General features: G+C 41.4%; 179 protein-coding genes, 1 other RNA gene and 1 other annotated feature. Of the genes, 146 read left to right on the forward strand and 34 right to left on the reverse strand.

Features of this window, described 5'->3' with window-relative positions; genetic code table 11:
- Positions 1–273 precede the first annotated feature (273 nt).
- On the reverse strand, positions 274–489 hold the full coding sequence (locus tag CLOL250_RS10285; protein WP_008402359.1) for a cold-shock protein: 216 nt from the start codon (positions 487–489) through the stop codon (positions 274–276).
- 280 nt (positions 490–769) lie between these two features.
- Here CLOL250_RS10285 and CLOL250_RS10290 point away from each other — a divergent pair, with 280 nt between their 5' ends.
- From CLOL250_RS10290 to CLOL250_RS10300, 3 genes are all read left to right on the forward strand, one after another.
- Positions 770–1,831, forward strand: a complete 1,062-nt coding sequence (locus CLOL250_RS10290; protein ID WP_008402360.1) for a glycoside hydrolase family 5 protein — start codon at positions 770–772, stop codon at positions 1,829–1,831.
- Between the two features lie 118 nt (positions 1,832–1,949).
- The gene (locus CLOL250_RS10295; protein WP_008402361.1) at positions 1,950–3,062 is read left to right on the forward strand and encodes a SpoIID/LytB domain-containing protein; all 1,113 of its coding nucleotides are present in this window, start codon (positions 1,950–1,952) and stop codon (positions 3,060–3,062) included.
- Between the two features lie 215 nt (positions 3,063–3,277).
- Positions 3,278–4,006, forward strand: coding sequence for a M23 family metallopeptidase (locus CLOL250_RS10300; protein WP_008402363.1), 729 nt, complete (start codon positions 3,278–3,280; stop codon positions 4,004–4,006).
- Between the two features lie 70 nt (positions 4,007–4,076).
- On the opposite strand, the gene CLOL250_RS10305 is transcribed toward CLOL250_RS10300, so the two are convergent.
- The gene (locus CLOL250_RS10305) at positions 4,077–4,850 is read right to left on the reverse strand and encodes an ABC transporter permease subunit (RefSeq protein ID WP_008402364.1); all 774 of its coding nucleotides are present in this window, start codon (positions 4,848–4,850) and stop codon (positions 4,077–4,079) included.
- Positions 4,843–5,775 carry an ABC transporter ATP-binding protein gene (locus CLOL250_RS10310; RefSeq protein ID WP_008402365.1) on the reverse strand — a complete coding sequence of 311 codons (933 nt, stop codon included), beginning with the start codon at positions 5,773–5,775 and terminating at the stop codon, positions 4,843–4,845. Before CLOL250_RS10310 ends, CLOL250_RS10305 begins: the two co-directional genes overlap by 8 nt.
- Positions 5,776–6,082: 307 nt before the next feature.
- Between CLOL250_RS10310 and CLOL250_RS10315 the strand changes: the two genes are divergently transcribed.
- Both CLOL250_RS10315 and CLOL250_RS10320 read left to right on the forward strand, forming a co-directional pair.
- Positions 6,083–6,811, forward strand: coding sequence for a hypothetical protein (locus CLOL250_RS10315; protein WP_044945946.1), 729 nt, complete (start codon positions 6,083–6,085; stop codon positions 6,809–6,811).
- Positions 6,812–6,887: 76 nt separating this feature from the next.
- Positions 6,888–7,301 (forward strand): DUF6796 family protein, encoded by a 414-nt coding sequence (locus CLOL250_RS10320; RefSeq protein ID WP_342413222.1) that lies wholly within the window; start codon positions 6,888–6,890, stop codon positions 7,299–7,301.
- Positions 7,302–7,565: 264 nt separating this feature from the next.
- Here the strand turns inward: CLOL250_RS10320 and CLOL250_RS10325 are convergent, their stop codons facing one another.
- The 3 genes from CLOL250_RS10325 to CLOL250_RS10335 are packed head-to-tail and all read right to left on the reverse strand — an operon-like array spanning position 7,566 to position 9,443.
- Positions 7,566–8,534: a DUF4097 domain-containing protein gene (locus CLOL250_RS10325; RefSeq protein ID WP_008402368.1), complete on the reverse strand. Its 969-nt coding sequence runs from the start codon at positions 8,532–8,534 to the stop codon at positions 7,566–7,568.
- A gap of 2 nt (positions 8,535–8,536) precedes the next feature.
- On the reverse strand, positions 8,537–9,130 hold the full coding sequence (locus CLOL250_RS10330; protein ID WP_008402370.1) for a DUF1700 domain-containing protein: 594 nt from the start codon (positions 9,128–9,130) through the stop codon (positions 8,537–8,539).
- The gene (locus CLOL250_RS10335; RefSeq protein WP_008402371.1) at positions 9,123–9,443 is read right to left on the reverse strand and encodes a PadR family transcriptional regulator; all 321 of its coding nucleotides are present in this window, start codon (positions 9,441–9,443) and stop codon (positions 9,123–9,125) included. The genes CLOL250_RS10330 and CLOL250_RS10335 overlap by 8 nt, the downstream gene beginning before the upstream one ends.
- A 539-nt stretch (positions 9,444–9,982) precedes the next feature.
- On the opposite strand from CLOL250_RS10335, the gene ileS reads away from it, so the two are divergent.
- The 15 genes from ileS to CLOL250_RS10410 all read left to right on the forward strand — a co-directional run bounded on the left by ileS (position 9,983) and on the right by CLOL250_RS10410 (position 25,590).
- Positions 9,983–13,153, forward strand: coding sequence for an isoleucine--tRNA ligase (ileS, locus tag CLOL250_RS10345; protein ID WP_008402373.1), 3,171 nt, complete (start codon positions 9,983–9,985; stop codon positions 13,151–13,153).
- A gap of 278 nt (positions 13,154–13,431) precedes the next feature.
- Positions 13,432–15,150, forward strand: coding sequence for an alanine/glycine:cation symporter family protein (locus CLOL250_RS10350; RefSeq protein WP_044945950.1), 1,719 nt, complete (start codon positions 13,432–13,434; stop codon positions 15,148–15,150).
- 313 nt (positions 15,151–15,463) lie between these two features.
- Positions 15,464–15,628, forward strand: coding sequence for a hypothetical protein (locus CLOL250_RS13970; protein WP_008402377.1), 165 nt, complete (start codon positions 15,464–15,466; stop codon positions 15,626–15,628).
- Between the two features lie 125 nt (positions 15,629–15,753).
- The gene (locus tag CLOL250_RS10355; RefSeq protein WP_008402379.1) at positions 15,754–16,044 is read left to right on the forward strand and encodes a GIY-YIG nuclease family protein; all 291 of its coding nucleotides are present in this window, start codon (positions 15,754–15,756) and stop codon (positions 16,042–16,044) included.
- Positions 16,045–16,101: 57 nt separating this feature from the next.
- Complete coding sequence (locus tag CLOL250_RS10360) at positions 16,102–16,665, forward strand: flavin reductase family protein (RefSeq protein ID WP_008402380.1); 564 nt, start codon at positions 16,102–16,104, stop codon at positions 16,663–16,665.
- Positions 16,666–16,670: 5 nt separating this feature from the next.
- Entirely contained in the window at positions 16,671–17,534 is an 864-nt protein-coding gene (ispE, locus tag CLOL250_RS10365; protein ID WP_008402382.1) for a 4-(cytidine 5'-diphospho)-2-C-methyl-D-erythritol kinase, read from the forward strand.
- A 59-nt stretch (positions 17,535–17,593) separates the two neighbouring features.
- A complete protein-coding gene (locus tag CLOL250_RS10370; RefSeq protein WP_008402384.1) occupies positions 17,594–18,271 on the forward strand; it encodes a GntR family transcriptional regulator in 678 nt (225 codons plus the stop codon).
- 211 nt (positions 18,272–18,482) lie between these two features.
- Positions 18,483–18,830, forward strand: a complete 348-nt coding sequence (locus CLOL250_RS10375) for a PadR family transcriptional regulator (RefSeq protein ID WP_044945952.1) — start codon at positions 18,483–18,485, stop codon at positions 18,828–18,830.
- Positions 18,805–19,278: a hypothetical protein gene (locus CLOL250_RS10380; protein WP_008402386.1), complete on the forward strand. Its 474-nt coding sequence runs from the start codon at positions 18,805–18,807 to the stop codon at positions 19,276–19,278. Before CLOL250_RS10375 ends, CLOL250_RS10380 begins: the two co-directional genes overlap by 26 nt.
- 21 nt (positions 19,279–19,299) lie before the next feature.
- Entirely contained in the window at positions 19,300–19,764 is a 465-nt protein-coding gene (locus tag CLOL250_RS10385) for a hypothetical protein (protein WP_008402387.1), read from the forward strand.
- A 4-nt stretch (positions 19,765–19,768) separates the two neighbouring features.
- Positions 19,769–20,326: a hypothetical protein gene (locus CLOL250_RS10390; RefSeq protein WP_008402388.1), complete on the forward strand. Its 558-nt coding sequence runs from the start codon at positions 19,769–19,771 to the stop codon at positions 20,324–20,326.
- Positions 20,327–20,609: 283 nt separating this feature from the next.
- Positions 20,610–21,002: a hypothetical protein gene (locus tag CLOL250_RS10395; RefSeq protein ID WP_008402389.1), complete on the forward strand. Its 393-nt coding sequence runs from the start codon at positions 20,610–20,612 to the stop codon at positions 21,000–21,002.
- A gap of 100 nt (positions 21,003–21,102) precedes the next feature.
- Positions 21,103–22,344, forward strand: a complete 1,242-nt coding sequence (locus tag CLOL250_RS10400) for a hypothetical protein (protein WP_008402390.1) — start codon at positions 21,103–21,105, stop codon at positions 22,342–22,344.
- A 276-nt stretch (positions 22,345–22,620) separates the two neighbouring features.
- The gene (locus CLOL250_RS10405) at positions 22,621–23,343 is read left to right on the forward strand and encodes an ATP-binding cassette domain-containing protein (protein WP_008402393.1); all 723 of its coding nucleotides are present in this window, start codon (positions 22,621–22,623) and stop codon (positions 23,341–23,343) included.
- Positions 23,344–23,403: 60 nt separating this feature from the next.
- Positions 23,404–25,590: a hypothetical protein gene (locus CLOL250_RS10410; protein WP_008402394.1), complete on the forward strand. Its 2,187-nt coding sequence runs from the start codon at positions 23,404–23,406 to the stop codon at positions 25,588–25,590.
- A gap of 30 nt (positions 25,591–25,620) precedes the next feature.
- On the opposite strand, the gene CLOL250_RS10415 is transcribed toward CLOL250_RS10410, so the two are convergent.
- Entirely contained in the window at positions 25,621–26,682 is a 1,062-nt protein-coding gene (locus tag CLOL250_RS10415; protein WP_008402395.1) for a Gfo/Idh/MocA family protein, read from the reverse strand.
- 500 nt (positions 26,683–27,182) lie between these two features.
- On the opposite strand from CLOL250_RS10415, the gene CLOL250_RS10420 reads away from it, so the two are divergent.
- The 6 genes from CLOL250_RS10420 to CLOL250_RS10445 all read left to right on the forward strand — a co-directional run bounded on the left by CLOL250_RS10420 (position 27,183) and on the right by CLOL250_RS10445 (position 33,758).
- Entirely contained in the window at positions 27,183–28,763 is a 1,581-nt protein-coding gene (locus tag CLOL250_RS10420) for a spore germination protein (protein WP_008402396.1), read from the forward strand.
- Positions 28,764–28,928: 165 nt separating this feature from the next.
- A complete protein-coding gene (locus CLOL250_RS10425; protein ID WP_274922275.1) occupies positions 28,929–30,560 on the forward strand; it encodes a hypothetical protein in 1,632 nt (543 codons plus the stop codon).
- A 129-nt stretch (positions 30,561–30,689) separates the two neighbouring features.
- Positions 30,690–31,493: a hypothetical protein gene (locus tag CLOL250_RS10430; RefSeq protein WP_044945960.1), complete on the forward strand. Its 804-nt coding sequence runs from the start codon at positions 30,690–30,692 to the stop codon at positions 31,491–31,493.
- Positions 31,494–31,613: 120 nt separating this feature from the next.
- Positions 31,614–32,672 (forward strand): D-alanine--D-alanine ligase family protein, encoded by a 1,059-nt coding sequence (locus tag CLOL250_RS10435; RefSeq protein WP_008402399.1) that lies wholly within the window; start codon positions 31,614–31,616, stop codon positions 32,670–32,672.
- 3 nt (positions 32,673–32,675) lie between these two features.
- Positions 32,676–33,113 (forward strand): DUF1934 domain-containing protein, encoded by a 438-nt coding sequence (locus CLOL250_RS10440; protein ID WP_008402400.1) that lies wholly within the window; start codon positions 32,676–32,678, stop codon positions 33,111–33,113.
- 6 nt (positions 33,114–33,119) lie between these two features.
- On the forward strand, positions 33,120–33,758 hold the full coding sequence (locus CLOL250_RS10445) for a hypothetical protein (protein ID WP_008402401.1): 639 nt from the start codon (positions 33,120–33,122) through the stop codon (positions 33,756–33,758).
- A gap of 204 nt (positions 33,759–33,962) precedes the next feature.
- Here CLOL250_RS10445 and CLOL250_RS10450 read toward each other — a convergent pair whose 3' ends face one another.
- The 4 genes from CLOL250_RS10450 to malQ all read right to left on the reverse strand — a co-directional run bounded on the left by CLOL250_RS10450 (position 33,963) and on the right by malQ (position 37,863).
- The gene (locus CLOL250_RS10450; protein WP_008402403.1) at positions 33,963–34,751 is read right to left on the reverse strand and encodes a CPBP family intramembrane glutamic endopeptidase; all 789 of its coding nucleotides are present in this window, start codon (positions 34,749–34,751) and stop codon (positions 33,963–33,965) included.
- Between the two features lie 2 nt (positions 34,752–34,753).
- A complete protein-coding gene (locus CLOL250_RS10455; RefSeq protein ID WP_021944205.1) occupies positions 34,754–35,311 on the reverse strand; it encodes a hypothetical protein in 558 nt (185 codons plus the stop codon).
- Between the two features lie 269 nt (positions 35,312–35,580).
- Positions 35,581–36,318 (reverse strand): lysophospholipid acyltransferase family protein, encoded by a 738-nt coding sequence (locus CLOL250_RS10460; protein WP_008402405.1) that lies wholly within the window; start codon positions 36,316–36,318, stop codon positions 35,581–35,583.
- A 15-nt stretch (positions 36,319–36,333) separates the two neighbouring features.
- Positions 36,334–37,863, reverse strand: coding sequence for a 4-alpha-glucanotransferase (gene malQ / locus CLOL250_RS10465; protein WP_008402406.1), 1,530 nt, complete (start codon positions 37,861–37,863; stop codon positions 36,334–36,336).
- Between the two features lie 970 nt (positions 37,864–38,833).
- Here malQ and CLOL250_RS10470 point away from each other — a divergent pair.
- The 3 genes from CLOL250_RS10470 to CLOL250_RS10480 all read left to right on the forward strand — a co-directional run bounded on the left by CLOL250_RS10470 (position 38,834) and on the right by CLOL250_RS10480 (position 42,202).
- A complete protein-coding gene (locus tag CLOL250_RS10470; RefSeq protein WP_008402408.1) occupies positions 38,834–40,030 on the forward strand; it encodes a pyridoxal phosphate-dependent aminotransferase in 1,197 nt (398 codons plus the stop codon).
- Positions 40,031–40,045: 15 nt separating this feature from the next.
- A complete protein-coding gene (locus CLOL250_RS10475; RefSeq protein WP_008402409.1) occupies positions 40,046–40,663 on the forward strand; it encodes a Maf family protein in 618 nt (205 codons plus the stop codon).
- An 87-nt stretch (positions 40,664–40,750) separates the two neighbouring features.
- A complete protein-coding gene (locus CLOL250_RS10480) occupies positions 40,751–42,202 on the forward strand; it encodes a nicotinate phosphoribosyltransferase (protein WP_008402410.1) in 1,452 nt (483 codons plus the stop codon).
- Positions 42,203–42,232: 30 nt separating this feature from the next.
- Here CLOL250_RS10480 and CLOL250_RS10485 read toward each other — a convergent pair whose 3' ends face one another.
- Positions 42,233–42,889 carry a hypothetical protein gene (locus tag CLOL250_RS10485; protein WP_008402411.1) on the reverse strand — a complete coding sequence of 219 codons (657 nt, stop codon included), beginning with the start codon at positions 42,887–42,889 and terminating at the stop codon, positions 42,233–42,235.
- 370 nt (positions 42,890–43,259) lie between these two features.
- Between CLOL250_RS10485 and CLOL250_RS10490 the strand changes: the two genes are divergently transcribed.
- From CLOL250_RS10490 to CLOL250_RS10525, 9 genes are all read left to right on the forward strand, one after another.
- On the forward strand, positions 43,260–44,138 hold the full coding sequence (locus CLOL250_RS10490) for a DegV family protein (RefSeq protein WP_008402412.1): 879 nt from the start codon (positions 43,260–43,262) through the stop codon (positions 44,136–44,138).
- A 204-nt stretch (positions 44,139–44,342) separates the two neighbouring features.
- A complete protein-coding gene (locus CLOL250_RS10495; protein ID WP_008402413.1) occupies positions 44,343–44,741 on the forward strand; it encodes a hypothetical protein in 399 nt (132 codons plus the stop codon).
- Positions 44,742–44,754: 13 nt separating this feature from the next.
- Entirely contained in the window at positions 44,755–45,549 is a 795-nt protein-coding gene (locus CLOL250_RS10500) for a TatD family hydrolase (RefSeq protein WP_008402414.1), read from the forward strand.
- A gap of 57 nt (positions 45,550–45,606) precedes the next feature.
- Positions 45,607–46,470, forward strand: coding sequence for a 16S rRNA (adenine(1518)-N(6)/adenine(1519)-N(6))-dimethyltransferase RsmA (gene rsmA, locus CLOL250_RS10505; protein WP_008402415.1), 864 nt, complete (start codon positions 45,607–45,609; stop codon positions 46,468–46,470).
- Between the two features lie 126 nt (positions 46,471–46,596).
- Positions 46,597–47,682, forward strand: a complete 1,086-nt coding sequence (locus CLOL250_RS10510) for a DUF6128 domain-containing protein (RefSeq protein WP_008402417.1) — start codon at positions 46,597–46,599, stop codon at positions 47,680–47,682.
- A gap of 91 nt (positions 47,683–47,773) precedes the next feature.
- Positions 47,774–48,400 carry a tRNA adenosine(34) deaminase TadA gene (tadA, locus tag CLOL250_RS10515; protein ID WP_446714955.1) on the forward strand — a complete coding sequence of 209 codons (627 nt, stop codon included), beginning with the start codon at positions 47,774–47,776 and terminating at the stop codon, positions 48,398–48,400.
- Between the two features lie 666 nt (positions 48,401–49,066).
- Positions 49,067–49,330, forward strand: an RNA gene (gene ffs, locus CLOL250_RS13560) — signal recognition particle sRNA large type.
- A 191-nt stretch (positions 49,331–49,521) separates the two neighbouring features.
- Positions 49,522–50,112, forward strand: a complete 591-nt coding sequence (locus CLOL250_RS10520; protein ID WP_008402424.1) for an HD domain-containing protein — start codon at positions 49,522–49,524, stop codon at positions 50,110–50,112.
- 33 nt (positions 50,113–50,145) lie between these two features.
- On the forward strand, positions 50,146–50,613 hold the full coding sequence (locus CLOL250_RS10525) for a hypothetical protein (RefSeq protein WP_008402425.1): 468 nt from the start codon (positions 50,146–50,148) through the stop codon (positions 50,611–50,613).
- A gap of 88 nt (positions 50,614–50,701) precedes the next feature.
- Here CLOL250_RS10525 and CLOL250_RS10530 read toward each other — a convergent pair whose 3' ends face one another.
- Both CLOL250_RS10530 and CLOL250_RS10535 read right to left on the reverse strand, forming a co-directional pair.
- Entirely contained in the window at positions 50,702–51,772 is a 1,071-nt protein-coding gene (locus CLOL250_RS10530; RefSeq protein ID WP_008402426.1) for an undecaprenyldiphospho-muramoylpentapeptide beta-N-acetylglucosaminyltransferase, read from the reverse strand.
- Positions 51,773–51,775: 3 nt separating this feature from the next.
- Positions 51,776–52,021, reverse strand: coding sequence for a TIGR03905 family TSCPD domain-containing protein (locus tag CLOL250_RS10535; protein WP_008402427.1), 246 nt, complete (start codon positions 52,019–52,021; stop codon positions 51,776–51,778).
- Positions 52,022–52,244: 223 nt separating this feature from the next.
- On the opposite strand from CLOL250_RS10535, the gene CLOL250_RS10540 reads away from it, so the two are divergent.
- The 34 genes from CLOL250_RS10540 to CLOL250_RS10700 all read left to right on the forward strand — a co-directional run bounded on the left by CLOL250_RS10540 (position 52,245) and on the right by CLOL250_RS10700 (position 95,958).
- Positions 52,245–53,303, forward strand: a complete 1,059-nt coding sequence (locus CLOL250_RS10540) for a hypothetical protein (RefSeq protein ID WP_044945964.1) — start codon at positions 52,245–52,247, stop codon at positions 53,301–53,303.
- A gap of 61 nt (positions 53,304–53,364) precedes the next feature.
- Positions 53,365–54,342, forward strand: coding sequence for a polysaccharide deacetylase family protein (locus tag CLOL250_RS10545; RefSeq protein WP_274922284.1), 978 nt, complete (start codon positions 53,365–53,367; stop codon positions 54,340–54,342).
- A 74-nt stretch (positions 54,343–54,416) separates the two neighbouring features.
- Complete coding sequence (locus CLOL250_RS10550) at positions 54,417–55,772, forward strand: glucose-6-phosphate isomerase (protein WP_008402430.1); 1,356 nt, start codon at positions 54,417–54,419, stop codon at positions 55,770–55,772.
- A gap of 71 nt (positions 55,773–55,843) precedes the next feature.
- Complete coding sequence (locus tag CLOL250_RS10555; protein ID WP_008402431.1) at positions 55,844–57,016, forward strand: CDP-glycerol glycerophosphotransferase family protein; 1,173 nt, start codon at positions 55,844–55,846, stop codon at positions 57,014–57,016.
- Between the two features lie 137 nt (positions 57,017–57,153).
- Complete coding sequence (locus CLOL250_RS10560; protein ID WP_008402432.1) at positions 57,154–57,933, forward strand: IspD/TarI family cytidylyltransferase; 780 nt, start codon at positions 57,154–57,156, stop codon at positions 57,931–57,933.
- 2 nt (positions 57,934–57,935) lie between these two features.
- Positions 57,936–59,012, forward strand: a complete 1,077-nt coding sequence (locus CLOL250_RS10565) for an acyltransferase family protein (protein ID WP_008402433.1) — start codon at positions 57,936–57,938, stop codon at positions 59,010–59,012.
- A 36-nt stretch (positions 59,013–59,048) separates the two neighbouring features.
- The gene (locus tag CLOL250_RS10570) at positions 59,049–61,205 is read left to right on the forward strand and encodes a DHH family phosphoesterase (protein ID WP_008402434.1); all 2,157 of its coding nucleotides are present in this window, start codon (positions 59,049–59,051) and stop codon (positions 61,203–61,205) included.
- Position 61,206: 1 nt separating this feature from the next.
- Positions 61,207–61,656, forward strand: a complete 450-nt coding sequence (gene rplI, locus CLOL250_RS10575) for a 50S ribosomal protein L9 (RefSeq protein WP_008402435.1) — start codon at positions 61,207–61,209, stop codon at positions 61,654–61,656.
- Positions 61,656–62,996, forward strand: coding sequence for a replicative DNA helicase (gene dnaB, locus CLOL250_RS10580; RefSeq protein WP_008402436.1), 1,341 nt, complete (start codon positions 61,656–61,658; stop codon positions 62,994–62,996). The genes rplI and dnaB overlap by 1 nt, the downstream gene beginning before the upstream one ends.
- Positions 62,997–63,088: 92 nt before the next feature.
- Positions 63,089–64,243, forward strand: a complete 1,155-nt coding sequence (fabV, locus tag CLOL250_RS10585) for an enoyl-ACP reductase FabV (protein ID WP_008402437.1) — start codon at positions 63,089–63,091, stop codon at positions 64,241–64,243.
- A gap of 19 nt (positions 64,244–64,262) precedes the next feature.
- Positions 64,263–66,290 carry a DUF2142 domain-containing protein gene (locus CLOL250_RS10590; RefSeq protein ID WP_008402438.1) on the forward strand — a complete coding sequence of 676 codons (2,028 nt, stop codon included), beginning with the start codon at positions 64,263–64,265 and terminating at the stop codon, positions 66,288–66,290.
- 51 nt (positions 66,291–66,341) lie between these two features.
- Positions 66,342–67,169: a glycosyltransferase gene (locus CLOL250_RS10595; protein WP_008402439.1), complete on the forward strand. Its 828-nt coding sequence runs from the start codon at positions 66,342–66,344 to the stop codon at positions 67,167–67,169.
- 38 nt (positions 67,170–67,207) lie between these two features.
- A complete protein-coding gene (locus tag CLOL250_RS10600; RefSeq protein ID WP_008402441.1) occupies positions 67,208–67,924 on the forward strand; it encodes a glycosyltransferase family 2 protein in 717 nt (238 codons plus the stop codon).
- Positions 67,925–67,939: 15 nt separating this feature from the next.
- A complete protein-coding gene (locus tag CLOL250_RS10605; RefSeq protein WP_008402442.1) occupies positions 67,940–68,308 on the forward strand; it encodes a DUF2304 domain-containing protein in 369 nt (122 codons plus the stop codon).
- On the forward strand, positions 68,295–69,197 hold the full coding sequence (locus tag CLOL250_RS10610; RefSeq protein WP_008402443.1) for a glycosyltransferase family 2 protein: 903 nt from the start codon (positions 68,295–68,297) through the stop codon (positions 69,195–69,197). Before CLOL250_RS10605 ends, CLOL250_RS10610 begins: the two co-directional genes overlap by 14 nt.
- A gap of 17 nt (positions 69,198–69,214) precedes the next feature.
- Positions 69,215–70,108, forward strand: a complete 894-nt coding sequence (locus CLOL250_RS10615) for a glycosyltransferase (protein ID WP_161117345.1) — start codon at positions 69,215–69,217, stop codon at positions 70,106–70,108.
- A 117-nt stretch (positions 70,109–70,225) separates the two neighbouring features.
- A complete protein-coding gene (locus CLOL250_RS10620) occupies positions 70,226–71,074 on the forward strand; it encodes an NAD-dependent epimerase/dehydratase family protein (RefSeq protein ID WP_274922276.1) in 849 nt (282 codons plus the stop codon).
- Position 71,075: 1 nt separating this feature from the next.
- Complete coding sequence (locus CLOL250_RS10625; RefSeq protein ID WP_119963415.1) at positions 71,076–71,846, forward strand: ABC transporter permease; 771 nt, start codon at positions 71,076–71,078, stop codon at positions 71,844–71,846.
- Position 71,847: 1 nt separating this feature from the next.
- Positions 71,848–73,035 carry an ABC transporter ATP-binding protein gene (locus CLOL250_RS10630; RefSeq protein ID WP_008402447.1) on the forward strand — a complete coding sequence of 396 codons (1,188 nt, stop codon included), beginning with the start codon at positions 71,848–71,850 and terminating at the stop codon, positions 73,033–73,035.
- 56 nt (positions 73,036–73,091) lie between these two features.
- Positions 73,092–75,443 carry a rhamnan synthesis F family protein gene (locus CLOL250_RS13430; RefSeq protein WP_008402448.1) on the forward strand — a complete coding sequence of 784 codons (2,352 nt, stop codon included), beginning with the start codon at positions 73,092–73,094 and terminating at the stop codon, positions 75,441–75,443.
- Positions 75,443–77,383 carry a rhamnan synthesis F family protein gene (locus CLOL250_RS10640; RefSeq protein ID WP_008402450.1) on the forward strand — a complete coding sequence of 647 codons (1,941 nt, stop codon included), beginning with the start codon at positions 75,443–75,445 and terminating at the stop codon, positions 77,381–77,383. The genes CLOL250_RS13430 and CLOL250_RS10640 overlap by 1 nt, the downstream gene beginning before the upstream one ends.
- A 15-nt stretch (positions 77,384–77,398) precedes the next feature.
- Complete coding sequence (locus tag CLOL250_RS10645; RefSeq protein ID WP_008402451.1) at positions 77,399–78,433, forward strand: acyltransferase family protein; 1,035 nt, start codon at positions 77,399–77,401, stop codon at positions 78,431–78,433.
- Between the two features lie 16 nt (positions 78,434–78,449).
- Positions 78,450–79,574: an NAD-dependent epimerase/dehydratase family protein gene (locus tag CLOL250_RS10650; protein ID WP_008402452.1), complete on the forward strand. Its 1,125-nt coding sequence runs from the start codon at positions 78,450–78,452 to the stop codon at positions 79,572–79,574.
- 253 nt (positions 79,575–79,827) lie between these two features.
- The gene (locus tag CLOL250_RS10655; RefSeq protein ID WP_008402454.1) at positions 79,828–81,330 is read left to right on the forward strand and encodes a helix-turn-helix domain-containing protein; all 1,503 of its coding nucleotides are present in this window, start codon (positions 79,828–79,830) and stop codon (positions 81,328–81,330) included.
- A gap of 69 nt (positions 81,331–81,399) precedes the next feature.
- Positions 81,400–87,162, forward strand: coding sequence for a leucine-rich repeat protein (locus CLOL250_RS10660; protein WP_008402456.1), 5,763 nt, complete (start codon positions 81,400–81,402; stop codon positions 87,160–87,162).
- A 247-nt stretch (positions 87,163–87,409) separates the two neighbouring features.
- Positions 87,410–88,492, forward strand: a complete 1,083-nt coding sequence (locus tag CLOL250_RS10665) for a hypothetical protein (protein ID WP_008402457.1) — start codon at positions 87,410–87,412, stop codon at positions 88,490–88,492.
- 186 nt (positions 88,493–88,678) lie between these two features.
- The gene (locus CLOL250_RS10670; RefSeq protein ID WP_156782874.1) at positions 88,679–88,843 is read left to right on the forward strand and encodes a hypothetical protein; all 165 of its coding nucleotides are present in this window, start codon (positions 88,679–88,681) and stop codon (positions 88,841–88,843) included.
- Positions 88,844–88,918: 75 nt separating this feature from the next.
- A complete protein-coding gene (locus tag CLOL250_RS10675) occupies positions 88,919–90,709 on the forward strand; it encodes an RNA polymerase sigma factor (RefSeq protein ID WP_044945970.1) in 1,791 nt (596 codons plus the stop codon).
- 331 nt (positions 90,710–91,040) lie between these two features.
- The gene (locus CLOL250_RS10680) at positions 91,041–91,394 is read left to right on the forward strand and encodes a hypothetical protein (protein WP_044945972.1); all 354 of its coding nucleotides are present in this window, start codon (positions 91,041–91,043) and stop codon (positions 91,392–91,394) included.
- Between the two features lie 30 nt (positions 91,395–91,424).
- The gene (locus CLOL250_RS13435) at positions 91,425–92,513 is read left to right on the forward strand and encodes a fibronectin type III domain-containing protein (RefSeq protein WP_008402462.1); all 1,089 of its coding nucleotides are present in this window, start codon (positions 91,425–91,427) and stop codon (positions 92,511–92,513) included.
- A 109-nt stretch (positions 92,514–92,622) separates the two neighbouring features.
- On the forward strand, positions 92,623–92,751 hold the full coding sequence (locus tag CLOL250_RS14205) for a hypothetical protein (protein WP_264293245.1): 129 nt from the start codon (positions 92,623–92,625) through the stop codon (positions 92,749–92,751).
- A 65-nt stretch (positions 92,752–92,816) separates the two neighbouring features.
- Positions 92,817–95,273 (forward strand): RNA polymerase sigma factor, encoded by a 2,457-nt coding sequence (locus tag CLOL250_RS10690; protein ID WP_044945974.1) that lies wholly within the window; start codon positions 92,817–92,819, stop codon positions 95,271–95,273.
- Between the two features lie 135 nt (positions 95,274–95,408).
- Positions 95,409–95,657, forward strand: a complete 249-nt coding sequence (locus CLOL250_RS10695; RefSeq protein WP_008402465.1) for a type II toxin-antitoxin system prevent-host-death family antitoxin — start codon at positions 95,409–95,411, stop codon at positions 95,655–95,657.
- 1 nt (position 95,658) lies between these two features.
- Positions 95,659–95,958 carry a type II toxin-antitoxin system RelE/ParE family toxin gene (locus tag CLOL250_RS10700; RefSeq protein ID WP_008402466.1) on the forward strand — a complete coding sequence of 100 codons (300 nt, stop codon included), beginning with the start codon at positions 95,659–95,661 and terminating at the stop codon, positions 95,956–95,958.
- A gap of 116 nt (positions 95,959–96,074) precedes the next feature.
- Here the strand turns inward: CLOL250_RS10700 and CLOL250_RS10705 are convergent, their stop codons facing one another.
- The 4 genes from CLOL250_RS10705 to CLOL250_RS10720 all read right to left on the reverse strand — a co-directional run bounded on the left by CLOL250_RS10705 (position 96,075) and on the right by CLOL250_RS10720 (position 99,868).
- On the reverse strand, positions 96,075–96,386 hold the full coding sequence (locus CLOL250_RS10705) for a PqqD family protein (protein WP_044946026.1): 312 nt from the start codon (positions 96,384–96,386) through the stop codon (positions 96,075–96,077).
- 150 nt (positions 96,387–96,536) lie between these two features.
- Positions 96,537–98,435, reverse strand: a complete 1,899-nt coding sequence (locus tag CLOL250_RS10710) for an OPT family oligopeptide transporter (protein ID WP_008402468.1) — start codon at positions 98,433–98,435, stop codon at positions 96,537–96,539.
- Positions 98,436–98,893: 458 nt separating this feature from the next.
- Positions 98,894–99,133 carry a hypothetical protein gene (locus CLOL250_RS14210; RefSeq protein WP_008402469.1) on the reverse strand — a complete coding sequence of 80 codons (240 nt, stop codon included), beginning with the start codon at positions 99,131–99,133 and terminating at the stop codon, positions 98,894–98,896.
- A gap of 12 nt (positions 99,134–99,145) precedes the next feature.
- A complete protein-coding gene (locus CLOL250_RS10720) occupies positions 99,146–99,868 on the reverse strand; it encodes a PD-(D/E)XK nuclease family transposase (protein WP_049941104.1) in 723 nt (240 codons plus the stop codon).
- 400 nt (positions 99,869–100,268) lie between these two features.
- Here CLOL250_RS10720 and CLOL250_RS10725 point away from each other — a divergent pair, with 400 nt between their 5' ends.
- From CLOL250_RS10725 to CLOL250_RS10740, 4 genes are all read left to right on the forward strand, one after another.
- Positions 100,269–101,018, forward strand: a complete 750-nt coding sequence (locus tag CLOL250_RS10725) for an HAD hydrolase-like protein (RefSeq protein ID WP_274922277.1) — start codon at positions 100,269–100,271, stop codon at positions 101,016–101,018.
- A gap of 121 nt (positions 101,019–101,139) precedes the next feature.
- Positions 101,140–101,955 carry a LicD family protein gene (locus tag CLOL250_RS10730; protein ID WP_008402473.1) on the forward strand — a complete coding sequence of 272 codons (816 nt, stop codon included), beginning with the start codon at positions 101,140–101,142 and terminating at the stop codon, positions 101,953–101,955.
- Between the two features lie 104 nt (positions 101,956–102,059).
- Complete coding sequence (locus CLOL250_RS10735) at positions 102,060–103,148, forward strand: NAD-dependent epimerase/dehydratase family protein (RefSeq protein ID WP_008402475.1); 1,089 nt, start codon at positions 102,060–102,062, stop codon at positions 103,146–103,148.
- Between the two features lie 116 nt (positions 103,149–103,264).
- The gene (locus CLOL250_RS10740) at positions 103,265–106,003 is read left to right on the forward strand and encodes a CDP-glycerol glycerophosphotransferase family protein (RefSeq protein WP_008402476.1); all 2,739 of its coding nucleotides are present in this window, start codon (positions 103,265–103,267) and stop codon (positions 106,001–106,003) included.
- Here CLOL250_RS10740 and pap read toward each other — a convergent pair.
- Positions 106,000–107,472 (reverse strand): polyphosphate:AMP phosphotransferase, encoded by a 1,473-nt coding sequence (gene pap / locus CLOL250_RS10745; protein WP_008402477.1) that lies wholly within the window; start codon positions 107,470–107,472, stop codon positions 106,000–106,002. The genes CLOL250_RS10740 and pap overlap by 4 nt on opposite strands.
- Before the next feature lie 492 nt (positions 107,473–107,964).
- Here pap and CLOL250_RS10750 point away from each other — a divergent pair, with 492 nt between their 5' ends.
- The 4 genes from CLOL250_RS10750 (at position 107,965) to CLOL250_RS10765 (ending at position 115,342) form a co-directional block, all read left to right on the forward strand.
- Entirely contained in the window at positions 107,965–108,156 is a 192-nt protein-coding gene (locus tag CLOL250_RS10750; protein ID WP_008402480.1) for a helix-turn-helix domain-containing protein, read from the forward strand.
- 125 nt (positions 108,157–108,281) lie between these two features.
- Positions 108,282–109,919 carry a hypothetical protein gene (locus tag CLOL250_RS10755; RefSeq protein WP_008402482.1) on the forward strand — a complete coding sequence of 546 codons (1,638 nt, stop codon included), beginning with the start codon at positions 108,282–108,284 and terminating at the stop codon, positions 109,917–109,919.
- Positions 109,920–110,151: 232 nt separating this feature from the next.
- Positions 110,152–110,877, forward strand: coding sequence for a DUF6063 family protein (locus tag CLOL250_RS10760; protein ID WP_008402483.1), 726 nt, complete (start codon positions 110,152–110,154; stop codon positions 110,875–110,877).
- The gene (locus tag CLOL250_RS10765; RefSeq protein WP_008402484.1) at positions 110,864–115,342 is read left to right on the forward strand and encodes a hypothetical protein; all 4,479 of its coding nucleotides are present in this window, start codon (positions 110,864–110,866) and stop codon (positions 115,340–115,342) included. Before CLOL250_RS10760 ends, CLOL250_RS10765 begins: the two co-directional genes overlap by 14 nt.
- Before the next feature lie 451 nt (positions 115,343–115,793).
- Here the strand turns inward: CLOL250_RS10765 and CLOL250_RS10770 are convergent, their stop codons facing one another.
- Positions 115,794–117,008 carry an aminotransferase class I/II-fold pyridoxal phosphate-dependent enzyme gene (locus CLOL250_RS10770; RefSeq protein WP_008402485.1) on the reverse strand — a complete coding sequence of 405 codons (1,215 nt, stop codon included), beginning with the start codon at positions 117,006–117,008 and terminating at the stop codon, positions 115,794–115,796.
- A gap of 151 nt (positions 117,009–117,159) precedes the next feature.
- Positions 117,160–117,413 (reverse strand) — a binding site (T-box leader).
- A gap of 1,258 nt (positions 117,414–118,671) precedes the next feature.
- Positions 118,672–119,217 (reverse strand): DUF6512 family protein, encoded by a 546-nt coding sequence (locus tag CLOL250_RS10775; RefSeq protein WP_008402490.1) that lies wholly within the window; start codon positions 119,215–119,217, stop codon positions 118,672–118,674.
- A 185-nt stretch (positions 119,218–119,402) separates the two neighbouring features.
- On the opposite strand from CLOL250_RS10775, the gene CLOL250_RS13805 reads away from it, so the two are divergent.
- The 7 genes from CLOL250_RS13805 (at position 119,403) to CLOL250_RS14215 (ending at position 124,551) form a co-directional block, all read left to right on the forward strand.
- Complete coding sequence (locus CLOL250_RS13805; protein WP_049941105.1) at positions 119,403–119,891, forward strand: zinc-ribbon domain-containing protein; 489 nt, start codon at positions 119,403–119,405, stop codon at positions 119,889–119,891.
- A 103-nt stretch (positions 119,892–119,994) separates the two neighbouring features.
- Entirely contained in the window at positions 119,995–121,164 is a 1,170-nt protein-coding gene (locus CLOL250_RS10785) for an NAD(P)-dependent malic enzyme (protein ID WP_044945978.1), read from the forward strand.
- A gap of 88 nt (positions 121,165–121,252) precedes the next feature.
- Positions 121,253–121,723: a methylglyoxal synthase gene (locus tag CLOL250_RS10790; RefSeq protein ID WP_008402494.1), complete on the forward strand. Its 471-nt coding sequence runs from the start codon at positions 121,253–121,255 to the stop codon at positions 121,721–121,723.
- Positions 121,724–121,865: 142 nt separating this feature from the next.
- Positions 121,866–122,213 carry a helix-turn-helix domain-containing protein gene (locus CLOL250_RS10795; RefSeq protein WP_044945980.1) on the forward strand — a complete coding sequence of 116 codons (348 nt, stop codon included), beginning with the start codon at positions 121,866–121,868 and terminating at the stop codon, positions 122,211–122,213.
- A gap of 34 nt (positions 122,214–122,247) precedes the next feature.
- Complete coding sequence (locus CLOL250_RS13445; RefSeq protein ID WP_008402496.1) at positions 122,248–122,970, forward strand: LytR/AlgR family response regulator transcription factor; 723 nt, start codon at positions 122,248–122,250, stop codon at positions 122,968–122,970.
- Positions 122,971–123,242: 272 nt separating this feature from the next.
- Positions 123,243–124,349 carry a GHKL domain-containing protein gene (locus tag CLOL250_RS10805; RefSeq protein WP_274922278.1) on the forward strand — a complete coding sequence of 369 codons (1,107 nt, stop codon included), beginning with the start codon at positions 123,243–123,245 and terminating at the stop codon, positions 124,347–124,349.
- A gap of 43 nt (positions 124,350–124,392) precedes the next feature.
- Entirely contained in the window at positions 124,393–124,551 is a 159-nt protein-coding gene (locus tag CLOL250_RS14215) for a hypothetical protein (protein ID WP_274922279.1), read from the forward strand.
- A 77-nt stretch (positions 124,552–124,628) separates the two neighbouring features.
- On the opposite strand, the gene CLOL250_RS10810 is transcribed toward CLOL250_RS14215, so the two are convergent.
- Positions 124,629–125,408, reverse strand: a complete 780-nt coding sequence (locus tag CLOL250_RS10810; protein WP_008402501.1) for a YlmH/Sll1252 family protein — start codon at positions 125,406–125,408, stop codon at positions 124,629–124,631.
- Between the two features lie 1,117 nt (positions 125,409–126,525).
- On the opposite strand from CLOL250_RS10810, the gene CLOL250_RS10815 reads away from it, so the two are divergent.
- Together CLOL250_RS10815 and CLOL250_RS10820 are read left to right on the forward strand one after the other, a co-directional pair.
- A complete protein-coding gene (locus CLOL250_RS10815) occupies positions 126,526–126,765 on the forward strand; it encodes a hypothetical protein (protein WP_008402502.1) in 240 nt (79 codons plus the stop codon).
- 574 nt (positions 126,766–127,339) lie between these two features.
- A complete protein-coding gene (locus CLOL250_RS10820; protein ID WP_008402503.1) occupies positions 127,340–128,746 on the forward strand; it encodes a lanthionine synthetase LanC family protein in 1,407 nt (468 codons plus the stop codon).
- Between the two features lie 26 nt (positions 128,747–128,772).
- Here the strand turns inward: CLOL250_RS10820 and CLOL250_RS10825 are convergent, their stop codons facing one another.
- Positions 128,773–129,594 carry a MerR family transcriptional regulator gene (locus tag CLOL250_RS10825; protein WP_008402504.1) on the reverse strand — a complete coding sequence of 274 codons (822 nt, stop codon included), beginning with the start codon at positions 129,592–129,594 and terminating at the stop codon, positions 128,773–128,775.
- A 110-nt stretch (positions 129,595–129,704) separates the two neighbouring features.
- Between CLOL250_RS10825 and CLOL250_RS10830 the strand changes: the two genes are divergently transcribed.
- Complete coding sequence (locus tag CLOL250_RS10830) at positions 129,705–131,045, forward strand: MATE family efflux transporter (RefSeq protein ID WP_044945984.1); 1,341 nt, start codon at positions 129,705–129,707, stop codon at positions 131,043–131,045.
- 157 nt (positions 131,046–131,202) lie between these two features.
- Complete coding sequence (locus CLOL250_RS13450) at positions 131,203–132,576, forward strand: YARHG domain-containing protein (RefSeq protein ID WP_274922280.1); 1,374 nt, start codon at positions 131,203–131,205, stop codon at positions 132,574–132,576.
- Here the strand turns inward: CLOL250_RS13450 and CLOL250_RS10840 are convergent.
- Positions 132,542–133,333: an arginase family protein gene (locus CLOL250_RS10840; RefSeq protein ID WP_044945986.1), complete on the reverse strand. Its 792-nt coding sequence runs from the start codon at positions 133,331–133,333 to the stop codon at positions 132,542–132,544. The genes CLOL250_RS13450 and CLOL250_RS10840 overlap by 35 nt on opposite strands.
- 367 nt (positions 133,334–133,700) lie before the next feature.
- Between CLOL250_RS10840 and CLOL250_RS10845 the strand changes: the two genes are divergently transcribed.
- The 5 genes from CLOL250_RS10845 to CLOL250_RS10865 all read left to right on the forward strand — a co-directional run bounded on the left by CLOL250_RS10845 (position 133,701) and on the right by CLOL250_RS10865 (position 140,809).
- Positions 133,701–135,059 (forward strand): ATP-binding protein, encoded by a 1,359-nt coding sequence (locus CLOL250_RS10845; protein ID WP_008402510.1) that lies wholly within the window; start codon positions 133,701–133,703, stop codon positions 135,057–135,059.
- Between the two features lie 88 nt (positions 135,060–135,147).
- Positions 135,148–135,417, forward strand: coding sequence for a sporulation transcriptional regulator SpoIIID (gene spoIIID, locus CLOL250_RS10850; protein ID WP_021944681.1), 270 nt, complete (start codon positions 135,148–135,150; stop codon positions 135,415–135,417).
- A 208-nt stretch (positions 135,418–135,625) separates the two neighbouring features.
- Complete coding sequence (locus CLOL250_RS10855; protein WP_008402512.1) at positions 135,626–137,026, forward strand: DUF6034 family protein; 1,401 nt, start codon at positions 135,626–135,628, stop codon at positions 137,024–137,026.
- Between the two features lie 1,024 nt (positions 137,027–138,050).
- Positions 138,051–139,103: a metallophosphoesterase family protein gene (locus CLOL250_RS10860; RefSeq protein WP_044945989.1), complete on the forward strand. Its 1,053-nt coding sequence runs from the start codon at positions 138,051–138,053 to the stop codon at positions 139,101–139,103.
- A gap of 2 nt (positions 139,104–139,105) precedes the next feature.
- Entirely contained in the window at positions 139,106–140,809 is a 1,704-nt protein-coding gene (locus CLOL250_RS10865; RefSeq protein WP_008402515.1) for an ATP-binding protein, read from the forward strand.
- 264 nt (positions 140,810–141,073) lie between these two features.
- On the opposite strand, the gene CLOL250_RS10870 is transcribed toward CLOL250_RS10865, so the two are convergent.
- From CLOL250_RS10870 to CLOL250_RS10885, 5 genes are all read right to left on the reverse strand, one after another.
- Positions 141,074–141,970 (reverse strand): PD-(D/E)XK nuclease family transposase, encoded by an 897-nt coding sequence (locus CLOL250_RS10870; protein WP_049941106.1) that lies wholly within the window; start codon positions 141,968–141,970, stop codon positions 141,074–141,076.
- A 38-nt stretch (positions 141,971–142,008) separates the two neighbouring features.
- Entirely contained in the window at positions 142,009–142,167 is a 159-nt protein-coding gene (locus CLOL250_RS14220) for a hypothetical protein (RefSeq protein ID WP_008402517.1), read from the reverse strand.
- Positions 142,168–142,567: 400 nt separating this feature from the next.
- Positions 142,568–143,764, reverse strand: coding sequence for a ribose-phosphate pyrophosphokinase (locus CLOL250_RS10875; protein WP_008402519.1), 1,197 nt, complete (start codon positions 143,762–143,764; stop codon positions 142,568–142,570).
- A gap of 99 nt (positions 143,765–143,863) precedes the next feature.
- Positions 143,864–144,868, reverse strand: coding sequence for an ATP-binding protein (locus CLOL250_RS10880; protein WP_008402520.1), 1,005 nt, complete (start codon positions 144,866–144,868; stop codon positions 143,864–143,866).
- 20 nt (positions 144,869–144,888) lie between these two features.
- Positions 144,889–146,052 (reverse strand): DnaD domain protein, encoded by a 1,164-nt coding sequence (locus tag CLOL250_RS10885; RefSeq protein WP_008402521.1) that lies wholly within the window; start codon positions 146,050–146,052, stop codon positions 144,889–144,891.
- A gap of 109 nt (positions 146,053–146,161) precedes the next feature.
- Here CLOL250_RS10885 and CLOL250_RS14225 point away from each other — a divergent pair, with 109 nt between their 5' ends.
- The gene (locus CLOL250_RS14225) at positions 146,162–146,290 is read left to right on the forward strand and encodes a hypothetical protein (RefSeq protein WP_008402522.1); all 129 of its coding nucleotides are present in this window, start codon (positions 146,162–146,164) and stop codon (positions 146,288–146,290) included.
- Between the two features lie 62 nt (positions 146,291–146,352).
- Here CLOL250_RS14225 and murC read toward each other — a convergent pair whose 3' ends face one another.
- A complete protein-coding gene (gene murC / locus CLOL250_RS10890; RefSeq protein ID WP_008402523.1) occupies positions 146,353–147,735 on the reverse strand; it encodes a UDP-N-acetylmuramate--L-alanine ligase in 1,383 nt (460 codons plus the stop codon).
- A gap of 355 nt (positions 147,736–148,090) precedes the next feature.
- Here murC and CLOL250_RS10895 point away from each other — a divergent pair, with 355 nt between their 5' ends.
- The 16 genes from CLOL250_RS10895 to epsC all read left to right on the forward strand — a co-directional run bounded on the left by CLOL250_RS10895 (position 148,091) and on the right by epsC (position 169,811).
- On the forward strand, positions 148,091–148,888 hold the full coding sequence (locus CLOL250_RS10895; protein ID WP_008402526.1) for a YwaF family protein: 798 nt from the start codon (positions 148,091–148,093) through the stop codon (positions 148,886–148,888).
- Between the two features lie 82 nt (positions 148,889–148,970).
- The gene (locus CLOL250_RS10900; RefSeq protein ID WP_008402527.1) at positions 148,971–150,422 is read left to right on the forward strand and encodes a 4Fe-4S dicluster domain-containing protein; all 1,452 of its coding nucleotides are present in this window, start codon (positions 148,971–148,973) and stop codon (positions 150,420–150,422) included.
- Between the two features lie 168 nt (positions 150,423–150,590).
- Entirely contained in the window at positions 150,591–151,946 is a 1,356-nt protein-coding gene (locus CLOL250_RS10905) for an SLC13 family permease (protein WP_044945993.1), read from the forward strand.
- A 426-nt stretch (positions 151,947–152,372) separates the two neighbouring features.
- Positions 152,373–154,046 (forward strand): AMP-binding protein, encoded by a 1,674-nt coding sequence (locus CLOL250_RS10910; RefSeq protein WP_008402534.1) that lies wholly within the window; start codon positions 152,373–152,375, stop codon positions 154,044–154,046.
- Positions 154,047–154,135: 89 nt separating this feature from the next.
- Complete coding sequence (locus CLOL250_RS10915) at positions 154,136–154,582, forward strand: acyl-CoA thioesterase (RefSeq protein ID WP_008402535.1); 447 nt, start codon at positions 154,136–154,138, stop codon at positions 154,580–154,582.
- A gap of 564 nt (positions 154,583–155,146) precedes the next feature.
- Positions 155,147–157,204, forward strand: coding sequence for a fibronectin type III domain-containing protein (locus CLOL250_RS13455; RefSeq protein ID WP_008402536.1), 2,058 nt, complete (start codon positions 155,147–155,149; stop codon positions 157,202–157,204).
- Positions 157,191–158,177 carry a DUF4430 domain-containing protein gene (locus CLOL250_RS10925; RefSeq protein WP_008402537.1) on the forward strand — a complete coding sequence of 329 codons (987 nt, stop codon included), beginning with the start codon at positions 157,191–157,193 and terminating at the stop codon, positions 158,175–158,177. The genes CLOL250_RS13455 and CLOL250_RS10925 overlap by 14 nt, the downstream gene beginning before the upstream one ends.
- A gap of 86 nt (positions 158,178–158,263) precedes the next feature.
- A complete protein-coding gene (locus tag CLOL250_RS10930; protein ID WP_274922281.1) occupies positions 158,264–159,202 on the forward strand; it encodes an energy-coupling factor transporter transmembrane component T in 939 nt (312 codons plus the stop codon).
- 18 nt (positions 159,203–159,220) lie between these two features.
- The gene (locus tag CLOL250_RS10935; protein WP_008402539.1) at positions 159,221–162,004 is read left to right on the forward strand and encodes an ECF transporter S component; all 2,784 of its coding nucleotides are present in this window, start codon (positions 159,221–159,223) and stop codon (positions 162,002–162,004) included.
- Positions 161,997–162,683, forward strand: a complete 687-nt coding sequence (locus tag CLOL250_RS10940) for a YkgJ family cysteine cluster protein (RefSeq protein ID WP_008402540.1) — start codon at positions 161,997–161,999, stop codon at positions 162,681–162,683. Before CLOL250_RS10935 ends, CLOL250_RS10940 begins: the two co-directional genes overlap by 8 nt.
- Before the next feature lie 34 nt (positions 162,684–162,717).
- On the forward strand, positions 162,718–166,083 hold the full coding sequence (locus CLOL250_RS13460) for a hybrid sensor histidine kinase/response regulator (RefSeq protein ID WP_008402541.1): 3,366 nt from the start codon (positions 162,718–162,720) through the stop codon (positions 166,081–166,083).
- Complete coding sequence (locus CLOL250_RS10950) at positions 166,083–166,466, forward strand: response regulator (protein ID WP_008402543.1); 384 nt, start codon at positions 166,083–166,085, stop codon at positions 166,464–166,466. The genes CLOL250_RS13460 and CLOL250_RS10950 overlap by 1 nt, the downstream gene beginning before the upstream one ends.
- Before the next feature lie 13 nt (positions 166,467–166,479).
- Positions 166,480–166,959, forward strand: a complete 480-nt coding sequence (ybaK, locus tag CLOL250_RS10955; RefSeq protein ID WP_008402544.1) for a Cys-tRNA(Pro) deacylase — start codon at positions 166,480–166,482, stop codon at positions 166,957–166,959.
- A 14-nt stretch (positions 166,960–166,973) separates the two neighbouring features.
- Positions 166,974–168,308 carry a glycosyltransferase gene (locus CLOL250_RS13465; RefSeq protein WP_008402545.1) on the forward strand — a complete coding sequence of 445 codons (1,335 nt, stop codon included), beginning with the start codon at positions 166,974–166,976 and terminating at the stop codon, positions 168,306–168,308.
- Positions 168,309–168,432: 124 nt separating this feature from the next.
- Complete coding sequence (locus tag CLOL250_RS14230) at positions 168,433–168,738, forward strand: hypothetical protein (RefSeq protein ID WP_008402546.1); 306 nt, start codon at positions 168,433–168,435, stop codon at positions 168,736–168,738.
- A 170-nt stretch (positions 168,739–168,908) separates the two neighbouring features.
- Positions 168,909–169,811, forward strand: a complete 903-nt coding sequence (gene epsC / locus CLOL250_RS10970) for a serine O-acetyltransferase EpsC (protein ID WP_008402547.1) — start codon at positions 168,909–168,911, stop codon at positions 169,809–169,811.
- A gap of 448 nt (positions 169,812–170,259) precedes the next feature.
- Here epsC and CLOL250_RS10975 read toward each other — a convergent pair whose 3' ends face one another.
- From CLOL250_RS10975 to spoVT, 4 genes are all read right to left on the reverse strand, one after another.
- Entirely contained in the window at positions 170,260–170,499 is a 240-nt protein-coding gene (locus CLOL250_RS10975) for an RNA-binding S4 domain-containing protein (RefSeq protein ID WP_008402549.1), read from the reverse strand.
- 69 nt (positions 170,500–170,568) lie between these two features.
- On the reverse strand, positions 170,569–171,027 hold the full coding sequence (locus CLOL250_RS10980; RefSeq protein WP_044945999.1) for a ferritin-like domain-containing protein: 459 nt from the start codon (positions 171,025–171,027) through the stop codon (positions 170,569–170,571).
- A 197-nt stretch (positions 171,028–171,224) separates the two neighbouring features.
- Positions 171,225–171,497 (reverse strand): HU family DNA-binding protein, encoded by a 273-nt coding sequence (locus CLOL250_RS10985; protein ID WP_008402552.1) that lies wholly within the window; start codon positions 171,495–171,497, stop codon positions 171,225–171,227.
- A 187-nt stretch (positions 171,498–171,684) separates the two neighbouring features.
- Positions 171,685–172,230, reverse strand: a complete 546-nt coding sequence (spoVT, locus tag CLOL250_RS10990) for a stage V sporulation protein T (RefSeq protein WP_044946001.1) — start codon at positions 172,228–172,230, stop codon at positions 171,685–171,687.
- Between the two features lie 438 nt (positions 172,231–172,668).
- On the opposite strand from spoVT, the gene CLOL250_RS10995 reads away from it, so the two are divergent.
- The 33 genes from CLOL250_RS10995 to CLOL250_RS14240 form a co-directional block, all read left to right on the forward strand.
- Positions 172,669–172,905, forward strand: coding sequence for a YabP/YqfC family sporulation protein (locus tag CLOL250_RS10995; RefSeq protein WP_274922282.1), 237 nt, complete (start codon positions 172,669–172,671; stop codon positions 172,903–172,905).
- A complete protein-coding gene (gene yabQ / locus CLOL250_RS13470) occupies positions 172,905–173,285 on the forward strand; it encodes a spore cortex biosynthesis protein YabQ (protein ID WP_008402556.1) in 381 nt (126 codons plus the stop codon). The genes CLOL250_RS10995 and yabQ overlap by 1 nt, the downstream gene beginning before the upstream one ends.
- Before the next feature lie 86 nt (positions 173,286–173,371).
- On the forward strand, positions 173,372–173,671 hold the full coding sequence (locus tag CLOL250_RS11005) for an FtsB family cell division protein (RefSeq protein ID WP_008402557.1): 300 nt from the start codon (positions 173,372–173,374) through the stop codon (positions 173,669–173,671).
- A gap of 130 nt (positions 173,672–173,801) precedes the next feature.
- Positions 173,802–175,871, forward strand: coding sequence for a SpoIIE family protein phosphatase (locus tag CLOL250_RS11010; RefSeq protein ID WP_008402558.1), 2,070 nt, complete (start codon positions 173,802–173,804; stop codon positions 175,869–175,871).
- 211 nt (positions 175,872–176,082) lie between these two features.
- Positions 176,083–177,540: a tRNA lysidine(34) synthetase TilS gene (gene tilS / locus CLOL250_RS11015; protein ID WP_008402559.1), complete on the forward strand. Its 1,458-nt coding sequence runs from the start codon at positions 176,083–176,085 to the stop codon at positions 177,538–177,540.
- Entirely contained in the window at positions 177,503–178,030 is a 528-nt protein-coding gene (hpt, locus tag CLOL250_RS11020) for a hypoxanthine phosphoribosyltransferase (protein WP_008402560.1), read from the forward strand. The genes tilS and hpt overlap by 38 nt, the downstream gene beginning before the upstream one ends.
- Positions 178,031–178,079: 49 nt before the next feature.
- Positions 178,080–180,002: an ATP-dependent zinc metalloprotease FtsH gene (gene ftsH, locus CLOL250_RS11025; protein ID WP_008402561.1), complete on the forward strand. Its 1,923-nt coding sequence runs from the start codon at positions 178,080–178,082 to the stop codon at positions 180,000–180,002.
- Positions 180,003–180,885: 883 nt separating this feature from the next.
- Complete coding sequence (locus tag CLOL250_RS11030; RefSeq protein ID WP_008402564.1) at positions 180,886–182,991, forward strand: glycoside hydrolase family 13 protein; 2,106 nt, start codon at positions 180,886–180,888, stop codon at positions 182,989–182,991.
- A gap of 16 nt (positions 182,992–183,007) precedes the next feature.
- Positions 183,008–184,045: a HAMP domain-containing sensor histidine kinase gene (locus CLOL250_RS11035; protein WP_147554332.1), complete on the forward strand. Its 1,038-nt coding sequence runs from the start codon at positions 183,008–183,010 to the stop codon at positions 184,043–184,045.
- Between the two features lie 52 nt (positions 184,046–184,097).
- Positions 184,098–187,268: a hypothetical protein gene (locus tag CLOL250_RS11040; protein ID WP_008402567.1), complete on the forward strand. Its 3,171-nt coding sequence runs from the start codon at positions 184,098–184,100 to the stop codon at positions 187,266–187,268.
- On the forward strand, positions 187,269–191,126 hold the full coding sequence (locus CLOL250_RS11045; RefSeq protein ID WP_008402568.1) for a transglutaminase-like domain-containing protein: 3,858 nt from the start codon (positions 187,269–187,271) through the stop codon (positions 191,124–191,126).
- Positions 191,127–191,140: 14 nt separating this feature from the next.
- Entirely contained in the window at positions 191,141–191,653 is a 513-nt protein-coding gene (locus tag CLOL250_RS11050; RefSeq protein ID WP_008402569.1) for a hypothetical protein, read from the forward strand.
- A 184-nt stretch (positions 191,654–191,837) separates the two neighbouring features.
- Positions 191,838–192,347, forward strand: a complete 510-nt coding sequence (locus CLOL250_RS11055; RefSeq protein WP_008402570.1) for a hypothetical protein — start codon at positions 191,838–191,840, stop codon at positions 192,345–192,347.
- A 156-nt stretch (positions 192,348–192,503) separates the two neighbouring features.
- Positions 192,504–193,103 carry a hypothetical protein gene (locus tag CLOL250_RS11060; RefSeq protein ID WP_008402571.1) on the forward strand — a complete coding sequence of 200 codons (600 nt, stop codon included), beginning with the start codon at positions 192,504–192,506 and terminating at the stop codon, positions 193,101–193,103.
- A 179-nt stretch (positions 193,104–193,282) separates the two neighbouring features.
- A complete protein-coding gene (locus tag CLOL250_RS14235) occupies positions 193,283–193,462 on the forward strand; it encodes a hypothetical protein (protein ID WP_274922283.1) in 180 nt (59 codons plus the stop codon).
- Positions 193,444–193,596 (forward strand): SMI1/KNR4 family protein, encoded by a 153-nt coding sequence (locus tag CLOL250_RS14420; protein ID WP_204986405.1) that lies wholly within the window; start codon positions 193,444–193,446, stop codon positions 193,594–193,596. The genes CLOL250_RS14235 and CLOL250_RS14420 overlap by 19 nt, the downstream gene beginning before the upstream one ends.
- Before the next feature lie 36 nt (positions 193,597–193,632).
- Positions 193,633–194,145, forward strand: coding sequence for a hypothetical protein (locus CLOL250_RS11065; RefSeq protein ID WP_008402575.1), 513 nt, complete (start codon positions 193,633–193,635; stop codon positions 194,143–194,145).
- A 180-nt stretch (positions 194,146–194,325) separates the two neighbouring features.
- On the forward strand, positions 194,326–194,835 hold the full coding sequence (locus tag CLOL250_RS11070) for a hypothetical protein (RefSeq protein WP_008402576.1): 510 nt from the start codon (positions 194,326–194,328) through the stop codon (positions 194,833–194,835).
- Positions 194,836–194,897: 62 nt separating this feature from the next.
- Positions 194,898–195,056 (forward strand): hypothetical protein, encoded by a 159-nt coding sequence (locus CLOL250_RS13975; protein WP_008402577.1) that lies wholly within the window; start codon positions 194,898–194,900, stop codon positions 195,054–195,056.
- A gap of 112 nt (positions 195,057–195,168) precedes the next feature.
- Positions 195,169–195,495 carry a hypothetical protein gene (locus CLOL250_RS11075; RefSeq protein WP_008402578.1) on the forward strand — a complete coding sequence of 109 codons (327 nt, stop codon included), beginning with the start codon at positions 195,169–195,171 and terminating at the stop codon, positions 195,493–195,495.
- A 108-nt stretch (positions 195,496–195,603) separates the two neighbouring features.
- Positions 195,604–196,116 carry a hypothetical protein gene (locus CLOL250_RS11080; RefSeq protein ID WP_008402579.1) on the forward strand — a complete coding sequence of 171 codons (513 nt, stop codon included), beginning with the start codon at positions 195,604–195,606 and terminating at the stop codon, positions 196,114–196,116.
- A 144-nt stretch (positions 196,117–196,260) separates the two neighbouring features.
- On the forward strand, positions 196,261–196,845 hold the full coding sequence (locus tag CLOL250_RS11085) for a hypothetical protein (protein ID WP_008402581.1): 585 nt from the start codon (positions 196,261–196,263) through the stop codon (positions 196,843–196,845).
- A gap of 30 nt (positions 196,846–196,875) precedes the next feature.
- Positions 196,876–197,382, forward strand: a complete 507-nt coding sequence (locus CLOL250_RS11090; RefSeq protein ID WP_008402582.1) for a hypothetical protein — start codon at positions 196,876–196,878, stop codon at positions 197,380–197,382.
- Positions 197,383–197,418: 36 nt separating this feature from the next.
- A complete protein-coding gene (locus tag CLOL250_RS11095) occupies positions 197,419–197,655 on the forward strand; it encodes a hypothetical protein (RefSeq protein WP_008402584.1) in 237 nt (78 codons plus the stop codon).
- A 143-nt stretch (positions 197,656–197,798) separates the two neighbouring features.
- Positions 197,799–200,228, forward strand: coding sequence for an ABC transporter permease (locus tag CLOL250_RS11100; protein WP_008402585.1), 2,430 nt, complete (start codon positions 197,799–197,801; stop codon positions 200,226–200,228).
- A 62-nt stretch (positions 200,229–200,290) separates the two neighbouring features.
- Positions 200,291–202,753: an ABC transporter permease gene (locus CLOL250_RS11105; RefSeq protein WP_008402586.1), complete on the forward strand. Its 2,463-nt coding sequence runs from the start codon at positions 200,291–200,293 to the stop codon at positions 202,751–202,753.
- Between the two features lie 145 nt (positions 202,754–202,898).
- Positions 202,899–203,576 carry an ABC transporter ATP-binding protein gene (locus CLOL250_RS11110; protein WP_008402588.1) on the forward strand — a complete coding sequence of 226 codons (678 nt, stop codon included), beginning with the start codon at positions 202,899–202,901 and terminating at the stop codon, positions 203,574–203,576.
- 2 nt (positions 203,577–203,578) lie between these two features.
- Entirely contained in the window at positions 203,579–204,499 is a 921-nt protein-coding gene (locus tag CLOL250_RS11115; RefSeq protein ID WP_147554333.1) for a COG1361 S-layer family protein, read from the forward strand.
- Positions 204,500–205,783, forward strand: a complete 1,284-nt coding sequence (locus CLOL250_RS11120; protein WP_008402590.1) for an ABC transporter permease — start codon at positions 204,500–204,502, stop codon at positions 205,781–205,783.
- A 118-nt stretch (positions 205,784–205,901) separates the two neighbouring features.
- On the forward strand, positions 205,902–206,135 hold the full coding sequence (gene acpP, locus CLOL250_RS11125; RefSeq protein WP_008402591.1) for an acyl carrier protein: 234 nt from the start codon (positions 205,902–205,904) through the stop codon (positions 206,133–206,135).
- 397 nt (positions 206,136–206,532) lie between these two features.
- Complete coding sequence (gene fabD / locus CLOL250_RS11130) at positions 206,533–207,456, forward strand: ACP S-malonyltransferase (protein ID WP_008402593.1); 924 nt, start codon at positions 206,533–206,535, stop codon at positions 207,454–207,456.
- A complete protein-coding gene (gene fabG, locus CLOL250_RS11135; RefSeq protein WP_008402594.1) occupies positions 207,449–208,189 on the forward strand; it encodes a 3-oxoacyl-[acyl-carrier-protein] reductase in 741 nt (246 codons plus the stop codon). Before fabD ends, fabG begins: the two co-directional genes overlap by 8 nt.
- A 184-nt stretch (positions 208,190–208,373) precedes the next feature.
- Positions 208,374–208,558 (forward strand): hypothetical protein (locus CLOL250_RS14240; protein ID WP_008402595.1); only part of this gene is annotated, 185 nt, incomplete at its 3' end.

Below are 208,558 nucleotides of genomic sequence, written 5' to 3' on the forward strand. Positions count from 1 at the left end.
ATAGCGAGTCATTTATAATGGGGCTTATGGTCTGTACAGGGGCAATCCCTGTGTTTTCTGTTAAAAAAGAAGGGCACAATGTCCCTAAAATATCAAAATGAAAATAGCCTTGATCTGTAAATGTTAGATATCGATATCTTAGAGAAATAATAAAAGAAAAACTTAATAAAAGACTGAGGCTCTATATAATTTATGAAGCAGACCTGTTCGAACGAAAGTGTTCTGCGGAATAAATTGATATAGAGCCTCAGCCTTTTTATTCAAAGTAGAAAATTATTTAACGATTACAACGTTAGTAGCTCTTGTTCTTGAACCACCCTTAGGATCTTCCTCTGTGTCGAATGTAACCTGCTGACCTTCAACAAGTGTCTTATATCCTTCACCCTGGATAGCTGAGAAATGAACGAATACATCTCCGCTTCCGTCATTGTTTGAGATAAATCCATAACCTTTTTCTGCGTTAAACCATTTTACTGTACCGTTGTTCATGTGGGTACCTCCTTATATATTTCTTGCTTGTACCCAATGAAAACGTGCATCATTTATGAGAGAAATACGATTAAAACCTTAATCCATACGTCCGCTTAAAAGCGATTACATAGTTAATCTTGAATACGCTCTCATAATAGTATGGGCGCACCTATTTGTCAAGAAAAACAAGGTAAAAATAATGATAAAATCCGGTAAAAAATGATCCATGGGTTCTTGGCAGAAAAGAAAAAGTAGGGTACTATAAATACAGAAAAATGCAAAAACAGGAGGAGAGCGTATGAGAAAGGGAAAACGTCTGATTGCATGGATCATGGCAGTTGTTATGCTGTTTACAATCTGTGTATTTGGTGGAAATGGAACGGCGGAAGCGGCAGCTACAACACCGGTTGCAAAGCATGGAAGACTGTCTGTAAAGGGAGCAGACCTGGTCGACAGTAAGGGAAATAAATTCCAGCTTCGCGGTATCAGCACACATGGAATCAACTGGGATGTCGGATCGCCATATGTGAATAAGAAAGCATTCAAGACGCTTCGTGATGACTGGGGCGTGAATGCGATCCGGTTGGCAATGTATACCGAAGAATACAATGGCTATTGCAGTGGCGGCAGTCAGGCAAAGCTTCGGAAACTGGTGGATAAAGGTGTCGGGTATGCGACTGATCTTGGTATGTATGCGATCATCGACTGGCATATCTTAAGTGACGGAAACCCGAATAAGAACAAGTCACAGGCGAAGAAATTCTTTACCACGATGGCAAAGAAATATAAGAACAATAAAAATGTTATTTATGAGATCTGCAATGAGCCAAATGGCTGTAGCTGGAAAGAGATCAAATCCTATGCGACAGACATTATCAAAACGATCCGCAAATACGACAAGAAAGCAGTTATTATCGTGGGAACACCAACCTGGTCACAGCTTGGAACGGATGGAACGTCAAATGAAGTTGCAGACAGCCCGATCAAGGGATATAAGAATATCATGTACTCCCTGCATTTCTACGCAAGTGAGTGGGCGCACAATGAATATCTTCCGGCAAAGGTTGCTTATGCAAGAAAGAAGAAGCTTCCAATCATTGTATCTGAGTTTGGTTTATCACCGGCCAGTGGCGACGGAGCCATTAACAAGGCATCCGCAGACAAATGGATGAAGCTGCTTAACAAATATAACATCAGTTATTTCTGTTGGAGCCTCAGTAATAAGAACGAGTCGGCATCTTTGCTTAAGCCATCAACAAAGAAAACCTCCGGCTGGAAGTCAGGTGACTTATCCACAGCAGGAAAGTATATCAAGAAGAAATATCTTGCGAGAAAGAAAGCTCTTGGCAAGAAAGCATAGTGATCATGTATATGAGATAAACAGTAATATCGGCAAACAGCCGGATGGTCTGTTTGTATAATGAATCAATCATATTTTGCACCTGTGCATCATAGAATAAATAATACAGGAAAATCGTATGAAGCGAATCGGATTTTTCCGGAATGATGACAGGACAGGATGTGATGGTATGAAGAAAAATAACAGGATTCTAGCCTGGTTCACCATGGTTTTGTTAGCATTTGCAATTCCATATGTGGGAACCAGGCTTTTTGTGCGTTATCGGGATGTGTCGGATGCCCGGATCGCGGCACTTAGTAGCAGCCGGGATGTGTGTATCCTGCAAAATGAGAACTACAGGCTGATCGACTGTGAAGAATATATTTTGTATGTCCTTGCCGGATTGTATGATCCGTCGTGGAATGTGGAAATGACAAAGGCGATGGCAGTTCTGACCCGGACTGCGATCTATTATGAAATGAACGATCAGGCGGACACTGCAAATGGCGGGGGCAAGATCATCAATGAGGGAGATCTGAAAGAGATCCGTGTGGAGAAAGATGAATTAAAGCAAAAATGGGGGAAAGAATATAAGCAGAATATGGAAATGGTATATCAGGCTGTGAAGGATACAATGGGACAGGTTATCGTTTATGATGGCAGACTTATTATTCCTGTCAGTCATGCAGTCAGCATAGGGGTAACTGTCAGTGCAGAAGAATTATATGGTACTGCGATTCCATATCTGGTATCCGTTGACAGCAGTCAGGATATCCAGTCGCCGGATTTCTCATCGACAAAGATCTACAGTGCGCTTCGTATAAAGAAAGAATTTGGCATGAATGGAGAGGGAGAAGCGTTTGACGGATCAGAGAATCTGGGGCAGACCGACGTGGATGTTGAAAAAAACGAATCTGCGACGACTGGTTCAGCACAGAGTGAGGAACAGGCAGTGGATGCGGATGCACTGACTGTGCTTGAGGCGACGAAATCAGGATTTGTCCGAAAGGTAAATGTGTTCGGGACGGTCGTGACCGGAGAGACATTTGCACAGACCCTGTCACTTGGAACGACAAATTTTCATATCGATCAGGTCGAGGAGGGATATCGGATCATCTCGATCGGTAAAGGCTCATCCCTTGGAATGTCGATGTACGGAGCCGGATGGAAAGCCGATCAGGGCAGTACATATCGTGAGATCATTGCATACTATTATCCGGAAACTTCGATCGCGGATGGAGCGGCATATTAAACACCTGCGAAAACATATAAGGACAATTACCAATATATTGAGGATATTTGAAAGCATACAGATGGAATTGCAAAAGTGGTTGCTTTGCAAATCATTTCATTTCGCTGGTGGCAGGATACGACAAAATGCATAAGATAAATAAAAAGCTTGTGGAAAATATTTGCCTGTGTATATAATCCGGAAGTTCAGGCAACAATATCCATGAGGTGATAAACATGAAGAAATTTTTGAATGTTATTAAGAGAAATATTTTCTACATTGCCCTGATCGCCGGAATGGTGGCACTTGTAGGACTTGTAGCTCTATATAATGTGAAAACCCAGTCAGATGATGAAAATGCTGTCAGCTCGGAGGCAGTAGAAGAAACCGCAGACAGAAGCAATCTCGGAACAACAGAAGCAGTAAAAGAAACACTTGGCGGTACCGCCAAAGCAGAGAACAAGACAGAAGCAACAACAGAGAAAAGCTCAGAAGTAGAAACCGGAGCAAATGCTGCCAAGGTGGAAGAACAGATCGAACTGAACTATGACGGCAGTACAGCTCTTATGTGGCCACTAAACGGAAACGTGATCATACCATTCAGCATGGACACCACAGTATTTTACGAGACATTAAACCAGTACAAATGTAATGCCGGAATCGTATTGGAAGCAGCCGAAAATGATAAAGTATCAGCCGCTTACAAATGTAAGATCACAGAGATCACAAGCACACCGGAATTTGGAAATGTGGTAAAGGCATCCCTTGGGAATGGCTATGAAGTCATGTATGGACAGCTTAAGGATATCAATGTATCCGTTGGTCAGGTGGTAGATGCCGGCTGCACCATTGGCACTGTAGCAGAACCAAGCCGTTATTATTCAAAAGAAGGAACAAATCTGTATTTCGCAATCACCAAAGATGGCAAACCGGTCGATCCTGTATCATTGATCGAAGGGGAATAATCAGAACAATCCATATAAAGTATAAGAACAGATGCATGTCGTATCCACAGGGTAGGGTGTGTGTCTGTTTTTATTTTATCTCCTTCCTCTGGAACACCAACAGGGAAATAACGGTTGGCAGGATCAGAAGTACGGCGGCGATCTCCATAGCGTGAACAATCAGGCCGGTGGTTAGTGTCTGCCATGCAACAGCGGTCAGGCAGACGGTAGGAAGATTGGTGTAGATGATACGGAGTGCTTCTACTTCCGGGAAAATGGCATAGAAAAGCATGATGCCATTTGGCAGCAGGGCAACGACTACAGCATAGATACCGCACCACAGAAGGTCTGTGGAGAAGAACATGCACAGGGAGGATGCCATTGTCTGTCCGGCGATGATCATAGGAAGCATGATCACAAAACGCAGAAAATAATTCTGATATGCCGAAGCGGTCAGACTTCCATCATGACGAAAACAGATGTAATTCGTCAGCAGATAGGCTGCAGATACCACAACGATTCCGATAAGCAGCAATAGTGTATTCACGATACATTTGCCAAAAAAAATTGTGTTTCGGCTGGTTCCGAATGACACGATATTCTTCATCGTATTATTCCTCCATTCACCGGAGAAACCGATATCGGTGGTGAAAATAATGCAGTACCAGACGATCGTTGCCATCATGTACAGACCGGCATTCATAATATCTGCACCTTCAATCGTAAATGGGATCCGGATAACATGGATGGCATACCAGACAGATACGTTGATCAAAATGGCAATGACCACTCCGATTATGAGCAGGGTATATGGATAAGCCCGATGGATTACTTTGTAACATTCGCTTTTGAGGAAATTATTCAATCGTTGTCCCTCCTAACAGTTCAATAAAGAAATCTTCCAGTGTGGTTTTCACAATCTCCAGTGAGTACAGATCATATCTCTTTTCAAATAAGAAACGGCTGATCTTCTCAGTTGGGTAAACCGTGTTGTTTTCAAAATAAATATAAATGGTATCATCATCTGCATTGTAGGATGCGTCGAGTTGGAGCTCTTTTGAAAGACATTCAGCAGCTTTTTCACCATCACTGGTACGCACCTTTACATAGCTTTTTTCTTTTGCTTCTAATTCTTCAGCAGACATTTCCTGTAAGATCTGACCGTGATCGATGAACCCGTAGCATGTTGCCATATTTGCAAGCTCGGATAGAATATGCGAGGAAATGATGATCGTGAGTCCGTTCTCTTTGTTCAGCCGCAGCATCAGCTTTCGCATTTCGACGATGCCGGCAGGATCCAGACCATTGATCGGCTCATCTAAGATCAGAAATTCCGGATCGTGCATGAGCGACAGGGCGATTCCCAGACGCTGCTTCATGCCGAGAGAGAAATTTTTAAACTTTTTATCCTTAGCTTCGTAGAGTCCCGTTTCCTTCAGAACTGTTTCAACAATGGATGGATCGTCGATTCCGCGTTGGATACGGTAATATTCCAGATTGCGTTCTGCAGAGAAAAATGGATAAAATGCCGGAGTTTCGATGATAGCACCGGTTCTTTTCCGGGCTTCATTTAGTCCATGTGTTCCCTTCTTGCCAAAAAGTTCAATGCTGCCATAATCAGGAGCATTCTGTCCGGTAAACAGGCGGAGAAGTGTCGTTTTTCCTGCACCGTTTTTACCGATCAGAGCATAAATGTCGCCCTTTTTCACGGACATATTTATCTTATCAAGTGCAGGCTTATCACCGTATATCACTTCTACATCTGTTGCTTTTGCAATGACTTCTGCCATGGAACAGCACCTCCTGATTCAACCGAATTTTCCTATAATCAGCATACTGTTTTGCCGCAGGAAAGTCAATTCATGGAGCCGGCTCCAAGTTGAAACTTTTTTTATTTTTTCAAAATTAAAAATGTGCAGTTTGTAAGTTTATATATGTGCTGGTACAAGGTAACAATTATACAGAATTATCTAATGAAAGTGCATAATGAAAAATAAGGAAAAAATAGTGAAGATATAATGGAGAAAAAGATCAATATTTATTATAATGAAAGAATATCATGTCCTGCCAGACAGGACGACAAGGGGAGAGTTACAAATGATGCAAATGTTAAAAATCATGTTCATTATTCTTGTGGGAATTGGCATGTTGATCATGGGGATATACGAATTTATCCGGTTGAAAAAACGACGTAGGAAATTAAAGCAGTTATTGGACAATATTGCTTCGGGATCAACGGTTGATCAGTTGTTAAAGGAAAACCATCCGAAGCTGTCAGCTATGGATGAGATGGAAAAAGGTATCTATATCATAATAGGATTTGGAGCCGGGCTTATTTTGTTTGGAGCATTTTTCATGGCACAGGAGCTGATGGAGAGAAATGTCATACCGGATATGACGGGAACGACCGGGTGGATGCTTGTGCAGCGGCTGGTTGCATTTGCATCCGGCATCATTCTCCTTTTTATAGGAAGTGGCATGAAGAAGAAACAGGTAAAAGAAAATGATTACATGGATATGATGATTCCGGGGAAGGTAGTCGGAGAAGTGCCGGGAGCCAAGACACTGACGCCGGGGAAGGCGATCCTTACGATCCAGTACAATGATCCTTATGATGATAGTGTGCATAACTACCAATTGGTGCAGGAATTGAGCCGGAAGAAGCATCCGGTTGGCAGCGAATATCCGTTGTACTATTCCAGAGAGCAGCGCAAAGTATATGATCCGGGATCAAACAAAGTGAACCGGAAAACAGAACTGTTTCTCAAATGGCTGGGGATTATCATATGTCTGGTGTCCGTGTTGAGTATGTTCACGGCATTTTGATGAGGATAAGATAATATGCTAGAATAGCATTGGTTAGCAAACACTAACCGATGCCATTTTACGTTAAAGGAGAGAAATTTATCATTATCTGAATGCATTTGGTCTGACACCATGGATGTGTTTGCACTTGTTCTATATTATGATCCTGTATCTGTATACATGGATGACCGGATATGGATATGCCGATGCGGCACTTCCGGCATGCGAAGCCTTATTCGATCATCTGTCATGGGTTATCATAGTAAGCGAAGTCGTTATGCTTCCGGTATTCTTATACTGGTTTTATGTGGTCGTGCGCGGCAAAACTACATTGCCAAGATGGATGGCAGCAGGAAATGTACTTGTATTCTACTGCATTCTCTCTGCCATAAAAACAATACTTCCGGACACAGCATTCCGCCTTGGATTCACAAACGGCTTGATGAGCGAAAGCATGATCTTTTTCTTTATCCTCATATGGATTCTGGGAAGCAAAACTGCGGAGAAATAATAAAAAGGGATTGCCCTGTTAATCAGATTTACTGCTGTCTCTGAAATGACTAACTGCGGTTTCTGTTCGATGCACATGTCTTATTCGTAAATACTCCGGTGCTAACTCGCCTTCGGCTCAAACAAGCACTCGTATTTACTGACAATGTGCATCTCTCAACGAAATCCTCGTAATGTCATCTACAGAGACAGCGGTAGATCTGTTTTAACAGGGCAATCCCTTTTTCGTTTTTATAGACTTTTTTTAAAATAATATTCACTAATATTACTTCTGTCTGATGCTAATATCGCCGCTGGTCGTGCTGACGCCACATTCATATTCGGAATAATTTGCACCATGTGGAATATCAACATCGCCACTTTGTGTATCTGCTAAGAAACTGTAGCTTCGGTCAGAAGCAAGATCCAGATCAATGTCGCCGCTCGTAGCAGAAATGCTGATCGCATCAGCGGCCGTGATGGACATATCAATATCGCCACTCGTCGTATTACTGGAAAGACTGGTATTAGCAGTAATGTCACTGGCTGATACATAGCCGCTTGTGGTATAGAATTCTGCCTGATCTGTTGTTATGCGGTTCAACTGGATATCACCGCTTGAGGCATGAAGCTCCAGCTTAGTTGTAAATGAACCATTGCTGATAGAGATATCACCCGATGTAGTTTTGACTGTGAGGGTATTAGCTTCGATATCTGCGATATGGATGTCACCGCTGTTTGTCTTAAGACTGGTATATGAAGCGTTAAACACTGGCTTGCCATCAGTCTTGTGAGAATACAGATAGTCGATATCTCCACTTGCTGTGGCTACCTGGATAGATTCGTATTCTTTATCTGCCAGATAAACAACGGTAGTAGTATCCTGACCAAATCCGAGTGAGATTGTCGGATGGTGGGTACGTTTGTCTTCGCAGCGGAAGGTGAGCACGCCGTCAACAACCTCTGCATGGTTGGTCAGACCATCTGTATCATAATATTCGATGTAATTCGTTCCGTTGTCGGAGTTTTTGATCATGACGTCGGTAGATGCTTCGCCTGCGATGTCAATGGCGTTGAAATCATCTTTGATCTGAACTGTTTTCTTCACATAGTCCGGCAAGGCTTTCATACCGAGCAGGTCGACAGAACCATTTGGAAAATGGAATCCGTTAATTGCAAAACTTAAGAATACGATAATGACGCCGACCACTATAAATATAGAAGCAACAATAACTGCTTTTTTGGATTTACTCATAATTATCTCTCCTTTACAAACATTCTCTTAATTCCATTGATGGATGCCTTGTACAGCTTGAAAATGCCGATCGTAACAGGCTTCACGGCTACGACGAACAGGATCGCAAGTCCGATTCCGGCAAATGCAGCTCCAAGCATGAAAAGGGCAGCCGGAACATTCTGTGTAACAAAAAATGGAATAACTCCCAGCAGCCCGCCGATACCTGCAACTGCCATCGAGAGTACGATCGCATAGAAGGACAGGAGAAGTGCCAAAATGACAACCGCCATGGCAATGACCAGAACGATCGCGGTCAGTAACAGCGGAGCCCATATAGGAGAGCCAAGAATCAGCAAAATGATCTCCCATGCTTTTAACCGGTGGGATGGTTTGATCTTTTCTTTCACAAGTTTCGTTAGTGGCATATCTGCCAGAATCTGGTCAACGACATCGTCCGGGGCATCCATATCGGCAACCGCATCTTCCTCCGACAGACCATCTTCCATACGGTCATCGATCATTTCACTATAATAATCCATAAATTTATTAATATCGTCTGCCGGCATTTTCCGGATCTTTCCTCGGATCGCCGACAAATATTCCTGTTTAGTCATTGTCATTCTCCTCTCTGATAATAAAACGATATATAGATTCAAGTTCTTTCCATTCTTCTTTGAATTCCTCGATTCGTGCTTTGCCCGCATCGGTAATATGATAGTATTTCCGAAGCCGTCCGTTGTGTTCTACGGAGCGAACGGTGAGGAATGCGCCGGCTTCCAGTCTTCGCAGGATCGGATACAATGTAGATTCCGATATCGTTACAAAGGGTTTCATGTCCTTGATGATCTGATATCCATAAGAATCTTCATCCTTGATCGCAGCCAGTACACAGACATCCAGCATACCGCGTTTTAATTGAATATCCATATGTATACCTCCTTATGCACTATACTATATTACGCATAGTATAATATGTCAAGAGGTATTTTATAAAAAATAATTTGACAAGAACGCTCATGGTTGCTATACTCAAGGTTGATAAAAATAAGAAGAAAAGCGATGACAGAGACAGTAGATCATGTTTGAAAGGCAGAGCGAGCCGGAGATGGTGCAAGACCGGTGCGAGTAGAAGATGATGGAAGATCACTCTTAAGCTTCAGACCGAAAACGACAGCCAGTAGGCTCTGACGTCATTCCCTCGTTACGGGAAGCACATATGTTAGTATGCAAGTAATAGGTGGTATAACGAGAACTTTAAGCCTTCGTCCTTTTTGCGGCGGCGGCTTTTTTTACTTTATATGCAAATTATCTTATAAAGTAAATACTCCGATAAAGGTGTGCACCTCGCGATGAAGTAATTAATTGCTTCGCAATTCCGCTCGGGCGCGAAAGAGCCGCAAGCTACTCTTTGTTCTTTAAATAAAAAATATTTTGCATACATTGAATAAAAAGAAAGGAAGAACAACATGTACGAAAAAGTATCGACCAAATTGAATTTCGTAGACAGAGAACAGAAGGTTCTGGATTTCTGGAAAGAAAATCAGGTATTTGAGAAGAGTGTGGAAGAAACAAAGGATCTTCCGACTTACACATTTTATGATGGACCTCCAACAGCAAACGGTAAGCCACATATCGGCCATGTGCTTACACGAGTTATCAAGGATATGATTCCAAGATATCAGACAATGAAGGGCCATAACGTAGTAAGAAAGGCAGGATGGGATACACATGGCCTTCCTGTAGAGTTGGAAGTTGAGAAACTTTTAGGAATCGATGGCAAAGAGCAGATCGAGGAATACGGTCTGGAGCCATTTATTCAGAAATGTAAAGAATCCGTATGGAAATACAAAGGTATGTGGGAAGAATTCTCCGGCAAGGTAGGATTCTGGGCAGATATGGATGATCCATATGTAACATACCACAATGATTTCATCGAGTCCGAGTGGTGGGCACTGAAGAAGATCTGGGATCAGGGACTTTTATACAAAGGCTTCAAGATCGTGCCATATTGTCCGCGTTGCGGAACTCCACTGTCAAGCCACGAAGTAGCACAGGGTTATAAGACTGTAAAGGAACGTTCCGCAGTTGTAAGATTCAAGGTTATCGGCGAAGATGCATATTTCCTTGCATGGACAACTACACCTTGGACACTTCCATCAAACGTAGCCCTCTGTGTAAATCCGGATGAGACTTATGTCAAAGTAAAGGCAGCAGACGGATATACCTATTATCTGGCAGAAGCACTGGCAGACAAGGTACTCGGTTCCCTTGCAAAGGAGGCTACAGACGATACACCTGCTGTACCTGCATATGAAATTCTGGAGACATACAAAGGAAAAGATCTGGAATACAAAGAGTACGAACCATTATATGAGTGCGTAAAGCCTGTATGCGAGAAGCAACATAAGAAGGGTCACTACATCACATGTGATTCTTATGTAACTATGACAGATGGTACAGGTATCGTTCATATCGCACCTGCATTTGGTGAGGACGACGCAAATGTAGGAAGAAAGTACGATCTTCCATTTGTACAGTTCGTAGATGGCAAGGGTGATCTGACAGAGGAAACCCCTTATGCGGGAATCTTCGTAAAGGATGCAGATCCAAAGGTATTGGTTGACCTTGACAAAGAAGGACTTCTGTTCGACGCACCAAAGTTCGAGCATGAATATCCACACTGCTGGAGATGTGATACTCCGCTGATCTACTACGCAAGAGATACCTGGTTTATCAAGATGACAGCAGTCAGAGATAAGCTGGTTAAGAATAACGACACCGTAAACTGGATCCCTGAGAGCATTGGTAAGGGACGTTTCGGTGACTGGTTAAAGAATGTACAGGATTGGGGACTTTCCCGTAACCGTTATTGGGGAACTCCGTTAAATATCTGGGAATGTGAATGCGGATGCCGTCATGCGATCGGTTCGATCGAAGAATTAAAGAGCATGAGCGACAACTGCCCGGATGAGATCGAGCTGCACCGTCCGTTCATCGACGCTGTAACGATCAAATGTCCGGAGTGCGGTAAGCAGATGCACAGAGTATCTGAAGTTATCGACTGCTGGTTCGATTCAGGTTCCATGCCATTTGCACAGTGGCATTATCCGTTTGAGAATGCAGACATCTTCGAGAAGCATTTCCCTGCTGACTTCATCAGCGAGGCAGTTGACCAGACAAGAGGATGGTTCTATTCTCTGATGGCGATCTCAACCCTGTTATTTGACAAGGCTCCGTTCAAGAATGTAATTGTCCTCGGACATGTACAGGATAAGGATGGACAGAAGATGAGTAAGTCCAAGGGAAATGCCGTAGATCCGATGGATGCATTGAACAAATACGGTGCAGATGCGATCCGGTGGTATTTCTACAGCAACTCCGCTCCATGGCTTCCAAACCGTTTCCATGAAGATGCGGTTATCGAGTGCCAGAGAAAGTTCCTCGGAACCTTATGGAACACTTACGCATTCTATGTATTATATGCAAATATCGACAACTTCAATCCACTTGAGCATGAGCTGGATTACGAGAAGCTGTCACTGATGGATAAATGGTTATTATCAAAGCTGAACTCAACCGTAAAGGCTGTTGATGAGAACCTTGCAGCATACAAGATCCCTGAGACAACCAGAGTATTAGAGGAGTTCGTAGATGACCTTTCCAACTGGTATGTTCGTCGTGGACGTGAGAGATACTGGGCAAAGGGTATGGAGCAGGATAAGGTAAATGCCTACATGACACTGTATACAGCCCTTGTTACAATCTCCATGACAGCAGCTCCGATGATTCCGTTTATGGCAGAGGATATTTACCAGAATCTGGTAAGAAGCATTGATAAGGATGCTCCATTATCTGTTCATCTGTGCGAGTTCCCGAAGGTAGAGGAGAAGATGATCGACACAGATCTTGAAGCAGCTATGGATGAGATCTTAAAGATCGTTGTTCTTGGACGTGCAGCCAGAAATACTGCAAATATCAAGAACAGACAGCCGATCGGAACCATGTATGTAAAGGCAGCAAAAGAGCTGACAGAGGATGAGACAGCGATCGTCAAAGACGAGCTGAACATCAAGAACGTAGTATTTACAGAGGATATCGCAAGCTTCAGTTCTTACACATTCAAGCCGCAGCTTCGTACCGTAGGACCAAAGTACGGCAAGCAGTTAGGCGGAATCAAGGCATATCTGTCATCCGTTGACGGAAATGCAGCTATGGCAGAGCTGAAGGAAAAGGGTGCTCTGACATTTGACGTAAACGGCACAGAGGTATCTCTGGCAGAGGAAGATCTGCTGATCGATATCGCACAAACTGAAGGCTACGTTACAGAGGCAGACGGTGCGGTAACAGTTGTTATCGACACAAATCTGACAGAAGAACTCTTAGAGGAAGGATTTGTCAGAGAGATCGTATCCAAGATCCAGACCATGAGAAAGGAAGCCGGCTTCGAAGTAATGGACAAGATCACAGTCTATGCAGAGGGAAGCGACAAGGCAACCGGACTTATGAATGCAAATGCTGACAGCATCAAGTCAGACGTTATGGCAGATGCACTGGTAACCGGAAGTGTAGATGGCTATTCCAAGGAATGGAACATCAACGGCGAGAAGGTAACACTTGGTGTAAAGAAAAACGCATAAATAATACAGGGCGATGACCGATGCCGAAAAAAGCAAATTTATACTTGCTTTTTTCGGAAAGCGTCTGTATTATAGATAACATATTAAAAGGTGCAAGGAAGTACTAGAGATAGCAACTTCCCTGCACCTTTTTCTCGTTAATGAAGTTGCCAATTACACAACAAGGAGTAGAAACGAGCGGAAGCGTTCCCTGGTTGGTAATGTCAAAAACATTCAAATATAACATCAAACAGTAGATATTGTGTAATTGACTATGAATGAATATGGAGGCGATGGGTATGGAAAAACTCAATCAGATTGTAAGTGCAGTTGATTCGTTTGTGTGGGGACCGGTGATGCTGGTGCTTCTCGTAGGAACCGGTATCTTTCTGACGATACGGACGCGATTCCTGCCGTGGAGGAATCTCGGATATGCGATCAAGAGCACACTTAGTAAAGAAGCAAGAACAAAGAACAGAGGAACCGGTGATGTATCCCCATTCTCGGCACTGACGACAGCGCTTGCCGCAACGATCGGAACCGGAAATATCGTAGGTGTGGCGACAGCAATGGTATCCGGTGGTCCGGGTGCTCTGGTCTGGATGTGGATCTCGGCGTTGTTCGGAATCACATCGAAATTCTCAGAATGTATGCTGGCAATCAAATACCGTGAGGTAAATGCCAAAGGAGAGATCTCCGGCGGCCCGATGTATACGATGAAGAAAGCATTGAAACACAAAAGATTCGGAAGTGTGCTCGGTTGGTTGTTTGCATTCTTTGCGGTTGTTGCATCCTTTGGTATCGGAAATATGACACAGGCGAACTCGATTGCATCCTCCATGAATGAGACCTTTCACATCAATCCGATCATTATCGGTGTAATCCTTACGATCCTTGCCTTAATGATCATTATCGGCGGTATCAAATCCATATCAAAGATTTCCGCGATCGTTGTTCCGTTTATGGCAATCTTCTATGTACTTGCAGGACTTATAGTAATTATCGGAAATATATCGAATGTGCCGGAAGGTCTGCATGAGATCTTCACAATGGCATTTTCCATGAAATCCGTATCCGGCGGTGTGCTTGGTACCGTAGTTGCATCTATGACAAATGCAATGCGGTTCGGTGTTGCCCGTGGTTGTTTCTCAAATGAAGCAGGTATGGGATCGGCAGCGATCACCGCAGCAGCAGCTACAACAGATAACCCGGTTCGTCAGGGATATATCAATATGACAGGAACCTTCTGGGATACGATCGTTGTATGTACGATTACCGGTTTGGTAATCGCAAGCTCCGGTGTGATCGGTAAAACATCGACAACGACGGAAGGCTCATATGCGATCACCTCTGAAGCCGAAGATACGCTGGCTCTGACACATGAAGAAAAAGGCAAGATGGTGACGACAGAATATACCGTTACATACCAAGATGGAACAATGACTTTGTCCGGTGGAGCAGAGGATATCGTTCTGACACCATATGCAGACGCTTCCGATAGTGAAGCATTTGCAAAGCTTCAGCATCAGCCGGACAGTCTGGAAGCAGTTTATGAGAATGGTGCGATCACAGGTGCATGGACCTCTGGCTGCAATGCTTATATTTTTGATGAAGATGGTACATATTATTATGAAGAAGCCTATACAGGATCGGCACTGACGATCAAAGCATTTGAGACAGTTCTGGGTAAGGCGGGAGCATGGCTGGTAACGATCGGTATTGCGTTATTTGCATTCTCGACGATCCTTGGCTGGGAGTATCATGGAGAGAAGGCCTTTGAATACCTGTTCCATTCCCACAAATACAACATGATCTATCGTATCGTATTCTCCCTTGTAGTATACATCGGTGCGACGACTTCACTGGATCTGGCATGGAACTTCTCGGATATCGCAAATGCACTGATGGCGATTCCAAACCTGATCTGCCTGCTTCTGTTAAGCAAAGAGATCGCAACGGATATGCAGGAATTCCAGAAAGTACTCGCAGAAGAAAAAGCAGCAAAGAAGCGTGCGTAAATAGTCGACCTGTCTGTAAGTTTTTTGATCAAAATGGAAAATACATTACATATTATTCCGCAAGTCGTTTGCACTCTATTTCAACGCAGCGGTGCTAAGCTCCTCGCCGGTGGCGACTCACTAAGAACCGGCGTTGAAACAGGCTTGCTACATAACAGTAATGTTATTTTCCATTTTGTCTTAAACATTTGCGTACGGACAGGCTGACTATTTTTGTGTAGAATATAATAGTAGTTTTTCACATTTATAGTAGCAAAATGACAGTTTATGAGTATAATTATAGTAAACGCGCAGACGGAATAATAAGAGGAAGATGCCGGAATGTGAAGCACAGCCGGATATGAGAGCGCATGAAGATGCGAGATTTACTGATGAAGTACCGGGATCTGTCTGCTTTATTATAATGGATTCAAAAATGAGTTCAGGGGGAAGCTGTCGGAGAAGCTCCGGCGGCATACCCGGATACATAGAAAGCTGATGACAGGACATTTGCGAGGCTGCAGGAAAGTGCCATGGCAGGACACTTGCCACGGAACACAGGAAAGGCGCTGGCTTGTCGATATCGGCTTTGGATAAAAAAGAAAACATGTGGGTAAGAACACAATGAGTACGACAGAAGAAAAACACAACTATACTTACATAGTCCGGTGTAAGGACGGAACGTATTACACTGGATGGACGAATAATCTGGAAAAGCGGATGAAAGCACATAATGAAGGACGAGGGGGCGCCAAGTATACCAGAAGCCGGCGCCCTGTTGTCCTTGTTTATTATGAGGAATCAGAGACGCCAGAGGAAGCAATGAGCAGAGAGTGGCACATCAAGCAGATGAGTCGGAGCCGAAAAGAAGAATTAATCAGAAATTTTCAACCAGATAGTATACAGAAGCCATGAAAATAGTATAAAATATAAGAATTGAGAAAATAAAAGTCGAACACCAGGAGGTTATAGATGGGAAGACAATTATGGAAACCGGGGAATATGCTGTACCCGGTACCGGCAGTTATGGTAACATGTAAGCGAGAAGGCGGACAACCGAATATTATTACGATCGCATGGGCGGGGACAGTTTGCAGTTCTCCGGCGATGGTTTCAATATCTGTTAGACCGGAACGCTATTCTTATGATATTATAAAAGCTAGTGGAGAATTTGTGATCAATCTGGTGACTGAGAAGCTGACATTTGCGACCGATTATTGCGGCGTAAAGAGTGGGCGCGATATTGACAAATTCAAAGCAACAGGACTTCATACCTGTCCGGGACTTACAGTTGCCACACCGGGTATCGCGGAGAGTCCGGTCAATATCGAATGTAAGGTAAAAGAAGTGATCCCGCTTGGAAGTCATCATATGTTCCTGGCGGAGGTGACCGGCGTACAGGTGGATGAAGCATACATGAATGAAAACGGCAAATTCGAGCTTAACCAGCTTGGACTGGTAGCATATTCCCATGGAGAATACTTTAAACTTGGAAAGAAACTGGGAAAATTCGGATATTCAGTGAGGAAGAAATAAGAAACATGAAGATAGAATTACAGGCATATGGTAAAGTAAATCTGGGACTGGACGTGCTCAGAAGAAGACCGGACGGTTATCATGAAGTAAAGATGATCATGCAGACGGTAAAATTACATGACACATTGACATTTGAGACAGTGGATGAGGATGTGATCGTTCTCAGCACAAATGCGGACGAGCTTCCGGTAAATGAAGATAATCTGGTATATAAAGCATGCCGGATGTTGAAGCAGGAATATCAGATCACGCGTGGAATCCGGGTATTTCTTCAGAAAGAACTTCCGGTTGCAGCCGGTATGGCAGGAGGAAGTGCTGATGCCGCTGCTGCGCTGATCGGAATGAATAAGATCTTTGATCTTCAGATTCCGAAACATAAGCTGATGGAATATGGTGTGAAGCTTGGGGCAGATGTTCCATATTGTATCATGAAAGGAACTGCATTATCAGAAGGAATCGGTGAGAAGCTGACGGCACTTGCACCGATGCCGGATTGTTATATTCTGCTGGCAAAGCCGCCAATCGCTGTATCGACGAAGATGGTATATGAGAACCTGCATGCAAATGAATTAAAAAAACATCCGGATATAGACGGCATGGTGATGGCACTGGAAGAACAGAGTTTACAGGGAATCACGGAGCGAATGGAAAATGTACTGGAAACGGTGACCGAGGTTCGGTATCCGGTTATTGCGGAGATCAAAGCCTGCATGAAAGAATGTGGTGCGATGAATTCACTTATGAGTGGAAGTGGCCCGACTGTATTTGGTATATTTACAGAAAAGGAAAAAGCGGAGAAAGCGGCAGATGCGATCCGCAGCCGGAAGCTGGCAAAGCAGGTATTTGTCACACAGCCATATAATGTGTAAGATCAGACAGAACAGAGGGAGTTGTTCTGCAGAAGAAATAGAGAGAAATGGGGTAACTTATGGAGTTGAAGTTAAATATGGATGAGTATCTTCCGCTTCGGGAGGTTGTATTTGAAGCGTTGCGGGATGCCATCGTACATGGAGAATTTGAACCGGGCGAACGGTTATTAGAAGTGGCACTCGCAAAACGTCTGGGTGTCAGCCGGACTCCGGTGCGTGAAGCAATCCGGATGCTGGAATTAGAGGGCTTAGTCGTGATGGTTCCAAGGAAAGGCGCAGAGGTTGCCCGTATCACGGAGAAGGATCTCCGGGATGCGTTGGAGATCCGCCTGAGTCTGGAAGAACTGGCAGTCGAACTTGCCTGCAAGCGGATTGATGAAGACGGCAGACTCAGATTAAAAGAAGCCTGTGAGAATTTCCGTGAGGCAGTCCGTTCCGGTCGTGTGCCGGATATCGTAGATACAGATGTTGCCTTTCATGAGACAATCTGTGAATTAAGCAACAATCCAAGGCTTGTGAGTCTTACCAAGAACTTCGGAGAGCAGGTGTACCGATACCGTGTGGAATATGTGCGGGATACCGGATATCATGGCAAACTGCTCCGTGAGCATGATGAGATCACGGAGGCGATATTGCTCGGAGATGTAGAGAAAGCAAAAGCAGTTATGCATCAGCATATTTACGATCAGGAACAGATCGTGATACAGAATATCAAACAGAAACAGGATACTATATAAGACTGAGTGGTCAAAAATAGGGAGTGGACAGTAAGAAATTTACCGTTCACTCCCTATTTTTGACCACTCAGTCCATTTTACAGTTTTTTTAAATGCAATCTGGTATAGTTTAGATATTCTAAAACATAAGGCGTGTAAAGTAAATTGACAAATACATATGTATGCCATATACTTGGTATTACTAGGTATAAAGATAATAGAAAGAGGAATTATGGCAAATCAAAGTATAAATCAGTTTAAAAAAGGAATACTTCCCATGCTCATTCTGCAGATTATATCAGATGAAAAGGATTATGGGTATAACATTGTCAATCGTTTTAATGCACGATGTGTTGCTGGGATGGATATCAAAGAAGGAACATTGTATCCGATCCTGCATAGATTAGAAGAAGATGGTGCGATTGCCAGTGAATGGGTGATGACATCTGAGAATGGAAAACCAAAGAAATTCTATAAGATTACAGAAGAAGGGAAGCTTCTATTGGAAGAACAGTGGAATTGTTGGATGCAGATAGAAGGAATGGTACGAGACTTTGAGAAAAAACATATATCTGATTAAAATATTCGTTTTGTTGCATGCACCATTTGGGCAGCGGATGCAGCTTGTAAAAGAGATAAGACAATCTATAGATGATAAATTGGATACGGGCATGACAATCAATGAAGTGATTGAGGAGCTTGGTGAAGCTTCCGCACTGACAGAAGAGTATAACGATATCGGTATGCGGCAGCAGACAAAGGAGTATGTATGGATGGTGCTCTGGATTCTGATTGGAATCTGTCTTGGCGTTTTGCTGATAATTGATGGATATACATTATACACCGGATATCATGAGATTAACCAGTACATAGCACCGACTGGATATGAGTGGATTGATTTTAGACCAAAGGCAGGGGGAACGTGGGGCAAAGTGATTGTAGAAAGCATAGGTTTTTGTATCTGTCTGGGAAATGTAATCTATCATTTTAAAAGGCGAAGAAAAGCAAAAAAAGATAATGAATTATAAATAAAAAGGGGAACAAAAGAAATGAAAAAGAAGAAATATCTTATGAAGATATTCATGCATCTGCATGCACCATTAAAGAAACGGATACAGATGGTAAAGGATCTGGGACGGTCGTTAGATGATAAACTGGCAGAAGGAGAAACTATAGAGGGAGCAATCGCAGAACTGGGAGAAGCCGCAGACATTATTCAGGAATATGAAGATCTCGGAATGAGAAAACGAACGAAGGAATGGGTGCTTGCTGTGATCTGGATATTGATCGGAATTGTGGTGGGGTATCTGTTGTTTACGGAATGTAGGATACTGTATAGGGGATACAATTATGTAATAATACGGACATCACCTAACACGGGTGTTGGAGTAGCCTATGGAATAAATATGGGCGCAGAGGTAGTGAAAATAGTGTTTGAATCGATAGGTTTTATTATATGTGTAGGAAATGTTATCTGGCATTTTATAAAACAAAAAAGAAAAAAGGAGATGTAAAAAAATGAAGAAAGTAGTGCGAAAGATAATAAGTATGGCATTAGCATGTATGTTAATTTGGGGACTTCCAATATCTGCTCATGCGGAAACAACGGAGTCGATAGTAGTGGATGAAGGAACAGAAAATACAATGGAGCTGATAGGACAGGAAGTTGTACATATTAAATATGATGGGACAATAGTCCGTGAACTAATATATACAAAATTGCAGAATAAAAAACTATTGTATGCAAGTCAATCGGATAAAGTTACATGTAGCTATGCATATTACTATTTGGGTAAAGATTCTAAGAAACAGCCTCAGTATCAGATTGTTATGAATATATCATCAAAGGAGAACTTAAAATCAAGTGTACTAAGTACCAAAGCAGAGGGAATATCAACTTGGCATAATAATACAGTGACACATTCCGGTAAGACAGGAAAAAATACGAGGACTTTTGTTTATACAAGCAGTAATCCACCGTCAAATCCGTATTGTTACGCAAAAGCAACAATTAAAACGGTTAATGGAACATATAATTATTCTTTTGGCAAACTGACGAATCCTAAGAGTAAATAAATGATATACCTTGATCATTATATAAAGATGGTCAATGGATATAGATGTAAGGACACTGGCTAATAATGCAAGTGCTCTGCAAAAAAAGAGACTCTGGCACAATTTTGCGAAGAGAACCAGAGCTTCATAGCCATATATACTTATGAAAAAGTACATGAATAAGATGATATACCGTTTTTTCATATGTATGTAAATTCAAAACAAAGGAGGGCAGCATTACATAAGGTGAAATGTAAATATGCATGTTTGAAGGTATAGGAAAATATACAAAGGAGATTTTTATATGAACAAAGTGGTAAAGACAATAAAAAATAAATTAATGATTGCAGCAATGGTGGCAGTAATGGTATTTGGAACGGCAATGGTTCCGGTGCATGCAGCATCTGTAGAGACAAATGTATATGGTGGAGGTTCTACCTATAATTATTATATCAGAAAGGCAGGGGGTACAGAGATATTGGGTATAATGCGTATTTCAAAAAGTGCAAGTAAAATAACAAATGTATTTACGGCAGAGATGGGATGCAGTAAGGCACAGGTATGGGTTAGAGAAAACTCAAAAGCATCGTATGCGACTAAAAGTCGTTCTAATATGGTAAAAGGTAATACAGTAACTGCTGTAAAAGGTGGACGAGAATTTACTGAAGCTTATGGAAAGGCTAAAGTTACTTATTAATAAATAGCAGATTATAACTTTGGTGTATGGACATCCGGGAATCTGCAATAATGGCAGATTCCTGTGATGTTTTATAAAATAATGAAAGCGGGGTAGACAGATGAAGAAAGTAGTGCGTACTATTTGCATTGTTTTATGTGTCGGTTTGATTTTAGGGTTGGGATATATTGTCTCACGAAAAATGAAAAAATATCCGGAAGAGATAGAATATTCGGCATTAAGGGCATTTACAGATAACGGTATGTATTATGCAAGAAGGAATATACTTTATTTCCTGGATTCAGCGACAGGAAAATCAGTAGTAGTTTGTAATAAGGCAAATTGTAAACATAATACGACGAAGTGCAATGCATACACGATAGATATTCAACCTGCTATGCTTTGCTATGGAGATAAAATATACATAAGTGAATTTGATTCTGAGTTAACGTTTAATGATGATGGTGATGCGGAACAAAAAGGAGTTTCACAGATTCGTGAAATAAATAAAGATGGAAGTGGAGCTCGGGTTTTGTATTCTGCAGATGAAGGAGCCGTTATAGGTATGGAAATGGTAGATGGAGTATTGTATTTCACTACATGGAAGTATCATGATGGATTTAAGTTGAATGAATATAAGCAAGACTGTACGTTATATGCATATGATTTAAGATGGAATCGGTTACGGACATTGCTAAGCTATGAAGGAGATGCAGAGCATGACAGTGCTGCACTATATATATTAAATAATAAGAATAAAGAAAAGCTTTATCTGACATATGAATATGAAGATAGCAAGGAAAACTGGCATACAATACTGTTTACATATAATATAAAAACACACGCAGATGAAATTGTCGAAGATGATCTAAATACAAAATATGGTGAGTATTTTGATATTATCAGCACTTCAAGTGGAAATTATATAAAGACTACAGAATTGGATAATGATGTTGAGTGGAGTGTGATATGTTCATGCGATGAAAATTTGCAGAATCAGAAAGAGATTTTTCGGTTTGTAGGGGGAAGTGTTGATTGTATGGATGGATATTTATATGTGATTAACACAGATTATAATAAGTTTTTTTATCAATGCGATACAGGAACAATTTATCTGGCAAATACCTGTTTTACAGGAGAAGGAACCTATATATCCGATATCTATGGATTGGATGAATCAAGTGACAAGCTATATATAGATGGACATGATTATACTGGTATGAAACCAGGTGATATAATCACATCGGATCAGAGTGAACAGACAGTGACAGGATGGACCAAATTCCGGGACACATATTTTACAAAACTGGAGGATGCAGATCAGAGCATCGTAAAGACATTTGACTGGGTGAAATGGCCATAAAAAAAGAGACTCTGGCACAATTTTGCGAAGAGAACCAGAGTCTCGTAGCCATATATACTTATGAAAAAGTACATGAGATAAATATACCGCTTTTTCATATGTATGTAAATACGAAATAAAGGAGAATAGAGAAAAATAGAAGTGTAAATAGTGTGTTTGAAGGTATAGAAAACATATGGAAAGACCAAAGTTACTTATTAATGTACAGTAGATTGTAACTTTAAGATTTGCAAAATTGAAAATTACGGATCAGAAAGCAGTAAGGGAGATGAACGTATGGAGTTAAAACTGGAACACATTTCGAAAGAGTATAAAAATACAACAGCGCTTGATGATTTTTCGATGACATTTTCAGAAGGGATTTATGGCTTACTTGGACCGAACGGGGCAGGAAAAAGTACCTTGATGAAATTGATTACAAGGAATATCAAACCGACCACAGGAGAGATCTATCTGGATGAAACGAATATTCATGACTTAAAACGGGAATATCAGCGGTTGATCGGTTATATGCCACAGCAGCAGGAGATCTATCCGTTTTATACCGGACGAATGTTTCTTGCCTACATGGGGCTACTGAAGGGAGTAGAGAAGAAGATGCTGAATGATGAGATTGAGAAATACGCATCAAAGGTAAATCTTCTTGACGTATTAGATCGGAAAGTTGGAACATATTCCGGTGGTATGAAGCAGAGACTTCTGATCGCACAGGCATTTCTTGGAGACTCGAAGATTATAATATTCGATGAGCCGACGGCAGGACTTGACCCTAAGGAGAGAATCCATGTGAGAAATCTGATCCATGATAATTCTACAGGAAAAATTATTCTGATTGCAACTCATGTTGTTCAGGATATTGAGGACATAGCAAGTCAGATTATGTTACTTAAAAAGGGTGTATTGATCGAGATGGCAGCACCTGAGATTTTGACCGGAAGAATTACAGATAAAGAAAATCCTGATTTGGAAGATGTATATCTTAGTATATTTGGAGAGTAGCTTTTGCATACCAGTCATTTTTTACAGAGAGGGTGACGGTTTGCGGAATTGGAGGACGATATGTATAAATCAAAACCAGAGAAAAAAGCTGCTCACATCAATTATTCCAAACGCAGGGGCGGTTTTTTTCGATTTTTTATGAATGAAATGCGGGCTATTATATATAACCGTAAATTAGTATTGTGTTTTCTGTTGTTCCTGGTTATGAATGTTGGTTTGCTGACTGTAGCTTTTGATACAGATGAGGTAGACAGCACGGTGTATACAAGGCTTCAGACAGACACGGATTCCATTATGGATATGTATATGGAAGATCCGGAATCAGAGACCTATAAACAGTTATATGATGAATATACGGCAAGTACTACATATGACGAATATTTGCAGCAGATTATCGAGGATGCGGAGAAGAACCAGTCGATTTCCATATTTCAGACAAAGTTCTCGATCAGTAATCTGGAACGGACGAAGAGAGATTTTGAGAGACTTGTGGGAACAGAAGTATTTTTTGTTGGAGGATATGGAGTCTGTAAGGCGTTAAATTTTACAGGAAGTTATATTCTGATCTTCTTTTTTCTTGTTGTGCTGGTGCTGGAGCTGGTACTACGTGATAAGAAGAATGGTCTGGCAAATCTGTATAAGACAACATGGAATGGAGACAGTCGATTATTGCTGTCTAAGTATGCGGCAGCAGTTGTCTATATGGCACTTTTTGTAGCAGGTATATCCTTAAGCAATTTTTTGGTTGCAGAATGGAAGTTTGGAGCTGTGGATCTGTCAGCGCCGGTACAGAGCCTGATGGACTATATCGGATATGGTTTTTCATGCAGAATTGGTACATTTGCTGTTCTTGTCTGTGTGGTGAAAATTCTGATCTTTTCTGTGATTCTTGCGGCATTATTCACATTTGCAGTTATTTCTTCGAATGAGATTATGCTATGTGTATGGACGGCGGTTGCCATGTTTGTAGAATTGTTGTTTTCCGTATTGGGAGAGAAACTGAATCTGACATTTTTATATCGATTCTCTATTTTTTCAATGCTGGATACAACCAAATTTTTCCAATATGAGAATTATAACCTGATATCCCATGCAAAGCCTGCGATCTATCTGGACTGTATTATCTGTGCAGTGTTGTTGGCAGGATTTCTTATCATATCGTCGGTGATCTATCTGGAGGGAAGCAGTGATTATCGGGAGAGTCGTATACGATTGCGAAAAAAAGGTACGAAATCCCGCAGGATATTTTCCTCAGTATGGAGACTGGAAGGTTATAAGTTATGGCTGGGATATAAAATGATATTTGTTATTCTGTTGCTGGTTATATTTCAGGTGTATATATATCAGAACAAATCTGTAAGGTGGAGCACAAATGAATATGTGTACCAATACTATATCAGTCAAATTGAGGGAGTAATCACACAGGGAAAGCTAGATTATATAACTTCAGAGGCAGAACGGTATGCAAATCTCCATAAAGATGGAGATCAGGTTGAGCAGGATTACGATGCAGGGAAGATAACAGAAGAAGAATATAGTGAAAGATGGAGAGAACTGAATAAACAGCTTGAAAATGAGGAAGGGTTTAATCGTTGTCAGGAATATGTAGATTATGTTAAGGGGCAATGTGGAATTACATCGCAGATTACAGAAGCTGATCCTGCTGTATTGGAACAGATGGGATTTGTCTATAACAGAGGCTGGAATATTCTTGCTGGTGGTAGAGATTATAAGGATGATGTAATGAATGCAGCAAAGATTATTGTTGTATTAATGCTTACAACTGCATTTCTGTATTTGGAAGATTACAGATATAAGATTAATGGCATTATTGATATTACAGAGAATTACAGGAAACTTCATGTGATCAAAGCAGTTCGGTTATTCTTGACTGTTCTTGTCACATATATCATGGTTTATCTGCCGGAATTAATGTGGGTAAAGAGTGAGATTGGGCTGACAGGTGGAAAATATCTGGCGCAGTCACTTCCGTATCTGGAACATGTCAGTATATCCACCAGTATTACAGGGTATTTTCTGCTGGTATATGGTATTCGGTTACTCGCTATTCTGATATTGACAGGTCTGTATGTTCTGGTTGGAAAATTGATTAGGAATACAAATGGTGCAATATTCTGCGCAGCAGCGGTTGTACTTCTGCCGTTGTTATTATATCTGTCAGGATTTACTGCCGCAAAATATTATCCATTAGTTCAACTGCTGTCAGGTAATATGGTGTTGAGGTAAATATTTACATAGTGGGATTTTTATCTGCTGTTACCAGTTCTTTCGTATCTCATCAAATAACCGCATAATATATAAAGTGTGTTCATGTGGCATTTCCGGACATTCGGTCAGACCTTTTTCCAGTGCTCGCTTACAGGCGAGCACTTCGTATTCATAGCCGCTGATCTGGGCAGGACAGTTGATCGTCTGAACCAGTCGGCGGTCATTTTCATATATATGGAATGCTTCGTAATTGTTGATGTTGTCAACCTCGATGTAGCCTTTTGTTCCGTAGATCACGCCACGGCGGTCGGTGGCTGATTCCATAGTTGTGAACAAGCCTGCGATCGCACCGTCTGGGTATGCCAGGTTGATAAATTCTGTTTTGTCTACGCCCGATTCGTGTGGAGTCATCGTTGTGTGGATCGCAGATACGTTGTCGCCAAGCACCCAGGTTGCAAAGTTTAAGGTATATGGTGCAAGATCTAAGAGAGCACCTCCGGCAAGCTCTGGGCGGATCAGACGTTCTACCTGCATCAGGGAATAACCAAGATTTGCGGTCAGCCCTGTTATTTTTCCGATAACGCCGGAATCTATAATTTCTTTTAAGGTAAATGACATTGGCATATAGCGAACCCACATCGCTTCCGCCAGTAATATATTCTTTTCTTTTGCAAGCCGGATCATATCTTCGGCTTCTTTTGTATTTACGGCAAATGCTTTTTCGCACAGAACAGCCCGGTTGTGATTCAGACACAGCATCGTATGTTCTTTATGGTGGGAGTGTGGAGTTGCAACGTAGACAAGATCAATCCCGTCATCAGCAACCATTTCTTCATAAGAGCCATACCATTTGGATGCATGATAAGTATCTGCAAATTGTCTGGCTTTTTCTTCTGTTCTGCTTGCTACAGCATAGAGTTCAACCTCTTGCATCTGGTTAACGGTTTCCGCCATCTTGCAGGCGATACCACCTGCGCCGAGGATGGCGAGACGTAATTTTCTATTTTCTAATCTGGTGTCTGAGTTTGTCGTAGCATTTCTGTTGTCTGATTTATGATCTGGATCTGTTGTATGTTTTTTGTAGTCGGATATATTATCTGATTTTATCATTTTTTTCGTTTCCTTTCCGGGTGGTTTGTGAAGTCATGGTATTTCTATATTTCCGGTTAAATTCTATATGGTACTGATGCAACTGAAGCTATTTGAATATTGCCGGGTTCATCATATGTGAGCAATTCTATGATTTTATGCAATTACTATAGAAGCTTTTGGGGATTTGTGCAAGCGCATCCCATCATAATGATCATTATATCGTACTCGTTCAATGCATTCGAAAAATCGACCCTTACAAGCAAGCGATTTTTCATCATTATATCATGTGCTTCGCACATTCTATGCATTCCGCAAAATCAGCATCCTTGCAAGCAAATAATTTTGCGTTCATTATATCATGATTCAATGTAACATTTTATGTATAGTTCAGAGAGTTGCTGGTAATACTGGAAATAGTAAGAAGATAAAACAAGTAATAGTTAGATCATGGAGGAATAAGGTTGGGGAAAGTCGGTCAGAGTCGTAAAAAATATAAATGTACATAGGAGCAGCGGGAGGTGGAACGTTTGGGGAAAGACAGAGATGCGGAAGGCGGAATTTATAGTGCAGACAGCCGGATCGATAAAGACATAGATGCAAATATCAGCCGGGTAAAGTCGCTGTTTGCTGATTGGGGAGACATCGTGGAACGTCGGTTTACTGTAAGAAGAACCGGAATGGATGTGTATGCAGAAGATACCATCGGATCAGCAGATGAGACATCCTCTTCGGTAGGAGCAATCTATGTAGTGTACATTGATGGGTTATGTGACAATGGTCTGATCGAGGATACGATCATTAAGCCTGTGACCTGGGAGTGGCGGCATGAGCATGGCAGTTCCCTATGGGAGGCAATGGATTCATTTGAGACACAATCGGCGGATATAAAGGCAGAAAATGACTTTAAAAATGTGATGTTTTCCATATTGAAAGGAGACACAGCGGTATTTGTATCGGATGCAGACCAGGCGTTTGTTGTGTCTTCCAAGAAGCTGCCGGTACGTGGGGTGGAAGAAAGTTCTACCGAGGGTGGAATGCGTGGTCCGCGGGATAGTTTTAATGAAAGCATCCGTACATCGACAGCGCTTATCCGGCGAAGAATCAAAGATACCAGATTGAAATTGATTCAGAATACGATCGGTGTTCGTTCCAGAACCGAGTATGGAATCATGTATATTGAGGATATTGCAGAGAAGAAGCTGGTTGAACAGGTGAAAGAACGGATGAATGAATATGAGATAGATGCCATATTTGACAGCGGTATGGCAGAACATCTGATGGAGAAGAAATGGTACCGGCCGTTTCCGGTATTCCAGTCAACCACCAGACCGGATAAAGCGGCAGCAGCACTGGCAGATGGCAGGGTAGTAGTTGTATTTGACAATTCGCCGGAGGTTCTGATCGCGCCGGCGACGATCAATACATTATTCCAGACTGCCGATGATTATTATAACCGTTGGCCGGTTGCAACTTTTGCCAGAATCATTCGTTATATAGCGGCATTTATCGCGGTGGGGCTGCCGGGCTTCTATATAGCTGTTACCTGTTATCACCGGGAGGTGATACCGGATAAACTTCTCTATGCGATTGCAGTTGCAAGAAATCAGTTGTCTTTTCCAATCGTGTTAGAGGTTTTGATCATGGAGTTGTTGTTTGAATTGCTGCGGGAGGCAGGGATCCGTCTGCCGAGTCAGCTGGGAAATACGATCGGTGTTGTTGGTGGTTTGATCGTTGGACAGGCTGCAGTGGAAGCAGGGATTGTCAGTACGATCGTGGTGATCGTAGTTGCGTTGACGGCAATCGCATCTTTTGCAATTCCAAATGAAGCCTTTGCGTCAGTGTTCCGCCTTTTGAAATTTCTTACCATACTGGCGGCAGCATTTTTTGGACTGTATGGCTTCCTTCTGGTGATGCTTTTATTGATCTATCATCTTGCCGGTCTAAACAGCTTTGGTGTTCCATACATGGCACCGGTTGTAACCTGTGGCTATGCAGAGGATGGAATGGAAGATTTTATCCTTCGTAAACCAATCAAAAAATTTGTCTTTCGGCCGGCATGGGCGAACCACAGAGAACGCAGGCGGCTTCGCAAAAAGTAATGATGAATGGATGTGAATTGATATATGGATTATAGAAATGTGACATTTCGACAGCTTTTTATAACGGGAACTTGCCTGATTTTTCCGATTGCTTTCTGGAATATAGTACAGATTATGACGAATTTTTCAAAAAATAACGGAATTTTATCACTTTTTTTGATGCTAATGCTTGCTTTAGTTTATGTGGTGCTACTACATCTTGCGCTTTCAGGTGTAGTGAAAATGTCAGATCCGGCTAAAGAAAAGACAGAGATAACGGGTGCAAAAGTATGGAATAATAAGAAAAAAGTGGCTATTGCGTCTATTTATGTGATCAGATATGTAATTCGGGTTCTTTTTTTGCTTTATTTCTTTGTACAGGGGAGCCGGATCCTGATGCTGCCGGATTATGCAGGAACGATTCTGGTTGTTCCGGTATTACTGGCACTTTTCTATATGGCAGGAAAGGGGCTGCGTGGTTATATCGGATTTGCGGAAGCAAGTGTGATCGGAATCGGGATCACATTGGTGCTGTTTGTCATTTGTGGATTTTGGAATGCAGATTTTTCCGGATTAAAAGAATATGTAGAATTCCAGATGCAGGCATCTGCATGTAACACGATATGTCAGGTTTTGATAAAAGGATATCTGATGATCGTAGGGTTATGTATGCTGGAATTTGTCATGTATCTTTATCTGAGAGTAGAGAAACGAAGACGTGGGATGCTGGTGTGGACGGTATCTGTTCCGGTTGTGTTAGCCTTTGTTGCTTCCTGTTTTGTGATATCATTGCTTGGCTTGCAGGGCAGAACAGCCGGCTCAAAGGGAATACTAAATGTTGTGGGTGCGATGATGTTCCCCGGAGGTGCAAATGCGAGGCTTGGTTTACTCGCCTGTTATCTGCTTATAATCTTCGGACTCTTGCTTCTGGCTATCCACATTGTATTCATTTGTCAGTTTGTGGATGAGATCTGGAAGATCATCTGTGTATGGAGAAAGAGCGGCGGGATGAGAGCAGTCGGGGATGATAAGAGTACAGACTTACATGGATGTGATTCTGATAATGCAATGGATAAAAAAGTGATGGAAGAAAAAAACGATACATTTGAGGATAAGACACAGAAGAAAAACAAATATTCGGCAGAAGAAGATATGGAAGAGAAAAGAAGCCTGTGGATAAGAGGGGGCTGTGTGGTTGTTTTGTTTCTGTTGTTTATGTGGATGGACCGGTTCCTTGGAGAACGGGATGCCGGCCGGGCATTCATGAGCTACATTGCTGCTGTGGATATTCCTTTGTCTGTTCTTGTACCGGCATTTGCAGGACGGAAACGGACGAATCCGGGGAAGCTTGCAAAGATGGCTGCAGAAGTGATCGGCGGAGTTCTGATCGCCTGTATGTTGTCCGGGTGCATGGACAGATCCATTGAAGCGGTAGACTATCTCCGGGTGGTTATGATCTCTGAGACGGAAGGGGGCTACGAGTACACATTTGTTACAGACAGTCTGGAGGGAGCGGAGTCGGCAGCCGAATCGGAGGAACGAGAGTATCCGGTCGTTGCGGAGAACCTGCAACAGGCGCGGGCTGAATATGATCAGGCGCATGACCGGAGTCTTGACCTGAGCCACGTTGAATATATCGTGGTGGATTCCGAAGAAACCCTGCGACAGATGTATCCGGAGCTGATAAAAGAATTTGTAACGAATTATGTAGAAGTGATCTGCACCGATTCGCTTTATCAGGGTGAAGCGTCCGGCAGCATCCGGAAATATATCGCAACGCATTACAAAGGAGAGTGTCTGGCGACACTGGGGGAGTAGACATTCGTTTAAAGTATTAGTTATTGATAAAGAGTGTGAAACAGAATTTGTTTCAATAATAAAGGAATTTAAATATATCAGATATAGATATTTCGTTAATGTAGATAAAGAAAAATGGAGGTTATGGAAATGGGTAGAGCAGTAAGGGCGGCAGTTGCCGGAATCCTGATCGGTTTATTTTGTGGAACATTATATGTGGAAATGGGAGCACTGAAAAGATTATACAGCGCGAAAAACAGCGTAGAGCAGGTGATGAACCTGATCGAATATGCGGAAGAAAATGAAGATATAGCCTATGACAGTACAGAGGAAAATTATGCCGGAATAACCAGTGACAAAACTTCACAGACAGACGGTAAGAATGATGGATCGAGCCAGCAGGTGGTAAATGGTCTTGAGCCTTCGGATGGTCAGGATACAGAACTGTCAAATGATATCCAGACTGCATTTCGGATTCTGGATGGCACAACATTAAATGCGTATGAAACACAGAAGCAGTTACAGGAACTGGAAGCAATGTATGATGACATAGCAGGGAATTCAAAAGCGGAGCTTGTGGAGAGCAAAATGAATGATCAGAATAAAACATCAGATGTTATCCGGATTCGGATAAGATATGAGGGAAATGAGAATTTATCGGATAAGCAATTGGATGAATTTACTTCATATGTTGAGCAGGCGGTACTTTATGGCATAGCCGAGAAACTTGGCGCAGACTATAACGATCAGGAGAAAAGCATTGTGCGAAAGAATCTGATACTGAGCAAAGAATATATCGATGCCTGTGCAGAGGAAAGTGCAGAAGAATACGGCATCCCGGTTACTGCCTGGTCAGCCTTTGAATACCTGAGCCTCCCGGCAGCAACATTGAATGGCGTTGCTTATCCGGCCGGGTATTATGAGACTTTGTGTGTGACGTTGAAAAGATTATGACTGACTTTTCCACCTACTCCTAAACCTACCCATAAATCCCCGGAATCCTTGAATTATATAGGTGGTTGTGGTATGATATGAGATATTTTGATTATATATTTCAAAGGAGCTCAAGGGAATATGACTAAGAAAAAACTGGTAGTTATTTTTGGAGGAAGATCATCGGAACATGAAGTTTCATGCATTTCAGTTCAGACAGTTGCCAAAGCGGTGGATACGGACAAATATGATATGACACTGATCGGAATCACAAAGGACGGCAAATGGCTGAAGGCTGACAGCATTGAGAGTATTGCTGACGGAAGCTGGTACGACAGTCAGGTTCGTGCAGTGATTTCACCGGATTCTGCAAAAGAGATTATCATAAAAGATGGCGACAGAATCTATGCGGAGCCTGTAGATGTTATTTTCCCTGTTTTGCATGGTTTATATGGAGAAGACGGTACGATTCAGGGATTGTTTGAGATGGCGGACATTCCATATGTGGGCTGCGGTGTATTTGCATCGGCTGCTGCAATGGACAAATTCCATACAAAGATCATTGCTGATCATATCAATGTAACACAGGCAAAATTCGTTCCTGTAGTAGAAGATGATTTTGATGATCTGGATGTTGCGATGGATCGGGTAGAGAGCGAGTTAAACTATCCGGTATTTGTAAAACCATCATCCGCAGGTTCATCAAAGGGTGTTACAAAGGCACATGACAGAGCCGAGTTAGAAGCTGGTCTGCATGAGGCACTCAACCATGATTCCAAGATCCTTGTTGAGGAGACGATCATCGGTAGAGAGCTGGAATGTGGTGTACTTGGATATGGCAATCATACAAAGGCATCCGGTGTTGGCGAGATCCTTGCTGCCGCAGACGCAGATTTCTATGATTTTGATGCAAAATACAATAATGCAGATTCCAAGACGATTATCGGTGCGGATATACCGGAAGAAGCTGAGGACGAGATCCGTGCAGAAGCAATCCGTATCTTTAATGCGATTGACGGCTTTGGACTTGCCCGTGTGGATTTCTTCCTTGAGAAGGACACCAATCGTGTAATATTTAATGAAGTAAATACATTGCCGGGATTTACATCGATCAGTATGTATCCGATGCTGTGGGATGCAGAGGGATATGATATCAAGACCCTTGTAAATACCTTAATTGAGATGGCATTTGAAAGATAATTTATGACGACGAGAGATATAAAGATAAAAGTAACGGGTGTACAGAGTGTTGCCGGAGCGGATGATGAGCCGGAGGTTCTGGAGCTTGAGACGCGGGGAACATACTCTGAGAAAAACGGAAACCGCTATATCAAATATGACGAATTCATTGAAGATGTGGAAGAACCGGTGAAGAATCTTCTGCGATTCGATGAGCATGCGCTTCAGCTGACGAAACGTGGCAGTGTGAACACGGTTATGTTATTTGACCGTGAGAAGAACAGCTCAGTGCATTATGTAACTCCGGTCGGACCGATCTGTATGAATATCTGTACGGAGGAATATCATATGGAGCAGTCCGAGAAGGGGATTCGGATCGATATTCGTTACTGTATTGATTTTAACAATGATTATATTACGGATTGCAGTCTGAATGTGACTGCGGACTACGAAGGGGTATAAATATATATGGGTAGTGAGAAATCCTTCGATAGCTTTTTGGGGATTGAAACGATCGCGGAGACAGCATTTGGAGATATGGATGTATGTCTTCCGGTGAACGAAGAAGATAATAATTATGAGGTTACATATTATAATGATCTGGTGACGATGTTCGATGAGATCAGCATGGAGCCTGAAGATACGCTTGTGGATTTTGGCTGTGGACTTGGCAGAGTGCTTTTTTACTGTAATTCCAGACATTACTGCCGGACGGTTGGAATCGAGAACAATGCCAGGGTCTATGACAGACTTCTGACAAATGCCGCAAGCTATCAGAGCAAATTCCTTGATCAGGAGGAACGGATGCAGTTCCTGAATGTGGAAGCGGAGGCATATGAGATCGGAGATGAAGACAATTATTTCTATTTCTTCAATCCATTTTCCGGCGTAACCTTCAGGAAGGTACTGGATAATATCATCGCATCGGTACGGAGACAGCCGAGAGATATTGAACTTCTGATCTACTATCCGACATTTGAATATCAGAAAGCAATCCGTGACTGCAACCTGTTCGTTTTAAAGAAGATGATCAAATTGTCCGGTTATGAAGAAGACCCGGATGAGAAGGTTCTGGTATATCATTTGTCACGATATTTTGTAGCGTAGAATAAATAAGGCGGTCTATCTGGCGGACTAGCTTTATATTGACTTGCTGCGATTCCTATTCAATGCACATGTCTGATTCGTAAATACTCCTGTGCCAACTCGTCCTTCGGACTCAAACAGGCACCCGTATTTACTGACAATGTGCATTTCATTACGGAATCTTCGCCAATGTCAATATACAGCCCTACTGCCAGTCAGACCGCCTTATTTATACACATTATATATAGCAGTCATGCAAATTGCAGTCAGGATACAGGTGATTCCGATGATTCCCCACAGTATAGAGGGGGAGATCGCTATACTTCCGATCACATAGGAAGAAGCGTTTAAGATTATATGAAGGATCATGCCTGGGACCAGGGAGCCTGACCATACGGCAAGACAGCCCAGAATGATTCCGGCCGGAACGCTGTAGCAGAACTGAACGACATTTCCATGATAGCAGCCGAAACAGAATGCTGTGAACAGGATTGCACAGAGGGCGGCATGCTTCGTGTGAAATGCAGAGACAGACAGCTTCAGTGCCACTCCCCGGAAGGCGAATTCTTCTGCGATCGGTGCGAGAAGTGTGACTGTACAGATACGGATGATTCCATTGTTGATGGAAAATGACCGCTGTACCCGTTCATGGTATGAGATTAGAAGCTCCGGCCTATAAGTGTCGATCAGACGAAGAATACAGGTTGTTAAGAGCTGAAGACTGATACCAAGGATCAGCAGTAAAATAAAGATAACAAAAGCACGCAGGAAAGGATTTTTCTTTCCTGCGTGCTTTGTTTTTGAATGATCGGACAGATAAAAATATCCGAAAATACAGATACAAAGAATATATGAAATACATGATGTGATACTGCCGACAGAATCAGTCTGACTGCCTGTAAGATCACAGATCCGGGTGCCTGCAAGATAGACAATATTATGTATCAGTAATGCGGTAACCGGAACCAGACAGGTAATAACTAATTTTCTGAGGTCGACACGAGTATTTATCATGATTACTGGATCTTCTTTGCCCTTTCTTTCTCTTCCTTTGCCTTTGCTTTTCTTGCGGCTTTTTCTTCTTTGCTGAGTTTCATGCTGGCAGTTTCCTGCTCATAAGTCTGCTCGTATTTCTTCTGTTTTGCACGAAGCTTCTGGCTGAATGATTTCTTTGCAGGCTCCGGTGCTTTCTTACCACGAACATTCTTAACGCTTGTGATGTAGATACCGCTGACCATAGCTTTAACTTCGCCACGGACAGGCATAACATCAAAGATTCCATCGTCGCAGATCAGATTGATGATCTGTGGGCCAATCTTGGCTTTAACGATAGGAAGCTTGGCTTTCTGGTAACGCTTTGGAGTTGATTCCAATACCTGTTTCGGAAGATTTGCATCTTTCATAGGCAGCATCTTTTTATCGATGACCAGCATCGTGACAGGCTGTGCAGCCTGAAGCATAGCTTCTTTCTGTGCGCTCTGCTTTTTCTGCAGGCGGTTTCCTACTATGTAAAGTACTACTAAGATTACAACTAATATTGCGATGACGATTAACATCCATCCCCACCAAGGCATAATAAGTTCCTCCTTATATTTCATTATTTGTCTGTGATTGCAAATTGTATATATTATGATTACTTTTGACCTTACCAATCAGGGAACGCTTCCGCTCGTTTCTGCGCTGCATAACTTCGAACTAAGCTCGAAAATACCTCGCTAAGATCTCAGTTACTCCTGCAGCGGTACTAAGATGCCGCTTCTGCGCCATCTAAGGACCGGCGGACTCAAATGTCCCTGTATTGGCAAGTCAAAGTAATCAAATATATATACAATTTGCAATTATATTATTTTTCTGTCATAGGCAGATTTTTTAACCGGGCTGCCTGAATCTTACCGGGGATTGCATCCAGAACCTCTTTACGTTCCTTCGGCTTCAATCCACGGATATCAACCGGCTCTAAGAATTCGATCACAACCTTGCTGCTGTGAAGAAAATTGTGTTTATTTGCTTCCATACATTTGTCTGTTCCGCAGATAGCAACCGGAATGATCAGACATCCGGCTTTCTGAGCGATCTTGAATGCACCGTCTTTAAATGGCAGCAGTTCGTCGCCCTTATTTCTTGTTCCCTCCGGGAAGATCATCATGGAGTGACCGGATTTGATGATATCAGCAGTCTGCAAAATCGTTTCCAGACCCTTTTTCAGATCGGTACGATCCAGATATGTGCATCCGATATCATCCATGTATTTGTAAAGCAGAGGTATATCCTTGATATTGTCCTTGGACATGAAGCCAAGCGGCATATCGATTGCATTGTGACAGGATAAAATATCAAAATAGCTTCGATGATTACCAACGAACATGACCGGTTGGTCGGTAGGAATATTTTCCTTGCCAATAATTGTTCGTTTACATCCGGTTAAGAACATAACTACTCCGAAAAATCCTTTTACCAGCTTCTGAGCCTTGATATAAGCTTTGTCCTGATCCTTTTTTGCAAGCTGCTTCAGATACAGATGATATGGAAAACAAAATATGATTCCAAGTACTGCAAACAGTACAGTAATAATGGTTCTCAAATATATCCTCCTGTTCTATCTGCCGTAGAGTTTTGCTGTCTCAAATAGACGTTCTTCTAATTTAGTATCCATGTCTTTATCCTCAAAGCGCCAAGCCCAGTTGCCTTCCCCTACACCCGGAGTATTCAGACGAGCCCATGAATCTAATTTCAGAACATCCTGCATAGGAACAACAGCCATATTTGCGACAGACGAGAAACATGCACGGATCATAACCCAGCAGATATCACTGGCATCTGTGCTGAAATAGCGGCGAAGCTTGTCCTTGGATGCTTCGTATGCTTTCTGATACCAGCCAAATGTTGTGTCATTGTCATGTGTTCCTGTGTAGCATACACAGTTTCTTGTATAATTATGCGGAAGGAAATCATTTTCTTCCGGATTCTCAAATGCAAACTGTAAGATCTTCATGCCAGGCAGATTGAATTTGTCACGCAATTCGATAACAGAATCGTCGATCTCACCCAGATCCTCAGCGATGATCGGAAGGTCATAGCCAAGATTTGCCTGTAACTGTGTGAAGAAGTTGATACCGGGAGCGGGTTTCCATTCTCCGTTGATGGCGGTTTCTTCGCCATAAGGTACAGCCCAGTACCGGTCAAATCCTCTGAAATGGTCAATTCTTAAGAAATCTGTCAGAGTGAGCTGGTATTTGATTCGCTCGATCCACCATTCATAACCGGTAGCGGTATGCTTTGGCCAGTTATACAGTGGGTTGCCCCACAACTGTCCGGTCTCTGAGAAATAATCAGGTGGTACACCGGCAACTTCAGTTGGGTATCCCTTTGAGTCCAGCATGAAAAGCTCCTGATGGCTCCATACATCGGCACTGTCCCATGCAAGGAAGATCGGAGCATCACCTATGATGCTGATGTTCTTTTCATTTGCGTATTCCTTGATCGCCATCCACTGTGTATGGAATAAGAACTGGATGAAATCATAGTAACCGATCTCATTTGCAAGCTTCTTTTCCCATGTGGTACGCTGTCTTTTGGTAGGTGCTTTCAGGGAATCCTCCCACATATACCAAGGCATTCCTTCATGGAAATCCTTACCTGCCATAAACAGGGAGTAGTCAGCGAGCCAGGAGGAATCCTTTTTGAAAGAAGCAAATGCTGCCATCTGTTCCTCGTCTGTTGACAATCCGTCCTCATAGTCAGGATCAGTAAAACGTTCGTAAGCGAGCTTTAACAGCTTTGTCTTAAAAGTGATCAAGGTTCCGTAGTCGATGTGGATGGGATCCCATTCCGGCATATCGGTAAAATCATCTTCTGACAGAAGCTTGTATTCTTTTAATGCATCAAGGTCAATAATTAACGGCTGACCGGCAAATGCGGAGAATGGCTGATATGGTGAATCACCAAATCCGGTATGTCCAAGTGGAAGCACCTGCCACAGATTCAAGCCCGAATTTGCCAGAAAGTCTATAAACCGGTATGCACCTTTTCCGAGATCACCGATTCCGTAAGGACTTGGAAATGAAGTCGGATGTGCCAGAATACCAGCGTATTTCTTTGGCTTTTTTTCATGGTTGTTTTCTAACATGCTTATCCTCTTTTCCTATTATTATATTGACGTTTTTGGTCTGGTCAGATATATCTGTCTGCCCGAACATCATAAAACCCCATTTTTCCTTGAAAAATCAAGGCGGTGTGGAAAAAAACACCGTACGTTTTATTATACATAAAACGAATTATTCTTACAAGCCTGAAATTGGGGGAAGTCGCAGTCCGCCTGCCCGCCTCTGTCGGTCTCCTTGGCTGGTATGGGTGGCTGGCATGGGCAGTTGGTCTCCCCACTATAATATGGCATCAGCGAGAATTTCGTCGTGAGATGCACATTGCCAGTAAATACGGGTGCTTGTTTGAGCCGAAGGCGAGTTAGCACAGGAGTATTTACGAATCAGGCATGTGCAACGAACAGAAATCGCAGCAAGCCATTTATAGTGGGGAGACCAACTGCCCATGCCAGTCACCCATACCAGCCAAGGAGACCGACAGAGGCGGGCAGACAGGTTGTGTTAGCTTTATAAAGTTTTGTTTATGATCTTCATAAATACATCAGAAAATAAACACAGTTTAGACACACTTCCCTTATATACTGTGTATTGTAAGAGTTTTTCATTTATTTGAATCCTCTCTCCCCTCATTTTTTGCAAGTGGTAATAAATCTTTCCCCGGTTTGTTACCACTTGTTTTTTGTTATAGCGACGAGGCAAGTGCAGTGTGCTTGCACAACTGCATTTGCCGACCGCTAATCACTGAGCCGATAGGCTTTTATCTTAAACAAAAATGTCAGTTTTAGTTTATAAACACATCAGAAAATAAACACAATTTAGACACACATCCCTTATATACTATGTATTGTAAGAGTTTTTCATTTATTTGAATCCTCTCTCCCCTCATTTTTTGCAAGTGGTAATAAGTCTTTTCCCCGATTTATTACCACTTGTTTTTTTGCCTTTTCGGCGGTATACTTCCATTATTAAATTCACAACAGACGGAGGATAACAGGTATGATTTCGGAAAAATATGCAGATATGACAACCAAAGGTTCTATAATAAGAGAATTTGCGCAGTATGCATCAAAACGTGCGGCAGAGATCGGAAAGGAAAATGTATATAACTTTACGATCGGTAATCCTTCTGTTCCGGTATGTCCGGAGTTTACAGAGACATTGGAACGGATGTTAAAAGAGGAAAATCCATTGACACTTCACGGATACAGCCCGACACTTGGTATTATGTCCGTCAGAGAAGCGGTTGCAGATTCTTTAAACAGAAGATTTGGAATGGAATATACAGCAGATGATATTTTCATGACCTCCGGTGCAGCAGGTGCGATCGCACATGCGATTCGTTGTGTAACAAAGCCGGGAGATGAGGTGATCACATTTGCTCCATATTTCCCTGAGTATGTTCCATATGTTGACGGAACAGGTGCGGTGCTTAAGATCGTGCCGGCGGATATTACATCCTTCCAGATTAATTTTGATGCATTTCTGGAGCTTTTAAATCCAAATGTACAGGCAGTTCTTATTAACTCTCCGAATAACCCATCCGGTATCGTATATTCAACAGAGACGATCAAGAAGCTGGCTGCAATTCTGGAAGAAAAGCAGAAGGAATATGGACATGATATCTATATTATCTCTGATGAGCCTTACCGTGAGATCGTATTTGAAGGAACGGATTCACCATTTATTTCATCCTTCTATGACAACAGTATCTGCTGTTATTCATTCAGTAAGTCACTTTCCCTTCCGGGTGAGCGTATCGGATATGTAGCGGTAAATCCGAAATGTAAGGATGCGAAGCTGATCGTTCTGATGTGTGGTCAGATCTCCAGATTTACAGGACATAACTGTCCGCCATCCATGATCCAGCTTGGTGTGGCAGAAGTGATCGATAAGACAGCTGACCTGTCAATCTATGAGAAGAATAAGAATATTTTATATAAAGAGCTTACAAATATGGGATATGAGTGTGTAGAACCGGGCGGAACCTTCTATATGTTCCCAAAGACTCCGATCGCGGATGCAAATGCATTCTGTCGTATGACAGCCAGCAAGCTGGATCTGATCCTGGTACCGGGAGACAGCTTTATGTGTCCGGGACATATGAGACTTGCTTACTGTACCACAACGGAGATGGTAGAACGCGCACTTCCGTTATTTGAAAAAGCAATGAAGCTTGCAAAAGAGATGGAGTAATCAAAGGAGAACATCATGGTTACACAGATTCCGATCATACTTGCATCGAATTCACCGAGAAGAAAAGAGCTGCTTGAAAGAGCCGGTTATACATTTACGGTTATGCCAAGTGACTGCGATGAAGCTACCGATATCCGTTTTCCAAAGGATATGGTGATGGAACTTGCCGGAAGAAAGGCAGAAAATGTATATAAAAAGGTATGTGCAGACCATGCCGGTACGGAGGCGGAGACACAGCCGTTTATCGTGATCGGTTCCGATACGGTCGTCGCATTAAATGGCAGGATCCTTGGAAAACCGGTTGATTATGACGATGCATATAATACGTTGAATAGTTTGTCAGGACAGACACATAATGTATATACAGGTGTTTCTATTATGTATTATGACGGAGAGAAATGCCGGACAAAGACATTTTACGAAAATACAGAGGTTACATTTTATCCGATGACGCATGAGGAGATCACCGGATATCTTGCGACGGGAGATCCGTTTGACAAAGCAGGAAGCTATGGGATACAGACACAGGGTGGTCTGTTTGTGAAAGGGATCAAGGGCAGTTATGATAATGTTGTCGGACTTCCGCTTTCCCGGTTGTACCATGAGTTAAATGAGATGTTATATGGGCAGTAATGTGTGAGAAAACGATGTGCCGATCATGTATGATAGAATAGTAGAGATTATAAACTGCTGAAAAAAGAAAGGCAGGAGGACAGAGATATGGACGAAAAAAGAAATTTTACCTTATTAACAGACTTCTATGAATTGACGATGATGCAGGGATATTTCCGTGAGAAAGCAGATGACATCGTTGTATTTGATGCATTCTACAGAAAAAATCCATCCGGAAGCGGCTATGCGATCGCTTGTGGTTTGGAACAGGTGATCGACTATATCAAGAATCTGTCCTTTTCCTATGAAGACGTTGATTACTTAAGAAGTCTGAATATGTTTGATGAAGAATTTCTGAATTACCTTGCAGGATTTCATTTCACAGGTGATATCTATGCGATCCCGGAAGGTTCTGTAGTATTTCCGTATGAGCCACTTGTGAAGGTGGTTGCACCGATCATGGAAGCGCAGTTGGTTGAGACTGCATTATTAAATATCGTGAACCATCAGAGTCTGATCGCTACAAAGGCATCCAGAGTCTGCTATGCAGCAAAAGGGGATGGTATCATGGAATTCGGACTTCGCCGTGCGCAGGGACCGGATGCCGGAACCTTCGGTGCGAGGGCGGCAGTTATCGGTGGCTGTGTCGGAACCTCAAATGTAATCTGCGGTAAGCAGTTCGGCGTGCCTGTGCTTGGGACACATGCACATAGCTGGATCATGAGCTTTCCGGATGAATATACAGCATTTAAGAGATATGCGGAATTATATCCGGATGCATGTACATTGTTGGTTGACACATATGACACATTGAAATCCGGTGTGCCAAATGCGATCCGGGTATTTGATGAGATGAAGGCAGAGGGAAAGATGCCGACCAGATATGGAATCCGTCTGGATTCCGGTGACCTTGCATATCTGTCTAAGAAAGCCAGAAAAATGTTGGATGCAGCGGGATATCCGGATGCAGTCATTGCAGCATCCTCTGATCTGGATGAATATCTGATCAACAGTTTGAAGAATCAGGGTGCAGCGATCACGTCATGGGGCGTTGGAACCAACCTGATCACGTCGGCAGATAATCCATCTTTTGGCGGTGTTTATAAGCTTGCGGCGATCAAGAAGCCGGAGGATGAAGAATTCACAGCCAAGATCAAGATATCAGAGAATCCGGCGAAGATCACAAATCCCGGAAATAAGACGGTGTTCCGTCTGTATAATAAAGAGACCGGAAAGATCAAGGCGGATCTGATCGCACTTTCCGATGAGACATATAATGAAGCGGAAGATCTGGAGATATTTGACCAGATGGCTACATGGAAGCGTTCGACACTTCCGGGTGGTTCTTATGAGATCCGTGAGATGCTTGTCCCGGTATTCTTAAAGGGACAGTGCGTATATCAGAATCCATCCACGATGGAGATCCGGGAGTATTGCCGGAAAGAACTGAACACACTCTGGGATGAGACCAGACGACTGGTAAATCCGCAGGAAGTATTTGTCGATCTGTCAAAGCCGTTATATGACCTGAAACAGAAGCTGCTAAACAGTAGACATTGATGCAGGAATGGTCAGATCAGAAAATATATATTATTTTATCGTCCGACCGGCGTTATAATGAAAATCTTTAATATCAAAATTCATAGCAGAGATCTCGCTCATAGCAGCGTTGATCTCTGTTGTTGTTTTAGGGACAGCTTTTGTAATATGAGCCAGAGTCGTCTCGTAGCCAAGCATCTGTTGAAGGATCTTCCTGCAATAAGCTTCTTCTTCAATCATGGTGTGGATGTCATGCTTTTGCAGATAATCAGTCATGAAGCCGGCACGGACATTGATCTGATAGATGATATAGGCTCGGATCACACGGCAGATCATATAGATCGTGCCGAGAATTAATGCACCTACGGCGATCCAGCCTTCATACGTCTGCATGACAACTCCGCCACCACTTAACATAATATTAGAAAAAAGAGAGTCAAATATTATCAGGCAGATCAGAAATACGACATTATAAAGAAAATGTGTTTTCAGGCTGTGCCGCCTTTTTGCCAGACCATCGATCTCAGCAGTATATACCATTTTATAATATTCGATCTGCTTGCCTGTATTATCGATCATATCCATCAGATCAAAATATTCCTGTGAATACGGCGAATCAGATGGGTCTGCATCTGATTGAAAAATGTCAGTTTCTATTATTGGTTCATTTTCGGATGACTCCGAATCTTTTGCCTTTAAAGTAAGCATGCTTTTATCCCCTTATGTAATGATGAAAGAATCCCCTGTCTGTATATGCGCAATTTTCAAATATATTGCATATGCGAAGCTCATATACATTGCTTTTCAAGTTTGTTTATGGATTTCATTGTAACACAATTTACTGCCGGATAGGGAGTCTTCCTCAAAAAGTAAAATAAAATATCTAGTCTTTCAAACCATGTTACAAAGCCCCGAAAACCATGGCTTTTCTATATAGAAACTACGATTGACATTTGCTGTTCGAATCATCTATATTATAAAAAGTTAAGGGATACAGGCATTTTTGAAACTTGGAATTAGTAGAGTGTATAAGAGTTTTGAAGTGCCGGTTTACAAATAGAAAGATGAGGTTTTACCTATGAGCAAGATCAGGATCATAACAGATTCAGCCAGTGATATTTCAACTGCTGAGGAACAGAAATATAATATATTAATCCTTCCGTTTCCGGTAACGGTCGGTGACAAATCTTATATGAGCAGAGTCGATTTTGACAATGCCGGTTTTTATAAGATAATGGAGGAAAATCCAAACGAACTGCCAAAGACGGCGCAGATCACAGCATTCCAGTTCGACGAGCTGTATAAGGAGCAGTTTGATGCAGGATATACAGAAATTATATTTGTCAGCATCAATAAAAAAGGTTCTGCTACCCATGATAATGCAGTCATGGCAAAGAATGAATTCTTTGAGGAGCATCCGGAGTATGCAGGAAAAGGAACGATCCGGATCTTTGATGGTGTTGGATACAGCGGTCAGTATGGATATCCGGTTGTGCAGGCAGCAAAGATGGCAGAAGAAGGAAAAACAGTGGATGAGATCACTGCTTATCTGTCAGACATTCTTCCGAAACGACGGATCTACTTCGGTATTTATGGATTGAAATATGCAGCAAAATCAGGACGTATTCCGAGTGCCGCAGCACTGGTCGGTGATGCACTTGGCGTAAAACCGATCATGAAGATATGGGCAAATGAGATCGTTACAGCATTCAAATGCCGCGGCGAGAAGAAATTACTGGCAAAGATGGCAGATGTCTCAGCAGCAGAGATGCTTCCGGGTTCGCCATATCAGATCGTATATGGATGCGATGATGTATGCAGGGATGAACTGGCTGCCAAGATGACAGAAAAGGTTGGTTATGCGCCGGACGATTTCTTCCAGATCGGAGCAGCGGTTGCTTCCAATGCAGGACCAAAGGTAGCCGGAGTTATTTTTATGGTAAAAGACGAAGCATAAACAGAATATAGATTTTCATAGAAAAGACCTTTGTTCACAGGAGCGGAAGCAGATATACAAGAACCGATGTGGATAAGGGTCTTTTTGTATGGGGATTGACTGGCAAGAAAAAGATGAATTGTGCGGCATAAAGGAAGCCGATTGGCGTAAAGAATGACAACAGTTGGTTGCATATGCTGATCTTAGTAGTGTATACTTAAAAGAATGAAGAAAAATGTGCCGGCAGATGAAAGGCAGATGAGAGATATGGGTGACACACCAAAGATTGAAGAAACAACATTTTATCATATTAATTATTATTTGTATGGAAAGGCATTTAAGGGAAGTTATCAGGGCATGCGGTTCCGCCTTGCCAGAAATCCGCTTGAAAATGTATTTTTTAAACCTAAAGAAGTACAGAATGCCGGAACTCTGATGGCAACGGTCTGGCCGGAGCCGTTCAGTTACGAGAATACGGATGATGAAAAGAAGCTGACAAAGGAATTTCCGTTTTCGGAGGATGGAAAGCTTGCGGCAGTAGACTGGTTCAATGAGCAGTATGAGAGCCGGAAAGAAGAATGGGATGCAGCGAAGCATACAGACTGGAGCAGTCTAAGAAAATAAATGACCGAGGAATATGAAGATGATATTTGAGACACACGGACACTATGATGATGAACAGTTTGATACAGACAGAGAGCGGTTATTAGAGGAATTTCAGAGACAGGATATCCGATATGTAATGAATATAGGGGCTAATATAGTGACCTCAAAGGCATCCGTTGAGCTTGCACACCGATATGATTTTATCTATGCGGCGATCGGAACGCACCCGGATGATGCACCGGAGCTGTCAGATGCGGCGATCGAGATGTATCGGCAGATGGCAGCAGATGAGAAGGTAAAGGCGATCGGAGAGATCGGGCTGGATTATTTCCATGAGGATGTGCCAAAAGAGGTGCAGATCCACTGGTTTCGAAAGCAGTTGGAGCTGGCAGAAGAACTGAAGCTTCCGGTTGTGATCCACAGCAGGGATGCGGCAAAGGATACCATGGATATCATGAAAGAGATGCAGGGAAGACTTTGCGGTGGCGTCATTCACTGTTTTTCATACAGTACAGAGATTGCAAGAGAATATATTAAGATGGGATATTATATCGGCGTTGGCGGTGTAGTGACATTTAACAATGGACGTAAGCTGAAAGAGGTGGTGGAAGCCATTCCGCTTACCAGCATCGTATTAGAAACGGATTCGCCGTATCTGTCACCCGTACCATTCCGTGGAAAACGGAACTCTGCCCTTAATATTCCTTATGTGGCAAAAGAGATCGCAGCATTAAAGGGAGTTACGGAAGAAGAAGTGTATGACGTGACATTCAGAAACAGTCTGAAGCTGTACAGAATGGAAGAAAATATGCAGGCAGAGGCGTAGGAAGAATGATTGCGTGATAAGATGAAAGCGTAAGAATGCATAGATGGAGGACAGAGCATGGAGAAATTAAGTAACCCGCAGGTTACGATACAGACAATAAAGAAATATGAGTTTGCATTTCAGAAGAAGTTCGGTCAGAATTTTCTGATCGATGACCATGTGATCACAAAGATCATAAATGCAGCGGAGATCACGAAGGATGATCTGGTACTGGAGATCGGACCGGGAATCGGAACGATGACACAGTATCTGGCAGAGTCGGCCGGAAAGGTGATCGCGGTTGAGATCGATAAAAATCTGATCCCGATCCTTGGGGAGACTTTGGCGGAATATGATAATGTAACGATTATTAATGAAGATATATTGAAGTTAGATATCAACCGACTGGTTGAGGAAGAAAACGATGGTAAACCGATCAAGGTCGTTGCCAATCTGCCGTATTATATTACAACTCCGATCATTATGGGCTTATTTGAAAGCCATGTACCATTACAGTCAATTACGGTCATGGTACAAAAGGAAGTAGCAGACCGGATGCAGGTAGGACCGGGATCGAAAGATTACGGTGCGTTGTCACTTGCGGTTCAGTATTATGCAAAACCATATATTGCAGCAAATGTACCGCCAAACTGCTTTATCCCGAGACCGGGTGTAGGATCTGCGGTGATCCGATTGACCAGATATGAGGAGCCGCCGGTGATGGTAAAGGATGAGAGCCTGATGTTCAAGCTGATCCGGGCATCCTTTAACCAGAGAAGAAAGACGTTACAGAACGGAATCGCAAACAGCCCCGAGCTTCCATATTCAAAAGCACAGGTGGAGAAAGCTCTGGAAAAAATGGGACTTGCCGCAAATGTTCGGGGAGAAAGTTTAACGCTGGCAGAATTTGCAAAGTTAAGTGATACTATTTCCGAAGAATAAAGGAATAAGTTACAGAAAAAATGCATAGATACAAGTAAGGCTTGTCTTTCAGGGATAATAGCGGAAGCAGACATGATTTCCTGTCAGATGAAAAATGTCAGATAGAAAAAAGAGGCGGAGGTATCTATGGTTTACTGGAACAGATTTATATCATATATTTTCAGATATCACAATTATGATAAATGTGAAAATGTTGGATTTGCAAAGGTGCAGAAGCAGAATGAGAAAGGTAAAATGCAGGTGAATCTTAAGGATCAGGTAAAGAAAGAGGGCTTATATTCGGTTTATCTGTATCGTGAGACGCTTGCGGACCCGGAGGAATATCCGGAGGCAGTGCCGGACGGTATGATTCCGGCTGTTCTGTATCTTGGGAAATTGAACATGAAATCCGGCAGGGGAGAAGGCTGCTTTACCTTTGACTGGAATAATGTCAATCAGACCGGACGGCCGATCACAGCGTGGAGCGGCATTATCATAAGGCGGATGGGCGAAGAAGAAAGTGATATTTTCTGTTCTTCATGGACAGATAATACTGTGGACTACAGTCAGGCATTTGCCAGACGGGAGGAAGAAGCTGCCCGCGGAATTGCAGTAACAGAGTATGATCGGAGAAGAATCGTGTCCGAGACGATGGCGGAATCAGAAAACATGGACAGCGAATCTGAGACGGAGACAATGGCTTCAGAGGTGAAAGAAACGGCACATACAGATACAGACAACTCGGAAACCGTTTTGCCGGAATCGGAGGAGTCTCCGGATGAAAAGATATTTTCCCGGGCCGATGAAGAAACGGAGAAACGGGTAACGGCAGCCGAGGTTTTAGAAACAATGAAAGAAGACGGAAGAGCGGCAGAACTGATGGCGAACCGGGAAAAGCTTCCGCTCCTGCCGAATTGTCCGGATGGAGAAAACGGAGTGATCGAGTGTGTAAAGATCAATCCGAACGATATCGGACTGCTGAACATGGATAACTGGCGGTTGGGGGTGAATAGCTTCCTGACACATGGATTTTACAGTTATAAATATCTGATGCTCGGCAGGGTGCTGTTTGATGAAGAAGATACGAACGGATACATATTGGGAGTGCCGGGAGAGTATTCATCCAAAGAGAAGTATCTCGCAGGAATCTTTGGATTTGATCGTTTTATTCCGGTGAAGGAGACAAGGATCAAGACAGGAAGCTTTGGCTACTGGGTGGTGGATCTGAAATAAAAAAAGAGCTGTGGCATAAAATAATGTTTATTGAATGATAGAAAAAGCCGGCATGGTGAAGAGCGCAGGTTGAATGACGGAGGATGCCGGCATGGAGAAGAAAATGGAACAGAATACAGAAGAAAATGTAATAGGACAGGGGATAGAAGATGATCAGAATATACGGAACAGGGAAGATGAAGTAAAAGATACATACGTAGATCGGCAAGGGACAGAACCTGAGATGTCGGGTGAAGACAGGAAGATGTATGAGATTTATATGAAAAAGGCAATTAAGCTGGCGCAGAAAGCTTATGTTCAGGGAGATGTTCCGATCGGTTGTGTGATCGTAAAGGATAATAAGGTGATCGCACGGGGGTATAACAAGAGAAATCTGAAGAAGACAACACTGGCGCATGCAGAACTGCTGGCGATCGAGCAGGCATCAAAGAAACTCGGTGACTGGCGGTTGGAGGATTGTACGATGTATGTGACATTAGAACCGTGTCAGATGTGTGCCGGAGCCATCGTACAGGCAAGGATCCCGAAGGTTGTGATCGGGTGTATGAATAAGAAAGCCGGATGCGCCGGTTCGATCCTTAATATGTTCGATATGTCGGCATTTAATCATCAGGTAGAAACAGTATATGGTATCTGTCAGGAGGAGTGCAGCAGCCTGATGAAGGACTTTTTTGCAGACCTCCGCAAAGGCGTGGTCGTAGGAAGCCGTCAGCGGTAGAATTTTTGAAGATTGCATGTTCAACATAGACGGATTTCATGACCTGCCAATTTATATATGTTGTCCAGCAATGTTTCTACTCATCACACACGCCTGATCCGCTCATGCTCCAGTGCTAACTCGCCCTTCGGGCTCAGACAAGCACCCGCATTCGCTGGCAGTGTGTTCTTCGTAACGAAACATATGCAAATGACACCATATACCAATCAGCAGGTCACAGAATCCGGCTGTTAAACATGCATCTTGCTTTATCGATAGCCGGATTTCATGACTTGCCAATTTATATATGTTGTCCAGCAATGTTTCTGTTCATCATACCTGCCTGATCTGTTTTTTTCAGTGTTGTTAGGGCGGTATTTGGGCTGCAGGCTGTGGCAGAGGCTGTTTGGACATTCGCAAAAGGACCGACGTGAAGAACGCGCTGCCAGCTCATGCGGGTGCTTGTCTGAGCCCGAAGGGCGAGTTAGCACAGGAGCATGAGCGGATCAGGCGTGTGTGATGAACAGGGACGTTGCGAGGATCAACAGCCTCTGCCACAGCCTGCAGCCCAAATACCGAATCCACCAAAAACGCTGCCAAAGAAACAGGTTGACGTATGTGCGATCGTCATTTATAATCAAATATGCGCCAAAAATGTGGCGTGCAATTGAATATGTTATAAAGTTTCCATGCAACCGGGGAAGTAGCGGTGCCCTGAACCTGCAATCCGCTATAGCAGGGGTGATAGTTTTCTTGAGGGATGTCCACTGTAGGGCTGCCCTTAGTAAGTGGCGTTGATGTCTGGGTCTTGCGCAACAGGACTCTTCGAACCGTGTCAGGTCGGAGACGAAGCAGCACTAAGGAGAATCTCCTGTGTGCCGCGAGGGTGCCTGGGCTGAGTTAACTGCTAAGGTAACGCTTATGGCGGCGTTTCGAGAGAAAACTGCATGGATTTTTTTGATAAAAATATTTATAAAATTTTCAAAAAAACATAGCAAATCTATACAAAAGATGCTATCATAGATAATGATACTTTCTTTTTTTATTGAGAAAGTTTTGGAGAAAGTCTGTTTGGCAGGATTTTAAATCGTCAAATAGAGCGTAAGTTACAAAAAAAGGTATAAATCAAGGGGCGAACAGAGATGAATTACGCTGATGTAATTGAGTTTGTCAAAACGCAGACTGCGAAGAATGGCAGACCGCCAAATTATGAGTTTAGAAGTAGATATGAACACACGATGCGTGTATACAGATGGGCAATTAAGTTACAGTCCAAGTTAGGGGGCGATCTTGATATTATCGTACTTGCAGCACTTTTACATGACATTGGCTGGGATGAGAACAGACCACATGGAGAAGTTGGTGCAGAGATAGCTGTTGAATATCTGGACAGCATAGGAGTAGATCCTGAAAAGATCGCAAAGATCGGGGAGATTATAATGATTCACGAGGAGAAGGATACAGATGCAGATCTTTCTTTGGAATGTAGGATCGTTATGGATGCAGATCTGTTAGATGAAGTGGGAGCAGTCAGTGTACTATGGGATTCCATGGCAACTGCGCTGGAGGACGATGCAAGCTATAAGCGCGCATATTACAGAATAAAGAACTTTTACAGAATTAATAAACCAAAGATCAGAAGATGCAAGACAGATGCCGGCAGAGTGGAATATAATAAGCGTATGCAGCTCTTGGAAGAATTTATATTTCAGTTGGAAAAAGAACTGTTCTAAGTATTTAATAATAAAGGAAATGGGAGTGTTGATATGAAGACTTTTGTAAAAGTGTTAGTTGCTATTCTTATAGTAATCGGATTGTGCTTTGGAGTTTATGCTGTTCTGCCGCAGACATCAAAGATGTTTGTAAAGGGAAATATTCAGTATCGTACAGATGATACGGCGAAAGCTCAGGTAGATAAGATCAAGAAGACAAAGATTCCGGGATTTGATAAGACTTTTGGTGATGGTCTTGAAAATCTGTGTAAGAGCAGTGCTTGGTATTATGAAGAAGAAGCAAGCGGTGACTGGAAAGTTACATACTACGGATCTAAGGCTACAATGGATCTTACTACAGCAGGCATGGATCAGATGTATACAGATCAGCCTATGAAGGTTGAATTTACAGTAAGAAATAATTCTCAGGTTGATATCGTGATAACGATCAAGGATGATATTCTTTCGACCGATCAGGCAAAAGAAGCTGCCTATGAGAAGATCGCAAATGCAGCGAAGTAATTATAATATATACCATATAAAAGAAACAGGCATATATCGAAATGATATGTGCCTGTTTCTTTTATGCGCGTTATACCTGTTGCTGTATTTATTTGTTATTCACCAGTTCCTCGATCATGCCGATTATAATAGACGTGGAATCTGTAAGATTGCTCTTTTCCATTGTCTCGATGTAAGTCTGTTTATTATTATAGACATCATCGATCGCAGCAAATAATGTCTCGGAGGATAATTCCTCTTCTTTGATCACATAACTGTAACCGCTCTTTTTGAAGGATTCTGCATTTAAGATCTGGTCGCCGCGGCTGGCAGCAGCAGATAACGGGATCAGGATATTCGGTTTGCGAAGAGCAAGCAATTCACAGATCGCATTTGCACCGGCACGGGAGATCACAAGATCAGCAAGAGCAAGCATACTGCTTAGTTCTTTCTTTATATATTCATACTGAACATAACCGGACTTGTTATCAAGTGAATGATCCAGATTGCCCTTACCGCAGAGATGGATCACGTTAAAACGCTCCAGCAGTTTATCGATATTTTCACGGATCGCTTTATTTATCACGGCACTTCCCGAACTGCCGCCGACGATCAGGATCACAGGCTTGTTGTCTGTAAAACCGCAGAAGTTGATCGCATCAACTGCATTTCCATTGAAAAGCTCTTTACGGATCGGGGTTCCGGTCACGACTGCTTTACCTTCCGGGAACATATCCTTTGTCTCCGGGAAGTTGCAACACACACGGGAGGCCTTTGGAAGCTCCAGCTTATTTGCAAGACCCGGTGTCATATCAGATTCGTGGATGATGACAGGGATGTTGCAGGATTTGGCTGCGAATACGACAGGAACGGTTACAAAGCCGCCCTTTGAGAATACGACATCCGGCTTCAGTTCCTTCATTAACTTCTTGGCTTCACCCATACCTTTTATAACCCGGAACGGATCTGTAAAGTTCTTAAGGTCAAAATAACGTCTGAGCTTGCCGGAGGAGATCCCATGATAAGGAATGTTCAGATCCTCGATCAGCTTGCGTTCCATTCCGTTATAAGAACCGATATAATGGATATCATATCCAAGCTTCCGTAATTCCGGTATCAATGCTATATTTGGTGTAACATGACCGGCAGTTCCACCGCCGGTAAGGATGATTCGTTTCATATATTATGCCCCCTGAAGATAATTCTTAAGCGCCTTTGCCAATTGATCCGGACAGGATGTTGGCTTGAAGCTGCATGTTGTTCCTTCCAGTTTATCAATGACATCTTCCACCTTCATTCCCTCAACTAGGGCGCTGATACCCTTCAGGTTACCATTGCAGCCGCCTGTGAAAGAAACATTTTTAACTTTACCATCTTCCACTTCAAAATGAATGTTAGTGGAACAGGTTCCTTTTGTTTTATAATCCATTTTAATCTACCTCTTTTCTATTATAGTCCAAAATAACCATACACATTCTTAAATGAGTTCAAATCTAAATCAGTATACCAAAAATGAAAATAAAGGTAAACATTTGTCGTGTGATTTCACTTGAAAAATCAAAAATACCGAAACTATAATGAAACCACCCTGAATCCGGAGCGGGGTATCGGAACTGAAAACATGAAAAATTATTTGAAAAGGGGAAATGGTTATGTTTGGAACTATTTTGGAACAGAGTATTTTTTTGTATGTGATCGCAGCGACGGGAATATGTGGAATTGTAGCAAAGCTGATAATGGATGGATTTTTGAAAGGGCTGGTCAGAGGAGCAGGAAGTATGAAAAGTACAAAAAAGAAAGCACTGGTGGAGATACGAAAAAGGTACGAGGAATTATCGTATCTTGATGTGGGTATCCGGGATACGAGATCGTTTGTCGAGAAATACATATATAAACTGAAGCTGGGCAAGAGCTATGTCAGCTCCTGGAACAGCTTCTGCAGTAACATGATGATCCTTGCTGCCGGAACAGGTCTGATCGGAACCTGGTGGGAATATCGGACAGGCAGTTCTGTATTTGCAAGTGTGCAGATCGGTATGTGGGGTATTGTTGCCTGTGGAGTTATGCAGATGGTCTACAACATATTCAATACCCGGCGGAAATGTGAGATGTTATCGGCGGAACTCGTCAGCTATATGAACAACAGTTTGGCAAATCGTCTGAAACGGGAGCAGGAAAAACAGATGGAGAGCAGTAAACAGAAAGCAGATGACAGAAGCCGGAGTGGTCTGAAACAGACGGCAGCGGCTATTATAGAGCCAAATGTGATCGATATTGATGCGGCACTGGCACAGATGGGAGAACAGAAGGACAGACGGAACGAGAAAAAGGCTGAGGCAGAACGTAGAAAGAGTCGGGAGACTGATATTAAAAAGAAGGACCTGCAGGCAGTTGCAGAGACAGAGCCGGAAAATAAAGATGGACGGTTGGCCGGCGACGGACAGAAGGATGCACCGGAAAAGAAGCTTGGTACATCCGGAATGAAAATGCAGGAAATGGATTCGACACGGGAAAGAATCACGGCAAAATCGAAAAAAGCGATGCGGGCAGAACACCGCAGATCAGAGAAAAGCCGGCGGCAGCCGGCAGCCGAAGGGCAGCAGCCTCTGAAACAGACCGCAAAGGAAGATGACCGGGAGATAACGGAGGAACAGATCGCGGCGTGTGATGCATTATTTGACAAGCTGCTGCAGGGAATCAGTACAACCTGACAGGTATAGGTATAAACAGCGGAAGAAACAGCATATATTATATCCAAAATAACAATTGGAAGTGGTTACAGTCAAAAAACTGTATGTAGTTTCGGGAATTATGATGTGTCTGTTTCTGACAGGCTGTGCCGGAATGGCGAAGAGCAAAACGAGGAAAAACGGAAATGTGGCAACACCGGGAGACTGTCAGATGCAGAATGAGGGAAATCGGACGGCTGATGGTTCCGGTGGACAAAATGGCAGTCCGGACGGACGAAAAGGGGGAAATGATAATGGAAGTGTAGAAGACCGGACAGAAGCGGCGACGGAGGATATGACGCTGCTTCGTGATTATGATGCAGTCAGTAATAAGAAGTTTTCATGGTACATTGTACGGGATAAAAATCATGGGATCAGTGACTGCGATCACAGTTTTTCGATCGAACAGTATGATGCATATTATGTGGATCAGGATGCCGGAGATGACAAGGTTATATATCTGACCTTTGACTGCGGTTATGAGAACGGATATACAGAACAGATGCTGGACACGTTAAAGAAGCATAATGCAAAAGCTTGTTTTTTCGTCACACAGACGTATATCAGGGATAATGTGGAGCTGGTAAAAAGAATGAAAGAGGAGGGCCACCAGGTTGGCAACCATACAGTTACCCATCCTTCCATGCCCGGTATCAGTGTGGAAAAACAGAAGGAAGAATTGCAGACCTGTGCTGATTATATGAAAGAGGCCACGGGTTACCGGATGGATCCATATTTCAGACCGCCGAGCGGTGAGTACAGTGAAAGGGTGCTCCAACTGGCAAAGGATATGGGGTATAAGACCATTTTCTGGAGCATGGCATATTTGGATTATGATGTAAATAATCAGCCGGGGAAAGATTATGTGATCGAGCATTTTGATAAATATTATCATAATGGCGCAATTCCGCTCATGCATAATGTGTCGGAGTCAAATGCGCAGGCGTTAGATACGGTGTTGTCAAATTTAACAGAACTTGGTTACAGATTTGTATCACTTGATGAAATGTTCGAAAAATAGTTGATTATGGGGTTTCCTTTTGCTACAATTATCCATAGCTTTGAAAAATCATATAAGCAAGGAGAGATAATAAAATGGCAAAGACAGTAAGTTTCGATTTTAAGAATGTTGCTGGTATGGCTTCCGCTGAGGATATCGCAGCTATTAAGGAAGAAGTTGTTGCAGCAAAATCAACACTTGTAAACAAGACCGGTGAAGGAAATGATTTCCTTGGATGGATCGATCTTCCGGTTGATTATGATAAGGAAGAGTTCGCAAGAATCAAGAAAGCGGCTGCTAAGATCCAGTCAGATTCAGATGTTCTGGTAGTTATCGGTATCGGCGGTTCTTACCTTGGCGCAAGAGCAGCGATCGAAGCTTTAAGACACAGCTTTTATAATTCAGTAGATAAAGAGATTCGTAAAACCCCTGAGATCTATTATGCAGGAAGTAATATCAGCAGTACCTATATGGCACACCTGTTACAGGTGATTGGAGACAGAGATTTCTCTATCAACATCATTTCCAAGTCAGGTACAACTACAGAGCCTGGTATTGCATCCAGAATTTTCAAGAAGAAATTAATTGAGAAATATGGTAAAGAAGAAGCAGCTAAGAGAATCTATGCTACAACAGATAAGGCAAAGGGAGCATTGAAGACACTTGCTACAGAAGAAGGATATGAGACATTCGTGGTACCTGATGATGTAGGTGGACGTTTCTCAGTTCTGACAGCAGTAGGTCTTCTTCCGATCGCAGTAAGCGGTGCAGATATTGATAAGCTCATGGAAGGTGCTGCATCAGCAAGAAAAGACTGCCTTGCAGAGAACTTTGACGATAGCGATGCTATGAAGTATGCAGCAGTTCGTAATATCCTGTACAGAAAGGGCAAGTCCATCGAGATCCTTGCCAACTTTGAGCCGGCATTACATTTCGTAGCAGAATGGTGGAAGCAGTTATACGGCGAGAGCGAAGGAAAAGACGGTAAGGGATTATTCCCGACAGCAACTGACTTTACAACAGACCTTCATTCATTAGGACAGTTTATCCAGCAGGGTTCACAGAACCATTTCGAGACAGTAATCAATGTGTTACATCCAACATGTGAGATCGTAATGGAAGAAGAGGATTGTGATCTTGATGGTCTGAACTACCTTGCAGGCAAGACAGTAGATTTTGCAAATAAGAGTGCTATGAACGGAACAATTCTTGCACATGTTGATGGCGGAATTCCAATCATCCAGATCAATATTGACAAGATCGATGAGTTCACATTAGGTGAGCTGTTCTACACATTTGAGTTTGCATGTGGTATCAGCGGATACACTCTTGGAGTAAATCCATTTAACCAGCCAGGTGTAGAAAGCTATAAGAAGAACATGTTCGCATTACTTGGTAAGCCTGGTAATGAGGAACTTGGTAAGGAGCTTCTTTCCAGAATTAATGGTTAATAATTTAGATAGAAAATGATGATAAGCCGGCGGCATACGCATGAAAACGCGGATGCCGCCGGTTTTCGATAATGTTCGAAAGGTTTATTTGTAATTATATGAAGATGGTATTTTATATAAAACAGGTATTGAAAATGGCGATGCAGCAGATTTATCTGCCGCTGCTCTATAAACGGTATGCCGGAAAGCCGGTTGAAAAGGGGCTGGTGATCTTCGCCGATGCACATCATGAGGAACTGCCTTTTTCTATGAAAAAAATGTATGAAACACTGCAATGGGATCCGGAGTATAAGAACGAAACTTGGGTCACCGATTTTGGAAAGATGGGATATGGCAGTCTGTTAAAGTGGCTGAGGCAGTTTATGAAGCGGTATGCTGTCACAGAATATGTATTTATCTGTGATAATTTTCTTCCTGTATCGGCCTGTGAGAAACGGCCGGAGACAAAGGTGGTACAGCTCTGGCATTCCGGCGGGCTGCTTAAGAAAAGCGGATATGACACGACGGAAGATATTCCGAAGATGTATAAAGGCGATTCGGTTTACAAAAACTATGATCTGCTGACAGTCAGCGCACCGTGTTGTGTACCGGTGTTTACAAAGACAATGCGGCTTGCTTCGGGAGTTGTACAGGCGACCGGGATCAGTCGGTCGGACTATTATTATGATGATGCATGGAATCAGGCAAACCATGAGGAATTTTATCGGAAATATCCGGAAGCAAAAGGGAAAAAAGTAATTCTCTGGGCTCCTACATTTCGGGGAAATGCGGCTATGCCGACACTCTGTGGAATGGAAGAGATACAGAGAGTTATGAAAGAAACAGAAGATCGTTATTACTGGGTGATCAAGTTGCATCCACATCTGGAAGAAAAGGGAATGAAGTCGAATTGCGATCTGCCGTCCGAGAAAATATTTGCGGTTGCAGATCTGCTCATCACAGATTATTCTTCGATATTATTTGACTATATGGCATATAAGAAGCCGTTTTTATTTTTTGCACCGGACTTTGATTCGTTTGACCATGCCAGAGGCTTCTATGTTCCATATGATTCCTTCCCGTGTAAGGTGGTTACGGATGGAGCGGGGCTTCCTGCGGCAATCGAGTATGAACTGTCCGAGCGGGATCCTGCAGAGATCGAAAAGTGCTTTGCTTATCATATGTCGATGTGTGATGGTAAGGCAACGGAGAGAATATTGAAAACGATAAAACAAATAACACACAATGCATCAAGTCAAATATAAGTTGAATTTTTCTTGATTTCGTTATAAAATTAATATATCTATGCAGAATGGGGAAAGTCTATATAGCATTCTGTATCGCACAATTGCGGCAAAGAAGTGAAAAATTTAAAATAAACAGAAAAAAGGAGAAACAGTAGATGAATATAGCAATTATTTTTGCAGGCGGCAGTGGAGTAAGAATGGGAGCGGGAATTCCAAAGCAGTTCCTTGAGATCAACGGAAAACCGATCCTGGTTCATACATTACAGTTATTCCAGTATCATGATCAGATCGATGCGATCTACATCTCGGTTCTCGAGGATTATATTCCTTATGTAGAAGATCTGGCAGAAGAGTATCATCTGACGAAGGTAAAACATGTACTGGCCGGTGGAGCAACTTCTCAGGATTCTATTTACAATGCACTTAAAATGGCAGAGTCTGAATGCCCGGAGGATTCTATTGTTCTGATCCATGATGGTGTTCGCCCATATGTTTCATATGATGTTATTTCCAACAATATAGAGAGTGTTAAAAAGTACGGTAATGCGATCACATCGACTGCCTGCTATGAGACGATCATGATCAGTGAGAATGGTGTCGAGATCGATTCGGTACCACCTAGAAAAGACACATATTCAGCACAGGCACCGCAGTCCTTCTACCTGAAGGATATCATTGCCGCTCATGATGTTGTCCGTGCAACTCCAACCGGATATGAAGGAATGGTTGATGCATGTACCATTATCAGAAGTCAGAATATTGTGGCACATATTGTTGAAGGCAACAGAGGAAATATCAAGGTTACGACACCGGAAGATGTATATATGTTCCGTGCGTTGTTACAGTATAAAGAAAATGAACAGGCTTTCGGACTTGGCATCACGAATAAGATTGATACAAGAATGAGCCAGTATAAGAAGAAAAGCGAGAAATAGAAATGAATAAAAAATACAATGGAGCCCTCGACTTCTGGAAATTTGTGTTTTGCCTGGTGATACTTGTATTCCATGTAGGTGAGGTATATGGCGGCAAGCATGGATATCTGTTGGAATGGGGACGATATGCGGTTGAGATGTTCTTTATCGTATCCGGATATTTCATGTGTGTGTCAGCTGCAAAAGCAGAAGAACGGCATACAGGTATTTCTCTCGGAAAAGAGACATTCGGCTTTGCCCTTCATAAGATCCGACGGATCTTACCGGCATATTTGTATTGCTATGCACTGGGGCTTTGTGTATGGTTTGTGGAAGTTGGTCGATATGTATATCTAAAGGAAGGAATTATCGGATTATTTATTGCGATTGTGAAGATGATTCCGAACTTTTTACTGCTGTCCATGTCAGGCGTGCAGGGAACTCAGGTTGTGATGATCACTTGGTATATTTCGGCTATGCTTATCGCCATGCTGGTGATCTATCCATTATTACGAAAGTATAAGGACACTTATACACTGATCATTGCTCCTGTTACCGCGCTTTTGATATCAGGATATTTTTATAATACTGTCGGATATAATGGCTTTACGAAGTTTGAAGGTGTTATCACGCATGGCATCTTGCGTGCCTTTGTAGGCTTGAATATAGGATGTCTGGTATATATGTTTGCAGAATATCTGAAGAAGAAAGAATTTCGTCCGTCAGTAAAACGGCTTCTCGGAATCGCAGAGCTTCTGCTGTATCTGCTTGCGATCTTTATGATGCATGAAGGTGGAAAGACCTGTGTATTTTATAATAACATTTTGCTGTTGTTTGCGATATCGATCACTGCCAGTAAGCAGTCGGCAATATCAGGTGTTTTTGATAATAAAGTAAGTAAATTCCTGGGAGAGATGAGCTTGTTTATCTATCTTTGCCAGAGCCCGGCGCGGGCAACTGTCCGTTATATCTTCCCGGATGTATCGTATTGGACAGGATTTGCATACATTGTAGGTCTGACATTTGTTTCTGTGGCATTCGGTATGATCCTGCTCCATTGGATCGCACGGATGAACAGACAGAAAACACAACTAAAATAAACAGGATACAGATTATCCGGAAAGGACAGATTCGTCATGAACGAAAATAAACATACAAATAAAAGACATGATTTTTATACACAGATGCCGCTCTATATGATTGCATTGTTTGTGGTGTTTGATATCTGGATGTTTACGATCAGTGTGGCAGCAGGTGTGGTAGGTATCATTATTACTGCTGTTTATGCGGCTATGACTATCGTCCTTTATATATCTTCACGTGTATCAAGTGACGCATTATTTGCAAATCAGGCGATGGAAAATGGTAGAGTTCAGAAGGATCTGATCCGGGAATTCCCTATACCATACGCTATCTTAGACAAGACGGGAAGACTTGCATGGGTAAATGATGAATTTGCACATATCACGAATACAAGTAAGCGTAAGCTGATGCGGCTTACAGCTATGCAGGTGTTTGAGGGCTTAACACATGAGATGATACCGGCTGAGGGTGAAGATACGGTTCATGCAGATATCGAATATAATGAAAGAGAATATAAAGTAGAGATCAAGCGTGTCAGGGTAAATCCGAATGGCCCGGTAGATGCGGTTGCTGAACCGGAAGCACCGGAAAGTGCAGAAGCACCGGAGATCGTACTACAGGATACAGGTTTACAGGAGGAGAATAAAAAGACACGTACCTCGAAGAGAAAGAAACATACAGACGGTGTTACCACATTTATTGCCATGTATCTGTTTGATATGACGGAGCAGAACAAACTGGCGAAGGAGAATGAGGAGCAGAAGCTGGTTACTGGTCTGATATATATCGATAATTATGATGAGATATTCGATGATCTGGAGGAAGTCCGTCATTCACTGTTAGTTGCACTTGTAGATCGAAAGATCAATAAATATATGGCAAATGTAGATGCGATTGTACGTTCCTTTGAAAAGGATAAGTATATGTTCGTTATGCCGAAGAAATATCTTCCACAGCTTCAGGAGAATAAATTTGCATTGCTGGATGAGGTAAAAGCAATCAATATCGGAAATGATCTGCCACTTACGTTATCTATAAGTCTTGGAACGGAATATTCCAGCTTTCTGGCTGATTTTGAAGCGGCTCGTTCCGCAATGGAACTTGCACTCGGACGTGGTGGGGATCAGGTTGTCCTGAAATCCAATGATAAGATTACTTATTATGGTGGAAGAAGTCAGGGTACAGAGAAATCTACCCGTGTAAAAGCTCGTGTTAAGACACTGGCATTTAAGGAGCTGTTAGAGACAAAAGAAAAGGTGATCATCATGGCACACAAGGATCCGGATATGGATGCATTCGGATCTGCGATCGGTGTGTATCGTATGGTGAATTCTATGAATAAAGAGGCACATATCGTTATCAATGAAGTGTCATCGGCGATCAGTCCGATCTATGGTAATTTTACAGCAAACAGTATGTATGGTGATGACATGATCATCAACAATGAACAGGCGATTGAGATGATAAATGCGGATACGATGCTGGTAGTCGTAGATGTGAATAATCCGAGTCTGACTGAGTGTGAGGAGCTTATTTCCTATGCAAAGACGGTGGTTGTGTTCGATCATCACAGACAGACAAAGGATGTGATCGCGAATGCGACCCTTTCCTATGTAGAACCATTTGCTTCGTCAGCGTGCGAAATGATCGCGGAGATGTTACAGTACATGGATGAGAAAATCAAGCTTCGCCCGTCTGAGGCAGATGCGATGTATGCAGGTATTCTGATCGATACAGATAACTTCCTGACAAAGACAGGTGTTCGTACATTTGAGGCTGCTGCTTATTTGAGAAGAAGCGGCGCGGACGTTATGCGTGTCAGAAAGATGTTCAGAAGCGATATTGACACATACAGACAAAAAGCAGATGGCGTTAGAAACGCAGAGATGGTTCTTGGGATGTTTGCAGTATCGGTATTTGAGCCGAAAGAAGGACCTGAATCACCGACTGTACTGACAGCCAAGGTGGCAAATGAGATGTTGAATATTGCAGGTGTACGTGCTTCCTTTGTAATCGCACAGTTGGGAGAAAATGTAAAGATATCTGCCCGCTCTATCGATGATGTGAATGTCCAGATCATTATGGAGCGTATGGGTGGAGGCGGACATGCGAATATCGCGGCCGCGCAGTTTAAGAATACGACAAAGGAAAAAGTAAAGAAACAGCTTGTCAACCTGCTTGAGGAGATGTACAAGGAAGGAGATATTTGATATGAAGGTTATATTACTGGAGGATGTAAAGAGTCTTGGGAAAAAAGGTGAACTGGTAAATGTCAGTGACGGACATGCCAGAAATTATATTATACCGAGAAAACTTGGGCTTGAGGCAACACCAAAGAATCTGAATGATTATAAATTAAAGAAGGCACATGAAGAAAAAGTTGCGGCAGAGAATCTTGCAGCAGCCAAGGCTCTCGCAGCAGAGCTTGAAAAGGCATCTGTAACAGTCGGCATAAAGGTCGGCGAAGGCGGTAGGGCATTCGGCTCTGTATCGTCAAAGGAGATCTCGGATGCGATCAAGAGCCAGTTACATTATGATATTGATAAGAAGAAAATCGTGCTGAAGGATGCGATCAAAGCAATGGGATCATTTACTGTAAAGATCAAGCTGCATCCACAGGTACAGGCAGAGCTTACAGTAAAGGTAGAAGAGGCTGACTAATGGAAGATGCATTTATCAGGAAAAAACAACCATATAACCTGGATGCAGAACAGTCGGTTATCGGCTCTATGATCATGGATCGTGATGCCATAGTAGATGTGTCGGATATACTGACAAAGGATGACTTTTACAGTGCGCAGAATGCGATCCTGTATGAGAATATGATCGAGCTGTTTAAGGAAGGAATGGCAGTCGATCTGATCACGCTGAACAACAGGCTTCGGGAGAAGAATGTTCCGGAGGATGTTGCCGGTATGAGCTACATAGCTGATATCATAGCCGCAGTTCCGACATCGGCAAATGCGAAGTATTATGCGAAGATTGTAGCGGATAAGGCAGTGCTTCGCCGTATGATCAAGATGTGTGAGGATGTCGAAAAGGACTGTTATCTTGACACGGACGATGTAGACGGATTACTTGAAACGGCAGAGAGCGGGATTTACAAGATCGTTCAGCAGAGAAACGGCGCAAATGATTTTGCACCGATCGATTCGATCGTACTTGATGTAATCGATCAGATCGAGGCGGCATCCAGACAGAATACACGAGTTACCGGTGTGCCGACCGGATTCATCGATCTGGATAATATGCTAACGGGTCTGCATGGATCGGAATTGATTCTGGTAGCAGCACGTCCTGCTATGGGTAAGACAGCATTTGTACTTAATATTGCACACCATGTAGCTGTAAAAAAGAGGATCCCTGTTGCTATTTTCAGTCTGGAAATGTCAAAGGAGCAGCTGGTAACACGTATGATCGCCCTTGATTCTCTGGTAAATTCCCAGAAGATCCAGACCGGACAGCTGGTGGACGATGAATGGGATAAGATCATGGAGAGTACGGAGGTAATCGCGGATGCGCCGATCTTCGTAGATGATAATTCGGCGATCACTGTAGCCGATCTTCGTTCGAAGTGTAGAAAATTAAAACAGAACAATGATCTGGGACTTATCATCATCGACTACTTACAGCTGATGAGTACGAATAAGCATGTAGAATCCAGACAGCAGTTCATTTCAGATACATCGCGAGCGTTAAAGGTGCTTGCAAGAGAGCTTAATGTTCCTGTTATTGCGTTGTCGCAGTTGAACCGTGCGGTTGACTCCAGACCGGATCACAAGCCGGTACTTGCCGATCTGCGAGAGTCCGGTGCGATCGAGCAGGATTCGGACGTTGTAATGTTCATTTACCGTGATGATTATTACAATCCGGATACCGAGAAGAAGGGTATTGCAGAGATTATTATAGCAAAACAGAGAAAGGGCGCGACCGGATCGGTTGATCTTGTATGGATGCAGGATTACACGAAGTTTGCAAACAAAGAGCGCCCGCAGATGTAAGCCGCATATGACCAGATATTGATACAAAATGTATAAATATAAATTGAGAAAGAAAGTCCGGACAGATCGGATGATTAGAGGAGAAAATTAAAATGGTAGTAGAACCAAGAGTAAAAGATTATATCTGTACCACCGCTCACCCGGTTGGATGCGCAGAGAATATTAAGAATCAGATCAAATATGTAAAGGCACAGCCAAAGGTTGACGGACCGAAGAAGGTACTGGTGATCGGAGCATCTACCGGATATGGACTTGCTTCCAGGATCGCGGTTGCATTTGGCTATGGAGCAGATACACTTGGTGTAATGTTCGAGAAAGAGTCAAACGGAAGAAGAACCGCAACCGCAGGCTTCTATAACACAAGAGCATTTGAAGAAGAAGCAAAGAAAGATGGCTTATATGCAAAATCCATCAACGGAGATGCATTCTCATTGGAGATCAAACAGCAGGTGATCGACACGATCAAAGCGGATATGGGAAAGGTTGATATGGTTATTTACAGCCTTGCAGCACCGAGACGTGTAACACCGGATGGACATAAGTATACTTCTGTTCTTAAGACAGTCGGTGAAGAATATACAAATAAGACTCTGGTTCTAAAAGACAATACAGTTACAATGGCACATATTCCTGCTGCAACAGAGGAAGAGATCGAGAACACTATCAAAGTTATGGGCGGCGAGGACTGGATCGACTGGATGCAGGCATTATCAGATGCAGGCGTTCTGGCAGATCATGTAACAACAGTTGCATATTCATATATAGGACCAAAGATCACATTCCCGATCTATGCCGAGGGTTCGATCGGTATGGCAAAGAAGGATCTGTATAAGTCGAGCGACATTATTAATGAGAAGTTCGCAAATGTATCATCATATATAGCAATCAACAAGGCACTTGTTACACAGTCCAGTGCAGCAATTCCTGTTGTTCCGCTTTACATTACTCTGCTCTATAAGCAGATGAAAGCAAAGGGTGTTCATGAGGGCTGTATCGAGCAGATGGCAAGACTTTTCCTTGATAAGATGGCCGGTGAAGTTGAGACAGACGAAAACGGATTTGTCCGTATGGACGACTGGGAAATGGCAGATGATATTCAGGAAGCAGTTGCTAAGAACTGGGATGCCGTAACCAGCGAGAACGTTAAGGAACTTGCCGATATCGATGGATATTGGGATGAATTCTATAAGATGTTCGGATTTAAGATCGATGGCGTTGATTACAGCGCAGATGTAGATATTATGTAATAAATAATATGAGGTTGTTATGAAGCAGACAGGGCAGACATGGAATAAAAAACAGATATTATGGGCAGTTATTTTGGGACTGGCTCTATGCTTTGTTTTTGCATTGGTGTATAAAGCACAGCTTGCAGATAAATTTACAAAGCCGGTATTTGCTACACTTAAGATAGAACATAAGGATAACGGACAGGTAGAAATGTCCGCAAATAATCCTGTTATTGTAGAAGCCTTTGAATGTACAGTGCCTGGTCTTCAGGTATTATATGTTGAAACGGTTGGTGTGATATCAAATCCGGATGCAATGCTTCATATCACAGTCTCTGATGCAGATACGGGAAAGATTTATTATGAGAAAGACCGGCCGGCAAAAGGGGCTGCAAAGAAAAATAAGAAAAAAAGGATCCGCGTAGGAATATGGGATGATCCGGTATTTAAAGAGTCTGAGGGAAAACGGCTTGTGCTTACGATGGAGCTTCAGAATCCGGGTGATACTGTATTCTATGTGAATGCAGATCAAAAGCCGGGACTTGTTGCTATGTTTGGAGGAGATCCGGCAAATAAGACGAATGTCATATCGGGAATGAAATATGCAAGCTGCTGGAAGCTTCGCAGTATGTATGCAGTATTGTGCCTTGCACTTTTGATATTTTTTGAACTCATGTATATGCTTATCGTTGTTAAGAAGCTTCCGGTATCGAAGTTCTATATTCCGATGGCGCTGCTACTTGGAATGATCATGAATGTGGTGATCGCGCCGCATGGTGTACCGGATGAACCATGGCATATAGATACGGCATATAAGTATTCGAATAAGATAATGTTTGCAGGTGACACGGGCATTGAGGGAACGATATATAAGCGTACCTGTGATGTAAAAATGGAGGATATGCTTGCAAATGGAGTAGAGAGTAATTCCTATTACCAGCTGGCACATCATACATTTGAAAGACCGGATGATCAGGAGCTGATAGCAGTTCCGTATGTAGATTCCAGTAATATTGTACCGGGTATTTTCTTTATACCGATGGCATTTGGAATTACGATCGGACGACTGCTTGGACTTTCAACCATGCTAATGTTATTGATCGGAAGATTTATGAACCTGTTGGTATTTGTATTATTGACAGGATTCGCCATACGGATACTTCCGGTTGGTAAGAATATGCTTGCTGCGCTTGGTTTTCTTCCGATCGCGCTTCAACAGGGGGCATCTGCGTCTTATGACGCAATGATAAATGGAATTATATATGTATTTATCGCCTTATGCATGAGTCTTTCGTTGGAGAAAACATATAAGAAGTGGCAGGTAGTCCTGTTGGTGCTCTGTGGTATCCTGACCGCTGTCGTAAAAGGTGGTGTATATCTTCCGTTATTATTGCTGGTATTTTTGTTGATACATGCAAAAAGGAAGGAACATTCTCTGAAAGTAATGCCGAAGCACAAAAAGGGAATACTTATAACAGCAGTGATTTGCGGAATTATAATTGTTTTCTGCGGGGCATTATATTATTATTTTCCGGTTATAAAACAGCTGTTTGCGGGACAGGATACAGCTGTAACAGAGGATACATTATATTCACTCGGATATCTGCTTCGTCATCCGCTTAATGTTGTTTATCTGTATTGGAATACATTGATTAACGGAGGAGAAACGCTGTTGCGTGGATTCTTTGGCGGCCTTTTGTCATGGCTTGATATAAAGATCAGTTGGGTATTGCTGTTGGTGTTGGTATTCAGTCTGGTATTGTTTGCAAATGTTGAGGGTGATAAATATTGCGGAAATAAAAAGGAACGCATATATATGTTTGCGGTATTCCTGATATCGCTTGTATTGATCCTGCTGTCGATGCTGGTTGCATTTACATCGATATCATCAAGTAAGATCAGTGGCGTACAGGGAAGGTATTTTCTGTGTATTGCTCCGTTACTTTATTTGGCAACCACGACATCACTCGTTAATGTAAGTGAGGAGAAGTGCAGGAAGGTCTGGATGACTGTGATAGCGACTGAGATATTGATCGTATTGCAGATTGTCGTCGGAGCAATGTAGGCTGGAGAAACTGCCCGGATATAAAAATGGCGAGATAAATGGAGAAGAAAAATGGCTGAAAAGAAGCATACATTTGTTATATGTGCATATAAGGAAAGTCCATATCTGGAAGCGTGCATCCGGTCTTTGAAGAAGCAGACGGTTGCAAGTGCCATTTGTCTGGCAACATCAACGCCAAGTGATTATTTAAAAAATATATGTGAAAAATATGATATAGCCTATTATATCCGTGATGGAAGATCTAATATCGCGGATGATTGGAATTTTGCTCTATCTGTGTCAGATACAGAATATGTAACGATCGCACATCAGGATGATATCTATGAGGCTGCGTATACAGAGGAGATATTGAAGATAGCGGATCAGAAAGATACAGAAGCAAGAAAAACGCTCTTATTATTTTCTGATTACAGAGAGCTGATAGATGACAGAAAGTATTCGGATCGTAAGAATCTGAAGATAAAAAGGATTCTGCTTGGTCCGTTAAAAAATGAAAAGAAGCAGGGGCGCAGATGGAGGAAACGGGCTGTGCTCAGATTTGGAAATGCAATCTGTTGTCCGGCTGTCACATATCATAAAACAGTTATATGTGAATATCTGAGACAGGAAAAAAGAGTAGATTTATTTCTGAAACATTTCCGAAGCAATCTGGACTGGCAGACCTGGGAATGGCTGAGCAGGAAAGAAGGAGAATTCGTATATATTCCCGAATGTTTGATGGCGCATCGTATTCATGAGGATAGTGAAACGAGTGCAACGATCCGGGATCACGAAAGAGGGCAGGAGGATTTTGAGGTGTTTTGTAAGTTCTGGCCGAAGTGGGTCGCACGGATCCTGGCAGGGGCTTATGGTACAAGCGAGAAGGGAAATGAAATATAGTCTGTAAGACTGTTTCACAGAAGAATGGAGATCTGTATATGAAGTTACTGATGGTTATACCTGCATATAATGAAGAAGATAATATCGTGGGTGTGGTAAATACAATCAAAGAGAAATATCCGGAGTATGATTATATCGTGGTAAATGACGGATCGACGGATCATACTTCCAGAAGATGCCACAAGCATGGATTTGAGATCATAGATCTTCCGGTGAATCTGGGACTTGCCGGTGCTTTCCAGACGGGACTGAAATATGCATATTATAAAAATTATGACTGTGTATTGCAGTTTGATGCGGATGGACAGCACAAGCCTGAATATATTAAGGCTATGCTTGAAAAAATGGAACAGGGATATGATATTGTAATCGGTTCGCGTTTTGTGACAAAAAAGAAAGAAAAAAGTATGCGAATGCTTGGTTCACGGCTGCTTACATCAGCGATTCGCCTGACCACCGGAAAACGGATATCAGATCCAACCTCCGGGATGCGTATGTTTAATAAAGCAATGGTAAAGGAATTTGCAGTCAATATGAATTACGGACCGGAACCGGATACGATCTCTTATCTGTTAAAACAGGGAGCGAGCATCGCAGAGGTGCAGGTGGAAATGGATGAAAGAACTGCCGGAAAAAGTTATCTGAATTTTTCCAGATCAGCAATGTATATGTTCCGTATGCTGATATCAATCCTGCTGATCCAGAGCTTTCGTAAAAGAGACAGTAAGCATATCATTATGAAAAGAGGGGTATAAGCAGCTATGTCTATAATGTTAAGAGTATTACTGATTGCAATGTCGGTGATCAGTTCGTTTTATGTAATATGGAGAATTCGTAATTCCAAGATGCAGATTGAATATGCATTGTTTTGGATCATTATGGCAGTTCTGATGATCATTATGTCTGTATTTCCACAGATTGTATACTGGATCACCGGAAAGATGGGCATGATGTCGCCGGCAAATGTGGTGTACCTCTTTATTATAGCAATACTGTTGATCAAAACATTTATGATGACGATAGAACTATCCAGTCTGGAGAATAAATTCAAGGATCTGACGCAGCAGATCGCAATTAATGAGAAGCAGGCAGCGGATGAAAAGAAAGAAACTATTGGGGACAAAAATGGAACAGATTAATGTCTTGGTATCGACATATAATGGAGAAAAATATATAGAGGAACAGTTAAAAAGTATAGATTGTCAGACATATTCGAATGTTCATGTTTACGTTCGTGATGATGGATCGACGGATCATACAGTTGAATTAGTGAATCGATATATTCGGGAAAATGAACTTAGTGATAAATATACAGTTGCAACAGGAGAGAATATCGGATTTTCGAAAAGCTTTCATTTATTAATGCAGATGGCAGATTCAGGGGAGTATTGGGCATTTTGTGATCAGGATGATGTCTGGTATCCGAATAAGTTGTCAAATGCAGTGAAATGGATGCAAACACAGAAAAACGATATTCCTTTGTTATATCAGAGCAAAATTGCAATTGGAAATAGTGATCTGTCAGAAATAGTTCCCTATAAATATGAAAACTATAATTATAATTTTCAGAAAGCTTTTACATCTAATATTTTTTTTGGATTTGCCATGGTGATTAACCGGGAATTATATGATCGACTTATACGTGCAGATTTTGATCAAATAAAATATCATGATTGGTTTGCGGCGATCATAGTATCCGCTTTTGGAAAATATGTATTTTCGGAAGAAATAGAAGCTGTTCACAGGCAGCATGAAAATAATGCGTCTCCATTATATTTTTTAAAAAAAATTCCCGATGGGATTCGGTTGCTTCGAGGAGATAATTTTTATACAAGAAACGCAAGAGAATTTGATCGACTTTTTTTGTCTGAAATGGATGATGGTCAAAAAGAAATATGCACATTATTTATTAATGAAAAATATAGCTTAAAAACCGCTGTAAAAAAGACTTTTTATCCGAAAAGGTGGAATATGAGTCTAAGTGTGGAGTTTATACTGAGAGCCTTAATGTTGATTGGAAAAATATAAATATGATGGAGCAACAGATGAACAAAATAGCCGTTTTATTATCGTCATATAATGGATATGAATATATAGAAGAACAGATTGACAGTATCTGCAAACAGAAAAATGTGGATTTTACACTTTATATCAGAGATGATGGCTCAGAGAAAGAATTTGTAGAGTTACTTTGTGGACTTCAAAAAAAGTATGATTTTAAATTATTAAAGGAGAAAAATATTGGATTTTTAAAAAGCTTTATGGAGTTGCTTGCTGCTGTTGATGATGCGGATCTATATGCTTTTTCAGATCAGGATGATATTTGGTCAGAATCAAAACTGGAAATAGCAGAACAGTGGTTTCAAAAGCAGAATTCATATGATTCGATCCCACTTTTGTATCATAGTGCATATGATCTTGTAGAAAGGGGAAAAAAGGTAGGGCATTTTTATTTTCCTGATGCAGGATATGATTTTCGAAGAAGTATTACTGAAAACCATTTTTCCGGTTTCTCAATGGTTATTAACCGAAAAATGCGTGAAATGATGCTGCAGGGTGATCGTGACCAGATCGGATATCATGACTGGTGGGCAGCAATGATTGCACAGGCATTTGGAAAGTCATTTTCTGATGTTAAGACAGAAGCAGAGCACCGGGTGCACGGCGATAATGTGACAACATTTAATATAAAGACAAGATTAAAATGGTTGAAAAAGAATTTATGCGAAACTTCAGAGATAAAGAAACGGTCATGTGAATTTGAACGTTGCTTTAAAAATATGATGTCAGATAAAGATATACGGACATTGGCAATGTTCACACAGGAAAAGTATTCACTCAGGCAGTCATTAAAAAAGGCATTTTATCCTAAACGCTGGAGACCGGCAATATCCTCAGAGATCACAATTCGCCTTTTGATGTTGTTAGGCAGGGTGTGATTATTGCCTTATAAAAGTGATTGTGATAAAATGTGGCTGATATTGTAGAAAAATGTACTTAAATGTATAAGAATAAATGTAGATGAAGAAAGGAGTTGCACTAATTATTAAAGTAGTGTGGTAAAGGTTATGAAAGTAGCGGTAACAGGAGCGGGAGGATATATTGGTAGATTTGTTGTAAAAACGTTGGTAGATCAGGGACATGAGGTTGTTGCAATTGATTTTGTACATCAGGGAATTGATGAAAGAGCAAAGATTTGTGATGTGAATATTTTTTCAGGAGAGCCTGATGTATATGAGAAGATGGGCTGCCCTGACAGCGTAATTCATCTGGCGTGGAAGGATGGATTTGTACACAATTCTAATGCTCATATGGACAATCTTTCTTCTCATTATAAGTTCCTTCGTAATTTAGTTGATGCCGGATGCAAGAATATTAGCGTGATGGGTACGATGCATGAAATAGGATTTTACGAGGGAAAAATTGATGAAAATACTCCATGCAATCCATTGTCCCAGTATGGAATTGCAAAAAACGCATTGCGACAGGCACTTCTTACTTATACAAAAGATAAAGATGTAAATATATTTTGGCTTAGAGCATATTATATTCTTGGCGATGACAAAAAGAATAATTCTATATTTGCAAAGTTACTGGCTGCTGCTGAAGCCGGTAAAAAGGAATTCCCATTTACTACAGGAAAAGCAAAATATGATTTTATTCAGGTCGATGAACTTGCAAAACAGATAGTAGCTGCAAGTACACAGGATAAGTATACAGGAATTATAAATGTATGTTCCGGAAAGCCGGTATCACTTGGAGATCGGGTTGAACAGTTCATAAAGGAAAAAGGGTTAGATATATCCCTGCAGTACGGAGTCTTTCCTGAACGTCCATATGATTCAAAGATTGAATATGGAGATAATACTATTATAAGCAAAATAATGGAGAATGTTGGAGCATAATATGTTTAAAGAGATATATGATTATCGGACCATGATCGTAAGTTTGACAAAGCGGGATCTGATCGGAAGATATAAAAGGTCGGTTCTTGGTTTTTTATGGTCGTTTATCGATCCGCTGATTCAGCTGGCGGTATATACATTTTTATTTAAAATAATCTTACCGACAAATATTCCATTTTTCCATATTTGTTTATTTGTTGCATTGGTACCTTGGCTGATGATCTCATCCTGTTTAACAGGGGGATGTATGTGTGTTGCCGGTCAGCAGGATATGATAAAGAAAATATATTTTCCAAGAGAAGTGTTGCCGATAGCATTTGTTTCGGCACAGTTTATTAATATGCTACTATCATTCATTATTGTATTTGTTGTTCTTGGAGCGTCAGGATATGGTTTTTGTGGAAAAGCGTTATTGTTATTCCCTGTAGTTGTGATCATAGAATATATACTTGCATTGGGAATGACCTTGTTTTTTAGTGCCGTCACCGTATATTTTCGAGATATGCAGCAGATACTGGGAGCATTATCGCTGATTTTAATGTATGCATCTCCAATTATATATACGCTTGAACTGGTTCCTGAAAAATACAGACCATTTTATATGATAAATCCGATTACAAGAGTGATCGTTGCATACAGAGATATTTTTTATTATAAACAGGTTCCGGAATTTTCAAATATTATATTGGGATTGCTGGAAAGTATAATTGTTTTGATAATTGGACTCGTTGTGTTTAGGAAATTAAATAAGCACTTTGCGGAGGAACTGTAGTATGAACCAGGATGTTGCAATTGAAGTACAGCATATATCTAAATCTTTTAAGATTAGTTATGATAAAAGTAAAACATTAAAGGATAAAATCATATTTGCAAAGAAAGATAAATATGAAATTCATCAGGTATTGGATGATGTGAGTTTTACAATAGAAAAGGGTGAAGCAGTAGGTCTTATAGGTCATAATGGATGTGGAAAGAGCACGACTTTGAAATTATTGACCCGTATTATTTATCCTGATTCAGGAGAAATTAGTATTGATGGAAGAGTATCCAGTTTATTAGAGCTGGGAGCAGGATTTCATCCGGATATGACCGGAAGAGAAAATATATATACAAATGCTTCTATTTTTGGATTAACAAAAAAAGAGATTGATGAACGATTAGATGAGATCATAGAGTTTTCAGAATTGGAAGAATTTATTGATAATCCTGTCCGGACATATTCTTCCGGAATGTATATGCGGCTTGCATTTTCGGTTGCAATTAATGTAAATGCAGATATTTTGTTAATAGATGAAATACTTGCGGTTGGAGATTCTAATTTTCAGTTGAAATGTGCGAATAAAATGCAGGAACTGAAAAAAGAAGGGATTACGATAGTAATTGTTTCGCATTCCATGGGACAGATTGAGGAATTATGTGACAGATGTATATGGCTGGATAAAGGAAAGATTGTTTCAGATGGAACCCCACAGTATGTTCATAAATTATATATGGAATTTATGGGGCAGGCCAGAGCAGAACGATCTGAAAAAGAACGCCAGTTGATGGAAGAAGCTAAAAATCTGGATTTATCGATAACAAAGGTGGAATGTAAGAATAATGCCGGGGAGCCGAGAGTTGCATTTAGTATTGATGATGATATAAATATAACATTATATTATAAAATAAAATCCCCACGGAAGGTGGCTGTTCAATTTACTGTTTTCAGATCAGATTATATGATGTGTTATGAGAGAAGAACAGATGCTGAAAAGGGAACAGTACTTCTTGAAGGAGAAGGGAAAATACAGTTAAAGTTAAGAAAAGTACAGCTTTTATTAGGACATTATATGATTGATTTTTCATTCTATACGGAAGAGGGACATCTTATTAATTCATTTGAACGTATTTGTCAGTTTGACGTATATGCTGATGTAGAAGAACGGGGAATGTTCCGGATGGAACACCAGTGGAAGTTTTAGCCGGATGATCATTACAGATCAGACAATAAAAATAAGGGACAGATAGGATTATTTATATGAAGAGACAGGGTATTTTTTTATTATATGATGAACAGGGATGTGTAGATGAATATATAGTTTATATGCTGCAGAGTATGAACCAGTATTTTGATAAGATTACAGTGGTCTGCAATGGGATACTTTCATCAGAAGGACGGAAAAAATTAGAATCCATTGACAGGATCCAGGTGTTTGTCCGCGAAAATAAAGGATTTGATGTTTGGGCATATAAGGAAGCCATGGAACACATCGGATGGGAAGAGATAAAAGATATTGATGAATTGATCATGTTTAATTATACATTGATGGGGCCGGTGTATGAACAGGATCTGGACAGAATGTTTAAAACTATGGATGCGAAGAATGTAGATTTTTGGGGCCTTACTTTATATCATGGTGTTCCATTTGATCCATGGGGGATACTTCCTGATCATAAGCTCCCTGATCATTTACAGTCGCATTTTATTGCGGTTCGTAAACATATGCTTGCAAGTGTAGAATTTGAAACATATTGGAAGACCAGACCTATGATAACCTGTTATGAAGAGGCAGTAGCTTTTCATGAGGCAATATTTACACAACATTTTTCAAATTGCGGATTTAAGTGGAAAGCATATTGTAACCCTGAGGAAAATGTGATAGCTAATCCGTATCCTCTTTTTATGGCACCGATTCAGATGGTGATGGATTATCATTGCCCATTTTTCAAAAGAAAATTATTCTTTTATCCAATGAAAGAAAAAATAGTAGATTCCAGTAGTTATATTTCCCGAGTATTTTATCAATTTATTAAGCAGGAAACACCATATGATGAAACATTGATTTTAAAGAACCTTATCCGTACTGCTCCAATGCAGGATATTGTTGACGGATTAGGATTAAATGTAATTCCTGATTCAGAATGTGAAAGAATCGCAGAAAAGATAGCTGTTGTTATTGATGAAGATTTTTATCTGCAGCATCAACCGGATATAGATGATTTAGAAACACATGCAGATCTATATTATTGGGGAAGTGAGGAAAGCTTTCATCAGAAAAAAAATTGGGAGGAAATGCATCTTCTTGAATGTACGACAGGTAATTTTGCAGAAGTATATTATGCTGTTGGAGCATTTGCTAAGGAGTATGAATATATCTGTTTTCTGGTAAATGAAGATCGAAGTTATATTGCTGAAAATCTGGACAATGGACATACAGGCTGGATCATTGAAAACAGTATTTTAGGCAAAGGCGTATCGTTAGGGAATATAGTGTCTTGTTTAAATGATAATTCAGGAATTGGTTTGGTTTATCCTCCGAATTCAAGTCAAAGTTTATATTATTCAAGACAGTATAAAGAACGTGAATTAATTTCCTGCGAGATCCAACAGATATTAGAGGACAGTGATATACATTTGAATATAGCAAAAGTCAGGGGAAGTATAGGACAATATACAGGATGTTTCTGGTGTAGAAGTCAGGTTCTGCAAAATCTGACAGAGAATGTCGATGTCAGAAAGTGGTTATTGGCACAGACAGATCCATGTTTTGTTTTTACTTCTGTTCTGAGCCTGTGTGCACAGTCAATGGGATACTATACAGCAAGATCGTATAATAAACAGTTGGCGGGTATACAGATTGATAGTAATGATGTGATGAATGATGAAATTAATGCGGCTGTACAGAATACTTCTATGAGTTTCCCTCAGATGTGTAAGAAACTGGAGTGCTTACAGAACGAACTTACTTGTATTGCAGCATATGATTATGGTCAGGGATTTGCTTCAGTTTATCAGAAGAAAGTAGCAGTAGAGTATTTGGATAATGGAAAAGGGCAAATATGCATACCGGTACCTCGAAAAGTAAAGAATATCAAGCTTATTTTTAATGAAGATATGTATGTAATATTCGATGGATTAAGATGTGAAATTGATGGTATAAGTATTATAGATAATTTTATGTATAAGGATGATAAATATTCAATATTACATGGTTCGGATTCAGCAATATACTTGAACGGAACATTGAATGAGGGGGCTTCAATAAAAATATGTTTTGATGAAATATCCTATGGTTATTTGGGACATGGTATGGATTCTATTATTGGTAATATTCAGTATAAAGAGAGACAGCTTGCAGATATGCGATTATCGTTGCAGGATTACCAGAATGATCTTATAAATAAAAAAGCTGTTATTGCACTTCAGGAGCAGCGTCTTAAAGAGGCCAGAGAAGAAAATAAAAAGCTAAAGGAAGAACAGAAACAATTATATGAAATAAATGGCTATTTAACAAATGAAAGAAATGCATTAGTAGAATATCGTAATGATATCGAGAACTCTAAAACAAGAAGAATGCTTCAGAAAATTGATAAAGTGAGAGGAAAATAATGAAGATAAACAATGAGCAGGTAAAAAGATTAGGAATATATTTTTTCTATGAAAAAGAAGGAATAGTAGATTCTTATGTAAAATATTTTTTTAAGGACTATGTGAAACAGGTCACAGATATGATCGTTGTCTGTAATGGACAGCTCAATGAAGAAGGGCATAAGTTTTTTGAACAGTATACGAAATCTGTTATTGTCCGTGAGAATAAGGGCCTGGATGTTTGGGCATATAAGACAGCGATGGAATCGTTAGGATGGGAAAAATTAGTTCAGTATGATGAGATCTGTTTTGTCAATTGTACGATCATGGGTCCGGTTTATACATTGAAAGAGACTTTTGAAGCTATGTCAAAAGAGAATTTGGATTTCTGGGGAATGACCAAACATTATAAGAATGAATATGATCCATTTCATAATAATCGATATGGATATTTACCGGAGCATATCCAGTCTCATTTTATGGTATTCAGACAGTCTCTTGTAAAATCTGAAGATTTTCAGAGCTTCTGGGATGAAATGCCAATGATTAAAGGATACGAGGATTCAATTGGTAATTTCGAATCCATTTTCACAAAGCATTTTGCAGATCTTGGTTATAAATGGGATGTTTATGTTAAAACAGATGACATTTCAAATAAAACAGATTATCCATTAATGAATTATGCGAAGGAATTAATTCGTGATAAAAGATGTCCTATTTTTAAACGGAGAATGTTTTTTCAGCCATATGAGTACGAAATTTTCAACACTCTGGGACAACCCGGAAAAGAATTATATGATTATTTGAAATCAACAGGTTTATATGATGTAAATCTGATATGGGATAATATTTTAAGAACCTGTCATCAGGCAGATTTTGTAAAAAATCTTCATTTAAACTATATTCTTTCTTCATCTTCTTATGATCAGAATAAAATGGATGAGATTTTAAAGAAGAGAAAGCTTGCATTAGTCATGCACTTATATTTCCCGGACCTTGTGGAAGACTCTTTCCAGTGGGCGTCCAATGTTCCAAAGGAAACAGATGTATATATTACAACGGACACGGTGGAAAAGAAAGAAGCAATACTGAAAGTATTTAAAAATCTTCCATGTAATCATTTGGAGGTCCGTGTAATTGTAAACAGAGGAAGAGATGTCAGTAGTATATTGGTCGGCGTGAAAGACGTTATTCAGAATTATGATTATGCGTGTTTTGTACATGATAAGAAGACTGCTCAGGCGAAACCAGGCTCTGTAGGTGATTCTTTTGGCTACAAATGTTGGAATAATACATTATATAATAAAGAGTTTGTATGCAATGTATTGCAGACTTTTGAGGATAATGAGCGTTTGGGAATTTTATCTCCACCAGAACCAAATCATGGTCCGTTTTATCAGACATTAGGAAATGAATGGGGATGCAATTTTGAAAAGTCAAGAGAAGTAGCTGATAAGCTTGGCATTACAATCCCAATGTCAGAGGATAAGGAAGCACTTGCACCTTATGGTACTTTTTTCTGGTTCAGACCAACGGCATTAAAGGTTTTATTTGATCATGACTGGCAGTATGAAGAGTTTCCGGAGGAACCTAATAATTTTGATGGAACCATATTACATGCGATTGAACGGCTATATCCAATCTGTGTTCAACAGGCAGGATATTATCCTGGATTGTTAATGTCTGATCAGTATGCAGCCATAGAGGTAACAAACCTGAGATATTATGTCCGGGAATTAAATCGTGTTATGATTGACAAGGGATATATGGAATACGGATTGTTTAACATGGTTCTTCAGCGTTTGAAGCAGGGAGCAAAACAGGTTATTGCATTGGATGGACCAAGTTGCATGAAATTTGATTCGAAAATGCGAAAGATATTACCAAAATGGTTATATAAATTTTTAATTAAGATAAAACGAGCAATTTTTGGACCTCACGGATTAAAGGATCCGGATTAAGGGAGTAATACGGAAATGGGAAAAGAGAGATTATTTTATTTGGATTTTGTGAGGGCTCTGGCAGCTATCTCAATTGTAATTACACATTATAATGCTATATTTTTATATGCCAATCCGCAGATAAATAATTGTTATGTGATACATGCGTTTATTTTCAATATATATATTGGTGGATTTGGAGTATCGTTATTTTTAATTATTTCAGGTGCAGCATTAATGTATGTTTATGGTCAGGCATGTAATCTGAAAAAATTTTATTTGAAACGATTTAAAACATTGTACCCAATGTTTTGGATTGCATATATTATTGCATTCCTTGTTATATATGTATGGAAAGGGGCATGGAAATATACAACTATTCCAAAGGGAAAATTACTTCTTTCTGTAATCGGAATGGATGGTTATCTTGCAGATGTTATGCCAACATTTTATCTGGTTGGAGAATGGTTTTTGGGATTTATAGTCATATTTTATTTTGTTTTCCCATTACTCAGGTGGATGATCAATAAATGTCCGGTGGTTTTGGCCGTAATTTCGTTAGCAGTATATGTTATATTACTAAAATGGTATCCGATTCAATTTGCATCTTCTAAAAACCTGCTTGTGCGATTACCGGAGTTATTATTTGGGATGTATTTTATAAAATATATAAAGAAAGTAAAATTGCCTGTGGCGATTGTCGGCTTAGGAGTATTATTATTTAATCAGTTTTTTAAACCGGATCTGCCAACTGATTTGCAGACTACATATGTAGGAATCGCTGCATTTCTTGTATTAGTGTATATTTCACAATGGGTAAGAAGCCAGAGAATACAGGAGATATGTCAGTGGGTTAGCAAATATTCATATGCGATTTTCTTAGTACATCATATTGTAATTTATTATGTTATGATGACATTTAATTTATATGCAATTACACATGTTGAAAGTTATTTGATTTTCCTTGGATTCTGTGTCGTAATTGCAATTTTATCCAAGATACTGTTTGATGTAGATCATTACATCAATAAAGGCGTTGGTAAGTTAATTAGCAGAAAACAAAAACAATAGTAGAAGGAAAATAAAAATGAAAAAGATATTGATAACAGGTGGTGCGGGATTTATTGGCTCACACCTTGCAAATGAGTTGATAAAGAGAGGATATACAGTCAGAGTTCTTGATAACTTATCAGAACAGGTACATGGAAAAAATGCGAAGATACCAGCTGAATTAGATGAAAGAGTTGAATTCATCCTCGGGGATGTAAGAAATACAGAGGATTGGAGAAAAGCATTATCAGGAATGGATGTTGTTGTTCATCTGGCAGCTGAAACGGGTACTGGGCAGTCTATGTATGAAGTATATCATTATACTGATACGAATATAGGTGGAACTGCCAAGTTAATTGATATATTAACAAATGAAAAGCATTCAATTAAAAAAGTGTTGGTTGCATCTTCCAGAGCCATTTATGGAGAGGGAGCTTATAATTGCCTAAAACATGGAATTGTATATCCGGAATTTAGAACAGAGGAAGATCTGGAAGCAAAAGATTTTGGAATGAAGTGCCCGATATGTGGAGAAAGCGTTTCTGTTGTGGCTACAAAAGAAGATGCTCTTTTACATCCTGTAAGTGTATATGGTATTACAAAGCAGGTTCAGGAAGAATTGGTTCTTACATTGTGTAAAAATCTGGGTATACCGGCGTTGGCATATCGTTTTCAGAATGTATATGGTCCGGGACAATCTTTATCAAATCCATATACGGGTATTTTATCTATCTTTTCAACAAGAATTCGACAGGGAAAGGATATCAATATTTTTGAAGATGGTCAGGAATCACGGGATTTTGTCTATATTGATGATATAGTTGCAGCCCTTATCGCGGGAATTGAATCGGATCGCTACATGCACGAAAGTTTCAATGTAGGAACAGGCAAGATGGTAACAGTTGAAACGGTTGTAAATGAATTAATGCGGTGTTATAAAAAGACCGTTCCGGTACATATATCAGGCATGTTTCGTGTCGGCGATATCCGTAATAATTATGCAGATATGACAAAAACAGAAAAACTTTTAGGGTTTAGAACTAAAGTTGATTTTTCTGAAGGAATTGAGAAATTTGCTGATTGGGTATGCGGACAGGATATGAATCTGGATGGATATGAGCGGTCTCTTAATGAATTAAAGGAAAGAGGATTACTAAAATAGTTTTCAAATTTATAAGTTTTTAAACTTCTTAAACCTTATTAATTGGGAACTGAAGAGTGTAACAATACATAAGCGGATTCATCATAAGATGGATCCGTTTATTGTATAATAAAGATATGTAAATATTTATATTACCGGGCATCAAAACCACATGGGTTTGGGTAAAAGTTTGGTTTTTGTGTCTGAAAGGTTTGCTATACAAAAACAGGAATAAAGAATATAATCTATAAGCGTCAGGGTTATGGGGGTATGTATGAAACAAATGAATAACGAGATAATTTATCCACGATCGGAAGAAGAAGTGTTGCTGATTTTAGCGACAGCAAAAAAAGAAGGCCATCTGCTAGAGATTATTTTTGATGAGTTTGTGAAGAAACCATTTTCCATGCCGGTACTTTGGGGGTGCCGGGCATATTTCTACGGGCTGAAAAAAGAAGAGCTGTCAGCACATCCGGTTCTGTTTACTCATCTTGCATTGCTATCTGCTATGGATGGGGACTTGAGTCAGGCAAAATCATATGTACAGTTTATGGGGAAGACACCGCGGCTGGTGAAAATGGATACATATGATATGATGGACATTTGTCGTATCAAAACAGAACTTGTCATGCCATATATAAGTGATGCAATGTTTTTTCGGATCGTAAGTTTTCTAATTGAAGAAGAACTGGTGCCCGTGATGGGTCTTACGCTTTCAGCATGCAGACCAAGTATACTGAATGGTTTTCGCGACTTTACAAGATATGGCAAATATCTGAAAAAAAGTAAGGACGGGATAACAGAAGCCGCATGCCGATTATATGGTGGAAGTGTTGGACAGAAAGTGTATGAGATCATGCTGGCAGAGTGGTATTATCAGAACAATAATTGTTTTGAGGCACTGATTCTTGTGACCGGAACGATTCCGTTGATCGAGCAGGAGAAGGATATGCGTTGTCTGTTTGTGGCACTTGCACTTCAGATGAAGATCCTTTTGGTAAATGGACAGACAAAAGCTGCACGTCCTTTGGTGGAAAAGATTCGGAAACGGATACAGATTACGGGATGGGATGAATTAACTTCAAGTCTGAATGCGATCGAATGTCTTGGTGCCTGTTATGATGGGCGACTACAGGATGTAGAGCGTTGGTTAGATGATATAGCACCGGATGAGAATAAGGGCATCTTCATGATGGATATGTATGCATGGATGGTTAAGGTGCGATGTTATATACAGACAGGCAAATATATGGCTGCCTATGTATTGACACACCAGCTTATTGCATTGTTGATTCCGGGCAGACGTTATATGGATTTGTGTGAATGCTATATGTTGTCAGCTATCATATATTATAAGATGAAGAATATGGAAGGCATGTGTGAGGAGCTTTCCAAGGCCATTGTGCTTGCAAAAAGGTGCGGTTATATCAGACTGCTTGCGGACACGGGCAATTGTATGGTACAAATGCTGACAATTTATCAGAAAGAATATGAAGAAGATTCCTTCATAAGTGAGATTAAGGAACTTGCATATTCGGTCGGTACTTATTTCCCTGATTATTTAAAATCTCCATATGAATATTATGAACCTCTGACTCAGATGGAAGAAAAAGTCTTTCGTTTGATGGCACAGGGCTTAAGTAATGATGATATTGCACGACAACTGGGCAAAAAGACGGGAACTGTGAAGTTCCATAGCTGTAATATCTTTCGTAAGCTGCAGGTTCCGACGCGTCAGGAGGCAGTCGAACGCGGTCGGGAGATTGGTCTGTTATAAAAACAGACGCTTTAATATATAAGAGCATTTGGCTCTTTTATATAGAAAAATAAAAAGGAGGAAATAAGATTGAAACAGAAAATTAAATTTGTGAAGCGTTTCATGTCAGTGGTAGTGGCTGCAACTATGGTGTTTGCAATGGTTACAGGCATTGGTGACTTTTTTCCGAATATAAAATCGGAAGCGGCAGCACGCCAGACGCTGTATATCTGTGATATTAAATCCGGGGGATTTAGTGCCAATTATGCAGGATATACAAGACTGTCTATTGATAGAAATGCGGGAAATGTAAACAGGGGATGTGGAAAAGGATCCAATGATTATATCTGGGTAAAGACGACCACAGATCCGGCACAGGCATATACAAGGATATGGTCTGTATGGCAGAATAATTCAGGTACATCAAGCAGTCTTGACGGATATAGCGTTGAGAGAAAGACGGGTGACCTGAATGATGGTGTAGGTTCAAAGTCCGGTTATATCTACGTCTATGCAACAAAGGACAGAAATGCAGGAGATCCAATCTCATCACTTGGTATCTGGAATACCGATGATAGAAAGCTGCAGTATGCCGGAGGAAACTCAGGAAGCGGTCTTACAAGTGAATATCAGCAGGAGGTTGACAGCAACTGGAACAAGATTGATGGAGATCTCAATAAAAATGCCGGAGGTGCATATATTTATCTTTATTGTAAGAGAGCACCTTATGTGATTCCAAATGATATAAGGATTACTTTTGATGGTGAATATCATAGGGGATATGTAGAGTCAAAGACATCCGGCGTATCGATCTCATATGATAATACCGGTATGTATCAGGTAGGAAGTAATACTACAAAATATGCGGTGTCAAAATCCGGTATGGAGACAGCATATGGTACATTTACAAATACGATCGCTGATCCATATGGCTATGACAAATACACGAAGCTGGAGGATGGACTCTGGCTTGGAGTAAAGAGCACAGCGGAAACAGCAACAAAAGATGACTATTCTTATTCGGAGACAGATGGACTTACGATCAAATCTGATAAGGAGATGATCCTGTTCGGAACAAAATCCGGTAAGGTTATGAAGGGTCAGATCAAGGCAGCAGGGGATATTGATGTGAATCTTGCGATCCGTAGTCTGACGATCACACGGAATACTCAGGGGGCAGCGATCACAGTAAATCCGGCAGAGGGTAAGACCGTGACGATCACTGCTTACGGAACAAACAATCTGACATCATCGGGAGCTTATGCAGCGATCCAGAAGAATGGAAGCGGTAAGCTGGTACTGACTTCTACGACGAAAGGTACTATAAATGCAACTGCCGGTAACAATGCGACATATGGAGCAGCCGGTATCGGTGGTGGTACAGACAAAACCTTAAAGGTTGTTTCAAATATTGAGATAAATGGAAATGTAATTATAAAAGCAAGGGGATCACAGCCATCAAATGAAAGCTATGCAGCATATGGAGCAGCCGGTATCGGTTCTCAGTACAATATGCCGGTTGATGGCATCCGGATCTCAGAAAATGCAGACGTAACAGCAATTGGTGCAAACGGAGCAGCCGGTATCGGTTCCGGTGCAAATGCTGATGCTGCCAATATCGAGATTGCAGGCGGAATCGTAAATGCAACAGCGGGAAGTGGAACGATCGGTTCTAAAAATATTGGCGGAGCCGGTATTGGTTCCGGTGCTTACATAAATGATGAAGCAAAGCTTGCTTCCGGTATTACCATTTCAGGAGGAACTGTAATAGCGACCGGTGGAGACGGCGGAGCAGGTATCGGTTCCGGATCTGATGTAGAAGCAACAGAGATTAAGGTAACAGGCGGTGTTGTAAAAAAAGCAACAGGCGGCACAGATGCAGCTGGTGTTGGCTCGGGAGCAAATGCAAAGGTATCGTATATTATGATATCAGGTGGAACTGTAACAGCAGTTGGTGGAGCAAATGGAGCCGGTATCGGTTCCGGTCTGGCAGGTGCAGCCTCCGATATTTACATTTCAGGAAATGTAGCTGTAACGGTAACAGCAGGAACAGACGGAGCCGGTATCGGTTCCGGTAAGAATGCATCCGTTGATAATATCAATATTTATTTAGAGTATGCAGGAAATCTGACTGTCGATGGTACAGAAAACGGAGCTGGTATTGGTTCCGGAGCAACAGATACTGTATCAGAGGCAACAAATATTAATATTTCAAATACAGGTTTTATTAGTATCAGAGCAAGAGGAAATGGAGCCGGTATCGGAGCCGGTCTGAATTCAGAGACAAGGGATATTAATATTATCGGCGAGGTCGTTGAGACAAAAGGAAAGCTTATAGTTATTGCTGCAAATGGTCCGGCAATCGGTGCTTATGCAGGAGATGTTAAGAACGTAAATGTCTTAACAGATGCAACAGTTAACCTCAGTGCTGAAAATGGTATTGCAGTAGGAGCACTGAATGGCTCATCTGCTTCTGATATTACAATTATCGGTGATAATATCTGTGGAGCAAAGGCAGAGGATGTTCCTGTTCTGGGAACTGTTTCTAACTCTGTTCTGTTCGTAGGAAAGACATATGAGGTTTATGGAACAGCAACCATTCGCAAGAGTACACATATTAAAGCAGGAACAACATTAGAATTACCGTCATCATCCAAGCTGATCATTCCTAAGGACGTTGAACTTGTAGTTGATCCACAGCATGATGATGTACTTCCGGGTGCGCTTGTCTGGGCAGCTGACAGTGATGCACAGTTGATCATCAATGGTACTTTAACAGTTAAGGGAACAATGGCGATGGATTCCGAATATGGTATCATTGTATTGAACGGTTCTCTTAATCTGGAAGAAAATGCTAATATTTACGGTAAGTTCTTTATGAATGGTAAATATACCGGAAATGGTGTTATCACAAAGGGAAAGAATCAGACTCCGGAGGAAGGGGAGATTGCAGTATACCTTGAACTGAATATTGATGATGGTGTAACCTACAATGCAAAGGGAAATCTTGCAGAGAACCAGTTGATCATTGATGAGTCCAGTCTGGAGGATACTACTACCGGTACATATGCAATTAATAACATTGTTGCACATGACGGATTCCAGATCACAGATATCCTGTTGGATGGCAAGTCCATTATAAATGACAGCAGTTATGTTACAAAGAATCAGGAAACAGGAGAGTACAATGTAGTATTATCGGTATCTGAATATCGTGGTGAGACGATAAAATTTGCAGTTAAAGCAAAATCAACCGTAGAATCGATCAGCATCGAACGTTTCCCAAATAAGACAGCATTTGCCAAAGGGGCAGAGTTTGATCTGAATGGTCTGAAGGTAGTAAAGACATATAAGAATAAGAAGACTGCACCGGTTGATATTGATAAGGAGCTGAAGGTTACAGGCTATGATATGAACAGCGTTTCTGCACAGACGGTAACACTTCAGTATATTGCAGATGACAGATACAGTGATGATATTACAGCATCCTATGAGATAACTGTATTTGATTTTGCAGGCTTAAATCAGGGAAAGACCACGCTTACTGCGGGCGGCGAATCATTTGTTGCTACAGATGTAGATAATGCGGAGCATGTTGTTAAGTTTGCATTAGATAAGAATGTCGGTGATATCTCAGCACTGAAGGATAAGATCCGTCTTCAGGTACAGGGATTTACCAATTCAGTTGGTCAGATTGATTTTGTATCAAGTGAAGTAGTCGGACAGAATGCGGTTGAGGCAACATATGTAGCAGATATATATGTAGATAAAGCGAAAACAGTAGTGATTCAGTATACAATAGTGATCACACAGCCAACTTTATACTATGATCTTGCAGAGGCAGCAGTAGCAGTAAATGGCGAATATACCTATGATGGAACACAGCAGACACCGGATAAGGAAAATATCGAAGTTACAATCGATGGCGCAGTTGTTCCGGACGATCAGTATACGGTAGAGTATGGCGAGAATGTGAATGCCGGTACCGGTAGACTTACGATCAAGGGTGATGGTATTCATACTACAAACAGTAAGGAAGAAACATTTACAATTGCAAAAGCGAAGCTTACGGATATTGATGCACTTGTAAGATCAAATGAATTTACAGTTCAGAATGATGTAAAGCATGAGCTTCAGATAGAATTTGGCGAGATCAAGGGCCTTGCAGCAGATGAATATACTGTATCTTATAAGAAGATATCCGATCAGTCAAATATCGTGGCAAATGTATCAAACGGAGTTATCACGACTGCTTATGATACATCCTATTCAAAGGCAGGAACAGCAGAAATCGCTGTTAATGTAACAATTAAGGATAGTGCAGTAAACTACTATGCAGATTCTGAATTATCACATTCCGTAAATGTTACATTAACAAAGTATGTAAAGGGAACTAATATTACGATCACTTCCGATTCTGATGATTTTGCGTGGGATGCATCAGCCGGTGAATATAAGGTGACGCTTTATAAGGGCGAGAAGATCTGGATCGATGCCAAACTTAACGATGGATCAACAGATGTTATTGACTATAAGGTTGCAGAAGGCGGCGAAGAGGTAGCTGCTTGTGATGGAATTACCATTTCTGCGTTAGGCAAGGGATCGACCATTATCACTGCAAGTACAGGTAAGGGCGCTACAACAAAGAGGATTGCGGTAACGGTTCTTCCGACTACCAGACTTGAATTAACCGGTACGGAGACTTATGAGAAGGTATTTGGCGATAGCGCATTTACACTGGATGTGGCTTTGAAGGATGCAGCGCTTGAATCCAAGCTCTCTGCATTACGGTATGTTTCGGCTGATCCGGAGGTTGCTGCTGTAGATGAGACCGGTAAAGTTACTATAACGGGATGCGGTGAGACTACAATTACAGTAACATCCTATACAGAAGAAAGAGCATATACATCTGACGAATATGTGGTAATAATCAAGGTTAAGGCACCACATACGAAACATATCAAAGATAATGGAACAAGAGTTGAGCCAACCTGTGAGAAAAATGGTTCTATCACATATAGATGTACCGAGTGTAATGAGATTGTGGATACAGAAGAACTGAAGGCAACCGGACATAGATGGGATGAAGGACAGGTTACGACACAGCCGACTACAAAGACAGAGGGTGTAAAGACATATACTTGCAGCGTCTGCAAAAAGACAAAGACAGAGTCGATTGCAAAGCTTCAGGAGCCGACACCGGTAGAACCGGCACCGGCGAATCCAACACCGGTGACCCCAACGACACCGGAAAAACCGACAGTAAAACCGATCAAGAAGGGGGATGTGGTTTCTGATGACAGTAAAGCTGCAAAGGTTCAGGTTATAAGCACATCCAAGAAAACAGTTGCATATAAAGCACCTGTAAATAAAAAGGCTAAGACTGTCAGCATTCCGGCAACCGTGAAGATCAGAGGTAAGAAATACAAAGTAACACAGATCGCAGAGGGTGCTTTCAAGAATAATAAGAAGGTAACAAAGGTTACAATCGGAAGCAATGTTAGTAAGATTTCCAAGAATGCTTTCAATGGAGCGATAAAACTTAAAACCGTTACTATGGGACAGAACGTAACGGAGATCGGAGCATATGCATTTAAGGGCTGCAAAGCTCTTACCGGTATTACGCTTCCGGCGAAGACAACGAAGATTGGTGATCAGGCATTTAGCGTATGCAAGAAGCTGAAGACAATTACGATCAAATCTTCAAAGATCACATCCAAGAAGCTTTCCAAGAATGCATTTAAGGGCATCACAAAGGTTACTACAATTAAAGTACCGAAGAAGAAGGTTTCTTCTTATCAGAAGTTGTTTAAGAGTAAAGGCTTATCTTCCAAGGTTAAGGTAACAAAATAACAAAATAACAGTAAAAGCAATGGACGCCGTTTGTGGTAAAAATATCACAGACGGCGTTTTCGTTTTATCTGGACAGTATGAGTCAAGGTGAAAAAAAATTTTTAAAAAAAATTTGAAAACTTTAAAACCTTTTTCCTTTTGCCCCTGTCTTATATAGTAGAAGGCAGGAAATACAGAATGTTTTTCTTGCATCTATAAATATTTGTTGTAATATAAAAACATCAAAAAAATGAAAAGGAGAAGAAGAATGATGAAAAACAAGAGATTATGGAAAGGGTTAATTGTAATGCTGGCAGCATTCGTAATGTTAGTGATGCCAGTGCAGAAGGCATCTGCAGCAGGAACAACAGAGGGATCAAATCTGATGTGGGGCAGTGCATATAGTGGAGTGATCACATACAGAGGGGAATATTACAGTTATAATTTTTCATTGAAACAGTCTGGTCGGGTAACGCTTGCATTTAATGTGGATTCTGTAAGTGAATGTGCATGGACACAGATTGAGGAGATGAATTTCCTGGATGAGAGTGGATCGGTAGTAGGTTCTACCAGAGTTTCAGAAGGCAAGACGAACGTATGGATTGATCTGTTAGCTGGAAATTATACTTTGGAGATAGTAGGACATTGGGGAACAGGAACAGGAGCATCGTTCTCATTTGTGCCATCATTCAAGTCAGCAGGAGAAACAAAGTCAGAACATTCTATGGCAAAGAACAATGAGATTGGAATGGCAACTCCTTATAAGATTGGAACCAAGATCAAAGCTCAGTTAGCTTGTGGTGATAAGGTTGATATCTACAAAGTGAAGGTACCAAAGAATCTGTATTTGAATCTGACATTATCCAGTAAGCAGCAATATATGTCTGTTACTCTGAAAAATACAGCAGGAGATGTAGCAATAGGAGAATACAATATTACAGCAGGTACTCATAAATATAAATATTTTCTGCCAAAGGGAACATACTACATCACTTTTGAAAGAGGAATTAATACAGGTACTTATTCCTTTAAGACTTCTTCAAAAGTAATGCCAACTGTTAAGATTAAAAAAGTAAAGGATACTGGAAAAACAATTACAGCTACATTTAAAAGAAATTCAGATATGCAGGGTTACCAGATCCAGGTTGCAAGAGACAAGAAATTTAAAAAAGGAAAGAAATCATTTTCTTATGGTAATAGTGGGGATGTAAGCGCATATGGATTAAAAAAAGGAACTTATTATGTTCGTATACGTGCTTATAAAACACGGAATGTAAGAGTAAATCATAATTATGAAACACGTTATTATTACTCTGGCTGGAGTACAGTTAAGAAGGTTTATGTGAAATAATACAACCCTACATAAATAAATACAAAAACTGGCATATGGATCATCATATTTTCGGAAGAAAAGATACCTGATCCGCATGTCAGTTTTTTGTTGCCTTTATTTTCTTCATCTTGCTATCCTCTGTGAACTACGTTACAATGAAATCTGGAGAGACGGTGAGACGTGGTAGAAAAGGAAGTGAGTATTATGTGTAATTTAAGTCAGGGTATCAAGGAAGAAAGTGAAGCTAAAGGTGAAGAGAAGGCAAGAACAGAGATTGTACTAAATATGCATAAGAAAGGCTATTCTTTGGATCAGATTGTCGAGATAACAAATCTGGATGTTAGTGCAGTAAAGGCTATAATAGGCTAAACAGAGAAAACGGATCTGACATATTTCTATTAAAAGTATACAAAAATGAAAAAACAGGCGTGTGGGAGGATGCAAATGATTTGCAAAACATGTGGGAATGATCTGCAGGGAAATGAATATAACTGTCCGTTCTGTGGGGCGGCAGTCGATTATACAGAGGCGGTGGAGCAGGCAAAAGCCGGAAAGGAAGAAGGCTTTTCCTATCTGTATGAGATGACATATCGGAATAAACTGTATATTGCGATGAAATACATGAAGAATGAAGATGAAGCAATGGATGTTCTCCATGATTCTTATGTGAAAGCATTTGAACGGCTTTCCAGTCTTCAGGATGCAAATTCATTTCCGGGATGGCTCAGTACCATTGTTGCAAATACCGCAAGGAATACATTGAGAGATCGCCATACAGTGAATTTTTCGGATATGCAGAGAGAAGATCAGGATGGGGAGGCATTTGAATATTCGATTGCAGATGAGAACATGACAGCCCAGCCTGAGATGGCATGTACAACGAAAGAAACGCAGGAAATGGTACAGGAGCTGATTGGATCATTGTCTGATGAACAGAGAATGTGTGTGCTGATGTTTCATATTGAAGGATACAGCATAAAAGATATTGCGACAGTTCTTGGATGTTCAGAGAATACAGTAAAGTCCAGATTGAATTATGGACGTAAGAATATCAAGGCAAAGGCAGAGGAGCTTCAGAAGAAGGGCTACAAGCTGTACAGCTACACACCTATGGCACTTCTTACCTATCTGCTCATGGCAGAACGAGGAACTATGCTGGTAGCAGGAACCTTCGACAAGCTGGCAGGTGTTGGAAGTGTAGTCGGTGCCGGACTGATCCATGGTGGAGCAGCAGGTGCGTTATCTGCTGCGGGAAGTACAGTCACAGCCGGGGGTACCGGAGTCGCCGGAGCTGCAGGGTCGGCAGCGGGAACAGGTGCAGCGGCAGGAGGAAAGACTGCGGCAGCTACAGCGGCAAAACAGACCTTCTTGAAAACAGTAGCAGGAAAGATCACAATGGCGGCAGCAGGAGTGGCAGTAGCAGGTGGAGCAGCCGGAGTAACAATCTATAATCATAATAAGAATACTTGGCAGGATGCGTATACAGAAATAATAAAAGAATACAGACAGGAAATTGAGAATTATAGCTGGCAGACTTCACAAGTGAGGGAGAATGAACCGACGTTGGTAGGAGAATCCAGAGCGATTACTGTTGCTGATATTATGGGAGATGATACTCCTGAACTGATCTTTGCGGCACAGGATGAATCAGATCCGAATAAAGCTGATCTTCATATATATACATATATAGATAATGAAGCAATACAGGTCTATAGTGGAGAACTTGATACAAGGTCAGATGAGAATCGGGACAAATGGGGATCAGAAGGAACACCATATGTATTAGTTTGCACTAGAGAAGTTTCAGAAAATGGATGCCGGATGTATATACTTTGCAGCGATGGACAAAGTGATAATACAGAGATTGGTGTCATAGATAAGATGATAGAATTCGATGTGGCTACTTCTCGTGGAGATAGCTTACAACCGATTGTCTGGACCTGTCATGCAGAACAGGTGGGGGATGAAGAAACGGTGCCGGTTGCAGAACGGGATGGTATATCTGTGGCCTGGGAGGAATATCAGACAAAACGCGACGAAATATATCAAGAAGTGGATAGTGAGGTTCTGAAGAACATGGCGGCGACAGCTCCTTATGGCATATATGATCAGTTGGCAGATATTAACAGAGATTCGTCAGGAAATATAACGGCAGATCGAAATTTAGGAGGAGTAAGTGACGGATGTGAAATGTCCTATGCAGGTGCATTGAAATATTTTAAAGAGAGCAAATAATAAAAAATTATTAGCGTGCCTTTGGCTGTTTATGAGGATCGGTCGAAGGCATTTTATTTTATAAGAGAAAGTTCATTCTATAAAAAAACTCTCCGACTGAAAATACCGAATCTCTCCGATTGTATTTCCAAAAACTCTCCGATTGAAAATGCAAAAACTCTCCGATTATACTTAAAAAATGGTGTCTGAAAAATTTTTAAAAAATTTCAAAAAATATAAAACTTTTTTGCAACCTCTGTGTCATATAGGTGAAACGATACAGAGGTTGCATTTTTTATGGATGAATTTCCGGATGAAATGTTCCTCAGATAAAGAAAAGGAGAATAAAAAAATGAAGAAAATGAAAAGAATCGAAATCGCACAGTACATCGCATTGGGAGCAACCTGTTTAACCGTTTTAGGATTTGTCCTTTCCGGTATTTTTGGTGGCAGGATCCCGATGTCTATGATGGGGTATGGAGTTATGGCAGGCATTGTTTCCTATTTCTTTGGTGGATTTGGAACTGCGGTAAAGATGGCAGGCAAGATCGCCAAATGGGGCTGGCTCATCGTACCATTTCCGTATGACATCGTTACAGGTATGGTATCCTTCATCATCTCGATCATGGTATTTATCGGACTGCCGATCATTCCGATCCGTAAGGCATACAAAGAGCAGATGATGGATGTTGAAACAGTTGAGTAAAAAGAATGTAGAAAGAGAGGACAGATTATTATGAGTAGAAAAATGAAACAGATCATGTTAGCAGTAATTTTAATGGTGATGATGTGTGCAGTAAGTCCTGCGCGAAAGGTATCCGCAGAGGTGTTAAACAGTCCACAGCAGATCGTATGGGGACAGAGTTACAGTGGCGAGCTGGAGGATGCACAGAATACATATGAGTATACATTTACGATGAAGAAATCCGGTACATTTTCTCTTGCGATTGCGACGGAGGAAATTGGAAAGACACACACCGGGCTTAATTATATAAAAGTCAGCGATATGTATGATAATGAGATCTATACAGCATCAGTCAGTGAAGGAAATGGCAGCTATAAGGCAGAATTATTAGCAGGTGATTATAAATTATCACTGTGTGCAGGATTCTATACAGGCTGCAAGTTTACATTTACCGCATCATACAAGGCATCCGGCGAGACACGTTCCGAGGTATGGCTGTCACAGAATGATGAGAAAACGATGGCATTTACCTATAAGGCAGGTACGACCTATAAAGGACAGTTTGCATTTAACGAGACAACAGATATCTATAAGATGAAGATGACAAAGAACCGGTACATGAACATTCAGATCAACAGCAAGATCAAGGAAATGAATGTTGTGATCGAGAATACAAATGGTGACATTCACTATATTCAGACGGGTGTTACACCGGGAACCAGAAAATACACATTTTTCCTGCCAAAGGGAACCTACTACATCACGATGACCAAAGGCTGGCCATATAGTGTTGATCCAAATTATGCCGGAATGTATACATTTAAGACGACATTTACAGATGTTCCGAAGACCACTGTAAACAAGGTAAAGAATCTTTCATCCGGAAAGTTAAAGGTAACATGGAAGTGCAAGAGCAAGGCGACCGGATATCAGATCCAGATCGCAACGGATAAGAAATTCAAAAAGAATAAGAAAGTATATGATGCGCCATTTAAGAATTACAATAACTGTACATTCTGGGATCTGAAAAAGGGCAAGACTTATTATGTCCGTGTCCGTTCTTATGTAAAGGCAGGTTCCCGCGAGAAGAAATGTTATTCTGCATGGAGCAAATACAAGACTGTAAAGATAAAGAAATAGAATATAATGTTATCCTGATTTTGTGGTATGTTATAATAATGCAAAAAATATCCAAAAGCTTAAAACTTTTTATCCACCTGATCTGTCCAATAAACAGGAGGTGAGATATATGGATGTGTGGAAGGCAGTGTGCGCGTTTGTTGCATTGTTAAGAAAAGAACGAAAGGAGCTGCCGGATGATCCGGAACGCAAGAAAGAATTATTTGACCGGATCGAGCATGACAGGCAGTCCAGATAAATAAAGGTATAAAGAAAATATATAAATTACAGAAATAAGATAAAAAGCAGGAGGAGCAGGATAACATGAAGTGCAGAACATGCGGAAATGATTTACAGGGGAATGAATACAACTGTCCGTTTTGCGGAAGCTGTGTGGATTATACACAGGCAGTGGAACAGGCAAAGGCAGGGCGTGAAGAAGGATTTACGTTCTTATATGAGAATACATATCGGAATAAACTCTACATTGCAATGAAGTATATGAAGAATGAGCAGGATGCAATGGATGTCCTTCAGGATGCCTATATAAAGGCATTTGCCAGATTAGATAGTTTACAGGATGCAAATGCATTTCCGGGATGGATGAGTACGATCGTGGTAAATACTGCGATCAATGCACTTCAGAAGAAAAAGGCAGTCTTGTTTTCTGATCTGCAGAATGAAAATGATGAAGGGGATGTCTTTGAGTATAATCTGGAAGATGAAAACATGAGCACACAGCCGGAGATGGCATGTACCGTGCAGGAGACACAGGATATGGTGCGGGAGCTGATCAATTCCCTGTCGGATGAACAGAGAATCTGTGTGCTTATGTTCCATCTGGAGGGTTACAGTATCAAGGATATTGCCACAGTATTGAACTGTTCCGAGAACACCGTAAAGTCCAGACTGAATTATGGACGTAAGAATATCAAGGCAAAGGCAGAGGAGCTTCAGAAGAAGGGCTACAAGCTTTACAGCTACACACCGATGTGTCTTCTTGTATATCTGCTTATGGCAGAACGTGGAAATATGATCGTTACGCATGTATTTGAGCAGATGGCAGGTCTTGGTGGAAATATTGCAGCCGGCATCATTCATGGTGGTGCTATGCAGATGGCAGGCAATGTTACAGGTGGGGCTGCACAGGCAGGAGCCGCCGGACAGGTAGCAGGAGGAATTACACAGGCAGGAACTGCCGGACAGGTAGCCGGAGGAGCCACACAGGCAGGAACTGCCGGATCGGCTGCGGGTGCAGTAGAAACCGGAAAAACTGTAGCAGCTACAGTTGGTAAACAGGCGTTTATAAAGACCATGACAGGAAAGATTGCGATCGCAGCCGCTTCGATCGCGATTGTAGGCGGAGTCGCAGGTGGTACAATCGCCTATAAGTATTCACAGGATAAGGCAAAAGCTACCGATAAAAAGGAAGCAACAGAAGCAACCGATGATACATCAGATCAGACGACCACCGGTGAAGCAGATGCTTCAACGACAGAGATAACGACAGAAGCGTCAACGGAGATAACTACAGAGTCAGCTATCGATGAAAGTCTTTATAAAGCAGCATACAAAGAGGTACTTGAATCCTATAAGACACAGATCGACAATTATTACTGGCAGTATGAATATGATTATTCCACAAAGACTGCAAAAGAAGAACAGACGCCGATCGTATTTGCCGATGTTACAGGTGATGGTGTGCCGGAGATGATCCTGGTAAGATCAGAACAGAACGAAGCTTCAATTGCACAGATGGATATTTATAGCTTTGACGGAACAAAAGCAAAGAGAATCTTTGGAACGGATATGGAAGAATATGGTGGCTGGGATATAAATGCCGCTTCCGGAACCAGTTATTATCTGTTTACGACTAAGAAGGGAACCTTATATGCATATAGTGGGTTCGGAGATGAGAGTTATACAGACAGTTATATCAAATTCACGGTAGATGATTCCGGCATGCTTCAGAAGTCAACAACCTGGACAAGAAGGAAAGGTCCGAATGACGATTATTCAGCAACTGTTGTCACATGTCAAAAGAATGGTTCTGAGATTACAGAGGATAAGTATAATGCTCAGGTAGAGAAGCTGCAGAAGAATTTTGATACGTTATTAATGTATAATGGACAGGGCAAGGATAAAGCCAAGGAGGTTCTTGGTACGCTGGATGATACCGCTATGACTTATGATGAGGCTATGGAATATCTTGGAACGATCACACAAAAAGAAACAGATAAGGCGGACAAAAATCAGAGGGCTTCTAAAGACGGAAAAGAGATATCTGCCGGAAATGCAGGAGAAGTAAAGATGACATTACCGGAGGATCTCCCGGAAAGCTTTCTTATGTCAAGCGGAGTTGGTGCATGGGGCTCCAGTATGGATATCAAACCGGATGGAACCTTTACAGCTTCGTTTCACGACAGTAATTATAGTGGCAGGGGAGTTTCCAGTGGATCCGGATCCTTTAAGAATATTACGCAGATTGACAAATATACATATACCATGGAGCTGGATACCCTGAACTATGATGATGAGCTTGGCAAAGAAACAACAGATGACAATGGCTATACAACTACTTTCACAGAGCTGTATGGAATTGCCGGGGGTACTACCTTTACGGTGTATCTTCCGGGTGCACCGACAGCAGATATGCCGGATGGAATGAAGAATTGGCTGGGCTTTCATTATTACAATGTCCCGATACCGGATGCCCTTGACTGCTATGCCATTTATAATGTAGATAAGGAAAATGGATATTTCAGCACAGGGTTACAGTAAATAGTAAGATGTTTTGGATACGATGAAACCTGTATAAACGCAGAAAGCTGTAAAAATTTACGTTGAATTTTACAGCTTTTTTGCATATACTATTAGTAGAAATGAGCAATACATAAAGGAAGGAGTTGAAAGTATATGGCTAACATTTTACCAGTTTCAGATTTGAGAAATTATAATGAAGTTCTGAAAAATTGTCACAAAGGAGAGCCTGTGTATCTGACTAAGAATGGTAGAGGACGTTTTGTGGTTATGGATATTGAAGATTATGAACGTGATCGAGCAGAAAAGAAGCTCTTGATGAAACTTCAGGAAGCAGAAGAAGCGGTAAAGGATGGTGAAGGCTGGCTTAGCCTGGAAGAACTAAAAGAACAAATGGGGGAATGAAATGTTAAAATTACGGATCAATCCGATTGTTGTTAAGGATTTGAAAGAAATTCGAGAGTATATTGCAGAAGATAATAAGGAGTATGCAGCACGGACAGTACAGGAGATTTATAACAAATTTGAAAACCTTCAAATGTTTCCAGGAATAGGCGCAGAGCTTTCCAAAAGAGTTAGTTTTCAGACTGATTATAAGTATGCTGTATGGGAAGATTATGTAATCATCTACAAGGTAGGAGATGAATATGTCGAAATATATCGTGTCGTTAATCGTTATCGTGATATTACAAAAATATTTGAATGATAGGAACATTGTATTGAAACAGCCATATATGAATGAGAGTTGATGGAAGCTCTTGTTTATGCATGGCTGTTTCTATGATTTATCAGGAAAAGTCAGGAAGACTACACACAATAATACTAAAAATATATAAACCTTACTCTCTCCAGCGTTTCAAGAAAGGCGATAACACGTTTTAACATATCAGGAGCTTCTTCGGGGAACTGTTCTTCCATGATGGATACCAGATTGAATACCGTGTTGTCGCCATTTATATGGACCCATAAGGTACTGCCATATCGATCAAGCCTGATATGGCTTTTCTTTGGTTTGTGAAAATATTTCTGAGCGATCTTGTGATAAAAACCGGTATGCGGCATTTCAATCACAATAATTCCATCGGGCGACTGTTCCCATGCATAGTTCAGGTTGATGCAGGGGATTTTGTCCATATAGTTTGCAGTATGGGTAAGAAAACCGGATTTTGATCTTTTTATAAAAAATTGCGAGAGGGTATCTTTACGATTATGGTTTTGTTTTGCAATGACATTTTGTATATTATATTTTTGCATGAGAAAATAAATCCTTTCCGGGTGAAGATATTAAAGTGTGTTATTGGATGATTGTTTATCCTTCGTTTTATGGATCATGTAGATCATACTGAAAAGCAGGGCAAGGAAGAACAGGCAGCCGCCCCATTTTCCAAGATGGAATCCCATAAGTCCCAGATTGATCCGATCACTTACGCCGAATACGGCAAGGACGGCAAGCAGGATTCCAACCAGCCCTTCACCTGCGATCATACCGGAGGAAAAAAGGATACCATTATTGCGGACGGTTTCGCGGGAAACTTCATCGGCAAATCGACGTTTCTCTATGAAAAGGCGGATCAGACCACCGATCATGATCGGAACTGTCAGGTAAATCGGCAGATACAGTCCGATGGCAAATGGTAGAACCGGGATACCTAAGATCTCGACAACGACAGCAATGCAAATGCCGACAATAACAAGCCCCCATGGAAGATTTCCATTCATAACACCTTCAACGACCATTTTCATAAGGGTTGCCTGCGGAGCAGGAAGCTCGGTAGAACCATATCCCCATGCGGTATTTAGCAGATAGAGAACACCACCGATTGCAAGACCGGAAGCGATCGATCCGATCAGTTCGCCGATCTGCTGCAGATATGGGGTTGCACCGACGATATACCCCGTTTTCAGATCCTGCGAGGTGTCTCCGGCCATGGCTGCAATTATGCAGATAACAGTACCGATGCAGATGGCAGATGTCATACCCCGGTATCCTGTTATGCCGGCTTGCTTTAACAGGATCGTTGCAAATAACAGGGTTGCGATCGCCATACCGGACACGGGGTTATTCGACGAGCCGACGACACCGACCATTCTTGCAGATACGGTTGCAAAGAAAAATCCGAAAATAATGATCAGAATGGATGTGACCGGATTGATCGGAATATCAGGAAATGCACTCAGACCAAATGCTACGATCAGGATACCGCCGATCGCATAAGGAAGCGGAATGTCTTTAGATGTTCGCGAATTTCCATCTGTATGTCCGAAGCCTTTCAGGGCTTTGGCAAATGTGGATGCGATCAGCGGAAATGATTTTAGCAGGCTGAAGATGCCGCCGGCTGCCACCGCGCCTGCGCCGATATACCGCACATAATTTCCCCATAACTGATCGACTGACAGTTCGCGGATCGGAACGGAAGCGGGGAACAGGATGTTGTCACCTCCAATAAGAACGAGCAAAGGCATGATAACAAACCATCCAAGCACAGCACCGCTTAACAGATACGAAGCAACCTTTGCACCACAAATATAGCCGACACCGACCAGCGCAGGGAGGACATCCATACCGAAGCCAGATCCTTTATAAGAGGAAATCGTCCATGTGATCTCACTTGGAAACAAATGCAGACCATCAGCGATAAATTTATAGACAGCAGAGATGCCAAGCCCGGAAAATACCTGCATGGATTTGTGACCGCCGGTTTCTCCGGCGAGCAGTACTTCAGCGCAGGCAGTTCCTTCCGGAAATGGAAGTGTACCATGTTCTTCTACGATCAGAGCGGTACGAAGCGGGATCATGAACAGAACACCGATCAGTCCGCCACAGATGGCGACAAATGCAATCATCAGAAAAGATGGAGGTTTTATATCGGGATTTTCATCTGCCCACATGAACAGGGCTGGCAGCGTAAAGATAGCTCCGGCGGCCAGAGATTCACCTGCAGAGCCGATCGTCTGCACCATATTATTTTCAAGAATTGAATCGCGGCGCATGATCATGCGCACAATACCCATAGAAAGAACGGCAGCAGGGATGGAAGCGGAGACGGTCATACCGACTCGTAAGCCCAGATAAGCATTTGCACCGCCGAACACGACCGCCAGGATAATGCCAAGAATCACAGAAGTAGGTGTAAGCTCCGGCATCACCTTATCTGCCGGAATATATGGTTTAAATTGTTTCATATACAACCCTCAAATCATAGTTTTATGCCACTAGTATGTACAGAGTCTGGCAGAAACATACACAGAAAATCTGAAAAAAGAGCTTCATCAGATATGTCAAGACATGGAAGCTGAAATAATAAAATAGAAGGAAACTACATCTGTATCCAGCTCTATGGCTACTGGCAGGTGGTTTGAAACGCGTTCCACTTTCTATTCGGTTCGCACGCTGATTTGTCAGCAGCCGCCCAAACTCGTCCTTACGGACTCAGACAAGGGCTTGGTGCTGACAGCTAGTGCAAACCTCATAACGAAAGTTCCACTAATGTTTCAATTCACCTGCCACCAGCCATAGAGTTGGAAACAGGTAGGATGTGTTTAAAGAATAACGCCTGCTGGTTGTACCTAAGGAATATCGTATATTCCATGGATACAGCCAGCAGGCGTTTTTGCTTTATGTGTTATTGTTATAAAATAGTTTATTTATTGAGGGCGGCAAGCTGTGCTTTTAAAGCTGCAATCTCAGAAATCATTGCGTTCTTCTCAGAAAGAACAGCCGCAATCTCGGCATCCTTCTCGGATATTAGGGAGTCCTTTTCAGAGAGAGCGGCATCTTTTTCGGATATCAGGGAGTCCTTTTCAGACAGAGCCGCTACCGCTTCATCTCGTTCCTTTTGTAGTTCATCGATCATATAGTGAACCGTATTCTCATCTAACATTCGAAGTGCTTCTTAAAACATGGTGATCACCTCCTCCGGATCATACATATATTCAGACATATCCTTACAGATGGCTTCCATCCAAGGATAGTCAGATACCAGTGCAGAAAGGTCGTCAACCGACTGGGCAGTCAGTAATGACAGCCATGCATTAAGTTCATTGATATCTTTAGCATACTTACTTTCACGGAAAACGTCAAGGGCAACCACATAGAATTCCTGCAAAAGATTCAGTTTGATGCCGGTATCAAAAACAGTTTTCCCATGATGCAGATAAATGTCTGATACCTGTGTCTCTTTGCATTCATTAGGACTGTTTTCAAACATTACGATCGTGTAAACCGTTTTCAGATCCTTGTAGGTAAAGGCGTTTCCTTTCAGGCTTTTCACTCTTGTATACTGACGCAGCATGAGATCGGAGGAGTAGCAGGACATACGTTCACCCGGAAAAGCGTATGGAATTTTCTGGATCTCGACATTTGCGATCGAGCCATCTTCCAACTGGACAAGGATATCCAGAAGCAGGAGCGAGGTGGACGGCAGCATGCTGTCTTCATTTGACAGGATACACTGAACCGTCACCCTTGTTCCGATGATACTGCTGATCAGACTGGATAGCCGTTCCGGATAGATGTCCGGGTTGAACAGCTTCTTGAAAAATGGATCATAAGTTAAAGGCAGAGTTTTTTTACCCTCCATAAATCCCAGAAAACGGTTCTTCCATTCCTGTGTCATGTTCTGATAGGCAAAGTAGCTTCGCGGATGCTTCCGGAGCTCCGCAAGACATTCCTTTTCCGTGCGAGTAGGAAAGAGCTGGTGGATGTTTATTGGAGAACCATTGGTTGGTTGACTGGCATGGTTATGGTTGGTAATTTTTTCGTTTGATATCGGTTGATTGTTAAGGTGATGATTGTTGTTTTGGTTATACATAGATTTTATTCCTCATGATTTCCGGCGCCTGTTTTGTCGACAGGAACAGCATAGCAGAAAAAGAATGAGAAAAAACGTAAATGTAACAAATGGTATGTCTGGATGTAACTTTCGGTAATTTTTGCTGTTTATCCCCCCATAACCCAAGATTATATCAATGTTGTTGAGAGAAAAAAGGATCTATGCTACAATGGTGGCGTGAATTTTGAACGGACAGAAAGGCAACACTATGTATAAATACTATTTATTTGACCTGGACGGCACAATAAGCCAGTCCGAGCCGGGCATTCTCAACTGCATCCGCTATGCTCTGGATGCAGCCGGACTGCCGGAGCCATCGGAGAAAGTGTTAAAGACATTTATCGGACCATCGTTGTACGATTCCTTTACATCCAAATGTCATGTTGACCACGATCAGGCACTCTGGCTGGTGGACAAATACAGAGAACGCTATAACGTGATAGGCCTATATGAGACATCTATCTATGATGGAATCCCGGAGACACTCAAAGCCTTAAAAGAAAAAGGCGCGAAGATCGGAGTGGCGACCTCCAAACCGACAGAACCAACGAAGAAGATACTGGCGAAATTCGATCTGGCACAGTACTTTGATGTTGTGGTAGGAAGCAATCCGGATGGAACCGGCTCGGACAAGCAGGTGCTGATCGCAGAGTGCCTGAAGCGGTTGAAGGAAGCCGATGCGGAAGGTACGGATATGCCACAGGCAGACCGGGAAGAGGCAGTCATGATGGACGATTCCAAGCCAGAGGTTAAGACACAGATACATGAAAAGGATGCCATCATGATCGGTGATCGGATGTTTGACATTGATGGCGGACATGCCTGTGGAATTGATACGGTCGGTGTTCTGTATGGATATGGAAACCGTGAGGAATTTGAAAAAGCCGGCGCGGAATATATCATCAGCTGCCCGGAGGAACTCCTGACATTGTAAGAGAGATTAGACAGAAGCCCTTTTGGATATTATAAGGAGACTTTTAATGGGTATTCATAAGGATATTAAGGGTATATAGAAGGCAAATGCAGGCACATACCATAAAAGAGGAGACGAAAACGTGAGAAAATTATTGACGCTTGAGGATATCCATGAGCGTGAGAAAACAATGGTGTTCATGTTCCATGATCTGTGTGAGAAGCATGGGCTGCGGTATTATCTGTGCGGCGGCACGCTGCTTGGAGCAGTCAGACATCAGGATTTTATTCCGTGGGATGATGATATCGACATTCTGATGCCAAGACCGGATTATGAGAGATTACAGGAAGTGATCAAAGAGCAGCCGTTTCTGCCGGATCATAAGTTCCTGTCGACGAGCCTTGGCAATCTGGATGAACCATATACGAAGCTTGCGGATACGAGGACCAGACTGGACAAATATTATACAAAGGACAAATATGATATCTATCTGTGGATGGATATTTTCCCGATGGATGGACTGCCGGATGATGATGCAGAGATTGAACGGATCTATAAAAAGGCACATTGGTATCGCCGCATCATCCAATATCTGAAGATGAAGACAGGGCGGGGCGGTAATCTGGTCAAGAAGATCGTGAAGCCGATCCTGAAACCATTTGCGCATTTGATATGGGGCAAGAAGCGGACAGTGAAGAAGCTGATCCGGTTATGTACACAATATGATTTTGAATCATGCAAATATGTTGGCGGCATTGCCTGTGGCTATGGTCCGCAGGAGAAGATGCCAAGGGAAGAATATGTAAAACCAATGAAAGTGACATTTGGCGGACGGGAGCTGATCGCACCGGGTTGTACCGATTACTATTTGACATCCCTTTACGGTGACTATATGAAGCTTCCGCCGGAAGAAGACCGGAAAGCTCACATTATCAAAATGTATCAGGTGGAAGAATAATAGATATTTGCACGGCGGGCATAGCAATATGCCGAAAGTGCTTTCCATGACAGGATAACAATTCGTACAGATATTTAGAAAAAATATTGCAGGAGGAAATAATAATGAAAGATAAGATTTTAGAAGAAGATCTGTTGTATATTGCAAATGCAGGTGGAGATTATGAGAAATTATACGGCAAATCCATCTTGATCACAGGAGCAACCGGACTGGTTGGTTCACAGATCGTAAAGGCACTGCTTAAGATGAACGAAGTAAAGAATGCTGATATCACGATCTATGCATTTGTCAGAAATGCAGAAAAGGCAGACAAGATCTATGATGAATTTGCAAAGGATAAGCTGGTGTATGTGATCGGTGATGTCGGAGATCCGGTTACCGATGAGACTGTAACCCTGTCAAATGGCAGGAAGATCTCAGAAGTACAGATCAACTACATCATCCATGCAGCAAGCCCTACAGCATCCAAGTTCTTTGTGGACTATCCGGTGGAGACGATCATGACTGCGGTAAATGGTACAAAGAATATGTTAGACCTTGGTAAGGAGAAGCAGTCCGAGGGTGTTGTATATATATCATCGATGGAAGCATTTGGCGCACCGGATCCTGAAAAGCCATATGTAAAGGAAGATGATCTGGGATACATCGATATCCACAATCCAAGAAGCTGTTATCCGGAGGGCAAACGTCTCTGCGAATGTATGTGTTCTTCTTACGCAAGTGAGTATAAGCTGCCGGTTCGTATCGCAAGATTGTCACAGACATTTGGCGCAGGCATCAGCTATGAGGAGAACCGTGTATTTGCACAGTTTGCAAAGGCTGCTATGAATAAGACAGATATCGTTCTGCACACAGCCGGAAAATCCGTTGGCAACTACTGCTATACCAGAGATGCCGTAATGGGTATCTTACTCCTTCTTGTAAAAGGAAATGATGGTGAAGCCTATACCGTAGCACATCCGGAAGCACACATCACGATCGGAGATATGGCAAAGATGGTTGCAGAGAAACTGGCAAATAATGAGATCAAGGTCGTATTTGACATACCGGAAAGTGCCATGACATTTGGCTATGCACCGGATGTAAATATGCGATTGAATTCAGATAAACTTCAGGCACTTGGATGGAAGCCGGTGATCGGTCTTGAGGAAATGTATACCCGTATGATGAAGAGCATGGAGTATACAAGATAAAGTTCGGAAAGAAATAAACAGAAACTGCTGCTGCAGGGGACGACCTGTTCTATGGTAGCAGCAGTTATTTGCATTACAGGAAAGTCTGGGATAAAGAAAACAGGAGGAAGTGACAGTTGGTAAACAGGATCGTAGTCGGAGCGGACAGCTTCAGTATACATGGAAAATTTGATGAGCAGGGGATGTTCCTTTTGATGGAAGAGGGCGATATCCTTTCAGATGAGGATTTTGCGCGTATCGTGACCTTTGTTGATGACCACAGGAACGGAGATATCTTTCTGTTGCCGAAGAAATACGGACCGAGCAGGAACAGCAAGAAGGGAATTATGTATGCGCCGTTTTCCGCATATCGCGAGAAAGGAAAGCATGCGCCCTGGCTTGCACAGAAGCTGGACAGAGATCAGGAATTTCATGGTGTCTATGAGCAGCTTGCAAATGGTGTGATCTCTACGGAGATTTTAAGATTCCTGCACGGATTTACACCATTCGGTATGATATTTAAGGGAAGTCTGTTAAATCAGTTGATGGAGATTGCAGATGCCGGAATACAGAATGCCGGGCAGGATGCAAATGTGACATTCGGAAGCCCTGCACACACATTGGAGGACGTTCTGGTAAAGGGATCATTTCCGGTATTAAAATGGCTGCTTGCGGTTCAGGCAAGAGCCTGTCTGGATGAGAAGCTCTATTATATCGATGGTGTTGACTATACTTTGAAAAACAGCTTTGAAGGGGATAAGACCTTTTTTGAAGGAATCTATGACCGGGCATGGTATAAGGATACCGTTGATCAGCTGATCGAATGGTTAAAGGAAATGTCCATCCATCAGGAAACCCTGCAAATGCTTGTTATGCAGCATGCACTGTTCATTGTAAAATTTATGATCCAGGCAAATCTCGATAACCTGAACAAGCATTTATTTGAAGAGACCGACGGCGAGGCTTTTTTGTGGAAGCTTGGGGAAGTGCTCTCTTATATAGATGATTCGATCATTTGTGAGAATCAGGGATATCATGTGGATATGAAGAATGAAGACTGTCTGGTATGGGTATTGCTGATCTTAAAGTATAAGGACACCGGTCTGGAATTTGATTTTGCGGATGGCTGCTACAGCTATAATGATATTCAGATCGGAGAACTTACGAAGCCGACGGCGGACATTCAGTTTATGGATAATAAAGATATGGAGGATCACACAGAGCTTACGATCGAAGGACGGTTATCGCCGATTCTTTTGATGAATGGAGCAGAGTTTGGTGTTCTGGTCGGTGACCGCTTCTATCCGGCAGAATATAATGAGCGGTATGCACATACAAAAGCATTTGGCATGTCGATCTTCAAGCTTCGGGCATTTACGATCCGGGTGGAGCTTCCATATGGACAGGAAACAGAACTGGCTTATGTAACAAGAGTCCGGGCGGATGTCTTTGAAAATGGTGAAACGATGGGAATGTCGGTAGAGGATCTTCCGGTCACTCTGGAATTCGATTCTCATTTCAGCCGTTTGTGCGACCGTTTCCGTCACAGCTATTGGAAGATCAATAAGAAGCTGTATATGTATAAGACAGAAGCCAATATCATGAAGGTTGATCCGGTAAAGCATGGGAAGATTGCAGGCAGAGAACTGACGTTATGGCGAGATATGTTTGCAACCGGACAGAAGAAGGTTATTAAGTTTATCATTGTCCGGGCGTTCTTAAAGGCAAAGCCGTTTTTAAAGCATCGTCCGATCTGGCTCTTTTTTGATAAGATATATAAGGCGGGGGACTCTGCTGAATATATGTACAAATATGCAAGAAGCAAGAAGGATGGCATCAAATGCTATTATCTGGCAGATGGGGCATCGGAAGATTACGCACGTCTGGAACGCGAAGGCATGAAGCCGGTCAAACGGAGAAGCGTCAAGCACCGGTATGCATTTTTGTATGCGGATATGGTGATCGTGTCAAACTCTACCGTCTACGCATTTAATGATTTCGGTACGATCAATTCGGCACTGATCCGTGATCTGATGAACTTCCATGTAGCCTGTGTCCAGCATGGTATGTCTATCCAGAAGATTGCAGTTGCGCAGAACCGGTTGAGAGATAATACACGGTTGTATTTCTGTGCATCCAAATATGAGATTGAAAATCTATCGAAGCCAATCTACGGCTATGAGGGTTATGATGCATTGAAGCTGACCGGAGTACCGCGTTATGATGGACTTATAAATGAAGATAAACGGCAGATCCTGTTATCCCCGACCTGGCGGATGCAGGCAGCAGTTCCGGTTACAAAGAATGAGGGTGTGAGCCGTGACTACAATCCACTTTTTAAGGAGACAACCTATTATCAGGTATATAACAGCCTTATTAATGATGAGCGTCTGATCGCTGCGGCACAGAAATATAATTATAAGATCGTCTATGTACTGCATCCGATCGTCAGCCCGCAGATCGATGATTTTGATAAGAATCCTTCGGTAGAGATCATTCCGGCGGTTGCCGTTCATGGACATTCCGGTGTCAATTATGAGAAGGTGTTCCGGGAATCCAGTCTGATGGTTTCGGATTTCTCCGGTGTTCAGTTCGATTTTGCTTATATGCGTAAGCCGGTGGTCTACCTGCACCATCACGATATACCGAAGCATTATGAGGAAGGAACCTTCCACTATGATACGATGGGATTTGGCGAGATCTGTGAGGACAACGACGAATTGATCGATGTTCTGATCTCTTATATGCAGAATAACTGCGAGATGAAACCGGAGTACCGCAGACGTGCCGATGATTTCTTCCGGTTTGACGACCATGACAACTGTGAACGGATCTATGATGTCATGATCGACTACCAGAAGACAAAGATTCATTAAGATATAGCTTTTTCTATAGCATCAACTATGATCTCCAGGGTTTTTAACCGGGCATATTTTTTATCGACTGATTCGATGATGTGCCATGGAGCATAGGTGGTGCTTGTTTTTTGCAGCATTTCATTGACGGCTGTTTCGTATTGATCCCATTTTTCACGGTTCCGCCAGTCCTCATCTGTGATCTTCCATTGTTTTTCCGGTGTATTCTGACGCAGCGTGAATCGTTCAAGCTGAGTGTCTTTATCAATCTGTATCCAGAATTTGATGATCACAGCACCCCAGTCATACAGTTCTTTTTCAAATTCGTTGATTTCGTTGTAAGCACGTTTCCAGTCATTTTCACTGCAAAATCCTTCGATCCGTTCTACCATGACTCTGCCATACCATGTTCGGTCGAAGATAGCTACATGACCGGAGCGTGGAAGCCTGGTGAAGAAACGCCAGAGGAAATGTCGGGATTTTTCATACGGAAGAGGACTTGCGATTGGGAATACTTCGTAACCGCGAGGATCTAATGCTTCCGTTACACGCTTGATATTGCCGCCTTTTCCGGCAGCATCCCAACCTTCGTATGCAATGATGACAGGAATCTTTTTGTGGTAAATGCTGTTGTGCAGCTCTCGAAGCTTTCCCTGTAATTCTTTCAGATGTTTGGAATATTCTTCATCAGATACCGTCTTGTCCTGTAAAGAGATATCCGACAGCTTCGGCATGTCCATAAGAGGGAATACATTCTGTGGGATCGGAACTGCCAGTGAATGATTTTGTAGGGCAACATCGATTCCTTCGGTCAGGATTTCTAGAACCTGAAGCTCTGCCCATTTCTTGGAGCTGCCATCGATGATATACCATGGTGCGCGGGAAGAATCGGTAGCATCTAAGAATTTGTCAAAAATATCCATGTATTTGTCATAATGCTTGTTCTGTGCAAGGTCGGTATCGGTCACTCTCCATTTGGTTGCAGGATCATCGGCAAGCGTCCGGATCCGTTTCTTCTGTTCTTTCTTCGAGATGTTCAGGAAGAATTTGACAACCAGATAGCCGTTATCGGTCAGCTGTCGTTCAAATCTCCGAACATTGGCAATTCGAAGCTCGTAGTCTTTTTTTGACAATTCTTTGTGTGCGTATTCACGCGTAAGCTGATCCATCCAGCCGGAATCCATAAAGACAAAATTGCCGGCTTCCGGTATCTCTTTTACAAATCGCCAGAGAAATGGTTTCCGTCTGTCTTCTTCTCTGACCTTTTCCAGCGATGCAACCCGGTAAAAACGTGGATCGATATTGTTGATGATCCGTCCGACCAGACTGCCTTTGCCGGAAGTACCCCAGCCTTCTACCAGAACAATGACCGGAAGCTTGTGTTCCCGGACGGCTAGCGTCTGCGCCGCCAGCTTTTCCTGCAAAGCCTTTAACCGTGTCTTCATTTCCTCGTCCGATGGCTTTTCCTTCATAATTCGATTATTCAACATACATAACACCCCCTGTGTAATAATGAAATTAATTTTTTTATATTGTGTGAATTATGCGTTGGGATATCTTAACTTACCAATACAGGGGCATTTGAGGTCGCCGGTCCTTAGATGGCGCATTAGCGGCATCTTAGTACCGTTGCAGACCGAAACGAGCGGAAGCGTCCCCTGATTGGTAATGTTAAAGGTATCCCATGCATATCAATGTATAATTTAAAAAATTAATTTCATTATTTTCCGGTTATATCATAAAGTCAATGGACAAAATGCATTAAATATCAAATCGAGAAGAACACGCATATAAAAATTTTTTTTATTGTGTTAACAAATCCTATTGTCATGCCGACTGTTATATTGTAGAATATACATGAGGTTAGGGTTGGATTCTTGTAGAATTTATTTTGTGCTGAATTTTGAAATAATATTGAATGAAAGCATTCTTTTTTTTTCAGAAAGAATGCACATAGGAATGATACAGGAGGGACGCAGACTATGACATCAGGTGAAGAATTATTAGAATTAAGAAAGTCTACAGGAATGAACAGACGCGAATTTGCTGAGTATTTCGAGATACCGTATAGAACTGTACAGGACTGGGAACTTGGAAATAGAAGAATGCCATACTATCTTCTTCGTCTTATGGTTTACAAAGTAGACAAAGAAAATCTTGCAAAGCAGGACTGATTCAGGTAATTATTTTTTAAACAGATGATGGGCGAATAGGTATTGAAAAATCACGGGCATGTTATGTGTCCGTGATTTTTTAAGAAAAACAGAAAATAAAGCACACAAAACAGGGAGTAGAAACAGTGGCAAAGCAGTACGTGATGATCAATGACATAATCGAAGAACATAATGCGAGAATGTATAACTTAAGAAAATACTACCCGTTTTTTGTGTTATCGGAAACTGCATTTACACAGTACAAGGATGGACGATATAACAGTTTGGATATGGGATATATCACCATGGCGGTACTGCGTTTTTTTATTGAGGAAAACAACTTCAACGAGAGGGACATCACATATCCCCAGTGTGAAGCATTTATAAAAGAGCTACTGATCCGTGATTTCGATATTGAGATCGAGGACGAGGATATGGCAGACCTGATCTTATATATATTTGACAAGATCAGAAATGACGGAAAAGCATTTGAATTTACATTTTACGATCCGGGTAAGAAGCAGAAGAAGACCGGACGTGTCAGACTGATCGACAGCCGGATCACGGATGGAAAAGTGCTCTATTACATAACTGCGGATGGGATAGAATTCTATCTTGATACCAAGGAGATCAAGGACGAGAGCAAGATCAATGTAGAACAGGTTTTGCTTGAGAAGATGATCACCGGAGAGAATTTCAAGGGAGGTATCGAGGTTGTCAAGCGGATCAACAGCGAAGTGAACCGGCTTGTAAGAGAAAAAGACGATATCGTAGATCTGCTTTCTTACGATGTATTCGCCGGGGCAGAAGCTTATGAGAAATATATGAAGACGGTTGGAAAATGGTTTTCCGAGGAACAGAAATTATTTGCGAAGAACAAGACGCTGGTCGATAAGGCAGTTGCGAAAGCGAACTTTGACCACCTGACAAAAGGTTCTACGTTGTTGGATGAGATTAGTCAGTTGGAACTGGAATTGAAGAAGACCATATTAAAGCATGGAAATCTGATCAACAGCACCATGGAATTACAGAATATATCGGACAACATTATTCAGAAGGCGAAGTTAAAGCGTCTGCGTCCGGTATTTGATTTTGAAAAGGAATTACAGAAGATGATCAGGGAGGATCGGCCGGATAAGATGGGCATGATCCTTGCTCCTTTATTTGCACCGGCGATCGCAAAGTCATTTTCGATGACATCGATCGACAATCTTCTTACGCTCAAATCAGAGGATGAGGCGAAGATGGTGACAGCAAAGAAAGAAGATGTAAATGCAAACTTCCGCTATGAGGATGAGATCGAGGAAGAACGCTCCGGCAGGAACTACGGTAAGTTATTCTTTGAACTGATGGATGTACTTGTCCGCTGGAAGAAACTCAGCCTGAAAGAATTCAACGGATTCCTTGAGATACGATTTGGAAAAGAAATCTATGAGAATGCCGATTATTACGCATTCCTTACCCATCTGGCACAGAAGAAGGAATATGATATCAGCCGGATGTTAAAGAAGCAGGATACCATGCTTGAAAAGCTGGTAGTTGACAGCATCCGGGAATATCAGAAGGTTCGGGACAGCATCGGAGAGCAGCAGATACCACAGGCTACAGCCGACAGCATTTCAACCGTAAGCGTACCGGACATTTATTCGGAAGATGCTTATGCTCCGGACATCTCATTTGAGCCATACAAAGATATGCGCTTCACGCTGACCTTTGACAGCACCGAGGAGATCCCGGTTGGAGAGGATATGTATGTGACGAACATCCTGTTTGAAGTGCGATAGATGATATTTGAACAAAAAAATAGTATGTATATTGTCTGTAAATATTGATTTGTTAATACAGGGGCATTTGAGTCCGCCGGTACTTGATGGCACATGAGTGGCATCTTAGTACCGCTGCAGGACTCAACGAGCGAAAGCGTCCCCTGATTGACAAAGTCAATATATACAGACAAATATATGAATAGATATTTTGTTCAAACATCAATGATAAAAATACATGTGAGGAAAAAAGATGGACAGCAGAAATTTGGATAAGGCGATTGAGATCTACGCCAGACTGATACAGGGCGAAACGATCGCGAAAGCAAGCAGAGAAAACAGTGCTCTGTACGAAGATTATTATGGAAATGCAGAGGTCTACGAGATTGTAGGCAATCTGTTAAAGAAACTGAATCTGAGTATTTACGAATACAATGAAGCACTTTATATCACTCCGGGTGAAGGCAACCGGGTATTTGGTTATACAAATGACGATATGAAGCGCATACTTGGACTGCGGCTGAATAAAGAATTGTTCCTATGCTATTTCCTCATGTATGTGATCCTGCTGTATTTTTATAAAGATTCCGGAAGCTATCAGTTCCGTGAATTTATCAAGCCGGAAAAGGTGATTGAAGAGGCGGACAAATATCTGGCAGATGTGACGAAGCGGTTGTCTGTATTTTCCGCAGAGGATGTCGGGGCAGAGAGCTTTAAAGCGGTTGGACTGCTGTGGGATGAGCTTCCGGCAGTCAGTCATGCAGTCTATGACGGAGAAAAGACGAAGGCGTCAAAGGCATCCAAATCCGGTTATGTGAAGCTGACATTTAACTTTATGGTCAGCCAGAAATTATTTGTCGAGAACGAAGAACGCTACTATCCGACCGATCGGTTCAAGGCGTTATGTGAGAATTACTTTGAAGAATACAGGGGACGTCTGTATCAGCTGCTTGGAGGTGAAGAGGATGCCGTGCATTAACCGAATACGAGTGAATAATGTAAAATACAATTTTGGTACACAGCAGTACGATGATTTTTCGATGCGGATGTATGGCAAGAACACGCTTTATGACCTTGCAAATGGTGGAGGAAAGAGTGTGCTGATGCTTCTTCTGCTTCAGAATCTGATACCGAACTGTACGTTAGATGATAAGCAGCCGATCGAGAAATTATTCCGGAATGGCGGCGGCAATACGACTATTCATTCCCTGATCGAATGGAAATTAGACGATGCGGATATCAAGGACGGATACCGCTACATGACGACCGGTTTCTGTGCTAGAAAAGCAAAGGAATCCGATGAAGGAGCATCACAGGACGGACAGACGGCGGCGATCGAATATTTCAATTACTGCATTTTCTATCGGGATTACAATAAGAACGATATCATTAATCTTCCATTGTCAAATGGTAATGAAAGAATTACATACAGTGGTCTAAAATCCTACATTAAGGAGCTTGGACATAAGGATATGAGCCTTGAAGTGCGTCTGTTTGAGCGGAAAGGGGAGTACCAGCGGTTCATCAGCGAATATGGTCTGCATGAGAGCCACTGGGAGATCATCCGTGGAATCAATAAGACAGAGGGTCATGTCCGTACTTATTTTGAGACGAATTATAAGACGACCAGAAAAGTAGTAGAGGATCTGCTGATCGAGGAGATCATAGAGAAAGCATTTCTGACCCGTACCGGTAGGGATGGGGATGAGAGCACAATGGCAGAAACTCTGCTTGACATTAAGGATAAATTGAACGTATTGGCACAGAAGAAGAGGGATATTGCGAACTTCGATCATCAGATCGAGCTGATCAATGTCCTGCAGGCAAAGGTCAATTCCTGTATCAACCAGTACGAGGCACACGAAGATATCACAAGGCAGCTTGCGGATATCTATGTGACGGGAAAAGAACTGACATCGAGGGAAAATGAACATCTGGAAGAACTGCTTGTAGCAAAACAGACTGCATTTGAACAGAAGGAAAGTCAGAAGAAGCGGTTGGAGAATCTGAAGATCACCAGAGATGGTTTCCGTCTGCAAGAGCTTCGGGATAAGTCAGAGCAGTTAAATGCAAATCTTGCTGAAAATGAACGACAGGTATCGGCATTAAAGCAGGATATGAATATGAAAGAAAGTATCAATGATTATCTGGGTTATCTGGAAGATAAGAAACAGTTATCCGAGAACCAGAAGATCATCGATCATATCTTACAGAATACCGGTGCAGACCGCGAGAAGATGACGGTCTATGCCTATAACAGAAAGCTCAGGGATGATGCACATTTGAAAGAGCTTCTTCTGGCAAAGGAGGAGGTCGAACAGTCGCATGAACATGCGGTGAAAGAAGCTGATTACTGCACAAAATGCATCAAAGAGGGCGAGATCGAGCTGGCCGTATCCGGAGACAACCGGAGGGCAGCTTCGGACAAATTACAGTCCTTAAATAACAAGATATCCGAGCTGACCTCACAGGTTGCCCTGCTTGTTGTGTCGGATGCGGCAAACGTGATCGAAGCATCCGAAGAAAAGGCAGAAGAACTAGAGGCATCCTTACGGGCACTTGCAGAGAGCATCCGGGAAGATCAGGAGCAGGTATTTGAAGACCGTTACCGGTTGTCACTTGCGGAAAACAGTCTGGAAACACTGGAAAAAGAATATGAGACGAGCCATCTGGATGCAGAGGAATATCGTCAGGCAGCTAAGAAGTTAGAAAGCATTATGGCGGTATATAGTGTAGAGAAAGCAGAAGAAATCATAGATGCGATCAATGCAAGGATCACAGGAACGCTGACCGAGACGATCACCAGAAAACAGGAGATTGAACGTTTGCTCGAAAGACGCAAATATCTGGAATCCGGACGTTTATTCGGACCGAGTGCAGGAGCATCGGCAGTTATTGATTATATCGTGACCAGACATGGACATATGGCGATGCACGGAGCTGATTATCTGGCAGCACTTAAGCCGGAGCAGCGGACGGAGATCTTGAAGAAAAACAGAGCACTTCCGTATGGAGTAGTCGTGAAGAATTTCGCTGATATAGCCGAAGATATCAATCTGGATTCGATTCAGACGGACAATGAGATGGTTTTAATCTACGATATGGATGACCTGTCCGAAAAGGCAGTTACCTTAAACGAAAATGCCGTTATGGTCTGCAGAAAAGGCGAATATTTCACAGACGATGAGATTCTGAAATCGTTAAAAGAAGAACTGACGATCCAGATTCGTGGTCTTGAGGATGAGATTTCGATGATCGATGAGAAGCTTGCGACCTACCGGGAAGATCTGGCATTTGTCGGTCATCTGGCAGATGAGAGGCACCTGGATGCGGCAGATATTGAACGAAAGCTGAATCAGGATCTGTTAAATAAAAAGGATGAGGTCCGTGAGCTTCAGGATCGTATAGCAGAACGGACAAGCCGGATCACGCATCAGAAAGAAGATGAGGCATCCGTAAAAGAAAAGCTGCATGAGCTGGAGGAAGACAAATCGATCCTGCTTCGTATTAAGGAGCTTTCTGATCTGGCAGTTGAGGAAGAAGTCCGTTATACGGAGAATGTTCAGAAAGAGCAGCGGATCACCGGACAGATCGAAGAACTGAAGAGGGATGCAGTCAGATGGAATACAACAGTGAGCGAGACGGAAGCACGGATGCTTGCGATCGCAAACAGTATTCAGGATATACAGGATAAATGGCAGAATTATTTCAAACCTTATTACCCGGAGGATGGAAAAGTGGATGTGTCACTGGATCCAAAGCAGAAGATTCAGGTGGCACTTGGACAGGAAACGGAAGATGTATCCAGACGGGATATCGAGATCCTTACGATCTCTGATGAAGTGCTAGAGACAGAATTTATGGCGATGTATGCAGTAGCAAATAAAAATGCACCGGATGTAGAGGATAAGAAGAAGCTGGTTCAGGCATTGTCACAGTCAATGGATCGTATTCTGCATACGATCGAGAAGCGTGGCGTGAAGCTTTCGGATCTGGAAGCACAGACACAGTTATTTGCCACATCCGAGCAGCAGTTGCAGGCACTTTCTGATGAATTGATGCGTCTGGAACTGGTATCAGCATCGATGGCGGAAGAACTGAAGAATGTATCAAAGGCTTCCGGCAGATTGGAAGGAAATATCGAATATGCGGTTGCCAGTCTGAAAAAGACTTATGGTGAAGATGCATATGCAGAAGAACAGATTTCTCTAAGTGAAGCAGAGCAGGCGATCACACAGGGCGATCAGATCCTTGCCGAGCTGGAACAGAGTTATAAGAAGACAGCAGAGGAATATGAGACCTGTAACAAAGAGCAGGGCTATATGATCGAGCTTTATAAAGATGTAAAACGTATCGTAGATACAAATGACATTAATGTAGAAAACGGTAAGCTGTTAGAAGCCGGAAAAGAGGAGCTGCGACAGGCATTTGAGACCAGTCTGTTACGATATGACAGAAGCCGCAAGAATTTGGAAAAGACAAGAAATGAACTGATGCGGTTCAAGGGACAGACAGCGGAAGCACTCAGCGAAATGGGTGTATTCGAGATGGCAGAAACGATCCGCAGAGATGTCATCATACCCGAAAACTACTATGATGCAAAGGCGTTGCTTGAAAGCCTGTTACAGATCATTTCCTATATCGATCTGGAAAAGGAAAGAGTGGAAAAGGGAATCGAAGATATGGTTGCGATCAAGGAGAATTTCTGCAGTCAGTGTTTACAGCGTTGTATGGATGTAAAGACTGAGCTTGAGAAGCTTCCAAAATTATCGAAGATTACCGTCGGAGAAGAAGTGATCCGTATGGTCGATCTGACGATTCCTTATGTAAAAGAAGAATTTCTTGCACAGCGCATGTCTGATTATATTGACGATATCGTAAAAGGCGCAGATGCCTATGAGGATGAGCGGAAGCGTGTTCGCTATATCCGTGACTGCCTTGCATTGAAGCGGTTATTTGGCGTAATGGTCACAGACATGAATGCGATCAAGTTGAAACTATATAAGAGAGAGCGTATCAAGGAGCAGAGCCGGTATCTTCGTTATGAAGAAGCGGTTGGTAGTACCGGACAGTCACAGGGTATCTACATTCAGTTTCTGGTTGCGATCATCAACTATATTGCAGGTATGTATTCCTATGGCGCAGAGGGCGAGATCTCTACAAAGACGATCTTTATCGATAATCCGTTTGGTGCGGCAAAGGATGTATATATCTGGGAGCCGATCTTTGCCATGCTTGCAGCTAATCATGTGCAGTTGATCGTTCCTGCCCGTGGCGCAACTCCGGCGATCACCGGCAAATTTGATGTGAACTACGTTCTTGGCCAGCAGATGGTCGGTAACCGCCAGCAGACGGTTGTTGTCGATTACACCAGCAAGACCTCGCAGGAGGAACTGGAATATCAGGACATCACCTACCAGCAGGCAACCTTCGACTTTATATAAGGTGTTATACCGTACAAACAAATGCCGAACATACCATTTGTTACGCAAAACACTTGCGTTCGATTCTCACGCAGCGGTGCTAAACTCACTGCTTATGCAGTTCGTTAAGAACCGGCGTTCGAATAGGTTTGCTACACAAAGGTATGTTCGGCATTTGTTCTGATATGATTGTCAAACAGATTTATAACCCCAAAAGCAGGTATAGAACCAAAATGAAAGAGATTATTACATATTATTCCGTAAGACGCTTGCGCTCTAATCCTCGTGCAGTGGTACATAAGGTTGCAAAGGACGCAACCTAAGTACCGGCCTCGGATAAGGCTTACTTCATAACAGTAATAATCTCTTTCATTTTGCCTAAAATGTTAGAATTGTTTTACAATAGCCCCATGCATATTATAGTCTATAAGCTTTTTCTGCATTTACGCAAAACACTTGCGTTCGAATAGGTTTACTGATGGTAGTAGCTTAAGAAATCAGCAATTCTTCCCATAGCGGTTTTAAGCTGCACGATATTCGGCAGATATACGATACGGAAATGATCCGGGTCTGTACAGTTGAAGCCGGTACCACAGGTGATCAGGATCTTCTTCTCACGGAGAAGATCAAGGGCAAACTTCTCATCATCCTTGATATGGAACTTCTCCTGATCCAGTTTCGGGAATATGTAGAAAGCAGCTTTTGGCTTCACAACGGATACACCGGGAATGTCACAGAGGGCGTTGTAGATATATTCACGCTGTTCGTAGATTCGTCCGCCCGGAAGCAGAAGTTCATCGGCACTCTGATAACCGCCCAGAGAAGTCTGAACGATACTCTGTGCAGGAACATTTGAACAAAGGCGCATTGAAGACAGAAGATTCAGACCTTCGATGTAGCCTTTTACATGATCCTTTCTGCCGCACAGACACATCCATCCGATACGATAACCGGCTACACGATGGGATTTGGACAGACCATTGAAGCTGATCGTGAATACATCCGGTGCCAGAGATGCGAGTGCAACATGCTTTCTGCCATCCATAACCAGTCTGTCGTAGATCTCATCTGCAAACAGGATCAGGTCGAATTCTCTTGCAAGATCAACGATCTGTTCCAGAATCTCCTTTGGATATAAGGCACCTGTTGGGTTATTTGGATTGATCACGACGATACCCTTTGTATTTGGAGTGATCTTACTTCTCATATCATCGATATCCGGATACCAGTCACTCTGTTCATCACAGATATAGTGAACAGCAGTACCGCCTGCCAGTGTGACAGAAGCTGTCCATAATGGGTAATCAGGAGAAGGAACCAGAATCTCATCTCCATTATTTAAAAGTCCCTGCATAGACATGGTGATCAGTTCACTTACACCATTTCCGGTATAGATATCGTCAATTCCGACATTTGGAATATGCTTTAACTGGCAATACTGCATGATAGCCTTTCTCGCGGAGAATAAGCCCTTGGAATCGGAATATCCTTCGGTGTCTCTCAGATTGTAAGACATGTCTTTGATGACTTCATCCGGTGCGTGAAAACCAAATGGTGCAGGGTTTCCGATATTCAGTTTCAGAACATCAATGCCCGCTGCCTGCATGCGGTTTGCTTCGTCCATAACAGGACCTCTTATGTCATAACAAACGTTATCGAGTTTCGTTGATTTTTCGTATGTTCTCATGCGATATACCTCTCTTTATAAGAATTTATCCGGCTCCCAAAACCGGAAGTTAAGCAACCTTAAGAATCCATTTTTGTACAGGAAACTGTTGTTATGGGAATCTGCCGGACTTTATAAGATGACAATAAAAAAGCCCAAGCAAATAAATTTTGCTTAGGGCGAACTTATCATTTTATAGTCCGTGTTACCACCTAACTTCAGGAAAAAACTTCCTGCACTCTGTACGGCCAGATCTCTTAACCGTTGTTCCTGTAACGTGGAACCTTCCGTTGACTGCTAATCTAAAACCTATTTCGCAATCACAGCTCGGGGACTGCTTCCTTAAGATGTTCTACAGGCTCACACCAACCGCCTGCTCTCTGAAGTAACACTTGCTTAAGTACTCCTTCCTGTCATAGCCTTTGATTTTTCTAAAAGTCTAGCACTGCACAGGGGAAAAGTCAACTTAATTTTTATGCAAATTTTTCGGACGGTCAAATGTGTGTAGCAGATGAAAATGGATAATAAACGCAGGCATATATCAACTGGAATTGAATGGTATATTTATTGGTTTATAATGCAAATAGATGTGAATTGTTCGACAGAGCCTTAATTAAATATACAATATATGCAATTAATACCACAATGCAATAAATGAACACAAAAAGACAAAATAAATACAATAAAATGATTAAATTGTCAAAAAATAATGTTGACAAATCGGGTATTATCACATATAATAAAGATACATTAAAGAACGGTCATCAAACAGATGCCACCCGGATAAACAGATCGAGGTCCGGTACACGGAAACTGGTCAAAAGTAAAAGATGTTTTCCGGAAGTTCAAGGAAGGAGGAGATTCCGTTGGATACAATTGAAGAACAGTTTTATCGTAGCAGCATACATGATTGGGAAGTTGTTTCCACACGGGATGCCTTATCGATATAACTTGAAACAAGTCCCCACACGGATGCCGGTTCGGCATAGATTGAAGTATCGGGACGTAGGTATTAGATTACTGGTTATGTTCTGCTAGGATTGTTCAAAAACACAAGATATAGATAGTGTTTCAAGGGCATTAGGCTATATCACATAGACGCTTAGAAATTGTTGGAAGGATTGGTACAACATAGTATCTGTTCAGGCAGTGACTGTTACAGATGCCACTTGTTTAGATTCGTTATAAGCAGGAGTTTATATAATATGTACCATTGCGGTATAACATTTCACATCTTTTGAAATATTGTACCATACATCTAAGATTTGAATGATGCAGTTGCATCGGGAGCATAAATATTTGCTCATCCTTCAGTAGAATTTATTTATAGATTTTATATAAAATGGCGTTTTATATGGCAGGTGTGGAAACCTCGAATATTTACAGAATACTTCGATAATAATCTAAAATTAAATACATACAAAGACCCAGGTGCTTATGCATCTGGGTTTTTGTATGTATTTGTATGAAAAAGGTGGCAGTCAACCCACAGCAGGTGGATGGTCAATTGACATTAATGGTGATTTCGTTATTTGAAGCACATTGCCAGTAAAGGCGGGTGCTTGTTTGAGTCCAAAGGACGAGTTGGCACAGGAGCCTTTACGAATCAGGCATGTGCATCAAATAGAAATCGAAATGAGTCAATTGACCATCCACCTGCTGTGGGTTGACTGTCACCTTTTTTTCATACCGTCTGATCAGGCGGAACAAAGAGCGGGAGATCTGGGATATTATAAGAGAATACAGCTGTAATAATGATAAGTCCGATCAGAAGAATATAACCGATACTATACACCCATTTTGGAATCTGGTGGAGCGAAAGCAGGTGAATCACACTTAGAAGCTGTCCTGCCAGAATACCGATGCCATAGGCTGTAAGGTCGATAGACATTCCGGTAAGTCCGAATCCGCCGGAGAACACATAATAGATGCTGACAATGATCAGATCTGAGATGCAGACGCTGGCTGAGATCATCAGGATCACTTTATGGATCGAAGGTCCACAGGGAATAAAATGCAGACCATAAAGAATCAGCATAACGATGAGCACCGGATACAGGGTAAGCTTCAGATGCTCCCAGATACTTTCATTGATCGGTGTGCACCAGGCGACCAGATTACTTTTCTCTAAGATGGCATATAGAAAATGCCAGCCGCTTCCAAGTATCACAATACAGATGGAAGAGAAAACACTCCAGATAAAAAAGTTGTGTTTAACAGACTGATTCATTGAAATCCTCCATATTATTTTGTGGTATTAATTGCTGTTATATGCCAGCAATTTATGTTATTATATCTATATAATATATTCACAAAAACCAGAATATATGCAAAAACATCGGCTGTTGATTATATCAGTAACAGATATAGCAAGATTAATGGCTGATAAGATGATCACCAGGAGGGATGAGAGAGATGAAATGTAACAATTGTGGAACAGAAAATGCAGATGGACAGCAGTACTGTCAGGGATGTGGAGCGGCATTATATGGGCAGAGTAATATGTATACTCAGCAGAATCAGAATACATATGGACAGCAGAATGCAGGTACATATGCTCAACAAAATGCTGGAACATATGGACAGCAGAATTTGTATAGTCAGCAGGCATATACAACACCTCCACAGCAGGTTGTTTATAATCAGAGAATAACAAAAGAAAATCTGCCTTACGAATTTCAGCCGATTTCCATGTGGGGATATTTTGGATATCAGATTTTGTTTATGATTCCTATAATAGGATTTATCCTTCTGATTGTTTTTGCACTGGGCGGAACAAAGAATGTAAACCTGAAGAATTTTGCAAGATCTTATTTCTGCGTTACAATTATAGTTTTGGTAGTAGTATTGATCATAGCGGCAACAGGCGGACTGGCAATTCTTGGGGGTAGTATGAATATGTAAAAAATTTCTGGGTTTACAACGTGCCTGCGAATGAATGTACATATGATGGCCATATGGAAGATGGCTTCAGATATAATAATCAATGAATAAAGGAGTTATACAAATGGATTACAATAGCCTGAGCTTAAAGATGCATGAGGAGAATAAAGGAAAGGTTGAGGTCATCTCAAAGGTTAAGATCAAAGACAGAGACGACTTAAGCACAGCATATACACCGGGTGTTGCAGAGCCATGCAGAAAGATCCGTGACAATAAGGCTGATGTATACAAATATACATGTAAGGGCAATATGGTAGCGGTTGTTTCCGATGGAACAGCAGTTCTCGGACTTGGAGATATCGGACCGGAAGCTGCGATTCCTGTTATGGAAGGCAAAGCGATCCTGTTCAAAGAATTCGGTGGAGTGGATGCATTCCCAATCTGTCTTGATACAAAGGATGTAGATGAGATTGTAGAAACCGTAAAACGGATCGCTCCTGTATTTGGCGGTATCAATCTGGAGGATATATCAGCACCGAGATGTTTTGAGATTGAGAGAAGATTAAAGGAAGAACTGGATATCCCTGTATTCCATGACGATCAGCACGGAACAGCTATCGTTGTATCCGCAGGTCTGATCAATGCACTGAAGCTGGTAGGTAAGGATTTCGATAAAGCAAATGTTGTAATTAATGGTGCAGGTTCAGCGGGTATCTCTATCTGCAAGCTGCTTCTTCAGCTAGGTATCGGAAACGTAGTTCTGGTTGATAAGCAGGGTGCTCTCTGTCCGGGTCAGGAATGGATGAATCCGGCACAGGCAGATATGGCAGAGATTACAAATAAAGACAGACAGACTGGAAATCTTGCGGAGATCATGAAGGGCAAGGATGTATTTATCGGTGTATCGGCTCCGAATATTGTAACGGCAGAGATGGTAGCATCCATGGCCACAGATCCAATTGTATTTGCTATGGCGAATCCGACACCGGAGATTATGCCGGAGGAAGCAAAGAAGGGCGGCGTTCGTGTTATGGCGACAGGACGTTCCGACTATCCAAATCAGATCAACAATGTTCTGGTATTTCCCGGTATCTTTCGTGGAGCACTGGATGCGAAGGCAACAGGTATTACAGAAGAAATGAAGATGGCAGCAGCAAAAGCTATTGCATCTATCGTAACCGATGAGGAATTAAATGAAGAGTACATTATTCCGGGTGCGTTTGATGACAGAGTAGCAAAAGTGGTAGCTAAGGCAGTTGCGGATGAAGCACATAAGCTTGGTATAACAAAATAACAGAGACTTGCTGAAAATCTGATGGCCGGTAATACAGTAACAATTTCCGGCAGGTAAGCTGCAGGTTTGGACAGAAAGGAGATCTTATATGACAGATGATTTTGTGACACTCACGATTGAAAGACAGAAGAATATCGCACTGATCGCACATGACAGCAAAAAGGCTGAGATGATCGAGTGGTGCAATGACAATAAGGACATACTGAAGAATCATTTTCTTTGCGGAACCGGAACAACAGCTCGGATGATCGCAGATAAGACCGGACTGCCGGTTCGCGGATATAACAGCGGTCCTTTAGGCGGTGACCAGCAGATCGGAGCCAAGATCGTAGAAGGCAGGATCGATATGGTAATCTTTTTTTCAGATCCACTGACGGCACAGCCACACGATCCGGATGTAAAAGCGCTGCTTCGTATTGCACAGGTATATGATATTCCAATCGCAAATAATAAATCAACTGCTGATTTTATGATCAATTCCAAGTATATGGATCAGGAATATGACCATAAGGTTATCAATTTCAAGAAAAATATCAAACAGCGCGCGGAAACTTTATAAAACAGATAGAAAAATACGAAATAAATTCCACGTTCAGTTAGAAATTGCCCTGCCAGGTTGTTCTATAATGTGACTTTTTTTGACAGAATACAAGAGTAGCTTTTGTACACATTATAGAATAAACATAATTGGAGTGGACAACTTGGCAGGAATCGATAAAGAGATGTTTGGTCAACGTCTTAGAGAGATCCGAAAGAAACATGGGATGACTCAGGCTGAACTTGGAGAAAAGACTGGTCTTGCAGATAAATATATTAGCAGGATTGAGACAGGAAAAGCAGATGTTTCCCTGGACTGTTTTGTAAAGCTGGTGAATGCATTTGATGTTCCCGCAGATTATTATCTTCAGGATAGTATAAGCTATGACTATAAGGTCGAAGGCGGAGAACTGGAGAAATATGTATCTTTTCAGCGGTTTGGTACTGCAAAGACAGAACAGTTACTGGCGGTTCTTGATAAGCTGATCATGCTTATGGATATAACCAAATAGTCGGTAATCAGATAAATATAATCGGGGGGGACAAATGATACAAATAGCAATTTGTGATGATGATGCAGTTATGCTCACAGAGATGCAGAGTGTAATTACACAACATATGGAACAGAAAAATCTTAATTATCAGCTATATTCTTATCAAAATGGAGAAGCATTATTGCTGGGAACGGAAGATGCCGGAATGTTTCATATTGTTTTTCTGGATATTGAATTAACAAGAATGGATGGGATTCGGGTAGCAGGAATACTACGGGAGAAATACCCATCCATTATTCTTGTCTTTATATCTGCGTATAGTGAATATTATAAGGCGGCTTTTGATGTTCAGCCTTTTCAGTTTCTTGATAAGCCGGTTGCGGCAGACAGGCTTCTTTTAACATTAGATCAGGTTTTAGAGCGTGTTGTCAATGACACGGAGCTTCTAACATTCTGTCAGAATCGAGTTTATTATTCTATCAAAATTGGTGATATTGTTTATCTGGAAAGCAATAAGCGTATGATAACAGCTTTTTGCACTTCCGGGACATATGAATTTTATGACAAGCTGGAACATCTGGAGGAGTATCTTGGAACAAGACAGCAGAGGTTTGTTCGGATCCATCGGTCTTTTCTCGTAAATACGAATCATATTCGAACGATTTCCTATACTTGCGTAGGTATGAGTAATGGCGTGGAATTGATGATCAGCCGGGATAAAAGAAGCCGGGTGCGTGAGTACTATACAAAGTGGCTGGAAGGAATGAATTTTTGATCCGGATGATCACGCTGGCGTCTGATCTATTCTATCTTTGGAATATAAGATCTTTGGGGCATGCGTTATATCATCGGTCGAAATATAAAAGTACAACAGAGATCATGCTGGAAATGATATGGTTGTGTGTCTACTGCATTATTTCCCGCATGATATCAATATATAAAAATCTGGTATTTGTAAGTTTGTTTTTTTTGTACTTTTTATTTTTTAAATTACTTTTTGATAGTGCAGAGAAAAAAGCTTTATTGACCTCGGTTTATCTTGTATTAATGCAGGTTATTGCAAAGATATTCATCCATGTTGTATTTGCAGAACATGGATGGCTTGAAAAGATGAAGGGAAGACCGGCTGTCCCGATAGAGATGTATCGCATTATTCTTTCAAATTTGCTGGTGTGTCTGTTTATAAAGATCTATATTCTAATCTACAAATTCTTACTTAATCGATATAATAACAGATTTCAAAAAATTGAAACAAAAAAATTATTTATAGAAGCAGATCGTCTGGATCATCATCTGTATTTTTCTGATTGGCTGGAGGCTGTGTTGATCCCATGTATGTCCATGGTGGTTATAGGAACTTTTTTTATGGATAATACAAGGTGTCGGATAGTCTGGATGACCATGGCTGTCTACAGTATTAATTTGATGGCGCAGGATCTCTATATGAGAACAAGAAATGAGAGAAGTTCGACAGTATTTGTCTGGAATATTCAGAGACAGGCAGAACAGTATCGTGCTTATTGTCATTCGCTTGGAGAAGCTTGGGAAAGAAACAGGCGTTTTCGGCATGATCTGAAGAAGCAGTATATGTTAGAACGGATTTATCTGGAACGGGGCGAATATGAAAAGCTAGAACAGGAATATGACCGCGTGATCCAGATCACTTCGTCGCGTGAGGTTATAAGTGGTCATGTTATGACAGATGCCATTCTTTCCTGTAAGCGTTCGGAAGCGGATCAGCGGCAGATCGGACTTACGGTGGAGACTTCAATACCGACAGATCTTGCAATCAGTGACTATCATCTGAATATGCTGCTTGGAAATATACTGGATAATGCGATTCGTCATACCGGACTAGGAGGACAGATTTGGATCAAGATGGTTTATGATCGGCAAAATCTTCTGATCCATTGTAAAAATACCGTGGATGAATGTGAAAACAGATCAACAGATTCCGGATCTTCTGACGGATGTGGAGAGTCGTTTGTTCCGGGTATAAAAAATGGAGTGGCAAATTCTGAAATGCATGGAATCGGACTGCATATCATGAGGGAAATTGTTGCTTATTATAATGGAACGATGGATATAAAAAGGACGAATTGCGAGTACATAGTAATGATAATTTTGGAGCTTACTTACCAAAAGTTACATTGAGACATACCATTTATTACATTTGTGATAAAAATGCTCCTTTTTTGTGTATAGTGTGGGTGTCGGCAGATATGAAAGGCTGTCGAAGAAAACAGATGAAAAGGAGGGTAGCGAGACATATACAGATAACAGCTGTCGGACATTTGTAATTCCGGTATTCAGGCGCCGGATGCGGGAAGATAAGAATGGATTTGACAGGATGTAAAATTAAAAATTCATAAGATGTCAAAATGGGCAGTACAGGCTGTGTTATACGGACTGTACTGCTTATTATATATGTGTCTACACATATCTTTCCAGAGTGATGTAGATGCGTCCTTTCCGTGTCTCTTTGCCACAGCCTTTATAGATGAATTTGCCGTAGCCGCGGATGGAGAAAGTGTCGTCCGGTTTTAGTGTGTAACTGTTATTTTCAAGAACACGGTTGTTGAGAAAGACTTTTTTCTCCCGAAACAGGATAACGGTCTGGCTTCTGGATAACTTGGTAACAGCTGCAATCACAGCGTCGATTCGCTCGGATGCAGCGATGCATTGACATTCTTCAAGAGTAGAGGTGATGTCAGGTAGATCTGAGTCCGGACATGGGATACAGCGCACGGATGTATGTTTAATGCGGGTCAGATTCTCGGAAATATAGTCAGCGATAGAAGACACACAGAAGACATAGGCTGTGTTTCGGATGCCGCTTCTGGATGATGCTTTCATGATGATATCTCCGGTCATCTCACGTTCAATACCAAGATTCATCAGAGAGCCAAGGACATCACGATGAGATAATTCATCTGAGAATTTGTCCATCAATGGAGTAATTTGTAAAATCGTGATAGGAAAGGGCAAATCATAACCTGTTGTGTCCTCGGAACCGAATCGTATCATTACGCGGTCGCAGCCGTCTCTTCCTCCGAAAATCTCATATGGAATATGAGAAATATCCGGTAGCATACTATAAAAAATATCCAGGTCGGATGCAGACAAAAAATTAGTAAATGTGTAAATGTTCTTTTGGTAGGCTTTGTTTGCCAGATCATTTAAATGACCCTGTAATAAGAAATCGGTGTTCATGCTGCTGTTCCTCCTGTTCCGGTGTGACGTGTGCTTTGAATTCTATGTAGAATGATAAAATTATTGGGTATATTTGTAAAGAGAGATTTGTAGAGAGAATCTTAACTTTTTAAAATTATTCTTGACAAAACAGAATGAAACGTATATATTGTGTAAAGCGTCTGGCGCGATAGAAGAGGATTCCGAACACGGGGTCAGTAAGATTGTGACAGACGTCTTAATTTTGCATAGTATAAAGTTCGAAGAACGGGGAGCTCAGAGTTGAGCTCCTTTTTTCGATTGCTAAAAAACTTTTTGACGAAATTCTATGCCGGATAGATATTGTTAAAATAAAAAAGAAAACGCTACGCGATACATATATTCAAAAATTTTTTAAAAATGGCATTTTTCACAATAAATTCACAAAAAATCGGATGCGCCGGGTCGTTAAATGTCGAAAAACGTCGTACGCAAAATGAAAGTGCTGTGATTGAATTTGATTGAATAAGTAAAGAAGTAGTAAATTTAACAAAACAAGACAGGCAGAATCGGTCAAAATAATCATAAATATTTCATTTTTAGTAAAATTTGTGCAAAAAGAACCATAAAACCCGGAAAACTTTATTTATTATGCAATATTTACAAATATGAAATGATTTGTTATCATAGCACCATAAGAGATGGACAGGAAATAAAAACGAACATCTTGAAAGAAGTTACTACAGTGTAGTAAGTAAAAAAAAGACAATTACTTAACATTTGAATAGATATGATGGAGGATTCCCAATGCACGAATTCGTATAATCCCTATATTACGATGTAATGTACCCCATAACCCCCAAACCCCCCCAAACCCCCCCTTTTTGGAATCCTCCATGACCTCTCCTTTAAGAATGAGCCTCAGTATTAATTACTGGGGCTCAAGCCCTTTCTATAATTAATTTCCCTAAAAATTTTTATTTATGATGTTTCTATACATAATTTCAATTTCCCCCAGGTTTTTATTTATGTTTAATTGATACAGCAGACGGAATGGTATAAATCGCTCTCTGGATGTCGATACTCTTTTATAAAGAAAGGAAACTGGAATGGCTTATATGCATGGTAGTTTCTTTTTGCATGAAAAGAGGAATGGGATATGTTATTTAATAGAAGAAACAGGACTGCAGATCAGGAATATCCGGGGATGCGCCAAAGCCGGAAGCATGGTGTGGATAAGAAGCGTCATTTGGGTAAACAGAAGAGCGTGGATGCGGTTCAGGCAGAGCTGATGGAGCATTATCAAGATTATATGGAAGAATTTGCGGATGAGCTGTCGGCGTTTGGGGTTGTGCAGGAGATGGAGAAGGACCGGGAGATGTTGGAGGATGAGCAGTAGTCCACCGGAATCCGTCAGAATCTACCAGAACCTCAACAGAGCTACACCGGAGTCCCGCCTTTGCTATTGTAGATGTCATGTTCGTACGGATACCTCATCTAGCTGCTCATCCCCTTGTAATTCATGCATTCGATTTCCTATAAAATACACCTGCCTGATTCGCATACGTTCCTGCGCAAACTCGCCTTCGGCTCAAACATGCGCCCACATATGCTGGCAAGCTGTATTTTATAACGGAAATCTTATTAATATTTATTACCGATGACAGACAGAGGGACATACATATGGAGAAATTATAAACATTCTATCAGCAGCAAGGACGGGATTCCGGTACAGTCTTTGATGAGATCATGATGTAGTTTTGATGGAATACTAGTTGAGCTTTGGACATATCGTGAGATTTTAAGGCTTGCTTAATTTGAAAATACATGTATAACATATCATATAGAAATACTAGGAAATAAAAGCGATGAAACAGGAATGGATGGAGAATGAGAAAATAAACAGCGAGATAAACTGGGACAGAGCGAGAAGGTTTTATAGGATATGATAAAGTTACAAAGGAGACGAAGATATGGCAAAGTTGATCACACCGGAGATTTTTCAGAAGAATACAGCAGAAGATTATTTAAAAGCGGCGATTGATACGGCGGAATGGATCGATACGTTGGCGATTAAGACGGAATATGGAAGAATCTGGCAGGCGTTGCCGGAAGGACAGGATGGATATCGGGAGGATGTTCCGTTATTTACGCCGAAGAGTATGTATGACGGTTCGGCAGGTATTGGTATTTTCTTTATTCGGCTGTATGAAGCAACCGGAGACACACGCTGGCTGACTGAGGCGGAGGAAGCGGCGGCGCATATCATTGCAACGAAGGTTGGAGTGGAATGGTATCAGACGACGCTTCATTCAGAAGTAAAGGGTATTATTCCGGTTCCGGGCTGGGCGGCAGGCCCTTATAATGGTCCGGTTGGTGAGGCATATTTCCTTGAAGACCTGTATCAGGTGACAGGAAAACAGGAATATCGGGATTATGTATTATATGTTGCGGATGTCCTGCTTGAAGCAGCAGTAACCGATGAGAGAGGACTGCATTGGAGTGATCAGGAGGATATCACCGCAGATGGCGGATTTATCGTATTCTTAGATATCCTTTATCGTAAGACCGGTATCAGGAAATATCTGGATACCGCATGTGCGGCTGCAGACCGGATCGCACAGGATGCCCTTCCTGCGCCAAATGGTGGAAAGTTCTGGAAGCTGCTTGATCTGTCGATGATCGATTTTGAGAAGGATACGACATTCCCGAACTGGTCACATGGAACGACTGGAACGGCATGGATGTTCGCAGCCTTATATCAGGATACAAAGAAAGAGGAATATCTGGAGCTGGCAAAGGAAGGCCTTACATACGCAATGAATATCGCAGTTGGAGATGAGACCGGACGACTGATCCCATATCAGGATCATCCGGTAACAGGTCCGACATATGACAAATATTACCTCAGTACATGTCATGGCCCGGTTGGAAGTACGCTGGCATTTCGTGAATTATATGAGATTACCGGAGAGGAGATCTACCGGAACTGGACGATCGAATTATCGCGTGGTATCGTCCGTGCCGGTGCGCCGGAGAAACATTCCTGGGGCTTCTGGAACTGCCAGTGCCAGTGCTGTGGAACAGCAGGTATTCTGGAGCATTTTGCTGCCATGTATGAATATACCGGGGAGAAAGAGTTCTATGATTATATGATCCGTACTGCTGATGTAATGCTTTCCGATTCAGATCACCGGACACCGGGACTCCGTACCTGGTATGACAGTTGGTGGAGAACGATCCCGACCAGAGTTGTCAGTTATCCGGGACTGTATGTCGGTGTGGCAGGCTGTGCATCCTCGCTGCTCCGTACCTATGCGGCGCTGACAGGTAAGAAGCTGACTAACCTGTACGAATATCATTTCTTTGAGAAGTTTTAAGCGGAACCCTTATATAAAAATGTAGATCATGCTTCTATGGCTACAGTGATCTCGGTAATGTAGTCTTGCGGGTCTTCGGCAGTGAAGCTGTCTATAACATTGTGCTCCAGATATTCAGAGGAAGTATGTATGTTGTGCTCATGTTTAAAGGTCATCAGGCGGTCGTAAGTATCGCCGATCGTATCCCAGTGACCGGTGTGGTAGGCGGTGAGATATTTTCCTGCAGGCAAGGTATGGACAGGAAGCCCGTAAGGCTTGTTATCTAACAACAGGGCGACATTATCATAGACAGCGTACTTATCTGATTCGATATGGGAAGCATGCTGGAAATATGCCATATCATAATCATTTTTAAAAGTAGAACCGACCGTTAGCAGAAGATTGATCAGGTCATCGGTTTTTCGATACAGTTCAGCATCTGTAGCGGTTGGTGCTTCTGCATAGAGATAGTAGCGTTCCGGGAAGTCAGCAATAAAGATGGCTGTCGGATCGATCTGCATAGCGAAATGGATCTTGCTCTTTTGCTGCGAGATCCATTTTTCCATGGAGCGTAATTTGGCAATCTCTGTATTGATCTGATGTTCACGTTCTTCTAATATATGGAGCATCTTTGCCGGATCACGGTTGGCAAGCTGCTGTTTGATCTCTTTTAACGGCATACCTAGGTCTTTTAATAGAAGGATGGTGTCAAGAATCTCAGTCTGATAGATCGAATAATAGCGGTAACCATTTGGCTGGGTGAGCTCCGGCTGAAATAAACCGATCTCATCATAATGAAACAGGGTTTCTTTTGTTATTCGCATGATCCTGGCGAACTCGCCGGTCGTCATATATATCTTTTTATTCATTTGAATTTCCTTTCATTTTCAAAATTACACTTGACTATAGGGTTACCCTATAGTATATGCTTGGCTTTGTCAATTAGAAAAGTGTTATAAAACGGAGAGGACTTGTTAAAATGGGTAAATCATTAAATCGTCGCATTACGCCATGGTCGCTGCTGAGTTTTGCGGCACCGTCAATCATCATGATGGTATTTATGTCGTTGTATACAATCGTGGATGGTATCTTTGTATCCCGATTTGTCGGAAGTAATGCATTATCATCGTTAAATATCGTATATCCCGTAGTAAATGTGGCAATCGCCATTGCCATGATGCTGGCATCGGGTGGAAATGCGATCATTAGCAAATATCTTGGAGAGGAAAATAAAAAGAGAGCATGTGAGAGCCTGACTCAGTTTGTCACGGTATGTATTCTGGTCAGTCTTGTGATCGTGGTGATCAGTCAGGTGTTCCTGACAGAGATATCCAGACTGCTGGGTTCCAATGAAGTGCTTCTGGCAGACTGTAAAAGTTATCTGGGAATGGTGAGCTTATTCATTCCTGCCTGTATGCTGCAAACGTTGTTTCAGATGTATCTGGTCACAGCGGGACGGCCAACGATGGGCTTGCTGCTTATGATCGGTGCAGGTATTGTAAATGCTGTTCTTGATTACGTATTGATCGTGATCTGTGATATGGGAGTTGCAGGTGCGGCACTTGCAACAGGAATCGGTCAGTGCATTCCCGCGATTGCCGGACTTGTATTTTTCATGTTCTCCAAAGGTGAGCTTCGGTTTACCGGATTCAAGCTTTCCTTGCGGGAGCTTGGACATGCCTGCTATAACGGTTCTTCAGAGATGGTATCAGAGCTTTCAAATTCTGTTGTAACGGTATTGTTCAATCTTGTTCTGATGCGGCTTGCAGGAGAAGCCGGAGTTGCGGCTATCTCAATTCTGCTGTATGGACAATTTTTATTCAATGCATTCTATTTGGGATTTACAATCGGGATCAGTCCGATCGTTGGGTTCCAGTATGGCGCAAAGGATAAGAAAAAACTTCGGAGTATTTATAAGATTGCGTTCCTTTTTGTGGCGGTATCGGCGGTTATTCTGACGGTTATTGCAGAGGTGCTTGCGACCTGGATCATTACGGTATTCACACATGACCCGGCAACATTTGAACTGGCGGAGATCGGATTCAAGATTTTTGCGATCAATTTCCTGTTCAGCGGGTTGAATATTACATCCTCCGGCTTCTTCACTGCCCTTTCAAATGGTAAGGTGTCGGCGATCATTTCATTCAGCCGGACATTTATCTTTACGGTGTTAAGTCTTCTGATCCTGCCGCATTTCCTTAAGATCTATGGAGCGTGGCTGGCTGTACCGATCGCGGAAGCGGTGACGCTTCTTGTGACTGTGCCGTTTCATAAGGTGTATTTTATTGGCAAGGGGGAGAAGAATTATTTGAGAGGATAGATGAATTCTTTTAGACAGTTGCTTTTTAGATTCGTATTGGTATTGTAGTTGATTCAGCATAATCTTTACACGCGGTTCCGATTCTGTTATAAATAAACTTGGAGAATTCAAATGGAATTTGAATGGTTGACTATATATGGAAGGGACAGGTGAAAATATGTTTTGTAGTAATTGTGGATGTGAATTACAGGATGGTTGGTCGGTGTGTCCGAATTGTGGTATGCGGATAGAAGAAGAGGGGCGGACTTCACAGATGAATGTGGGAACGAATCAATATGATCCGAATTCAGTACAGATGCAGGGGCAACCTTTACGATCGCAACCGCCACAGAAACCATCTTCGGGTGGTTTATCGGGATGGAAGAAATGGTTGTTGATCGTTGTGGGGATTGCTGTATTAACAGTGATTGTAGGATTTGTGGTTTATAAAGTCGAAAGCAAGTTATCTGATAATAGAAGAGATGCAGATAAGACTGTAGAGACCACGGAAGCGACGGAGCAGGAAGATACGCAGGTATCAACCGGGCAGGATACAGAAGTGACAACAGAGAGTGTAGTATCGGAGGAGTCAGATGATACGAAAGCGCCATATTCGGCAGATATGGTTGTAGATTCGAATATTTCTACCCAGGTTCAGTGTGAGGGCTATACGGCAGTATATCATTTACCTCATATCAATTATGAGGGAGATGCGTGTGGCAATGTGAATGAGCAGATCGAGAAGCTTGGAAAAAATTATATGAATGAGGATGGAAATGTCTGTATAGGAATCGGCTATAAATGGGCTGTGTATGGAGACATATTATCTCTGCTGGTATCGGTTGATTTTGACTGGGATGCGACGGAATACACGATCTACAACATCAATCTGAAAAAGGATGTCATGTTATCAGAGGACGATCTGCTTGGAGCAGTAAATCTGGATATTTCGGCATATGAAAGCGCGGTAAGAAATGCGTTGGATCAGTATTTCTGGTCATTATATGGCGAAGATAATAAATCAGATGAGGCGTTGAATGAGACTTATAATCAGACAATCGCAGATTCAAATATCAAGGATGCAGTACCTTATATCAATAAAGATGGCGTATTATGTGTCTCAGCGAAGATTTATTCTATCGCAGGTGCCAATTACTATTATCATATGGTAGAGGTACAGGAGCTTGAAGATTCCTGTACATTCAGCGGAGAAAGTGCAGAGTATGATTCAAATGCAAATGTAGATTACAGTGCAAATGAAATTCAGACTTCAGATGACTATATTCTGCCAAACAGTGATTCGGAATACATATCGGACAGTGATCTGGATGGTCTGACAGCAGATGAATGTCGTCTTGCGCTCAATGAAATATATGCTCGTCACGGAAGAAAGTTTAATGATCCGGATTACCGGGCATATTTCAATTCCAAGAGCTGGTACAATGGAACAATCGATCCGGATGATTTTGACGATACCGCTTTATTTAATAAATATGAGATTGCAAATAGAGACTATATCATCGACTATGAGAAGCGGATGGGATATAAGTAGAAATATGCGATCGGATGAAGTCCGCCAATTCATGATTTATCCGTTCGTTCTTTTCTTCGGCTTCCATATATTCCGGTAGTGGCAGATCCGGCTGACATTCACCGCAGATGTCGATGCCGCATATGGTTTCACGGCTTAAGATAATGCCAAGCAGATGTTCCAACATGTCAAGCGTCATGTTACCCTGATTCCAGTTGGTTTCCGTGAAACGAGTGGAGAGAACATCTTTATCAATAGAAATATAAAATGGAACACCTGAAAGGATGTCAGTTGATTTCCTTTGGGCAGTTCCATTTTTTAATTCTTCAGCGGAAAAAGTCAGAAGGCGATCTTTGCGTATCGCATCAATCTGAGAAATATCGGTTGCATCCGGTCCGATCAGAATTAACTGCTTCAGATTCGGATTCTGATCCAGAACAAGACCCGCCCAATCGCCACAGCTCATCATTTCGTTAACGAGTGGCTGCTGCATATCTGTATGGTGGTCGAATACTACGAGCGAGAATGGTTGTTTGATCTGGTCGGTGGTTATCTTTGTTATATAATGAAAATTTCCGGAATCAATAAAATGAATACCTTTAGTGCCATACGGCATGATTCGTTTCTGAATCTCGGCAGCAGCTTCATCTGAACAATACAGATCACAGCCATTGATGTCAGAGCAGTCGATCCAGTGAAACTGCGAGTTGTTCTTCATATTTTCATCACAGTATACATGTGTAAAATCCAGAATGTAGTTTTTTGGTTTGTTGTTCATTATCAAAACTTCTTTCTTCAATGCATTCCGCAAAATCAGCACCCTTGCAAGCAAGCGATTTTGCGTTCATTATATCGTGAGCATAGCTCGCTCAATGCATTCGAAAAATCGCCCTTGCAAGCAAGCGATTTTTCATCATTATATCATGTGCTTCGCACATTCTATGCATTCCGCAAAATCAGCATCCTTGCGAGCAAATAATTTTGCGTTCATTATATCATGGTTCATAAATAATGTACAAACCTTGTATAAACGGACAAAAATATAAAAATAACCTTGTATAAACGGACAAAAATGCAAAAATAACCTTGTATAAACGGACGAAGATATGGCATAATATATATGAAAATATGAAAGAAGGTGTAGAATGAGAAGAAAAATAAAAAATGATATTTTGAATTTTTTGAATCAGGATGCAAAAAAGAAGGCTTTGCTTGTTACTGGAGCCAGACAGATCGGTAAAACATATATAATTAGAGAATGTATAAAGGAAACCACAGCTTCTTTTGTTGAAATCAATTTTATTGAGAATAAAGAGGCAAAAAAATTATTTTCGGATTTTAAAAATACACGCGATTTTTTGCTCAGATTATCGGCATTTACAGAAGGTGAATTAATAAAAGGTGAAACGATTATTTTTTTGGATGAGGTACAGGAGTGTAAGGAGATAGTTACGGCGATAAAATTTTTGGTTGAAGAAGGAAATTATAAATATGTATTAAGTGGTTCTCTTCTTGGTGTTGAATTAAAGGATATTCGATCAATTCCTGTCGGATATTTGCAGGTTATAGAAATGTATCCTATGGATTTTGAAGAGTTCTGTATGGCAAACAATGTGAGCCAACGGATATTGGACTCATTAAAGGATTGCTTTATAAACAAAAAAGTCGTAGATGAAGTTGTACATGAAAAAATGTTGGAATTATTTCGCTTATATTTGATCGTTGGCGGAATGCCAGAGGTGGTTAAGCAATATATTGATACAAATAATCTTCAGAATGTTATTGATTTGCAAAGCCAGATTATAATGCAATATAAAAAAGATATTGCTAAGTATGATCCGGAAAGCAAGTTATATTTGGAAGACATATTTGATCTGATTCCAAGTGAATTGAACAATAAGAATAAACGATTTATTATGAAAAATCTTAATGAAAATTTTAAGCTTTCCAGATATGAGAATAGTTTTATATGGCTGAAGGATGCAGGGGTTGCGCTTCCGGTATTTTGTATATCGGAACCCATGTTACCGTTGCTTATATCCAAATCGACTAATTTATTTAAGTTGTTTCTTGCAGATGTAGGACTTCTTACAGCCATGTATGCAAATGGAATTCAAAAGAAAATGTTGATGAATGAGCTCAATATAAATTATGGTGCAATATATGAAAATGTTGTTGCACAGGAGTTAAAATGTCATGGATTTAATTTGTTTTATTATAACAATAATCGATCTGGAGAATTAGATTTTATTATCGAATATGAAGATTGCGTATTGCCTATTGAGATAAAATCAGGAAAAGATTATGAAAGACATGTGGCTCTTAATAATTGCATGAAAAATCCTAGATATAATATTCATGAGGCGTTTGTTTTCTGTAATGGTAATGTAAATAAAAAAGACAATATTATATATTATCCTATTTATATGGTAACATTTTTGAATAAGGAAAAAAAACTGGGAGATATGCTATATAAGCTTGATCTAAGCGCATTAATAGAATAAAAATAATTCTATGTTCATTCCATCAGATAGACATACACAAAAATTCCTCTGCATACATTGTAAAAATGAGATTTGCAGGGGAATTTTTTTGAGAGATTATATTGAAGAAAGAGCAGAAGAAATTGGACAATATATCGTGGAAAGCGGAGCGACTGTCCGGCAGACGGCAAAGAAATTCGGAGTAAGTAAAAGTACGGTACATAAAGATGTGACGGAACGGCTGGTGAAGATCAATCCATTTCTGGCGGCAAGGATCCGGGTCGTTTTGGATGTGAATAAAGCAGAGCGGCACATCAGGGGAGGAATGGCAACGAAAGAGAAATATCTGCATGAACGGGAAGAACAAGAGGTGCAATGAATAAAAATATTTGCATAGATCGGTATAAGGCGAAAAGATATGGAGTCAGAAGATGACATGATGACGCAGAGAGGCAATTTGAAAAAGATTGCTTCTCTTTTTTAGTTTACTTGTGTTATCAGATGAGATTGGTTAAAATGAAAAATAGATATAACGAGGAGAATGTACGAGAATAAGGGGTAAAAGATAGTTAACGGAGGCGATTACAATGAGACAGAAGTTATGGAGAAAGAAAAAGTTTGTGGTAATGGCAGCGGCATTTGCATGTATTGCAGCCTTGTCCGCGTGTGGAAAAAAGGATACCGATTATAATGTGGATGTAGGTAATGGAGATGGCGGAAGCGTTCAGAGTAAATATAGTATTCCGGAATCGTGTGATACCACATTTGACGCAGGATCGACCGGGCTTAAAGAGATCCGGTTGACAGATTCGGATATTACTGTGCCGAATACCGGTGCAATGTATGTAGCTCCGGTAAAGATGAAAGAGATCGATCCGGAATATCGAAAAAATCTGGTAGAAAAGTTATTTGACACAGATAAGGGTGTCTATGTCTATTATGATATGGAGAATATGGACAAGCTGTCAAAGGAGGATATTCAGGAATATATCGATCTGTACGAGCAGCAGAAAAAGGCAGATCCGTCAAATGCAGCGAATTATGATTCGGATATTGACCGTATGAACCGTTTGCTGCAAACGACATCAAAGCAGAGAGAAAATGCGGGAGATTATTCCGCAGATGAATATATGGGGACAGTTGGTGATCTGGAATACAGAATAAGTTTTCCTCAGGAAGGGGAAAATGATACTCTTTTTCGGATAAAGGAAGATCTTCTGCAGTATCGTCCGATGGAAGGTGCGACCGGTGTATTCACATCCAGCCTGGAAGAATACAATACCGGCTTGGGTGATGAATATGGAGAGTTGGAATCGGATATTAATGAATGTTCACTGTCGGTAGATGAGGCAAGGCAGATTGCTGAAGAATTTCTGTCAAAGATTGGCGGATCGGATGTGATTTTACAGAGTGAATCGGATCTGTGCTGGCTGTATCGGAACGATGGTTCGTCTGACCAGAATCTGCCGACGGTTGTAGATGGATATTCATTTGAATACATAAGATCGGTTATGGATCAGCCAGTGTCGGATGTAGCAGTCTGGACTGCTGATAATCTTCGTCAGGCAAATGGATTTGTGAATGTTCCGATCGAGAAATATACGATTCAGGTAGATGCAAATGGTGTGCTCGATGCTCTATGGAACAGTTATCTGGAAGCCGATGGTAGTGCGCAGGTGGTGGAGTTGTTATCCTTTGATGAGATGCTTAAGAAAGCAAATGAGTCGATAGCAGCGTATTATACCAAATATCCGACAGCATATAAGCAGATTGCATTTAACGATATTACGTTGTCTTACTATCTGAAACAGAAGGAAGATGGAAGCGGATTTGAATATGTTCCGGCTTGGATTCTTGCGGAATACGAAGACCCTGCAGATCACGAACTTCCGGAGCAGGTTGTAATTCTGGATGCCAGAGATGGCTCTGCCATCGACCTGATGAAGCTCGCCGAAGCAGTTGGTGGCATTTCCGGTGCAACCGACTGACTTTCTGAAAATTAAAAATTGCTCGATCAATGCCCGGTAGTTGGTGTTACATTAACGTGTTCCGGTTTCTATTCGGTTCGCACACTTATTTGCCAGCAGTCGCCCTAACTCGTCTTTACGGACTCAGACAAGGGCTTGGTGCTGGCAGGTAGTGCGAACCTCATTGCGAAATCCTCACAATGTTATTGTAATACCAACTACCGGGCATATTTTCGACCAATTTTTAATGTCTGCTAAACCAGCACCCGCATTCGCTGACAATATACACCTCCTGACGAAATGCTCGCTATGTTGCTGCAGAATAGACCATTGATATACAGCAGTCGCTAAACACAGTTGATAAAAGGTGCCTGATTGCCGGTTGGGTATATGGTGTTCCGTTAACATTCGGCGAGATTTTGTAATGAGGTTTGCACTAGCTGCCAGTACTAAGCCCTTGTTTGAACCCGTGAGGGTGAGTTAGGGCGGCTGCTGGCAAATCAGCGTGCGAACCGAATAAAAATCAAGTCGAGTTAATGGAATATCATATAGTCAACCGGCAATCAGGCAATTTTGTATTATGGGAAGTTGAATGTCCATCGTGTATCGTAGTCTGTCCTGTAACAACATAGCGAGCATTTCGTAGAGAGGGACATACTGCCAGTGAATGTGGGTGCTTGTTTGAGCCTAGAGGACGAGTTAGCACAGGAGCATGAACGGATTGGGTATAGGCTGGAAGGCGAGGAATATTTCATTGTCAAGCCTGCCCTATCTCCATTACAAACGTTGGTGTAGATTTCGTAATGAGATTTGCACTAGCCGCCAGCATCAAGCCCTTGTCTGAGTCCGTAGGACGAGTTTGGGCGACTGCTGGCAAATAGGCGTGCGAATCGAATAGAAATCGAACCAAGTTAGTAGTGGAGATAGGACAGGCTTGATAATGGAATATCCATAATTCCATTGCCAATCAGGGGGCAGGTGGGGTATAATCAAGGGTAAGTTGCCAGAGGTTTTTCTGGTTGAGAAACAGAAAAGGGGTCATCCTATGAGATTTATTCATATTGCGGACGTCCATCTGGGCGCCGTTCCTGACAAAGATAAAAGCTGGAGCAAAGAGCGGGCAGACGAGATCGAATCAACATTTGACCGCCTTTTGACTGTGGCAGAAGAAAGAAAAGTAGAATTGCTGCTGATCGCCGGTGATCTGTTCCATGCACCGCCATCTCTGCAGGAGTTGAAAAGTCTGGACTACAAGCTGTCAAAGCTTACAAATACAAGAACCGTTATGATTGCAGGAAATCATGATTATATCGGAAAAGGTTCACCGGCGGAGAGTTATGAATTTACATCAAATACAGTGTTGATGCCGGCAGATACTTTTAGTAATGCATATCTGGATGATATCAATGTCTGTGTGACCGGATTCAGTTTTGGACAGGTAGAATACACAGAGGATGTCTATGCAGATATCATGCCGCAGATGAAGGATGCGATTAATATTCTGCTGGCGCATGGCGGAGACGAGAAGCACATACCGATCAATTTCAGACGGATGGCAGAAGCAGGATTTGACTACTGTGCACTCGGACATATCCACAAGCCGAAGCATATCGTGAAGAACAAAATGGCATATCCTGGTTCGCTGGAGCCTCTTGATCGGACGGAAACCGGTCGACATGGTTTCATTTACGGACAGATCAAGGATGGCGAGACGAAGATCCGCTGGGAGCCATTTAACTGTCGGAGTTATATTAATCTTGGATTTGCCGTGAAACCGGAATACAGCGGAGCAAAGATTCTGGATGTTCTTGCAAAGCAGATGGAGAGTATGGGTACTCAGAACATTTATCGAATCATCCTGTCGGGTCACATGGCAAATGGATTGAAGCTGGATTTTTCCGGTCTGATGCGGAATTACAGGATCTATGAGATTGTAGACAATACGTTGTGCGAGTATGATCTGGATAAATTGTATCTGGATAATGAAGATAACCTTCTCGGACAGTTTATTGATCGATTTGCGGAAGCAGATGACGAGATCAGCAAACGTGCCCTGAAATACGGAGTAGAAGCAATACTTGCAACTGGAGATAAGTAAACATGTATATAAATAAGCTGTTATTAAAGGAATTTGGAAAATTTAATAATAAAGAAATTCGGCTTAAAAAAGGTTTGAATCTGATCTATGGTGCAAATGAATCCGGAAAGACGACTGTAAAAGAATTTATCGTTGGTATGTTGTATGGAATTGATAAGACCAGAGGTATCGGTGCGCGACTTGATAATTATGAACTTCGCAAGCCGGTAAATGGCGGTGGGTATTCCGGAAAAGCATATGCGGTAACAGATGAAAAAAGCTATCTTCTGGAGCGGAACTTTCTTCGCACCAGTAAGAATGCGACGCTGACGGAGATTGATACCGGAAAGGAAGTCCAGCTTAAGAATCAGAATTCTTATAAGGGCATCTTGTTTGATGTGGATAAGAGCACCTATACAAATACTCTCTGTATCGGAGAGCATGGTGCAGCACCCGGCAAAGAACTGGCAGAGGATCTCGGGAATTATGTGGTGAATCTGACAACGACCCGAAATGCCGATATTGATAAGACAGAAGCGATCCGTTATCTGAAAAACGAGAGACGGAAATTTGAAAATAAAAAACTGGCGGCGGAGATCGATCAGTTAGGGGAACAAATGGATGCATTGGGTGATGTAGACGGTGATCTGGAAGCGATTCGGGAAGAACGTCGTGAAGAGCTGGATGCATATAATATGGAGATTGCCCGCCTGAAACGAGAAGCAAGACAGCTTGTAAATGAAAAGGATGCCGCTATTCCGGATGAGGACGAGGATCGAACCAGAAGCCATATCTTCCTTGATGTAGAAGCTCTTGACGATGAGGAAGACGAGAAAAAGAATCGGCCAAAGGAAAAGAAGAAGTTAACAGATAATATTTTGATCATTATGTTGACCGGTGTATTGGTTGTTGCAGCTGTTGTACTTGCTGTTCATCTTTTGAATTTCCAGAAAGCGATTCAGCAGTTATTTACAATCTGCACGATTGCATTTGTCGCAGTTACGATCATTGATGGTTTATTCCGAAAAGGATTCTTCGATGGACCGGATGTCGTACCGGATGAAAAGGAATTTGACCAGATGATTTATGAGCTTGGACGTGCAACAGAATCGAGAACGGTAAGAATCGAGATTGACCGGAATTTTCAGGAGGCGCATGACGCAAAACTTGAGTTATTGAAGTTCAAAGAGCATGATGCCATGGCAAAACGTGATTCCTATTATGAATTAAAAGGAAAACGTGACGAGCTTCAGAAACGATTCGAGGTCTTGGAGAAGGAACAGAAAGCGATCGATCTGGCGATCCAGACCATCAATGATATATCGGTTGATATTTACAATGATTTTGGCGGACAGTTAAACGAGAATATCTCGGAGATCGTCAGTATCATTACAGATGGCAAATATAATGACGTGAAGCTGGATGAGAACATGCACATTTCAGTATTTGACGACGATCATTATATGCCGATCGAATTCTTAAGCAGCGGAACGATCGAGCAGATCTATCTGGCTGTCCGGCTGTGCATTGCAGGGCTTCTCTGCAAAGACCGTATGCCGATCATTGTAGACGATATCTTTACAACTTATGATGAACATCGCCTGAAAAATGCGCTCTATTGCATGAGCCGTATTGATACTGACCAGATCATTATATTCACATCAAATAATGCCATTGGGGATATGTTGGATGATCTTTCTATGGAATATAATTATGTGGAGTTGTAAATGAATAACAGAATAAATGTAAAAAACCCCTGCCGGTTTCTGAGTCTATGATGGTGGGGATTGAAACATCAGTGGAACTTTCGTTATGAGGTTTGCACTAGCTGTCAGCACCAAGCCCATGTTTGAGCCTGATAAGGCGAGTTTGGGCGACTGCTGACAAATGTGCGTGCGAACCGAATAGAAAGTGCAACGTGTTTCAATCCCCGCCATCATAGACTTGGAAACCGGCAGGGGTTTTGTTATATTCTATGGGAGTAAGAACTGCTATTTCTTTAACGCTGCAAGCTGAGCCTTTAGTGAGGCAATCTCTGCACTCATTTCAGAGACTGTAGCATCCTTTTCGGCTAGAGTAGCGCTCATTTTAGATACTACTGCATCTTTTTCAGATAAAGCGGTGACTGCTTCATCACGTTCTTTTTTCAATTCATCGATCATGTAATTGACTGTATTTTCATCCAATTTTCGTAATGCTTCAGAAAACATGGTAACAACCTCCTCCGGGTGATACAGATATTCTGACATATCCATGCAGATAGTCTCCATCCATGGATAGTCGGATATCAGTGCTGCAAGGTCATCCATGGTAGTTGCCGTTAACAGGGATAACCATGCGTTAAGTTCGTTGATATCTTTAGAATACTTACTTTTTCGGAAGACGTCAAGGGCAACGACATAGTATTCCTGTAGAAGACGAAGGTCGATCCCGGTATCAAATGCTGCTTTTCCGTGATGCAGATAAATGTCAGCCAGGTCGGCAGTTTTACATTCTTTCGGGCTGTTTTCAAACATTACGATCGTATAAACGGTTTTCAGATCCTGATAGGTGAATGTACTTCCCTTTTCCCCTTTTACTCTGGTGTACTGGCGGAGCAGAAGATCAGCAGAGTAGCAGGACATCCGCTCACCGGGGAATGTATATGGGATTTTTTGAATTTCGACATTTGCGATTGAACCATCTTCTAATTGAACAATGATATCCAGAAGTAGGAGAGAGGTTGATGGCAGCATACTGTCTTCATTTGACAGGATACACTTCACGGTTACATTTGTACCGATAATACTGCTGATCAGTCGTGATAATCGTTCCGGGTATACATCCGGGTTAAATAGCTTCTTAAAAAATGGATCATAGGTTAATGGCAGACTTTTCTTTCCTTCCATGAATTCGAGAAAGCGCGATTTCCATTTGTCAGGCCAGTTCAGATATGTCCGGTAAACGATGGATTCTTCTTTAATTCTAATAGACATTCATCGTTGGTTCGGGATGGGAAAAGCTGTTTAATATTTGTAATAGAAGACTTTGACCTGTTACATTCTGATGTGTTTACGATATTATTGTTTTTATTTTCATTGTACATAAATTTATTTCCTCTTAATTTCCGGCGCCTTTTTTGTCGACAAGGTCAGCTTACCAGAAATAAAAAGAAAAAGTTCATAAATGTAATAAATGGTATGTCTGGATGTAACAATTTGCACTTTTTACAAATAATTCCAACTGGAATTATTGACAAAAACCATGCTCATAACACAAAACCCCCGCTTGCTTTCATCTCTATCGTAGGTAGGAATTGAAACATCAGTGGAACTTTCGTTATGAGATTTGCACTAGCTGTCAGCACTAAGCCCATGTTTGAGCCTGATAAGGCGAGTTTGGGCGACTGCTGACAAATAGGCGTGCAAATCGAATAGAAAGTGCAACGCGTTTCAAATCCTACCTACGATAGAGCTGGAAGTAAGCGGGGTTTGGGCTTTTATTAATTACATCTCATAATTATCTGAGATGGTATGTTTTTCTTTATACTCAGCGATACGCGCGTTGATTCGCTCAGCAGGATCTAACAACTCGCTGATAGAAGCATCATGATTCAAGTGATCAATGATCAGAGCGATGTATTTGCTCATATCGGCTGACTCGTACCAGTCTTTCTTGAACAGGTCAGGCATCTGGTAGGTCAGGTTAGTTGTGATGACCTTCTCGATCAGACCTTCTTCATGACACTTGTCGAATACGTCAAGACCCTTTGTAAAGAGACCAAAAGTAGCGATACAGTAAACACGTTTTGCTTTTCTCTGCTTTAACTGTCTTGCAACATCAATCATGCTTTCGCCGGAGGCAATCATATCATCAATGATGATAACATCCTTGCCCTCAACAGAATCACCGAGAAATTCATGAGCAACGATCGGATTTCTTCCATCAACAACGCGTGAGTAGTCACGGCGTTTGTAGAACATTCCGACATCTACACCTAACAGGTTTGCGAAGTAGATTGCTCTGTGCATAGCACCTTCATCTGGGGAGATGACCATCATGTGGTTGTTGTCGATCTCAAGATCCGGTGTAGTACGAAGCAAAGTCTTGATGAACTGGTAGGTTGGACGTACATTTTCAAATCCACTCTTAGGGATGGCATTTACGACACGAGGATCGTGTGCATCAAATGTCACAATATTGTCAACACCATAAGACTTTAATTCCTGAAGCATAACGGCACAGTCAAGAGATTCTCTGGAAGAACGCTTGTGCTGGCGGCTCTCATAAAGGAATGGCATAATTACTGTGATCTTTTTTGGTTTATCAGTCATAGCGGCGATCAGTCGTTTTAAATCTGCATAATGGTCATCCGGAGACATACGCTGTGGCTGGCCGGCCATCATATAAGTACAGCTGTAGTTGCCGACATCAACCATAATGTAGATATCTTTACCACGAACGGATTCATTTAGAACACCCTTTGCCTCACCGGAACCGAAACGTGGACAATCGGCACTGATCAGGTAAGTATCAGCTTCATAACCGTGGAAGACAATGTTGTCTTTGTGTACATTGTCTCTGTTAGCTCTCCATTTTACGAGATAATGATCAACCTTTTCACCAAGGCCTGTACAACTTTTGTGAGCAACGATTCCGAGACTGCCCACGGGTATGGTTTCTAATTTGCTATCGTCTGGCATGATAAATATCCTCCATAATCTTATAGTGTAATGATCCGATACTTTATAGTGTAAGTATCATTGATAGTATATATGCAAATGCAGAAGACTGCAATGGCATCAATTAGAAGATTTATTCTGAATCATATCTTTTCGTTTCGTATAACGGATATTGGTTCCGTAGAGCTGCAACACTTTGAAGTCGCCAATAATCCTCGACATGATTCTTTCGGTATACCGGTCGGAAAGCTCCCGCATACTCAGGTTCGTAGAGATAAGAGTAGCAAGAGAACGATTATTCCGCATATTAATGATCTCAAATAACTGAGAATTGACAAATGTATTTGGCACTTCCGTACCGAGGTCATCAATGATCAGAAGTTCACAATTATATATATAATCGTAAAGTGCCATGTTTTCTTTTTCACGCACATTACCCATTATAATGCCTGATAAAATATTTTCAAATAAATTTATTGAAGTCAGATAAAGAACTGTATGTCCTTTGTCCAGTAATGCTTTTGCAATGCAGTTGGAAAGAAAAGTTTTTCCAAGTCCTGTTTCACCATAGATCAGAACGCCAGGATGGGATTTTTCAAAATGTTCCACATAGTCTTTACAAGCTGCCAGTGTATTCGATGCATTCTCGTATGGCGTATGTTTGTGAATGCCATCCGGTTCTTTCGAGTAGTAGGTAAGTGAAAATGTGGAGAAATTCTCTTGTTCGAGAATCTTGCGGATCGTGGACTGATTGTATAATTCATCAATGATCTGCTGCGTCATGCATTTGCATGGCTTTCCATCCAGATAGCCCGTATCCTTACAGAGAGGACAGTCATAGATGGGTTCCAGATAATTCTCAGGGTATCCGTGCTGCTTCAGAAGTAATCTCTTTTTATCAGCCAGAGCTTTATTCCGGCGGGAGATGTCGCCCGTATCGACAGTTATTTTGCGGATTCGGTTCCTTGCTGCCTGGATAGAAGAGCTTGCAATCTTCTGATCGATCTCTTTGATTTCCGGAATTCTGTTATATACTTCATTTCTTCGGGTATCTGTCAGATTCGCATTTTCCAGTCGCTTTCGCTGCAGACCCGACAGTATACTATCATAATCTATATTCTTCATAATGTGTATATTTACCTTCGTTATCGAGAATTTATTTCATCAAGAAACAATTGCTCCATTTCATCAAGGGCTGATGACATATCCTTCTGCTGGAAAGAATTAAATGCATTTGGCTTGACAGTATATTGGTTTGCTTTCTGTGATGATTTTTTCTTATCCTCATGGAACTGGTTACTTGCTTTTTCGATATCATCAATGGACTTAACGCCCTGCTTTTTCCAACGCTTTAAGATTCCGTTTACATATGCAAATGTAACATCGTTTGGATGCTGTGCGATTCCCCTGTTGCAGGCTTCTATAATAATAGGAAGATCAAAGCCCATTTCTTTATTCCAGGAGTCCATCCACGCGATCTCGCCTGTGGTAGGGGCTTTACGGTTGATTCCAAGAGCCTTGAATACCGCACGGTAAAGGGGAGTCCCGTTTTCGGCGGCTTCTTTTGCTTCATCCAGAGTATGAATGCCTGCCTTATACCAGTTCTTTGCGATGCCCTCCGCGTACCGCAGATCTAATTTATCGATGCTGACACAGTATTCGATCAGGTATTCCATTACTTCTGTGGAAAATCCAAGCTGGTCATGTATATAGATCAGAATTTCTATGTCATTTACTGATAATTCTTTTCGGAAATAAGTCTCTGCCTCAAAGATAACATCGGCAAATGCATCGTCTGCCTTTGCCTTTGCTACCAGAGCGGCAGAATATGGCTGCTTTTCAGGAAATTCAGAGGTCGGCTTCTGAATTACATTCGCATTTGGTACTGTTACTGCTGTATGTACCGGTTCACTGAATGGAGGAGCAGTAGGAGTGACTGCTTTCTTTTCAGGGAACTTTAATAATGAAATGCTGTCAAGAGACAGAGAGGCATCATCCGTTTTCTTGTCCTTTTCATGTAGAGGAAGCAGCGTTATTCCTGTCAGATGACCGGAAGCATCATATTCCAGCCGCAGTACATCTTCGCTGATCCAGTACCGGATCGCACGGCAGATATCTTTTTCCGTAAGGTTAAAATGATCTGCAATACCGGCAACCGAGACCGGAGATTTGGAAGACATCAGTCTGACAAGATATAGATAGACTTTGACAAATTCGCCATTTGCGTCGGTCATGTAATAATCGATAAAATGATTTGATATCAGGGAAAATGTTTCCTTTGATTCTGTTGAAATTGTAATGTAGTCCATGGTAACTTTTCCCGCCTTTCATTGAAAAAAACTTCTATTACTTAAGAAGCGTTCACATTATAGCATGAGTTTTTTAAAAAGCAAATAGAACAAATAGTCGGTTAGAAAAATGAACAAAGATGTTGATTTTGTGGATAATGTGGAAAAGATGATCGATCGAATATTATTTAATACCATATTTTTGAAAAAGTGGGTAACTTCGGTACTTTCCGGTATATATCAGGTAAAATTTATGTAAACAAACAAATAGAGCCAAATGAGGAAAAGTCGCTCATTTGGCTCTGTGGATAATGTGGATAATTATTTTTTAATAAGCTCATTGCCGATAGAATCGACATTTCCGGCTCCCATAGTTATCAACAAATCATTTTTTTTGCAATTTTTTAATAAATAATTTTCAATGTCTGTAAAGGATGGCAGATAGAACGCATCTGTACCATAGGAAGCGATCTTTTCTGCAAGCTGCTTCGAGGATACAAGACCTGTGTCTTTCTCTCTGGCTGCATAGATGTCAGCAACGATGACATGGTCACAGACACTTAAGACTTTTGCAAAGTCATCGAAAAGTGCGTAAGTTCTGCTGTAGGTATGTGGTTGGAATACACACCATAATTCATGGTAATCGGTATTCTTTGCAGCAGCAAGGGTTGCAGCGATTTCCGTCGGATGATGTGCATAGTCATCCATGACCTTTACATTGTCAAGGATCGTTCCCTTGTATTCGAATCTTCGCTCTGCACCTTTGCAATGAAGCAGACCGGCTTTGATCGCATCGATGTCGATGCCGAGTTCTGTTGCAGCAGCAATAGCAGACAAGGAATTGTATACATTATGCTTTCCGAATACATGAAGTGTGATGTCTGTAATATTTTCCCCGTCGATCACGAGGGTATAGGTAGGACGACCGAATTCATCAAAACGGATATTTGCGGCGCTGTAATGATTCTTTGGGTCTTCACCGAAGGTGATAACCTGACATTTCAGATCTCTTGTTACCGTATCAAAATATTTCATATCACCATTTACAATTACCTTTCCGTTTTCAGGTGTCTTTGTTGCAAACGTATGGAATGATTCAGCAATCTCTTCAATACCACTGAAGAAATCCAAATGATCCGCATCGACATTTAAGATAATACTGATATATGGTGAAAATGCATGAAAACTGTTTGTATACTCGCAGGCTTCTGTTACAAAGTAATCAGAAGAACCTACACGGATATTTCCGCCGATATCATCAATGATTCCACCGACAGAGATTGTCGGATCAACATCAGCTTCTAACATAATATAAGAAAGCATGGCGGTTGTGGTTGTTTTGCCGTGTGTTCCGCTGACGGCGACAGAGTATTTGTAATTGGTCATAATCTGACCCAGAAGCTGTGCTCTTGTCAGCATTGGGATATTTTTAGCTTTTGCAGCCTGAAATTCTTCATTGTCCGGATGGATAGCTGCTGTATAGACGACAAGGTCGATCTGATCTGTAATGTTGCTTGCGGTCTGTCCGATGTTGATCAGAGCGCCCATGTCCGAAAGTTTATCTGTCATATTGGATGCTTTCATATCAGAACCGGTAACTTTGAACCCCTCTTTTATAAGGATCTCTGCAAGACCGCTCATGCTGATACCGCCGATTCCCATAAAATGTACATTTATTGGATGATTAAAATCAATTTTATACATGATGTTTCGCCTTCCTGAAAAGAATATTTGTGAGTATTATAGCATAGATAAAAAAGGAGTGGATTATTTTTTCATAAAAATTGAAAAGTTCAGAATTTAGTGTGCGATGCGGACAAAATGAAAACGAAAAATAGAAAATTATACGGTATCATGTCAAATATAGGCAGATTTCCGTGATTATTAACAGAAATTTGTCGCTTTTTTTGACATGAAAAACATAAATAGTTCACAAATCGTTCATGAAATGTTCACATATATACTGTAACATACATCATGAAAGCTTTTCATATATTTGAATCCTTTCCCCCCTCATTTGGAGCCACCATTTTGGTGGCTCTTTTCTTTTTATTATCGGATGAAAAGCATTATTTATGGAGATGATAATGGTATGTTTGGAGATTTTTTTCGATATTGGGATGAACTGCCGCAAGATGGTGGTTTTCAATTATTTGGATGGATTCATATAGGCTGGCTGGTTGGAATTATATTTGTATGTATAGTGACCGGTTATTATTATAGAAAGGCAGATGCTGCTGTTCAGGACAGAATCCTGAAAATACTGACGGGGATATGTCTGTGTCTGGAATTAGGTAAGGATCTTTATCTTATACTGATCGGGGAGATGGGGATATCATATCTTCCGTTTGAGATGTGCGGACTGGCGATTTTTGTGGAACTGGGATTTGCATTTTTCCACCGGGAATTTCTGGGAGAAATTATGTGCGTGATCAGTATGCCCGGTGCAATGGCAGCACTGTTATTTCCAGACTGGACCAGATATCCGTTATTTAATTATATGCACATTAACACTTTTCTGATACATGGGTTGTTGGTTCTTGTTCCGGTTCTTGTTCTGACATCCGGCAGATACAGACCTTCTATAAAAAGAATCTGGCAGATCTTTTTGTTTTTGTTTACGGTTGTTCCTTCTGTCTATGTTATAAACAGGATCTGGGGCTGTAATTTTATGTTCCTTTGTTACCCATCCAATGGTTCTCCGTTTCTGTCTGTCTATCTGCAGCATGGCTATGTTCCATATTTGATCATATATGCCGTTACAGTCATTCTTTGTATTTTGGTTATATATGGAATACTGGACAAAATCGCTTCCTTTTGTGGTAAAAATGTGGTATACATTAATAGGAAGAATTAGTTGAGAAAAAAGTCATAATAAAAGAAAATATGCGCAGAAAGAACTGTGTATACGGAAGATAGAATACGGAGAATGAGAAAAAATGATAACAAACGATGCGACGCTTTTAAAAGTAAAACATGAAGTATTGTATGAAGTTGCCAAGCTTGCGTATGCCGGACGATTGGAGGAAGAAAGAGACAGTCTTCCTTATAAGATGGTTCCGGGACCGCAGCCGGCGTTTAGATGTTGTATCTACAGGGAACGTGAGGTTATCAGACAGAGAATCCGGCTTGCGGAAGGTAAAGCACCGGGTGCTGAAGATGACGGAAATATCGTACAGGTCATTAATTCTGCCTGTGAAGGATGTCCGATTTCCAGATATGTAGTAACAGATAACTGTCAGAAGTGTATGGGCAAAGCCTGTCAGGCGGCTTGTCGGTTTGGAGCGATCAGCATGGGACGAGATAAGTCCTATATTGATCCATCTAAATGTAAAGAGTGTGGACAGTGTGCAAAAGCCTGTCCTTATAATGCGATCGCAGATCTGGTACGACCTTGCATGAAGAGCTGCCCTGTGGATGCGATCTCGGTGGCCGATAATGGTACCGGTATTGCTGTGATCAATCAAGACAAATGCATCCAGTGTGGATCTTGCGTCCACAAATGCCCGTTTGGCGCGATCGGTTCTAAGACATTTATCGTGGATATCATTAAGAAGATGCGTTCGGATATTAAGGTATTTGCCATGCTTGCACCTGCAACGATCGGTCAGTTTGGTGCAGATATTACGATGGCAAGCTGGAGAACCGCTTTGAAGAAGATTGGTTTTTATGATGTTGTGGATGTATCACTTGGAGCAGATATGACTGCCATGAGTGAGGCAAAGGAATGGATCGAAGCCAAGGAGAAGGGTGAGAAGAAGACAACCTCCTGTTGTCCGGCATTTAAGAACTATATAGAGAAGCATTTTCCGACATTAAAGGATGCGATCTCAGAGACAGTATCACCGATGTGTGCTGTATCCCGTTATATAAAGGAGAAATTCCCGGGGGCAGTTACTGTATTTATCGGACCATGTATTGCGAAGAAAGCCGAATCCATGTCAGGAGAAAAGGATACTGCGGATTATGCACTGACTTATGGTGAGATTCGTGCGATGCTCCGTGCAAAAGGGGTAAAGCTGGAGCCGGAAGAAGATACGGATGATCAGGGCAGTATCTATGGTAAGAAATTTGCAAATGCAGGTGGTGTAACCGCAGCAGTTCTTGAAAGTATGAAAGAACTTGGCTGTACCGGCGATGTATCCGTATGCAAATGCAGTGGCATAACCGAATGCAAGAAAGCATTGACGCTGATGAAGGTCGGAAGACTTCCGGAAGACTTCATCGAAGGTATGGTATGTGAAGGGGGCTGTGTCGGTGGACCATCAAGACATCGTGATCCGAATCTTGCAATGCGGGACAGGAACGCAGCACTTGCGAAATCGTCGGATATATTGATCAAGGACAATCTGGACAAACAGAATGCAGAGTCGGTTGACATGATCCGTTAGTTATAAGAAGGTGATCGTAATATCGGATGAGGGGTCTTTCGATATTACAGGGAAAAGCAGAAACTATTAACAACAAAAGAAAATAAAGAAGAAAGTAAGAAAATTAAATGTCGCCAGACGAAACATAAAATAAGCCCGGCGGCATTTTTTTCGATGGAGGTTACACTCATGGTAGCACAGATTTTGGCACTTGCCATTTTTGTAGTTATGTTTGGATTGATCATATCCGAAAAATTTGAGCGCCATGTTATCACATTGGTATGTGGACTGGCAACACTTGTTCTGGTATTTGGTGTAGCAATGCACAGCATGGATGCGATACTTGAAACATTAAATATCAGAAACATTTTTACACTTTCGTTCTGGTATGAGGCAGGAGCCTCATCCGAGAGTACGGGTGGTATCAACTGGGCCACGATTATCTTTCTTGCGGGAATGATGGTTATGGTAGAAGGTATGGCAAAGGCGGGTTTCTTTCGCTGGCTATGTATGACGATCGCGAAAGCCGTTCGGTATAGGGTCATTCCGATATTTATTACATTCATGATCATGTCATTTGTCCTTGCTATGTTCATTGACAGTATCACGGTTATCCTGTTCTTAGCAGCAGTTACGGTGGAACTGGCGCAGCTTCTGGACTTTAATCCGATTCCGCTGATCCTGTCTGAGATCTTCTGCGCAAATCTGGGTGGATCGGCAACAATGTGTGGTGATCCTCCAAATATCATTGTCGGAACATCCCTTCGGTATTCGTTCTTCGATTTTATTACAAATACCGGCCTGATGGCGGTACTTTCACTGGTGGTTATTATTTTTTACTTTTATTTTTGTTTCAGGAAAGAACTCACTGCATCTTCGGCGTCACAGACTTCGGAGAAAGATCATCCATCACCGGTATCTGCGATCACGGATAAACGGGCATTTGCCATTAGCTGTGTGATCTTTTTATGTGCGGTTACCTTACTTATCACACATGCACAGACCGGACTGACAGTTGCATTTATCGGTCTGTTTATAGCAATACTGGTTCTTCTGACATCAGGAAAGAATATCGGACATATTTTAAAAAATGTAGATTATAAGACGATCCTTTTCTTTATTGGTCTGTTTGTTGTAGTCGGCGGTCTGGAGCAGACCGGTATTCTGGAACTGGCAGCCGGATTTATCGGGAAGGTAAGCCATGGAAATGCCAAGGTAATGATAGCCATTATTATCTGGGTATCCGCGATCGCAAGTGCATTTGTAGATAATATTCCATTTGCCGCAACCATGATCCCGGTTATCAAGACTCTGGCAGCATCGACAGGTGTGAATCTCTCGGTTCTTGCATGGACACTGGCAATGGGTACAGATATCGGTGGAAGTGCGACTCCAATCGGGGCATCGGCAAATGTTGTCGGAATGTCGATCGCGGCAAAAGAAGGTCATCCGATCTCTTGGGGCAAATATTGTAAGGTATCGGCTCCGGCATCCGTTATCGTTATTCTGATCTCGATGGTCTGCATCTATCTGCGATATTTCTAAATTATAATAAAGGTGGAATATAACTGCAACCAGCTAATTATATATTGACATTACCAAAGATTTCGTAATGAGATGCATAGTGCCAGTAAATACGAGTGCCTGTTTGAGTCCGAAGGACGAGTTGGCACAGGAGTATTTACGAATCAGGCATATGCAGCGAATAGAAATCGACGTAAGTCAATATATAATTAGCTGGTTGTAGTTATAATTCCCCCGTTTTTTGTAAAAATGAAATGCAAAAAACTGTTGACAGATAAGTGAAATATGGTACTATAGGTAAAGTGGTTTTTAAAACTACGTTTGAAGTTAACGAAAAACTTGGAATAAAGTCTGGAAAAACCGAGAACGAAGTTGCAAAAACGTGAAAAAAGGAAACACATTTTCATTATATAGATCAGATCATTATTTTACGGAGGAACAGACAGTATGATAACAGAGTTAAAACCGGAAGAAGGAATTGCCGGAAAGTTTGTCAAGACAGCATTTGATGAGAATGGTGTATTAAGCAAGATTGAATTTACAAATGATGAGACCTTTAATTTTGCATTTGATGTAGTGGATGCATTAGCAGAAAAGACACCAGATAAGACAGCATTGATCTATGTGTCCAGAGATAAGGAAGAAAAGAAGTTTACATTTAAAGAGATCAAAGAGTATTCCAATATGGCAGCAAATTATTATAAGAGCCTTGGCATCAAGAAGGGCGACAGAGTGCTGCTTGTATTAAAGCGCCATTATCAGTTCTGGTTTACGATCCTTGCACTTCACAAGATTGGAGCAGTAGCAATTCCTGCAACCAATATCTTAAAGGTAGAAGATTACAGATACAGAATTGAAGCTGCAAATGTAAAGGCTGTTGTATGTACAGCTGATGACAAGATTCCGGATGCAATGGCAGCCATCGATCCGGATGATAAGGTGATCAAGGTTATCGTAAATGGTGAGAGAGAGCATTTCCATCCATTTGATAAAGATATCCTTTCATTCAGCAAAGAATTTGCACGTCCGACAGGTGAAGATACAGTCTATGCACATGATACCATGATCATCATGTTCACATCAGGAACAACCAAGCATCCAAAGATGGTAGCACATAATCATCTGTATGCACTTGGACATTATATTACAGCAAGATATTGGCATAACGTAAAGACGGATGGTATTCATTTTACAGTATCCGATACCGGCTGGGGTAAGGCTCTCTGGGGCAAGCTCTATGGTCAGTGGTTATGTGAGACCTGTATCTTTGTTTATGATTTTGATGTATTCAGTGCAGACAATATCATGAAGCTTGTAGAACAGTACAAGATCACAACCTTCTGTGCGCCACCAACCCTTTACAGAATCCTTGTTAAGATGGATCTAAGCAAATACGACCTTTCCGCACTGACTTACTGCACAACCGCAGGAGAAGCCCTGAATCCGGAAGTATTCTATAAATTCAAAGAGATGACAGGATTTACGATCTTTGAAGGCTTTGGTCAGACAGAGACTACACTTGCGATCGGAAATCTGAAAAATACAACACCGAGACCGGGTTCCATGGGTAAGGCAAGCCCACTCTATGATGTTCACATTATGAGACCGGACGGAACACTTGCTGATGTAGATGAGACCGGAGAGATCGTTATTAAGATTGCAGATGGCGAGCCATATGGTCTGTTCTCTACTTATAATAATAATGAGGAAATGACAAAAGAAGTTAAGCACGATGGTTATTACCACATGGGTGATACCGCATATATGGACAAGGATGGATATTTCTGGTTCGTAGGCCGTGTGGATGATATCATCAAGGTTGCCGGATACCGTGTTGGACCTTTTGAGATTGAAAATGAGATTATGAAGATCCCATATGTTCTGGAATGTGCAGTTACAGCTATACCGGATGGAACCAGAGGACAGGCGATCAAGGCAACGATCGTTCTGACAGAAGGAACGGTTGGCGATGATAATCTGAAGAAAGAGCTGAAGCGTTATTTCAAGGAGAATATGGCGAGCTACAAACGTCCTCGTGTGATCGAATTTGTCGATGAGATGCCAAAGACGATCAGTGGTAAGGTAAGACGTGTAGAGATCAAAGAGAAAGACTGGAAATAAGTCCGGACGATTATCTGCCGGGACAGTTGACAGGCAGATGAAATGACACAGCCTGTGAGAAGCAGGCAGGAAATGGAGATGTTCATAAAATGATAGATATGGAAATTAAGCCATATGAGCGTATGGTTTATTACTATGAAACTGACAGAATGGGAATCGTTCATCATTCCAACTATATCAGATGGTTTGAGGAAGCGAGACTGGACTGGATGAAGCAAGTTGGATGGGATTACAAGACCATCGAGGACGACAATATTATTATTCCGGTATTGTCAGTATCAGCGGAATATAAGACTATGTCCAGATATGGAGATAACGTTGTGATCTATGTAAAGCTTGCAGAGTACACAGGCGTCCGTATTGGATTTTCCTATGAGGTACATGACAAGAAGACCGGAGAGCTTCGGTGCGTCGGCACATCCTGCCATTGTTTGTTGGATGAGAAGAACAAGCCGGTGTTCATGCGGAAACGTTATCCGGAGAAGGATGCGTTCTTCAAGGAACTCATGAAGCAGCAGGCTGAAGAGAATGCGTAAATTACACAATGTAACAAGGGGATAGTCAATATCCATTTTACAGCACACTTGCGTTCGTGTCTCACGTAACGGTACTAAATTCACCGCAGGGGCGGTTCATTAAGGACCGACGTGAGACAAGGTCTGTAAAACGGATATTGACTATCCTCTTTTGTTATATTGTGTAATTTTATTTTGCTGAGCAGTACTGTAAAATGCCCGCACCGTGATCAGATCATTTCTTTATGCAGAACACTTGCGTTCTGTGTCTCACGTAGCGGTACTAAATTCACCGCAGGGCGGTTCATTAAGGGCCGACGTGAAAATAGAACGAAAGTGCTCTGCATAAAGAAATATCTGGACATGGTGTGGGTTTTATAGAATTGCCAAGTTCCCCTGCCAGATCCTCTCTGTTGACACATTGTTTTATAATTGCTAGTATAGGCTTGATATAAGGAATTTTTGTGCGGAATCAGGTATTATGTATGAGCATTATGAATGAGCTTGTTAGGAAAACTTGCTAAGAAAGATTATGAAGATGATGGCTGCAGGGCATGATGTATTTTGAAATGATATGAGGTTAGAATGAGAAAGATGAAGAAAAACAGAGAGAAAATGTATAGATCGCGTTGGACAAAAATAGTTAGTTATATATTGGTAACGGTGATGACTGTTTCTCTGTTTGGGCAGGTTGCTGCGAATGGCACATTTGACGGAACTGGCAAACAGGCAGGCACAGGTACGATTGCAGAGATTAGTCAGGTAGAGGCAGCTTCGGATACTGCCATTGATTATAAGGCGGTTTTGAAAGAGACTTCTGCTGCAATCGAGAAAACATTAGAAATTTCATATGAATATAAATTGCCGATTCATTATGAAAAGAATAAAAAAGGTGAGTATGAAGAAGTAAAGAGAACGGTTAAATGGTGGGGACCGGCAATTGGATCTATTGGTGGGGAATGGACTGTTATCGGCGAGTGCCGTTATGGTATGGAAAATGCACCATGGTATAGGGCATATTATAACAATATAACAGAATATATAAAGGCAACATATAACATAAATAAAGAAAAATATGCAGTAGGAGATTGGGATAATCAGTTTTTAAAACTGCATAAAACAAAAAGTACTGAAAATTCTCGAATTATTCTCGCCCTTACATCTATGGGGCTTGATGCATCTGATATAGAGGGATATGATCTGACCGGTGTGCTGTCAGATATGACATATGTAAAAAAACAGGGAATCAATGGACCAATATTTGCATTGATCGCACTTGATTCGGGTAATTATGAGATCAAACCGCTTGCATCGGGAACAGCTAAGACACAGGTGACAAGAGAGAAACTGGTTACTTATATTCTGAATAATGAACTGAAGAATGGCGGCTTTTGTCTGTCGGGTACATCACCGGACCCGGATGTCACAGCGATGGCATTGCAGGCACTTGTTCCATATTATAAGGGAAGTACAGATGTTAGCGAACAGGTACGCGGTCAGGTGACAGAAGCTGTAAACCGTGGAATCGGTGTGCTGTCAGAGATACAGAATGAAGATGGAACATACAGCAGCTGGGGAACGAAAAATGCAGAGAGTACGGCACAGGTACTGGTTGCCTTATCCGGTTTGGGCTTGGATGGTGATACAGATGTTCGTTTTATAAAAAACGGACATTCTGTACTGGATGGTTTAGAGCAGTTTTATCTGACGGGAAAAGGTGCATTTGAGCATGTGGCTTCCGATGGTGGCAATCAGATGGCGACAGAACAGGCATTTTATGCGCTGGTATCCTATGACAGATATAAGAATAATAAAAATACTTTATACAATATGACAGATGCGGTGGATGCTCGTGTCATGGATCTTGCAGATTGTCAGGTGAAGATTTCCCGGACGACATACACATATGCAGGCAAGGCGATAACGCCTGCCGTCACTGTCCGCATGACAGGAATTGATGGAATATCAAAAGAACTGACTGCAGGAACAGATTATACAGTGACATATAAGAATAATACGAAGCCGGGAAAGGCGACTGTTCAGATATCAGGAACAGGAATGTATAAGGGAATGGTATCGAAGACAGTGTCTGTTTATCCGGCAAAGGCATCTGTGAAATCCGTCACAAATACCAAAAAAGGTCTGACTGTAACATGGAAGAAGGTAACAGGAGCAGACAAGTATATCTTATATCGTAAGGCAGGTTCCGGGGCATATAAGAAATATAAAACCGTTTCCGGTGCAAAGACTTCTTATGTGGATACCGGTGCAAAAAACGGTACGACATATTCTTATAAGGTATGCGCCTATACTGCAGGTCTGCAGGGTAAAAATGCGAATACAAAGGCGGCATGCCGCGTGACTGCGGTTACTGCAAAGGCAGCAAAGGCAGGAAAAAGAAAGCTGTCTGTGTCATGGAAGAAGAACAGTAAGGCGAGCGGATATCAGATCAGGTACAGCTTGAAATCTTCATTTAGCGGAGCAAAGACAGTAATGGTCAGATCAGGAAAGACAACGACCAAAAAACTGACCGGTCTGAAACGAAGAAAACGGTATTATATAACAGTGCGGGCATATAAGACGGTGAAGGGTAAGAAATATTACAGCAGCTGGAGTAAGAAGATAAGATATGGCGTGGATTAAGAAACATCTGAAAAAGATAATAGGAATTCTGGTTGTACTGCTTATACTTGTCGGTGCGTACTGGTATGGAGGAAATGCACCCGGCTCCAGGGGATTTGGAAGGCCGGGAACGACTTCTGAAAATACAGAGAGTACGACACAGGAAGCGGTTTCCGGGGAAGCTTCAGATACAGAAGATGCTGATGCGGAAATATCGGATGATGCGGAATGGGATGACTCATCATCGTCAGGACAGGGTTCAATAAAGAAAAATCATAGTAAAAGGGATACGAAAAAAGACGATAAGGGATCAGAAAAGGACAAGTCCGGAATCGTAACTCCGGATTATTCCGCCACGACGCAGGAGCATAAAAATGGAGATACGGATGTATCGGAGGATCCGGGGACAGATTCATCACAGAGTACGGACAATAAGACTCCGTCAAATGGTGGCGGTTCATCGAAAAAAGACGGTTCAGGAACAGAACAGAGCGGACCGACGGAGCAGCCGGATACAGAGGTACCAACGACGGAGCAGCCGGGAGTACAGTCACCGACCACCACGGAGCAGACGTCGGAAGACACTGTATATACTTGTACCATATCAATTAATTGCAGTAATATTTTATCGAACTGGGATATCTTTGATAAGACGAAGGCATCCTGTGTTCCTTCAGATGGCTGGGTCCTTCGTGAGATGATGGTTGAATTTAAGAAGGGACAGACGGTTTTCGATGTGTTAAAGAATGTGACCCGGACAAGAGCCATTCAGATGGAATATTCATTTACGGCATTGTACGGAAGCTATTATATAGAGGGAATCAATAATCTTTATGAGTTTGACTGTGGTGAGCTGTCAGGCTGGGAATACTGCGTAAATGGGAAGTTCCCTGCATTTGGATGCTCAAAATATGTTCTGAAGGATGGAGATAAGATAGAATGGAAGTATACCTGTGATCTGGGCGCGGATGTCGGAAACCCATATTTTGAATAGGGAATACAGGAAGTATCGGCTTCGGACGACAGAGATTAATAAGGCAGAGGTTAATGGGACAGAATTTGATAAAACAGGAGATATCAGTGGGAAAAGAAAATCAGGATGCATTTGCAGATTGTCATCCAATCGTTAATTTCATATATTTTGTCAGTGTGATCGCATTTGGAATGATGTCATTACATCCGGTGTGTCTGATGATAGCATTTATGGGAGCATTTGCATATTCGGTCTGCCTTGGTGGAAGAAAAGCGGTTTTGCGGAATCTACGATACATGATACCGGTCATAATCCTGACGGCACTGATCAATCCGGCATTCAGTCATCAGGGAGTTACGGTATTATGGCATTTTCCGACAGGAAATGCATTGACGCTGGAATCCATACTGTATGGACTTGCGGCAGCAGGGATGCTTGTGACTGTGCTTTGTTGGTTTGCGTCTCTTAATCGTGTGCTGACATCGGATAAGATGATCTATTTATTTGGAAGATTTGCACCATACCTGTCTTTGGTCATATCTATGACATTGAAATTTTTCCCGGAGTTTGGAGCAAGGATCCGTCAGGTATATCAGGCACAGAAATGTGCAGGATTTATAGTAGAAGGTAGATATTTTAAACGTATAAGGACAGGTATGCGGGTAATTTCATCTGCGACGACCTGGGCACTTGAACGTGCGGTCATTACCGGAGACAGTATGCGCAGCCGGGGATATGGAATCGGAAGACGTACGGCCTTTTCTCTGTTCCGTTTTCACAGGCGGGATGCGGTCTGTCTGGCAGGAATATTGATCCTTGCAGGTATGACATTGGCAGGGTTCTTATCGGGGCAGATGGCGATGCGGTATTATCCGTATGTGGCTGTGGCGGCATGGAATATCCGGTCGAAAGTTGCATTTGGAAGTTATCTGGTTCTGGCAGTATGGCCGACCGGTATGCATATAGCAGAGGTATTGATGTGGAAGAAAAGATGCCGTGTGATGCAGTCGGGAGATACTATTGAGGCGGCAGTAGGCAGCCGGTAATACTTATTGGAGAAGAATATGAGTTTGTATGAGATAAAAGGTCTGACATTTGCATATCCTGATATCATATCAGAGCGTGACGATATATATCTTGATCCCTGTTTAAATGATATAAATATTACGATCGAACAGGGAGAATTCGTTGTGGTTGCAGGTGGTTCCGGGAGTGGAAAAACCACATTGCTCAGACAGTTGAAGCCCGTGCTGACACCGAGAGGAAAAAGAGAGGGAGCAATTACCTTTGCGGGGCAGGAGCTTTCTCAGATGGATGAGAAAATGCAGACGCAGAAGATAGGATTCGTCATGCAGGATGTGGATGCGCAGCTGGTGACGGACAAGGTCTGGCATGAGCTTGCATTTGGACTGGAGAGCCTGAGACTTCCGACAGAGACAATCCGAAAACGTGTTGCAGAGATGTGTTCTTTTTTTGGATTGAATTCAATTTTTCATAAAAAAGTAAATGAGCTGTCCGGTGGACAGAAGCAGTTAGTGAATCTTGCATCTGTGCTTGCGCTGTCACCTGATGTAGTGATTCTGGATGAACCGGCCAGTCAATTGGATCCGATGGCGGCGCGTGATTTCTTCCGATGCCTGGAACGGATCAATAAGGAGCTTGGAATTACGATCATTATTACGGAGCACAGACTGGAAGAGCTGTGGGCGATGTGTGACCGTTTTATACTGCTTGATCATGGAATGGTCTTATATGATGGAACGATACAGGAAGGGGTGCATACTCTGTATGAGACAGAACCATCTATCGAGCTTCCTGCGGCATGCAGGATCGCACTTGGTTTACAGGAAAAAGAACAGGTTCCGGTGACTGTTACAGATGGAAGAAACTGGCTTATCCGATATGACCGGGAACATGAACAAATTGACGAAGTGACCACACGGGCATATAAGGGCGAGCATAAGATCATAGAGATAAAGGATGTATTCTTTCGATATGATCGGATGGCGTGTGATGTGCTGCATGGACTTAATCTGTCTGTCTATGAGGGTGAGATCCTTGCAATTAACGGCAGCAATGGATGTGGCAAATCCACCCTGCTTTCATTAATTGCCGGTGCGGGTATACCTTATCGGGGCAGAATCCGGATTGGAAAAGGGAAAAAGGTCGGACTGCTTCCGCAGGACCCGAAGCTGTTATTTACGGCATCCACTGTACGGGGAGAACTTGGAATTGAAAAAAATAGCAACGGTGCGGTGGCGCAGGATAAGACCGGACAGAGTAGTAGATATCGAATCACGGAGCTTTGCGGATTGACGAAGCTTCTTGAACGTCATCCATATGATCTGTCCGGTGGTGAACAGCAACGGCTGGGACTGGCAAGAGTATTGATCGGGATGCCGGATGTTATATTGATGGATGAACCGACAAAAGGGATGGATGCGGAATTCAAGCAGACCTTTGCGGAAATCCTCAGAAAATTACAGATGCAGGGATGTACCATCGTGATCGTGAGTCATGACATCGAATTCTGTGCACAGACTGCGGATCAGGTCTGCCTGATCTTTGATGGAGAGACAGCAGTTGTAAACGGTGTAACGGAATATTTTACAGGGAATGAATTCTATACCACGGCAGCGGCAAGAATTGCCAGAGGTATTGTGGATCATGCTGTTACGGTTAAAGACGTTCTTGCGGTGTATGGGAAAAACACAGATCGGTCAGGCACGGATGCAGGAGCTTCACGGAAAAAAGCGGATAAAACGCTAACAGATATAGAAGATTCCGAACAGACAGAAAAGAACACAGGCAAGCATAAACAGTCAGGTGTGAAATCCGGACAAATAGAAGATAAACAGCACAAGAGCATAGTGTCAGGTAAGGCTGCATTTGTACACAGACTAGGTCTGATGATAACAACGCTTGTTATGGCGGCCTGCTTTATCATAACGATTCGCCAGTCTGATCTTACCCGCTTGATCGATGATGGCAGGGTGACATCGGAGGGTATTATGTATATAGGGATATATGTGATCTTTATATTGACGATCGGGCTTTTTCTCTGTCTGTTGCGTCCTCTGGCAAAGGCACAGGACAGGGAGATTGAACGAAGAAAACGGTACCATATCAGCCGGAAGAATATGATAGTAACGATTGCCTGTATTCTGGCAGCCGCAGCTACGATCTGGATGGGAAAAGCTGTACTGTCGGATAGAAAGTATTATTTTATCTCGCTTTTGGTTTTGATCGAGATGATGATACCGTTTGGAGTGGCATTTGAAACCCGAAAGGTATCGGCAAGAGATCTGGTAACGGTTGCTGTCTTATGTGCACTGGCAGCAGTAGGAAGAACCGCATTTTTTATGATACCGAATTTTAATCCGGTTATAGCAATTGTGATCATAAGCGGAGTGGCATTTGGCTGCGAAACCGGATTTATTACAGGAGCAGTCACGATGCTGGTGTCAAATATGGTATTTGGTCAGGGACCATGGACACCATGGCAGATGTTTTCGATGGGACTGGTAGGATTTGCCGCCGGGCTTATCTTTAATAATTCAAAGATTCGGGGAGAACAACTGACGCGTCTCTCCCTTTGCGTATTTGGTGGATTTTGTTGTATTATAATATATGGCGGCATTATGAATCCTGCATCCGTGATCATGTGGCAGCCGACGGTCAATCTGCAGATGATCATTGCTGCTTATGTGACGGGATTTCCGTTTGATGTTGTACAGGGATTTGCCACTGTGTTATTTCTCTGGCTTATGGCTTGCCCGTTTCTGGAGAAATTAGACCGAATCAAGATAAAATATGGAGTATTGTGTGAGGTAAAAGAACATGCTTAGAAATTGTAGCTTGGATGAGATATCGGATGGACGTCTGTATGAAGCAAATGATATGGTAAAAGCATATTGTAATGAATGTAAGGGATGCCATGCCTGTTGTGAAGGGATGGGTGAATCGATTATTTTAGATCCTTTAGATATATACCGTCTGACGAAGGAGACAGGAAAAAGTTTTGAAGCCCTGCTTGCCGATACAATCGAACTGAACGTAGTGGATGGACTGATCCTTCCGAATATCAAGATGGTAGATGGGAAATGTTCATTTTTGAATGAAGCGGGAAGATGCAGTATCCATGCGGCACGTCCGGGCTTCTGTCGTTTGTTCCCTCTTGGACGATATTATGAGGATGGCGGTTTCAAATATTTCCTCCAGATTCATGAGTGTGAGCGTGCGGGAAAGGTGAAGGTGAAGGTGTCAAAGTGGATCGATACACCGGATCTTCAGAAGAACACGGAATATATCAATCGTTGGCATGATTTTCTGAAACAAGTGCAGGAGTATATGTGCAAACTGCCTGCAGCAAACGATGAAGCAAAAGCGGATGACCAGACCAGACAGATCTGTATGCTGATATTGAATCTGATGTATATTGCGAGGTATGAGGATCAGAAGGATTTTTATGAGCAATTTGAAGGTCGAATCGTAAATCTGGAAAAACTGATAGAACATTTGGGGTAGGAACGGATATCAGTGTTGGGGAAGGTGATGGAAAATGGAAAAACGATCATTTCAGAAATTAATTATGTATATTAGTATTGTTCTGATATTTATAGCGGCTGTGGTTCTTGTGTTTTGTGCAAGAGAGGTAAAAAACACGACAGAACAGGTGAATGATACTATAAAGAGTAATCTGGATTATGCTTCTGTTTCCTGTGAAAATATCTTAACGGATGCGGTTAATGTACTGAATGTAAATTATTTTACCGCTCAATATATTCATGAGAAAAATGAGGATAATGCTATGTTGAAGGAATATTTTGTTGAGCAGACAGAATATCTGAAGGACAGACTTGGATTATCTTATCTCGGCATATATGGATATATTGATGGAGAATTGATGCTGAGTGGGCAGTGGATGCCGCCGGCCGATTATCATGTAGAGGATCGGCTCTGGTATCGGGAGATCGTAGCAAATGGAACAGATCTGACATTTGTAACGCCATATATCGATATGAAGACGGGAAAACAGGTATTGACCATTGGAAGAACAATGGAAAACGGAACAGACATGGTCGGGGTAGATCTGGACATAAAAAATCTGTCAGAAATGCTGCAGATGCTGCAAAATGATATTGGCGATTTATATATTGTCAATTCATCCGGAATTATTGAGGCCGGCACTGATTTTGATATGGTTGGAAGCAGCCTGACGGATTATTACGGAAAAAATGAAAAGACGCAGTCCTATGAAGATAAGATAAATGAAGAATTGGAACAGAATAGCGACATTGTATCCTATAAGACGGCTTCATCATGGATATCGGTCAAGCCTATCATGAATGATTGGTATGTAGTATCAATTATCAATAAAGATAGTATTAATTGGCTTATAGCAAGAAATGCGATACCATCTGCGGTTAATCTTATAACTGTTTTGGTCGTATTTTTCATGCTCTATCTGAATTTATTTGTTCGGTTGCACAGAACTAAAGATCAGACAGGAACAGAGAAGCTTGAAGTATATCGATATTCCTCCGGAGCGGTACTGGAAGATGATAAACGCTTAAAATATATGGTATTTTACACATATTTGTTACTGATCTGTTTTTTTGTTACGGCATTTCTTCGTTATGAAAGCGGAGCGGGTTTTGTCATTATAACATTTTGTACGGTCCCCGTCTGTATATATGTGACTTGTTCCAAAAAAACACCCGTTAAGGCGCATGGCTTCTGTATGACGGGCTGCCTGTTTATGATAATTGCCATGTATGGACTTCTGCCGGATGGACACAATCGTTTGACGGATATGTTCCTGACAGCCATGGTTATTATTTCGTTATACCAGATGGTTGAATTGAATATATTTATGCTGGTCAGTACAGAGATTTATTATCTGTATGCTCTGTTGTCAGATCATATGCAGGATGCATCAGGTGGAAGAGATATTGATGACTGTATAACGGATATGATAATTATTTTGCTTGGAAGCTTAATGCTGTTAGTGGTAATTGCCTGGAATAAGAGGCTTCAGATCCGGTTGAAACAAAATGCACAGGAAGCAGAGGAAGCGGCAAACAGTGAGTCGGCGTTTCTGGCAAATATATCTCATGAGATACGGACTCCTTTAAATGCGATACTTGGTATGAATGAACTGGTTTTGCGTGAGAGCAGACAGCCTCATATCAAAGAGTATGCAATGTATATAAAGAATTCAGGCAAAACATTACTTACGATCATCAGTGATATTCTGGATCTGTCGAAGATTGAATCCGGAAAGGTTGATATCATAATAGAGAGATACAGCCTGAGCAGTCTGATAGAAGATGTTGAACGATCGATCCAGAAACGGGTAATGGAAAAAAACCTTCAGTTTAACATATCGGTTTCGCCATATATGCATGAGTATCTGCAAGGCGATGAAGTCCGAATTAAACAGATCATTATGAATCTTCTGACAAATGCAGTGAAATATACAGAAAAGGGATGTATCAGTCTTCGGATCACGGGTGAAAGTCAGGATACTATCCAGAAACTGTTCATAGAGGTGGCGGATACCGGCATCGGAATGCGGGATGAGGATCTCGGAAAATTATTTACGAAATTTGAACGGTTTGATCTGAAACGGAATCGTTCGGTAGAAGGAACCGGTCTGGGACTTCCGATTGTAAAAAGCCTTCTTGATGCCATGGGAGGAACTATACAAGTACAAAGTGTATATGGAAAGGGATCAACATTTACCGTAGCTCTGACACAGAAGATTGCAGATGAAGAACCGGTTGGTGACTACAGGGAAAGATACAAAAAACAGATTCAGACGGAAATAGCTTATCACGAAATGTTTCATGCAGAGCGAGCACATGTTCTTGTTGTGGATGATAATGAGGTAAATCTGAAGATCATAGAAGGGCTTGCTAAAAGAACCGGAATACAGATGGATATGACTACCAGTGCAAAGCAGGGACTTGCCATGATCAGAAAGCAGGAATATCAGTTATTTTTAATTGACCATATGATGCCTGAGATGGACGGACTGATCATGCTCCAGAAGATAAAAGGTATGGATGGTGGAAAATACAAGCATATCCCGGCAATCGCCATTACGGCGAATGCACTCTCTGATGCGAAACAGATGTATCTGGATGCAGGTTTCAATGGATATCTTTCGAAACCGATCGATCCGGAACGATTTGAACGTATTCTGATGGAGAATCTTCCGGATGAGTATATTACAGTATGTGATAAAATGGATGCAGAAGCTCATAAATCTGATGTTCCGGCAACACAGATCAACATTCCCGGAATTGATGCAGAGAAAGGTCTGTCTTATATAGGCAATAGCGAGGAACTCTATATCGATCTTTTACAGACTTATTTGACCGGAAGCGAAGAACGTATACAAAAGCTGGACGCCGGCAGAAAAAACAGAGATCTGCAGGCATACGAGATTGCGATCCATGGCCTGAAAGGAATCTCGGCCAGTATAGGAGCGGATGATATGGCTCAAGCGGCTGCGAGACTGGAGGTTGCATGCCGGCATGAAGAAACGGCATGGACGGAGATAGACCGGGAACATGCGGATACAATGCGTCGATACAGAGACCTTTTGAGACAGATAAAAAAATGGCTTGCGAATATAGAATCAGATGGTACAATAGAAACTACAGGAGTCACAGATATAACAGAAGTGCTTATAATACTCGACAGAATGAAACAGGAAGTCTATGATTACCGGGAACAGGCGGCATGTGAGGATTTGAAAAAGCTATATCACATTAAAGTGCCGGCGATCCAAAAAGAATTGGGAACCGGATATTTTGGCATTCTGGACAGACTGCATACATATATATCAGATTATGATATGGATAAGGCATATGATGTGATTGAAAAACTCGAGACGGATATTAGGAGGATGCTTTAGTGAAAAGGACAGTTTTGGTTATAGATGATGACAAGGTGATATTGGATATGATACAGGGTGTTCTTGCAGACAAATTTGATGTGTCTGCGGTAAATGATGGACAAAAGGCATTCCGCGTACTGGAGCGTGTACGTCCGGATATTATTCTTCTGGATCTGAAGATGCCCGGAATGGATGGGTATGATGTGATATCCAGACTGAAGGTAAATCAGGAGTATAAGAATATTCCGGTAATCTTTCTGACTGCGGTAACAGATGAATATTCCGAAACGAAATGTTTTGAAGCCGGTGCAGAAGATTATATCTGTAAACCATTTACAGCGAATGCGCTCACAGCTCGTATAGAGCGCGTATTAAATATACAGGATTGTGTACTTTCATAATAGGGTAGAAACCATGGGAAAAGAAACTAAGACAAATGCTATGCGTATTCTGGATCGTATGAAGATTCCATATACGCTGAATCAATATCAGTGTGATGAATTTATAGATGGTGTTCATGTAGCAGATCTGCTTGGACAGAGTTATGACGAAAGCTTTAAGACGATTGTAACGATTGGGAAAAGCCGGTCATATTATGTATTTGCACTTCCAATCGATAAGGAGATTGACCTGAAAAAGGCAGCTAAAGTAGTAGGAGAAAAGAATCTGGAACTGCTTCCGGTCAAGGATATCAATAAAGTGACCGGTTATATCAGAGGCGGTTGTACACCGATCGGAATGAAAAAGCAGTACAAAACAGTTATACACGAAAGCGCAAAACTGCTTCCGCAGATGATCGTATCAGGTGGAAAACTGGGAGAACAGATTTTGTTGAAACCGGATGACCTGCTTCGTGCGGTGAACGGAGTGTATGCGGATATTATAAAGGAGTAAGTTAGGGAGTTCTTATGATAAAGGTATCAGTAATCGTACCGGTATATAATGGAGAAAAATATCTGGAACAATGTCTGGACAGTATTTGCAATCAGACATTGCAGGAGATTGAGATCATATGTGTGGATGATGGTTCAACCGATTCATCCTGGGATATTTTAAATCGATACAAAGATCAGGATGATCGTATTCAGTTGTACAGGCAGCAGAATCTGTATGCAGGTGTTGCCAGAAACACAGGAAAATCACATGCAACAGGTGAATATCTGGTATTCTGGGATTGCGATGATTTCTTTGAATCGGATGCATTGGAAAAAATGTATGGTAAAGCAAAGGCTGTAGATGCAGATGTTTGTGTATGTGGTGGAAATCAATTTCTGGAGTCAAAACAGAAATTATATCCATGGCCGCCGTATCTCTCGGTCAAAAATATACCGGAGACAGATACATTTAATCGTTTTACAAATCCGGATTATTATTTGAATTTTACGAACGCAGCAGCCTGGAATAAGATATTCAAACGGTCTTATATTGAACAGCTAAAACTGGATTTCCAACCGGTTCGTAATGGTAATGATGTATATTTCACAGTAAATGCGATTGGACTTGCGGATCGAATCACTGTATTGGATGAAAAACTGGTTAATTACAGAGTAAATCAGGCGAGTGGACTTGTTTGTTCTATTTCTAAATCACCTCTGTCGCCGATTCAGGCATGGATGGATATTGCTGAGAATCTGGAAAAATACGATGGGTTTGGAGAACGTAGTTTTGCCAACAAAGCAATTGGAAGTATGATCTATATGCTCCAGAATTTTCAGAAATGGGATGCTTTCAGACAGGCAGTTGAGGCTTTAAAGGAATATGGGCTTGAAAAAATGCATATTCAGATACAGGAAGATGGTTACTATTATAGTGTATGGAATGGAGAATGTGTCAGACATCTGTATCAGGATACACCGGAAGAATTTGCCGTTTTTTTTGCATATTCCGTATATGTTCAAAAATCGGAAGCGTATGCTGAGAAACGTGGAATGAGTCAGGATCTGTCATTGCAGAAGAAAGCATATAAAGATCTGACGAAACAAAACCGCGCAAATGAAAAGAAAATCGCACGAGATGAGAGCAAGATTACAAGACTTGAAGAAAAAAGAGATGTATTAAAAGAAAAAAATGCTGATCTTAAACGTCAGCTTACAGAACAAAAGAAAAAGAATGAGGCTCTTGGGAAGAAGCTGAGGACTGTTGAACAGGAGAATCAGAAGATAAGAGCATCCTGGTCTTTCCGGATCGGAAAAGTCCTTGTGTGGCTGCCCGGTAAGATCAAGCGGTTATTTCGAAAGCAATAAAACAATTTAAAATCGCACTGCGATAGGAAAAATCTTATTTTAAGTAGAAAAAATGTTGCATTATGTCGAAAAGTTGAGTATAGTATAAACAGATGTACGCAGATTGAAGCGTGCATCTGTTTAAATGAATACAAAAGTTATAAAAGAAAAGTGGGGGGAGAATCATGAACGCAATTCTGAAAGTTCACAATCAATTCAGCAAGCAAGAATTAAATCTGATTCATGTTCTACATCGGGAGATGGTAGCATGATGGTCGCATTAGCCTTAGCAGTTGTTGTATTAGTCATAATTATCTGCATTCTTCTGGTAGCTTTTGCAGAGCAAAGAGTGCAGTATGAGACCAGAATTTTAAACCTGCAAAAGGAACATAAACAGTTTTTAGAAGAATTAAACCGTAGGATCGAAGATATGAGAGCGGAGAATCTGTAGAGAAGTTTATCTGTGACCTGTTCAAAAAAGAATCCGGTAATGAAAAACAAAAATATTTACATTTTCCATTGAAATGTTATACTAATGCTGTATATTGTGCAGTATTTCCGAGGACATATCGTGACTGCCGCATATATTGATATTAGGAAACGAAATGGAGTAAGTCTGAAATGGAATTTGAAAATGATGTTAAAACAGTCATTGCAGAAATGGCTGAGGAATTAAATAAGAATTATTCAGATCAAAAATTATTTGATCTTTCACTGGGTGAACGCCTTCCGCAGAAAGATGAGATCATTGATTTTGTAGATGAACTTCGGAAAGTAACATTTCCGGGCTTCTTTGGTAGAGAGAATATGGCATATGCTAATAAGAAATATTTTGCAGGACATAAGTTATCGTTGTTATATGATAAGTTGTTCCGTCAGATCAAGGTAGCATTGAGTTATAAAAACGATGCCAAATCCTATCAGGAGATCACAGAAGACGCACAGGAGAAGGCACTGGGCTTTATCCGAAGGATACCGGAGGTGCAGGCGTTGCTTTGCAAAGATGTAGAAGCAGAATATAATGGAGATCCTGCAGCGAACAGCAGGGAAGAGATCATCTTCTCTTATCCGGGTTTATTTGCGATATTTGTATATCGATATGCACATGTGCTCTATCAGATGAAGGTACCATTTATTCCAAGAATCATGACAGAATATGCGCATGGCGAGACAGGAATTGATATTAATCCGGGTGCAAATATCGGCGAATATTTCTTTATTGATCATGGAACGGGAATAGTTATCGGTGAGACCACCGATATCGGAAATAATGTAAAGATCTATCAGGGAGTTACTCTTGGTGCACTGTCGACCAGAAAAGGTCAGCAGCTATCCGGCATAAAACGTCACCCGACCATAGAAGACAACGTAGTCATCTATGCAAATACAACCATTCTAGGTGGTGAGACCATTATTGGTGCAAATTCCGTAGTGGCGGGAAATACCTTCGTAACGAAGTCCATCCCTGCAAACACCAAAGTTGCCTCCACTATGCCGGAACTCGAAATTAAAACCTCGAACTAAACGGACAAAACAGATGAACTATCCACAACAGCCTGACTATAATTGATTCGCGCAATTTCTATTCGATGTACATGACTGATTCGTAAATACTCCTGTGCCAACTCGTCCTTCGGACTCAAACAGGCACCCGTATTTACTGGCAATGTGCATCTCATAACGAAATTTTCGCTAATGTCAATATATAGTCAGGCTGTTGTAGATAATTTATCTGTTTTTGTCTTTGATACAGATATAAAGTCTGCGTATCCGGCTGCTATATAAACAATGACATTCATGTAGTTTCGTGATGAGATACACTCTAGCCGTCAGCACCAAGCCCATGTCTGAACCCGTAAGGGTGAGTTTGGGCGACTGCTGACAAATGGGCGAGTGTATCGAGTAGAAACGAAATGAGTCATGTGTTTATATAGCAACCGGGTATGCAGACTTTATATCGTCATGAAAGACATTACAAATACCGGAACATTTCTTTGGCGTCTTCTTTTTTGGTGGAGTCGGCGATCATTGTCACTTCAACCTTGACGGTCTTGTTGCCGAATCCAATCTCGATAACGTCGCCAACTTTTACATCGGTGGATGCTTTGGCGACTTTATCGTTTATCATAACACGTCCGGCATCGCAGGCTTCATTTGCGATGGTTCTTCTTTTGATCAGTCTTGAAACCTTTAAATATTTGTCTAATCTCATTTGTATATCTCCTTTTGTATTTTAAATGATAGTGTTCTATATAGTCATAAAAGTATTTTGTTGGAGGTCTTATGCCATCCCGTTTGCTGTTTTGTATTTGAAGAGCATCTCGGCATGATTCTGTTCTTCAATCTGGATGTCGGCAAGAAGCTTGCGGATTGCACTGTCGCCAAAGATGAATACATCACTGTTATATTCAGAGGATGCGAGCTTTTCACTGGTGATACAGTCCGTTGCAAGAAAGGCATCGTCCTTCTTGTCCTGAGACTGTCCGAGCTGGCTGTAGGTAGCTTTTGGGTCGTAGTCTCTGCCATCACTGTCATTGCAGTTGCAGCTTGGCACGGTTCCGGTCAGAACCTGCTCCAGACTGTCGTAGTGCTTCTGTTCATTCCTTTTCAGCGTGGTAAATAATTCCTGTAACACAGGATCCTTTGCCTGGGCTGCATATTTGCCGTATTTGTCAATGCAGGCCTGTTCCAGTGTCTGAAGATCCTTGATAGCCTGTTTTTCTTTCTCTTTTAAAACCATAGTTTTTGCCTCCTGTATTTTATATGGGTTGGTACATATAACAAGCACACATAGATAAATGAGTGGTGCTCTGTTTTTTGCATCTGTAAGAAGTATTACCAGAAGACAATCGGATTATTCCGGAAAACAGAAAAACAAAAGGGATGCTGATTTATACGATGCAGCATCCCTTAAGTACTTGATTCATTCTATAAAAACTAGTTAAGTGAATCCTTTAAAGCCTTACCAGCTTTGAATTTTGGAGACTTAGAAGCAGCGATTGTCATTGTTTCGCCTGTTCTTGGGTTTCTACCTTCTCTTGCTTCTCTTTCAGCAACTTCGAATGTACCGAAACCAACTAACTGAACCTTCTCACCCTTCTTTAATTCTTCAGCTACAACGTCTGTAAAAGCCTTTAAAGCCTTCTCAGCATCTTTCTTTGATAATTCTGTCTTTTCTGCCATAGCAGCAACTAATTCAGTCTTGTTCATCGAAAAAATCCTCCTAAAATACTCATAATATATTATCCTGGTGAGCTAAACCGGATAACTCCTGGCGTAGATCACGCCCCAACATGTATATTTATACCTAAAATGCCAGTATTTGTCAAGGTTAGAACGCCATTTTGCCTTGAAAAACCTAGATTTTTCGCTACTTTTCAAGGCAAATGACACAGAATTAGTTCTCCATCTGTTTTCCGAGAAAATTAGCAGCAATGATCGCGGTTTTTTGTTCTGTTTCACCGAAACGCATTTTGTCATCCTTACTCAACACAATGACTGCACCGATCGCGTCGCCCTCACAAATGATTGTCTGAATTACCTGACCTGCATATGCAGTATCATCTGAAGTGATATTGACATATCGTGTATCACCATGTCGGGCAATAATATTTTCTCGATCGTTAATGACTTCCTCCAGATCTTTGTGGATTGCTTTGCCTACCAGATCTTTCTTGGGCATTCCGGCGACAGCAATGATCTGATCACGATCGGCGACACAGACCGGACAACCAAGGATCTGTGAGATGGAATCCACATACTGTTGAGCAAAGGTTCCGAGCTCTCCAAGCGGGGAATATTTTTTTATGATAACTTCGCCGTCTTTTCCGGTAAAGATTTCGAGTGGGTCGCCTTCCCGGATACGGAGCACGCGGCGGATCTCTTTTGGAACAACGATCCGGCCAAGATCGTCGATACGTCTGACAATTCCAGTGGGTCTCATACTTGTATTTTCCTCCAATGTCATATTTTGTAAGAATGTCTTAACTGTTCAGTTATGATACATTCTCTTTTGCTAAGTTTTAGCTTTGTAGTTAGTATGTGGCAAATATGTGGATTTATGCATTTGCGAAGATACTTAAGCAGCAAAGCTATTATTATAAATAATATATAATAATATAAAATTATTTTTTTATATGCTTGGTACAGATATCAGGATTACGTCATAATTTAAGCAGTGTGAATGACCATCTGTCAAAACCTATCAATATCGGCAAGATGGAAGAACTGTTTGTTGAGATATGGAATTGAGAACATGTTCTACTGCAGAAATAAGCTTCATATATTGTTCTAACAGACTTAAGAAAGCTTCTGAAGGCTTTTGGCGGAAGGGTGGAGCATGGAGAAAACGCAGAATACTACGAGCGGGCATAAGCTTATTATGGATGCAAGAAAGGAGGCCAGAATAACCGGAGTGGAGAAGGTCATCTCATTTGAGCCGGATCTGGTATTCCTGATCACTGAAGCAGGCAAGATGAAAATAACCGGAAAAGATATGCATATGACGAATCTGGATATTGAGAAGGGGCTGCTTGATCTGACAGGTAAGGTTGACTGTATCTGTTATATGACGGATAAAGAGAACGGAACATTTTCAATTAAGAGGCTGTTCAAATAATGACAGAGATGTTGGAGCAGCAGTCAACAGCCTTTGCAGTATGCGTATTATTCGGGGTCGGGATAGGATTTATCATAGGCTTGTTTAATGCTTTTAAAAAAGTGATAAATATAAAAGACGCTTGGGTTGGCTTTATAGATCTCCTTTTTTGGCTGGTATTATGTGCGGCAGTGATTTGGACGACATTTACCTATAACAGCGGCGTGATACGTTTGTATATTTTTTTAGGATTTTTTTCTGGAATCGGGCTGTATTTTTCTACTATAAATTGGGCTGTTTCCAGACTCTTGAACTATATATTGTGTGAGTTGAAAAAGGGGTTGAGAAAAGTGATTTTTCGGGCAAAAATGCTTGTTGACATAATTTGTTCGAGAAGGTAAAATTATGTCAATACACTTCGAAAGCACTGTTTTTTTAGGAAAACAATGCATCGAAAAAAAGAAGCCGGACAATAGGGGAATGGATCATGGGTAGAACAAATACCAGAAGAAAACAATCAAAGATATGTACAGCGATCATTATTGTTTCGCTTTTGCTGTTAGCAGTGATCGTGGTAGTAAAATCTATCTCACTTCGTGAACAGAAAGCAGAATTAAAGGTTCAGGCAGCAGAGATCTCAGCACAGATTGAAGAAGCACAAGATGAACATAAGAAGCTGGAAGAAAAAGAAGAATATATGAAGACGAAAAAGTACGTTGAGGAAGTAGCCAGAAATCAGCTCGGTCTGGTATATCCTGACGAAATAGTGATTCGTCCGAAGGAATAAGTACATAAAAGAGCCGGAAAAATAAAAAATAGTCAGAATAAAGCGATTGCTGTTTTCAGCATTCGCTTTTTTTTTACGTGTTATCTCCGTATAATGTCTGACACTTAAGGCGAAAAGGGAGGACACATATATGAATGAAAAAAAAGTGAATCGTATGCTGTTATATCTGATCGGATTTCTATGCGGACATTCTGCGATCGTTGGTATGCATCCGTTTATGGTTCCGATGCTTATTGCAGTTTATTATATGAGACAGAGTACGTTCGGTCTGTTCACAGCAATGCTTTTTGGCGGGGCGGCGTTATATGGCGGACCGGGTTGGAACACGGAACAGATATTCCGGATGGGACCGTATGTGATGGGAATGGGTGAAAACTCTGCTGCGTATTTCTTGATAAAATACAGTGTGATCCTGGTGGCTGTTCTGGTCTGCATGAACCTGGAAGGTGGATTGAAATGCAGGCGATCGGGAGGAACTCGTACATATCTGATACTTGCCGGAAGCTGTGGATTAATAATATTCGTCTGGTCGTTTATATGTGGTATGTACATTTTCGGTATGCAGGATGCGGTGCTTATGGCTTTATTTGAAACAGTGATATCTGTCGGAACGATACCTGTATTTCAGACAGGAACACAGGTTTTGTTGTTACAGAAAAGAGAGAGAGATAAGTACAATGAGGAATTGCTGGGGGTTCTTGTTCTGACTGCTGTCTGTATGTGGGGAATGCCATATATGATCGGTAGGGCAGTGAGCTGGCTGTTAATGTGTAGTCTTTATGTGTCGTGGTATACACTTCACAGGTTTGGTGCAGGTTACGGAATGGCTGTCACAGGCGTATGCGGATTCATTGCGGCGGTTAAGAGCGGAAGACCGGAATTAGTCGGTGGATTTTTTATATTTGCAATATTGATCCTTGCAGGGCGCGCACTTTCGGATAAAAGAAAAATGGGAACCATTATGGCGGTAACTGTAGCCTGTATTCTGACGGGACTTATGTATGATGATTATTTCCTGACATTTGATGGAATCAAAAGTGTGGGAAGTGCGCTGCTGATCTTTGCGGCGACCCCCAAATGGTTGCTTACGGTTCAGGATGGATGGATTCAGTCACAGTATAATCTTCAGACGGCGACTGAGATGAACCGTATCACAGCAGAGAAGATACGGGAATTATCCGGGGCATTTAAACGGATCGAATATACGCTGGCAGGATGTGGACCTGCTGCAGCAAGAGTGGATCTGGGTGAGGTCGGAGATATGATCGGAAGATTTTCCGATAATCTGGAAACTGCTGAACCGGTTTCATTGAACAGGGAAGAACGGCTTCGTGCAAGCTTTATGGAGCATGGGGTTATCATGACACATTTATCATCTATGAAGAATGAGATGAATCATATTCAGTATTATATAACAGCAAGAACGAAGAATAAGAGGATCATGCTGTCGAGGGATGCGGCAGAAATCATGTCTGAGGTATTGGACAAGCAGATTCGCGTGTCAGAGGATACACCTGCGATCATATCGGAAAATGATCGTGTGATCGTATTTGAGGAATGCGCAAAATATCGTTGTACATATTTTGTCCGTAGAATTAAAAAATATGGGTCAAATGTCTCGGGGGATAATTTTTCGGTAAAGGAGCATGAGGATGGCAGGCTTATTATGATGATATCAGACGGAATGGGCAGCGGAAGCCTTGCGTCCTGCGAAAGTACATTGATGATCGATACAATGGAGGAATTGCTGGATGCCGGATTTGATCCCTCTTATGGAATAACATTTTCAAATGACTGCATATCGGCAAAGAACAGTGGGAGGTGTTTTACGACATTTGATATGGGAATCATAGATCTGTACAGCGGAGAATTGACACAGTATAAGCAGGGGGCAGCACCGACTTATATTATTCATGAAGGGGATACGGAGGTGCTGCGGGGAGCATCCCTGCCGATCGGTGTCCTTGAATCTGCGGAATGCGATGTGATCCATCAGGAACTACAGCCGGAAGATCGGGTAGTAATGGTAAGTGATGGAGCTTTGGGAGATGAGGATGAGATGCAGGAGATCATTTCCACGCTGAAAACGGATGACTGCAAGGAGACACTTGATCGTATTGTCTCACAGGTGCTTTTCCGCTGTAAAGGTAAACTTGAGGATGATGTGACGGTGATCGTGGCAAAATTGGAAATAGCATAAACTTTCCGGTTTGTTACTTGAAATTTATAGTTGGCTTGTATTAAGATAACGAAGAAATGTATATGACCGGATGTAAAATAACGAAGCTACATATATCGGTGAATGTAGGATTTTAAAGAAACGTATATACAATATGCATACAAAGATACAGGTAATGAATATAGATGATCGAATATCCGAATCATAGAAGACGGACAGGTGTGGAAAACAGATGACAGAAAATACATTAGAAGAACAGATTTATCAATTTATAAAAGAACAGAATTTGCTTGAAGCAGGAGATAACTGCATCGTTGGTGTGTCCGGCGGAGCGGATTCCATCTGCCTGCTGACGGTTCTTGCAGGACTTCGGGAGAAAATAGAACTCAAGTTATATGCGGTCCATGTTAACCATATGATCCGCGGAACAGAGGCAGATGCAGATGAATCTTATGTGGCAGAGTATTGTAAGAAGCTTGGAATACCATGTGACTGTTACCATATCGATGTGCCGCAGCTTGCAAAGGAACAGAAGCTGACGGAGGAAGAAGCGGGAAGAAATGCACGGTATGGGGCATTTGCCCGGGCAGCGGACAAGTATGGCATCACTGATTATAAGGTGGCAGTTGCTCATAACAAAAATGATGTAGCAGAGACGGTATTGCTCAACATGGTAAGGGGAACGGGGATTGCCGGAATGGCCGGAATACCGGTAAAGCGGGACCGGATCGTGCGTCCGTTACTTTCATGTACCAGAACGGAGATTGAGGCTTATCTGGAACAGCAGGGGATACAGTATTGTACGGATTCCACAAATCTGGAAAATGATTATGCCAGAAATAAGATCCGTAATCAGGTGATTCCGGCATTTAATGAGATAAACACACAGGCAGCGGCACATATCAGTCAGGCAGCAGCCTATGCGGGTATGTATGATACCTATGTGATGAAGCAGGTAGGATATTTTCTGGATGAACATATGGAGATACGGAAACAGACCGGAAAAACAGATGCATATGTATTGGAAATCGGGAAGCTACGGGAACAGGATGAACTGATCGAGGATCTTGTGATCTTAGAATTGATTGGCAGAGTCAGCGGCGGAAGAAAGGATATCGGTCAGAACCATGTAAGAGAAGTGAAGAAGCTGTATCAGGCAGCTGCGGGAAGCCGGATCATGCTTCCGCATGGTGGAATGGTATATCAGAATTACGGATATCTGTGTTTTGAGAAGGCAGCAGAGGGCGCACGCGATGTCGACTGGCAGGAGATAGTTATAAAAGGTGCAGGTGAATATATCCTGCCCGGAATGGGAAGGATGAAGATTGAAATATTTGAGAAATCTGTTCATTTAGATTTAACAAAAAAAGAGTATACGAAGTTTGCAGATTATGATAGAATACAGAATGGCATTACTATCAGGAAATATATGGAAAATGACTATATGGTGATTGCATCAGACGGCTCAACGAAGAAGATAAACCGGTTATTTTCATCCTGTAAGATACCGGTGGCAGAGCGTTTGCAGATACCGCTTGTAGCTTCCGAACATGACATCATCTGGGCAGTAGGCGTCCGGTTGAGTGAGAAGTACAAGGTACGGCCTGATACAAAAAGAGTAATATGTTTAGAATATATACCAGAAGGAGAAAATGAAGATGAAAGAGCAGATCAAAGTCATGATATCTGAAGCTGAAGTAGATAACAGAATCTCAGAGATGGCAGCAGCTATTGATAAAGCATATGCAGGAAAGACCGTTCATCTGATCGGAATATTAAAAGGGAGTGTATTCTTCATGTGTGAGCTGGCGAAGAAGATCACGGTTCCTGTAACCATGGATTTTATGTCAGTCAGCAGTTATGGAGATGATACGAAATCATCAGGAATTGTGAAGCTGAATAAGGATCTGGATGAATCAATAGAAGGAAAAGATGTGATCGTAGTTGAAGATATTCTCGATTCAGGAAGAACGCTGTCGTATCTGATCAAATTATTAAATAACAGAAAGCCGGCGAGTATGCAGGTAATAACTCTGCTTGATAAGCCGGAGAGACGTGTGAATCCGGTTGAATTATATATGACAGGATTTACGATCCCGGATCGTTTTGTAGTAGGATATGGACTTGACTGTGCGCAGAAGTACAGGAACCTTCCATATATCGGAGTGATTGAACAGTAGATATCAGACTGTTTATATAAAAAGACAGACCAAGATGAAGGAGTAGACAATGAATAAGAAGAGAGCAAGAAGTGCTGTTGTGATCTATGCGATCATCCTTATTGTCGGATTCCTGCTGATCAACAAATGGCTGGGTGGCAGCAGTAATGTTGCGACCAATTACAGCTATACGGAATTTTCGGCAGATCTGAACGCGGGAAATATCGCAGCGGTAGATATTACACAGAATACAAATGTGCCGACAGCAACCGTAGATGTGGAGTTTGTTTCCGGAAAACAGCTTACATTCTATGCGGCAGATGTTAATGAGATTATTAAGATCTATAATGACTATGAAGCAGCAGTTGATAAGAAGAATGCGACAGCTTCTGCAGAGGATCAGGTAAAACTGGCAAAGTATAATCTGTACGATGTGCAGAAGGAAAGCATGCTTGGCATGTGGATCCCATATCTGATCATTATGATCATTATGGTCATTATCATGACATTCATGATCGGACGAATCCAGGGTGGTGGATCCGGCGGACAGATGATGAACTTCGGAAAGAGCCGTGCCAAGAAGAATGAAGATATCGGAAAGACGGTTACATTTAAAGATGTAGCAGGATTGGATGAGGAGAAAGAAGATCTGGAAGAGATCGTCAGCTTCCTTAAGAATCCGGGAAGATTCGTAAAGGTTGGAGCCAGAATCCCTAAGGGTGTTCTGTTAGTAGGACCTCCGGGAACAGGTAAGACATTGATGGCAAAGGCGGTTGCAGGCGAAGCTGGTGTACCGTTCTTCAGCATTTCGGGATCTGATTTTGTGGAAATGTTTGTCGGTGTCGGTGCTTCCCGTGTAAGAGATCTGTTTGACGAAGCAAAGAAGAATGCACCATGTATTATTTTCATCGATGAGATCGATGCTGTTGCAAGACAGCGTGGTACCGGACTTGGCGGTGGACATGACGAGAGAGAGCAGACCTTGAACCAGTTACTTGTTGAGATGGATGGTTTCGGTGTAAATGAAGGAATTATCGTTCTTGCAGCAACCAACCGAGTAGATATTCTTGACCATGCGATCTTGAGACCTGGTCGTTTTGACCGTAAGGTATTCGTAAACCGTCCGGATGTCAAGGGCAGAGAAGAGATCCTGAAGGTTCATACAAAGAATAAGCCACTTGCAGAAGATGTAAATCTGAATGATATTGCAAGAACAACGGCAGGTTTTGCAGGTGCTGATCTGGAGAACCTGATGAACGAAGCTGCCATCTGTGCAGCAAAGGATAACCGTGCTTATATCGTAAAAGAAGATGTAGATAAATCATTTATCAAAGTAGGAATCGGTGGAGAGAAGAAGAGTCGTCTGGTACCGGAGAGCGAGCGCAGAATCACCGCTTATCATGAATCCGGTCATGCGATCCTGTTCCATCTGCTTCCTCATGTGGGACCGGTTTATACCGTATCTATCATCCCGACCGGAACCGGTGCAGGTGGATATACGATGCCGCTTCCTGAAAATGATAACGTATTCATGACAAAGGCAAAGATGTTAGAGGATATCAAGGTAAGCCTTGGCGGACGTATCGCAGAAGAACTGATTCTTGAGGATATCACAACAGGTGCTTCGCAGGATATCAAACAGGCAAGCCAGTATGCCAGAGCAATGGTTACCAAGTACGGTATGTCTGAGAAGCTTGGTCTGATCAATTACGAAAGTGATGATCAGGAAGAAGTGTTCCTTGGACGTGATCTTGGTCATGCAAAGAATTACAGTGAGAAGGTTGCGGGAGCGATCGATAAGGAAGTTAAGCGTATCATCGATGAATGTTACGCAGATGCCAGAGCGATCCTTGAAGCACATGAAGACATCCTTCATAAATGTGCAGCGCTTCTCCTTGAGAAAGAGAGAATCGACCGGGCTGAGTTTGAAGCATTGTTTGATGATGTTCCAAATGCAAACTCTACTGCAAACGCAGAGCCTTCAACAATATAGACAATAGTAACACGAACAAATTGATTGAAAACCAATAAAAATTTGTACATGTTGCACAAAAACGGCGTTTTTTGAATAATTTCAAAAAACGCCGCTCTCTGTTTTGCACAATAAAATTTTTAAAATAAAAAAATGTTTGGGCAGACTTTTAGAAGCATTTGTATATAATAATACTTGTAACCCCCCAATACATTATATAGTTTTGGCTACACCCCATAAGTAACAAAATACCTTCTCCAAAAGAGGCAGTCGTGCGTTGACTGTCTCTTTTATTTTTTGGCGGGCACCACCGATTCATCCTGACGGTCTGGGGCTGCCTGTCTATCTGCATTATAAATAACTTTCTGCGGTTTCTGTTCACTGCACATGTCTGATTCGTAAATGCTCCTGTGCAACTCGCCCTTCGGGCTCAGACAAGCACCCGCATTTACTGACAATGCGCAGTAAACGACGAAATCCTCAAAAACGTTATATTATAATACAGATAGACAGGCAGCCCCAGACCTATATGTCTTATCTTTTGCCTAGACAATTTTCATGGCAATAGTCCGTATAAAAAGCCCCACAGCATCCTCCGCCGCTTCCCGGGGGTCTGCCCCTGTTATAAATACCTTGCTACGTTTTCTATTCACTGCACATGTCTGATTCGTAAATACTCCTGTGCTAACTCGCCTTCGGCTCAAACAAGCACCCGTATTTACTGACAATGTGCAGTTCATAACGAAAGCCTCGCAATGGTATTTATAACAGGGGCAGACCCCCGGGGAGCGGTGGAGGATGCTGTGGGGCTTAGTTTTTGCCATTGGTTGTCAGCATAAAAAGGTTGTCTATTTATTAAAAAAGTATTAGAATGAAAAGGCATAAACGAAAGGGAGAGTTTTGAATGTCCGACAAATACACGAACGCAGAAAGAATTCATGATTATATATATGATCTGAAGCCGGTTATCAATGTAGGGGGATTGTTTTCCGATGGTTCTGAATACTATAGAATACCGCAGGAGCCTGGAATCAATGACCAGGTGAAGGTTAGATTTCGAACATGTGCAGATAATGCCGATGAAGTTTATTTGATCTACAATGGCGAGAAGCTCGTCATGTCTGTTGAAGAATCCGATGATTTATTTGATTACTATACGGCGGTGATCCCAGCCGGAGAGAAATATATATCCTATTATTTTGAGATCCATTCGGGCTGTGTGACCTGTTATTATAACAGGATCGGTGTACAGAAGAATGTGAATCCGGACTATAACTTTGAAATCTGTCCGGGCTTTGATGTACCGGATTGGGCAAAGGGAGCTGTCTTTTATCAGATCTATGTGGATCGTTTCTGTAATGGAGATCCATCGAACGATGTACTGGACAACGAATACTGCTACATCGACAGTCCTACCAGGCAGGTGAAGGACTGGTATGAATATCCGGCAAATATGGATGTCGGACGTTTCTATGGCGGAGATCTTCAGGGTGTTAAGGATAAGTTAGATTACCTGCAGGATCTGGGTGTAGATGTTATCTATTTTAATCCGTTATTTGTATCACCATCCAACCACAAATACGATATTCAGGATTATGATTATATTGATCCGCATTTCGGAAAGATCGTTGTGGATGAGGGCGAATGTCTGCCGGATGGCGTAAAAGAGAATAAAAGAGCAACGAAATATATCAGCCGTGTAACCGACAAACGAAATCTGGAAGCCAGCAATCAGTTTTTTGCAGAATTGGTGGAGGAGATTCACAGTCGTGGTATGCGTGTTATCTTAGATGGTGTATTTAACCATTGCGGTTCCTTCAACAAATGGATGGATCGTGAGTGTATCTATGAGAATCAGGAAGGCTACGAGAAGGGAGCATTTGTATCCTGGAGCAGTCCGTATAAGTCATTCTTTAAGTTTTATAACGAAGAGGTATGGCCGTACAATACCACCTACGATGGTTGGTGGGGGCATGATACACTTCCAAAGCTGAACTATGAAGATTCCCCAAAACTGGTGGAATATATTTTGAATATAGCAAAGAAATGGGTGTCCCCTCCATATAACGTGGATGGCTGGCGACTGGATGTTGCAGCAGATCTCGGACATTCGGAGGAATATAATCACAAGTTCTGGAGAATGTTCCGTAATGCAGTCAAAGAGGCAAATCCAAATGCAATCGTACTGGCAGAGCATTATGGAGATCCGAAGCCTTGGTTAAAGGGCGATCAGTGGGATACCGTTATGAACTATGATGCATTTATGGAGCCGATCACCTGGTTCCTGACCGGTGTTGAGAAGCACAGTGATGAGTTCCGTGGCGATCTGTTAGGTAACCCGGATACATTTATGGGAGCCATGAATTATCATATGGCGAGATTCCAGCGTCCATCCCTTGAGATTGCGATGAATGAATTATCAAACCACGATCATTCCAGATTCTTAACCCGTACAAACCGGAGAGTCGGACGTACGCATACGATGGGGCCGCAGGCGGCAAATGAGGGTATCGATAAGAGTATATTCCGTCAGGGCGTTGTATTCCAGATGACCTGGCCGGGAGCTCCGACGATCTACTATGGAGATGAAGCAGGACTTTGTGGCTGGACTGACCCGGATAACCGTAGAACGTATCCGTGGGGCAGAGAAGATATGGAACTGATCCGGTTCCATAAGGACATGATCCGTATTCATAAGAACTATGAGGCTCTGATCCGTGGCTCAGTTATGTTCTTATATGGAGCACATAAGATTATCGCATATGGACGGTTCACAGATACAGAGCAGCTGGTTGTGATCCTGAATACGAATTATGAAGATATCGATGTGAAGCTGCATGTCAGACGGATCGGTGTCAAGAATCATGAGGTTATGCGCAGAGTGATGTTCACAAATGAAGAAGGCTACAGTCTGGAAGCCTGTGACTACAAGGTAGAGCATAATATGCTTTATCTGAAGGTACCGAAGATGTCGGCTATGGTTCTTGCAAACGTGGGAAGGGATATTTAAAGAGGAAACTAAAGCCTTGAAAAGTGATTTTGAGAGAAAAAGATTCATACAACGATTTGTGATCCTGTCTGTAATACTGTTGGCAGTGGTTGGAATCGGTATACGGTTCCTGTTCGGTGGCGATGAAAAGAGAATTGCGGTTATCCTGCTGATATTAGCGGTCGGGCTTGTAATTCTGTTTTTCATCAGTTATCGGGAGATCAACCATACTTATCGGGAGATTGAGCATGTGTCGGATGAGATGCTTCGTGTAGTTCAGGGAGAAGATGAGCTGCCGGAAGAAGAATACATGCAGGGTACGATCGGAATCTTATATACGAACTTTTATAAGATGGTGACATTTTTAAAAGAAAGCAAAGAGCGGGAAATGTCAGAGAAAGTATTCTTACGTGATATCATGTCAGATATCTCTCATCAGCTTAAGACACCGCTGGCATCCTTAAATGTATTCATCGATCTGCTGTTAGATGATTCCTTTACAGATGAAGAAAAACGGATGCGGGTGCTTAACGAATCAAAAAATCAGCTTACCAGAATGGAATGGATGGTATTATCTCTTTTAAAGCTTGCCCGGATTGAAGCGGGAGCAATCCAGTTTGACCGGAAAGAATGTGATCTGAAGCTGTTGTTATTACAGGCAAGAGACAGCGTAACCTATCTGACGGAGAGTAGGGAACAGGAGGTTCATGTGATCTGTGAGGATGGCAGGAAGCTGGTCTGTGACGGTGACTGGCTGGTAGAGGCGATCATCAATCTTTTGAAGAATGCATCAGACTACTCACCGGAGAAAACAGAGATCACGGTTGAGGTAGAACACAATCCGGTCTTTACCAGGATCTATGTCAAGGATCATGGAATGGGGATCGCAGAGAAAGATCTCGGAAATATATTCAAACGATTCTACCGTGTACACCATGATGTGAATCCAAACAGTGTCGGAATCGGCTTATCCCTTACAAAGTCTATCGTAGAGGGAATGGGTGGCAAGATCACGGTACGGAGTGAAGAAGGATCAAATACCTGGTTTATCATTACATTTGTACATGTAGATTAAGTTGATTCTAAAAAGAAGTCTAAAGAAATTATAATTTAAAAGGGGGGGTAGTATGAAACGCATACAAAAGAAAAGCGTAATACTTACAAGTCTTATATTCACCATTATTTTATTATTAAACTTAATACCATTTTCTGCCAAGGCAGAAGAACAAAGAGGAAAACCGCAGGCACTTTCATGGCTCAAAGAAATGGGTGAAGAAAGTGGGGAATGGAAAAATGCAGGACTTCCGAATTTCACCTGTAATGCAATGGCAGTATTGCGTGAAGAAAAAAATGAAACAGACAGTACGTTTTTAACAAAATGGGAGCAGGAACATACGGTGCTTAACGTAGATGAACTGGCACATCTTGCATGGGCAAGGGGATGTCAAAGCTATCTGGATACAGCCTGGGAGTGGCAGAATGAGGATGGCGGATTTGGCCTTACAGAATCCTATACGAGCGATGTGTATGATACTATGCTGGTATTGCTGGCACAAGAAGCAGTATGGGAAAAAGACGGACTGGAAGAAATCACAGATAGTACGGAACAGAAATATCATTCAGATAGGATGACGAAGGCTGTTAATTATCTGATTGGACAGCAGAAAGCGGACGGAGGTTTTGGTTATACAAAATTTGACATATCCGTACCGGAATTATCTGCACAGGTTGGTATCGTTTTGTTATTGGCGAGTGTTGACAATGCTTCTGTGTACGAAAAGTTGGACAGCTACTGCCAGAATGTTTTTACTGCAGATTTTTCTGAAGAGACATTTTTGGAACAGGCAAAACTGGCAGGTTATCTGTACAAAAGGGAATTAATAAATGATACCGATGATGTGGAAAAGAAGTTAAATGCTGTACAGGCAGAGGATGGCAGCGTATATGGAAGTGTAAAGGATACCATACAATATATTCTGTTGGTACGGGAAATCGAGCAGTACCATTCATTGAAGTTTGAAATAAAGAATCTGATAACGGAAGCAGACAATTATGTACTGGAAGCAGACAGGAAACAACAGGTATCATTACAGACAACCATACAATATACCATTAACCAGGAGATGAAGGCTGTTATTCGTTACACTTTACTGGAAGATGGGGAGATCATAAAGACAGAAGAAAAAGAATGTCTTTTTATCCCGAAACAGGAAGAACAGAAGATAGACGCTGTTATGGATATTGTTGCGACCGAAGGCAGGACATATGTACTCCGTACTGAAGTGCTGTCTAAGGAAGATGCGGGAATAGAGAATATATGGAAAAGTACTGAGTTTAATTTTACGGTGCATAAAAAGGAAAAGCCTGAACTGAAATTGACATGTACAGTTAAAGACGGTGAAGATTATGGTATAGAGCTTGACTGGAATGACATAACAAATGATGAAGAAAGATATGGTTACAGGGTATCTAGAAAGCAGGGAGACGGTGTTTGGGAGACACGCTCTACATGGAACGGAAATGAAAAGGTAAGGGTGCTTAATATATATCCTCGTTTAACGGCGGAAAATTATCTTGTCGACTGGATGGAAACGACTGTAAGCGGAACAGGTGAGCCGGCAGGAAAAGGCTTATTTGATATAGATACTGTTTATATAGATGATTATAATACCGAGCCTGAAGAATATCTGTTTGATGAGGACGGAAATTATAAATATGATGTTCTGATGTTTGGTTCAAGTGATTACAACGGACCTATAGGATCACCAAAAGATTTAAATGAAAAATCATATATAGAAACTAAGAAATTCATAGATTCAGGCAGAGGTGCTTTGTTTGGACATGATACGCTTTGGTACATGCCTTATTTTTTAAAATTTTCAGATATGCTTGGAATGAAAATGGGAGGCGCTTCATCAGGATTTTCAAATAAAGTAAAAGTAGTAAAACAAGGGTTCCTTACAGGCTATCCATGGAATCTGTCAGGTACACTTGATATTCCATGGACACATACACAGGGACAATGTTCGGGCGGCAGTCTGGGATCGACTGTGTGGATGGAACTGGAGACGAATGGGAACTGTACGGATTCAGCTACCGGTGTGACATCAAGTGCCTATTTATTTACAAATAATCAGCTTGCGATGATACAGACAGGACACAGTAATGGACTTGCTACAGATGATGAGCGTAAGGTACTGGCAAATACACTTTTTTATTTAAAACAGTTTACATACAGTACAGGTTCAGCTGATAAATCATTTTACGATCTGGACGCGCCTGTTGTTGATGATCTGGAAATTTCGGATAACGGTATAGCAACTATATATGGCGAGGACAGGGGGACAACATATCAGTATTACGTTGAAGGAATAGCGGCAAGTTCTGAGACGGAGAACATACAGTCAAATATAGTGACGGCAACAGCTTTTTCAGGATTAAAGGGCTATATAGTGGAGGTAAGCGATAAGGAGTATATAGAGGATATTGCAGAGTATGATGAGAAAGGAAATCTTATATCTGACATAGTTCCGGCTAATCAGGATAAGGCAACTGTGAATCTTGGAGAATGTACCCCGGGAACTACTGTATATATTCATATACGTCCTGTTGATAATGCGGGAAATATCGGGGAAGAATTTGTTCAGGAGATAGAAATACCTGATAATGAATCGTATTTTGATCTTCCATATGCATTATTTGCAAGTGAGGAAGAAGTACAATTATTCTGTTGTCAGGCAGATGTAAAAGGTATTGTGTATGGAAACGAAACATTCAGATTTCAGGGAAGTACCTTAAATCTTCTTGGTACGGCATATTCTGCGGGAAAATTGCAGATAGCGGGAGGAGATCTTCATATAGCAGAGAAAATCGAAAATGCTTCGCAGATAGAACTTCCGAATTATATGACAGACATATTGGACAATATGAAACAGAATACGGGAATTGAAGAAATCGCAGAGTACAATATGGCAAATGTAACCAATCCTACTATATGTAAAACGACTACGAGAGCATGGTGCAATAGGGTTAATATATTCGCAGATTTAGTTTCGAACGGAGATATATCTTTTAATGCAAATGTTATGACTCTTGGATATAAAGATCCTGTAGTAATAGCTTCAGAAAATGGTGACATAACTATACAGGCGACAAACGTAAATGGAAACGGATTGATATATGCTCCAAATGGTACTGTTACAATAAATGTGTGTGATTTTGACTATAAAGGAAGCATAATTGCAAAGAAAATCAATATACAGGCAACTTATTACCAACATAAAATTGAGGATAAATAAATGATAGAAAAAATTAAAACTTATAAATATGGATATAAATGCATAGCAATGCTGCTTGTATTTGCGTTAAGTCTGAACATGCTTGCCGGCTGTGGAAAAAGCGGCAGTGTAAATAATACGGTGCAGGATGAATATAAAACGGAGAATACTGCGCCTGAAAAAGATACAGAGAAAGAGTCGGCGGATAGTCAGGAGAATACTATGCCTGCCTCAGAACTTCTTGGCACAGAACTTGATACGCTGGAAGATCAGGTAAAAAGTGGAAATGTGGAAGAGACAGCCACACATCTGTATGCTGTCGAAGAAGCCTTTGGACAGATGGCAGAAGAAGCTGAAGAAATAATCGGAAGCAGTGATGAATTAAGTAACCTGTCAGATGAAGCACAGTCTCTTCTGGAGAAAAGAAAAGGGGAATTTCAGGCAGAACTGTCGGAGAGAAAGACAAAGGCAGAGGATATAGAGAAAGCCCTGAAGGAGAACATATCATCAGAAGATGCCGCTGAGGTATTGGGGCTCATAGAAGAAGCGAGAGAGCTGCTTAGAGCTGATGAAGATGTACATACATATGGATCAGAGATTTCGGATAAGCCGGAAGTATACAGGGCGGTTGAAGCGGAGCTTTATAATGCGGAAAAAAGTGATGTGGAGAATTTCACAGCAAAAGACTACACTTCGGAGATTTCAGATGAGAAGCTTATTTCCTGTACAGGGATTATGGAACTTACCGAAGAAATGAAGAAGCTTGCCGGTGAGCTTGATACGCCGCTTAATATATATAATTACATAAAGAACAACATAGATTATGAATATTACTATGGTAGCAGGAAAGGTGCTGCAGGAACATTTGAGTCAAAGGGCGGAAATGATGTAGACCAGGCAGGGCTTCTTATTGCTATGCTTCGATATAAGGGATATCCTTCAATGTATGTAGAGGGCAATATACTTCTTGAGCCTGAAAAAGCCATGTCACTTATGGGAGCTGATACAGCAGAGCATGCGGCGGCTGTACTTGCATCAAATGGGGTGCCTGTAACAAGGCTTACATCCGGGGGAAAAACCGTATATCTAAAAATAGAGCATGTATGGGTGAGAACCCTTGTACCTTACGGCAACTACCGGGGAGCGGGAGATGCAGATGGAGAGAGCGTATGGATAGACCTTGATACGGGAATTAAGGAATATGAGAGTGTACATAGTGTATATGATACGGTGTCAGGAGATACAGATGAAATTGCGGCAAAGCTTGATGAGGCTGTATCGTCGGGAGCTGCAGAGACATTCGAAAATGTTTACAATGATATTTATGCGGAATGTGAAGATTCATTGTCCGGAATGGATTTAAATAGTGTCTATTTCAGAAAACGTATAATAAAACAGAGAGATGAAGTGTATCTTCCACTTTCTCTGCAGTATGAGGTAGATAGTGAAGAGGGAACATTTGCGGAATTACCTGACCGATTAAGGGATCAGGTGACATTTGAAGTGGATGGCTGTACTCTTGGAAGTTTCAATGCGGATGAGCTTTCGGGCAAGAGTATACTTCTCTCTTATGAGGCTGCAACTGATGCTGATGAAGAGATCCTTTCGGGATATGGGGATATATTTACAACTCCATCGTACGCAGTACATATGACGCCTGTACTTTATGTGGATGGGGAGGCTGTAAGTGATAAGGAAGAGGAGCTTTTATACAGCCCTCTTGGAACGGACAGCAGCTTCAGCATAGTGTTCCATACAAATGAAGGGAACAACAGAATAACGAATACAATTACAGCAGGTTCGATGTATGCGGTAACCATTGATGTACAGAGCATAAGTGATGCGGATATGGAAAGTCTTTATGATGAGATAATCACTCTTAAGGACAGTGTGTCAGAGAAAAATGTCTATAGCCCTGAATATATGGGAAGATATCTTGAGATGACGGGCAAACTGTATTTTGCCCAGTTGGATTTGACATATGCCGCAGCAGCGGACAGTTATAATGTTGCAGCTACAAGAAATATAAGTGAAGCAATAACAGGTTATGAAGCTGAAAAGGAATACATCTATGGAATGGTAAGCGGAATTGATTTCGGCTATATGTTCATGGATGTGGATAAGGACAGCCACAGTGTGGTGAGCCTTCTGGGTGATGAGAATGCGGAGCGGGAATATCTGCTTACGACCGGTATAATGGGTTCGGAATATGAGAGTGGAATTTTTGAAGAACTTATGGGGGAACCTGCTGTTTCTACTATAAGTATACTCGAGGATGCTGTGGAAAGTGGAGTTGACATTCTGGCTATTAATTCTTCAAATCTTGAAGATGCTCTGATATTACTTGACACAGCGGACGAGGTGGTATCGGAGATAAGAACTGCGGCACAAAATGGCTATACGGTTTTCATTCCTCGTGAGGAAATGGTGTTTGGAAGCTGGAGTGGAACGGGTTATATAGTTCTCTCGGAAGACGGAACGGCTGCGTACAGGATATCGGGAGGGTTAAACGGCGGAAGTACCCAGAGCGAAGTAATATATGACACTATGGTTGAATTTGGACTTACACTTGTTGATATAACAGAGGGTATGCTCCTTATTTTCCAGTCAATAAATATGATGGCAGCAGCTGGGGCTGTATCGTTTCTTGGATCAGCGCAGATAGCTCTTGCTGGTGTGTGCATAGGTGTGAGTGTATGGTCGTGCATACAGACCTTTAAGCTGTTTGATGCGTATATGGATGGTAATGAGGAAGCGGGAGAAATCATTGTCAAACAGACTATATTTGATGTGATACTTACCGTAGGACTTTCATTATTTTCAGAGCTTGCAAAACCGATATTGTCTCTTACACTGAAAAATAAACTTGTGAAGTCTCTAGGTGCTGATGTAGTAGAGGAGCTATTGACAAACGGAGCCAAGCTGGAAGACATCAGCAAGCTGGTAACAAATCTTAAGAAGCTGGGACTTTCTGATGAAGTGATAAGTATGTTTGCAAAGAACTTCGGAGATACAGGACTTGACTGGCTGAGAAAGGCGAGAGGTCTTGGGGCGTCTCCTGATGTGTTGAAGCAGCTTTCACAGATGGATGGTTTTGCGGATAAGATGGACGAGATCTTCGAGCTGATGAAGAGTTCTTCGAAAAGCGCAGACGATGTAGCAGAGTGTCTTATCAAAAACGGAGATGAAGCAATAGAGATCATCCGAAAATATGGAGATGATGCAGTCGATGCGATTATAGTACATGGTGATGATGCTGTCACAATCATAGGGAAATACGGTGATGATGCTGTCGACAGACTTAAGCAGGGAAAGACGCCTGATGAGATTGAGAAGGAGCTTGGAGGCAAGCCGGGAGAGAATGTAACTTCTGGATTAACCAGTGAAAAGATAGCGGATATTTTAAATACGCCTAAAGGAAGCAGACCGAACCCGTCAGAATATCTGAGCAAAGAGTATATAGATAATCATTTGTCAAAATTTGATGATGGTGCAGCATATATTTTATCAAAGAAAACATATGATGATTACTTTGATGGTATGGATAAATTAGGGTGGCCGGATGGAACACAGTTTGTACTTCCTAAAAATGAGGTTGATAATGTGTTAAATAACGCAGGAGGTGATCTAACTAAATTAGAAAAAGAGCTGGGGTATAATATTGGTTCTCTAGAGAATGGTGATTATATAATAATGTATATAAATAATCCTAAGAAATACAATATTTCACTTCCAAGCGGTAACGAGATGGGGGCAAATAATAACTGGATACCGGGTGGTTATACATCAGGGGGAATACCGGAGGCGGTTGTATATGATCTTGATAATATACCGGAAGAAGTATATTTTAGCGAGCCGATAAAATTTAAAAGAAAATAAAGGAGATTAAGAGCATGATTGATTATGTAGGAATTGCAAGAAAAGCCGTAGAATGTGATGATATGGTCAAACTGTTAGAGGGAAAGGGTGAGTATCGTTGCGAATTTTATTATTATGGATTTCCACCTGATGCGGATGTTACGGATTGGAATAATCTTATATCAAGAGGAATTTATGCACTGTATAACGAGGGCGGGTATGACTGTATTCCGGATATGATTATTGAAGCAATTAAAGAAATGTGTGAGGGAGATGTTGAAGAGGTATACTGTGCGTTTCGATTTTTCTTTAATTCTGTAATGAATGAAAAAGAAAATTTCGAACCGGTGCCATTTCATATATCAGAGCAGATAAAACCTGTAGTTATGCAGGCGGTTTTTAATAATAAAGAAAAGTTAAGTAAATGCTTTGACTGGGAAGGATGGAGACATTCTGATGGTATGTGGGGAGCTATAAAGCGATGGGTGAAAATACTAAAAGAAAAATATGGGAAATGTTTAGAATATGACATGGAAGAAGCGGAATGAAGGTGGGTTATTAATTAATTGATTATTATCTTTATATATTCAAATATTAATTAAAATAACCTGTTTGATGCGTATATAAACGGCAATGATAATGCAGGAGAAACCATTATCAAACAGACAATATAGACAGGGGAATATTATAATTGATAAGTAGTATTGATAACTGATAAAAGGGAGTGCGAGCATGATTGATTATGTAGGAATTGCAAGAAAAGCCGTAGAATGTGATGATATGATAAAGCTGTTAGAGGGAAAGGGTGAGTATCGTTGCAAATTTTTTTATTATGGCTTTCCACCTGATGCGGATGTTACGGATTGGGAGAATCTTATACCAAGAGGAATTTATGCACTGTATAACGAGGGCGGGTATGACTATATTCCGGATATGATTATTGAAGCAATTAAAGAAATGTGTGAGGGAGATGTTGAAGAGGTATACTGTGCATTTCGAGTTTTCTTTAATTCTGTAATGGATGAAAAAGAAAAATTCAAACCGGCGCCATTTCGTATATCAGAGCAGATAAAACCTGTAGTTATGCAGTCGGTTTTTAATAATAAAGAAAAGTTAAGTAAATGCTTTGACTGGGAAGGATGGAGCCATTCTGATGGTATGTGGGGAGCTATTAAACGATGGGTGAAAATACTGCAGGAAGATTATGAGACGTGTTTAGAGTATGATATGGAAGATGCCTGATGAGTTTTATTTAAAATATAAAGATGTTTTTGATAACCCTAAGTAGTTTGATTAAGTAACAGGTGAAATGATATATCCTAGTACTGGAATAGTTGATGCAATACTAGAAAACTTAATAATTAATATGTGAAAGTTATTAAGGAGTAGAAAATAACTATGAATATTAAAACATTAAAGGAAGTTTTTGAAATAATTAATATTGATATGTTATATGATGAAGGCATAATTCGAGAAAAGAAAGCTGGTAATGAGGAATACTATGGTTTTCAATTTTCAGAAAAATTATGGAATATTTTTTCATATCAAAGAGGAAATAAAAAAATTTTATATTCGTTTGATGAGAAATCTAAAGCTGTAAAACATTTTATGATTTTTATGATAAAGAAAAAGATTTTAAAAGAATATTTAATGCCAATAATATCAGATAACCCGATAATATATGATGCAAATGTTTCTTATGCCGATATAATAAATATATTCAATAGCAATAATATCAAAATTGAAAAATTATATATTTATAGTTTAAGTCTTATAAATTGTGATAATTATATTAGTTTAATTGTTATTAATAATATGGAAAAAAAGAAAATATATGTAAATGATATGACTGATATAACTGATGCATTATTTGTTTTTCTGCAATTTGGAGTTGTTTTATATAACTATATTGCATTGATTAGTACCATTGAAAATAGTGGGATAAAAATAAACGCATTAAATGATAAAGATATAATTACTTTGCTTAAAGATTATTAGAATTGAGGTATATAAATAAGCTGGAGAAACTTTTCATGAAATATATTGATGAATTAATAAGAAAACTGAATAATGAAAATATAATTATGAATGGTTGTACAGAAAAACAAATAAGTGAATTACAACAGCTTTGTAATGGTTTTTGTTTACCACAGTCATATATATAATTTATGAAATGTATGGGAAATGGAACTGGTGGACAATTTATGAGAGGTGACTCTTGCTTTATGAATGAAATATTTTATTTAAAAGAAGGAGCAAATGAATTACTTATTGAAAATAATTCTAAAAATACATTATTGGATGAAGATTTTGTATTTTGGATGAGTCAGGGGTGCATGTGTTTTTTTTTAAACTGAATGAGGGAGATAATCCCCCAATATATTTTTATAATGAACATGGTAATGATAAGTTTGTAAGAATTGCTTATTCATTTACAGATTTTTTAATATCTCGCTTAGAAATGAATGGTTCATTATTTGAAGAAAAATGAATAGAGAATTGATAACTGATAAAAGGGAGTGCGAGCATGATTGATTACATAGGAATTGCAAGAAAAGCCGTAGAATGTGATGATATGGTCAAATTGTTAGAGGGAAAGGGTGAGTATCGTTGCGAATTTTATTATTATGGATTTCCACCTGATGCGGATGTTACGGATTGGGAGAATCTTATACCAAGAGGAATTTATGCACTGTATAACGAGGGTGGGTATGACTATATTCCGGATATGATTATTGAAGCAATTAAAGAAATGTGTGAGGGAGATGTTGAAGAGGTATACTGTGCATTTAGTGTTTTTTTTGATATTGTACTGGAGGAAAGACAGAATTTCAAACTGGCGCCATTTCACATATCTGAGCAGATAAAACCCGTAGTTATGCAGGCAGTTTTCAATAATAAAGAAAAGTTAAGTAAATGTTTTGACTGGGAAGGCTGGAGACATTCTGATGGTATGTGGGGAGCTATTAAACGATGGGTGAAAATACTGCAGGAAGATTATGAGACGTGTTCAGAGTATGATATGGAAGAAGCAGAATGAAGGTGGGTTATTAATTGATTATTATCTTTATATATTCAAATATTAATTAAAACAACCTGTTTGATGCGTATACAAACGGCAATGATAATGCAGGGGAAACCATTGTCAAACAGACAATATAGACAGGGGGATATTATAATTGATAAGTAGTATTGATAACTGATAAAAGGGAGTGCGAGCATGATTGATTATGTAGGAATTGCAAGAAAAGCCGTAGAATGTGATGATATGGTAAAGCTGTTAGAGGGAAAGGGTGAGTATCATTGTGAATTTTTTTATTATGGTCTTGCAGGAATAGATATAACCGATTGGGGCAGTATTTTATCAAGAGGAATTTATGTATTGTATAATGAGGGGGGATATGACTATATTCCGGATATGATTATTGAAGCAATTAAAGAAATGTGTGAGGGGGATGTTGAAGAGGTATACTGTGCGTTTCGATTTTTCTTTAATTCTGTAATGAAGGAAAAAGGAAATTTCGAACCGGTGCCATTTCACATATCTGAGCAGATAAAACCTGTAGTTATGCAGGCGGTTTTTAATAATAAAGAAAAGTTAAGTAAATGTTTTGACTGGGAAGGATGGAGCTATTCTGATGGTATGTGGGGAGCTATAAAGCGATGGGTGAAAATACTAAAAGAAAAATATGGGAAATGTTTAGAATATGATATGGAAGAAGCAGAATGAAGGTGGATTATTAATCAATTGATGATTGTGTTAATATAAGTGATGAACTAGAAACTATAAATATGCAAAAAAGTCCATTTATTTTGAGAGTTGCTGACATTATTGGTTTAAATGCAATGGAAATAGCAGAAAAATATTCATTACCACAAATCCCAGATAAAGTAGTATATATTGATATACCTAAGGATATTATTTTAGAAGTAAGTATTGTAGGCCCATAAGAAATTTGGGGAACTCTTGGGGGATATATACAGTATGCTATCAAAGATGTGCTTTTGGAGGACAAGTGGTTTAGTAATATAATTGAGCTGAAATAAATGGGAGCAAGATGATATGATAAAAGTATATAATAAAAAAATTCAAATAAATAATAAGAGTATAATTTTTGATACAACTATTAAAAAAATTATTTATTTCTCTGATATTTTTGTAGTGTTGATAAGAGAAAATAAAGAAATTCCTAATAATATTATTGCGTATGATTATTATGGAAATGAAGTATGGAAAATTAATGATATAGTTTGTGCAAAGGTATTACGGGGATATGATAATATTATAAAAAAATCGGAAAATGTCTTAGTTGCATATTGTGAATTGGGAATAATTTTTGAAATTGATATATTTAAGAAAATAGTTATCCATAAAAACTATATGCGTTAATAGATATAAGATATTAAAAAATAGCAAAGAGGCTTGACTCTGATGTAGTAGAGGGGCGATATTGTAATTAATAAGTAGTATTGATAACTGATAAAAGGGAGTGCGAACATGATTGATTACATAGGAATTGCAAGAAAAGCCGTAGAATGTGATGATATGGTCAAACTGTTAGAGGGAAAGGGTGAGTATCGTTGCGAATTTTATTATTATGGCTTTCCACCGGATGCGGATGTTACGGATTGGGATAATCTTATATCAAGAGGGATTTATGCACTGTATAACGAGGGTGGGTATGACTATATTCCGGATATGATTATTGAAGCAATTAAAGAAATGTGTGAGGGAGATGTTGAAGATGTATACTGTGCGTTTCGAGTTTTCTTTTGCGCTGTAATGTATGAAAGACGGGATTTCAAACCGGCACCATTTCATATATCAGAGCAGATAAAACCTGTAGTTATGCAGGCGGTTTTCAATAATAAAGAAAAGTTAAGTAAATGTTTTGACTGGGAAGGCTGGAGACATTCTGATGGTATGTGGGGAGCTATAAAGCGATGGGTGAAAATACTAAAAGAAAAATATGGGGAATGTTTAGAATATGATATGGAAGAAGCGGAATGAAGGTGGGTTATTAATTAATTGATTATTATCTTTATATATTCAAATATTAATTAAAATAACCTGTTTGATGCGTATATAAACGGCAATGATAATGCAGGAGAAGCCATTGTCAAACAGACAATATAGACAGGGGAGATATTATAATTGATAAGTAGTATTGATATATTAGATAAATATGGTTTGTCATTAAAAGGATTTAAAGATAGATTAATTGTGGGTAAAAGTGAAATAAGTGAAATAGAAAATTATATTTATATAAGAAAAAATGTAAAAATGCTATATGATGTTTGTGAAAGACATCGTAATAAAGATATTGTTAAAGTACAAGATTTGTCAATGGAAGCTGCAATAATAATATCTATCGTTTTGTATAAAAGAATGTATGATAATATTTTGGATTATAATGCAACACGTGAACTACGGAAATTATTAGATGAAAATAATATTGATAAAGTTATTACATATTTTAAACAGTTTTCAAGTGATATATATGTTATTGGTGGTGTAGAAGTTAATAAATTATCTTTAATAAATAATACCTATGGTTATGATATATTATTTAATGGGAAAACAATTGTAGAAAATGCGTCATTATCAAGGGCATATATAGTTTTGTATAATTATTGTAAGGCAATATCGGAAATAAGAAAATTTTATTTTGAAAATAAGGATTATTATATTAAAAATAAAATTGATATTACAGATATGATAGAGTTGTATATATTATAGTATTGATAACAGATAAAAGAGAGTACGAATATGATTGATTACATAGGAATTGCAAGGAAAGCCGTAGAATGTGATGATATGGTCAAACTGTTAGAGGGAAAGGGTGAGTACCATTGTGAATATGTTGAATATGGTCTTGCAGGAATAGATATAACTGATTGGGGCAGTATTTTATCAAGAGGAATTTATGCACTGTATAACGAGGGAGGGTATGACTATATTCCGGATATGATTATTGAAGCAATCAAAGAAATGTGCGAGGGAGATATTGAAGAGGTATACTGTGCATTTAATGTTTTTTTTGATATTGTACTGAAGGAAAGACAGAGTTTCAAACCGGCGCCATTTCACATATCTGAGCAGATAAAACCCGTAGTTATGCAGGCTGTTTTCAATAATAAAGAAAAGTTAAGTAAATGTTTTGACTGGGAAGGCTGGAGACATTCTGATGGTATGTGGGGAGCCATAAAACGATGGGTGAAAATACTGCAGGAAGATTACGAGACGTGTTCAGAGTATGATATGGAAGATGCCTGATGAATTGAAATGATATATTAGAAAACGGAGATATTTGTGAAAGTATTTGAATTAGAAGAAAAATTGAATAAACTAGGTATTCCTAAAGATACATATTCTATTTTAAAAGGAGGTTTGCCTAACGAAAGATTATGTATAGTAAAAGAAGAGGAATGGTGTGTATATTATAGTGAGAAAGGGAGAAAATCTGGTTTAAAGAAATTTCAAACAGAAACGGAAGCATGTGAATACTTTTTTGAAAAAATAAAACGCCTGAGATATGCTGGCAAATGAATTATTTGCTTGTTATCTCTTTCTTACAATATTGTAAGAAAAGAATACACAGATATTCACGGGAATGTAAGATAGAAGTGAGAAGATAGATACAACGAAAATGTATCTATCTTTTTTTCATATATATCACGGGGAGGTAATGAATGACAGATTATAAAAAACTCGCGCTTTATTATCTGAAAGCAGGCAAAAGGCAGTGTATCGTTACGATCATTGGGGTGATGATCACGGTAGCTGTATTATATACGGCATTGAATTTTGGATATTCGTATGTGCTTCAGACACGGCAGGAAGTGAGAAAAGAAGCAGACTATGAGATCGTTTTTCTGTCTGATGATACAGAGAAATTAGCGCAGATCGCTGCAGATGACCAGATACTTCAGGCATATAACGGGGCGTATACAGGGGAAGAATATGTCAGTGATGAAGAAAGGTTTGTAGAAGTAAATTATAAAAATGCTTTATATGTGAATGTCAGACATCCTTATAAGATGGAGTCGGTCATGGAGGATATGAAAGCCGATTATGGGGTGGATGCAAGATTAAATAATGAACTGGCAGTGTTATATCTTCAGGATGAAGATGGGCTGATCGGTGTCCTGCTCATCCTTGTTCTGCTGATAGCATATATCTTTGCGATCTTCGCTGTCGGAATGATCAGGAATACGGTTCAGATGTTTGTCCTGCAGCAGGTGAAGGACTATGGAATCCTGCGATGCATCGGAGCAACAAAAGGACAGTTGAACCGGATCATATACAGGATAGGGGCAGGCATGGAAGTGACAGGCATTGCAGTCGGTGTACTGCTCGGAACCATCATCAGTGTGATCCTTGGTTTTTTAAAGGATGTAAATGTCGGATTCCATATCGGACCGGCTATTCCGATCCTGATCGCATATCTTGGAGATCTGTATTTTGTTATGCAGGAGTGCTCAAAGCTTGTGACGAAGACATCGCCGGTCAGTGCGGTCCGTGGGGAGTACCGGATCAAAAAGGAAAAGATCAAGGTTCGTGGAAATGGTCTGATGGGGCGGTTGTTCGGTGTTGAAGGCGCCTATGCAAGAAAAAGTGTACTGCGGAACAGCGGACGATTTGCAAAGACAGTAACAGCCATGATGCTCAGCATAACAGCGATCATTATATGCTTAAGCACCGGGAGTATGGTTCATGATACGAAAAAGAATATTAATGATATGTATGGCAGATATCTGGAAGAAAACCAATCCCCTGCCAGCATATTTAATGATGTGGAATGGATACAGAGTGAGGATTTGCCTTCTGTCGAGGAGATCAAAGAGAATTCTTTGCATTACTATGTAACAGAAACAAAAATGGTATACAGTGCCAGAGGAAATCTGGTAGATCCTGAAACCTATTATGGCAAGTTTAACAAAGATTATGCAGAACAGACGAGTTTGGGAAGTTACATCGAAGCAATGATGCAGAGATGGAGAGAACGGAATACAAAGGAATACAGCGAGAAAGATGATGTAGAATATGAAAAGGCTGTTGACAGTCTGAATAGTTCATTTATAAGCATTGAAGGTTGTGATCAGAATGATCTGGACTATCTGTCCGAGTTTATAGAGAGTGGAACTGCGGAGCTGGATGATGATGGTATTCTGGTCGTTGGCGGAGGAAGCGTAATGGATTATTCCGGAAGCTATGATGACGGAGTGACGTTGTATGATCTGGGAAAGCATTTTGATACATATGATCTGCAGGTAGGAGATATGATCCAGCTGGTTGATTACAGGGAATATGAGAAACGATATCAGGCGGCTTATGAAAAGATGATGGCAGACAGTATTCTGGTCAGTCCTGAGGTAGATACGGGAGATACCTATATCTCAGAAGAACGGGCAACCAAAGAGGGCAGATCAACCTGGCGTGAACAGTATGTGATCGCTGAGCGTATCCGTCAGGAACTTATTGAGGAAGGATATTATCGAACCTATACAGTTCAGGGAGTTCTGGATTTTGGAGATCAGCTGCTTCCGGACTGGGGAGATATCTATATGAAAAGAGATTCCTACTTTGACCTGACCGGATATGGCGAACAGGATGTGACAGGAGTAAAGTACGCGATCGATCTTGACAGTGTGCCGGTATCCTATTTTGAAACCGGAATAGGCGATATTACAGATGTACTGTACGGATATGCTTATGCCAGAAATATAGTTCGGTATGCATTGGCGTTTGCTGCTTTTATATTTGTGTTGAGTTCGGTGAACATTATTAATACCACAGCAGGAAATCTGCATATGAGGCGAAAAGAACTGGCGCAGCTCCGGGTGATCGGAATGTCCAGAAAGAGACTGATCTATACGGTCATGTTAGAGGGCACGATGGCGACGGTCCTGTCAAATGTTCTGGGATTCTTATTTGGTTCGATTTTTACGATATATATTTATACATATCTCAGTATGTTTTTATATATAAAACAAACCATTGCCTGGTGGGCATTTGGAGTCGGGCTGGTCGCCTCCACATTGGTGATCTTTGGAAGTATCTATGCATCCCTTAAGGATCTTCCGATTGATATTGTAGATGACCTGAAGCTTGAGGAATAAAAAATCGATAATGATGAAGAGAGGCCAAAATTATCGGGGTGAAATAAAAAGGAGAGGTGAAAATGACAGACTATAAGAAACTTGCAGTATATTACCTGAAAGCAAGCAAAAAACGATGTGTGATCACGATCATCGGTGTAATGATCACAGTAATCGTGTTGTATGCGGGACTGAACATTTTCTATTCTTATATGTTGCAGCAGCAAAAGGATGTAAGAAAGGAAGCGGACTATGAGATCGTGTTCCTGACGGATGATCAGGAAACCTTATCACAGATCGCGTCGGATGATCGTGTCACACAGGCATACACAGGAAAGTATGTGGTGAGTGAGTGGGAGATGATCGATGGAACGGATGGCAAATATGTAGAAAAGGTATATGACAATGCATTGTATGTAAATACCGGACATCCTTACAGGATGGCTAAGATCATGAACGAGATGATAGAAGATTATGGGGTGGATGCAGAACTCAACTGGGATCTGTCCACCTGGTATCTGCAGGATATGGAGGAAGGATTTGACGTTATATTGATCGTGGTTCTGTTAGTTGCATATATATTTGCAGTCTTTGCAGTCGGAGTTATCAGAAATACGATCCAGATGTTCACATTAGAGCAGGTAAAGGACTATGGAATCTTACGATGTATCGGAGCGACGAAAGGACAGTTAAGCGGCATCATCTATCGGATGGGAGCCATGCTTGAGATCGCCGGACTGCTTGCCGGCATTGTGATGGGCGGAATTGTCAGCATGATCCTTGGATTTATATTTAAGATAAGCGCAGGCTTCCATATCATTCCGATGATACCGATCCTGATCACTTATCTGGGAGATATGTATTTCGTAATGCGTGAGAATGCCAAGCTGGTAACGAAGATGACACCGGTCAGTGCGGTTCGTGGTGAATACAGGATCAAGAAAGAAAAGCTTCGTCGTCATGGTGGTGGTCTGATGGGAAAGATATTTGGAATCGAAGGTGCATATGCCAGAAAGAGTGTTCTTCGAAATAAAGGAAGATTTATAAAGACAGTCACAGCTATGGTATTCAGTATATCAGCGATCGTACTGATATGCAGCTGCTGGGGACAGATTCGGAAATATTGGAAGGAAACGGGTGAAAAATATGGGGAATATCAGATCAATCTGACATCGTATTCGTCAGCTTCAACGAGCCTGGAAGAAGCACAGAGCACCTTGCCATCTGCGGAGGTATTTCGGGATCTGTCGAAGAATAACAATGTGGTAGCGTCCAAAAAGGTATATGCCTGTGTGGGGGATCTTGTAAATACGGATTCTTATACAGGAAAGATCACAGATGAATTCCGGACAAAGGTCACGATGGGATATTATTACGATCTTTATATGGATAAGTTAAATGGAACAGGAGATACATCAGAGGATAAAGATCCGGAAGTTACCAAAAGTGTAGCGGAAAGTATAGTAAACAGCACAGATGTGATCGGATGTGACGATTCTGATCTGAATGACCTTGCAAGATATCTGAAAGCAGGAACGACAGAACTATCCGAGGACGGTATTCTGGTCGTTGAGGGAGGAAGCTTTAACAGTTGGGATCTGAAAGAGGCAGATGATACGAATGATACCTTATATGATAAAGCGTATCATTTTGATACTTATCATTTCGAACTGGGTGATACGGTTCAATTAGTTGATTTTGCTTTATATCAGAAAGAATGTCTGAAAGCAAAGGAGAAGATCGATCAGGAATTTGAAAAACAGCAGAAAAAGGCAGGTACGACAGAAGATAGCGACAGTGAGTACGGCACAGTAAAAAACGCAGAAGAACGGACTTCCGTGCGGCAGGAATATGTGGAATATAAGAAGATTAAAGACCGGCTGATCGCGGAGGGTCATTATAAGACCTATAAGGTAGAAGGTATTCTGGATCTTGGAACGCAGGTATTTGAAGGGGATTCTGACCGACAGATCTATATGCGGCAAGGTGATTATTTTGATCTGACCGGGTACGGAGAAAATGATATTGCCGGTATGAAATATAAGATCGATATGGATCATATATCAGTTAGTGCTGTAACAGAATTGCTGTCCTATAACGAGGATTCATTATATGGAGAGGCTATGCAGATCTGTGTATACCTGAAAAGCTTTGTTCGGTATGCAGTCGCAGCAGTACTGTTTATCTTTGTATTAAGTTCGGTAAACATCGTGAATACGACAGCCGGAAATCTGCATCTGAGACGAAAAGAATTCGCACAGCTCCGGGTGATCGGAATGTCCAGAAAGCGTCTGTTAAAAACCGTTATGTTAGAGGGTGTTATGACGACGGTCGTTGCGAATGTATTCGGCTTTATTATAGGTGTTGGCATATCATATGGATTCTTTATCTATCTTAATATGGTGCTCGATGTAGGAAAGTCTATAGCCTGGTGGGCATTTGGAGTCGGACTTGTGGCATCGGGGCTGATCATCTGTGGAAGCATCTGGCTGGCGATCAGAGATCTTCCGGCAGCAATGGTAGAAGATCTGAAACTTGAGGAGTAAGCGTGACATATAAACCTGATACAGCGGACGAAGGGCTAAACGGAGTTGCTGCATTGCAAGGTAAAAAACAGAAACGTAATAAATATGCAGGTAAAAATTATAGATAGAAAGATCTGCGGGGAATGCAGAGGAAAGAGGGTAAGCTATGGAAATCGTAAAAATGGAACATGTAACAAAGATATACGGAGAAGGAAATACCAGAGTATGGGCGCTTGATGATGTGAACCTGACAGTCAATAAGGGCGAGATCGTGGCGGTTGTCGGTGCATCCGGTTCCGGTAAATCCACCCTGCTTCATGTTATGGGTGGTGTGGATACTCCAAATGAGGGAAATGTCATTGTAGACGGAAAGGATATCACAAGACTGACCGATGAGGAGATGTCGGTCTTCCGTAGAAGAAAGATCGGATTTGTATTTCAGGCATATCACCTGATCCCGGTACTGACAGTAGAGGAAAATATCAAGATGCCGATCCTGCTCGATCACAGAAAACCGGATCGTGATTACATCGATCATATCATCGAGATGTTAGGCCTGAAGGACAGACGGAAGCATCTTCCAAACCAGTTATCCGGTGGACAGCAGCAGCGCGCAGCGATCGCAAGAGCACTGGCAAATCGCCCGGCACTGATCCTTGCCGATGAGCCTACCGGAGCACTTGACTCCAAGAATGGAAATGAAGTTATCACTCTGCTTCAGGATTCTGTTAAGAAGCTGGATCAGACGCTGGTACTTATCACACATAACATCGATCTGGCGAGAGAGGCAGACCGTATCGTGAGGATCACTGATGGGAAGATATCAGAAGGAGAGGAGATGTAGAGATGAAACGAATACTTACAATCTGTATGGCATGTGTACTTGGATTCCTTGCTGTATTTGGATATAAGGATACAATGGCTTCTGTATCAGCAGCAGAGCCAAAGGTTATGGTAACTGATTATAAGATCAAAGAGAATGAAGTAGTGGCAGGCGGAACCTTTACACTTGAGGTTACGATCAAGAATACTGCAGATAAAAAGATCAGTAATCTGAAAATGGCAGTTGCTTCCGAAGGAGGCGAACTGATTCCGGCATCCGGAGCCGGAACCGGATATCTGGCAAGTCTGGAAGGCGGAGAGACTTATACATTTGAGTTCCCGATGCAGGCAGCAGCCAATCTGGAAGAAAAGGCTTATAAGCTGACAGTGACAGATGAGTATGAAGACCGCTATGGCAATCCATATACCGTGACAGATACGATCTATCTGCCGGTTACGATCAAACAACGTGGCGAGATCACCGGTGTATATGCAGAGTCGGATGTGACACTCGGAGATTCCATCGAGATCATGGGAAGCGTCAGCAATCTGGGAGCATCTACCCTCTATAACGTAAAGGCAAAGATCGATACAAGATTTACATCTGAAGGTGATGTCTATATCGGCAATATCGAACCGGGTAAGAATGGCTCGATCGATATACTTGCAAACACAACGAAGACGACAGGCACCGGCGGCGAGATGGGTAAGCTTATCGTTACATATGAAGATAAATCGGGAAATGTAACAACACTGGAAGAGAATTTCTCGATCAGCGTAAATGCACCTGTCTATACAGACATCGAAAAAGTAAAGGATGTACAGAAGAAGGATTACAGTAAGATGATCATAGAGATCGTTGTTGCTGTGGTTGTTGCAGCGTTCATTGTTATCTGGATCATTCGCAGAAGAAAGAGGAAGAAAGAGATATTGGAGGAGTTCTAAATGGGTTGGATCAGTCATTTATGTTTGATGAATATGAAAAGACGGAAAACCAGAACCTTTCTAACCATACTTGGAGTTGTGATCGGTGTGATCTCTGTTGTGACCCTGCTTGCAGTCGGTATCGGCGTAAGACAGGAAATGATCAATACCATGGTGGACAGTGAAAGTATTTGCCAGATTCGGGTGGCCGGAGCAACCGGCGGCAAGCACAAAGACCGGATGATCATGGATCAGACCGTGAAAACTTTTCAGGAGCTTGAATATGTCAGTTCCGTATATCCGACCTATGAGATGTATGTGACCATCACAAACGGAAAATATTCTTATGATGGTGCGATTACAGGTATTCCACAGTCGGAGCTTGCGAAGCTTAAGTATACAAAGACGTCAAAGCAGACAACATCGAGCGTGAAGCCGGTGCTTATCATGGGAAATAAGGTCACATCCTTATTCTATAATCCGGAAACGGAGCAGACCTATGATGTGACAGAGAAGAAAAAAGCAGAAACATGGATCGGAAAAAAAGTGGATCTGTCCTTTTGGGATTCACAGGAGATGGCACCGGTGAAGATAGAAGTCGGAGCGGTTATTGACAGTGGAGAAGATACATATAACAGAGACTCACAGAGTGTTTACTGCGATCTGGATGTGTTAAAGAGCTTTTTAGGCAGAGTATCCAGTGGGGGAACGCTGCCGGGACAGCCGCTTGATGCAAATGGAAATCCGTACAAGGATTTCGTATATTCCGGAGCGGTTGTGACTGTTGATAATATCGATCATGTCGATTCTATCGTGAAGAAGCTTCAGGATATGGGTTATACGACAGAAAATGAGAAAGAGTATCTGGATACGATACAGAAATATCTGAAGATGGTACAGCTTTTACTGGGCGGTATCGGAGCGATCGCACTGATCGTAGCCGTGATCGGAATCAGCAATACCATGACAACATCGGTATTTGACCGGATCAATGAGATCGGCGTATTAAAGGTTCTCGGATGCGATCCGGATGAGCTGCAGATCCTGTTCCTTACAGAGGCAGGAATCATCGGAGCAGCAGGCGGCATCATAGGAGTGCTTTTATCTTATGGTTTTAAGGGTATCGTAGATAAGATTGCTATTAAAATGTTCGATCTGGCAAAGGGAACGCAGATTGCAATGATCCCATGGGAGCTTGCAGTCGGAGCCGTTGTCGGAGCGATTCTGCTTGCGATATGTGCCGGATATTTTCCTGCGAGATTTGCATCGAAACTGCAGCCGTTAGATGCTGTCAGAAACAGATAGAAAAAAAGGAAAAAAACGGAACAGTATTTTGTTGACTTTACTGTATCCATGCGTTATATTATAATCGTCCGCGGGGCAGTGAGATAAACATTTACTATATTTAGGAGGAATTATTAATATGTTCGATAAGGTAAAAGCTATTTTCGAAGAGCAGTTAGGAGTATCACAGGATGAGATGCAGCTCGATACTAACTTCAAAGATGATTTAGGAGTAGATTCATTAGATTTATATGAGATAGTAATGAAGATGGAAGATGAATTCGACGTTGAGATCCCTGCTGAGGAGCTTGAAGACGTTGCTACATTCGAAGACGTACTTAACTATCTTAAGAGCAAAGGTGTAGAAGAATAATTCACATCAGAAGCAGACAAGAGGCAGCGAAGATGTCTACATACCAGATTTGCCCGGCGCAGGTTGGTGGATGACAGACTGGCTGCTTCTTTTAGTATACAGGGATGGGCAATTGTGATGTTTAGATATTGTGTGATGTCCAACCATCTTGACTTTCCCAACCAGAGGACGCTTCCGCTCGTTTCGTCCTGCAGCGGTACTAAGATGCCGCTTGCAGCGCCATCCACACCACAAGGGCGCGCTTTCGTTCTAACCTCGTGCCAAAAGGCACTCGCTAAGTACGAAATGTGACGACCGGCGGACTCAAATGCCTCTGTGTTGGCAAATCAAATGATTGAACATCATCTACTCTTTGAACATCGCAATTGCCGATAAATAGAATAGACAGGTGAGAAAAATGGGTAAAACAGCAGTTATTTTCCCTGGCCAGGGTGCTCAGTATGTAGGCATGGCTAAGGATTTTTATGACAATTTTGAAGACAGTAAGGCAGTGATCGATACAGCAGACAGTGTGCTTGACATTGATCTGAAGAAGATCTGCTTTGAGGAAAATGAAGATATCAACAAGACAGAATATACACAGCCTGCTATGGTAGCAGCAGAACTTGCTATCTATGAGCATGTAAAGAATGCAGGTTTGAAGGCAGATGTATTCGCAGGTCTGTCACTTGGTGAGTACAGCGCACTTACAGCTTGTGGAGCTATGAAGCTTCCGGATGCGATCCGTACCGTAAGACAGCGTGGTATCCTGATGCAGAATGAAGTTCCGCTTGGTCAGGGTGCTATGGCAGCCGTTATCGCTACAGATGCAGAAGTGATCGCAAAGGTCTGCGAGGAGACTCCGGGCAATGTTCAGATCGCAAATTATAACTGCCCCGGACAGATCGTTATTTCCGGTGAGACAGAAGCCCTTGACAAAGCATGTGAAGCCCTTCAGGCAGCAGGAGCCAAGAGAGTGATCAAGTTAAATGTTAGCGGCCCATTCCATTCCAAGATGCTGGAACCAGCCGGTGAAAAGTTATATGCATACTTAAGAGATGTAGAGATCGCAGACGATTTCCTTCCGTATGTATGTAATGCTGATGCATGTTATGTAACAGATGCTTCAGAGGTTAAGACTTTACTGATGCGTCAGGTATATTCATCTGTCAGATGGCAGCAGAGTATCGAAGCTATGATCGCAGACGGCGTAGATACATTTGTAGAGGTTGGACCTGGAAAGACCCTGTCCGGCTTCATGCGAAAGATCAACAAGGAAATGAAATGCATCAACATCGCAACTGTTGATGATCTGAAGAAATTGGAGGAACTGAATGCTTAAGGATAAGGTAGCAGTCGTAACAGGTGCCGGACGTGGTATCGGCAGAGCCATCGCAAAGACATTTGCAGGATATGGCGCAAAGGTAGTTGTCAATTATAATGGCTCAGAGGAGCGTGCAAACAGTCTCGTAGCAGAGATCAAGGAAGCCGGCGGAGAGGCAGTTGCTTATAAGGCAAATGTAGCTGATTTTACAGAGGCAGAGGGACTTATCAAGTTCGCACTGGAGCAGTATGGCAGAGTTGATATCCTCGTAAACAATGCAGGTATTACAAGAGATAATATCATGCTCGGTATGAAAGAAGAAGACTTCGATCAGGTTATCAATATCAACCTGAAGGGTGCATTTAATTGTATCAAGCATGTGTACAGACCGATGATGAAGCAGAAGTATGGCAGGATCATCAACATGTCATCCGTAGTCGGTATCGAGGGAAATGCAGGACAGATCAACTATGCTGCATCCAAAGCCGGAATCATTGGCATGACAAAGTCTGTAGCAAAGGAGCTTGGCAGCCGTGGTGTAACAGCAAATGCGATCGCGCCGGGATTCATCAAGACAGATATGACAGACGCAATGTCAGATAAGATGAAGGATGCGATGCTCGACCACATCACAGTTAAGAGACTGGGTGAGGTGTCAGATATCGCTGAGACGGCAGCATTCCTTGCATCCGACAAGGCATCTTACATTACAGGACAGGTTATCCGTGTAGACGGTGGCATGAGCCTGTAAGATAGAATAGAATATAGCTTAAAGAATATAAATGCCAGATACAAAGTATATATTTGTATCTGGCATTGTTTCGTTATAGCATTTTTATTTTCCAAAAAATTGTATTTATTTTGTAATGAAATTATCATTAATATTGTTTTTTGTCAAAATTAAATGCTTACAAGGATATTGATTTTGCGAAATATTGATAAATAAAAGATCCAGATATGGCAGAAATGCTGTATCTGGATTTTTTTATTTTTTTAAAACTTTTTTGCAAATTGACCTGTCTGTTATAGTAGATGCTTTCGTTATGAAAAAATATGCGACTATTATAGAAAGAAAAAGTAAAATGTGCAAAACATCTAAAAAGCAAGAATTTTTTTGTAG

The organism is Clostridium sp. L2-50 (assembly GCF_000154245.1).
In the GTDB taxonomy this organism is placed as follows: Bacteria; Bacillota; Clostridia; order Lachnospirales; family Lachnospiraceae; genus Coprococcus.

Bases quoted from the DNA above. Each gene is read 5' to 3' on its own strand.
- CLOL250_RS10540 (WP_044945964.1), top strand. From the start codon at position 52,245: ATGTTTGGAACTATTTTGGAACAGAGTATTTTTTTGTATGTGATCGCA.
- CLOL250_RS14210 (WP_008402469.1), bottom strand. From the start codon at position 99,133: ATGTTAGATGAGAATACGGTTCACTATATGATCGATGAACTACAAAAG.
- CLOL250_RS10390 (WP_008402388.1), top strand. From the start codon at position 19,769: ATGAAGAAAGTAGTGCGAAAGATAATAAGTATGGCATTAGCATGTATG.
- CLOL250_RS11115 (WP_147554333.1), top strand. From the start codon at position 203,579: ATGAAACGAATACTTACAATCTGTATGGCATGTGTACTTGGATTCCTT.
- CLOL250_RS10610 (WP_008402443.1), top strand. From the start codon at position 68,295: ATGGAACAGATTAATGTCTTGGTATCGACATATAATGGAGAAAAATAT.
- CLOL250_RS11045 (WP_008402568.1), top strand. From the start codon at position 187,269: ATGATAGAAAAAATTAAAACTTATAAATATGGATATAAATGCATAGCA.
- CLOL250_RS10350 (WP_044945950.1), top strand. From the start codon at position 13,432: ATGGAAAAACTCAATCAGATTGTAAGTGCAGTTGATTCGTTTGTGTGG.
- epsC (WP_008402547.1), top strand. From the start codon at position 168,909: ATGGAATTTGAAAATGATGTTAAAACAGTCATTGCAGAAATGGCTGAG.
- CLOL250_RS10995 (WP_274922282.1), top strand. From the start codon at position 172,669: ATGGATGCAAGAAAGGAGGCCAGAATAACCGGAGTGGAGAAGGTCATC.
- CLOL250_RS14205 (WP_264293245.1), top strand. From the start codon at position 92,623: ATGGATGTGTGGAAGGCAGTGTGCGCGTTTGTTGCATTGTTAAGAAAA.
- ybaK (WP_008402544.1), top strand. From the start codon at position 166,480: ATGGGAAAAGAAACTAAGACAAATGCTATGCGTATTCTGGATCGTATG.
- rplI (WP_008402435.1), top strand. From the start codon at position 61,207: ATGAAGGTTATATTACTGGAGGATGTAAAGAGTCTTGGGAAAAAAGGT.
- CLOL250_RS10485 (WP_008402411.1), bottom strand. From the start codon at position 42,889: ATGCTTACTTTAAAGGCAAAAGATTCGGAGTCATCCGAAAATGAACCA.
- CLOL250_RS10885 (WP_008402521.1), bottom strand. From the start codon at position 146,052: ATGGACTACATTACAATTTCAACAGAATCAAAGGAAACATTTTCCCTG.
- malQ (WP_008402406.1), bottom strand. From the start codon at position 37,863: ATGTTAGAAAACAACCATGAAAAAAAGCCAAAGAAATACGCTGGTATT.
- CLOL250_RS10830 (WP_044945984.1), top strand. From the start codon at position 129,705: ATGGGTAAATCATTAAATCGTCGCATTACGCCATGGTCGCTGCTGAGT.
- CLOL250_RS10680 (WP_044945972.1), top strand. From the start codon at position 91,041: ATGAAGAAAATGAAAAGAATCGAAATCGCACAGTACATCGCATTGGGA.
- CLOL250_RS10445 (WP_008402401.1), top strand. From the start codon at position 33,120: ATGGGTAGTGAGAAATCCTTCGATAGCTTTTTGGGGATTGAAACGATC.
- CLOL250_RS10870 (WP_049941106.1), bottom strand. From the start codon at position 141,970: ATGGAAGGAAAGAAAAGTCTGCCATTAACCTATGATCCATTTTTTAAG.
- CLOL250_RS14235 (WP_274922283.1), top strand. From the start codon at position 193,283: ATGGGAAATGGAACTGGTGGACAATTTATGAGAGGTGACTCTTGCTTT.
- CLOL250_RS10935 (WP_008402539.1), top strand. From the start codon at position 159,221: ATGAGTTTGTATGAGATAAAAGGTCTGACATTTGCATATCCTGATATC.
- CLOL250_RS13460 (WP_008402541.1), top strand. From the start codon at position 162,718: ATGGAAAAACGATCATTTCAGAAATTAATTATGTATATTAGTATTGTT.
- CLOL250_RS10750 (WP_008402480.1), top strand. From the start codon at position 107,965: ATGACATCAGGTGAAGAATTATTAGAATTAAGAAAGTCTACAGGAATG.
- CLOL250_RS10325 (WP_008402368.1), bottom strand. From the start codon at position 8,534: ATGAGTAAATCCAAAAAAGCAGTTATTGTTGCTTCTATATTTATAGTG.
- CLOL250_RS11065 (WP_008402575.1), top strand. From the start codon at position 193,633: ATGATTGATTACATAGGAATTGCAAGAAAAGCCGTAGAATGTGATGAT.
- CLOL250_RS10480 (WP_008402410.1), top strand. From the start codon at position 40,751: ATGGACGAAAAAAGAAATTTTACCTTATTAACAGACTTCTATGAATTG.
- CLOL250_RS10840 (WP_044945986.1), bottom strand. From the start codon at position 133,333: ATGAACAACAAACCAAAAAACTACATTCTGGATTTTACACATGTATAC.
- CLOL250_RS10330 (WP_008402370.1), bottom strand. From the start codon at position 9,130: ATGACTAAACAGGAATATTTGTCGGCGATCCGAGGAAAGATCCGGAAA.
- CLOL250_RS10820 (WP_008402503.1), top strand. From the start codon at position 127,340: ATGGCAAAGTTGATCACACCGGAGATTTTTCAGAAGAATACAGCAGAA.
- CLOL250_RS14225 (WP_008402522.1), top strand. From the start codon at position 146,162: ATGAACAAAGATGTTGATTTTGTGGATAATGTGGAAAAGATGATCGAT.
- CLOL250_RS10855 (WP_008402512.1), top strand. From the start codon at position 135,626: ATGAGACAGAAGTTATGGAGAAAGAAAAAGTTTGTGGTAATGGCAGCG.
- CLOL250_RS10805 (WP_274922278.1), top strand. From the start codon at position 123,243: ATGCAGGTTATTGCAAAGATATTCATCCATGTTGTATTTGCAGAACAT.
- CLOL250_RS10940 (WP_008402540.1), top strand. From the start codon at position 161,997: ATGCTTAGAAATTGTAGCTTGGATGAGATATCGGATGGACGTCTGTAT.
- CLOL250_RS10430 (WP_044945960.1), top strand. From the start codon at position 30,690: ATGGGTAGAGCAGTAAGGGCGGCAGTTGCCGGAATCCTGATCGGTTTA.
- CLOL250_RS10555 (WP_008402431.1), top strand. From the start codon at position 55,844: ATGTTCGAAAGGTTTATTTGTAATTATATGAAGATGGTATTTTATATA.
- CLOL250_RS13430 (WP_008402448.1), top strand. From the start codon at position 73,092: ATGAAGAGACAGGGTATTTTTTTATTATATGATGAACAGGGATGTGTA.
- CLOL250_RS10310 (WP_008402365.1), bottom strand. From the start codon at position 5,775: ATGGCAGAAGTCATTGCAAAAGCAACAGATGTAGAAGTGATATACGGT.
- CLOL250_RS10510 (WP_008402417.1), top strand. From the start codon at position 46,597: ATGGTTTACTGGAACAGATTTATATCATATATTTTCAGATATCACAAT.
- CLOL250_RS10375 (WP_044945952.1), top strand. From the start codon at position 18,483: ATGGCAAATCAAAGTATAAATCAGTTTAAAAAAGGAATACTTCCCATG.
- murC (WP_008402523.1), bottom strand. From the start codon at position 147,735: ATGTATAAAATTGATTTTAATCATCCAATAAATGTACATTTTATGGGA.
- CLOL250_RS10900 (WP_008402527.1), top strand. From the start codon at position 148,971: ATGATAACAAACGATGCGACGCTTTTAAAAGTAAAACATGAAGTATTG.
- CLOL250_RS10735 (WP_008402475.1), top strand. From the start codon at position 102,060: ATGAAAGATAAGATTTTAGAAGAAGATCTGTTGTATATTGCAAATGCA.
- CLOL250_RS10875 (WP_008402519.1), bottom strand. From the start codon at position 143,764: ATGCCAGACGATAGCAAATTAGAAACCATACCCGTGGGCAGTCTCGGA.
- CLOL250_RS11075 (WP_008402578.1), top strand. From the start codon at position 195,169: ATGATAAAAGTATATAATAAAAAAATTCAAATAAATAATAAGAGTATA.
- CLOL250_RS10630 (WP_008402447.1), top strand. From the start codon at position 71,848: ATGAACCAGGATGTTGCAATTGAAGTACAGCATATATCTAAATCTTTT.
- CLOL250_RS10770 (WP_008402485.1), bottom strand. From the start codon at position 117,008: ATGAGAACATACGAAAAATCAACGAAACTCGATAACGTTTGTTATGAC.
- CLOL250_RS10895 (WP_008402526.1), top strand. From the start codon at position 148,091: ATGAAAAGCATTATTTATGGAGATGATAATGGTATGTTTGGAGATTTT.
- CLOL250_RS11055 (WP_008402570.1), top strand. From the start codon at position 191,838: ATGATTGATTATGTAGGAATTGCAAGAAAAGCCGTAGAATGTGATGAT.
- CLOL250_RS10435 (WP_008402399.1), top strand. From the start codon at position 31,614: ATGACTAAGAAAAAACTGGTAGTTATTTTTGGAGGAAGATCATCGGAA.
- ileS (WP_008402373.1), top strand. From the start codon at position 9,983: ATGTACGAAAAAGTATCGACCAAATTGAATTTCGTAGACAGAGAACAG.
- ispE (WP_008402382.1), top strand. From the start codon at position 16,671: ATGAAGATAGAATTACAGGCATATGGTAAAGTAAATCTGGGACTGGAC.
- spoVT (WP_044946001.1), bottom strand. From the start codon at position 172,230: ATGAGACCCACTGGAATTGTCAGACGTATCGACGATCTTGGCCGGATC.
- CLOL250_RS10775 (WP_008402490.1), bottom strand. From the start codon at position 119,217: ATGAATCAGTCTGTTAAACACAACTTTTTTATCTGGAGTGTTTTCTCT.
- CLOL250_RS13445 (WP_008402496.1), top strand. From the start codon at position 122,248: ATGATACAAATAGCAATTTGTGATGATGATGCAGTTATGCTCACAGAG.
- CLOL250_RS10500 (WP_008402414.1), top strand. From the start codon at position 44,755: ATGAAGATGATATTTGAGACACACGGACACTATGATGATGAACAGTTT.
- CLOL250_RS10570 (WP_008402434.1), top strand. From the start codon at position 59,049: ATGAACGAAAATAAACATACAAATAAAAGACATGATTTTTATACACAG.
- CLOL250_RS10600 (WP_008402441.1), top strand. From the start codon at position 67,208: ATGAAGTTACTGATGGTTATACCTGCATATAATGAAGAAGATAATATC.
- CLOL250_RS10625 (WP_119963415.1), top strand. From the start codon at position 71,076: ATGTTTAAAGAGATATATGATTATCGGACCATGATCGTAAGTTTGACA.
- CLOL250_RS10355 (WP_008402379.1), top strand. From the start codon at position 15,754: ATGAGTACGACAGAAGAAAAACACAACTATACTTACATAGTCCGGTGT.
- CLOL250_RS10640 (WP_008402450.1), top strand. From the start codon at position 75,443: ATGAAGATAAACAATGAGCAGGTAAAAAGATTAGGAATATATTTTTTC.
- dnaB (WP_008402436.1), top strand. From the start codon at position 61,656: ATGGAAGATGCATTTATCAGGAAAAAACAACCATATAACCTGGATGCA.
- CLOL250_RS11030 (WP_008402564.1), top strand. From the start codon at position 180,886: ATGTCCGACAAATACACGAACGCAGAAAGAATTCATGATTATATATAT.
- CLOL250_RS13975 (WP_008402577.1), top strand. From the start codon at position 194,898: ATGCAAAAAAGTCCATTTATTTTGAGAGTTGCTGACATTATTGGTTTA.
- CLOL250_RS10765 (WP_008402484.1), top strand. From the start codon at position 110,864: ATGCCGTGCATTAACCGAATACGAGTGAATAATGTAAAATACAATTTT.
- CLOL250_RS10425 (WP_274922275.1), top strand. From the start codon at position 28,929: ATGCTTGCTTTAGTTTATGTGGTGCTACTACATCTTGCGCTTTCAGGT.
- tilS (WP_008402559.1), top strand. From the start codon at position 176,083: ATGACAGAAAATACATTAGAAGAACAGATTTATCAATTTATAAAAGAA.
- CLOL250_RS10335 (WP_008402371.1), bottom strand. From the start codon at position 9,443: ATGGATATTCAATTAAAACGCGGTATGCTGGATGTCTGTGTACTGGCT.
- CLOL250_RS11050 (WP_008402569.1), top strand. From the start codon at position 191,141: ATGATTGATTATGTAGGAATTGCAAGAAAAGCCGTAGAATGTGATGAT.
- CLOL250_RS10385 (WP_008402387.1), top strand. From the start codon at position 19,300: ATGAAAAAGAAGAAATATCTTATGAAGATATTCATGCATCTGCATGCA.
- CLOL250_RS10615 (WP_161117345.1), top strand. From the start codon at position 69,215: ATGAACAAAATAGCCGTTTTATTATCGTCATATAATGGATATGAATAT.
- CLOL250_RS10860 (WP_044945989.1), top strand. From the start codon at position 138,051: ATGAGATTTATTCATATTGCGGACGTCCATCTGGGCGCCGTTCCTGAC.
- CLOL250_RS10410 (WP_008402394.1), top strand. From the start codon at position 23,404: ATGTATAAATCAAAACCAGAGAAAAAAGCTGCTCACATCAATTATTCC.
- CLOL250_RS13970 (WP_008402377.1), top strand. From the start codon at position 15,464: ATGCCGGAATGTGAAGCACAGCCGGATATGAGAGCGCATGAAGATGCG.
- pap (WP_008402477.1), bottom strand. From the start codon at position 107,472: ATGTTGAATAATCGAATTATGAAGGAAAAGCCATCGGACGAGGAAATG.
- CLOL250_RS11090 (WP_008402582.1), top strand. From the start codon at position 196,876: ATGATTGATTACATAGGAATTGCAAGGAAAGCCGTAGAATGTGATGAT.
- ftsH (WP_008402561.1), top strand. From the start codon at position 178,080: ATGAATAAGAAGAGAGCAAGAAGTGCTGTTGTGATCTATGCGATCATC.
- CLOL250_RS10975 (WP_008402549.1), bottom strand. From the start codon at position 170,499: ATGAGATTAGACAAATATTTAAAGGTTTCAAGACTGATCAAAAGAAGA.
- CLOL250_RS10450 (WP_008402403.1), bottom strand. From the start codon at position 34,751: ATGATAAATACTCGTGTCGACCTCAGAAAATTAGTTATTACCTGTCTG.
- CLOL250_RS10360 (WP_008402380.1), top strand. From the start codon at position 16,102: ATGGGAAGACAATTATGGAAACCGGGGAATATGCTGTACCCGGTACCG.
- CLOL250_RS10670 (WP_156782874.1), top strand. From the start codon at position 88,679: ATGTGTAATTTAAGTCAGGGTATCAAGGAAGAAAGTGAAGCTAAAGGT.
- CLOL250_RS10455 (WP_021944205.1), bottom strand. From the start codon at position 35,311: ATGCCTTGGTGGGGATGGATGTTAATCGTCATCGCAATATTAGTTGTA.
- fabV (WP_008402437.1), top strand. From the start codon at position 63,089: ATGGTAGTAGAACCAAGAGTAAAAGATTATATCTGTACCACCGCTCAC.
- CLOL250_RS10915 (WP_008402535.1), top strand. From the start codon at position 154,136: ATGATAGATATGGAAATTAAGCCATATGAGCGTATGGTTTATTACTAT.
- CLOL250_RS13805 (WP_049941105.1), top strand. From the start codon at position 119,403: ATGAAATGTAACAATTGTGGAACAGAAAATGCAGATGGACAGCAGTAC.
- CLOL250_RS10490 (WP_008402412.1), top strand. From the start codon at position 43,260: ATGAGCAAGATCAGGATCATAACAGATTCAGCCAGTGATATTTCAACT.
- CLOL250_RS11060 (WP_008402571.1), top strand. From the start codon at position 192,504: ATGAATATTAAAACATTAAAGGAAGTTTTTGAAATAATTAATATTGAT.
- CLOL250_RS13450 (WP_274922280.1), top strand. From the start codon at position 131,203: ATGTTTTGTAGTAATTGTGGATGTGAATTACAGGATGGTTGGTCGGTG.
- CLOL250_RS10980 (WP_044945999.1), bottom strand. From the start codon at position 171,027: ATGGTTTTAAAAGAGAAAGAAAAACAGGCTATCAAGGATCTTCAGACA.
- CLOL250_RS10440 (WP_008402400.1), top strand. From the start codon at position 32,676: ATGACGACGAGAGATATAAAGATAAAAGTAACGGGTGTACAGAGTGTT.
- CLOL250_RS10880 (WP_008402520.1), bottom strand. From the start codon at position 144,868: ATGAAGAATATAGATTATGATAGTATACTGTCGGGTCTGCAGCGAAAG.
- CLOL250_RS10760 (WP_008402483.1), top strand. From the start codon at position 110,152: ATGGACAGCAGAAATTTGGATAAGGCGATTGAGATCTACGCCAGACTG.
- CLOL250_RS14220 (WP_008402517.1), bottom strand. From the start codon at position 142,167: ATGTACAATGAAAATAAAAACAATAATATCGTAAACACATCAGAATGT.
- yabQ (WP_008402556.1), top strand. From the start codon at position 172,905: ATGACAGAGATGTTGGAGCAGCAGTCAACAGCCTTTGCAGTATGCGTA.
- hpt (WP_008402560.1), top strand. From the start codon at position 177,503: ATGAAGATGAAAGAGCAGATCAAAGTCATGATATCTGAAGCTGAAGTA.
- CLOL250_RS10290 (WP_008402360.1), top strand. From the start codon at position 770: ATGAGAAAGGGAAAACGTCTGATTGCATGGATCATGGCAGTTGTTATG.
- CLOL250_RS10925 (WP_008402537.1), top strand. From the start codon at position 157,191: ATGGCGTGGATTAAGAAACATCTGAAAAAGATAATAGGAATTCTGGTT.
- CLOL250_RS13465 (WP_008402545.1), top strand. From the start codon at position 166,974: ATGATAAAGGTATCAGTAATCGTACCGGTATATAATGGAGAAAAATAT.
- CLOL250_RS10495 (WP_008402413.1), top strand. From the start codon at position 44,343: ATGAAGAAAAATGTGCCGGCAGATGAAAGGCAGATGAGAGATATGGGT.
- CLOL250_RS10865 (WP_008402515.1), top strand. From the start codon at position 139,106: ATGTATATAAATAAGCTGTTATTAAAGGAATTTGGAAAATTTAATAAT.
- CLOL250_RS10475 (WP_008402409.1), top strand. From the start codon at position 40,046: ATGGTTACACAGATTCCGATCATACTTGCATCGAATTCACCGAGAAGA.
- CLOL250_RS10690 (WP_044945974.1), top strand. From the start codon at position 92,817: ATGAAGTGCAGAACATGCGGAAATGATTTACAGGGGAATGAATACAAC.
- CLOL250_RS11100 (WP_008402585.1), top strand. From the start codon at position 197,799: ATGACAGATTATAAAAAACTCGCGCTTTATTATCTGAAAGCAGGCAAA.
- CLOL250_RS10785 (WP_044945978.1), top strand. From the start codon at position 119,995: ATGGATTACAATAGCCTGAGCTTAAAGATGCATGAGGAGAATAAAGGA.
- CLOL250_RS10675 (WP_044945970.1), top strand. From the start codon at position 88,919: ATGATTTGCAAAACATGTGGGAATGATCTGCAGGGAAATGAATATAAC.
- CLOL250_RS10845 (WP_008402510.1), top strand. From the start codon at position 133,701: ATGAGAAGAAAAATAAAAAATGATATTTTGAATTTTTTGAATCAGGAT.
- CLOL250_RS10810 (WP_008402501.1), bottom strand. From the start codon at position 125,408: ATGAACACCGATTTCTTATTACAGGGTCATTTAAATGATCTGGCAAAC.
- CLOL250_RS10535 (WP_008402427.1), bottom strand. From the start codon at position 52,021: ATGGATTATAAAACAAAAGGAACCTGTTCCACTAACATTCATTTTGAA.
- CLOL250_RS10590 (WP_008402438.1), top strand. From the start codon at position 64,263: ATGAAGCAGACAGGGCAGACATGGAATAAAAAACAGATATTATGGGCA.
- CLOL250_RS10295 (WP_008402361.1), top strand. From the start codon at position 1,950: ATGAAGCGAATCGGATTTTTCCGGAATGATGACAGGACAGGATGTGAT.
- CLOL250_RS14230 (WP_008402546.1), top strand. From the start codon at position 168,433: ATGAATACAAAAGTTATAAAAGAAAAGTGGGGGGAGAATCATGAACGC.
- CLOL250_RS10695 (WP_008402465.1), top strand. From the start codon at position 95,409: ATGGCTAACATTTTACCAGTTTCAGATTTGAGAAATTATAATGAAGTT.
- tadA (WP_446714955.1), top strand. From the start codon at position 47,774: ATGGAGAAGAAAATGGAACAGAATACAGAAGAAAATGTAATAGGACAG.
- CLOL250_RS11040 (WP_008402567.1), top strand. From the start codon at position 184,098: ATGAAACGCATACAAAAGAAAAGCGTAATACTTACAAGTCTTATATTC.
- CLOL250_RS10905 (WP_044945993.1), top strand. From the start codon at position 150,591: ATGGTAGCACAGATTTTGGCACTTGCCATTTTTGTAGTTATGTTTGGA.
- rsmA (WP_008402415.1), top strand. From the start codon at position 45,607: ATGGAGAAATTAAGTAACCCGCAGGTTACGATACAGACAATAAAGAAA.
- CLOL250_RS10985 (WP_008402552.1), bottom strand. From the start codon at position 171,497: ATGAACAAGACTGAATTAGTTGCTGCTATGGCAGAAAAGACAGAATTA.
- CLOL250_RS10400 (WP_008402390.1), top strand. From the start codon at position 21,103: ATGAAGAAAGTAGTGCGTACTATTTGCATTGTTTTATGTGTCGGTTTG.
- CLOL250_RS10650 (WP_008402452.1), top strand. From the start codon at position 78,450: ATGAAAAAGATATTGATAACAGGTGGTGCGGGATTTATTGGCTCACAC.
- CLOL250_RS10560 (WP_008402432.1), top strand. From the start codon at position 57,154: ATGAATATAGCAATTATTTTTGCAGGCGGCAGTGGAGTAAGAATGGGA.
- CLOL250_RS13455 (WP_008402536.1), top strand. From the start codon at position 155,147: ATGAGAAAGATGAAGAAAAACAGAGAGAAAATGTATAGATCGCGTTGG.
- CLOL250_RS10910 (WP_008402534.1), top strand. From the start codon at position 152,373: ATGATAACAGAGTTAAAACCGGAAGAAGGAATTGCCGGAAAGTTTGTC.
- CLOL250_RS10710 (WP_008402468.1), bottom strand. From the start codon at position 98,435: ATGAAACAATTTAAACCATATATTCCGGCAGATAAGGTGATGCCGGAG.
- CLOL250_RS11105 (WP_008402586.1), top strand. From the start codon at position 200,291: ATGACAGACTATAAGAAACTTGCAGTATATTACCTGAAAGCAAGCAAA.
- CLOL250_RS10395 (WP_008402389.1), top strand. From the start codon at position 20,610: ATGAACAAAGTGGTAAAGACAATAAAAAATAAATTAATGATTGCAGCA.
- CLOL250_RS10525 (WP_008402425.1), top strand. From the start codon at position 50,146: ATGAAGACTTTTGTAAAAGTGTTAGTTGCTATTCTTATAGTAATCGGA.
- CLOL250_RS10645 (WP_008402451.1), top strand. From the start codon at position 77,399: ATGGGAAAAGAGAGATTATTTTATTTGGATTTTGTGAGGGCTCTGGCA.
- CLOL250_RS11005 (WP_008402557.1), top strand. From the start codon at position 173,372: ATGGGTAGAACAAATACCAGAAGAAAACAATCAAAGATATGTACAGCG.
- fabD (WP_008402593.1), top strand. From the start codon at position 206,533: ATGGGTAAAACAGCAGTTATTTTCCCTGGCCAGGGTGCTCAGTATGTA.
- acpP (WP_008402591.1), top strand. From the start codon at position 205,902: ATGTTCGATAAGGTAAAAGCTATTTTCGAAGAGCAGTTAGGAGTATCA.
- CLOL250_RS10665 (WP_008402457.1), top strand. From the start codon at position 87,410: ATGATGAAAAACAAGAGATTATGGAAAGGGTTAATTGTAATGCTGGCA.
- CLOL250_RS11010 (WP_008402558.1), top strand. From the start codon at position 173,802: ATGAATGAAAAAAAAGTGAATCGTATGCTGTTATATCTGATCGGATTT.
- CLOL250_RS10470 (WP_008402408.1), top strand. From the start codon at position 38,834: ATGATTTCGGAAAAATATGCAGATATGACAACCAAAGGTTCTATAATA.
- CLOL250_RS11120 (WP_008402590.1), top strand. From the start codon at position 204,500: ATGGGTTGGATCAGTCATTTATGTTTGATGAATATGAAAAGACGGAAA.
- CLOL250_RS11080 (WP_008402579.1), top strand. From the start codon at position 195,604: ATGATTGATTACATAGGAATTGCAAGAAAAGCCGTAGAATGTGATGAT.
- CLOL250_RS10605 (WP_008402442.1), top strand. From the start codon at position 67,940: ATGTTAAGAGTATTACTGATTGCAATGTCGGTGATCAGTTCGTTTTAT.
- CLOL250_RS10655 (WP_008402454.1), top strand. From the start codon at position 79,828: ATGAAACAAATGAATAACGAGATAATTTATCCACGATCGGAAGAAGAA.
- CLOL250_RS10530 (WP_008402426.1), bottom strand. From the start codon at position 51,772: ATGAAACGAATCATCCTTACCGGCGGTGGAACTGCCGGTCATGTTACA.
- CLOL250_RS10550 (WP_008402430.1), top strand. From the start codon at position 54,417: ATGGCAAAGACAGTAAGTTTCGATTTTAAGAATGTTGCTGGTATGGCT.
- CLOL250_RS10565 (WP_008402433.1), top strand. From the start codon at position 57,936: ATGAATAAAAAATACAATGGAGCCCTCGACTTCTGGAAATTTGTGTTT.
- CLOL250_RS10720 (WP_049941104.1), bottom strand. From the start codon at position 99,868: ATGACACAGGAATGGAAGAACCGTTTTCTGGGATTTATGGAGGGTAAA.
- CLOL250_RS11110 (WP_008402588.1), top strand. From the start codon at position 202,899: ATGGAAATCGTAAAAATGGAACATGTAACAAAGATATACGGAGAAGGA.
- CLOL250_RS10285 (WP_008402359.1), bottom strand. From the start codon at position 489: ATGAACAACGGTACAGTAAAATGGTTTAACGCAGAAAAAGGTTATGGA.
- CLOL250_RS10415 (WP_008402395.1), bottom strand. From the start codon at position 26,682: ATGATAAAATCAGATAATATATCCGACTACAAAAAACATACAACAGAT.
- CLOL250_RS13435 (WP_008402462.1), top strand. From the start codon at position 91,425: ATGAGTAGAAAAATGAAACAGATCATGTTAGCAGTAATTTTAATGGTG.
- CLOL250_RS10595 (WP_008402439.1), top strand. From the start codon at position 66,342: ATGGCTGAAAAGAAGCATACATTTGTTATATGTGCATATAAGGAAAGT.
- CLOL250_RS10300 (WP_008402363.1), top strand. From the start codon at position 3,278: ATGAAGAAATTTTTGAATGTTATTAAGAGAAATATTTTCTACATTGCC.
- fabG (WP_008402594.1), top strand. From the start codon at position 207,449: ATGCTTAAGGATAAGGTAGCAGTCGTAACAGGTGCCGGACGTGGTATC.
- CLOL250_RS10705 (WP_044946026.1), bottom strand. From the start codon at position 96,386: ATGGACAAAATCCCCTGCATCAACCTGAACTATGCATGGGAACAGTCG.
- CLOL250_RS10370 (WP_008402384.1), top strand. From the start codon at position 17,594: ATGGAGTTGAAGTTAAATATGGATGAGTATCTTCCGCTTCGGGAGGTT.
- CLOL250_RS10700 (WP_008402466.1), top strand. From the start codon at position 95,659: ATGTTAAAATTACGGATCAATCCGATTGTTGTTAAGGATTTGAAAGAA.
- CLOL250_RS10405 (WP_008402393.1), top strand. From the start codon at position 22,621: ATGGAGTTAAAACTGGAACACATTTCGAAAGAGTATAAAAATACAACA.
- CLOL250_RS11070 (WP_008402576.1), top strand. From the start codon at position 194,326: ATGATTGATTATGTAGGAATTGCAAGAAAAGCCGTAGAATGTGATGAT.
- CLOL250_RS10790 (WP_008402494.1), top strand. From the start codon at position 121,253: ATGACAGATGATTTTGTGACACTCACGATTGAAAGACAGAAGAATATC.
- CLOL250_RS10520 (WP_008402424.1), top strand. From the start codon at position 49,522: ATGAATTACGCTGATGTAATTGAGTTTGTCAAAACGCAGACTGCGAAG.
- CLOL250_RS10315 (WP_044945946.1), top strand. From the start codon at position 6,083: ATGATGCAAATGTTAAAAATCATGTTCATTATTCTTGTGGGAATTGGC.
- CLOL250_RS10825 (WP_008402504.1), bottom strand. From the start codon at position 129,594: ATGAATAAAAAGATATATATGACGACCGGCGAGTTCGCCAGGATCATG.
- CLOL250_RS10815 (WP_008402502.1), top strand. From the start codon at position 126,526: ATGTTATTTAATAGAAGAAACAGGACTGCAGATCAGGAATATCCGGGG.